220 protein-coding genes, 5 tRNA genes, 2 pseudogenes and 1 CRISPR repeat array (2 of these 228 cut by a window edge) are annotated in these 230,686 nt (G+C 38.7%); of the genes and pseudogenes, 61 read left to right on the forward strand and 166 right to left on the reverse strand.

The genetic code is table 11. From position 1 onward, the window contains the following. From PYV58_RS15460 to PYV58_RS15625, 34 genes and pseudogenes are all read right to left on the reverse strand, one after another. Positions 1-3,800 carry the 5' portion of a tape measure protein gene (locus tag PYV58_RS15460; protein WP_275059570.1) on the reverse strand. It extends 346 nt beyond the left edge of the window, so the window shows 3,800 of its 4,146 coding nt (coding positions 1-3,800); its start codon is at positions 3,798-3,800; the stop codon falls past the left edge of the window. A gap of 77 nt (positions 3,801-3,877) precedes the next feature. Beyond that, entirely contained in the window at positions 3,878-4,252 is a 375-nt protein-coding gene (locus tag PYV58_RS15465; protein WP_034616716.1) for a hypothetical protein, read from the reverse strand. 67 nt (positions 4,253-4,319) lie between these two features. Then, positions 4,320-4,640: a hypothetical protein gene (locus PYV58_RS15470; RefSeq protein ID WP_275059834.1), complete on the reverse strand. Its 321-nt coding sequence runs from the start codon at positions 4,638-4,640 to the stop codon at positions 4,320-4,322. After that, positions 4,571-4,987, reverse strand: coding sequence for a hypothetical protein (locus PYV58_RS15475; protein ID WP_034616712.1), 417 nt, complete (start codon positions 4,985-4,987; stop codon positions 4,571-4,573). The genes PYV58_RS15470 and PYV58_RS15475 overlap by 70 nt, the downstream gene beginning before the upstream one ends. After that, on the reverse strand, positions 4,987-5,463 hold the full coding sequence (locus tag PYV58_RS15480; RefSeq protein WP_034616709.1) for a phage tail tube protein: 477 nt from the start codon (positions 5,461-5,463) through the stop codon (positions 4,987-4,989). Before PYV58_RS15480 ends, PYV58_RS15475 begins: the two co-directional genes overlap by 1 nt. 68 nt (positions 5,464-5,531) lie before the next feature. Further along, positions 5,532-6,056 (reverse strand): Rha family transcriptional regulator, encoded by a 525-nt coding sequence (locus tag PYV58_RS15485; RefSeq protein WP_034616706.1) that lies wholly within the window; start codon positions 6,054-6,056, stop codon positions 5,532-5,534. A gap of 172 nt (positions 6,057-6,228) precedes the next feature. Beyond that, a complete protein-coding gene (locus PYV58_RS15490) occupies positions 6,229-6,591 on the reverse strand; it encodes a DUF3168 domain-containing protein (RefSeq protein WP_034616704.1) in 363 nt (120 codons plus the stop codon). Beyond that, positions 6,588-7,052 carry an HK97-gp10 family putative phage morphogenesis protein gene (locus tag PYV58_RS15495; protein WP_034616702.1) on the reverse strand — a complete coding sequence of 155 codons (465 nt, stop codon included), beginning with the start codon at positions 7,050-7,052 and terminating at the stop codon, positions 6,588-6,590. The genes PYV58_RS15490 and PYV58_RS15495 overlap by 4 nt, the downstream gene beginning before the upstream one ends. After that, complete coding sequence (locus PYV58_RS15500; protein WP_034616699.1) at positions 7,019-7,210, reverse strand: hypothetical protein; 192 nt, start codon at positions 7,208-7,210, stop codon at positions 7,019-7,021. The genes PYV58_RS15495 and PYV58_RS15500 overlap by 34 nt, the downstream gene beginning before the upstream one ends. 2 nt (positions 7,211-7,212) lie before the next feature. Next, positions 7,213-7,542, reverse strand: a complete 330-nt coding sequence (locus tag PYV58_RS15505) for a phage head closure protein (RefSeq protein ID WP_034616695.1) — start codon at positions 7,540-7,542, stop codon at positions 7,213-7,215. Positions 7,543-7,545: 3 nt separating this feature from the next. Further along, complete coding sequence (locus PYV58_RS15510; protein WP_034616691.1) at positions 7,546-7,833, reverse strand: head-tail connector protein; 288 nt, start codon at positions 7,831-7,833, stop codon at positions 7,546-7,548. Continuing rightward, a complete protein-coding gene (locus PYV58_RS15515) occupies positions 7,830-8,018 on the reverse strand; it encodes a hypothetical protein (protein ID WP_034616687.1) in 189 nt (62 codons plus the stop codon). Before PYV58_RS15515 ends, PYV58_RS15510 begins: the two co-directional genes overlap by 4 nt. A gap of 44 nt (positions 8,019-8,062) precedes the next feature. After that, positions 8,063-9,262, reverse strand: a complete 1,200-nt coding sequence (locus PYV58_RS15520) for a phage major capsid protein (protein ID WP_034616684.1) — start codon at positions 9,260-9,262, stop codon at positions 8,063-8,065. Further along, entirely contained in the window at positions 9,255-9,914 is a 660-nt protein-coding gene (locus PYV58_RS15525; protein WP_034616681.1) for an HK97 family phage prohead protease, read from the reverse strand. Before PYV58_RS15525 ends, PYV58_RS15520 begins: the two co-directional genes overlap by 8 nt. Next, positions 9,907-11,142: a phage portal protein gene (locus PYV58_RS15530; protein WP_034616678.1), complete on the reverse strand. Its 1,236-nt coding sequence runs from the start codon at positions 11,140-11,142 to the stop codon at positions 9,907-9,909. Before PYV58_RS15530 ends, PYV58_RS15525 begins: the two co-directional genes overlap by 8 nt. Then, positions 11,139-12,812 (reverse strand): terminase large subunit, encoded by a 1,674-nt coding sequence (locus tag PYV58_RS15535; RefSeq protein WP_034616675.1) that lies wholly within the window; start codon positions 12,810-12,812, stop codon positions 11,139-11,141. The genes PYV58_RS15530 and PYV58_RS15535 overlap by 4 nt, the downstream gene beginning before the upstream one ends. 7 nt (positions 12,813-12,819) lie before the next feature. Further along, complete coding sequence (locus PYV58_RS15540) at positions 12,820-13,359, reverse strand: terminase small subunit (protein WP_034616671.1); 540 nt, start codon at positions 13,357-13,359, stop codon at positions 12,820-12,822. Between the two features lie 91 nt (positions 13,360-13,450). After that, positions 13,451-13,816: an HNH endonuclease signature motif containing protein gene (locus PYV58_RS15545; RefSeq protein ID WP_081407406.1), complete on the reverse strand. Its 366-nt coding sequence runs from the start codon at positions 13,814-13,816 to the stop codon at positions 13,451-13,453. Then, on the reverse strand, positions 13,758-14,000 hold the full coding sequence (locus PYV58_RS15550; RefSeq protein ID WP_051671084.1) for a hypothetical protein: 243 nt from the start codon (positions 13,998-14,000) through the stop codon (positions 13,758-13,760). Before PYV58_RS15550 ends, PYV58_RS15545 begins: the two co-directional genes overlap by 59 nt. Continuing rightward, entirely contained in the window at positions 13,993-14,268 is a 276-nt protein-coding gene (locus tag PYV58_RS15555; RefSeq protein ID WP_034616728.1) for a hypothetical protein, read from the reverse strand. The genes PYV58_RS15550 and PYV58_RS15555 overlap by 8 nt, the downstream gene beginning before the upstream one ends. A gap of 67 nt (positions 14,269-14,335) precedes the next feature. Then, positions 14,336-14,539, reverse strand: coding sequence for a hypothetical protein (locus tag PYV58_RS15560; protein WP_155768696.1), 204 nt, complete (start codon positions 14,537-14,539; stop codon positions 14,336-14,338). A 42-nt stretch (positions 14,540-14,581) separates the two neighbouring features. Then, positions 14,582-14,806 (reverse strand): hypothetical protein, encoded by a 225-nt coding sequence (locus PYV58_RS15565; RefSeq protein ID WP_004725001.1) that lies wholly within the window; start codon positions 14,804-14,806, stop codon positions 14,582-14,584. Positions 14,807-14,861: 55 nt separating this feature from the next. After that, a complete protein-coding gene (locus PYV58_RS15570; protein WP_171077801.1) occupies positions 14,862-15,032 on the reverse strand; it encodes a hypothetical protein in 171 nt (56 codons plus the stop codon). After that, positions 15,033-15,329 carry a hypothetical protein gene (locus tag PYV58_RS15575; RefSeq protein ID WP_034616665.1) on the reverse strand — a complete coding sequence of 99 codons (297 nt, stop codon included), beginning with the start codon at positions 15,327-15,329 and terminating at the stop codon, positions 15,033-15,035. A 131-nt stretch (positions 15,330-15,460) separates the two neighbouring features. Beyond that, complete coding sequence (locus PYV58_RS15580) at positions 15,461-15,643, reverse strand: hypothetical protein (RefSeq protein ID WP_034616662.1); 183 nt, start codon at positions 15,641-15,643, stop codon at positions 15,461-15,463. Positions 15,644-15,707: 64 nt separating this feature from the next. After that, entirely contained in the window at positions 15,708-16,106 is a 399-nt protein-coding gene (locus PYV58_RS15585; protein WP_034616659.1) for a Gp49 family protein, read from the reverse strand. Between the two features lie 347 nt (positions 16,107-16,453). Further along, positions 16,454-16,981 carry a hypothetical protein gene (locus tag PYV58_RS15590; protein WP_034616656.1) on the reverse strand — a complete coding sequence of 176 codons (528 nt, stop codon included), beginning with the start codon at positions 16,979-16,981 and terminating at the stop codon, positions 16,454-16,456. A 104-nt stretch (positions 16,982-17,085) separates the two neighbouring features. Further along, a complete protein-coding gene (locus PYV58_RS15595) occupies positions 17,086-17,259 on the reverse strand; it encodes a hypothetical protein (protein ID WP_171077815.1) in 174 nt (57 codons plus the stop codon). 333 nt (positions 17,260-17,592) lie between these two features. Beyond that, positions 17,593-18,045: a hypothetical protein gene (locus tag PYV58_RS15600; protein ID WP_275059571.1), complete on the reverse strand. Its 453-nt coding sequence runs from the start codon at positions 18,043-18,045 to the stop codon at positions 17,593-17,595. 49 nt (positions 18,046-18,094) lie between these two features. After that, positions 18,095-18,970, reverse strand: a pseudogene (locus tag PYV58_RS15605) (DnaB helicase C-terminal domain-containing protein); the annotation flags it as partial. Positions 18,971-19,016: 46 nt separating this feature from the next. Next, positions 19,017-20,182 (reverse strand): IS3-like element ISAba21 family transposase gene (locus PYV58_RS15610; protein ID WP_085947552.1). Its coding sequence is split into 2 segments (ribosomal slippage): positions 19,017-19,924 and positions 19,924-20,182, totalling 1,167 coding nucleotides; the frame shifts between segments, so codons are not numbered across the junction. 53 nt (positions 20,183-20,235) lie between these two features. Further along, positions 20,236-20,745, reverse strand: coding sequence for a DnaB-like helicase N-terminal domain-containing protein (locus tag PYV58_RS15615; protein ID WP_275059572.1), 510 nt, complete (start codon positions 20,743-20,745; stop codon positions 20,236-20,238). Beyond that, positions 20,745-21,803 carry a DUF1376 domain-containing protein gene (locus PYV58_RS15620; RefSeq protein ID WP_051671121.1) on the reverse strand — a complete coding sequence of 353 codons (1,059 nt, stop codon included), beginning with the start codon at positions 21,801-21,803 and terminating at the stop codon, positions 20,745-20,747. The genes PYV58_RS15615 and PYV58_RS15620 overlap by 1 nt, the downstream gene beginning before the upstream one ends. A gap of 322 nt (positions 21,804-22,125) precedes the next feature. Next, the gene (locus PYV58_RS15625; protein WP_034618171.1) at positions 22,126-22,377 is read right to left on the reverse strand and encodes a Cro/CI family transcriptional regulator; all 252 of its coding nucleotides are present in this window, start codon (positions 22,375-22,377) and stop codon (positions 22,126-22,128) included. 107 nt (positions 22,378-22,484) lie between these two features. On the opposite strand from PYV58_RS15625, the gene PYV58_RS15630 reads away from it, so the two are divergent. The 10 genes from PYV58_RS15630 (at position 22,485) to PYV58_RS15675 (ending at position 27,405) form a co-directional block, all read left to right on the forward strand. Continuing rightward, positions 22,485-23,267, forward strand: coding sequence for a S24 family peptidase (locus PYV58_RS15630; RefSeq protein ID WP_275059573.1), 783 nt, complete (start codon positions 22,485-22,487; stop codon positions 23,265-23,267). Between the two features lie 278 nt (positions 23,268-23,545). Beyond that, positions 23,546-24,274, forward strand: a complete 729-nt coding sequence (locus PYV58_RS15635) for a hypothetical protein (RefSeq protein WP_275059574.1) — start codon at positions 23,546-23,548, stop codon at positions 24,272-24,274. A gap of 5 nt (positions 24,275-24,279) precedes the next feature. Then, positions 24,280-24,513, forward strand: coding sequence for a hypothetical protein (locus PYV58_RS15640; protein ID WP_034618178.1), 234 nt, complete (start codon positions 24,280-24,282; stop codon positions 24,511-24,513). Continuing rightward, a complete protein-coding gene (locus PYV58_RS15645; protein ID WP_034618168.1) occupies positions 24,510-25,091 on the forward strand; it encodes a hypothetical protein in 582 nt (193 codons plus the stop codon). Before PYV58_RS15640 ends, PYV58_RS15645 begins: the two co-directional genes overlap by 4 nt. After that, positions 25,091-25,639 carry a hypothetical protein gene (locus PYV58_RS15650; RefSeq protein WP_034618166.1) on the forward strand — a complete coding sequence of 183 codons (549 nt, stop codon included), beginning with the start codon at positions 25,091-25,093 and terminating at the stop codon, positions 25,637-25,639. The genes PYV58_RS15645 and PYV58_RS15650 overlap by 1 nt, the downstream gene beginning before the upstream one ends. A 10-nt stretch (positions 25,640-25,649) precedes the next feature. Then, positions 25,650-25,865: a hypothetical protein gene (locus tag PYV58_RS15655; protein ID WP_034618164.1), complete on the forward strand. Its 216-nt coding sequence runs from the start codon at positions 25,650-25,652 to the stop codon at positions 25,863-25,865. Further along, the gene (locus PYV58_RS15660) at positions 25,862-26,110 is read left to right on the forward strand and encodes a DUF551 domain-containing protein (protein ID WP_034618162.1); all 249 of its coding nucleotides are present in this window, start codon (positions 25,862-25,864) and stop codon (positions 26,108-26,110) included. Before PYV58_RS15655 ends, PYV58_RS15660 begins: the two co-directional genes overlap by 4 nt. After that, on the forward strand, positions 26,107-26,871 hold the full coding sequence (locus PYV58_RS15665; protein WP_051671117.1) for a phage regulatory protein/antirepressor Ant: 765 nt from the start codon (positions 26,107-26,109) through the stop codon (positions 26,869-26,871). Before PYV58_RS15660 ends, PYV58_RS15665 begins: the two co-directional genes overlap by 4 nt. Beyond that, the gene (locus PYV58_RS15670) at positions 26,855-27,142 is read left to right on the forward strand and encodes a hypothetical protein (RefSeq protein WP_034618161.1); all 288 of its coding nucleotides are present in this window, start codon (positions 26,855-26,857) and stop codon (positions 27,140-27,142) included. Before PYV58_RS15665 ends, PYV58_RS15670 begins: the two co-directional genes overlap by 17 nt. Next, the gene (locus PYV58_RS15675) at positions 27,139-27,405 is read left to right on the forward strand and encodes a helix-turn-helix domain-containing protein (RefSeq protein ID WP_034618160.1); all 267 of its coding nucleotides are present in this window, start codon (positions 27,139-27,141) and stop codon (positions 27,403-27,405) included. Before PYV58_RS15670 ends, PYV58_RS15675 begins: the two co-directional genes overlap by 4 nt. Positions 27,406-27,831: 426 nt before the next feature. On the opposite strand, the gene PYV58_RS15680 is transcribed toward PYV58_RS15675, so the two are convergent. From PYV58_RS15680 to PYV58_RS15695, 4 genes are all read right to left on the reverse strand, one after another. Beyond that, positions 27,832-28,158, reverse strand: a complete 327-nt coding sequence (locus tag PYV58_RS15680; protein WP_034618309.1) for a hypothetical protein — start codon at positions 28,156-28,158, stop codon at positions 27,832-27,834. 540 nt (positions 28,159-28,698) lie between these two features. Then, positions 28,699-29,163, reverse strand: coding sequence for a hypothetical protein (locus PYV58_RS15685; protein WP_227504296.1), 465 nt, complete (start codon positions 29,161-29,163; stop codon positions 28,699-28,701). A 229-nt stretch (positions 29,164-29,392) separates the two neighbouring features. Next, positions 29,393-29,608, reverse strand: a complete 216-nt coding sequence (locus PYV58_RS15690) for a hypothetical protein (RefSeq protein WP_004819941.1) — start codon at positions 29,606-29,608, stop codon at positions 29,393-29,395. 456 nt (positions 29,609-30,064) lie between these two features. Further along, positions 30,065-31,255, reverse strand: a complete 1,191-nt coding sequence (locus PYV58_RS15695) for an MFS transporter (RefSeq protein ID WP_034618312.1) — start codon at positions 31,253-31,255, stop codon at positions 30,065-30,067. A 144-nt stretch (positions 31,256-31,399) separates the two neighbouring features. Between PYV58_RS15695 and PYV58_RS15700 the strand changes: the two genes are divergently transcribed. After that, a complete protein-coding gene (locus tag PYV58_RS15700) occupies positions 31,400-32,164 on the forward strand; it encodes a helix-turn-helix transcriptional regulator (protein ID WP_034618310.1) in 765 nt (254 codons plus the stop codon). 59 nt (positions 32,165-32,223) lie between these two features. Here PYV58_RS15700 and PYV58_RS15705 read toward each other — a convergent pair whose 3' ends face one another. Both PYV58_RS15705 and PYV58_RS15710 read right to left on the reverse strand, forming a co-directional pair. Further along, complete coding sequence (locus tag PYV58_RS15705; protein WP_171077819.1) at positions 32,224-32,376, reverse strand: hypothetical protein; 153 nt, start codon at positions 32,374-32,376, stop codon at positions 32,224-32,226. 366 nt (positions 32,377-32,742) lie between these two features. Then, complete coding sequence (locus tag PYV58_RS15710) at positions 32,743-32,964, reverse strand: hypothetical protein (RefSeq protein ID WP_004722098.1); 222 nt, start codon at positions 32,962-32,964, stop codon at positions 32,743-32,745. A 505-nt stretch (positions 32,965-33,469) separates the two neighbouring features. Between PYV58_RS15710 and PYV58_RS15715 the strand changes: the two genes are divergently transcribed. Next, positions 33,470-33,640, forward strand: coding sequence for a hypothetical protein (locus tag PYV58_RS15715; protein WP_171077820.1), 171 nt, complete (start codon positions 33,470-33,472; stop codon positions 33,638-33,640). Between the two features lie 911 nt (positions 33,641-34,551). Here the strand turns inward: PYV58_RS15715 and PYV58_RS15720 are convergent. The 5 genes from PYV58_RS15720 to kdpA form a co-directional block, all read right to left on the reverse strand. Then, on the reverse strand, positions 34,552-35,259 hold the full coding sequence (locus tag PYV58_RS15720) for a response regulator (protein WP_034618127.1): 708 nt from the start codon (positions 35,257-35,259) through the stop codon (positions 34,552-34,554). A gap of 27 nt (positions 35,260-35,286) precedes the next feature. After that, entirely contained in the window at positions 35,287-37,941 is a 2,655-nt protein-coding gene (locus PYV58_RS15725) for a sensor histidine kinase KdpD (protein ID WP_034618125.1), read from the reverse strand. Between the two features lie 253 nt (positions 37,942-38,194). Further along, on the reverse strand, positions 38,195-38,800 hold the full coding sequence (gene kdpC / locus PYV58_RS15730) for a potassium-transporting ATPase subunit KdpC (RefSeq protein ID WP_034618123.1): 606 nt from the start codon (positions 38,798-38,800) through the stop codon (positions 38,195-38,197). Between the two features lie 20 nt (positions 38,801-38,820). Further along, positions 38,821-40,851, reverse strand: coding sequence for a potassium-transporting ATPase subunit KdpB (kdpB, locus tag PYV58_RS15735; protein ID WP_034618122.1), 2,031 nt, complete (start codon positions 40,849-40,851; stop codon positions 38,821-38,823). A 10-nt stretch (positions 40,852-40,861) separates the two neighbouring features. Continuing rightward, positions 40,862-42,586 carry a potassium-transporting ATPase subunit KdpA gene (gene kdpA, locus PYV58_RS15740; protein ID WP_034618121.1) on the reverse strand — a complete coding sequence of 575 codons (1,725 nt, stop codon included), beginning with the start codon at positions 42,584-42,586 and terminating at the stop codon, positions 40,862-40,864. 306 nt (positions 42,587-42,892) lie between these two features. On the opposite strand from kdpA, the gene PYV58_RS15745 reads away from it, so the two are divergent. Then, a complete protein-coding gene (locus tag PYV58_RS15745) occupies positions 42,893-43,693 on the forward strand; it encodes an undecaprenyl-diphosphate phosphatase (protein ID WP_004819927.1) in 801 nt (266 codons plus the stop codon). A gap of 720 nt (positions 43,694-44,413) precedes the next feature. Here PYV58_RS15745 and hfq read toward each other — a convergent pair. After that, positions 44,414-44,791, reverse strand: coding sequence for an RNA chaperone Hfq (hfq, locus tag PYV58_RS15750; RefSeq protein ID WP_004819926.1), 378 nt, complete (start codon positions 44,789-44,791; stop codon positions 44,414-44,416). Between the two features lie 160 nt (positions 44,792-44,951). Next, positions 44,952-45,284: a hypothetical protein gene (locus PYV58_RS15755; RefSeq protein WP_051671126.1), complete on the reverse strand. Its 333-nt coding sequence runs from the start codon at positions 45,282-45,284 to the stop codon at positions 44,952-44,954. 151 nt (positions 45,285-45,435) lie between these two features. Between PYV58_RS15755 and PYV58_RS15760 the strand changes: the two genes are divergently transcribed. The 6 genes from PYV58_RS15760 (at position 45,436) to cueR (ending at position 52,531) form a co-directional block, all read left to right on the forward strand. Further along, on the forward strand, positions 45,436-46,119 hold the full coding sequence (locus PYV58_RS15760) for a heavy metal response regulator transcription factor (RefSeq protein WP_004722117.1): 684 nt from the start codon (positions 45,436-45,438) through the stop codon (positions 46,117-46,119). After that, a complete protein-coding gene (locus tag PYV58_RS15765; RefSeq protein ID WP_034618203.1) occupies positions 46,109-47,500 on the forward strand; it encodes a heavy metal sensor histidine kinase in 1,392 nt (463 codons plus the stop codon). The genes PYV58_RS15760 and PYV58_RS15765 overlap by 11 nt, the downstream gene beginning before the upstream one ends. Before the next feature lie 263 nt (positions 47,501-47,763). Then, positions 47,764-48,135, forward strand: coding sequence for a copper resistance CopC family protein (locus PYV58_RS15770; RefSeq protein ID WP_034618205.1), 372 nt, complete (start codon positions 47,764-47,766; stop codon positions 48,133-48,135). 137 nt (positions 48,136-48,272) lie between these two features. Next, positions 48,273-49,154 carry a CopD family protein gene (locus PYV58_RS15775; RefSeq protein ID WP_034618207.1) on the forward strand — a complete coding sequence of 294 codons (882 nt, stop codon included), beginning with the start codon at positions 48,273-48,275 and terminating at the stop codon, positions 49,152-49,154. Positions 49,155-49,561: 407 nt separating this feature from the next. Next, entirely contained in the window at positions 49,562-52,045 is a 2,484-nt protein-coding gene (locus tag PYV58_RS15780) for a heavy metal translocating P-type ATPase (RefSeq protein WP_034618208.1), read from the forward strand. Between the two features lie 21 nt (positions 52,046-52,066). Next, complete coding sequence (gene cueR / locus PYV58_RS15785) at positions 52,067-52,531, forward strand: Cu(I)-responsive transcriptional regulator (RefSeq protein ID WP_034618209.1); 465 nt, start codon at positions 52,067-52,069, stop codon at positions 52,529-52,531. 1,149 nt (positions 52,532-53,680) lie between these two features. On the opposite strand, the gene PYV58_RS15790 is transcribed toward cueR, so the two are convergent. The 15 genes from PYV58_RS15790 to PYV58_RS15860 all read right to left on the reverse strand — a co-directional run bounded on the left by PYV58_RS15790 (position 53,681) and on the right by PYV58_RS15860 (position 69,970). Then, positions 53,681-54,517: a nucleotidyl transferase AbiEii/AbiGii toxin family protein gene (locus PYV58_RS15790; protein WP_034617772.1), complete on the reverse strand. Its 837-nt coding sequence runs from the start codon at positions 54,515-54,517 to the stop codon at positions 53,681-53,683. Beyond that, positions 54,514-55,149, reverse strand: a complete 636-nt coding sequence (locus PYV58_RS15795; RefSeq protein WP_034617771.1) for a hypothetical protein — start codon at positions 55,147-55,149, stop codon at positions 54,514-54,516. Before PYV58_RS15795 ends, PYV58_RS15790 begins: the two co-directional genes overlap by 4 nt. A gap of 485 nt (positions 55,150-55,634) precedes the next feature. Continuing rightward, positions 55,635-58,058 (reverse strand): glucose/quinate/shikimate family membrane-bound PQQ-dependent dehydrogenase, encoded by a 2,424-nt coding sequence (locus tag PYV58_RS15800; protein ID WP_034617768.1) that lies wholly within the window; start codon positions 58,056-58,058, stop codon positions 55,635-55,637. A 16-nt stretch (positions 58,059-58,074) separates the two neighbouring features. Beyond that, positions 58,075-59,400 (reverse strand): carbohydrate porin, encoded by a 1,326-nt coding sequence (locus PYV58_RS15805; RefSeq protein WP_275059575.1) that lies wholly within the window; start codon positions 59,398-59,400, stop codon positions 58,075-58,077. A gap of 19 nt (positions 59,401-59,419) precedes the next feature. Continuing rightward, the gene (locus PYV58_RS15810; protein ID WP_171077810.1) at positions 59,420-60,874 is read right to left on the reverse strand and encodes a right-handed parallel beta-helix repeat-containing protein; all 1,455 of its coding nucleotides are present in this window, start codon (positions 60,872-60,874) and stop codon (positions 59,420-59,422) included. Positions 60,875-60,900: 26 nt separating this feature from the next. Further along, the gene (aroD, locus tag PYV58_RS15815; RefSeq protein ID WP_227504283.1) at positions 60,901-61,680 is read right to left on the reverse strand and encodes a type I 3-dehydroquinate dehydratase; all 780 of its coding nucleotides are present in this window, start codon (positions 61,678-61,680) and stop codon (positions 60,901-60,903) included. Positions 61,681-61,944: 264 nt separating this feature from the next. Further along, positions 61,945-62,574 (reverse strand): protocatechuate 3,4-dioxygenase subunit alpha, encoded by a 630-nt coding sequence (pcaG, locus tag PYV58_RS15820; protein ID WP_034617756.1) that lies wholly within the window; start codon positions 62,572-62,574, stop codon positions 61,945-61,947. Positions 62,575-62,586: 12 nt separating this feature from the next. Further along, complete coding sequence (gene pcaH, locus PYV58_RS15825) at positions 62,587-63,312, reverse strand: protocatechuate 3,4-dioxygenase subunit beta (protein WP_004722139.1); 726 nt, start codon at positions 63,310-63,312, stop codon at positions 62,587-62,589. A gap of 10 nt (positions 63,313-63,322) precedes the next feature. Continuing rightward, positions 63,323-63,736 (reverse strand): 4-carboxymuconolactone decarboxylase, encoded by a 414-nt coding sequence (pcaC, locus tag PYV58_RS15830; protein WP_004722141.1) that lies wholly within the window; start codon positions 63,734-63,736, stop codon positions 63,323-63,325. Positions 63,737-63,780: 44 nt separating this feature from the next. Next, the gene (locus tag PYV58_RS15835) at positions 63,781-65,133 is read right to left on the reverse strand and encodes an MFS transporter (protein ID WP_004819915.1); all 1,353 of its coding nucleotides are present in this window, start codon (positions 65,131-65,133) and stop codon (positions 63,781-63,783) included. A 42-nt stretch (positions 65,134-65,175) separates the two neighbouring features. After that, positions 65,176-65,955, reverse strand: coding sequence for a 3-oxoadipate enol-lactonase (gene pcaD / locus PYV58_RS15840; protein ID WP_034617775.1), 780 nt, complete (start codon positions 65,953-65,955; stop codon positions 65,176-65,178). Between the two features lie 8 nt (positions 65,956-65,963). Continuing rightward, positions 65,964-67,322, reverse strand: coding sequence for a 3-carboxy-cis,cis-muconate cycloisomerase (gene pcaB, locus PYV58_RS15845; RefSeq protein ID WP_034617751.1), 1,359 nt, complete (start codon positions 67,320-67,322; stop codon positions 65,964-65,966). A gap of 8 nt (positions 67,323-67,330) precedes the next feature. Continuing rightward, complete coding sequence (pcaF, locus tag PYV58_RS15850; RefSeq protein WP_275059576.1) at positions 67,331-68,539, reverse strand: 3-oxoadipyl-CoA thiolase; 1,209 nt, start codon at positions 68,537-68,539, stop codon at positions 67,331-67,333. 91 nt (positions 68,540-68,630) lie between these two features. Beyond that, positions 68,631-69,284, reverse strand: coding sequence for a 3-oxoacid CoA-transferase subunit B (locus PYV58_RS15855; protein WP_096733777.1), 654 nt, complete (start codon positions 69,282-69,284; stop codon positions 68,631-68,633). 2 nt (positions 69,285-69,286) lie between these two features. Next, complete coding sequence (locus tag PYV58_RS15860) at positions 69,287-69,970, reverse strand: 3-oxoacid CoA-transferase subunit A (protein ID WP_275059577.1); 684 nt, start codon at positions 69,968-69,970, stop codon at positions 69,287-69,289. Positions 69,971-70,220: 250 nt separating this feature from the next. Between PYV58_RS15860 and pcaU the strand changes: the two genes are divergently transcribed. Further along, on the forward strand, positions 70,221-71,045 hold the full coding sequence (gene pcaU / locus PYV58_RS15865; RefSeq protein WP_034613948.1) for an IclR family transcriptional regulator PcaU: 825 nt from the start codon (positions 70,221-70,223) through the stop codon (positions 71,043-71,045). 348 nt (positions 71,046-71,393) lie between these two features. On the opposite strand, the pseudogene PYV58_RS15870 reads toward pcaU, so the two are convergent. The 8 genes and pseudogenes from PYV58_RS15870 to PYV58_RS15905 all read right to left on the reverse strand — a co-directional run. Further along, positions 71,394-71,846, reverse strand: a pseudogene (locus tag PYV58_RS15870) (molybdenum cofactor biosynthesis protein MoaE); the annotation flags it as partial. Between the two features lies 1 nt (position 71,847). Next, a complete protein-coding gene (locus PYV58_RS15875) occupies positions 71,848-72,090 on the reverse strand; it encodes a MoaD/ThiS family protein (protein ID WP_034614026.1) in 243 nt (80 codons plus the stop codon). A gap of 79 nt (positions 72,091-72,169) precedes the next feature. After that, entirely contained in the window at positions 72,170-73,279 is a 1,110-nt protein-coding gene (gene moaA, locus PYV58_RS15880; protein ID WP_034613951.1) for a GTP 3',8-cyclase MoaA, read from the reverse strand. 183 nt (positions 73,280-73,462) lie between these two features. Continuing rightward, positions 73,463-74,098 carry an NTP transferase domain-containing protein gene (locus tag PYV58_RS15885; RefSeq protein ID WP_034613953.1) on the reverse strand — a complete coding sequence of 212 codons (636 nt, stop codon included), beginning with the start codon at positions 74,096-74,098 and terminating at the stop codon, positions 73,463-73,465. Beyond that, positions 74,095-76,890: a nitrate reductase gene (locus PYV58_RS15890; RefSeq protein ID WP_034613955.1), complete on the reverse strand. Its 2,796-nt coding sequence runs from the start codon at positions 76,888-76,890 to the stop codon at positions 74,095-74,097. The genes PYV58_RS15885 and PYV58_RS15890 overlap by 4 nt, the downstream gene beginning before the upstream one ends. Positions 76,891-76,987: 97 nt before the next feature. After that, positions 76,988-78,613 carry a nitrite reductase small subunit NirD gene (gene nirD, locus PYV58_RS15895; protein WP_034613957.1) on the reverse strand — a complete coding sequence of 542 codons (1,626 nt, stop codon included), beginning with the start codon at positions 78,611-78,613 and terminating at the stop codon, positions 76,988-76,990. Between the two features lie 105 nt (positions 78,614-78,718). Further along, on the reverse strand, positions 78,719-81,265 hold the full coding sequence (gene nirB, locus PYV58_RS15900; RefSeq protein ID WP_034613959.1) for a nitrite reductase large subunit NirB: 2,547 nt from the start codon (positions 81,263-81,265) through the stop codon (positions 78,719-78,721). Between the two features lie 38 nt (positions 81,266-81,303). Next, complete coding sequence (locus PYV58_RS15905) at positions 81,304-82,680, reverse strand: MFS transporter (protein ID WP_004819891.1); 1,377 nt, start codon at positions 82,678-82,680, stop codon at positions 81,304-81,306. A 431-nt stretch (positions 82,681-83,111) separates the two neighbouring features. Here PYV58_RS15905 and PYV58_RS15910 point away from each other — a divergent pair, with 431 nt between their 5' ends. Together PYV58_RS15910 and PYV58_RS15915 are read left to right on the forward strand one after the other, a co-directional pair. Further along, positions 83,112-83,699, forward strand: a complete 588-nt coding sequence (locus PYV58_RS15910; RefSeq protein ID WP_034613961.1) for an ANTAR domain-containing protein — start codon at positions 83,112-83,114, stop codon at positions 83,697-83,699. 3 nt (positions 83,700-83,702) lie between these two features. Beyond that, on the forward strand, positions 83,703-84,695 hold the full coding sequence (locus tag PYV58_RS15915) for an ABC transporter substrate-binding protein (RefSeq protein WP_275059578.1): 993 nt from the start codon (positions 83,703-83,705) through the stop codon (positions 84,693-84,695). A 112-nt stretch (positions 84,696-84,807) separates the two neighbouring features. Here the strand turns inward: PYV58_RS15915 and PYV58_RS15920 are convergent, their stop codons facing one another. The 22 genes from PYV58_RS15920 to PYV58_RS16025 all read right to left on the reverse strand — a co-directional run bounded on the left by PYV58_RS15920 (position 84,808) and on the right by PYV58_RS16025 (position 104,005). Continuing rightward, positions 84,808-85,242 carry an excinuclease gene (locus PYV58_RS15920; protein WP_034613965.1) on the reverse strand — a complete coding sequence of 145 codons (435 nt, stop codon included), beginning with the start codon at positions 85,240-85,242 and terminating at the stop codon, positions 84,808-84,810. A 15-nt stretch (positions 85,243-85,257) separates the two neighbouring features. After that, positions 85,258-86,478 (reverse strand): beta-ketoacyl-ACP synthase, encoded by a 1,221-nt coding sequence (locus PYV58_RS15925; protein WP_034613967.1) that lies wholly within the window; start codon positions 86,476-86,478, stop codon positions 85,258-85,260. Then, a complete protein-coding gene (locus PYV58_RS15930; protein WP_004819879.1) occupies positions 86,478-87,203 on the reverse strand; it encodes a 3-ketoacyl-ACP reductase FabG2 in 726 nt (241 codons plus the stop codon). The genes PYV58_RS15925 and PYV58_RS15930 overlap by 1 nt, the downstream gene beginning before the upstream one ends. A 13-nt stretch (positions 87,204-87,216) precedes the next feature. Further along, positions 87,217-87,642 carry a 3-hydroxylacyl-ACP dehydratase gene (locus PYV58_RS15935; protein ID WP_034613969.1) on the reverse strand — a complete coding sequence of 142 codons (426 nt, stop codon included), beginning with the start codon at positions 87,640-87,642 and terminating at the stop codon, positions 87,217-87,219. Beyond that, a complete protein-coding gene (locus PYV58_RS15940) occupies positions 87,639-88,853 on the reverse strand; it encodes a beta-ketoacyl-[acyl-carrier-protein] synthase family protein (protein ID WP_034613971.1) in 1,215 nt (404 codons plus the stop codon). The genes PYV58_RS15935 and PYV58_RS15940 overlap by 4 nt, the downstream gene beginning before the upstream one ends. Then, positions 88,837-89,433 carry a DUF3261 domain-containing protein gene (locus tag PYV58_RS15945; protein ID WP_034613973.1) on the reverse strand — a complete coding sequence of 199 codons (597 nt, stop codon included), beginning with the start codon at positions 89,431-89,433 and terminating at the stop codon, positions 88,837-88,839. The genes PYV58_RS15940 and PYV58_RS15945 overlap by 17 nt, the downstream gene beginning before the upstream one ends. Continuing rightward, complete coding sequence (locus PYV58_RS15950; protein ID WP_034613976.1) at positions 89,433-90,737, reverse strand: NAD(P)/FAD-dependent oxidoreductase; 1,305 nt, start codon at positions 90,735-90,737, stop codon at positions 89,433-89,435. Before PYV58_RS15950 ends, PYV58_RS15945 begins: the two co-directional genes overlap by 1 nt. A gap of 9 nt (positions 90,738-90,746) precedes the next feature. Beyond that, positions 90,747-93,077, reverse strand: coding sequence for a 1-acyl-sn-glycerol-3-phosphate acyltransferase (locus PYV58_RS15955; protein WP_034613978.1), 2,331 nt, complete (start codon positions 93,075-93,077; stop codon positions 90,747-90,749). Continuing rightward, entirely contained in the window at positions 93,052-93,651 is a 600-nt protein-coding gene (locus tag PYV58_RS15960) for an outer membrane lipoprotein carrier protein LolA (protein ID WP_227504241.1), read from the reverse strand. Before PYV58_RS15960 ends, PYV58_RS15955 begins: the two co-directional genes overlap by 26 nt. 58 nt (positions 93,652-93,709) lie before the next feature. Further along, a complete protein-coding gene (locus PYV58_RS15965) occupies positions 93,710-94,129 on the reverse strand; it encodes an acyl-CoA thioesterase (protein WP_034613982.1) in 420 nt (139 codons plus the stop codon). Continuing rightward, entirely contained in the window at positions 94,119-95,678 is a 1,560-nt protein-coding gene (locus PYV58_RS15970) for an aromatic amino acid ammonia-lyase (protein ID WP_034613984.1), read from the reverse strand. Before PYV58_RS15970 ends, PYV58_RS15965 begins: the two co-directional genes overlap by 11 nt. A 2-nt stretch (positions 95,679-95,680) precedes the next feature. Then, complete coding sequence (locus tag PYV58_RS15975; RefSeq protein ID WP_034613986.1) at positions 95,681-96,607, reverse strand: acyltransferase; 927 nt, start codon at positions 96,605-96,607, stop codon at positions 95,681-95,683. Beyond that, positions 96,600-97,355, reverse strand: coding sequence for a glycosyltransferase family 2 protein (locus tag PYV58_RS15980; protein ID WP_034613988.1), 756 nt, complete (start codon positions 97,353-97,355; stop codon positions 96,600-96,602). The genes PYV58_RS15975 and PYV58_RS15980 overlap by 8 nt, the downstream gene beginning before the upstream one ends. 10 nt (positions 97,356-97,365) lie before the next feature. Next, entirely contained in the window at positions 97,366-99,054 is a 1,689-nt protein-coding gene (locus tag PYV58_RS15985; protein ID WP_034613990.1) for an AMP-binding protein, read from the reverse strand. Positions 99,055-99,065: 11 nt separating this feature from the next. Beyond that, entirely contained in the window at positions 99,066-99,617 is a 552-nt protein-coding gene (locus tag PYV58_RS15990; RefSeq protein WP_034613992.1) for a septation protein IspZ, read from the reverse strand. Next, on the reverse strand, positions 99,614-99,862 hold the full coding sequence (locus tag PYV58_RS15995) for an acyl carrier protein (RefSeq protein WP_004819854.1): 249 nt from the start codon (positions 99,860-99,862) through the stop codon (positions 99,614-99,616). Before PYV58_RS15995 ends, PYV58_RS15990 begins: the two co-directional genes overlap by 4 nt. Before the next feature lie 9 nt (positions 99,863-99,871). Further along, positions 99,872-100,132, reverse strand: coding sequence for a phosphopantetheine-binding protein (locus tag PYV58_RS16000; RefSeq protein ID WP_004819853.1), 261 nt, complete (start codon positions 100,130-100,132; stop codon positions 99,872-99,874). Beyond that, positions 100,116-100,943, reverse strand: coding sequence for a lysophospholipid acyltransferase family protein (locus PYV58_RS16005; protein WP_034613994.1), 828 nt, complete (start codon positions 100,941-100,943; stop codon positions 100,116-100,118). The genes PYV58_RS16000 and PYV58_RS16005 overlap by 17 nt, the downstream gene beginning before the upstream one ends. Continuing rightward, entirely contained in the window at positions 100,937-101,560 is a 624-nt protein-coding gene (locus tag PYV58_RS16010; protein WP_034613996.1) for a beta-ketoacyl synthase chain length factor, read from the reverse strand. Before PYV58_RS16010 ends, PYV58_RS16005 begins: the two co-directional genes overlap by 7 nt. A 688-nt stretch (positions 101,561-102,248) precedes the next feature. After that, positions 102,249-102,782, reverse strand: coding sequence for a hypothetical protein (locus tag PYV58_RS16015; protein WP_004722210.1), 534 nt, complete (start codon positions 102,780-102,782; stop codon positions 102,249-102,251). Positions 102,783-102,843: 61 nt separating this feature from the next. Further along, on the reverse strand, positions 102,844-103,299 hold the full coding sequence (locus PYV58_RS16020; protein WP_034613998.1) for a hypothetical protein: 456 nt from the start codon (positions 103,297-103,299) through the stop codon (positions 102,844-102,846). Between the two features lie 109 nt (positions 103,300-103,408). Next, on the reverse strand, positions 103,409-104,005 hold the full coding sequence (locus PYV58_RS16025) for a DUF4189 domain-containing protein (protein ID WP_034614000.1): 597 nt from the start codon (positions 104,003-104,005) through the stop codon (positions 103,409-103,411). A 464-nt stretch (positions 104,006-104,469) separates the two neighbouring features. Between PYV58_RS16025 and PYV58_RS16030 the strand changes: the two genes are divergently transcribed. From PYV58_RS16030 to PYV58_RS16065, 8 genes are all read left to right on the forward strand, one after another. Beyond that, positions 104,470-104,931 carry a hypothetical protein gene (locus PYV58_RS16030; protein ID WP_034614002.1) on the forward strand — a complete coding sequence of 154 codons (462 nt, stop codon included), beginning with the start codon at positions 104,470-104,472 and terminating at the stop codon, positions 104,929-104,931. Between the two features lie 559 nt (positions 104,932-105,490). Beyond that, the gene (gene fimA / locus PYV58_RS16035; protein WP_016539504.1) at positions 105,491-106,042 is read left to right on the forward strand and encodes a type 1 fimbrial major subunit FimA; all 552 of its coding nucleotides are present in this window, start codon (positions 105,491-105,493) and stop codon (positions 106,040-106,042) included. Positions 106,043-106,094: 52 nt separating this feature from the next. Next, positions 106,095-106,580 carry a hypothetical protein gene (locus PYV58_RS16040; protein ID WP_004819841.1) on the forward strand — a complete coding sequence of 162 codons (486 nt, stop codon included), beginning with the start codon at positions 106,095-106,097 and terminating at the stop codon, positions 106,578-106,580. Between the two features lie 19 nt (positions 106,581-106,599). After that, positions 106,600-107,301 (forward strand): fimbria/pilus periplasmic chaperone, encoded by a 702-nt coding sequence (locus tag PYV58_RS16045; RefSeq protein WP_034614003.1) that lies wholly within the window; start codon positions 106,600-106,602, stop codon positions 107,299-107,301. A 5-nt stretch (positions 107,302-107,306) separates the two neighbouring features. Further along, a complete protein-coding gene (fimD, locus tag PYV58_RS16050) occupies positions 107,307-109,925 on the forward strand; it encodes an outer membrane usher protein FimD (protein ID WP_034614004.1) in 2,619 nt (872 codons plus the stop codon). Between the two features lie 11 nt (positions 109,926-109,936). Then, positions 109,937-110,947 (forward strand): fimbrial protein, encoded by a 1,011-nt coding sequence (locus PYV58_RS16055; RefSeq protein WP_034614005.1) that lies wholly within the window; start codon positions 109,937-109,939, stop codon positions 110,945-110,947. 9 nt (positions 110,948-110,956) lie between these two features. Continuing rightward, positions 110,957-111,505, forward strand: a complete 549-nt coding sequence (locus PYV58_RS16060) for a fimbrial protein (protein ID WP_004819835.1) — start codon at positions 110,957-110,959, stop codon at positions 111,503-111,505. 250 nt (positions 111,506-111,755) lie between these two features. Beyond that, positions 111,756-112,850 (forward strand): AraC family transcriptional regulator, encoded by a 1,095-nt coding sequence (locus tag PYV58_RS16065; protein WP_034614006.1) that lies wholly within the window; start codon positions 111,756-111,758, stop codon positions 112,848-112,850. A 173-nt stretch (positions 112,851-113,023) separates the two neighbouring features. Here the strand turns inward: PYV58_RS16065 and PYV58_RS16070 are convergent, their stop codons facing one another. The 3 genes from PYV58_RS16070 to PYV58_RS16080 all read right to left on the reverse strand — a co-directional run bounded on the left by PYV58_RS16070 (position 113,024) and on the right by PYV58_RS16080 (position 117,517). Then, positions 113,024-114,415, reverse strand: a complete 1,392-nt coding sequence (locus PYV58_RS16070) for an amino acid permease (RefSeq protein ID WP_004819829.1) — start codon at positions 114,413-114,415, stop codon at positions 113,024-113,026. A gap of 99 nt (positions 114,416-114,514) precedes the next feature. Then, positions 114,515-116,080 carry a CoA-acylating methylmalonate-semialdehyde dehydrogenase gene (locus tag PYV58_RS16075; RefSeq protein ID WP_034614008.1) on the reverse strand — a complete coding sequence of 522 codons (1,566 nt, stop codon included), beginning with the start codon at positions 116,078-116,080 and terminating at the stop codon, positions 114,515-114,517. Positions 116,081-116,140: 60 nt separating this feature from the next. After that, positions 116,141-117,517 carry an aspartate aminotransferase family protein gene (locus PYV58_RS16080; RefSeq protein ID WP_034614010.1) on the reverse strand — a complete coding sequence of 459 codons (1,377 nt, stop codon included), beginning with the start codon at positions 117,515-117,517 and terminating at the stop codon, positions 116,141-116,143. A gap of 102 nt (positions 117,518-117,619) precedes the next feature. Here PYV58_RS16080 and PYV58_RS16085 point away from each other — a divergent pair, with 102 nt between their 5' ends. Continuing rightward, entirely contained in the window at positions 117,620-118,540 is a 921-nt protein-coding gene (locus tag PYV58_RS16085) for a LysR family transcriptional regulator (protein ID WP_034614012.1), read from the forward strand. Between the two features lie 145 nt (positions 118,541-118,685). Here PYV58_RS16085 and PYV58_RS16090 read toward each other — a convergent pair whose 3' ends face one another. The 38 genes from PYV58_RS16090 to PYV58_RS16275 form a co-directional block, all read right to left on the reverse strand. After that, a complete protein-coding gene (locus tag PYV58_RS16090) occupies positions 118,686-118,994 on the reverse strand; it encodes a hypothetical protein (RefSeq protein WP_034614014.1) in 309 nt (102 codons plus the stop codon). 115 nt (positions 118,995-119,109) lie between these two features. Next, positions 119,110-120,120: a fimbrial protein gene (locus tag PYV58_RS16095; RefSeq protein ID WP_035370891.1), complete on the reverse strand. Its 1,011-nt coding sequence runs from the start codon at positions 120,118-120,120 to the stop codon at positions 119,110-119,112. Next, entirely contained in the window at positions 120,117-122,690 is a 2,574-nt protein-coding gene (locus PYV58_RS16100; protein WP_034614016.1) for a fimbria/pilus outer membrane usher protein, read from the reverse strand. The genes PYV58_RS16095 and PYV58_RS16100 overlap by 4 nt, the downstream gene beginning before the upstream one ends. A 135-nt stretch (positions 122,691-122,825) precedes the next feature. Next, entirely contained in the window at positions 122,826-123,554 is a 729-nt protein-coding gene (locus PYV58_RS16105; protein ID WP_034614018.1) for a fimbria/pilus periplasmic chaperone, read from the reverse strand. A gap of 79 nt (positions 123,555-123,633) precedes the next feature. Then, positions 123,634-124,167 (reverse strand): fimbrial protein, encoded by a 534-nt coding sequence (locus PYV58_RS16110; protein ID WP_004819818.1) that lies wholly within the window; start codon positions 124,165-124,167, stop codon positions 123,634-123,636. A 1,259-nt stretch (positions 124,168-125,426) separates the two neighbouring features. Further along, a complete protein-coding gene (locus tag PYV58_RS16115; protein WP_034614020.1) occupies positions 125,427-125,837 on the reverse strand; it encodes a type II toxin-antitoxin system HicB family antitoxin in 411 nt (136 codons plus the stop codon). Positions 125,838-125,878: 41 nt separating this feature from the next. Next, the gene (locus PYV58_RS16120) at positions 125,879-126,061 is read right to left on the reverse strand and encodes a type II toxin-antitoxin system HicA family toxin (RefSeq protein WP_034614022.1); all 183 of its coding nucleotides are present in this window, start codon (positions 126,059-126,061) and stop codon (positions 125,879-125,881) included. A gap of 240 nt (positions 126,062-126,301) precedes the next feature. Next, positions 126,302-126,529, reverse strand: a complete 228-nt coding sequence (locus PYV58_RS16125) for a DUF2188 domain-containing protein (protein WP_034614024.1) — start codon at positions 126,527-126,529, stop codon at positions 126,302-126,304. A 190-nt stretch (positions 126,530-126,719) separates the two neighbouring features. Then, a CRISPR array of direct repeats spans positions 126,720-129,569; the repeat unit is 28 nt; unit sequence TTTCTAAGCTGCCTACTCGGCAGTGAAC. Between the two features lie 131 nt (positions 129,570-129,700). Further along, complete coding sequence (gene cas6f / locus PYV58_RS16130) at positions 129,701-130,315, reverse strand: type I-F CRISPR-associated endoribonuclease Cas6/Csy4 (protein WP_034617979.1); 615 nt, start codon at positions 130,313-130,315, stop codon at positions 129,701-129,703. After that, positions 130,315-131,334 carry a type I-F CRISPR-associated protein Csy3 gene (gene csy3 / locus PYV58_RS16135; protein ID WP_034617985.1) on the reverse strand — a complete coding sequence of 340 codons (1,020 nt, stop codon included), beginning with the start codon at positions 131,332-131,334 and terminating at the stop codon, positions 130,315-130,317. Before csy3 ends, cas6f begins: the two co-directional genes overlap by 1 nt. Positions 131,335-131,351: 17 nt before the next feature. After that, complete coding sequence (gene csy2 / locus PYV58_RS16140; protein WP_034617987.1) at positions 131,352-132,341, reverse strand: type I-F CRISPR-associated protein Csy2; 990 nt, start codon at positions 132,339-132,341, stop codon at positions 131,352-131,354. A gap of 2 nt (positions 132,342-132,343) precedes the next feature. Further along, entirely contained in the window at positions 132,344-133,618 is a 1,275-nt protein-coding gene (locus tag PYV58_RS16145; protein WP_034617989.1) for a type I-F CRISPR-associated protein Csy1, read from the reverse strand. A gap of 9 nt (positions 133,619-133,627) precedes the next feature. Beyond that, a complete protein-coding gene (cas3f, locus tag PYV58_RS16150) occupies positions 133,628-136,975 on the reverse strand; it encodes a type I-F CRISPR-associated helicase Cas3f (protein ID WP_034617991.1) in 3,348 nt (1,115 codons plus the stop codon). Next, positions 136,972-137,937 (reverse strand): type I-F CRISPR-associated endonuclease Cas1f, encoded by a 966-nt coding sequence (gene cas1f / locus PYV58_RS16155; RefSeq protein WP_034617993.1) that lies wholly within the window; start codon positions 137,935-137,937, stop codon positions 136,972-136,974. The genes cas3f and cas1f overlap by 4 nt, the downstream gene beginning before the upstream one ends. A gap of 636 nt (positions 137,938-138,573) precedes the next feature. Further along, positions 138,574-138,840 (reverse strand): hypothetical protein, encoded by a 267-nt coding sequence (locus PYV58_RS16160; protein ID WP_004819816.1) that lies wholly within the window; start codon positions 138,838-138,840, stop codon positions 138,574-138,576. Beyond that, a complete protein-coding gene (locus tag PYV58_RS16165) occupies positions 138,841-139,386 on the reverse strand; it encodes a recombinase family protein (RefSeq protein ID WP_227504288.1) in 546 nt (181 codons plus the stop codon). It lies immediately after the preceding gene. 512 nt (positions 139,387-139,898) lie between these two features. Further along, positions 139,899-140,918: a spore coat U domain-containing protein gene (locus PYV58_RS16170; RefSeq protein ID WP_034617995.1), complete on the reverse strand. Its 1,020-nt coding sequence runs from the start codon at positions 140,916-140,918 to the stop codon at positions 139,899-139,901. Next, complete coding sequence (locus PYV58_RS16175; protein WP_275059579.1) at positions 140,915-143,413, reverse strand: fimbria/pilus outer membrane usher protein; 2,499 nt, start codon at positions 143,411-143,413, stop codon at positions 140,915-140,917. Before PYV58_RS16175 ends, PYV58_RS16170 begins: the two co-directional genes overlap by 4 nt. Then, positions 143,414-144,217 carry a fimbria/pilus periplasmic chaperone gene (locus PYV58_RS16180; protein WP_275059833.1) on the reverse strand — a complete coding sequence of 268 codons (804 nt, stop codon included), beginning with the start codon at positions 144,215-144,217 and terminating at the stop codon, positions 143,414-143,416. Between the two features lie 19 nt (positions 144,218-144,236). Beyond that, complete coding sequence (locus tag PYV58_RS16185; RefSeq protein ID WP_275059580.1) at positions 144,237-144,743, reverse strand: spore coat U domain-containing protein; 507 nt, start codon at positions 144,741-144,743, stop codon at positions 144,237-144,239. Between the two features lie 11 nt (positions 144,744-144,754). Continuing rightward, complete coding sequence (locus PYV58_RS16190; protein WP_004819809.1) at positions 144,755-145,309, reverse strand: spore coat protein U domain-containing protein; 555 nt, start codon at positions 145,307-145,309, stop codon at positions 144,755-144,757. Positions 145,310-145,369: 60 nt separating this feature from the next. Then, complete coding sequence (locus tag PYV58_RS16195) at positions 145,370-145,906, reverse strand: spore coat U domain-containing protein (protein WP_270386093.1); 537 nt, start codon at positions 145,904-145,906, stop codon at positions 145,370-145,372. A gap of 413 nt (positions 145,907-146,319) precedes the next feature. Further along, complete coding sequence (locus PYV58_RS16200; RefSeq protein ID WP_227504260.1) at positions 146,320-146,640, reverse strand: hypothetical protein; 321 nt, start codon at positions 146,638-146,640, stop codon at positions 146,320-146,322. Positions 146,641-148,214: 1,574 nt separating this feature from the next. Next, positions 148,215-148,571, reverse strand: a complete 357-nt coding sequence (locus PYV58_RS16205; protein ID WP_034615958.1) for a DUF1304 domain-containing protein — start codon at positions 148,569-148,571, stop codon at positions 148,215-148,217. Positions 148,572-148,638: 67 nt separating this feature from the next. Then, positions 148,639-149,616: a zinc-binding dehydrogenase gene (locus tag PYV58_RS16210; protein ID WP_034615956.1), complete on the reverse strand. Its 978-nt coding sequence runs from the start codon at positions 149,614-149,616 to the stop codon at positions 148,639-148,641. Positions 149,617-149,625: 9 nt separating this feature from the next. Further along, a complete protein-coding gene (locus PYV58_RS16215) occupies positions 149,626-150,228 on the reverse strand; it encodes a TetR/AcrR family transcriptional regulator (RefSeq protein ID WP_034615953.1) in 603 nt (200 codons plus the stop codon). Positions 150,229-150,613: 385 nt separating this feature from the next. Next, positions 150,614-151,846 carry a DcaP family trimeric outer membrane transporter gene (locus tag PYV58_RS16220; RefSeq protein WP_034615951.1) on the reverse strand — a complete coding sequence of 411 codons (1,233 nt, stop codon included), beginning with the start codon at positions 151,844-151,846 and terminating at the stop codon, positions 150,614-150,616. Between the two features lie 74 nt (positions 151,847-151,920). Further along, entirely contained in the window at positions 151,921-153,273 is a 1,353-nt protein-coding gene (locus PYV58_RS16225) for an MFS transporter (protein WP_034615948.1), read from the reverse strand. Positions 153,274-153,467: 194 nt separating this feature from the next. Continuing rightward, a complete protein-coding gene (locus tag PYV58_RS16230; RefSeq protein ID WP_034615945.1) occupies positions 153,468-154,187 on the reverse strand; it encodes an alpha/beta hydrolase in 720 nt (239 codons plus the stop codon). A gap of 79 nt (positions 154,188-154,266) precedes the next feature. Then, a complete protein-coding gene (locus tag PYV58_RS16235; protein WP_034615942.1) occupies positions 154,267-155,022 on the reverse strand; it encodes an Asp/Glu racemase in 756 nt (251 codons plus the stop codon). Positions 155,023-155,037: 15 nt separating this feature from the next. Next, positions 155,038-156,183 carry an FAD-dependent monooxygenase gene (locus tag PYV58_RS16240; protein ID WP_034615939.1) on the reverse strand — a complete coding sequence of 382 codons (1,146 nt, stop codon included), beginning with the start codon at positions 156,181-156,183 and terminating at the stop codon, positions 155,038-155,040. An 11-nt stretch (positions 156,184-156,194) separates the two neighbouring features. Continuing rightward, positions 156,195-156,659, reverse strand: a complete 465-nt coding sequence (locus PYV58_RS16245; protein WP_034615936.1) for an acyl-CoA thioesterase — start codon at positions 156,657-156,659, stop codon at positions 156,195-156,197. Continuing rightward, complete coding sequence (locus tag PYV58_RS16250) at positions 156,649-158,340, reverse strand: AMP-binding protein (RefSeq protein ID WP_034615933.1); 1,692 nt, start codon at positions 158,338-158,340, stop codon at positions 156,649-156,651. Before PYV58_RS16250 ends, PYV58_RS16245 begins: the two co-directional genes overlap by 11 nt. A 50-nt stretch (positions 158,341-158,390) precedes the next feature. Beyond that, complete coding sequence (locus PYV58_RS16255; RefSeq protein ID WP_034615930.1) at positions 158,391-159,278, reverse strand: VOC family protein; 888 nt, start codon at positions 159,276-159,278, stop codon at positions 158,391-158,393. A gap of 31 nt (positions 159,279-159,309) precedes the next feature. Continuing rightward, complete coding sequence (locus PYV58_RS16260) at positions 159,310-160,575, reverse strand: alpha/beta hydrolase (protein ID WP_034615926.1); 1,266 nt, start codon at positions 160,573-160,575, stop codon at positions 159,310-159,312. 619 nt (positions 160,576-161,194) lie between these two features. Then, positions 161,195-161,896, reverse strand: a complete 702-nt coding sequence (locus PYV58_RS16265) for a TetR/AcrR family transcriptional regulator (protein WP_004819783.1) — start codon at positions 161,894-161,896, stop codon at positions 161,195-161,197. A 294-nt stretch (positions 161,897-162,190) separates the two neighbouring features. After that, on the reverse strand, positions 162,191-164,395 hold the full coding sequence (locus PYV58_RS16270; protein WP_034615923.1) for a TonB-dependent siderophore receptor: 2,205 nt from the start codon (positions 164,393-164,395) through the stop codon (positions 162,191-162,193). 284 nt (positions 164,396-164,679) lie between these two features. Continuing rightward, entirely contained in the window at positions 164,680-165,294 is a 615-nt protein-coding gene (locus PYV58_RS16275) for a MarC family protein (RefSeq protein WP_034615920.1), read from the reverse strand. A 205-nt stretch (positions 165,295-165,499) separates the two neighbouring features. On the opposite strand from PYV58_RS16275, the gene PYV58_RS16280 reads away from it, so the two are divergent. Both PYV58_RS16280 and proP read left to right on the forward strand, forming a co-directional pair. After that, a complete protein-coding gene (locus PYV58_RS16280) occupies positions 165,500-165,934 on the forward strand; it encodes a hypothetical protein (RefSeq protein WP_275059581.1) in 435 nt (144 codons plus the stop codon). A gap of 462 nt (positions 165,935-166,396) precedes the next feature. After that, entirely contained in the window at positions 166,397-167,878 is a 1,482-nt protein-coding gene (gene proP, locus PYV58_RS16285; RefSeq protein WP_004722280.1) for a glycine betaine/L-proline transporter ProP, read from the forward strand. 211 nt (positions 167,879-168,089) lie between these two features. Here proP and PYV58_RS16290 read toward each other — a convergent pair whose 3' ends face one another. Further along, a complete protein-coding gene (locus PYV58_RS16290) occupies positions 168,090-168,794 on the reverse strand; it encodes a hypothetical protein (RefSeq protein WP_034615966.1) in 705 nt (234 codons plus the stop codon). A 153-nt stretch (positions 168,795-168,947) separates the two neighbouring features. Continuing rightward, positions 168,948-169,844: a LysR family transcriptional regulator gene (locus PYV58_RS16295; protein ID WP_275059582.1), complete on the reverse strand. Its 897-nt coding sequence runs from the start codon at positions 169,842-169,844 to the stop codon at positions 168,948-168,950. Positions 169,845-169,948: 104 nt separating this feature from the next. On the opposite strand from PYV58_RS16295, the gene PYV58_RS16300 reads away from it, so the two are divergent. Beyond that, entirely contained in the window at positions 169,949-170,932 is a 984-nt protein-coding gene (locus tag PYV58_RS16300; protein WP_034615915.1) for a zinc-dependent alcohol dehydrogenase family protein, read from the forward strand. 332 nt (positions 170,933-171,264) lie between these two features. Here the strand turns inward: PYV58_RS16300 and PYV58_RS16305 are convergent, their stop codons facing one another. The 4 genes from PYV58_RS16305 to PYV58_RS16320 all read right to left on the reverse strand — a co-directional run bounded on the left by PYV58_RS16305 (position 171,265) and on the right by PYV58_RS16320 (position 176,735). Then, entirely contained in the window at positions 171,265-173,736 is a 2,472-nt protein-coding gene (locus PYV58_RS16305; protein WP_275059583.1) for a TonB-dependent receptor, read from the reverse strand. 149 nt (positions 173,737-173,885) lie between these two features. After that, the gene (locus PYV58_RS16310; RefSeq protein WP_034615908.1) at positions 173,886-174,893 is read right to left on the reverse strand and encodes a FecR domain-containing protein; all 1,008 of its coding nucleotides are present in this window, start codon (positions 174,891-174,893) and stop codon (positions 173,886-173,888) included. Between the two features lie 4 nt (positions 174,894-174,897). Then, positions 174,898-175,404 carry a sigma-70 family RNA polymerase sigma factor gene (locus PYV58_RS16315; protein ID WP_034615906.1) on the reverse strand — a complete coding sequence of 169 codons (507 nt, stop codon included), beginning with the start codon at positions 175,402-175,404 and terminating at the stop codon, positions 174,898-174,900. A 386-nt stretch (positions 175,405-175,790) separates the two neighbouring features. Next, entirely contained in the window at positions 175,791-176,735 is a 945-nt protein-coding gene (locus PYV58_RS16320; protein ID WP_227504261.1) for an acetoacetate decarboxylase, read from the reverse strand. A 488-nt stretch (positions 176,736-177,223) separates the two neighbouring features. On the opposite strand from PYV58_RS16320, the gene PYV58_RS16325 reads away from it, so the two are divergent. The 6 genes from PYV58_RS16325 to PYV58_RS16350 all read left to right on the forward strand — a co-directional run bounded on the left by PYV58_RS16325 (position 177,224) and on the right by PYV58_RS16350 (position 184,912). Continuing rightward, positions 177,224-178,057 (forward strand): type 1 glutamine amidotransferase domain-containing protein, encoded by an 834-nt coding sequence (locus PYV58_RS16325; protein ID WP_034615903.1) that lies wholly within the window; start codon positions 177,224-177,226, stop codon positions 178,055-178,057. A 312-nt stretch (positions 178,058-178,369) separates the two neighbouring features. After that, positions 178,370-180,589 carry an Ig-like domain-containing protein gene (locus PYV58_RS16330; protein ID WP_034615901.1) on the forward strand — a complete coding sequence of 740 codons (2,220 nt, stop codon included), beginning with the start codon at positions 178,370-178,372 and terminating at the stop codon, positions 180,587-180,589. Positions 180,590-180,675: 86 nt separating this feature from the next. Then, positions 180,676-182,826, forward strand: coding sequence for a TonB-dependent receptor (locus tag PYV58_RS16335; protein ID WP_034615899.1), 2,151 nt, complete (start codon positions 180,676-180,678; stop codon positions 182,824-182,826). A gap of 323 nt (positions 182,827-183,149) precedes the next feature. After that, a complete protein-coding gene (locus PYV58_RS16340) occupies positions 183,150-183,722 on the forward strand; it encodes a hypothetical protein (RefSeq protein ID WP_004819758.1) in 573 nt (190 codons plus the stop codon). Further along, the gene (locus tag PYV58_RS16345; protein WP_004819755.1) at positions 183,692-184,195 is read left to right on the forward strand and encodes a chalcone isomerase family protein; all 504 of its coding nucleotides are present in this window, start codon (positions 183,692-183,694) and stop codon (positions 184,193-184,195) included. The genes PYV58_RS16340 and PYV58_RS16345 overlap by 31 nt, the downstream gene beginning before the upstream one ends. An 18-nt stretch (positions 184,196-184,213) precedes the next feature. Next, positions 184,214-184,912, forward strand: a complete 699-nt coding sequence (locus PYV58_RS16350; protein ID WP_034617843.1) for a response regulator transcription factor — start codon at positions 184,214-184,216, stop codon at positions 184,910-184,912. Here the strand turns inward: PYV58_RS16350 and PYV58_RS16355 are convergent. The 12 genes from PYV58_RS16355 to PYV58_RS16410 form a co-directional block, all read right to left on the reverse strand. Beyond that, a complete protein-coding gene (locus PYV58_RS16355) occupies positions 184,905-186,227 on the reverse strand; it encodes a HAMP domain-containing sensor histidine kinase (protein ID WP_004819752.1) in 1,323 nt (440 codons plus the stop codon). The genes PYV58_RS16350 and PYV58_RS16355 overlap by 8 nt on opposite strands. A 46-nt stretch (positions 186,228-186,273) precedes the next feature. Continuing rightward, the gene (locus PYV58_RS16360; RefSeq protein ID WP_004819750.1) at positions 186,274-187,323 is read right to left on the reverse strand and encodes a cyclopropane-fatty-acyl-phospholipid synthase family protein; all 1,050 of its coding nucleotides are present in this window, start codon (positions 187,321-187,323) and stop codon (positions 186,274-186,276) included. 8 nt (positions 187,324-187,331) lie between these two features. Then, positions 187,332-188,111 carry a DUF1295 domain-containing protein gene (locus PYV58_RS16365; protein ID WP_244015354.1) on the reverse strand — a complete coding sequence of 260 codons (780 nt, stop codon included), beginning with the start codon at positions 188,109-188,111 and terminating at the stop codon, positions 187,332-187,334. Between the two features lie 34 nt (positions 188,112-188,145). Then, on the reverse strand, positions 188,146-189,342 hold the full coding sequence (locus tag PYV58_RS16370; RefSeq protein ID WP_034617840.1) for a cyclopropane-fatty-acyl-phospholipid synthase family protein: 1,197 nt from the start codon (positions 189,340-189,342) through the stop codon (positions 188,146-188,148). After that, positions 189,339-190,133, reverse strand: a complete 795-nt coding sequence (locus PYV58_RS16375; RefSeq protein WP_004819743.1) for a DUF1365 domain-containing protein — start codon at positions 190,131-190,133, stop codon at positions 189,339-189,341. Before PYV58_RS16375 ends, PYV58_RS16370 begins: the two co-directional genes overlap by 4 nt. A 9-nt stretch (positions 190,134-190,142) precedes the next feature. Then, positions 190,143-191,429: an FAD-dependent oxidoreductase gene (locus PYV58_RS16380; RefSeq protein WP_034617839.1), complete on the reverse strand. Its 1,287-nt coding sequence runs from the start codon at positions 191,427-191,429 to the stop codon at positions 190,143-190,145. Between the two features lie 14 nt (positions 191,430-191,443). Next, positions 191,444-192,400: an acyl-CoA desaturase gene (locus tag PYV58_RS16385; RefSeq protein WP_227504286.1), complete on the reverse strand. Its 957-nt coding sequence runs from the start codon at positions 192,398-192,400 to the stop codon at positions 191,444-191,446. A gap of 398 nt (positions 192,401-192,798) precedes the next feature. Continuing rightward, entirely contained in the window at positions 192,799-192,984 is a 186-nt protein-coding gene (locus tag PYV58_RS16390; protein ID WP_004819735.1) for a zf-HC2 domain-containing protein, read from the reverse strand. Beyond that, positions 192,978-193,598, reverse strand: a complete 621-nt coding sequence (locus PYV58_RS16395) for an RNA polymerase factor sigma-70 (protein ID WP_004819732.1) — start codon at positions 193,596-193,598, stop codon at positions 192,978-192,980. The genes PYV58_RS16390 and PYV58_RS16395 overlap by 7 nt, the downstream gene beginning before the upstream one ends. After that, positions 193,595-194,353 (reverse strand): putative DNA-binding domain-containing protein, encoded by a 759-nt coding sequence (locus tag PYV58_RS16400; protein WP_004819731.1) that lies wholly within the window; start codon positions 194,351-194,353, stop codon positions 193,595-193,597. The genes PYV58_RS16395 and PYV58_RS16400 overlap by 4 nt, the downstream gene beginning before the upstream one ends. After that, positions 194,304-195,167: a DUF692 domain-containing protein gene (locus PYV58_RS16405; RefSeq protein ID WP_004819728.1), complete on the reverse strand. Its 864-nt coding sequence runs from the start codon at positions 195,165-195,167 to the stop codon at positions 194,304-194,306. Before PYV58_RS16405 ends, PYV58_RS16400 begins: the two co-directional genes overlap by 50 nt. A gap of 70 nt (positions 195,168-195,237) precedes the next feature. Continuing rightward, complete coding sequence (locus tag PYV58_RS16410) at positions 195,238-195,546, reverse strand: hypothetical protein (RefSeq protein WP_004819727.1); 309 nt, start codon at positions 195,544-195,546, stop codon at positions 195,238-195,240. Positions 195,547-195,704: 158 nt separating this feature from the next. On the opposite strand from PYV58_RS16410, the gene PYV58_RS16415 reads away from it, so the two are divergent. Continuing rightward, positions 195,705-196,319: a DoxX family protein gene (locus PYV58_RS16415; protein ID WP_034617837.1), complete on the forward strand. Its 615-nt coding sequence runs from the start codon at positions 195,705-195,707 to the stop codon at positions 196,317-196,319. Between the two features lie 352 nt (positions 196,320-196,671). Here the strand turns inward: PYV58_RS16415 and PYV58_RS16420 are convergent. Beyond that, positions 196,672-196,761 (reverse strand) — tRNA-Ser (locus PYV58_RS16420). 111 nt (positions 196,762-196,872) lie between these two features. Next, on the reverse strand, positions 196,873-197,346 hold the full coding sequence (gene greB, locus PYV58_RS16425) for a transcription elongation factor GreB (protein WP_004722375.1): 474 nt from the start codon (positions 197,344-197,346) through the stop codon (positions 196,873-196,875). A gap of 554 nt (positions 197,347-197,900) precedes the next feature. Here greB and PYV58_RS16430 point away from each other — a divergent pair. Continuing rightward, a complete protein-coding gene (locus tag PYV58_RS16430; RefSeq protein WP_004722376.1) occupies positions 197,901-199,010 on the forward strand; it encodes a transglycosylase SLT domain-containing protein in 1,110 nt (369 codons plus the stop codon). Between the two features lie 83 nt (positions 199,011-199,093). Here the strand turns inward: PYV58_RS16430 and PYV58_RS16435 are convergent, their stop codons facing one another. Continuing rightward, positions 199,094-199,477, reverse strand: coding sequence for an SCP2 sterol-binding domain-containing protein (locus PYV58_RS16435; RefSeq protein WP_004722377.1), 384 nt, complete (start codon positions 199,475-199,477; stop codon positions 199,094-199,096). 225 nt (positions 199,478-199,702) lie between these two features. Continuing rightward, positions 199,703-200,611: a tRNA 2-thiocytidine(32) synthetase TtcA gene (gene ttcA / locus PYV58_RS16440; RefSeq protein WP_004722379.1), complete on the reverse strand. Its 909-nt coding sequence runs from the start codon at positions 200,609-200,611 to the stop codon at positions 199,703-199,705. Between the two features lie 493 nt (positions 200,612-201,104). On the opposite strand from ttcA, the gene PYV58_RS16445 reads away from it, so the two are divergent. Together PYV58_RS16445 and htpX are read left to right on the forward strand one after the other, a co-directional pair. Further along, positions 201,105-202,001: a lytic transglycosylase domain-containing protein gene (locus tag PYV58_RS16445; protein ID WP_034618062.1), complete on the forward strand. Its 897-nt coding sequence runs from the start codon at positions 201,105-201,107 to the stop codon at positions 201,999-202,001. Between the two features lie 312 nt (positions 202,002-202,313). Continuing rightward, complete coding sequence (gene htpX, locus PYV58_RS16450; protein ID WP_004819720.1) at positions 202,314-203,219, forward strand: protease HtpX; 906 nt, start codon at positions 202,314-202,316, stop codon at positions 203,217-203,219. A gap of 196 nt (positions 203,220-203,415) precedes the next feature. Here the strand turns inward: htpX and PYV58_RS16455 are convergent, their stop codons facing one another. The 3 genes from PYV58_RS16455 to PYV58_RS16465 all read right to left on the reverse strand — a co-directional run bounded on the left by PYV58_RS16455 (position 203,416) and on the right by PYV58_RS16465 (position 205,600). Continuing rightward, positions 203,416-203,769 carry a bleomycin resistance protein gene (locus PYV58_RS16455; RefSeq protein WP_004819718.1) on the reverse strand — a complete coding sequence of 118 codons (354 nt, stop codon included), beginning with the start codon at positions 203,767-203,769 and terminating at the stop codon, positions 203,416-203,418. 53 nt (positions 203,770-203,822) lie between these two features. Beyond that, a complete protein-coding gene (locus PYV58_RS16460; protein WP_034618064.1) occupies positions 203,823-204,404 on the reverse strand; it encodes a DUF4112 domain-containing protein in 582 nt (193 codons plus the stop codon). Positions 204,405-204,568: 164 nt separating this feature from the next. Beyond that, the gene (locus PYV58_RS16465; RefSeq protein ID WP_034618059.1) at positions 204,569-205,600 is read right to left on the reverse strand and encodes a L,D-transpeptidase; all 1,032 of its coding nucleotides are present in this window, start codon (positions 205,598-205,600) and stop codon (positions 204,569-204,571) included. Between the two features lie 524 nt (positions 205,601-206,124). Here PYV58_RS16465 and pyrC point away from each other — a divergent pair. From pyrC to PYV58_RS16510, 9 genes are all read left to right on the forward strand, one after another. After that, on the forward strand, positions 206,125-207,159 hold the full coding sequence (pyrC, locus tag PYV58_RS16470; protein WP_034618057.1) for a dihydroorotase: 1,035 nt from the start codon (positions 206,125-206,127) through the stop codon (positions 207,157-207,159). Further along, the gene (gene rnt / locus PYV58_RS16475; protein WP_004722393.1) at positions 207,144-207,803 is read left to right on the forward strand and encodes a ribonuclease T; all 660 of its coding nucleotides are present in this window, start codon (positions 207,144-207,146) and stop codon (positions 207,801-207,803) included. The genes pyrC and rnt overlap by 16 nt, the downstream gene beginning before the upstream one ends. A gap of 20 nt (positions 207,804-207,823) precedes the next feature. Then, positions 207,824-207,899: transfer RNA gene (locus PYV58_RS16480), tRNA-Glu, on the forward strand. A 163-nt stretch (positions 207,900-208,062) separates the two neighbouring features. Beyond that, positions 208,063-209,490, forward strand: coding sequence for an amino acid permease (locus tag PYV58_RS16485; protein WP_105713078.1), 1,428 nt, complete (start codon positions 208,063-208,065; stop codon positions 209,488-209,490). Positions 209,491-209,761: 271 nt separating this feature from the next. Continuing rightward, positions 209,762-209,837, forward strand: a tRNA-Glu gene (locus PYV58_RS16490). Positions 209,838-210,172: 335 nt separating this feature from the next. Beyond that, positions 210,173-211,597: an amino acid permease gene (locus tag PYV58_RS16495; protein ID WP_034618380.1), complete on the forward strand. Its 1,425-nt coding sequence runs from the start codon at positions 210,173-210,175 to the stop codon at positions 211,595-211,597. 131 nt (positions 211,598-211,728) lie between these two features. Further along, positions 211,729-212,628: a hypothetical protein gene (locus PYV58_RS16500; protein WP_275059584.1), complete on the forward strand. Its 900-nt coding sequence runs from the start codon at positions 211,729-211,731 to the stop codon at positions 212,626-212,628. Between the two features lie 133 nt (positions 212,629-212,761). Further along, positions 212,762-212,837: transfer RNA gene (locus PYV58_RS16505), tRNA-Glu, on the forward strand. A gap of 42 nt (positions 212,838-212,879) precedes the next feature. After that, positions 212,880-212,955 (forward strand) — tRNA-Glu (locus tag PYV58_RS16510). Between the two features lie 85 nt (positions 212,956-213,040). On the opposite strand, the gene PYV58_RS16515 is transcribed toward PYV58_RS16510, so the two are convergent. Then, a complete protein-coding gene (locus tag PYV58_RS16515; RefSeq protein WP_034617476.1) occupies positions 213,041-213,655 on the reverse strand; it encodes a YiiX family permuted papain-like enzyme in 615 nt (204 codons plus the stop codon). Between the two features lie 200 nt (positions 213,656-213,855). Then, entirely contained in the window at positions 213,856-215,046 is a 1,191-nt protein-coding gene (locus tag PYV58_RS16520) for a putative solute-binding protein (RefSeq protein WP_227504280.1), read from the reverse strand. A 378-nt stretch (positions 215,047-215,424) separates the two neighbouring features. On the opposite strand from PYV58_RS16520, the gene PYV58_RS16525 reads away from it, so the two are divergent. The 3 genes from PYV58_RS16525 to PYV58_RS16535 all read left to right on the forward strand — a co-directional run bounded on the left by PYV58_RS16525 (position 215,425) and on the right by PYV58_RS16535 (position 219,220). After that, positions 215,425-216,009, forward strand: a complete 585-nt coding sequence (locus PYV58_RS16525) for a 5-formyltetrahydrofolate cyclo-ligase (protein ID WP_034617481.1) — start codon at positions 215,425-215,427, stop codon at positions 216,007-216,009. Between the two features lie 147 nt (positions 216,010-216,156). After that, complete coding sequence (gene lon / locus PYV58_RS16530; RefSeq protein ID WP_004722406.1) at positions 216,157-218,586, forward strand: endopeptidase La; 2,430 nt, start codon at positions 216,157-216,159, stop codon at positions 218,584-218,586. Between the two features lie 256 nt (positions 218,587-218,842). Further along, positions 218,843-219,220, forward strand: coding sequence for a VOC family protein (locus tag PYV58_RS16535; protein WP_034617484.1), 378 nt, complete (start codon positions 218,843-218,845; stop codon positions 219,218-219,220). 259 nt (positions 219,221-219,479) lie between these two features. Here PYV58_RS16535 and PYV58_RS16540 read toward each other — a convergent pair whose 3' ends face one another. The 5 genes from PYV58_RS16540 to PYV58_RS16560 all read right to left on the reverse strand — a co-directional run bounded on the left by PYV58_RS16540 (position 219,480) and on the right by PYV58_RS16560 (position 223,981). Then, on the reverse strand, positions 219,480-219,908 hold the full coding sequence (locus PYV58_RS16540) for a hypothetical protein (RefSeq protein ID WP_004819693.1): 429 nt from the start codon (positions 219,906-219,908) through the stop codon (positions 219,480-219,482). A 149-nt stretch (positions 219,909-220,057) separates the two neighbouring features. Then, positions 220,058-220,903 carry a diaminopimelate epimerase gene (gene dapF / locus PYV58_RS16545; protein WP_004819692.1) on the reverse strand — a complete coding sequence of 282 codons (846 nt, stop codon included), beginning with the start codon at positions 220,901-220,903 and terminating at the stop codon, positions 220,058-220,060. Between the two features lie 13 nt (positions 220,904-220,916). Beyond that, positions 220,917-222,161 carry a diaminopimelate decarboxylase gene (lysA, locus tag PYV58_RS16550; RefSeq protein WP_034617487.1) on the reverse strand — a complete coding sequence of 415 codons (1,245 nt, stop codon included), beginning with the start codon at positions 222,159-222,161 and terminating at the stop codon, positions 220,917-220,919. Positions 222,162-222,194: 33 nt separating this feature from the next. After that, on the reverse strand, positions 222,195-222,425 hold the full coding sequence (locus tag PYV58_RS16555) for a hypothetical protein (RefSeq protein ID WP_034617490.1): 231 nt from the start codon (positions 222,423-222,425) through the stop codon (positions 222,195-222,197). A gap of 155 nt (positions 222,426-222,580) precedes the next feature. After that, positions 222,581-223,981, reverse strand: a complete 1,401-nt coding sequence (locus tag PYV58_RS16560; RefSeq protein ID WP_004819689.1) for an amino acid permease — start codon at positions 223,979-223,981, stop codon at positions 222,581-222,583. Positions 223,982-224,260: 279 nt separating this feature from the next. Between PYV58_RS16560 and radA the strand changes: the two genes are divergently transcribed. The 3 genes from radA to PYV58_RS16575 all read left to right on the forward strand — a co-directional run bounded on the left by radA (position 224,261) and on the right by PYV58_RS16575 (position 227,723). Then, complete coding sequence (gene radA / locus PYV58_RS16565; protein WP_004722416.1) at positions 224,261-225,646, forward strand: DNA repair protein RadA; 1,386 nt, start codon at positions 224,261-224,263, stop codon at positions 225,644-225,646. Between the two features lie 556 nt (positions 225,647-226,202). Continuing rightward, on the forward strand, positions 226,203-227,204 hold the full coding sequence (locus PYV58_RS16570; protein WP_004819688.1) for a Tim44-like domain-containing protein: 1,002 nt from the start codon (positions 226,203-226,205) through the stop codon (positions 227,202-227,204). A 192-nt stretch (positions 227,205-227,396) separates the two neighbouring features. Continuing rightward, positions 227,397-227,723 (forward strand): hypothetical protein, encoded by a 327-nt coding sequence (locus PYV58_RS16575; protein ID WP_034617493.1) that lies wholly within the window; start codon positions 227,397-227,399, stop codon positions 227,721-227,723. An 86-nt stretch (positions 227,724-227,809) separates the two neighbouring features. Here the strand turns inward: PYV58_RS16575 and PYV58_RS16580 are convergent, their stop codons facing one another. Then, positions 227,810-228,985, reverse strand: a complete 1,176-nt coding sequence (locus tag PYV58_RS16580) for a trypsin-like peptidase domain-containing protein (protein ID WP_004722420.1) — start codon at positions 228,983-228,985, stop codon at positions 227,810-227,812. A 171-nt stretch (positions 228,986-229,156) separates the two neighbouring features. Between PYV58_RS16580 and PYV58_RS16585 the strand changes: the two genes are divergently transcribed. Together PYV58_RS16585 and PYV58_RS16590 are read left to right on the forward strand one after the other, a co-directional pair. Continuing rightward, on the forward strand, positions 229,157-229,915 hold the full coding sequence (locus PYV58_RS16585; protein ID WP_034617496.1) for a Nif3-like dinuclear metal center hexameric protein: 759 nt from the start codon (positions 229,157-229,159) through the stop codon (positions 229,913-229,915). Positions 229,916-230,135: 220 nt separating this feature from the next. Further along, positions 230,136-230,686, forward strand: the 5' portion of a protein-coding gene (locus PYV58_RS16590; RefSeq protein WP_004722425.1) for a superoxide dismutase. Its footprint extends 76 nt past the window's final position; only the first 551 of its 627 coding nucleotides appear in the window; the start codon lies at positions 230,136-230,138; its stop codon lies off the right edge, out of view.

The following is a 230,686-nucleotide window of genomic DNA, read 5'->3' on the forward strand; positions in this document are numbered from 1 at the left end:
ATGTAATTTAAAGCGGATAAACCAAGTTTAGACACAGCTGAAGCCTTCATCATAAACTCGCCATTGGATGCCATGATTGGAATATCATCACTCGTTCCAGTGCCTTTGCCTGTGATGTGACCGCCAGTTGCAAAACCTTGAGGTGTAATAGCTTGGATCATTGCTAAGAAAGTGCCCTGATCTAAAGCAGCCTTAGCACCTGCGGCAACTTTCTGCCATACAGTACCTGGTTCTTTAGCATATGCATCAGAAACAGATGACCATAAATTCATACCCGCTTGAGTAAGCGCAAAGCCCTGTTGCATTGCAAACATTGTTTTATAAGCACCTGAGCTTTCACCAAGAATACCTTTAAACATATTTGCAAATGAACCGGTCAATTGCTGAGCTTGAGTTAGTTGTAAATTCAATGAATCCGTTTGATACTGATTTTCAATATCAATCATACGTTTATTATGCGCAGCCCAAATTTGTTCACGAACCTCAGCTAATTTTTGTAAATCAGCGCCTGGCTCTTGCTCCTGTCTTTCAACATCAGCACTCTGTGTTTCAAGTAAATTCTGTGAAACCCCCATTCGACTCAGTCTATCTTGGCTAACCTGGTATCGCCCTGTAGATCCATTCATTTGGGCTTGTACAGATTCCCAACCTGTTGAGGCATCTCTTAAACGTCTACTTAAATCAGCTTGATGTTGAAGAGCGAGCATTTGCGTTTTAAATGATTTCTCTTTTGGGTCCTCGTTGCTCTGATCTAAAAGCCTCCTTTCGATATCATATTTTGCTTGAGCCATCTGCAACTCAGACATATAGAATTCTTTGGATTGAAGTAATTGCTGTTCTCTAACAAGTTTTGATTTTGCAAGTTCATAATTATATTGCTTATCAATTAATGCAACAGCTTGGGTGCGCTGTTCCTTTGATAATTCAATATCTCTAGATGCATAAAACTTCTTTTGATCAAAACTATCTTTCAGTAATTGTTCATCTGTTTTCATAAAAGATGAATATTCTTCAAGTTTAGATTTTAGCGTATATTCAGCAATCGCAATCTCGTTGTCTGCTCTTGCTTGATACTCAGCTTTGATTTCCGCAGTACGTTCTGGTGTAAAGCCAGCCTTATCTATTTCAATCAACTTGTCTTTCAAAGATTCACGAATCTTGGTGACTTCATTTGCAACATTAAGCTCAAGTGACTTTCTAGATTCTGCCTGTTGTTTCACAAAATCAAGGTAGTCTTTAAGGTCCCCCATAGTATCGGAAGTGCCTTTAGCCTTTAGCTCACTACCTCCAAGACCCACAATCCATTTATTGACTGATGATGCAAAGTTAGTAACTTCTTTATTGCGTTCTGAGCTACCATCCACCCGTCCAGTTTTATCAAACTGCCTAGAGCCACCAACACCTGCATTATGAGATCGAATAGCAGATTCCCAACTACCCAACTCCTTGTAAGCTTTAGCAAGATTTCTAGCCACAACATCAGCAATTACAGGGAGATTTTTAGAGTCAGCAACACTGATTCCATTATCTTTGCGGTAACTACTCGTTGTTTGGAAATAACCGATAGCACCCGTTGGACTAACAATATTAGGATCCCCCTTAGATTCTTGAGCCATAAGGCCTGCAAGATAATTTTTAGGGATGCCATATTTAGCACCAATACCATCTAAATCGGCTTTAGCTGAAAGATTCGCTATCTTCTGAAGCATTAGCAACTCAGACTGAGAATATTTAAATCTCTTTTCAGCTTCTTTGGTGCGCTCTTTTTCGGATTTTGTGCGCTCATCCTCTACTTTTTTAATTTCATTGTTGGTGATGAGTTCCCTTCCCAACAAAACTAACGCGCCCATAGGTAATTGCTGATTTGTTCCTGTGATACCAGCAGCATCCCTCGCATTAAGCAAAAGATCAGCAGCCTCCTTGGTTAGACCTTTATTGTAAAATTTCAGTCTTTCTTCATTTTGCAATGAACTAGAAAGTGAATTACTAATAAATTTCTGAATTGCACCATCTAGCGCTTTTACCTTTTCAGAGGTCGTAATTGCTTCTTTTGAGATTTCTTTAACTTTCAATGCTGCATTGGAAGACTTGTTGCCCATCAACTCAACATTAATGCCAAACACCTTTAAAGCATTCGCTGAGTTATTGGCTTCATTACGAGTGTTTTCTAAAGAGCTAACATAACTATTCCCCTGTTTAAACTGCTCAGGAGTAATAACATTCATTTTATTAAGTTGGCTTAATGCATCTATTTCGCTTATCTTTCCTGCATGAACAAGGTCTGAAATTCTAGCGACTTCAAGATTCCCCTTATTTGCATCCTCAATCATTCGCATATATGTTTTAAATTGAAATGTTAGGGCGTATAAGGATTTGTTTTGCGAATCAAATGCAGCATTTAAATCAACAATTGCGCCTTTCTTTTGAGCACCTTCAAGTGCTAATAATTCTTCCTTGGTTTTGTTCGCAACATCTGCCTGTTCAGAAAGTTTCTGATTTGCCTTTGCAGCTTGGCTCTCCATATACATATAACCAGCAGCTAATGCGGTTACACCAATGGTTAGCAACCCTATAGGACCGCCAACTACACTCATAATCCTAGAACCAATTGCTGAGCTTGCGTTTAATGAGTTCTGCGCAACGGTTCGCTGTGTAGTTGCGGCCGCCATATTCCTTTCCGCGACAGCCAATTGAATTGCAACTTGAGTTGCTCTAGCCTCTAAAACTATTCTTTCTTGGGTGGCGATATTTGTTCGTAATTTGGCGACAATTAGATTTTGTTCTGCTGCCAATTCTCCCACTTTTGCTTTTGCGCGTTGAACCTCAACCATAGAGAGTCGAACTTGAGATTCTAAAGCCGCTGCATCAGCCACTCTCCTCTGCATACTTGCAACTATCGACTCTCTCATTGCTAATGTTTGACTGATAACCGCTTTTGTTAGAAAAGCCACCCCACCCAAAGTAGCTACATTGGCAATAGTATCAACATTGTCAGCAACCAATTTTATTGAAGATGCGAGTGTTTTTGCTGCCCCTGAACCCGAACTAGCCTCACCAACAAATTTAGTGACAGAATCATTCAACTGTGTAAAAGATTGAGCAATTGTAAAGTCGGTTTTGGAAAATAAATCATCTACAGAAGTTTTGGCTTTGGTTAAAGCCTTAATTACGATGTCACCTGTTAATTGTCCTTCACCCGCCATTTTACGCAGTTCGCCAATGTTTACCCCTAAACCTGTTGCAATTGCCTTTAGGAGTGCTGGCGCCTGTTCTGCGATACTGTTAAACTCCTCACCACGCAATACACCCGAAGCTAGAGCCTGCCCGAACTGCATCAATGCAGCTTCTGCACTCGCTGCGCTCGCACCTGAAATTGAAATGGCTTTTGAAACCGTATCAGTCAATGAAGCTGTTTGCTGCATTGTGATACCAAGACGTGAAGAGTTTTCAGCAAAACGTTGATAAACCTGAGCAACCGAACCCCAAGATTGCGCTGTCGCTTGAGCAATAGCAAAAGTATCTTTTGTAGCTGTACTTAATTCTTGCTGAGAATTAGTAACAAGTTTTAATCTGTTTTGGAGGTTAGTATAGCTATCAGTGTAGGCTATCACTTGATGAACTGAGAACGAACCCAATGCCGCAACAGCTAACCCTTTAATCGCATTAGTTGCACCGTTTGTACTTTGCTCAATGCGTCCTAATTCTCGATTAGCTGCATTGGAAGCGTCACGCATACCCTGAGTAAAGTTGCCCGTACGACAAATTAAATCAAGGGTAAGAGATCCTAATTTAGTTGCCATACTTTTCTCCAGGCAATAAAAAACCACCTTTCGGTGGTTTTCTTTAATTTAATAATTTAAAAAATATGCTTTATAGCTCAAAATGCCATAGCAGCAAGCTTTGTAAATGTCTTGCTATCGGTGGTTGCAAGCATTTTTCTACCATCTTTAAATTTAATGATAAAAGTTACATCTTTCCCTTTACCACCAAGCAACAACCCAGCCAATAAACCAACAGGTCCTAGAATTGCTGCGCCTGCTAATCCCCATCCAACAGTGCCTCCAACTCTTTTGACGTTCTCTTCAGTTGCTATAGAAACCTCTTCAACATCATATTTATTGAATGAATTAGATTTTCCCAATAACCCATCACCGGGCGCCCAAGCCGCAGTAAACGAAAAAGCTAAATCGTTAGCAGATATTACGCCCTTACCTTTAGTAAAGTCCCCTGCATGAATTACTAAATTAGCCACTATATTTCCCACCCTAAATTATAAATTTAGACCAAGATACTAATTATTGGGTTAAAAAGAAACCGACCTAAGTAGATTTCTTCTTAATAGCTTTCATGCGTTCCTCTTCAAAACTTGTCGGAGGTATCTCTTCATGAAGCATGTATTCCCTTGCATCTTCTATTCGCTCATCCTCAGAAGCATGAGAATTAAAGTAACGAACAAATAATCTTGCAAACTCCTGTTCCAATCGACGACCAAAAAAAAGAGATCCATACTTATCTCGATAGGATCTCCATGTCATTAATTCAGGTCGGGAAATATTAGCTTTGGCTTCAGCTATTGTTCTGCCGCCGATTCCGTTGATAACAAGTTCGCACCAGAATTCTTCTCCTGATTCGAGATCCACAGCTTTCCCGTGAAATTCACCACTTCATCAGCCGCATCAAACAAAGTGCCAATGACTTCAGTTGAAACTAAGCCAGTTTCTTCAACTTTGGAGAAGAGTCTTGTTTCTTCATCTTCATAAATGGTGTGATATAGCAATGCCTTACGGTATTGATCAATCGTTAGCTCAGAATTGTCTTTTAAACCCCATACATCCGCTGTAACCGCAAGTTCATCATGAGTAAGGACCTTAACAAAAACCTCTCCTGAAAACTCTTCCCCTGAGGCACCACGATACTTAATTGGTTTTTTTACAAAAGTACCAACACCAATGGATTTTTGAATCGCCTTTAATGTGAGTTTAGCCATTATGCTTGCACCTTAAATTCTTCAGTTACTTCTGTTTGGCGTTTCATAGGGATTGTATGATTGACCATTGCATCTACAGCGAACACTGGTGAGCCTTTACGCAAGATTGCAGTGAAGTGTGACCATGTGCGAGTTTTAGGCAAATCAATTTCACTCACCAATGTTGGCTCTGCAATACCATCCGACCATCCGACATAAACTTTAACTTCGGCTTTTTCTGCTGCTAATTTAAGCAATGTCATATGTGATAGGTTTTTAGGATCTGTATCAATTTGAATTGAACCTTCACCCGGTGTACTTAAGCCATATTCAGAAGTTTTGGTGCTGGTTTCTTGTAAACAGGTAGTATCAACTTCAGTCGCACTGTCATCCCCAAGTACTAATGCTTTGATACAACCCATTTTTGTTAATACTGGTACTGTGCCATGGACAATCCACACATCGGTACCATTAGATAAAACGCCTTTCTTCGCCATGAGTAGATCTCCTCTTTAGGCATAAAAAACCACCTTGCGGTGGCGTTGGTTTTGTTTAATGGAATACATCAAACCTGATAATCTGTTAATTGCGGTTGAAATCCATTTTCTAGTTCGAAAATCTCACTATCTAGAGCGTGCTTTTCATGCTTCCATGCATTCATATCTCGGGCTGAGCAACTAACCTCTTGCTTTCTCTTGTCTCGATAACCAACACGCTGTTGGTAACGAGCCCATTTTGATTGGAATATTTGGGTTAATTGATTCGCCATCCATTCAAATGCATCAATAAAGGATTCTTTAATTGCGTCAGCTTTTTCACCATTAAATCCCATAACTAAAAACATAAATCCACGCTCAGTCATGTGATAATAACCAGTATTTCTTTTAGTGTTCCCTATCTGTTTGTTTTCTAAGGTAAACGCAAAATTGCGTTCACGAAATTTTTGCGAACATTTCATATTTTTAATTGATCGCAGTACATCAGAATGCCGCTTACCGAACGCCTCAGCCACAGCGTAACTGGTTGTCTTGGCTTCCCCATTTTGATTGGAGACCATACCTCTTAAATTTAAATTCAACATCATGTTCATAAGATTTTCCTCTTACAAAATCATGTTCAAAAGAAAAGAGCCGACAAATGCATTGAACATGAAAAATACATTACTTCGGGAGCTACCCTAGTCGGCTTGCATGCCATATTTCAGGCATTAAAAAACCCTGATCTAATTAAAGGTCAGGGTTGGTTAAGCTTTGTTGTGTGATTTATCGATCAAACCACCAGTTAGCATCAAAGCCACGGCCGAAAATATTGGTATCAGCACAACGCTCAATATGATTCGGATGTAAGTTTGTGATTGTACATAGTGGGTCTAAAACAGCACTGATTTGCTTTCGAATATTTGAGGCTCGTGTTGCCTGTGTGTCATACACAACGACTTGAAAGGTCAAGTGATCGATCTGAGGTGGACAGTCAAGGTTATGACTAGGCTCACCGCCAATTGTTGACCAAACGATGTAAGGGAATAGTGTTTTGTCAGGCGCAATATCTTCATAAATTCGATTGCTGACCAACGCCACAACATCAGGTGACGCTTGTAGTGTTTTGAAGATTGGTAAAATGTTCATGTGGGACTCGCTAAAGCTTTGTCGATTTCGTCATTCAACATTTGAACAAACTTGTCCGTTACAGGCTGGATATTGTTTGCCAGAGCTGGACGCATGAATGGTACGGCTGGATTATTTACAGATCCAAATTCGACCCAACGCCAATGCCTTGTATCACCACCACTTAAATTAGGTGGGTTGGGATTCGAGAATGATGCACCCCCTCTCACCCCAACTCGGATTTTAATATCACTCGGATTTCTAGTCTTTCCAGCCTGAACACTAATGTTTTTCCAAATCTTCTCGCGTGTTTCTGGATCATCAATCAACTTGGCATTATTACGCGCTGCATCACGAACAATATTCGCGGCTTGCCTTAATGCTTTACGGACCATTGATTTTACTTTACGCGGATTATTGAGGCGTTCGAGTTTTGATTGAAGTTGATCTAGTCCTTGGATATCGAATTGGATGTTTGACATGATTTCTCCAAATACTCTTTAAAATTCTCAATAGGCTTTGAAGAAACATCCTGTTCGCCAGCATTAAGCACCCAAGTACCCTTCAACATTTCTTCAGTAAGCTCAATTCCACCAGTTGAAATGCCTGTGAATTGGTCATAATCTTTGGAATTATTCATATCTACCCCAATAATTTAAGCTCAAAGGTCACATATATTTCGGCATTTTCATTGTCGGGTTTAGGCGGTGAAACGATTTGAAAAGTCTGATCTTTCCAAAGCACACGCATTTCAGTGGTGATGTCAGTACGTTTGCGAATCTTTAATCGTGCATTGGTTTCTGATCCTGCAGCTTTGGCAGTTAAAGTATCTTTTACAGATAAGAACTCAACTTTAGACCAAAGCTTTTTGTAATCAGACCAGATAGGCTCAAGTTCATTGTTATATTCATCGGTGGGCGTGATTTTGTGTTGGATGGTTACTCGGTGGAGTAATGTAGGAGCCAAGTCCATAAACTAAACTCCTATGTTTCTTAATGATCTCAACGTGTCCCAATATGCACGCGGCTTTTCATCCAAACTGCGACTATATTTATACTGGATATATAATAAGCGAGCATTATCTAGCTTTTTACAATCAACAACATCGGTTTCATCTTGCCTGTCAGATTCCAATACAATAATTTTTCGATCAAGATCTTTTTCAATCTCTTCTTCTGCCTCAGAGATCCATTCTTGAAAAAGCTCATCTTCATCATCATGATCTACACGACACTGCAACTTTGCTTTTTCAAGTGTAATCATGCGGGTTTCGCCTTTGTTAAACGTTGATTTGTTTTAACTTGCTTCGTTTCTTTATTTTCTTCAAGAAATTCAGCCAACACACCTTTATTTAAAAGATGTTGAACATCACTAGGGTTGGCTTCACGCTCTTCACCTTCTTGATACATACGATCGCCAAAGTGAACTCGTTTGACTAAATATTTCACAATCTTCTCCTGAAATGAGGGGTTGCCCCCTCACAGTTCAAAACTTAAGGACCAGTAGCAGGTTTAAGGTCGCCATAGATAAACGCCTCAGGACGATATACCGCCAATGCCAAACGTTCTTCAGCTAAGATTGTCACCAAGTTTTTAATGAAATCATCTTCGTTTTCAGTTGCCACTTCTACACGAGACAACCAGCGGTCAAAGATTTGAGCGCCCATTGAGAAACCACCTGTTAAGAACTTGCCAGCCGTAATGGCTTGAGTTTCAACTACAGGAAGGCGCCATAATGTTGGTGATGCAGCACCTTGCGGATTGCCAATAATATATTGACCTGTTGAGTCTTTCAGGGTTTCAATGCTTGCCCAATCAATCGGGTTAAGCACATGTCCGCTTGCTGGATATTCTGCTAAAACCGCTTGAAGCATTGCATAACGCAATGTATCAATGATGGTTTCAGATGAAGGGGTTACACCTGTAGGACGTACATACGCTGTTGCTTGTGGAATAATCCCTAAAAGGTTCTGACCTGTACCATCACCATTAAGAATTTGCTGTTCTTCTTTGAATGCAAGGCCATAACGTAAGCGACCATCAATATAAGATTGCAACTGCGACGCATCATCTAATATCTGACGAGAAGCTTTCATATAATGCGCGATTACTTTTGCAGTGGTGCTGACTAAATCAAATTTGATATCGGATTGAGGTTTTTTAGTTGTTTCAGCAACCATGCCAGCATTATTTGTGAATCCAGTTTCACGCACATATTCGAGTGCATTACCATCCATACGACCCTGCATTAAAAGATCACGGATTGTAAGCTTACGATCAGGTTGTGCAATGATACCCGGCAAGCGAGTAGTTTGAACTAAGTCACCAGCAGATCCCGCTGCATCAGTTGTTAATGAGGTAATTGTTGCCTTAACTTCTAGGTTTGCTTTACCACGTTGACCAGCTGCACCAGCAAGAGATTTAAATTGATCGCTCTCAACAAACTGACGACCCAATGATTTTACTTCATTCGGTGTATCATTTGGACGACGCGCCATTTTTTGCTCAAGCTCATCTAATTGAGCTTTGGTTTCATTCAACTTAGTGATTGCTTCATCGGCTGATTGTTTGGCACCTTCGGCAATTTTATCACCATGTTCGCGTTTGCCTTTGAAGTCTTCTGCAATTGCTTTGACTTCATCAACTTGTTTTTTAAACTCTTGAGCGAGTTGTTCGATATTAATATCAGTCATTACTGACTCCTTTTAAAATATTGAAAGCATTTGAAATTGATTTCGCTTGTTGTATTTCACCTTCAGACTCGCTCAAAAGATGACGCAAACCCTTACCAGCGATTGCAGTGGCTTGCGATTTTGAAAAGCCTGACTCTCTCAGGAACTTTTCAAATTCAGGCAAAGATGGCAACTCACCACCTTCTAATTTTGATTTAACAGAAGTAATAAGGCTTTCTTCGTTTGCAGGCGTTGTTACGATAGATATCTCACCCAAACCAAGCTCAACTAGCTCTCTAATGCCATTGGTTTGCTTGTTTGCTTTCTTAGTAATGTAGCCAATGCTCAAACCATCAATAGCGCCTGCTTTTAACAAAGCATGAGTAGATTTGGCTCTAGGAACGTCGTCGATTAACAATCTTCCCTCAACATATAAGCCCTTTGCATCTTCATAAATCTTGGTGTAGACACCGATTGGCTCACTATCGTTGTGATTCCAAAGCACAGGCGGAAACTTATTTTTTGATGCCCACTCTTCTAAAGTTTTGGAAAATGCACCTGGTAGAATTACATCGTTGTACCAATCCACATTCCCAAAAACCGCGCCATAACCCGAAAAAAAACCGTCCTCTTGGACGGCTTTAATTTCTAAATTAAAACTTTTTCTATTCATTATTTGCACCTTGTTCACTTGCTAAAGGAACCATCTGCATCTGCACCATTAATTTATCTGCGCTTGGATCATTCGCTTTAGGCATATCTTCTAATTCTCGAACTTCATTTCGAGTGTAAAGACCGTTTTGAGTCATCTTCACATAAAACTCTGCCCTTGCAGCATTGTTCGCACGTAATAAGCCATCAACAGCAAACTTCGGACGGTACTTATACTTTTCATGAGGTAATAGTAATTTTCTGGCAATTGTCTGTTCATAGCGAACCAATGATGGATTTAATGAGTAAGTCAAAAATCCCTGATTGGTTTGCTCTAAACTTGATGCCCACGAACTTGCTTTACTTGTGTGGCCAATCAACTGAGGTGGTACACCAAATGCTCGACAGATTTCCTCAATACCAAAATAGCGACTTTCTAAGAGTTGGGCATCTACTGGATTAATGCGGATCGCACTTGCACTTGCCACCTTCATATTGGCTTCAAGGACCATATATTTGCCAGCATTTTCAGGACGACTAAACTCTGATAAGTGGTTTCTTAGTCTTTCACGCTGTTCTTTTGTTAAGGTCTGTTCACCAGTCTCTAAGAATCCACCAACCTTTAAGCCATTTTTAAACCAATCTTGTGCCTGATTATTGGCATCAAACTGCATACCAATGGTCTGAGCAAAAAACTGAATTGCTGAAAGCCCTATCAGGCCATCGAGCGTAAAACCTTTAAAATGAAGAATCTTGTCTTCAGAATAAATAATAGTTTTTCCATTCTCAGTGTAATGAAATTCAATTGAGCCAACTTTATTTCGCTTAACAATCATTTCACTTGGGAAAAGTGGCTCAAGCGCAATTACTTCACCATTTGAGCGTCTTGAAATTAAGTTGTAAGCATTACCCCACAAATCCAAACATGCGCTTTGCACCTGCCAAAACTCGCTTGCACACATATCTGCATTCGGAGAATCATGCAAAATGCGATAAAGGCTATGATCAGTTGCTATTTTTTTATCAGAATCATAAAGCTGTAATGGTAATGTTGAGATGGTTTCAGCTCTTAGTTTTACACAAGCCCAAACCGCAGAAAGCTTCAATGCTGTTTCTGGTGTAACTACTGCGCCACCCGAAGATAAATAACTGTCAAATGGGTAAGAAGTATCACCTTTTTTTAGTTGAGTTCTTCCAGTCAATCGTGACCAGAAACGAGTCCAAAACCCCGTATCTTGTAAATCGCTCATGCTATCACGATGTCCTCTAAATAACCGTCAATATCATAGTTCTTAGGCTCAGGATTCATACTCATCAAAGCCACAGCGTTAAAAGTGGCAATCAATGGGTCAATCTTTCCGACACCTGATTCTTGTTTAGAAATCATCATGCCGTTACCTTTTACAACTGCCCGAGCATTACCTACACACCAAGTCATCAACTGCGAACCTTGGTGATATAAATTACGTTCTGCCAACTTTCGCTCAGTTGTTAGGATATAACCCATTAATTTAAAGCCTTGAGGTACTGCAATCATTTGTTCTTCAGGAATACCAACTTTGAGTAGACCATCCAAAAGTCCACCTAAGCCAAGTGGATCAAGGCCAATTTTGTTTAACTTCCCTGAATCAAAAACTTGCTTGGCAATTTTGGCTAATTGATCAATGTCATCACCAATTCGCTCAACAATGGTTAAACTATTTTCTTGCTGGAAGTCTTGATACTTTGGCGCATTCTCTTTACGTCGATCGACTGCAGTTGTATTGCACCAAGCATGATTCCATAACCACCATTTACGGCTTTTTGCATGACGACCTAATACAGCAAATCCTAATAAATCATCCAAACCACCGCCATCTATGCCGATAGTGATTACATCTGATTGATCTATTAACTTGTTGAGTGTGAATTGCTTGGATTGTGGCAACCAAAATTCAGAGCCAGCCCAGCGATTAGCACGAAGATTCATGCCGATTTCGACATTCAAGCGTTTGGCTAGAAAATCCCGAAAGTTTTCCTCATCTGAGTCTTTAGATTGCTCAAAGTCATCCTTTAACTGTTCCGGATCTACACTGGTACCGTAATTAGGGTTGGGGATATGAAAGTTTTCAGGATCAAGATGCTTATTATCCTCGATCATCTGTTTAGGAAATTCATAAATCAAAGGTAGAAACTTCCTGTTCTCTTTGATTCCATCCCTTACATCACGTGCATAATCTAGTTTCTGCTTGAACACACCACAAGGAACTTCACTTGCTTGAGTTGTTAAATAAATGATACATCCTTCAGGACGACTCGCTAAACCACCAGTCGCCTCACGAAACATTGATGCGGCACGAGCATTCTTTTGGAATAAATGAAGCTCATCAATTAATATCCATGACGCCTTTTTACCACCAACCGTATTAGATTCGGCTGCAACAACTTTTAAAGTGGCATTTGTTTCCCGGTGTTTAACTGTTTTTTCGTGTTCAGACACATTAAGCAATGCTTTTAACTCGGGATCAGCATCTATTGCCTCTTTAATAGGTCCAAAGCTATTGTCGGCAACTTCTTTGGTAGGTGCCAAAATAATGAGTTCTGCTGCCTGACGATCATTCATAATCAAAGCTGTAAGCATGATGAATGCTGCCAACGTTGATTTAGAATTCTTCTTAGGAATAAGTAGGAAGAATTCAGTGATCAGTCTCCGACTATCCTCTTCACTATATGCACCAAAGATTGCAGATACGAATTCAAATACCCAAGGTCTTGTAATTTCCCCCATTGTGGGCTGACCCATAACATCAGTGACAATCAAGCTTTTAAAAACATCTAAAGCCATTTCGGCTTCATCTTCAAATAGTGGCTTGCATGGAATTAAGGATTGACCTTTGACAATCTTCTTTTCCCAATCTTTGCAAGAAGTTGTCCATTCCATAAATCACCTAACTATATCGTTTTCGCGCTGCCCTTGTTGCAAACTTACCTGCACCGCCAGCAATATCTCTTGCCTCATCTTTTTGAGTTTCTTTTTTACCCTTGGTGCCAACTTTTCCATGCACATAAGGCATAGCCGCTTGAGCGGCTTTAAGTCTTAAATCTGGATCTTCCATTTCATCCGTCCAGACTTTTTTTAAGTACTCAAGTGGATCATCTACACCACCAACAGCAATATCATCTCGACCAACGAATTGACCATTTGCTTGTTCAACATCGGGTTCAATGCGCTCAATACTAACAACTTCAACAAAGTTTTCAGCTTTAACTTTTTCTTTCTCAGCTTTAACTTTTTGAGGGTCAGAAGTTAACTTTTTGTCAGCCTTTAACTTTTCGATATAACTGATAATGTCGGGGTTTTTAGCAAGTTTTGCACCTGCTTGTGCTGCTGTTTTTTCTGCATAACCTGCTGTTATTGCAGAATCTTTATTGCTTAGACCACTAACTACAGCCTGAGCAAATTTTCTCATTTTTGCAGTTAATGACATAATTCACCTTTAACTTTTGAGTTAACTTTTTTTGAAAACAGAATTTTTTTTATAAATGAGATTGTGGGCGGTCTAGAAATTTTCAAACATTTCAAGATTTTACCTCCCCCACCACATGAGAACAATTATCATTAGAGTATTGATTTTCCTCAGATTGTTTCACTGAGCTGTGACAAGAAGCACAAAGGCTTTGCTGGTTGTTAGTATCCCAAAACAACTGCTTGTCACCTTTATGTGGCTTGATATGATCCACCACAGTCGCTTCCGTTACCAATCCTTGCCTTTCACAATAAGTACAAAGCGGATTCAACTGTAAAAACTTTAACCGATACTGCTGCCACTTATAACCATAGCCACGTTGAGTAGATGATTTACCATCACGCCATGAAGTTCTTAATTCATTCTTCGGTTTGGGATTGATTGTCTGAAGCTTGGTTTGTAGTCGTTGCAGTTTCATCATCACCTACTATTCTATTTACTCCACACAATCCAATCTTGACGATTGCGTGTAGTGGCTCATCTGGTTTATTCACAATCTCACAAGACAATTGATCAGCTAAAATCTCACCAGTTTCAGCATCATGAATAGCAACACACTTCTTATTGTTAGCTACTCGTTTCAATATCAAGGCTCTACTCATATCGCTCACCACCAAAGTCTGCACGAATCAATCCAATCGCCTTAAGATCCTCATCACTCAGTGCTTGCAATGAGATACCATCAGATAAAACCACAACCTTAAAATCATTATTGTATTTAGACCAAGCTGCCTTAATCTGAGTAGCATGTTCTGCATTAAGCCTTTCTGTTGTGGTCAACACTCCTAGCTTTGTATCACTAGGTACAGCTTCAAAATTAATGTTGATAACCTTAGGCCTTTGAAACCACTTCTTAATTGATTCAAACATATCTCACCCATCCAAATACCCAGAACTCTTACTCTCACCTTCCAAATCAAGATGCTCAAGCAAGTGATTAATCTGTGCTGCCTGTTCGTTGTTGATCTGAATGAGTTGTTTGTTCTGTTCGATTACCTTGTTGCTTTGTTGCATCACTTGATTGTTCATCTCTACCAGCTTGGCCAGTAAGGCGCTGCAAGCACAACCGCATTCGTTCTTTTGCTCGTTCACTTTGTTTCCTTATCCATTCTCGACGTTGTTCACAGCCTTGGCATGTCATAATCTTCACCCAATAAAAAACCTCCCGAAGGAGGTTTAGTTATTAACCAACTAACTGCTTACGAAAGGATTTATGGATCATCTCTTTTATGTCATCTTCTAAGTTGGCTTCAAATATAAGAATAATACTTGCAGATTCAAATTCAAAAGACGACTTATCATATTCTTGACCAGATAGATAAAGTTCTAGATTCCCGCTATTACTTATATCTGAGAATCCAAATTTATCTCCACAAATATTTACTAAGATATATTGTTTTGATTTCATTATTATCTCTATAATTAATTTAGAAACAATAAATTATCAAATTATCCAAGTAAGATCAATCACTCAACATACTTCTAATTGCTTTAGTTCTTTCTTTTAACTGACTAATCTTTCGATCAATGACAATCATTTCATCACGAGTCATAAGACCACGAGATAAGCTTTGATATTTATTGATCTCTAATTCATATCGCTTGAGATTGCTTAGTGCTTCCTGTCTATCCATTTACACATCCTTTAAATTTCTCTCAGCAACACAAAGCGATACATAGCTATTGAATCTACCTCGTCCAGTCTTGATGAACTCATCTTTCATTTGATTAAGCGCATCAATCTGTTCTTGATAAATACTTAAAAGGAATTCATTTGTTTCTTCTTCATGTTTGTAATTGGCTAAATCTTGCTTTGCATCTTTAAGCCTTTGATTAATGAAGTGTCTACGAGATTGAATAGAATTATTTTTGTAGAAATCACACTCGAATTCATCAGGTCCAGAGTGATAAATCATTTCAAAGAAGTCCATAGATCACCAATCCGACCAAGGATTTAAAGATCTTGGTTTTTTTTTGTGATACTTCCAATTTTTGTAGTCTTGGTACCACAAGTAGGAAAAAACCAAAATCACACAAATCAAGATTACAAATAAGACTTCCATCACAACCGACCTTGACGTTTATACTTACGTCTTTTTGCTTGAGATACCTTGCTGAGTTTTGATTTGCCTTTTACTGGTTCTCGCCATTTGATTGAATCCCAATCACTGGCATGTCTTTTTACAGGTTCGGCAAACGCTGCGCTCATACCCAATGCTACTAATACAATTCGACCTAAGCGCATGGCTTTCTCCAAGACAAAATAAAACCCCTTTCGGGGCAAAGGAAATGTAGCGAAAGGCTGTGAATTATTTATTTAATTCAGCCTGATACAACTTTTGTTTAAGTAAATAACCTTCCAGTTGCCAAATCTTGTTACGTGCATTTTCATACGCAATCTTTTGACCGATAATCTTGTCGAAATTTTCAGGACTTGCACAAGCAGACTCGCCAGTAACAGTGAAACCGTTTTTCAAAACAATTACGCAGAAGGTTAATAGGTCAAGCTGCTGTGGTGGATTGATGAATCGCTCACCTTCAGGCAGTGAGTTAAATTCTTCAGAAGATGCGAGCGCACCTGCATAACCGTCACCAGCGGTAAAGTAATGAACACCTTGAATAACTGAATCAATATGATCTGGTGTTAAGCGTGGTGCATTAAGGCCTTTGTCTTGAATTTCTTGCTCAATTTGCTTTTCGTTTGACATCTTCACTTTCCTCTAGGCATTAAAAAACCCCTCGGAAGGGGCGTAATTTTAAAAATGAAGTGAATAGCTAACTTAATTCTCACATGTGGCGGTTGAATGCGTGTCGTCATATCTCATCAACTCAAATTAAGCCATCAATGCTTTGAACAGTGGTACTGACGTAATACTGCTAGCCTACTGCTTTTTTATTCACTTCTCTTTAAAATCTATAACAGTTTAATTTTCCCACACTTCCGACACTCTCTCACTGTAAAGAAATCTGAATATTCCCAAACGTGTCTGCAAAAGATTTGTTTGATTCGGAGCATGTTGTTCTCCTTTGGCAAAGATTTAATTTCAATCAACTACTATCTTTTCTTATAGGTCTTATTACCCTTGCTGTTGATGCAATAGTGTCCACCACGTGGGCCAACACAATAATCTACGACCGCACAAGAGCAATCACTATTGTATGATTTACTACTTGAGCTATGACTTTTTGAAACAGCCTGTCTGGTATTTCTAGTTTCTTGTTGTGCAAAATATTGAGGCTTGGTTTCAGTTTTTTCTTCGTAACAGCCAGCACCTTTACATAGTGATTTAACTGAAACCCATTGTGGATCCGAACCATTATCAATAATCCTTGACCACCCATCTTTAATTTCATAGATGGAAACTGAGTCACCACGTCCTTTTTTACCTAATATTTTACCATTAGGTTTGTCTCGAACATTTAGTGTTGCGGTATTTACATATCGTTCTTCAATTACTGTTTCTTTACTTTCCTGTGCTGTGGTTTGGTCAGTAGTACCGTTATTATTTTTATCAGTACCAGCAACTAAAGCTCCTAAGCCAACCACCCCTGCAAATGCCCACCCAATATTGGATTTTTTCATATCTTTAATTTTCATTATTAAAATGTAAAGATAACAAAATTAGACAATTAAATATAACAATAATTTAAATAGCACATAAAAAAGACGCCTAAGCGCCCTTTATTTCATCCCTGCCTTGCCAGCTTCTCAGCCTCAACAAACGCATCATGAAAACTTACTTTATCTGAAAACCAAAACTTATAGGTCTTGTCGCCGATTACGATTGACTGCTGAAAGTAATCGTTTGGGCCTTTCTCTACAACTTGACCGCTCTGTTCGCCACCGATGCAAATATTCATGTGTTTTCCTATTTATCGGTGGGAGTGTAGCACTAAACGGTTTCTAAAAATGTCCAGACAAAAAAAATACCCACGTATTGGAATAGATGGGTATTGAAATCAATTATTACGCGTAAAAAATAATACAATAATGATCAACAGAAGGACAAAAGCAATCATGAAAAACCAATTGATGCTCATTCAAATCCCTCCAAGAATAAGTTATTAGTACTATGAGTTACTAGAAAATAAGCTTAGTAAAAAAATACCCACTTAAGAGGTGGTCTAAGTGGGTTTAGAATCCAACTAGCTATTTACGCATAGTTTTCAACTATAACTAATATTTCATACTTTTCATTTAAACGCAAACTTTTTATTTAATTTAAGTCTTTTGTCATGCCCTGCCAAATAAAACTCACCTGCGTAAAGCATGCTATTGATTGAGCTACGACTCAATTTAAATCTTTCTGCCATTTGATCTAGGCTTAGACCACATACCCATTTTTCAATAAACAGATTAACTGCTGGCTTTGCAAATTTACATATTGTTTTTGAGTGCTTTAAATCATAAATCAATTTTTCAACCTGCAGCGCTTCAAAATCACTGATTTCAATAATTACCTGTTTTGAGTTAGGTCTTATTTTTGCTTCTTTCTCACGAGCTAACCAATATATCTGGTTTATCTCAAGCTGATCAGGCTCATGCCCTCCACGCATTCTGTTAATTGAGATCCAAGCGCCATACTGTTTAAGCCATTCCTCAAATGTGAATCTTGACCATTCCATAATTTCAATTTTTGAGTTCATTAAGCCACCATCAAGTCAGTATTTAAATTTTGGTCATTATTTGTCATGTTCACAGTCCTGCCATCCCAGATTTAAATTTTGAAGATTTCGTTGTTTGTAAAGCGTCACTCTCCTCATTCTCTGTAATTCCTCTAAAACGGCACACTTCTAGCTCATCACGTACTCTCACAATCCCTTTTTTTCCATGTCGATTTTTAGCGACAATTAGTTCAGTAATTCCTGTCGGCATCTGATCTTCTTTGACTAAAACTGGATTTACAAAGATGATTTGATCTGCATCTTGCTCGATCTGCCCCGATTCTTTGATATCTGATGGTTTAGGTCGTGAATTCTTTTCTGAGTCTCGATTAAGCTGGACCAATGCAATTACTGGGCAATTAAATTCTTTTGCCATTGCCTTAAGTTCACGGCTAATAGAGGCCACTTCTTGCGTACGATCTTTTTTACTTGGATCCCAAATCAATTGGAGGTAATCAACAACAATGCAACCAAGACCAATATTTTTAAATTTCCGTTTAGCTTTTCGAGCATAAGAACGCACTTCACTGATTGATGGTTTCTGTTTTGGCTCGATCCAAATTGGAAGTTTTTTATATGCTTCCTTGGTGTTAGCAAACTGCTCCAATAATCCGTTATACAATTCAGCATTGTGGATATTTGAGTAAGGAATAAGACCTAATGCACTAATCATTCGGTTTGATAAGGTCTCATCATCCATTTCAGCTGATACAAACAACACGCCTTTTTTTCCTATAAAGGCAGTATCTAGTGCAAGCATTTGGGCTAATGTTGATTTACCTGAACCAGGGCGACCACCAACCACACATAAGTGTCCATTTCGGATTGTGCCAATTAGATTATCTAAGTGAGGCAAATTAAATCGAACACCAGTAGATATTTTCTTATCTCTGTCTTGAGCTTTCTGGAACTGATATGTGCTGAATTAGCAGGAGACTTTCACTTGGGATATGCTAGGCAGCTAACCGATAAAAGTTCTCTGCTATTTGATTTGGCGTTTTAAAATCCAAACTCTTTTGAATTCTTCGCTGATTATAAAATAACACAATGTATTTTGTAATATCTGCTTTAGCTTCATCTCTGGTTTTATAGTTGCAATGATGCACTAATTCATTCTTGAGTATGCCCCAGAAACTTTCAATCGGTGCATTATCGTAACAGTCCCCACGTTTGCTCATTGAACCTTGAAAATCACATTTTTCCAGTATCTTTCGATATTCATGGCTGCAATATTGGCTGCCTCTGTCCGAATGAATAATTAAGCCTTTCGTTGGTTTTTGATTACGAATCGCCATAGTCAGTGCATTGCAAACAAGTTGTGCGGTCATACGCTCATTTAAGCTATAGCCAACCACTTGTTTCGTGTACAGGTCTTTTACTGCTGCCAAGTATAACCAACCTTCAGCAGTCCAAATGTATGTAATATCGCTTGACCATGCAAGATTGGGCTTAGTCATTGAAAACTGTTGCTCTAGTAAATTTGCGTAGATCGCTCGATTATGATCACTCTTCGTAGTTCTTTTGAAACGCTTATGACGCTTACAATACAGCTGGTTGAGCTTTTTTATTTGACGTACAGCATACGTACTGATTTTGATACCTTGCGCTTGTAAATGCTTAGTTAATCGAATATAGCCATAGCTTTGTTTAGTTTCCTCATGAGCTATTTTGACCAAAATTGTCTGTTGATTTCGCTGAACCAATCTTTTATTCATGCCTCGTTTTAGCCAATCATAAAATCGTGACACTGAAACGTGAAGTAATCTAGCCATAAAGCTAATCGGGAATAAATATCTTTGCTGTTTCATATAGGCGTACCTTACTGACTTTCTTTCGCAAAGTACGCTGCTGCCTTTTTTAGAAATTCACGTTCCATTTCAGCTGTTTTGAGCTGTTGTTTGAGCTTTTTATTTTCTTCGAGTAAGGCATTTAGATCAGGTGAATATTGTTTAGTGCCTGCTAAGGTGCCAGTCTTTGCTTTATTATTCCAATTTGAAAGAGTTTGCATTGAAATGCCAAGTTGTCTGGCTGTTTCCGATACATTGCCTTGATTGGCTTCAATCAATTTTATTGCTTCAACTTTAAATTCTGCGGTGTAAGTCTTCTGTTTCTTGCTCATGGTAAACTCCTGATGAGTGTCTATAGTTTACCAAGTTAAAACCTCCTGTTTTCTCAGCACACATCAAACATCTGAGCCAATGCGTTCTCAATCGCATCCTCAAAACTAATACCTTGCTTGTGTTGCTCTTGACTTTCGTTTTGTGTGAGTAAACTCTCTGCCTCAGAAAAAACATCAACCAATGTTAAATCCTGAGCTAAGCTCAAATACTTACGACCAATTGCCTCAATCTCACGGTGCGATTTAAGTTTATTCAACTGAGAAACATATGATTCAAGGTTGTAAAACGATGATGCGGATTCACCCAAAATTTGCATTAGGTACTCAGCACCACCTGCAGTTTGAGTCCATTTTTTCTCATTCAGCTTTTGTTCAACAAGTAACACATCGTATGGCTTATTTTCATTGGAAAGCTCAAGGATTGATCTGAATATTAACTGGTGTCTTTCAGCGTGGAAGCTCTCAACTGATAAATCATTGATAACAATTTCAAGAGAATCCTTGACAGTCATCAAGGACATCAAAACGCATTGCTCCATCGCAATGTTATGCAAATCACTCATCACCAAGCCCCCTCAATGTCTTTGTATTTTGATAGATCAATTGGTTGACTGGGTTGTGGATTTTGTTGCCCTGTTGGATTGCTCATCTCAATAAACCGATCTAACTTACCAGCATCACGACAAATCAACTCGATATCTGTGTACTTGTTCTCAACGTGATAAGCCGATTTAGAACACCCAATAATTGCTTGTTTGATTTGTTCTACTGCATACCCTTCCTTAAGTCTTGCGTGTATCTTGGCTTTGCGCTTATCGCTCAATAGAGTTTGATTTGATTTCGCAAGTGTGGTTTTCCAAAATTCAAATATTTCTTGAATCTCTTTTTTGAAGTTTTGATTTTTGGCAGGCTCAGGTTCACCGCTAGGTGGACATATGTTTTTATTATTATTTATATTATGTTCCCTTATATTATGTTCTGTTCCCTTAAGAGCATTTTCCGACGGAATTCCAGCGGAATTATTCTGTGCTTCTTTTGGAACGACTTCGGAAACGCTAACATGTTCTTTTGGAAAGTTATTGGAAGCAATTTGGCTTTCCGATATTTTTCGTGTGGAATCATTACTCCAATCGCTAGGCATTCCAGCAGATACCCACACATCAAATGATGGAATGGTAATTTGTTGGTGCTCAGGAAGTTGTTTATTTGCCTTGCGAATACGGTCAGCAAACTTTTTATAACTGTACTCTCGTTTTGATTTCCAGCTCTCTAAAGCCTTTTCAGAAACCACAGGATGGTAGTAGCGATTATCATCACACAGTATCCAGCCATGCAAAGCTTCTTCCTTGAATTTTTCCCACTCTTTGACTACACGGCCAAATCCAGCAAGGTTAGATAAAACCCGGTCATCGTTAGGGATGCTTCCAGCCGGTACTTGATGCCATGACGCACACATAAGCAAAAATCCTGCGCGAAATGCTTCAGCTTCAACGAGTGCTGTAAAATCACTATCACGGAAGCGAACCACATCTAATGGCATATACTCAAAATCTCTAAGGTCTACATTTTCGAGTACCAGAGGTTTTGGAAGTTGAGAATTATTTTCAGTTTCACTCATCATAATTTACCTTTAGCCTCGAACATTTTTCTATAAGCCGACTCAAAGCGATGGATTAATCCAAATTTGTACATGTTGATACGCAACTCTTCGCAAGTATCTGCAATTGATTTTGATTCTTCAGGCTTACAGATTCGAATAACGCCTAATGCATCCTCTAATTCAGTCTAAATCTTTTTGTATTCCTCAAGTGCATCCGAATAAGCTTTGTGATCAATCCACCATTGGTCATCATTTGCATTGTCTAAATCTTGTGCTAATATCGGTTTATTCATTTTGGTTTGCTCCAAATGTAAAACCGCCTCTGCTGTAACAGATGGCGGTTTTATTTTTTTGATGAGTCGAAATTAATTAACTCACTTTCAGAAGATCTCAATTCAATCCAAATATCTTGATAAGTAGATGGAAAGAGCTCTTTTCTTGTACATACCCCCATGTCTTCTGCTATGACTGCAAGCCTGATTTTTCGATCAGTAGGTATTGCGCTCCACCCTGATACAGATGCAGGTGTAATACCTAGGAGTCTTGCAACAGAGTTAACTCCACCTAAATTTTTAATAAGTTGAACGTCATTCATTAAACTCTCCTTACATCTCAATCATTATTAGGCATACCTAATTTTAAATCAATAGGTACACCTAATTAAATTTATGTTAGGATTACCTAACTTTGTGAGGATAGTTTATGAATACTCTTGCTGAACGTCTAAGATATGCTATGGAAGTTTTACCAACTAAAAAAATTAAAGGTATTGATTTAGCACGCGCGGTTGGTGTTAAGCCACCTTCTGTAAGTGACTGGCTTTCTGGAAAATCCAAAACTATGGAAGGCGAAAATCTTCTAAAAGCCGCTGACTTTTTAAAAGTCAATCCAGCTTGGTTGGCAACAGGATCTGGATCACCCAACGAAAATCTAAACTCTATTTCTAGCAATCCAGAATCACAATTTAAAATATTAAATATTGAAGCTTTCAAAAAGCAATACAACATTCCAGACAGTGAAGATGCAGTTTTATTTTCAAACATGACAGAAAAGCCACTTGTAATTAGAAAAAGATGGGTTCCTGTAAAAGCCTATAGCAAGACGGGAATGGATGGATTCTTTACAGATATGGGATATGAAGGCAATGGTGGTGATGGATATGTACCAACACTAGGAGCTGGTGACAAATCTTATGGAATTAAAGGTACTGGTGATTCCATGTACCCTGCTATCCGTAATGGATGGTATGTGGTTTGCGATCCAGATGCAGAATTAACTCCAACTGAATTTGTTCAGGTTTGTTTAAAAGATGGCCGTTGTACGATTAAAGAATTAATTGGTATTAACAACAATGTTTTGAATTTACTTGCCGTAAATGGTGGTGAGAGAATTACATTTGATATGGATGATGTAGAGAGCATTACTGCAATTACTGACATTATCCCACCAAGCCAACACAAGCAAGAACACCCTGATTCCATGTGATAATCAAAATTTTCTCTTGTTAATAAATTAAGCTTATTATGAAATAAGATACTACTAATCCGTTTATAACAACCTGCTTTTAGCAGGTTTTTTTGCGCTAAAAATTAGGCATATCAAAATAATTAGGAATACCTATTGACAATAAAATTAGGCACGCCTAATATTTATAACAAGAAACACAAAAAGCCCCACACTGTGGAGCTAATTTTAAAACCTAATGCCATTCTCTGTCGTCGACCAAAATTTCAGAGATGCATTACTGTAACTGGTGATTCATTATGAACCAAAATACAAATATTAGTCAAGTTGGTAAAAGCAACAACTTAAACGAACGATTAGACAATTGGCTTAAATGTGAAGAGTCATGTCACTACTTCGCTATTCAAATTAAAGGTAAGGAAGTACATCCATTTGGTTTTAAAGATCGCCCTTTTTACACCTTGGATCAAGCTAAAACTTATTTGGAACACCTTAGATTGTCTAATCCAGATATTGAATATGGCATCTGTTCTGGCGGCATTGATGTTGATGCTATTGATTTTGAAAATCTTGAAGCACCTATGTGGCATCGAGTATGGATGAATCTACATCAAGTGCGCTTAATAAAATTAAACATGTCGAAAAAGTCAGAACAGGAATTATCTAAATTAATTCAAAATTATGATGAGGTTATTGCTTGGCAAGTTGCCAATAATACAACTGAATTTTGTCACTATTACTATGTTCAGTCTTGTGATAACGAATCAATTGCGACGAGTTCATCATACACGCCAGATATATTTGAAGCATTAACTACAAAAGTTTGCTTCGAAAAAACAATGCCAGGTAGAAGCTTTAAGATTAGCCGTGGTCTAATTTCTACAGACTCATTGCTGTCAATGGATGGTCGCACAGCGGATTTTTTTCAAGGATTCATTGATTACCACAAGGAAAGAATTACAGATATCGATCCTGAATATATGGTAGATCGTGAAATTGTCACCGAAACAAGAACAGTAAAACGGTGATTCCAATGACTGACCTTTCTAACCTACCAATCAAAACTAAGCAACTGGCTTTTGTTTTATGGCTTCACAAGATTGGCTATAAAGGCGTTATTCGCCCATGTGGAACTTTCGAGTTTCAATGCCACGTTGTAAATAAAAGATTCCCTAGGAACGTGAAAATCGTTCCGAACTGGGGATTTAATAAACCGGCTAAGCAATTGTATGCAGAATTTTTAGAGCATTTGGAGGCGCCAGAATGAAAAGATTAATTTTGCCATGGGCATTATTGCAATCAGCTTCAATTTGTTCAGCTAAAAATGACCCACGTAAATACTTAAATGGTGTCACTTTGATTGATGGCCATATTGTAGCTACAGATGCAGAACGTGTTTTTTACTGCAAATATGATGAATTACCTAAGCTGAAAAAGCCTTTAACTATTCCACTCAAGGCAATTAAAAACCTTGAGAAAAAACTAGATAAAACACGCACAGATTGCTTAGTTGAAGTTGTACATCATACCGATGGTTTGGCTTTGAATGTAAATGACGTTGATCTAGAGGTATTTACCCCAGTTGAATCAATATTTCCTAGCGAATGGCAACAAATGATTCCTGTTGATAATGGAATGCAATACAAAGGCGCATCACCTCATTTTCAATGGAAGCACATGGTTGATTTTCAGAAGATCAACAAGCTATTAGGTGCAATAAATCCCGATGACACATATCTAAAACCAACAGGTATAAACACCCCTGCCCATGTTTATTTTTATGGTAATGATTATTCAGGTGCCAAGGGTTTGATTATGCCAATTAATGGACGGAGTGAAGCGTAATGAAGTTTAAGAAAACTATTGAACTCCAATACAACAATCTTAAAGCTACTGCACTTTGCAAAGCTAAAAGAGATGTTCGTTTTTACCTTTGTGGTGTCTATGTTGGAGATGGTTTTGTTGCGGCTACTAATGGACACATGGCTTTGATATGCAATGAACCTGATTCAGTTGGTATGGATCTAATAATACCGGGTGAAGCAATCGATTCATTGATTAAAAAGGTGGGCAACTTTCCAATTACTAAAATCACAAAATTACATCAAGTAGATAAAGAATTTTGGCTACTTGAGCACAACGGAACAGTTGAATTATTTAGACCTATTGATGGGAAATATCCTGATATTAAACGTGTTGATATTCCTAAACCTGTTGAAATCCAATTTAAGCATTACCCCAAGTTTAATCTTGATTATTTAAGTATTTTTCAGAAAGTAGCAAAGGTTTACAAGCAGGGTTTTCCAGCATTCTATCCAACCACAGAAAACCATAGCGCTTATGTAGAAATTACAAATGATGTTCACGGCATTTTAATGCCTCTCAGGGTTTAAGGGTGAATCTATGTCTAAATTCAAAATTGGTGACATTTTACGAGCCAAATTCACTGGTCATTATTGTGGAGAGGTTGAAATCTTCGGGCGTGTGCGAGAGTTCAAGGGAAAAATGATTTGCTGTAATGAAATCAACTCTGAAAGCCCATTTTTCTGTTATGAGGATGAAGCGGCAAAAGTTGATTTGCCTGAAAGTGTTTTGAAAAGTTTAGGAGAGATTGCATGAAATGGATAAGTGTAAATGAGCAACTCCCCGAGCTTGGTGTTCCTGTCATGGCTGGCAGTAAGTCTTTTGGTTTAGGTGAGTTTGATTGGTGGTTTTTCGAAAGGTTTGCAGATGGTGATGTGTGGCTATGGTCAAGATTGAATTCTTCATCTTTGCGCGGTGATTTTGAGTGCGATGACGATTATCACATCACTCACTGGATGCCATTGCCCGAACCACCTAAAGAAAATGGAGAGATTTTATGAATGCTCTATTAAACAAAAATCAAAAGGATGTGGGAAATTTTTCACCAACCTATTCAGAGCAAGCCAAGCAACAAACCTTAACCATGTCTAGCCGTGAAATTGCCGAGCTAACAGGAAAAGAACATAAGAATGTTTGTAGGGTTATCCGTGATTTAATTTCAGATCATATTTTAGACGCTCAACTTGAGCCACTTAAATTTGAATATCGCGGACAGTGGTTTGATTATTACGAGTTAAACAAAAGAGATAGTTTTGTTGTGGTTGCTCGTTTATCGCCTGAGTTCACGGCGCATATTGTGGATAGATGGCAAGAGTTGGAAAATCAATCTCCAAAAGAATTAAGCCGTTTAGAAATTTTGCAAATTGCTTTGCATGCGGAAGAGGAAAAACAGGCGCTACAGGGACAAGTACAGCTTCTTGAACCAAAAGCACAAGCGCTTGATGTGCTATCCAATAGTTATGGAACCGAAACACTGGATTGTGCTGCTCACTCAATGGGTATCCAAGCACGTAAAACATTGCGACCTTGGATGAAAGAAAATGGGTGGTTACACAAGGACAAGGATGGCAATTGGAGAGCTTTGGGGCATCGCATTACCGCCGGGCATTTAATTGAAGTGGATCGAGTTTATACAGATTCTCAAGGCTTCCCACAGCACACCATTACGGTTTATATCACGCCAAAAGGCAAAACAGTACTTACAACCAGTCTTATCAAGGCAGGAATGATCAAAGGAGATCGTCATGAAACAACCATCTAAACTTATGTGTCAACTTGGATCATTATCTCGCGGACTGGATAAAGAGAATTCAGAGTTTGAACCAAGATCACGCTACAATCTTGCTTTAAAACTTCGTAAAGTGGTCAAGAATACGCAAAAACTAGAAGAAGAGGAATTTAACGGTTTTTGTATCATCAATAGTGCTCGTGATGCAACCTTGAATCTACTAGATAAATTGGAAACAGATTCTAAGGATGACATTAAAAATAAACTGATTGAGCTTATGGAAATATTGGATGGTGTAGAATGAGTAAATTAAACAAATTGACGTCCGAGGAAATCCAAGCTGAAATAAATAAATTTTATGATGCTGATGAGCACATATCGTTTTCACCAGAATCCATAGCAATTGTATTAGATGTATCATTGTCGTGGTTACAGAAAAAGAGATGTGAAGGTGGTGGAATTCCCTTTTCAAAACTTCATTATCGAAAGATTGTGTATAAAAAATCAGATGTAATAGCTTACATTGAAAAACATAGAGTAAGCTCAACATCACAAATGACGGCGTAAGCCGTCTTTTTTTTGATCAAATAAAAGTAGGCAAATAGTAGGCAATACACACTAAAAAGTAGGCTAAAAACACAAAATAGGCATATGGTAGGCAAAATACTTATAGTTATGAATGCTTCTATATTGTTTCATGAATTTTCATTTATTTTAATTAAAAAACATATATTTAATGTATATTTTCATGTGTTTTAAATCAGTATAATATCGTTTCATATTGCAATAATCTGAAGAAACACTGAGAACTCATCGGGTTCAGGGTAACGACCATGCAGCGGCATCTCTGGAGTGTTTTATTTTAAAATCCTTATAAAATAAAAATTATAAAGATACGCGGGAATCTATATTTGATTACATTTTCAAAAATATAGCTCTATAGGTTATAGCGAAACAACGATCTTATTCTCTTTGATCCACGCGATAAACTGATTAAGTTTGATCTACAGCATCATTCAAAAACTCAACTGATTCCAAACACAATTTTTTCCATTCAGCTGCAAATTCGTCTTCTGCTTTTTGTTTACCTAAATTTGTGGCGTACACGGGTTTTGCTTCTGCATCAGCAATGATGACTTCTAAATTTTTTGCATTATTACTTAGTTCGCCTTTTAAATTAAATGCTGTATTTAAATCAACACCAAACTGTCTTAATTGCATGATCATTCCAGCACTTTCTGCAATAATTTTGCAGTGATCTATTTGATTTGCATAAATTTCCGGGCTAAATGATAAAAGCAATAAAATTTTCAATTTCATTTTTATAGTCCTTAGAATTTTTCTAATTACATTGATTATATGCATAGAGATCCTCTAGCGCCATGCTTCCAAACGATCTACTAAAATTACAAACATCATCGTTTATGCACGATATAAATTAGATATTTATTTTTATTGAAGAGCATAATTTCTTTTCATTATTCTATTAAACCCCGTAAATCTGCATCATCCAATTTCCCGTCCACTAGAGCTAAAATATCGCTATGCCCTATATAAGCTCGATACTTCAAACTTATGTTACTACCTCTGAATTGCTATAAATCATCTAAGCCTAAGAAAAATATAGAAACAATACCAATCCAAGCGTAATCAAAGATATGATTAGCCATACATTTATACAATTAAAGCTTTTGATGAAATTCCACATTTTGCTATCCCTTAGAAATGGCTAAGGAATTCTACTTTTTTGAGTTTAATTTAAAAATTATAAATTAGTCTGAGCTACAAAAAATTCGACTGTACAACAAGTATTTAAATATATAGTAATTATCCCAAGATATTCATTTAAACACCTAATATCTATAGACATTCTTTATAGTTCATTGTAAAGCTTTTCAAAAACTCACCTTTAGCATTATTTAATTGATAAACAATATTGCCTCGTGTTGTTTTTTTAAATACTTCAGACTCAAACAAATCACCTTTACTACAGATGTTGTTTTTGGTCAGATTTTTATACTTGTTTTCATCAAATTTCTCTCTTAGATCTTCTGTAGACTCAATCCCCTTTAAATCAGATACAAGCAACAATCCATTGCTGGTCAATCTAATTCTAGAAATGTTTGTTAAGTCATCTGATTGATTCGGCTTAATGTTCGAAAAGTTGTGATTAATCACTTTGACTAAGCCATTGTACAATTCGAGATTAATGATATTGAATTGATCATCAACCGCACCAACTTGCAAAAAAGGTTCGTCTAATGGGCTTTGCGCTTTCAATTCAGCACATAGTAAAAAACTGAGTATAAACAATAAATATCGCAACTTGGTTCTCCTCATCAACGATCCAGCTGTTGAAACAAAACACTGCAAATACAAGTTTAAGCGAGGCATAACGATAACTAGACTCGCTATACAACCACAAATTTGTCGGTACTTACTGCCTATATCCCTCCTTTATCCATTAAAAGAAAAAGTGCGATAACGACATAGGTTCAAAATTAATTCTTTCATATACTAAAAAGCCCATCTTTCGATGAGCTTAGATTTAAAGTTATGAGTTGTTCCACTCACCAGATTGAACACCTAACTCATCATCACCAGTCATCAGAACTGCTGTTAAAATTGGAACCGCTAAAATCACTGGGAAAAAGACAATCCATAGATCAATGGATAGCTTATTGGAAAAAACAAAATGAATCACGATCGCGATTAAAGCCAATATTCCAAACAAAATACTTGCGAATCGAGTGGCAAATTTTAAAAGCATTTTTTATTCCCCTTGTAATTAAAAATTTTTACTCTATTTACTCTCATAGTTATGTCCTATTTTTAGAAATTAAGCAAAGCACTTTAAGGTAAAACAACCTCTATTTTGGGGTATACTTACAAAAACCTTAAAAAAAATATGGATTTCTATAAAAGCTGACATTTTTATTTAATTTTTTAACTTTTTTCTTATGCCTAAAACCCAATAAAGCCATATCTAGAATGTAAAGCAGATCAAACATATTTCACATTTGTTCATCTCCGCGCTTTATCCATCATTTAAAACCAAAGTCGGTGAGATTTACGCAATCCACAGATTCACCAACGTCATCCACCGTCACTTTGGTTTAAAAATTTAGACAACACACTCAGTTCACTGAAATCAGGTGTGAGCATGAGATTTAATATCGAATGTATATTTTAAACATTTGATATTCTTAAAAAACATAATTACTTCTTAGCTTGATTGATGTTTAACTTGAGTATTTGGTAGGAACAAGGTCACAAAACCTAATAGTGGTAAAAATGAACATAATTGAAATACCCAATCTATACTATTTTTATCTGCGAGATAGCCTAACCCCGCTGCTGCTATACCACTTACTCCAAACATGAGACCAAACATCAGTCCCGCAATCATCCCTACACGACCAGGCACAGCTTCTTGTGCATAAACAACCATCGCAGAAAATGCTGATGACATAATTAATCCAGCTATCATTGCGAAAGTACAAGTCCAGAATAAATTTACATAAGGTAAAGCCAGTGCAAACGGTATCATTCCCAAGAAAGATATCCAAATCACTGCTCTACGCCCAATTCGATCGCCAATAGGCCCACCAAAATAAGTTCCTATTGCAACAGTAGCTAAAAAAGCAAAGAGATATAACTGAGCACTTTGAATGGAAAGATGGAACTTTTCAATTAAGTAAAAAGTATAATAATTACTTATACTTGCAATATAAGTAAACTTAGCAAACATCAATATAGCAATAATACTAAGTGCACGAAATAAAGTACGCCCATGTAATTTAAAACTTGGTAAAGATATACTTTTGCTGAGTTGTTTTTGTGCATTATTTATTGTCCATTTACTGACTTTAAATAAAATCCAAATTGCGATTAAGGCAAATAGCATCAGCCATGCTGTTGAAGCCTGACCATTTGGAACAATAATGATTGCAGCAAGTAAAGGACCTATCGCTGATCCTGTATTTCCACCCACTTGAAAAGTTGACTGAGCTGTACCAAACTTTCCTCCAGAGGCCATTCTCGCAACACGTGAGGCTTCAGGATGAAATGTTGAAGATCCAACTCCAATTAAAGATGCTGATAACAGCAACATATAGAAACTATTAGAAAAAGCCAGCATGAATATGCCAATCAGTGTAATTACCATCCCCAATGGCAAAAGATAAGGTTTAGGATATTTATCGGTATGCAATCCAATCCATGGTTGTAATAATGAAGCGGTAACTTGATAAACCAGTGAAATTATTCCGATTTGAGTGAAATTTAATGAAAAACTATTTTTAAGTAATGGGTAAATTGCGGGAAGTGACGCTTGAATTAAATCATTTAATAAATGAGCGAAAGCAACTGCGAAAATAATGTGATGTACCATCTTAGGGTCGTTTGGAGCATCCATCCGATGATCTTGATGTGTTGGTGAAGTAGATTGCATAAACAAACCTTTATTACATGAAACTTTATGGTTTAGTATAAATTGTCATATTGACTTGTATATTCCAAAAATTATCGCCTAAGTGACAAATTTTAAGAGTGTATATCGATGCCAGTAAACTCAGACTCGGTAACCACATTGGTTATTTCTAAAGGCTCCAAGCATAAATATGGAAGTGTTATCGCACCACATATGCATAGCCGTGCGCAGTTGCTCTATGCGTCTCAAGGTGCAATACGTGTTCAAACGGCTGATCATATCTGGCTTATCCCTCCGCAATGTGCGCTGTGGATCCCTGCATTTGTTGAACACAGTGTGATTTCATTAAGCGAGGTCAGATTAAGTACGGCTTTAGTTGAAAAAAATGCTGCAGATATTTTAGGAGAAAAATGTTTTTTAGTGAGAATGAGCAGCCTTTTACGTGAATTAGTTCTTAGGCTTAATCAACTAGATACAATGAAAGATCACGAAACGCCATACAGCGAAGATTTAGAGAGATCCTTACAACTGCTAATTTTTGATGAAATAAAAAAGGCACCTACATATCCAATAGAAATTCCCAAACCTAAAGATAAACGTCTTATCTTAATTTGTGACTATTTAATTAATAATCCGAACAACGCTAAGGAATTAAATATCTGGGCTGATGAAATTGGTACAAGCCCAAGAACCTTAATTCGATTATTTAAAAAAGAAACAGGTTTGTCCTATCGTGGGTGGATTCAACAAATGCACATTGTCTTGGCCTTAAGCCAACTGGCTCAAGGCAAAAGTATATCTCATATATCCGCTTCATTAGGTTATACTAGCCAGAGTGCATTTAGTGCGATGTTTAAACGGCACTTAGGGCATCCACCTCAAAGTTTTAAATAATTTTTTTATTGTTCTATTCATATTAAAAAACCACCGAATCGGTGGTTTTTCATTAAAATTTAATGTATTGCTTCTGCTGAGGACTCTTTATGATCATCATCTTTGGTTTTGGCTAAATTTTTACCCTTGGTTTTCTGAGGATTATTTTTATGTGACTGATAGTAGCAAGCAATTGCAATTCCAGTCCCTAATAATGCTACGGTCTTTAACATGATGTACCTCATACTGAATTGAATAACGTCCACTAGGAATAACATCAAATTTCTAATAAAGTATTTCGATATGTGAGTTATGCAAGTTTATGTGAAACTTTATTACATTTGATTTCAAAGATTCAGATAAATCATCTAAATTTCAGTCTTATGGCTGATTTAATCTATTTCGGTATTTAACCAAACAGTCACATGGTAAGTTTTTATTATGAGATTTTAATTCCAGTTAATCATTTTAAAACTATCGAGTATTGATCAATCAACACAGATCAGAAATCATTCTTTAACTTTCGATACCTTTTATTTTCGTTCGTCCATATAAAAAGCCCATCTTACGATGAGCTTTTCTAAAACATTGATTACGATTTATATCGCAATACGATAAAGTTGATTTTGATTAAGATAGAAAGATGAACCATCAATATTAAATTGACGATCGTCACCAGATTCTAATTCAATCTTTTTCCCTACTTCGACCCAACTCATACCAGTACGGTTGCTTTGTTGTCTTTTTAAAGGAACGATCTTTACGCGAATTTCATCGCCATTTACTGCAGAGGCTATTGTCCAGCCATTTAAAATATTCATTTTTTCACTCAATTGTTTTGAGCTTTTGCAAACAGAGAAGTATTTAACTATTAAGACCAACAGATATATTTTTGGAACTAACGATAAGAAGGCATCTAACCTTAATTTAAACTTTTGATATTTACATCAGCTTGATATTGCAGAAGTCAGAGTTGAAGCCAACCTTCAAGTCTTGCTTATATATTAAGCACATCTGCTTTAGTATTTTTCATAATACGCTCATTCAGCAGATTATGCAACTTAAATAACATTTGATTATTTTAAATTAAAAGTTCATCTTTATATAATGGCTTTGTGATGTTTATGTACAGGCCTAGATTTAAAGATTTTTTATATCACCATTTAAAACAACACCATACAAATATTTGATATTTTTATAAATATATTTTGTCGATATAAACTCAGTTTAGCCAACATATCTCCACATATGGCTCTCACAACTACCTTAGTGTAAGTGGATTAAAAGGCTATTATCCAGACTCACTTCACAGTTAAGAAGATTATAATGTCATTTAAAAGTTTTTCGCAAAATTCAACTCAAGCAAATTCTGATACTAAAAATGCTGAGCAAACTCCTGCTAAAGATGCGCCACAAGCAACTCCCGGTGTGACACCGCCGAATCCAAATCAGGACAATAATCAAGTTAAACCAGCTGAAGAAAATAAACCTAAATAATATTAACGTTTAATTTATACAGCTTTATCTAAAAAACTTACCGATACTTGGTAAGTTTTTTTATTGTGTGTCATATAAATTCAGATGTTATCTACTAAAATATTCAGTTTTCTATGATGTAAAAAAGCCCACAATAGTGCGGGCTTTTTAGATCGGCATGCTGCGATCTCATGCTCAGCGTTAACTGCTTAGGTTTTAAATCTATTTAGAGGGAATACGCAATTCCTGTAACAACCTAAACACTTCCGTTTCGCTTACGGATTCGATCAAAGCTAAGTTAACACAGATCAGCAGATGAAAGCGGATAAAATATATTTGATTACGCTTTATTTAATAAAGTTTCACCGTACTAAATTCAAATCACAAAGTCTTATCAATATAAGGCCAAAATTTTCAGTAAAAATTAAAACACAGGTACTCGTTCAAGTCTGAATAAATCACTTAATTGTTTGATTTAATAAATAAACTATATTTATTGTCAGTATTTCGTTTTTTGTGCTTTTGAATCATAGATGGGTATCCTACCGTGGGGCGACATGGATGTCGCCGTTGGGCGGGGGTATATGAGCAAAAATAAAGCACTGCTTTGTTTGCAGCGCAAGAGCCCTGTTAAACGAAAGATTTTTGTTACTTTTGATCTTTCAAAAGTAAGGTATCGCCTACGCAAAGGTATTTAAACTTTAAATGTAAAGTGTGGCATTGCTAACTTTTTAATCAAATAACTTTTACATACTATTGATTTAATTAAAAATATTGATTAAGGATAATTATATTATTGTGTCTGAGTTTTTTGACAGGTTGACTATAAAAAGCCCCTTACTCTGCACTTTACAAAGAATCGTTTAGTTTAATTTTAACCATCCACTGTAAAACCATTAAAAGAGCAATGATCTGAAAAAAGATTTAGATGCTTAGCCTACAAAGCGTAAGCCCACACCCGGTTCAGTCACAATATATTTGGGTTGTACCGCATTATCATTCAGTTTTCCACGCAATTTGGCCACCAAAATTCTTAAATAGTGGGTATCTTCCTGATGAGTAGGACCCCATAAATCACTGAGAATTTGTGGTTGAGTAATCAACTGCCCTTTATGTTGCGCCAATAAAGTCAGCAATTGATATTCCTTACGTGTCAGTGAAATCAGTTGTTGGTTAAGAAATACCTGTCTTTGGGCAAAATCAATTTTTAAAAATCCATCATCAAAAAAAGCGGACTCTACAGCAATATTTTGAAATTGTCTGAGCAATACACGGATTCGCGCCATCAGCTCCTGAACACTAAAAGGTTTCGTCACATAATCATTGGCGCCAGCATCCAGTAATTTAACTTTTTCCTCTTCATTGGAACGTACCGACAAAACAATCACAGGGACATGTGACCACGCTCGCAACTCAGACAAAACTTCTAAACCATCTAAATCAGGTAGCCCTAAATCTAAAATAATTAAATCAGCGCCTTGCAAAGCCAAAAGCTCTAAGCCTTTTTGACCATTTTCAGCCAGTAGGGTTTTATACCCTTGAGCCCTAAGTGCAATATCGAGAAACTTACGAATTTGAGTTTCATCATCAATAATCAATACATTGGTCATGGAACTTGTCGATACATTATGTTCTGGCATGCTATTTCCTAAAATCAATATGTGCACTTATCCAATTTGCTGAATCGGCAATTGCATACGGATGCAGGTGCCTTGATTATTCTTGGCTGAAGATGCCGAAATTTTACCCATATGTGCACCAATAATGGCTTTAACAATGGTTAAGCCCAACCCCGTACCATACTGCCCGCGATCGCCACGCTCCATAGTATAGAACATATCAAAAATACGCTCTCGTTCATCTTCTGGGATACCTAAACCTTGATCACTAATTGAGATTTCAATTTCGTTTTCATTGAGTTGTAAAACTTTAATCGTTACCGCTTTATTTTCTGGAGAAAACTTGGCTGCATTTTCCAATACATTAAAAATCGCTTGTTCGATCAAAGCTGCATGCACAAATAGGCTCAAGGTTTGCTCAGGTAAATCAACCTCAACAAGACTTTGCGGCATATAACGTTTTAAACGGCGTACCGCTGAACCAATCAACTCATCGACACCAATCCAATCTCGTTTAAGACTTAAACCTTCATGGCCTAAGCGTGTCATATCCAATAAATTCTGAATATAACGATCCAGCCGTTCGCCTTCCAAATGAATCGCCTCCAACAAACTGTCTTGATCTTGTTCATCCATTGAGTGCCGATAATTACTCAAAGTATCAGCCGCACCAATCATAGAGGCTAAAGGTGAACGTAAATCATGAGAGACGGAGGATAACAAGGCCGAACGTAATCTCTCGGTTTCTGAACTGACATTGGCGATTTCCAAGGCTTTAGTGAGTTGGGTTCGAGAAATCGCTTGAGCAATATATTCAACCATGGTTTCAGTCAATTGCTTCTGTTCTGTATTTAAAACCGATACATTTTTAAGAAACTTAACCCCGACCACCCCAAAACACTGTTTAGACGCCAATAATGGTAAAAACCACCAATCATTTTCAGTCAAGGTTTGGGTAAACCGCCCCGATGGTTGATGGTTTTTAAATGTCCAATCCGCTGAAATTTTTTCTTTATTGTTAATCACTTCAAGTGATGACGTTGACGATTCTGGGAAATAAAACCAGATTTCGGCATTTAAGTTTTTACTTAAACTGTTTTCTGCAATCTCTTGCACTTGCTTTAAATCAATTGCGATAGACAGCTTTTGACCTAAATCCTGCATAATACTGTTATAACTATTGGCAGCCTTTAAAGCTGTTACTTGTTCTCTCAGTCTTGATGCCAAACGGCTTGAAATCAACGCTGCGCCTAAAAAGGCAACCACGGTTATCACGCCCTGATGTGCAGAAATTTGCAAAGTGAATTTGGGTGAAATAAAGAAAAAGTTATAAGCCAAAAAGAACAACAGTGCCGAAAATACCGCAGCCAGCATGCGTGTCTTAGATGCCACAAAAACTACAGCGGTGATAAAAATTACCGAAAGCTCTTCGATTCCTAAATACTTTTCACCTAAGCTGGCAATCACAATACTGACCACCGTGGTTGATATAACGAATAATATTTCTCTAAGATTTAGAAATGAATGCGTATCCTGAATAAATGATTGCTGACGATGTTCTGCAAGAATCGGAACGATACTCAATTCAAAACTTGGCTGGTACTTAAGTAATTGATCAACAAAATTTACACCCCATACGTTTACACCCCATACAAAGGCTTTACGATGCGATTGTGCCAACACCAAGGTTGAAATCCCTCGATCCATCACATAATCAAACAACGTTTTTGCATGTTGTTGACCATAAAGGATTTCTGTCATTCCGCCCAATTGACGGGTGAGGTTTAAAGCACGTTCAATTTCTCGACTGGATAAATTGTCTTGTTTTTCGGTTATTTTTGAATCTTTAGAAAAGACCACCACTGTCCAATTTGCCTGCCGATTTTCGGCAATACGACAACCTGCGCGAACCAAAGCCTCCGCCTGCCCATTGCCCTCAATCATAATTAAAATATGATTTTTTAAAGGAATGGGGACTAGCCCTTGTATAGCAAAATTTTCTCGAACATCGGTATCGACATGACTGGCAACCGTTTGCATTGCCAATTCACGCAATGCGGTCAGATTTGAACTGTTGAAGAATCGTTGTAATGCCTGTTCAGCTTGCTCAGGCACATAGACTTTGCCCTGATTTAAACGTTCAAGTAATTCATTGACAGGTAAATCAATTAATCGAATATCACGGATCCGCTCAAAGACCCGATCAGGTACGGTTTCAGTCACCCGAATACCCGTAATTTGATAGACCACATCATTTAAACTTTCGAGATGCTGAATATTCATTGTGGTAAATACATCAATACCCGCATCCAGTAATTCGTTAATATCTTGCCAGCGTTTTTCATGACGACTATTTGGCATATTGCTATGTGCAAACTCATCTACTAAAACAATACTGGGTTTGCTTGCCAGCACAGCATCAAGATCCATTTCTTCAAGAACATGCCCTTGATACTCAATCGTCTTTCTTGGAATAATCACCAAACCTGAGATGAGGTTTTCAGTTTCAATGCGACCATGGGTTTCAACATAGCCAATCACAATATTGATCCCTTGCAAGGCCAGTTCATGCGCACGCACTAACATTGCAAAAGTCTTCCCCACACCAGGCGCAGCCCCTAAAAATATAGTGAGGCGCCCAGACTGATAACGCTGAGTGTGTTGCAGTAAAACATCTGCTTTATTATTTCTATAATCGCTCATCGCTGTCTGCTTGTTTAAAAATTACATCACTGTGGTGTTTCTTTACGACCATTCAATACAGCAAAAAACACAGGCCAGCAAAGAAACACAGAAAAAACCATCGTTTGATTCAGCTTGAATCATCTACAATCGAAAAGAGGGAATATTGTAAATTTATACCAAAATAAAATCCCAATAATGCCCGCTTTTCAGCAACCATAGAGAATCAATTACATCAACACTGATTCATTTTGCGTTGATGATTGCAACCCCTTTATTGAGTTCCAATTTGATCCAAAGCCAAATTTAATTCAAGTACATTGACTCTGGCTTGCCCTAAAATTCCAAATGTCGGTTGTATACTATTTTCTTGCAGCAACCTTAGCACATCCTGTTCTGGCAAATGTCTTGCTTTGGCAATGCGCTTTACTTGAATCATTGCAGATTGCACACTGATTTCAGGATCAATTCCGCTGCCTGAAGCCGTGACCAAATCCGCAGGAATCGCGCTTTTTTCAATGTGATCCTGTATCGCAATTTTGTTTAAACGCTCCTCTACTGCTTTATGTAAATCAGGATTGGTTCGTGCCATATTACTTCCTGCCATGGCCATTGGATCATAATTGGCAGCAGAAGGTCGTGGATGGAAATATTGCGCTTGTACAAAAGGCTGTGCAACCAGTTTAGAACCGACAACTCGGTCATTTTCTACGATCAAACTGCCATTGGCTTGTTGATCAAAAAAAACTTGTCCTAGCCCTGTTGCCGCAGTACTGTAGACAAAGCCACAGAGACCCAATGCGACAATGGTTAAGCCCAGCGATGCCCGTGTTAGTCCAGCGAATGATGACTCAACCAATCGATTATTTTCAGTATTCATTTTAATCATCCTCAAAATTTCTAAAGCGCCAATAAAGGGCTGATCATCAGATCAATCAGCTTGATCGCAATAAATGGCAACAACACACCACCCACACCGTAAATCAGCATATTTCGACGTAATAATTGCGTCGAAGTTGAAGGCTTAAACTTCACTCCACGTAAAGCAATTGGAATCAATAATGGAATAATGATGGCATTGAAAATCAGTGCTGAGAGAATTGCACTTTCTGAACTTCCCAAGCGCATTACATTTAAGGCTTGCATTTGAGGAATGGCTGCAACAAATAAAGCAGGCAAAATGGCAAAGTATTTGGAAACGTCATTGGCCAATGATAAGGTGGTCAATGCACCACGGGTAATTAACTGCTGTTTACCAATCTCAACGACAGACAATAATTTGGTTGGATCTGAATCCAAGTCCACCATATTGCCCGCTTCTTTTGCAGCCTGTGTCCCTGAGTTCATTGCCAAACCAATATCTGCTTGTGCCAAAGCAGGTGCATCATTGGTTCCATCGCCAACCATGGCAACCAAATGACCTTTATTCTGTTCATGACGAATACAATTTAACTTATCTTCAGGTTTCGCTTCAGCGATGTAGTCATCGACACCTGCTTCAGCTGCAATGGCAGCAGCAGTCAGCGGGTTATCCCCTGTGACCATGACCGTTTTTATACCCATTTCACGTAAGCGAGCAAATTTTTCCTTGATGCCTTGTTTAATTACATCTGAAAGTTCAATCACTCCCAGAATATTTTGATCTTTTGCCACCACTAACGGCGTTGCACCTTTTGAAGCAACCTGTTCTACCCGCGTTTTAAGCTCACTATGATGTTCAATATTCTGTGAAGCGAATTTAACAATCGCATCTACTGCCCCTTTACGGATTTGCTGACCATTGAGTAAATTTACACCTGAAATTCGCGTTGCGGCATTAAAGGCTATAAACTCGGCCTGTTCAGGTTCAACAATATGTTCACCTTGCTCTTTTGCCAAAACCACAATGGATTTACCCTCTGGTGTTGGATCTGCGAGTGAGGTCAATATCGCAGCTTGACGCAGTTCCGACTCAGTCACACCTGTCAGTGGAAAAAATGCTGTTGCCTGACGATCACCATAGGTGATGGTTCCTGTTTTATCGAGTAACAATACATCCACATCACCCGCGACTTCGACAGCTTTACCTGATTTGGCAATCACATTGGCTTTTAATGCCCGATTCATCCCCGCAATACCAATTGCAGGCAACAAGCCACCAATGGTGGTTGGAATCAAACACACCAACAATGCCACCAATAAAATCGGGTTAATTTCAATTTTTAAGAAATGCCCAATAAAAGGTAAACTCACCACCACTGCGATAAAGGTCACGGTCATCACAGTCAGTAAAATCCCTAGTGCGATTTCGTTTGGTGTTTTTTGACGATTTGAGCCCTCAACCAAAGCAATCATTCGGTCAAGAAAGCTATTACCCGCTTCGGCTGTTACCTGTACCACGATACGATCCGTTAAAACCTTCGTTCCCCCAATCACCCCCGATTTATCGGTACCTGCTTCACGTAAAACTGGCGCTGACTCACCGGTTACCGCAGCTTCATTAATGGTCGCAAAACCATGAATAATCTCACCATCTGCAGGAACAAGTTCCCCTGCACGGACTTCGATCAGATCATTCATTTTTAATAAAGTTGCAGCGACTTGCACACCCTCTAAGTCATCCTTAGCACTGAGTCGACGTGCGGTTAAGTTTTGACGTGCTTGTCTTAAGGAGGAGGCTTGACCTCGACCTTTAGCTTCGGCAATGGCTTCAGCATAATTGGCAAATAATACGGTGATAAATAAAATCAAGGTCACCGCTAAACCAAATACAGTATCGGCTTGGCCCGTTAAAGTACTGACCAATGTGATGAGGGTACCCAACCATACGATCGCCATCACTGGATTTTTAATCGCATGTTGCGGTAACAATTTAATCAAGGCATTTTTCCAAGCTTCACCTTGGAATAAAGTTGATGATTTATTTTGCGTAGCTTGTTTTGAATGGTTCATATTATTCACCCTAGCCTTGTACCAATAACAGCTGATCAGCGATCGGTCCTAAAACAAGGACTGGCATAAATTGTAATAAGGTCAACATCACCACAATGGCAATCAGGGTGAAAGCAAAGGTTGGTGTTTCCACTTTTAAACTACCACTGCTTTCAGGAGCTTGACGCTTTGCAGCTAAACGCGCAGCAATCATTAAAGGAATGATCAATGTTGGAAAACGTCCAAGCAGTAAAGCAATCACACAGCTCACGTTCCACCACACGGTATTGTCTGCTAAACCTTCAAAACCAGAACCATTATTGGCAAAGGCCGAAACATACTCATACAACACTTGCGAAATGGCATGGTATTGCGGATTGCTATTGCCTGTAAGTTCTGGGAAAAACAAAGCGATTGAGCTTAAACCGAGAATCGTAATGGGCTGAATCAAAATCACCACAGCAAGTAATTTGATTTCCCCTGCTTCAATTTTGCGGCCAAATAATTCAGGTGTACGACCCGTCATCAGACCCGCAATAAATACAGCCAAAAACAAATAGATCATGAATTGTTGTAAGCCACAGCCAATTCCGCCCCAAATCGCATTAATCAGCATATTCGCCAGCGCCACCAAACCTGTTAATGGCGATGCAGAATCATGCATCATATTGACTGAACCATTATTAACCTGTGTGGTTATGGCGGCCCAAAGTGCAGAAGATGCCTCGCCAAAACGCACTTCCTTTCCTTCCATGGCATAAATTTGCATCGCGGTAGATGACAGGCTTTCAGACCAAATTGCCGCTGTGGCTGAAACAACCGACATCAGCAACATTGAGCCAAAAACAAAACCAGCAAATTTTGCGCGTTTGGTTAAAAAACCCAACATAAAAATCACGGCGACAGGAATAAGTAAAATCGCAATCATTTCTAAGAAATTTGAAAATGGCGTTGGATTTTCCAATGGCACACTGCTGTTCGGTCCATACCACCCCCCACCATTACTGCCCAATTGCTTAATCGCAACCATCGGTGCAACAGGACCCAGTGGAATTTTTTGAGTTTTTAATTCAGTGGTTTGATCTATCACTTGAACTTCTGGACCACCTTGAAAGGTTGATGGCACACCTTGGCTATTGAGTAATAATGACCAAATCATGCATAACGGAATCAAAAACCGAAAGGTTGGACGAATCACATCGGCCCAATAATTACCGACATTGATTTTTTCAACTTTATTTTGAAAGCTTAGGTTTTGATCTGCTTCTGACAAAGCATTCGACTGCGGATAAAACAAGGCACGGACGGTTGCGACCACCATTGCCAAGCCCATCATTGGCGTAATGATTTGCAATCCAACAATACCAACCATCTGTGATAAATATGATAGTTGCGCTTGACCTGAATAGTGCTGTTGGTTGGTATTGGTCAGAAATGAAATCATGGTATGCAGGGCTAAATCCCATGACATATTCGGTGCGTTGTTTGGATTGAGTGGCAAACTTGCTTGGCACATAAACAACAGCCAAGTGACCAATCCGATGACGATACAACTCGCGACAAAGCTGAGTGAATAGGTTTTTGCATTCATCCCTTGATGAGGATGTGTACCCAAAACACAATAAATCGGTTTTTCAATCCAGTTAAAAATTGGATCAATTTTCATCTCTCGGTTTTGCATAATACAGGCAAGATATTTCCCTAAAGGAAAAGCAAAAAGCACCACAATCACCAAGACTAAGATAAACTCTAACATGACATTCCCCCCCAACTTGATTGGCTCAAATTAAAAATGTCGATATTGCAATGATTTATATGTTTTTGAAGTACGCATAATTTTGGATGCTGTACTTGTTGATGCGCTATATATTTAGCACTCATCTTTTTCATCCTAAACGCTGGGATATTCCACAACTCAGTATCTGAAAATACCCCGTAAACTCTCTATTTACAGTCAGATCAGCCGCGTAAAAATTTCGTAAAATTTTGTCTTTTTTGATTTATAAACAGCGTTAAATACATTACAAAGGTTCAAATTTTAGAACGCTTGTTTATTTTATTTATGGAAAATTTTGAACTGCTTAAAGCATTGTTTTTGGGGTTAATCGAAGGTTTAACTGAATTTTTACCGATTTCAAGCACAGGACATCTGATCTTATTTGGTCATCTCATTGATTTTCACTCAGATTCGGGACGTGTATTTGAAGTGGTGATCCAATTGGGTGCTATCTTGGCCGTATGTTGGCTGTATCGACAAAAAATTATCGAATTAATTCGCGGCTTTTTCTCAGGCGATGTTGCAGCCAGACGTTTTGCGATTAATGTTTTAGTTGCATTTATTCCTGCGGTGGTGATTGGGGTCTTAGCAGTAGATTTTATTAAACAAGTGCTGTTTAGTCCTTTGGTTGTGGCTTTTGCTTTAATCATCGGGGGTTTCATTATTTTTGCTGTAGAAGCCAGAAAGTTTGAACCTAAAACCATTGAAGCCACTGACATTACCTTAAAACAGGCAATTCTGGTTGGATTTGCCCAATGTCTTGCCATGATTCCGGGAACATCACGTTCAGGCGCCACCATTATTGGCGGGATGTTGTCTGGTTTATCACGTAAAGCGGCAACCGAATTTTCTTTTTTCCTTGCAATGCCAACCATGTTAGGTGCTGCAACCTATGATTTAATTCGAAATGCAGATGTTTTAACCTCAGACAATCTGATTAATATTTCAATAGGGTTTGTGGCTGCATTTATTGCTGCGCTTTTGGTGGTCAAAGCTTTGGTAAAGTTTGTTGAAAAACATACGTTGAGAGTGTTTGCTTGGTACCGTGTGGTATTGGGTATTATTTTACTGTTTGTATTTTTATAATCATGTGAATTGATGGCAGATAAATTTAAGTCTGCCTATGTTATTTTTTATCGTATTGACCCACTTATCTTGTGGGTCTTTTTTTATCTCTTAAATATAGTCAACCTATCAAAAAACTCAAAAACAAGAATATAATTTCTCTTAATCAATATTTTTCAATTAAATTAATTACATAGAAAATTAAATTATTTGATTATAAAAAAGCTTGCAATGCCACACATTACGTTCAAAGTTTAAATAGCTTTGCGTAGGCGATGCCTCACTTTTTGCAGGGGATGCCAAACCTTACGCTGCAAACAAAGCAGTGCTTTGTTTTTGCTCATGTTAGGCGAGGGGTACGTCCTGTACCCCCGCCTAACGGCGACATCCCTGTCGCCCCACGATAGGATAACCATCTAGGATTCAAAAGTACAAAAACCGAAGGAATAATCAATAGTTTCTAAAAATTCATACAAAAACATGAGCTTCATTTATGATCAGTGATTTGATATAAATCACTTGTATGAATAATTAAGTGGTTTGACTATAAGATGAGGGCGATTTCATCTTGCTCTATGGATTTTAAAAGGCCTTATATAAAGAAGCCTAATATTTAACAGGAAATGTTAAAGACTGAAAACCAGACTAAAATCCTCATACTATCTATAAAGACAAATTATCAACTTAGATAAAGCCACTCAATTGTTTATATATTTGATCGGGCCTTTGATGATCTAATTCTCAAGTATTTTCATCTTCAGAAATATCTTCAAAGTGTTTTTCATCATTAAAACCATTTTCATAACCAAAGTCATTTTGGCTATTAAATGAATATTCACGATCATTTTCAAAGGTATTGTAACTGTGTTGATGATCAAATTTTGCAAGAGAGGCTTTGATATTTGAACGTGGATGGCGTGTCGGCAGAACAGTAGAAATTGAATGTTTATAGATAATTTGCATTTGCCCTACACTGTTCCTTAGTAACACGACATATGAATCAAAAGATTCAATATGCCCCTGTAACTTAATCCCATTGGTCAGAAAAATAAAAACTGGAATATGTTTTTTTCGGAGAGAATTTAACAGCGGATCTTGTAAGGTTTGAATCTTAGACATATTACGCTCCCAAAACTTTTAAATACTTAAAAAAATATCGTTTTTAAATAAAATTTATAATTAAACGCATCCTGCGAATTTTACTTTCTTTCAAAATAGATGAATTAACTTTGCCATCTATCCCCTAAGCTTTGAATTACAACATGAATCTTTTTTGGTGTTACTTACTTGCTGTCGTAGAGGTAGTAGGCATCGTCATATTTGAATGATCCATCTTCATCATCACATGCGCCATATCGACTCCACTCGATTGAGTTGTTTGTGCCATTTCAGTTGAATGTACATGCTGTTGCTCCGCATGTTCATTGTTAGACTTTTTGGCTTCATGCTGTGCATTACAAGGCTTTATAGAGCATTGTATTGGCGTTTTTTCTACGGTTTGAGGATCCGTTTTATTCAGCATTTTAGAGGCATCTGCCCAAGATTGAGTCGTTATCATCAGCGTACCCAGACAGATCACGCTCATTAAACTGCGCTGTAAAATTGCTCGCATTTATACCTCTCCAAGCTTGAGATTCTTAAGTGGTACAATAAATCGGACTATTGAACATTAAGATGACTTGAAAGTGACATTTATGTAATCTATACCTTTCTTTAGTTTTATCACGCTATTATATTTTTAAAGAGTATTCTAGGAAGCAAACATGAGAATATTATTAGTCGAAGATGAGCAAAAAACTGGGGACTACCTTAAGCAAGGTTTATCTGAAGCGGGTTATATTACTGACTGGGTTACAGATGGGCTCACAGGTAAACAGTATGCACTTTCTGAAGATTACGATGTCATCATATTAGATGTGATGCTACCTGGGGTAGATGGCTGGCATATTATAGAAGCTGTGCGTAAAAATGGAAAAACCATGCCGATTTTATTCTTAACAGCGCGAGATCAAATTGAAGACCGCGTAAAAGGATTAGAGTTGGGTGCGGATGATTATTTGGTAAAACCTTTCGCGTTTGCTGAACTTCTCGCAAGAATAAAAAGCTTACTTCGTCGCGGACAGCAAAGAGAAGACAGTAACTTAATTAGTATTGCCAATCTTGAACTTGATATCAGAAAACGTCGTGTAACACGTGAGGGGCAACGTATTGACCTGACCGCGAAAGAGTTTGCATTGATGGAATTATTTATGCGTAGACGTGGTGAAATTTTGCCACGAGCGCTGATTGCCTCACAAGTTTGGGATATGAATTTTGACAGTGACACCAATGTTGTCGAAGTTGCAATTAAACGTTTAAGAAATAAAATTGACAGTAACTTTACACCTAAACTGATTCAGAATATTCGAGGAATGGGCTACGTTCTAGAGGTAGAAGATGAGGCGTAAGCTGTTCAATGCGATTAGTTTCCGAATCGCCATTATTTTTTCCCTCTCCACTGTAACGATTTTAATTATCATGGGCTTCGTGATACACCTCGGAGTCACACAACACTTTGAAAGTGAAGATCGAGTACTCCTTGAGGGAAAAATTCAACTGATACAAAATCTATTAAAACAACATCCAACCAACTCTAAAGGACTCAATGTTGCATTAAAAGATTCTCTCATTGGACATGATAATCTGATTGTGCAAGTTGAACGGCCTGTGAATCAAATTGTATTTAATTCCGCACAAATGGCAATCGCACCACAAGTCATTGCCAACCCAGATCTGGAGCAATGGATTAGATGGGAGGTCCAAGATAAACATTATCGTGGACTGGTCTATCAAAATATTTTTGAAGAAAATGAAGATGCACAATCTACCCAAATTATTGTTGCGATTGATACTTCAGAACACATGCTTTTTTTAAATGAATTTAAACATCAGTTATTTTATATTTGTTTAATTGCCGCACTGTGTTTAATGTTTTTAGGATGGTTTGCTGTTTGGCGAGGATTGCGCCCAATCAAAAGAATAGCCACAGTTGTAGAAGGGATTTCAGCGCAAAATTTATCTGAGCGCTTAGAGGTTGAGCATACCCCAACAGAGTTAAAATCACTGACCATCGCCTTTAATGAAATGCTGGACCGTTTAGAGTCGGCTTTAGAAAAGCTTTCAGACTTTTCATCAGATCTTGCGCATGAAATTCGTACACCGATCAACAATCTAATGACGCAAACACAAGTATGTTTGTCGCGCAGTCGAGATATCGATGCCTATAAAGAAGTCTTATTTTCAAATTTAGAAGAGTTTGAACATCTGGCAAGAATCGTCTCAGATATGTTATTTTTGGCGAAAGCAGAAAATGGGCTTAACCTTAAAAACATACAAACCATTCATTTATATGAAGAATTTAATACTTTATTTGAGTTTTATGATGCTTTAGCCGCAGAAAAACATATCACATTTCATCTGGTCGGTACTGGGAAAGTCAATGCAAATATTGCGATGCTACGCCGTGCGCTGAGTAATTTAATCTCCAATGCAATTAAATATGGCAAGTCGAATTCAGTCATTCAGATTAAATGCCAACAAACAGCAGATCACACCAGTTTTTCAGTTGAAAATGAAGGTCCTACCTTATCTCCTGAACAATTATCTCGGCTGTTTGACCGTTTCTATCGAACAGATGCCTCTCGTCAACGTGTTGAAGATGGTACAGGTTTAGGACTTGCCATTACCAAGTCTATATTGGCCTTACATGGTGCAACCATCCAAGCAGAATCACGAGATGGTTTAGTGATCTTCACAGTTGTTTTTAAAAATGAATATCTTCCAACATGATATACAGCGCAAAAGTATCTTAAATAAAATCACACCTTTAAGCAGCTGTTGAAAATACAGCTGTAAAAATTGAAGAACAAAATCATTATTAAAAAAAATTAAACTTTTCTAATTAGTATGTATTTAATTTGCCTTAAAAATCTTTTAATATCAAAGATTATTTAGTTTTACTAAATAACAAAAGTGTAATTTTAAAGTCATTCTGATGTCTATCACCCTCTTTAATAATCAAGGTCTAAACACACCAGTAAAAGGAACATTCAATGAAATCCTCGCAAAATAACATGACCAAACTACGTAATGCCTTATTGGGCACAGTGATACTCATTAGCGCGACCAATGCTATGGCTCATGTTGATTTAACTAGCAGTACCCCTGCAATGAATGCATCCATTACCACTGCGCCTAAAAGTTTAGTGCTTAATTTTAGTGGAGAAGTCATGTTAATGAATATTAAGGTACTGGATGCACAAAGAACCAATATTCCACTTAACTATAAAGTGAATCATGATCTAAAAAAAATATTTAATGTTCCTGTTCCCGCACTTAAAAAAGGCAAATATTTTGTTGTTTGGACAACAATGGGCAAAGATGGGCATAACATGAACAATGAATATAGCTTCACAATTAAATAAAACCAAAGAAATTGAAGATTGATAAACAATATTCAGCAAGCGACTGAACTGTTGTTAGGGTGTGTTGGCATTTCATCAATGGTCTGAGTTGTCGCAAACTGAGGCGAATTGTCAACAGACTCGGATAAAGGAAAAAAATAATGTTCGAATTCTGGATCTGGTCAACTTGGCTAACAAAAATTACCTTATATCTCAGTACTGCTTTTATGATTGGCGGTGCTTTTTGTTATTTTTTACTTTGGCGTTATACCAGCATAAAAGTAACACTACTCAAGTATATGCACTTAGGTGCGACATTAGGTCTGGTTGGAAGCACTTTAGGCTTTTTTATTTTGGTAGGTAGCTTTGCCAACGCAGGACTTTCCGGTATTTTTGATCAAACCTATCTCAATATTCTTTTAAATACAGACACTGGGCAAATACACATTTTCAGAATTATCAGTTTTGCCTTAATTTTTCTGCTTTTAACCATCAAATTGGGCAAAAAAACTACCCATATTACCACTTTTGAAAAAATACTATTTGCGGTATTGCTTATCCCGATTCTTTATAGCTATTCCCAAATCGGTCATGTCACCAACTTAGCATTTTTTGCTCAAATTCTACTCAGCATTCATGTTTTTTTCATGTCGTTATGGATGGGCTCACTCTATCCGTTATGGAAAATGAGTCATAAAATCAGTGGTCGATCATTAAGAAAACTCATGGAGGCATTTGGGCGAATTGCAGCCTTTGTTGTCGGAATCTTAATCCTCTGTGGTATCACGATTGCATTCTTTTTATTTAAAGATTTGAATACTTTAATCTATACCTCATATGGTCATGGTTTTGTTCTTAAACTGGCATTTGTGGGCAGTATTTTATTACTTGCTGCTTTCAATAAATGGTTTCTTACTCCACGACTTGAGGAACCTTTATTTGCACAATATTTAAGTTGTGCCATTTTATTTGAAATGTATTTGGGTTTATTGATTCTACTCACCACCAGCTACATCACCACAGTGGTTGGGATTGATTAAAAATATGGATATAAATCATTGAATTGAGAGCATTATCTTGCACTATAAACAAAACAATGCATCGTTCTTGCCCAGATAAAAAATGATCATGTTGAATGAATGATATGGGTATTGAAAGTCCCTTCTCCCCCTTGGGAGAAGGCTAGGATGAGGGCGCTTTTATGTTGATTGATGCTTTTAAAAATGATTGATAAAAGAAGCCTAATCTATAAATAATAATGAACTAGGATTAAAAATAAAGGAGCCCCGTAAACCATAAGTCAAAAAATATTTTATTGGTCTATGTCCATAAACTAAATTTCTATCTACAACAAGCTGTTATAAAAACTTGAATTGTTTTACTTGACCTTATCATTATGTCAAAGTTTAGGATTTAGATCATGGAATAAGACTTATAGGTATGACTTATGGAAAATAGATCACATGATCGTGTTTCTGATTTGAAAAGTAGTTTTCAAATCAAGGGTATGAGTTGTGCAAGTTGTGTCAGTCGAATAGAAACAGCACTTAAAAAAGTCGATGGTGTCACCCAAGCATCTGTGAATTTAGCCACTGAACGTGCTGACATTACATCGAATATCAGCATTGATCGCCAAGCACTGATCAACGCGATTGAACATGCTGGATATGATGTCGTTGACGAAACCACAGAATTATCAATTGATGGAATGACTTGCGCCTCATGTGTCAGCCGTGTAGAAAAAGCACTAAAAGCCGTTCCCGGTGTTAAAGAAGCAAATGTAAATCTTGCAACTGAACGTGCAACAATCACCGGCACTGCCAATGTTGCGGCTTTAATCGCAGCGATTGATAAGGCGGGTTATGATGCCAAACAAATTCAAAGTGCTGTTCCAGATCAAGCTGAACACCTCGAAAAAAAAGATCAAGAACGCGCTGAGCTAAAACGAGACCTTATACTTGCCACTATTTTTGCGTTACCTGTTTTTATATTAGAAATGGGTTCGCACTTTATTCCGGGTATGCACCACCTGATCGCTCAGACCATCGGGATACAAAATAGCTGGTATTTACAGTTTATTCTGACCACACTGGTTTTGGTGATTCCGGGTCGAAGATTCTATATCCACGGCTTACCCGCTTTATTGCGTTTAGCGCCAGATATGAACTCGCTGGTTGCTGTAGGTACCTTGGCGGCTTATCTATTTTCCATCGTCGCAACATTTATGCCCAGCATCTTACCGGCTGGAACAGTCAATGTTTACTATGAAGCCGCTGCTGTTATTGTCGCTTTAATTTTACTCGGTCGTTTTCTTGAAGCAAAAGCCAAGGGACGTACTTCTGAAGCCATTCAGCGTTTAGTCAGTCTGCAAGCCAAAGTGGCCCATGTTTCTCGTGATAATCAAATCGTCGATATTCCAATCGATCAAGTTATCGTAGGTGACTTTATTATTGTCAAACCGGGTGAACGTGTTCCTGTTGATGGAAAAGTCATTGAAGGCAAAAGCTTTGTTGATGAATCGATGATTACTGGTGAGCCAATCCCTGTCGAGAAAAAAATAGACAGTGATGTGGTCGGTGGTACCATTAACCAAAATGGCACCTTAAGCTTTAAAGCTGTTGCTGTAGGTGGCGAAACCATGCTTGCACAAATCATCCGTTTGGTTGAGCAAGCACAAGGCGCGAAAATGCCGATCCAAGCTGTGGTTGATAAAATCACTTTATGGTTTGTACCTGCTGTCATGGCTGCGGCTGTACTGACGTTCTTGATCTGGTTGATTTTCGGCCCTTCCCCTGCTTTAACTTTCGCTTTGGTCAATGCTGTTGCTGTGCTGATTATTGCCTGCCCTTGTGCGATGGGTTTAGCAACGCCAACCTCAATTATGGTCGGCACAGGACGTGGTGCTGAACTTGGGGTATTATTCCGTAAAGGTGAAGCATTACAACTACTGAAAGATGCCAATGTTGTTGCTGTAGATAAAACAGGGACATTAACCGAAGGTCATCCTGTACTGACAGATTTTGAAGTCACTGAATTTTTTCAACGTGATCATGTTTTGAGTATGGTGGCAGCAGTTGAATCCCGTTCTGAGCATCCGATTGCCAAAGCCATCGTAGATGCTGCGATCAAAGAAAACCTGACCTTACCCAAAGTGAATCAATTTGATTCTGTGACAGGTATGGGCGTCTATGCAGATATCGATGAAAATGGAGAGATTCATATTGGAGCAGATCGCTATATGCTCCAGCTCAATATTGATATTTCACCTTTTGCAAGTGCAGCACAACGTTTAGGTGATGAAGGTAAATCACCGCTTTATGTGGCAATTCAGGGCAAGTTGGCAGCAATCATCGCGGTTGCAGATCCAATTAAATCAACCACGCCAAGTGCCATTAAAGCCTTACATCAACTCGGTCTTAAAGTTGCGATGGTGACGGGTGACAACGCCCGTACAGCACAAGCGATTGCTCGCCAGCTCGGTATTGACGAAGTGATTGCGGAAGTTCTCCCTGAAGGAAAAGTCAAAGCGGTACAAAGCCTTAAAGCAAAATATGGCAATATTGCATTTGTCGGTGATGGGATCAACGATGCACCTGCTTTGGCTGAAGCTGATGTCGGTCTTGCCATTGGTACAGGTACGGATGTTGCAATTGAGTCGGCAGATGTTGTATTGATGTCTGGTAATTTGCAAGGTGTTGCCAATGCCATTGCATTATCAAAAGCCACCATTGGCAATATTCATCAGAATTTGTTCTGGGCATTTGCGTACAATACCATGTTGATTCCAGTTGCAGCGGGACTACTCTATCCTGCTTATGGCATCCTGCTTTCGCCAATCTTTGCAGCAGGTGCAATGGCTTTATCTAGTGTATTCGTCTTGGCCAATGCCTTACGGTTACGTCGTTTTCAACCCGCTTCTACTTTCGAGTAGAAGCTTGTAGAGAGAATCACCATGAATATTGGAAAACTGTCTCAAACTGTTGGAATCTCTGCCAAAATGATTCGTTATTATGAGCAAATTGGTCTGATTCCAGCCGTAGGTCGAAGTAATGCTGGGTATCGTTCTTATTCCGATCAAGATGCTGAACGGCTTAAGTTTATTCGAAGCTCAAGATCGCTCGGCTTCTCGGTTGCAGAAATCGCAGATCTTCTGGATTTATGGAACAATAAAAATCGACACAGTGCCGATGTAAAGCAACTCGCGCTCTCGCATATCGAAAAATTGGAAATCCGTATTACTGAGTTGCAGAAGATGACCAATACTTTGCAAAACCTCATCAATTGTTGTGCGGGTGATCATCGACCGAATTGTCCAATTCTTGAGGGTTTGCAAAAGCAAGATATTGAACTTCAAGAAAGCTACCATCAAAATGATTCTCTCTCTGTGTCTCCACTTGCGCAGCAAAAAGTTAAATAGGATTTAAAGCTTTTTAAATCCTCTACTGATCGGTTTAGGATTTAAAATCCTCCCCTTTGCAAAGCTAATCCTCCCCCACCCTCCTTTGAAAAGGAGGGAGCTTTTCATTACTAGAATGAATTGACTTTCATGCAACTCACTTCTTTTTCAGCGCAACGGGGCTTGCACTGCCTCATCTTATTGTGAATAGTTTTAATTCATTTGCGTAGGCGATGCTTTGTTTTGCTCAGATGAAAAGAGACTTGCACTGCCTCATATTACAGTGAAAGGTTTAATTTAAGTTGCGTAGGCAATACCTTACTTTTGAAAGATCAAAAGTAACAAAAATCTTTCGTCTGGCGAGGGGTACATCCTATACCCCCGCCAAACGGCGACATCCTTGTCGCCATGCGGTAGAAACACCGTGTAGGATTCAATGATGAAAAAGTACTTGTACAGCTTTAACTTAAATTGAGAAGTTTTAATTATTTTATGTAAGTTCCAGATCTTACATAAATCAAAAATGATCTTAAAGCGTAAATTATATTGATATTGGAAGTTCCTTCTCCCGCTGGGAGAAGGCTAGGATGAGGGGCTTTTATATTGAATTTTGAGTTAGCACCGCCCCATCTTACAGTGAAAAGTTTAAATTTAAGTTGCGTAGGCGATACCTTACTTTTGAAAGATCAAAAGTAACAAAAATCTTTCGTCTGGCGAGGGGTACATCCTATACCCCCGCCAAACGGCGACATCCTTGTCGCCATGCGGTAGAAACACCGTGTAGGATTCAATGATGAAAAGGTACTTGTACAGCTTTAACTTAAATTGAGAAGTTTTAATTATTTTATGTAAGTTCTAGATCTTACATAAATCAAAAAATGATCTTAAAGCGTAAATTATATTGATATTGGAAGTTCCTTCTCCCGCTGGGAGAAGGCTAGGATGAGGGGCTTTTATATTGAATTTTGAGTTAGCACCGCCCCATCTTACAGTGAAAATTTTGATTTAATTTGCGTAGGTAATGCCTTACTTTTCTTAGGAAATGCCAAACCTTGCGTTATAAATAAAGCGGTGCTAATGGGTATAAAGAAATGCTTCTATTTAATCAGATCAGTATTTTATGAATTGCGCTTTATATTGCTTAACTTCATTTGATGCGTTTTTTCACACTTAGGTTGATATAAATTTCATTTGTCTTGCAAGTTCTTTAAAGTAATGATTTGACCAGATATCTAATACGTTTAGATCACGAATAAATGGTGCCACATCTTGTTTAGCCTGCCCGAAATCAACTGAATCTATTCGTTTAAGCAATAAGTCTAAAAAATCTTGCTGGCTCAAATTATCTTTATTCCAATCACCACTTTGTCTTGCACGTTCGCTAAAGTGTTCAAGATTAAGTTTAGCATTTTGACGTACATACCATTCAAAATCGAACCAATCCCGCCCCTTGACACGATTTTTCCATTTTCTAAACAATAAAGCATGCATTTTCCCTGCATATAGATCTTCAAGTGTGAAACACTTGGTGTAGAAAGAAAAAGGCTGTAATAGGAGTTTTTCTTCTGTATGAAATAACATTGGAGGGTTGGTATCCACCTCAAATTTGATTTTTAATGTTTTATGCCCAGCCACTTTAATATCATAAATACTGGTATTCTTTTTGAGAAATGCAGAAACTATGGCTGTTTGATGGATTTTGTTACGCTGGCTAATTTCAACATCAAAACCCAGCGCAATGAACTCTTGTTTGATACTGTTAAAATAAGGCTCAAGGCTAAATGTTTGGTCTTCCTCTAGCAAAGAAAAATCTAAATCTTCTGAGAACCTTGGTAAGTTATAGAAGATTCGTAGGCAGGTGCCACCATAAAATGCGGCTTTATTAAAAAAACCTGCTCGCTGTAATCCAGCCAAGGCGATTTCCTGCATAATTTCACGCAATGCATGTTCATTGTCTTGATTAGGCTTTAAATCATATCTGTTTAACATTTGCTCAATAATGTTCATGCTATTTCCTTTAACAACCCTTTTAGCACTTTAAATAAGTGGGTTTTTATTCCAGCTGCTATATAAGCATTAATAATTGTAAAATCGAAATCAACCAACATATCCATATCTATACGTAAATCTTCCTCTAAAAAAATCTGCATCGACCGCTGGCTGGTCATCCGCAAATTACGAATGGTCAGAAGTTTATCGCAGAGTGCTTTTTCAGGACTTGCCAATAAAAAATACCCATTTTCAAAGGACTGTGACTGGATACCAATAGGGTAAATGGATTGAGCTATTGTATGGTAAGAAAATCTTCCCAAGGTGTTTTCAATTGATAGTGAACGTTTGGTTGTAACCGATGTTATTTCTACTACTTTTTCTGGGATAATGCCATGCCATGACAAAGCATAGTCTAGAGATACACATGAAGGGCCATATAAATGATTTGCAATAAGTGGCAAACAGGGAGTGCTATTGCGCCATAAATCTCCCACCAAATACAAACCTCGCTGTAATGGAATTAAAGTCCCTGCTTTTATCCATCTTGAAATTTTATCATTCGGGTTCTGATATTCTTTCAGTAGCGATAGTAGAGTACCGTGATGAATGGGAATATTTTTAAATTCGCTTAATTTAAGATCTTGCATAAAATGTACACATAATCCAATTAAATCAGATTATATCATCATTTTTTACAAGACAACTAAAAAAACTGTAATTGCTTAACGATTGCAGTTTAGTTTTTTACATTAACATTACCTAACTTATTTCAAACTATAGTCAACCTGTCAAAAAGCTAAGATACAAGTTAGCGCTGCCCCATCTTACTGTGAAAAGTTTAAATTTAATTTGTGTAGGCGATACCTTAGATAAAAACCCTTCCCCTTGCGAAGTAATACTTCTCACCTTTGTCAAAGGAGGGAGCTTTCCATTACTCAAATTAATTGTGTTTCACTTAATTCCATCGCCCCAACGTCAACATCCTTGTCGCCATGCGGTAGCTAGACCCTGTGTAATTCAATGATGTAAAAAGCAAAGCGACTTAATTGGAACCCGGCCAATTCAATTTTAAACCCATAAAAAAACTGCAATCGCGTAACGATTGCAGTTCCGTTTTTTAAACAGTTTTAGCTTATTTCAGACTATAGGCAATCACATAGTCACCATGATCAGGAGATTGTCGAGCACCGCCCGCAGTCACCATCACATATTGCTTACCTGTTTTAGGTGAAACATAGCTGATTGGTGTTCCTTGGCTACCGACAGGTAAGCGTGATTTCCACAACTCTTTACCTGAAGAAGAATCCAAGGCACGTAAGTAGTAATCTTGCGTTGCAGCAAAGAAGACTAAGCCACCTTGTGTTGCCATTGGACCACCAATGGTTGGCATACCAATCGGTGCTTTTAATCCCATTTTTATGCCCATAGGTCCAGTGTCTTCCACTGTTCCCATTGGTACTTGCCAAGCGATCTGGCGAGTTTTCATATCAATGGCAGTCATGGTGCCATAAGGCGGTTTTTGACATGGGATATTCAACTTCGACCAGAAGCGATCTTTATTGACTTTATATGGTGTGCCTTTCATCGGTACAGCACCCATACCTGTATTGACCTTTTCACCACCATTTGCCTGAATTGCCAAATCTTCTGGTGTTTGTTCGATCAACTGAATCCATAAACCTAAACGCATGTCGTTGACAAACATATATTGATGGCTTGGATCAAAGGCAATACTGCCCCAGTTCATGCCACCCAAAGAGCCAGGGAAACTTAACGATTTATCTGTACCTGGTGCAGTATATAAGCCTTCATAACGCATAGATTTAAAGCCGATACGACACATCAGCTGGTCAAACGGTGTTGCACCCCACATATCCGATTCAGTCAAGGTTTGATTACCAATTTGTGGCATTTCAACTGAACGTGGTTGGGTTAAACTATATTGTTCACCCGAAATATCGGCAGGTTTAACAGGCTGTTCAATCACTTGGGTTAATGGTTTACCTGTTAAGCGATCCAATACAAAGAATTGTCCAGATTTGGTTCCAATCACCACGGCAGGTTGATTCTTACCATCTTTCATTGGGAAATCAACCAAGCTTGGTTGCATCGGTAAATCAAAATCCCATAAGTCATTATGAACAGTTTGATAGACCCATTTTTCTTTACCTGTGCTTGCATCTAATGCCAAGACGGATGAATTATATTTATGATCCAAAGGTTGACGGTTGCCTCCCCACACATCTACAGATGAGCTCCCCGTCGGCATAAATACCGTGTTCATTTTTGGGTCATACGACATCGCAGCCCAAGAGTTTGCTGAACTGCGCTTATAGGTTTCACCTTCTTTTAACACATGGTTTGGATCAGGATTACGTGGATCAAATGCCCAGCGTAATTGACCTGTGATCACATCATAAGCACGAATCACCCCACCAGGCATATCTGCGGCAAGGTTATCGGCAATACGGCTACCCACCACAATCACTGTACCTGCAATGGTCGGCGCAGAGGTCACTTCAAAACGTGGTGCGGTAGTGCCTTCACCCAAGCCTTTAAGTAAGTCAACCGTTCCATCAACACCAAAATCTTTACAACGCTCACCGGTGTCAGCATTGACCGCAATTAAACGACCATCTGGTGTGTTGGTATACACACGGCGTAAACAAGCGGTATTGTTAGCGACAGCTTGAACAGGTGTTGCACCTGCCAACGTCGGTTGGGTTAAAGGTTCAGTTGAATCGAAGTAAGCCACACCACGACAACGTTCCCATGCATCCGATTTAGAATTTACTTCAGCTTTCCAAAGCTGTTTACCTGAGTCAGCCTCTAAAGCAAAAATATTGTTATGTGGCGTACATAAGTAAATCTTGTTGCCCACCTGTAAAGGGGTCATTTGATCTTCTGCACCGTTGCCTGAACCTGTAGTGAAATCACCTGTACGAAAACGCCATGCTTCTTTGAGTTGATGGACATTCTCACGGGTGATTTGATCAAGTGCAGCAAAGCGACTACCGCCAGAATCCTGACCATAATGTTGCCAATTGCTTTGTTGCTGGTCTGCTTGAACAGGAACCAATGGCAATGCCTGACCAGATGCGGCAACCGTTGGATGCGGTTGGAACATTTGATAAAGCCCAATCAACATACCTAAAACCGTGAGTGCTCCTAAGCCAAAAGCTGGCAAACTGGCACTCGATTGAAACTGGTAACGGCGAATCGCGGGCAAAGTAAACATCAATGCAGCGAATAAACCTGCTGGAAACATCAGTCTTGAAAATAAAGGCCAAAATTCCCAGCCTGCATCCAGCAATGACCAGATGATGGTACCCACAAACACCAAACTAAACAGCCAGACACCGAGTGCTTTTTTCTTAAAGATAAAAATTGCTGATGCCAATGTGATTACACCAGAAATCACGAAATACCATGATCCTCCCAGTGTCGCCAACTTAACTCCGCCTACAGTAAAGAATGCTCCTGTTACAAGCAAAGCCAAACCTAAGATAAAACACCATATTTTTAATACGGTATGTGTCCTTGTAGATTCAGTCATACGTCATACTCCTAAATTAGAAATTCACACGCATGCTTAAACCAGCAACCCATGCATCATCCACTTCTTTTACACCCGCAGGCTGATGGATATATTGTAGGTTTGGTCGTAGCATGATTGCAGGTGACCATTGATAGGTATAGTTCAATTCAACATTGAGCTCATCACGTTGCACAGGCACATAATCTGTTGCAAACCTATCGTACTGGTCATAACCACGGCTGTTATTGGTGGCAATCTGACGATCTTTATAACGATCATTGACCATATAATTTGCAAGCCCAAATCCGATTGAATCATTAGGGCGACTGTCAAAAGGTCCTTTGTACCAGAGTGCAAGTTGTTGGGTACTTTGTACTGCCGTGGTGGCTTTATCATTGACAACTGCATTAAAGCTCACGAACAAACCACGTTTAGGGTCCTGCCCTTTTTGGCTCAGTTGTTGTTGTGCATTAAGCCAAAAACTATGTTTGCTATCATGTACCTTGCCTGCGATCGCAATATCATTGGCTTCAGCGGTCGAGTACAGCGCACCGACTTTATACTCGCCTGCTAAACCATCAAATGCTGCTAGTTTTGGACGCCATGCCAGCTCTACTGGAATGGTGGCACCTTTAACATTGCGCATATCCAAGTTAAAACCATCGTTTTTGCCAGTTTTAATGTTGTCAGGATTGACTTCATAAACACCGACACCGAGTGTCCACTCAGGTGCAAATTGATACTTCACATTAGTTCCCCATAAACCTACGGGTAAGTTGTACCAAATCGAACCAATGGATTTGCCCAGTTGTCCACCACAAAGTAATAGGTTTTGGAACTCACATTGTGAACCGTTAAAGTCATCCGACATGCCCATACGGCCAATCTTGAATTGGACTGTATTGTCAGCAAAGCCTTTTTTGACCCATGCTTGGGTCAGGCGCCAGATTTTGCCTCGTCCATAAATTTCTTGTGAATTGCCTAAAGCACCAGAACGTGGGTCTTTAATGCTTTCTAAAGTTAAAGCATTACCATCACGTTTAGTGATTAAGATATTGGCTGTGGTGTCTTTCCAGCCCGTGATTTTATTTAAATCAAAGTTTGCACCCAACGCCAATTGCGCTGCATTTTCAAAGCTGTTGTTGTCGTGATAGCCACCGTCTAAATTGGTTGCAGCTTGGCTCATAATAGAGGCCGTAAATTTATAACCGTCTTTTTCCAGTTGTTGACGTTGTCCATTCCAATCGCCCAATAACCATTGACGATCTTGTGACCAAGCTTGCTCAGCAAAACTACTCTGAGCCATACACAATGCAACGGCTAAACAGCTCAGTTTGATCGATAATCCATTTAAACTCATATTACTTCCTTATTATTTGTTATTTCAGTTTTACCGCTGAGCTAAGTTCAGATGTTGCGCCTAGACGATCTGTGATATTGGCTGTGATTGATGCAACTTTCATTGTCGGTTTCCAAGTCACGCTTGCTGTGCCTTGGGCATTGGTTGCAACAGTACTTGAGCCTAAATAAAACTCGGCTTCATTTGCGCTTGCTTGTGAGTTGCCAAAAAATTCAACTTGATAACGTTGATTCGGTTGTCCTTTTACCTCTACCGCAATTTGACCTTTTGCTAGGGTCAATTTAGGTGCTTGAATATTTTGATTTGGTTGTGGATTACAGCCTTGTTCATTGGGTTGCTGGCAGGTCTTTTGTAAGTTTGCTGGATCAATTTTTACACCATGACCACGTGAACCGACAAAGTGCGCATGTTCTAATCCCGGAATATCAAAAATAATTGCACCTAAACGTTGATTGGGCACACAGCTTCCCCCCGCTTCACAGCGTTTGATGTCTTTGCCATTATTCCAAATTTGATTTTTGGTTAATGTGATACGTGCATTGGCATCTTTTTCTGAACGAATCGCAACTCCAACCCGATTACCATGGACTTTATTGCTGTCAAAAATATTGCCATCACCCGTCAGGTTAAAACCGTTGGAGTTATTGGTGAGTTCGTTATAGGCAATATAATTGCGTTTGCCCCAGTTGATCTGTAAACCATCTGAATAGTTTTCAAACTTGTTGCCAATCACGGCATTGTCATTGCCCCATAGAATTTCAATGCCTTGTGATGGCTCTGGGTTTGCAGCAGTTGAAATAAAGTGGTTATTGGCAACCAAGTTAAATGCAGCACCACGGGTTAACTCAAGTCCATCACCATTGTCTTGGAAATAGTTATTCAGTACTTTGTTGTTATTGGTGGTGGTCGCAGTCGGATTACCTTTACCATCATCCCCTGTCAACATCACCCCTGCACCGCCATAGTTGTGCATAATACGGTTATTTTGGATCAGGTTATTGCTGGCACGGTTCATCAAGATCCCAATACAAAAACGACGAATCTCTAGTCCTTGGATGCTGACCCCGTTGATGTCACGTAACACAATTCCCGGCAAAGTTGTGGTACGAACATTGGTTCCGAACTGCCCTTCAACAGCCCCCGGACAAGCTTCAACCCCTGTACCTTTAATATAATTTGAGCCATCAATCGCGATAAACTCACCTGTTTTTGCCCACTGTGTACCGATGATTTTTACTGGTGCTTTAATTTCTGGCAGTGGGCTGTTGACCTTAATGGCATAAGGCGCTTGCCCAACCGCTTGAATCAAAATCTCACTGGTTTCACTCGGCTTGCTGTTGGCTTGCTCAATCGCCCAACGTAGTGAACCTTTTTCACTATCATCCTGATAGCGATCCACGACATAGCTTTCCGCCATTGCCAAACCAGAAACCGCTAAGCCAAGTGCCAACGTTGTTAAACGTAATGAAATCATTTTCATGTCTAAAAATTCCTTTTAATTTATGGTGTAGGTTGAACGGTTTTTAATAACTGTTTCAGTTGGGTCACATCAATTTGACCGGGCGCAGAAGCTTCACCGATCATGCCAAAACTAAAGCTGCCGCCCATATTGGCTGTGGCAATTCGAGAAATCGTGCCGAGTTTGCCCATCGACATGGTGAGCAATGGTTTTTTAGATTGCTGACTGACTTTTAAGGTTGCATTCATCAAAGTAAATACATCTTGTTTGCTTTGTGGCATCACTGCAATTTTAAGAATATCTGCACCAAGCTGATCTTGTTTAAGCAAGCGTTGAACGATTTCTGCTTCATCAGGGGTCTTTTTAAAATCGTGATTGGACATCACAATCAATACTTTTTTCTCATGTGCCAATTTAACTGTGCTTTTCACCACTTGCGGATCTCGGAACATTTCCACATCCAACATGTCCATAAAGGGTTGGCGTAAATAGGCCTGATAAGTTTTGCCATAATCCGCATCGCTGATGGTCAGTTGCCCGCCTTCGTTATGCGTACGAATAGTAGCAATCACTGGTTTAGACCCTAAAATCTGTTTAAGCTCATGTCCTAAAGCAATCACTTGCTTAGTGTCACTGGCAAAGTTGAGCAGATCTATGCGGAACTCAGCCAAATCCGCATCTGGATTATTGGCAATGATTTTTGCCTGTGCTAAGGCTTGTTCTTTGGTTTTTGCTGTAATTGGGACGATGGTCTTTACTGGGAGTTTTGCCAGTTCTGCAAGTTCAACTGAGCTTGGTGAAACAGGTTGCGCCTGTGTCATTTGAAAGGTAAATGTGGAGCTAAGTGCAAGCGTCAATGCTGCAAATTTTTGTAGTTTCATTTTTCATCTTCCTGAATAAATTATCCGTTTGTATATTGCGATTTCATTTAAGTGCTTTTCGTCGATCTTAATCCCTCCTCATCCTCCCTTGTGGAACCTCAATCGTTCCTTACCTTTTAAAAAAGGGAGGAGTATCGCGAATCTCAAGACTGAGATGATTCCAAAGCAAGACCTCCCTTTCAAAAAGAGAGATCTTGAGGATTGTTAAATATCAAAAAACACGGTTTCGTCTTCACCTTGAATGCGAATATCAAAGCGATACACGATTTCACCGTCGACTTCACTGCGTTTAGCAATCAGGGTTTGGCGGCGGACTGCCCACTCAATACTATTGAGTACAGGGTCATTGGCATTTGCTTCAACTTCATCGTCAAAATAAATACGGGTATGCAAACCAATGTTAATTCCACGAGCAAAGAGTGCGACTGCAATATGTGGTGCTTGAGTTGAACCTTTACGCCCTGCGACAGCCCCTGGTTTAATGGTGTCAAAACTCCAAAAACCTGTTTCAAAATTTGCGCCTGTACGCCCCCAGCCCTGAAAATGAGCATCGGCTGTTTTGCCTTGGGTATCGGCCTGACTTGGATAAACCCCATTGGCATCGGCTTGCCAGATTTCCAGCAATACATCTCTTAATGGTAAACCCAGTCCATCAAACACTTGACCTTCAATACGGATACGTTGACCTTGGGTGTGTTGTTTCACCAACTGGTTATCGAAGCTATGTTCAAATACTTCAATATTGGCTTGTTGAGGCAATAAACCGATATGCACATAAGGACCACCTGTTTGTGATGGGGTTTCCTTAATTTCCTGAAAATTCCATGCATTCATTGTCTGAGTTCCTTAAGTCAAATCATTTTCAAAATAAGTCGCACGACGACCACGCAGATGAATATCAAAGCGGTAACAACGACTATCTGATTCAATGAAATTGTTTTTATCTTCTAATGCGATCAAGGCACGACGCTGATCTTCAGATGGAATGGTTTTTAAAATCGGGCAAGTATCTATTAGGGTATCGCCCTCAAAATAGAATTGCGAAATCAACCGTTGTGCCCAACCATCGGCAATCAATGAAAAATGGATATGCGCTGGACGCCATTCATTGATTCGGTTACGCCAAGGATATGGCCCCGGTTTAATGGTACGGAAAATATAAAAACCATTTTCATCGGTTAAGGTACGACCACAACCACCAAAGTTAGGATCCATTGCGCCAATAAATTTATCATTTGGATGGCGATAACGACCTGATGCGTTGGCTTGCCAAACTTCCAATAAGGCGTTTTTTACAGGGCGACCAAACTGGTCACGCACATAACCATGCACAATAATTCGCTCACCGACTGGGAGTCCTTCTTTGGCATAGTTCAAAATCAAATCATTGTCTTTTGCACCAAAAATTTCAGGTGAAAAATGCGGTGAAGTGACTTCAGTTAATGTTTCATTAATCGAGATCAATGCATTTTTGGGCGAGCGTAATACACTGGTTTTATAGCCTGGTGTATATGCTGGCGGGTGATCTTCTGTATTCCGTTGCGGATATGCACCCAATGTATGACTTAACATGCCTATCTCCTTAATCCTGTTGTTGTGCAGCGACAGGTTGCACTTCTATTCCGAGTTCTTTAAAAACATCTTCAGCCATGTGCATTGCAGCATTTGCGGCTGGTAGTCCTGCATACAGTGAGCTGTGTAAAATCAGTTCTTTGAGTTCGTCCTTGGTAACACCATTGTTAAAGCAAGCACGTAGATGCATTCTGAGTTCATCTTCTCGTCCCAATGCCAACAAAATAGCAATGGTGACTAAACTGCGGGTATGCCGTGGTAAACCTTCACGTGACCACACCTCACCCCAAGCAAAGCGGCTTATAAAATTTTGAAAATCTTGGTTAAAGTCATTCAAATTTTCTAAAGAACGACCGACATGTTTTTCACCCAATACTTCGGTGCGGACCTGTAGTCCTTGTTGGTAACGTTGTTCATCATTCATGGAAATTGTCCCTCTTTATGATCTTATTTCTGATCTTGAGAAAGTTAGCTTGCATCGGTATGCGCCACTAAGGATTTAACAAAAATTGCCACAGCCGCAGCGGTTGCAGGAATCATCAATAAGCTTAAAATTGCGGTAAAAGACCAATCATTGCCGAGTAAAACAGCACCAATCCAAGCCCCAAACACTGCGCCAAAACGACCGATCCCTGTCATCCATGCCACACCAGTTGCACGACATTGAGTTGGGTAAAAACGGGCACTTAATGCTGGCATTGCAGATTGCGCACCGTTGATTGCAACCCCTGCACATAACACTAAAATGGCCAATAATGTTGGGTTGCTGAGGCTTTGACCTACGGCAACAGCAAATAAGCCTGCGATAAAATAGAATGCTGAGATAATGCGGTTCGGGTTAAAACGATCCATTGCCCAACCAATAAATAACGCACTCAACACACCACCAAACTGGAATAGACCGCCAATAAATGCTGCGCGTTCCATGGTTGCGCCAGTTTCACGCATCAAGGTTGGTAACCAGCTGGTCAGTAGATAAATCACCACCAAACCCATAAAGTAGGTTGACCATAACAACACAGTGCCTTTGGCAAATTTTTGCGAAAACAACATGCCAAATACATTTTTCTTTTGTGCCACAGCAGACTGTTCTTCTGGGATATAAAAGCTGTCAGCAAGCTGTACTTTTTCAGGTGCAATATGGCTTAGAATTTTGCGAACTTTTGCAGCATCTCGACCTTTAACAATCAAGAAGCGATATGACTCAGGTAACAGTACAATCACCAACAGCATCAGGATCAATGGTGAAATACCACCGAGCAAAAATAAGCTGTGCCATCCAAAGGTAGGAATCAGCCAACTACTGACAAAACCACCCGTTGCCATACCCAAGTTATAGCCACAAAACATACAGGTCACGAGCAGTGAACGAACACGATTCGGGCAGTATTCTGAAAACAATGTGGTGGCATTTGGCATTGCTGCGCCTAGGCCAATACCGGTTAAAAAGCGCAGTACAACCAAACTGTCTAAGTTTGGCGCATAAGCTGATGCCAAGGTAAAGCCACCAAAGATCAACATTGAAATAGTTAATACAATCTTGCGTCCAAAACGATCCGCAGTAGGTCCTGAAACCAATGCACCAATGATCATTCCCCCCAGTGCTGCACTCATCACAGGCCCAAGTTGAGAGCGATCAATCCCCCAATCCTGTGCCAGAGCTGGTGCAATAAAGCCCATTGCAGCCGTATCGATTCCATCAACAAATACAATCAGAAAACAAATGATTGCAATCATCCATTGATACTTGCTGATCGGTGCATCATTAATGAGTGCCTGAGCATCCATACTGTTTTTTGGGGCAGCAAATTCCTGTGCCATAGTTGCCTCCTTGTAGGCGAATTCCTTTCTAACCCTAGACGGTTATATGTTCTGAATAAACTTAGACAATGCCTGACTAAACACTTGTGGTTGTTCAATATTGGACAAATGAGACGCTGCCAAGATTTCAAGTTGACTGGTTGGAATGGATTGATGCATAAACTCTGCATCTTGAACCGTCGTTACAGGGTCATATTGACCTGCGATAATTAAAGTTGGGATTTGAATTTGATTGAGCTGATCTCGAACATCAGCATCTGCCAAAGCTCGACAGGCATTGGCATAGCCTTGTGCAGGTGTCACCGCTAAACTTTGTATGGTTTTTTGAGCAAGCACATCATGTGCATAATCAAAATGCCCACTAAACCAACGGGTATGTGTGGTTTTAACAATTTCAGCCAGCCCATCTTGCTCTACGCTATCGGCACGGCTATTCCATGCTTCAGCAGTACCAATTTTGGCGGCTGAGTTTGCCACAGTGATGCTATAAAAGCGTTCAGGGTATTGAATAGCCAGTGTGAGTGCAGTGATGCCACCCATTGAAATTCCACAAAAATGTGCTTTTTCAATATGCCATGTATCTAAGATATCAATCACATCGTCGGCAAAGTTTTGCAGCGTACTGTTGGCAATCACATCACTTGCACCATGCCCACGAGTATCATAAGTAATGATCTGATAGTGTTGTGCCAAAGCATCTACTTGCGCTTGCCACATCCCATGATCTGTTCCAAGTGAGTTAGAAAATATAATCACGGGTGCATTTTTTACGCCTTGGATTTGAACGGCAAGTTGCTGTCCTTGACGATTTTTAATTTTCATACTGACTTTCATGATTTAGACACTCCTTGTGCTGCTTCTAGTACGGCATCAATTTGTGCCTGAATATTGCCCAAGTAAGCGGCTGGTTTAAAAATCTCTGCTAATTCCTGTGCACTTAGATGAACATTCACCTCAGCCATTGCTGACAACACTGTTTTTAAATGCTGCTGTTGCGCAATAGCCTGCTGACAAGCTTGCTCAACCAAATGATGCGCATTTAAGCGTCCAATTTTAGCTGCCAATGCCATCATTGCAGCTTCTGCCATGACCAAGCCCTGAGTACACTCAAGGTTGCGCTGCATCGCTTCTGCATCGACTTGCATATGTTCAAGTACATCTGTCGTGCGTTCTAAAGCACCTGCGCATAACTGGAAAATTTCAGGAATCACCAACCATTCTGCATGCCAAGTACCTAAAGCACGTTCATGTTCTTGCAACATGTTTTGGTAGACACTTGCCATTAATGCAGGCACACGGTTGGCTGCTGCAAGTACGCAAGCGGCTGCAACTGGATTACGTTTGTGTGGCATGGTGGATGAGCCACCACGGCCTTTTGCAGTGGGTTCAAAAACTTCAGCAATTTCAGTTTGCATCAGCAAAGACCAGTCTTTTGCCATTTTGCCAACATTACCGACGATCAGGGCAAGTACACTGGCAATTTCAACGATACGGTCACGCTCACCGTGCCATGTACACTCAGGAGAGGCTAAATTCAATGCCGCAGCATAGGCTTTAACCACCGCGGAACCTTTGTCTTGTAATGATGCCAATGAACCCACGGCCCCACCGAGTTGAGCAGTAAGCACGCGACTTTTCATCTCACTTAGACGATCAAGATCACGTTTAAATGCCGCAGCCCAACGTGCAAACTTATGCCCTAAAGTAATTGGTAAGGCTTGTTGCAACCATGTGCGACCAATCATGACTTGGGCACGATACTGTTGTGCTTGGTCTAATGAAACTTGATAAGCCTGTTGTACTTGTTTTTCGATCAGCCCCAAAGCATCACGGCATTGCAGAATCGTGGCTGTATCAATAATATCTTGGCTGGTTGCGCCCCAATGTACATAACGCGCTGCGTCTTCATCCTGTTGTTTTACTATCGCAGTAAATTGCTTAACCAAAGGAATCGCAATATTTCCCGCAAGAGCCGTCGCGGTTGCCAATGCTTCAAAATCAATTTTTGCTAGGGCCTGTTGTCCAACTTGTTCAATGATGTTGGCTGCAGATAGTGGAATCACACCCACTTGCGCCTGTGCTTTTGCCAAAGCCACTTCGGCTTGGATCATATAAGCCAATAAGGCATGATCGCTAAAGATTGCTGTGACATCAGGCTGATAAAATAAGCTGGCGTATAACTGGCTCATCAGATACCTCACTCAACACGTTGAATAATTAATGCAATACCTTGACCTACCCCAATACACATTGAACATAGGGCATATTCACCTTTGATCTGTTCAAGTTGATTTAAGGCAGTGGTCACCAGTCTGGCACCTGATGCACCCAAAGGATGACCTAAGGCAATCGCCCCACCATTAGGATTGACACGTGCATCATCATCTGCCAAACCTAAATCACGGGTTACCGCCAAAGCTTGGGCAGCAAAGGCTTCATTCAGTTCAATCACATCCATTTGCGCTAAACTAAGATCGGCTTGTTTAAGCAGTTTCTTAATCGCAGGCGCTGGTGCAAAGCCCATAATTCGTGGTTCTACACCCACCGTGGTTGCTGCAATAATTTTGCCACGTGGTTTTAATTGGTATTTTTCTACAGCTTCATCTGAGGCGATCAATAACGCCGCTGCACCATCATTAATCCCAGATGCATTACCCGCCGTGACCGTACCATCAGCTTTGACCACACCTTTAAGTTTTGTCAGTGCAGCTAAAGTGGTTGATGCACGTGGATGTTCATCTGTATCCACAAGCACAGCATCACCTTTACGCTGTGGAATAGTGACAGACACAATCTCATTTTTGAAAAAGCCTTGAGCTTGTGCTTCCGCAGTACGTTGTTGGCTGTTTAGCGCAAACTGATCTTGATCCGCACGGTTAATATTGAATTGTTCTGCCACGTTTTCAGCGGTTTGCGGCATGCTGTCCACACCATACAATTCTTTGAGTTTTGGATTGATAAAGCGCCAGCCCATGGTGGTGTCTTCAATCTTCTGACTACGTCCAAAAGCACTGTCCGACTTGCCCATCACATAGGGCGCACGGCTCATGCTTTCTACGCCACCGGCAATGATTAAATCTGCTTCATTGGCTTTAATGGCACGAGCTGCCATGGCAATCGCATCCAGTGATGATCCACATAAACGATTGACAGTGGTTGCTGGCACTTGGTATGGCACACCAGCCAATAATGCTGACATACGCCCGACATTACGATTGTCTTCACCGGCCTGATTGGCACAGCCATAAATCACATCATCGACTTGCTGCCAATCTACCGTTGGATTACGTTGTATCAATGCTTGAATCGGAATTGCACCGAGGTCATCTGCACGGACTGGCGCAAGACCACCGGCATAACGACCAAATGGGGTACGGATGGCATCTATGATGTAAGCGTTTTTCATGTGTCTTTCCTTTATCTAAAATCCCTCCCAGCCTCCCTTTATTAAAGGGAGGAGTTCCCCTCTTTTTTAAAGAGGGGTTAGGGGAGATTTATTATCCCTGTGTCGCATCAATTAACTGAGCACCCGTCAAAGCCTGTAACTCTTCAAAGCTCAGACCTGCAACTTTTTCAAGCACTTTTAAGCCATCTGCGGTCACATCAATCACGCATAAGTCAGTATAAATACGATCAACACAATGCTTACCTGTTACTGGATAGCTTAGTTCTTCAACAATCTTAGGTTCACCTTGTTTGGTTACATGATCGGTGGTGATAAACACTTTCTTTGCCCCTACAGCCAAATCCATTGCACCACCCACCGCAGGAATCGCATCTGGCGCACCGGTATGCCAGTTGGCAAGATCACCATTAGCTGCCACTTGGAATGCACCCAATACAGCAATATCTAGATGTCCACCACGCATCATGGCAAAAGAATCACCATGATGGAAAAACGAGCCACCCGTTAGCATGGTGACATACTCCTTACCAGCATTAATCAGCTCAGGATCTTCTTCACCTTTGGCGGGTGGAGGACCAAAAGCCAATAAACCATTTTCAGAATGTAGAAATACATCTTTGTCTGTTGGCAAATATTTTGAAATCTTGGTCGGTAAACCAATACCTAAATTGACATAAGCACCATCGGGAATATCTTGGGCAACACGTTCAGCAATTTGGTCACGGCTTAATTTTTGGTAGCTCATAGTTATTCTCCATTACCATTGGTTGCATCAACTGCAACCACATGCTGAACAAAAATTCCTGGGGTAATAATGTGCTCAGGATCGAGTTGACCTAATTCAACCACCTCTGAAACCTGTGCAATGGTGACATCTGCAGCCATCGCCATGATTGGACCAAAGTTACGTGCTGATTTGTTATAAACCAAGTTGCCCCAACGGTCGCCTTGATGTGCTTTGATTAAGGCAAAGTCTGCTTTAATTGGATATTCAAGCACGTAGTCTTTGCCATCGATATGACGGGTTTCTTTGCCATCTGCCAATAAGGTGCCAAAACCTGTTGGGGTAAACACTGCACCTAAACCCATTCCTGCGGCTTGAATACGACACGCGAGATTACCTTGAGGAACCAGTTCCAGTTCGATCTTGCCCGCATGATAGAGTTCGTCAAATACCCAAGAGTCAGACTGACGCGGGAAAGAACAAATGATTTTACGGACTGCACCTGATTTAAGCAGTTTAGCCAGACCGTAATCGCCATTGCCTGCATTGTTATTGACAATCACCAGATCTTTAACGCCAAGTTCAATCAGCCCATCGATCAGCTCTGCGGGCTGTCCTGCTGTTCCAAAGCCACCAATCATAATGGTTGCACCATCTTTGATATGTGACAGAACCTCGGTCAATGAGGTGGCGCTTTTATCAATCATCTGACTACTTCCTGTACTATGAATCACTCATTTGTTTCATCCTAGAAACCGATGAAACATAAGTTGAGTGTTTTGTTCGGATTTCTTATCTTCATTCTTGATAAATTTTGTATTTACTTCTAGGCTTGAAGGGAGGTTTTGTTCGATCATTATTTTTTATGTTCGATGATCGAACTTTATCCCACTAAAACAGTCTACTTTCGGTTTAAAATAATTTTACGGAATCTGATTTAAAATAAGGATCTGCGTTATGGACAATGACCAAAAAAAAACCACCCTATTTATCCATCATACTGAAAATAAAAAGATCATTCGCCATGAGGATTTTATTGCGGGGATTGCAAAAGGTTTGGCGATTTTGGAATGTTTTGGACCTGAACGGCATCGTTTTAACATCAGCACGGCAGCTGAGAAAACAGGAATGACCCGTGCAGCAGCGCGTCGCCATTTACTCACATTAGAATACTTAGGCTATTTAGACTTTGACGGTCATTATTATTATTTAACCCCAAAAATTCTCAAGTTCTCTGGTGCTTATTTAGATGGTTCCCCTTTACCTAAAATTTGCCAACCCTTATTAAATTTATTGACCAACCAAACCTCGCTGATTTATTCCGTGATGGTTCTCGATGGTTATGAAGCAATTACCATTGCACGTAGTGCTGCGCACCAACAAACAGACCGAGTTAATCCCTATGGCTTACATTTAGGCAATCGTCTGGCTGCACATGCGACCTCTGCGGGGAAAATTTTATTGGCGCATTTAACGATTGAAGAACAAAAACAGTGGCTGACCCAGTATCCATTAAAACGTTTCACTAAATACACTCATACAGAAAGTGCTGCCTTTATAGAACTACTGCATGAGATTAAAGAACAAGATTGGTGTTATTCCTGTGAAGAGCACGAATTGGGGGTGCACGCTGTGGCTGTTCCGATTTATGACTCAAATGCGGTTGTTGTTGCCGCACTCAATATTGTCTCCCCCACCATACGCACCACCAAAGATTATTTAATTACGCATATCTTGCCGTTACTGCAAGAAACAGCGCGGGATTTACGCCAAGTGATTTAGCATCTGTTGAGATAACAACATCTTTTACATGGCAAAATATACTTTGTGAAGAGGACACTTTACCAAGTTGCTAAATATGTTTTACATATGCCATTGATAAATTGTCTGTTCACACTGTTTGCGAAATAACACGTGCTGTTCTCGTTCATGATCCTGTTGTTGACTGCTGTGTTCTGAATGCGTGTGTCCTAGATGTGCAGATGTGGAATGGTGTACTAAAGAATGTTGAGGGTGATTGTGCTGAGATGAATGGTGCTGAGATAAATGGTCATCAGAAGCGCCATGTTTATGTTTACAAGCATGTTGGCTAGATAAATCTTGTTGTATTGACAGATCTTGCTCCACATCATCTTTTCGAATACAACAACCCGCAACATATTGGCTCGTGCCATCCAGATAAAATTCTTCTTTCCATACGGGAACCTCATGTTTTACTCGTTCTACGGCTTCTTCACAGGCAGCAAATGCTTCACGGCGATGCGCTGCATAAGCAATCGCAATAATGGCTTTTTCACCGATGTTTAAAGCACCAATACGATGAATGACCCGTACATAAGCCACCGCAAATTTTTGTTGAATCTCGTGCTCAATTTGACGAATCATTTTTTCTGAAACAGGTGCATAGGCAGTGTATTTCAATGCTTTGACTGCTTTGCCTTCATGGTGATTACGTACTGTTCCAATAAAGATGCCAATCCCACCACATTCAGGAAAGTCTTGAATCGGATCAAAACTGTCTTGGCTTAAAGGGGTATCCTGAATTCTGTTGAATTGTTTAAGCGTTTGTTCAAATGTATGCATATCAACCTCCCGCAACAGGTGACAGTAAAACCACGGTGCTATCCGATGTTAATAAGGTCTGACGTGGGATAATGTCTTCGCCTATTGCACATGCACAACGCTCAAGCATGTTTCCTGCATGTGGATAAGCGCGTACCACATAATCCAAAACATCCGAAAGCATCATTTCAGACTCACATTGCAGGGTTAAATCGCTCGGCAGTAAACGTTCAATTGCACCAAAGCATTCAATTTTTACAGTCATGTGCTGCTGGATATCTTTGAATTGATTGGCAATGTTTGCCGAGTCTGGTGTATTTGGAATGGTAAATTGATCTGACATATTAACCTCCAATCATGTACATACTGATTTTTCGAGATGATGAATGTTTTGATTTTGGCTGTTGATAAATCTCATCAAAGCCTTGTTTTTTCTGCCAAATATAATCTGACAAAGTATCTTGTAATTGTCTATGCTGTGGCGAACCTAATGTTATTGGCGAATATGTAACTGCATTTGGTGAGCTGGTTTGCGCTAATCGGAGAGGCTCTAAAACAGCTAAATCCTGATTCAATGCCTTAATTTGCGCTTTTAGGCTGATCCCCTTTGGCGCAAATAGACAATTATAAAAATCACCTTGTGCAGTTAAACGCACACGGTCACATGTGCCACAAAATGAATTGGTAATGGTCGAAATGATGCCAATCGGATAACCATCAATAAAATACTGTCGTGCAGGCTCGGAAGACTGTCCTTGCTGTAAAGTGACAACAAAGTCCTGCTTTAATTGAGCTAAAATTTCTTGTTCACTGACAATATCGGCTTGCGACCAAAGACCAGCGCCATCCAAAGGCATAAACTCAATAAATCGCACAGTAAAATGGTGTTGAATTGACCAGTGTGCTAAGGGCAAAACCTGATCATCATTGATGCCTTTGATCAATACAGCATTGATCTTGATCTTAAAGCCTGCTTGTTGTGCTGCGACAATGCCCGCTAAAACGGGATGTAGTTCTTTTTGAGTCAGTGCCTTAAATTGTGCTGGATCTAGACTGTCCAGACTGATATTCAAGTCATCTAAACCCGCTTGTTTTAATTGGCTTGCGTATTGTTTAAGATAGTGTGCATTGCTGGTCATTGAGATACGTTTGAGTCCCAGCTTTCTTAATTTTTGTAGTTGCTCAATAAAGTGCACCACACCTTGACGCATTAACGGCTCACCACCTGTGATCCGAATCTGTTCAATGCCATGCCGCACCATAAACTCACAAAACACATAAAGTTCTTCAAAACTGAGTAAATCGTGTTTTTTCATCCATTCAGGATGTTCGGGCATACAATAGACACACTTAAAATTACAGCGATCTGTCACTGAAATTCGGAGTTTACGCTTGCTACGACCATATTGATCGACAAAAGCCGTACCCACTTCGTATTGTGTCATTGCGTTCATTTACACATCCCAAGCACGATTTAGATTCAAGATTGTTTAAAACTTAAAATCTGCGCTATTTTATTGATATTGAAATTGCAAAAAATGTTCCAACTTTAATCATTCCCCATGCGCTTCAGCTAAAACCTGCTCGAATTCTCTCAAAAATAGAGATTTGCAAAAAACGAGTCCAAACCAAGCCAATCAATGTAAAAACTTGAGCTGTTGATATTGCTGTAATTCGTCCAAAGAATTGATGCTGTGAAAAAACAGTGCATGATTTTCAAATAACGCTTCCTGAGCGTGCAAATCAGAAAAACATGCCTTTAAACTACGTTGTCCTTGTTCAAGATGAATGCAGATTTGATTTAAAGCACTGCGCTTTAACAAGCAAAATGGATATAAGGCTTTACCATTGATATTGACATAAGCCACTTGTGCTAAGGGATGACCCGCTAAAGCCATATGTAAGCTTTCAATAACCTCGGGTGGAATAAATGTCACATCACAGGGCACAAAAAGTACATAGTCAGATGTCACATAAGACCAAGCACTTTTTATTCCCATCAGCGGACCATAAAAGCCTTTTTCATCATCCTGATAGCAATACAAACTGGGAATAAGTTTTTGATAAATTGAATAATCACGGTGGCTATTGACCCAAATCTGCGCGACTCGATTTTTTAGTTGTTGATGGATCTTAATTAGTTGAATTTGATCATCAAACTTCTGTAACAGTTTATTGATTCCATTCATACGCCTTGCCTGACCACCCGCAAGAATGACAAGATCAGTTTGTGGATATTGTTTGGCTTTCTTGGGTTTTATAATTCTTTTCATTGTGTAAGCTCCGCTTGACAGGCTTTAATCAATCCGCGAATTTCAGGTAAACATGAACCACAATTACCACCTGCTTTTAGACATGCAGTCACTTGTTTTTCATGATTAATATTGTTTTCTTTAATGGTTTGAATAATTCGATTTTTACCCACTTTAAAGCAACTACACACCAACGGCCCATCACTATTGCCCATCGACATGGCTTGTCCAGCAAGTAAGGCTTTACGATGCATCGCACTTAAACGATCACGTTTAAATAAGCTGGCAACCCAATCACGATCAGGCAATAAGGCTTTGGGTGCGATATATAAACTTGCAATAAGGCGACCTTCTTTTAACACCACACTATGGCTGATATGTGCAGTTTGATCTTCTAAGTTCAGCCACTCAAAACTCTCATCTTCAAAGGGTAAAAGTTGTTTGAGATGTTGAGTGGTTTGGGTAAAACGGCGACGATCAGCCAATTCATAGCGCACTGCTTTGGCGGTCTGAATTTTTGTCCACCACACCGTATTTTCGATGCTATTTTTAACAATCTGTTCATACCCTTCACGGACATAAAATACCCCTTGCCACTGGGTATAAAATGGCTGAATCAGCACAGGGGTATGTTTAAATTCCGGCTCGCCTGAAATCGCATCCACTACGGGATTGACTACTTTGCCAATACGGGCATCCGAAGCAAATTGATCATTCCAATGAATCGGGGCAAAAATCTGCCCCCGACGGATATTACCACTGAGTACAGTTCGCAAGACACAATTGCCCCAAGCCGATTTGATTTCGACCAACTCTCCTTCTTTCAAGCCATATTTCAATGCATCATTGGGGTGAATTTCACAAAAGGGTTCTGCTTTATGGGTGCTTAAATTGGCAGATAAACCTGTGCGGGTCATGGTGTGCCACTGATCCCGAATCCGCCCTGTATTGAGAATTAAAGGATATTCAGCAGTGCTTTGATGGACTGGATCTATCGCCATTGTGGCAATAAATTTAGCTTTGCCATCTGCATGACTAAATTGTCCCTGTGAAAACAATTGTGCGAATGCATGCTCAGCCTGATTGCGCATGATCACAGGCCATTGAATGGGCGCCAATTGATCATATTCATCCAATGAAAGATCAGTTAAACCTTGTAAATTGAAGTAACGAAAGCTTTGGGTATTTGATCGCGCATTAACCTCTGCGTTTTGATATGCAGATAACTGTGCATGTTCTTTAAAAATCTCGTGGCTATTTGCAAAATCAAAGCCAGTAAATCCAAGCTTTTTAGCCACTTGTGCCACAGCCCACCAATCCGCTTTGGCCTGCTCAGGTGGGTCTAAAAAAGCACGTTGTCGTGAAATACGGCGTTCTGAATTGGTGACCGTACCATCCTTTTCCCCCCAGCCCAATGCAGGTAACAGCACATCAGCAAACTGAGTGGTGTCGGTATCTTTGCAAATATCAGAGACCACAACAAACTCACAACTGTTTAAAGCACGTTTGACCTGATCGGCATTGGGTAGGCTGACCACCGGATTGGTCGCCATAATCCAAATGGCTTTAATCTTGCCACTTTCCACTGCTTCAAAAAGATCAACGGCTTTTAATCCAACCTGTTTGGCAATGCTTGGACTGTTCCAAAAACTTTGCACAAGCTGTTGATGTTGTTGATTGTCTAAGTCCATGTGTGCTGCCAGCATATTGGCAAGTCCACCCACTTCACGCCCGCCCATTGCATTGGGTTGTCCTGTCATTGAGAACGGTGCTGCGCCCAACTTTCCAATTTTACCCGTCAACAAATGACAATTAATGATGCTATTGGCTTTGTCCACACCACGTGAAGACTGGTTTACCCCCATTGAAAATAGGGTCATGACTTTTTCAGTTTGGGCAAACTTTTCAAAAAAGAGCTGGAGTTTTTCTAGCGAAATTCCTGTTTTCACTGCAACATCTTGGATATCTGTTTCAGCTTGCGAGCTTTTTAGTGCCGTCTCTAGCCCTTGGGTATGTGCCTTAACAAATGCGCTATCGGCATAACCCTGTTGATGTAAATATTGTAATAGCCCATTAAACAAGGAAACATCTTGACCAATCAGAATAGGTAAATGTAAATCAGCTGCTTCACATGTAGCCGTAAAGCGTGGATCGATCACCACCACAAATAAATCACTTTGCTTTTGTTGTCTTAATTCTTTGGCTTTCATGATGCGTTGATACATCACAGGATGACACCATGCTGTATTTGAACCGACCAGAACCACCATGTCAGTATGTTCAAAATCATCATAACTTGCAGGTACCAAATCCTCACCAAAAGCACGCTTATGTGCGGCAACCGCCGAAGACATACACAATCTTGAATTGGTATCGATATTGGCTGTGCCCAAATAGCCTTTAACGAATTTATTTACCACATAATAGTCTTCCGTCAACAACTGACCAGAAACATAAAATGCGACACTGTCACGACCATATTGCTCGATATAGTGTTGGAATTTATTGGCAATTAAATCTGTTGCGCTATCCCAATCTGTGACTTGCTGATGGGAATGACGTCCAAGCATTGGATATAAAACACGTGTGCCCAACCCCAGCGTATCGGCTAAATTACTGCCTTTAATACATAGTTTTCCGTAATTCGAGGGATGATTGACATCGCCAAGCACAGACACTTTTTGTCCTAGCGTGGTGTCTTGCACTGTTGCTGTGACACCACAGCCTACACCACAGTAAGGACAAGTGGTGTGTGTGCTTGTGATCTTTTGTTCTGTGGAGCTCGGCAGTTCCACTAAAGGGATACTCTTCATTGCTGCTGTGCTCCTCAATGCTATACATTCACTTAAATATGGCTTTCATTTTTAATCTCCCCCTGCTGTTAAAATGAAGAGGGTTAAGCGATATAAATCAGCCTGCTTTTTTTAATGCAAAATCCCGACCAAATAACAATTTATTGCGAATCGAAGAAATTGGGGTTTGATCAGCAATCAATTCAGCGTACCAAGTACCATCCTCTGTATCACCAAACAGTACTGCACCCACGACTTTATCTTTTTGAATAATAATGCGTTTGTAGATTTGACGTTTTTCATCATTCAGAATAATGTCTTCGAAATCTTCTAGCGGTTGACTGTTTTCTAAATCAATGCGGCCTGCTGAGAAAACATCACAACCACTAACTTTTAACTGGGTTGGAACAGTCGGTGCTTTAAAGGTTAAACTGCCGTGTTCTGCCAAATGTGATGCACAGATAAAGGCTTGACCCCATAAAGGTTCTACCAAACCAAAAGTTTGGTTACGATGCTCAATACATTCACCCACTGCATAAATACTTGGATCATAGGTTTGCATGGTGTCATTGACCAACACACCGCGATTACAGCGTAAACCCGCACTTTGTGCCAAAGCCATATTTGGGCGAATACCCACGGCAAAAACCACCAGATCTGCATCTAAAAGCGTGCCATCTTTTAACCGAACCTGGGTGACATGACCATTTTCACCGAGTAATTCTTCTGTATTGGCTTCGGTGATGATCGGAATGCCCTTTTGCTCAATTGCTGTTTTCAACATTTGACTGGCTTTGGCATCAAGTTGGCGATCCATAATGCGATCCATCAAATGCAAAACCGTCACATTCATACCACGTTGCTTTAAACCATATGCGGCTTCTAGCCCCAATAGACCACCACCAATCACCACGGCATTGTTTTTAGATTTGCAGTAGTCGAGCATATTATTGACATCATAAATATCACGAAAGCTCAACACGCCATCCAAATCTGAGCCTTTGACTGGTGGAATAAATGGTTTTGAACCCGTGGCTAAAATCAAACGGTCATAGCTCACCACCACACCTTTTTCGGTATAGACTTGCTTACGGGGACGGTCAATACGTACCGCAGCATCACCCGCAATAAAGCGAATATTTTTATCGGCATACCATGAATGGGGATGTAGCATAATGTCGTCAATGGTTTTATCCCCTGATAAGACAGGCGACAGCATAATCCGGTTATAGTTACCCCAAGGCTCCTCACCAATCACCGTCACGTCGTAACGATCAGGTGCCATATCAAGCAAATCTTCCAAGCAACGCATCCCTGCCAATCCGTTCCCCACCAGAACTAAATTGATTTTTTCCTGAGCCGTACCATTATTGGTGATATAAGTTTTTTGTGGGGTTGGACTGACCCAAACCCGACCATTTTCAATTTTGCTTGGAAAAACCAATAATTTTTGATCTTTGTCTTCTAAACAACGGCCTGTTGCTAAACTAAAATGTTGCTTATAAATCGGTGATGCAACTACACGTTCACCTTGTAAATCACCAATAATTCCACGCGACATGACAAAGGCTTTGCTAAATGGGTCTTGGTTGCTCAGCGCATATACACGCTTTTCACTGCCTACCCGAAAAATAGCCACTTGTTGTTGTCCCAGTAATGCGCCTACACCTGTATTGGGCGTAATATCTTGCAATGCACAAATATCGAGCCAATCGAGTTCATTCATATCTTTTAAAATGGTCATTGTATTTATCCTTTTAACAACGTTGATCAGATCTTCCACAAGACTTGTTTTTAAGCTGTGGAATAAGGCCAATAAAGCAAGTGTTCATATGCTTATGCTTCAACCTTATGCTTCAACTACAGGAATACGGCTCTGATCACGTTCTGATTCAGTTTTTGGGCGAATTTGCCCACGGACTTTGGCAAACTGAATATGTGGATCTTGCTGTTGCTCAGCTTTGGCATTAATAAAGGTCACAAAACGTTTACGTACTTCAGGATCTTCCACCGCAGTGCGCCATTCGTCTTGATAAGTGCCCACCACATGGCTCATTCGACGTTCAAGTTCAGCAGCAACCCCTAAGGAATCATGTACAACAACATCTTTAAGATAATCCAAACCACCTTCCATATTGTCACGCCATACTGAAGTCCGTTGTAAACGATCCGCTGTTTGGATATAGAACATAAAAAAGCGGTCGATATATTGAATTAAAGTTTGCGTATCTAGGTCAGAAGCTAAAAGTTCTGCATGGCGAGGTTTCATTCCCCCATTGCCACAGACATATAAGTTCCAGCCTTTTTCAGTGGCAATCACCCCAACATCTTTGCTTTGTGCTTCGGCACACTCACGGGTACAACCCGAAACTGCCATTTTTAATTTATGTGGGGAACGCAAACCTTTGTAGCGATTTTCAAGGAAGATGGCTAAACCGACAGAGTCATCGACACCATAACGACACCATGTGCTCCCAACACAAGATTTAACGGTACGTAATGACTTGCCATAGGCATGACCAGACTCAAAACCAGCATTGATCAGCTTTTCCCAAATTTCTGGCAATTGATGGACTTGTGCTCCAAATAAGTCTACCCGTTGCCCACCGGTTAGCTTGGTATATAAACCATATTCTTTGGCAATCTGACCGACTGCAATCAAACCATCTGGCGTCACTTCACCGCCTGCCATACGTGGTACAACAGAATACGAACCATCTTTTTGAATATTGCCTAGATAGTAGTCATTACTGTCTTGCAACCCAGCATGATTTGAGGTGAGAACAAAGTCATTCCAGCAAGATGCCAAGATATTGGCCACTGTAGGTTTGCAAATATCACAACCTAAACCATGCCCATGTTGTTGAATCAAATCATCAAAGCTTTTAATTTCATTGACCCGTACCAAGTGATACAACTCTTGGCGTGAGTAAGCAAAGTGTTCACAAAGATGATTATTGACCGTTACCCCTTGACGTTGTAATTCAGATTTTAAAACTTGGGTCACTAAGGGTGCACATCCACCACATGCGGTTGCGGCTTTGGTACATTTTTTTAATGCACCTAATGAGGTCGAACCCTCTGCAATTGCACTACAAATATCTGCTTTAGAAACGTTATTACATGAACAAATCGTGGCACTGTCTGGCAATAAATCTACACCACTACCTCCCGCTTTTGCTGAAGATTGTGCATAGCCCGGCATGATTAAACTTTCTGGATTTTCAGGTACAGCCAATCCATTGAGCATCATTTGCAATAAGTCGTTATATTCTTTGGCGCAACCGACCAGTACCGCACCTAGTAATTGGGTTTTCTCTGCATTGACCACGATCTTTTTATAGACCATTGCATCCTCATCGGCATAGAAATAGCTCAATGCATTTGCAGTCATGGCATGAGCATCGCCTACCGATGCCACATCGACACCCATCAGTTTTAGCTTGGTGCTCATGTCTGCGCCAGCAAATGTAGGGCAACTTTGTTGCATCACATGTTTTGCCGCAATCCGTGCCATGTCATAACCAGGCGCCACTAAACCATAAATTTTATTGTTCCATAAGGCACATTCACCAATTGCATAAATGTCTGCATCTGAAGTTTGGCAGTAATCGTTGATCACAATACCGCCACGCTCACCTAAAGCTAAACCACTTTGGCGCGCCAATTCATCACGTGGGCGAATCCCCGCTGAAAATAGAATAATATCTGTTTCAAGTTCTGAACCATCTGCAAACTTCATCACATGGGTGCTATTCACACCGTCTTCTATAGCCGAAGTGGCCTTTTGGGTATGGACTTTCACGCCTAAATTTTCAATTTTGGCGCGTAAAACTTTTCCGCCCAAATCATCAATTTGTACTGCCATTAAACGGGGTGCAAATTCAACAACATGGGTTTCCAAGTCTAAATCACGAAGCGCTTTGGCAGCTTCCAAACCCAACAAACCACCGCCAATGACCACACCCGATTTTGCCGATAAACTCGCTGCCCGAATCGCATCCAAGTCATCAATGGTACGGTAAACAAAACAGTTGTTACGGTCGTGACCTGAAATTGGTGGAACAAAAGCATAGGAACCCGTCGCAAGCACCAATTTGTCATAGCTAATCACATCGCCATGATTGGTGGTGATGCATTTATTGCAGGTATCTATATCAGTAGCTTTGGTGTTTAAGCGCAGGTCGATACCATAAGCATCGGCAAAGTCAGCACGACAGAGGGTTAAATCTTTTGCAGACTTGCCTGTAAAATATTCAGTCAAATGTACACGGTCATAAGCTAAACGGGGTTCTTCTGCCAAAATCGTGATTTCAACTTCATCACCTGCATGTTCCAGCACAGATTCAATAAATTTGTGCCCAACCATTCCATGACCAATCATCACTAATTTCATATCGATTCTCCTCGATTGTTTTTGCTCTTGTTATTCAATTAAGTCGCACTGTTTTGTTTAAGACTTACAGCATTTTGTTCCATGCTATTTCGCTCAAGTACCGCAGCTTCAAATAACTTTTGCTCTTTCTCTTTATGTTCAACCGAAAAACGGATCATCAATACACAACTTGCAGCAATCACCACCAAACCACCTAAAACCATCAGCGTCGTTTGAATATCCAACATGCCTTTTAATAAGAAACCAGCAGCAACAGCACCGACATTACCGCCGGCCCCGATAATGCCAGCCACACCACCCAAAGCATCACGATCAATAAATGGAACCAGTGCATAGGTCGCACCGCAAGCCATATGGGTAAACAAAGCAAATACGGTCATGACCAGAATCGCCAGAATTGCGGTATTCATTTGTGAAAAGACAATCAGAAATACGCCTTCTAACAGGATCATGGCAAACAATACTTTAGTCCGGCCATCGAGACCTTTTTTAGTCGCCACCTTGTCTGAAACAATACCGCCAAGTGCACGGGCAAACAGCGCCAGTAAGCCAAAAATCCCTGCGGCCATACCCGCTTCTTTTAAACCAAATTTGAAGTGATCTACGTAGTACATTGCGACAATGTTGTGAATAAAAATTTCGATACCAAAACAAGCTGCATAAGCACCGAACAGAATCCAAACACGATAGTTTTTTGCAGCATGCAGTAAAATCGCCATACCACCTTTTTTATCACTGCCCACATGCAGACCTTGTGCACGAAGTTCTTTAAAATCACCTTGTGGGCAATCTTGCGTAAACTTCCAGTACATTGCACCGACGATTAACATCAGCACACCAGGTACAATCAGCGCAATTCTCCAGCCCATGGCTTGTTCAACACCAAACATCACCAATGCGGCAAGCATCAATGGCATCAAGGCTTGAGTTGCGCCACCGCCCGCATTGCCCCAACCTGCGGTGGTTGCATTTGCAGTTCCCACCACATTTGGCGCAAACATAATACTGGTGTGATATTGCGTGATGACAAAGCTGGCACCAATTGCACCTATCAATAGACGGAAAAATAGAAAGGATTCATAACTATTGGCAGATGCCACACCAAATACAGGGATACTGCCGATAATCAGTAATGCGGTATAGGTTTTACGAGGACCGTATTTATCGCATAAGGGACCCACGATCAGACGAACTAAAATCGTGATGGCCACCGCGGCAATATTAATATTGGCAATTTGATCTTTAGTCAGATGGAATTCACCTGCAATCACAGGCATTAACGGCGCACAAGCAAACCATGCAAAGAAACAGACAAAAAAGGCGAGCCAACTCATATGGAAGGCCCGCATTGCTGCGCTGCTAAAATTGAAAAGATGAATCTTTGTCGCTTTTTTCGCATCTAAATTTGAAGACATAGCTTCGATCTCCTGAACTGAACGCATATAAGTTGCTGTTATGCACGAGGCATATCAGTAACGATCAGAACGGACGTCGTTGGCCGTCTTACAAATTTTGAAAGTCTTCTTTGACTTGGATTAAATCAATGCATAGTTCATGCCAGTTTTATATTTTGGCTATATATTTTTTTATTTTGCTTGAATACTCAGTACTTATGATTTAATGGTCGTGCATAAATAGCGCAATCAACCATCATGTTTTCTGTCTGTGCGGATAAAATGTAAATCATAAAACTGCATGTTTAGGAGGCAAATTGCGTCAATAAAGTGCATCACTTTTCTTTAACATCCTGCGACTATGATTTTAAACAGCAAATTTAATCCGAGATATTGGCATCTAAATTGCTTATATGCTGAAAGTTCATGTCAGGACAAATCTGAGTAGCGACATGCCAAAATTAAGAATTGCCCTGATCGATGATGATATAGAGCGGGCATCTTTTATCAAATCATCTTTGATCGAACATGGTTTCGAGGTGGTCGCATGCCTGATGATTGACCATTTAAACAGTACAGATCTTCAACACTTACATACCGATGTGATTTTGCTGGATATGGACCATCCACATCGAGATATTATTGAAAGCTGCGTAAGTCAGTTTGATTTGCCCACTGTGCTTTTCACTAAAAACTCGCAAAAAGACACCATCAAAAGTGCCATTGAAGCAGGTGTAACTGCCTATATTGTCGATGGCATCGACCCTGAAAAACTGGAAAGTATTTTAGAAATTTCAATTGAACAATTTAAAAAACATAAAAAACTGTTAAAAGATCTCAATGAAACCAAATGCAAACTAGCAGACCGAAAAGATATTGAAAAAGCCAAAGTGATGCTGATGCAGATGCATCAAATTGAAGAAGAACAAGCCTTCAGTTTGTTACGAAAAAATGCCATGAGTCACCGTATCACCATGGGGGAAATGGCAAGAAAGTTAATCGACGCCCAAGCCTTGCTCCAAGCTAATTTCAAGGAATAAACAATGCATACACTTGAAACCACAGACATTCAATTAGGCTATATTCCTTTATTGGATTGCACTGCAATACTTTGGGCACACCATCAAGGCTATTTTACTGAGCAAGGTCTGAATGTTACGTTGGTAAAAGAGCCTTCATGGGCCAGCCTACGTGACCGTTTAGCTTTTGGTATTTTAGATGCCGCACATTGTCTTTCTGCCATGCTTCCCGCTGCTGCGACAGGCAATGATCAACTGGGTATTCCCTTACAGACCGCATTGGTGTTGAGTACCAATCGTGCATTTATCAGCTTGAGCCAAAAACTCTGCTATGAGTTAAAAATTCACACGCAAGATACTGCGCAAGCGTCAGCAGTGAAAGTGGTTCAAGCCTTAAAACAAGGCGATAAAATACAACTGGCTCATGTGTTTAAACAGTCCATCCACCATTATTGTTTGAGAGAATGGTTGGCTTTGGCAGACCCAGATTTGGCCAAAAAATATCAACTCTCCACACTGCCCCCTTCCTATATAGTGGATGCGATTTCATCACAACTCATCGATGGATTCTGTGTCGGTGAACCTTGGAATATCCAAGCGCAGATTGAAGGTTATAGTTATGTGATTGCCGAGAGTAAACAGATTATTCCTGAAGTCGCAGATAAAGTTTTGGCGACCACCCATGAATGGGCAAACAAACATCCGAATACCTTAAATGCATTGCAGACGGCGATTCAGCAAGCACAGCATGATTTAAGCACCTTGCAATCACTACAACCCATATGGCACATGTTAGAAGACAGCCAGATTATCCGCTTTAACTGTTCACATTTGGTGCATACCTATGCGTTTCATAAAATACAAAATATTATTCGTTCTTTTGGGACACAGGACCGACCTAAACCAGATGATTTTGAATGGATTATTCAACAAATGTGCAAATGGGATAACTTAGAACTGGATACGGCACAAATCAAAAACATTTCGGCACAATGCACGGGACATTTAATTGAATAGGCTAATGAAATTTTTAATCGTTAAATATTATTTTTTTAATAAATTCAAAAGCATGAGCCAATGTCCATCTCATATTCTAAAAGATTACTAGACATTGGCTCATGTTTACCGCTTAGAATTTAACGATATCGCCTTTTAAAGCCACACTCGCAAGTGCTGTACCTTTATAACATTGATATGTTGTGGTGTTTTTTGATTCATTTGCTTTGAAATAGCTCACAATATTGGTCACTGCATTAGCACCTTTGTCTTTTGCTGCGCTTTGCAATTGGATCAATGCTGAACGTAATACATGATCACAAGCCTTTTCCGCAGACTTTCCAAAACCATTGGTTTTTTTATTGCTGACAACCGCTTTTTCTAAAACTTGACCGCCAGATTTAGTCCCAGCAAGATAAAATTTTACCGATCCATCTAAAAATCCATCAGCCACAGCTTGATCTACAGCTGCTTTAAAATTGAGATTATGAACAGTGTCCGCAGCCTGTGCAGAGACGATTCCAGCAAAGCATAAAGTTGAAGCAACAACCAAGTGTTTAAATGACATCGTTTTTTTCCTCTTTTAAGTATGTTTTAAAATAATGGAGGTGTTGATCCCTCCAAATGCAAAATTATTGGTCATGATGGTTTTTGCATTCATCTCTCGTGGCTCTTGCACGATATAATCCAAATCACCACATAATGGGTCAATTTCATCCAAATTTAAAGTATGGATAAACTGTTGGCGTTGCAGCATTTCTATACTCAGCCAAGCTTCGATTGCACCACATGCACCTAGAGTATGTCCAAAATAACTTTTTAATGAGCTGATCGGTTTTTTACCAAATATACGTGCAGTGGCTTGGGTTTCGGCAACATCGCCTTGATCTGTCGAAGTCCCATGCGCGTTGATATAATCAACCTCTTGCGCAGAAATTGCGGCATCTTTAAGTGCCATGCGCATGCATCTTTCCATCATTTCTGAATTTGGACGAGTGACATGTTCACCATCGGTATTGCTGGCATAACCGATGACTTCTGCATAGATCGTTGCACCACGGGCCAGTGCATGTTCATATTCTTCTAGCACTAAACAGCCAGCACCTTCACCAATCACCAATCCATCACGATTTTTATCAAATGGCCGTGGTGTTTTTTCAGGGGTGTCGTTCATCCCGCTGGTGGCTAATAACACATCGAATACAGCTGAACCTGTCGCACTGAGCTCCTCAGCACCACCCGCAAGCATCAGCGTTTGTTTACCTAGTTTAATTGCTTCAAACGCCTGTCCGATGGCCATTGAACCTGAAGTGCAGGCACTTGATGTGGGTAAGGTTAAACCTTTTAAACCAAAATAAACCGTCATATTCACAGCGCTGGTATGTGACATCATGCGAATATACGTGGTCGCATTTAAACGGCTCATGTCGTTGTCTATGAGCATTTTCCCAAACTCTTTGACCGCATCGACACTCCCTGCAGAAGAGCCAAAAGCAACACCAGCATCGCCACTTTTCAAAATAGGATGATCGATCAAGCCTGCATCTGCCAATGCTTTTTCAGCACAAATCACCGACATCAATGCAACTCGTCCCATACCTCGTGTCACTTTACGATTAAAATGTTTGGGTACCTCAAAGTGTTCTACTGGGCCTGCAATTTTACAACGTAAATCGGTATAAATTTCCCAATCAGGCATCGCACGAATGCCATTTTTTGATGCTTGGAATTGGGCAAAAATTTCATCGGCCGTTTCACCCAGTGAGGTGATTCCCGACATTCCCGTCACAACAACACGTTTCATTAAATCAGTCCCCCATTCACCGAAATGACTTGACGAGTAATATAGCTTGCGTGATCAGAGCAGAGAAAGTTCACGGTATGCGCCACTTCATCAACCTGCCCCATACGTTGTAAGGGAATCATTTTTAAAGCATGTTCTTTTACTTCTTCCGTGACCATTTCCGTTTCAATCAGCCCCGGCGCAACACAATTTACGGTAATTTTTCTTTTTGCCAGTTCTAAAGCCAAAGCTTTGGTCGCACCAATTAATCCCGCTTTTGCCGCACTATAATTGACTTGACCACGATTGCCCATAATGCCGGAAACAGAAGAAAGCGTCACAATACGCCCGCCTTGTTTTAGGCGAATCATCGGCATCACTAAAGGTTTTAATACATTATAAAAACCATCCAATGAGGTCGAAATTACTTCATCCCAGTCATTGTCGGTTAAAGCTGGAAATGCGCCATCATGGGTTAAACCTGCATTTAGCACTACACCATAAAATGCACCATGAAGCTCGATATCTTGTTCCAGTATCTGTCGGGTATTTTCACGTTGTGTGACATCAAAAAGTAGCGCATAACTGTTTTGCCCCAACGCTTGGATTTCAGCGACCACTTGCTCAGCATCAGCACGTCTAGAACGTGCATGCACCACCACATCAAAGCCAGATTTTGCTAAAGTTAAAGCAATTGCTTTACCAATTCCTCGACTAGATCCCGTCACTAATATTCTTCTCGACACACTTAATTCCTACTTATTGCTCAGCTTTCACAGGTGGTTCATAAACACTTAAAACTGCGCTAATTTTATGTTCTTCATAGCTTATTTCACAAGAGAATTGTGCCAAGCCTTCATGTAAATATTGTTGTTCAGCCCGAATGGTCAATGTTTTACCAAATTCAAAATAAGCCAAAGGTAAATTTAATTTGCGTGTTCCGAGCAAATAACCAATTTGTGGCGTTTGCCCCATTTTTTGTCCTTTTGCACCGGCAAAGGCACTAATCGTTTGTGCCATGAGTTCAATACTACTCCAAGTCGGCAAACCTTGTTCATCACTAAACATCAATTCAGGAGTAATGGTTAGATTGGCAAGTGCAAAATTTTCCCCTAGCTCAAGCAGTTGATCAACAAAAACCATCGGTTTTTCATGCGGAATAAATTGAATAGCATCTAAACTCATTTGATTTCAGTTCCAAAAATAAGGCTGACATTACTACCGCCAAAGGCAAATGAATTACTCATCACAAAACGCACAGGATCAAATTGAGTAGTTTGATTTAAATCATCCTGTTCAACGTAATGCTGATCATCCAATTCAGGATCAATCGCACCATTTTGATGAAGGGGTAACCAGTTTTGATCTTTAAGCACTTGTGTACAAATATAGGCTTCCAATGCGCCCGCAGCACCTAAACAGTGTCCAGTTTTATGCTTAGTACTACTCAATGGAACGGCATAGTCCTGAAAGACCTGTCGGACTGCTTTAATTTCCATATCATCATTGTGCGTGGTTGCGGTGCCATGCAAATTAAGATATTGAATATCTGAAGCTTTTAATTGCGCCTGATCCAGTGCTTTTTGCATTGCAGTTGCTGCGCCTTTGCCTTCTGGATGCGGTGCAGAAATATGCCATGCGTCCATAGATTCACCCGCAGAAATCAACATGATCGGCGCTGGTTCTTTACTGAGTAAAAATAAGCTTGCGGCCTCACCAATATTGATCCCATCCCGCTGATATCCACATGGGCTACAGATACCTGCACTCAAATTTTCCAGACTGTTAAAGCCGTTCAAGGTCAGTTTAGCGAGGGTATCTACGCCACCCACCAATACAGCATCGGCAAGCCCTGCATTAATCAAACGTTGCCCACTGGCAAAAGCTTTAGCACTTGAAGAACAAGCCGTAGAAATCGTATACGCAAGACCGTCCCAGCCCAAATAAATTTGCAAAGCTTTGGCGAGATTACCCATTTCCTGCTTTTGCTGTTGAATCACTGTTTCAGTTTGGCCTTGAAAGTAGGCTTTTAATAAGGGTTCATTGTCCGAAATACCTGACGTTGAGGTCCCCACAATGATTGCAAGCCGCTTTTTATCAAACTTAGCCACATAGTCACGTAACTCAGATTCACATTGTGCAAGCGCAGTTAAAGCAAAACGTAAATTACGCGAGTCATAGTTTTGTAGCGCAACTGGAATATCGCTACATAACGGATGTGCATAAGCACCCACCCATACGGGCTGATCAAAAATCAAAGATTTATTCAGGGTTAAACTGTTTTCCAATGAGGTCAATTGTGCCTTGACCTGTTCAGGATGATCACCTAAAGCAGATAAACTGGCTGAACAATGAATGCCTACAGCGGGATGGTTTAAATCAATCTTTTTTGTCATTTTTTTGCAGATCTTCCACTTCATTTTGCTCTAATGAATTGTCTTTTAAAGTATTTTCCACAGGGCTAAAGATCATTTGATAAGGAACTTGCAGGTTATCCAGCTCAATATGATCAGCACGCGTTTTTATCGTTAAAACATTTTTTTGATCAATCTCAATTTCAGTCTGATCAACGCCCTGTTTCACTTTAACATTTTCTAAATGATTTTTTGCAAAATCAGGATAAGTTGCAAACAGAATATCTCGAACCACAAAATCAAAGGGTAACAAACGCATCGGTTTTATCCTTTCATGCACCTGTACTTTTTGACCATCGAAATCCAGTCTAAACAGTTGCTGTCCAGTTAAGCTTAAAGCAAACATTTGCAAGTTTTTCGCCTGCTGTTCTTGGTAGAGTAAAAAGCTAAAACTTTGATTTTTCCAGACAACTTCAACTTGATCTTGACGCTGATAATGCGCCAAGGCTGGATCAGCAGACCAAACCACAGGAACCAGACCTTGTGGCTGTGGATACATACTTTGACAGGCACCCAGCGCTAACAACAGACTGATGCTCATTGTTTTTAACCAAATTTGCATTATTCGCTCTCAAGTATTTTGCTCTGTTCCAGATCATGACGACAATACTCAGCCAAGGTATTTAAGCGTTGTCGTGCATTGCGATAGATTGGATTAGTTTCATCCCAAGCATAGCCCGCCAATAATGACGCAATCATACGACGGATTTTTTCATTTTGATTTTTTGAAAATACCACATCTTGAAACTCACCGTCGTACCATGCTTCTACATAAGCGCGAAATACTTTGATTCCTTTACGCAAAGGTTTTTCATATTCTTGCATCCAGTCTACTTGCCCACCTTGTAAGACTTGATCGACTAAAGGTACCGCCAAACTTGAAGACTTGAGTGCAATGGTCACCCCAGATGAAAACACAGGATCTAAAAATTCACCCGCATTGCCCAGCAAAGCAAAATTGCGCTGTGCCAAGGTTTTAACATTTGCTGAATAGCCCACCAAAGTACGGATTGGCGTATCAAACTTCATATTGCGCAGTACCTGCGACAAACTCGGTTCATCTGCAAGAATATCTTTAAATAAAGCCAATAAGGCTTCAGGCTCATCAGAGATATAACCATAATGATCAAAGAAATCCTGTTCAGCCACAATCCCAAATGAACAACGACCATCTGCAAACGGAATTAACCAATACCAGCCACGGTGATCTTTTTCATGTACCGTAATCAGGATTTTATTTCGGTCAAATTCAGGATCATCCAAGATCCCATCTTCAATATGACTAAACACCGCACGGCGTACTGGAAAATTTGAAGGACTTTCCAGATCAAGAAGTTTCGGCAAAATACGGCCAAAGCCACTGGCATCCAGTAAAAATTTAGCCTGAATTTGATAGATATTTTGCTGCTCATCTTTAACCGTTAATAGAGGATGATCAAGCTCTACATCAACTGCAACAACCTCATGTCCAAAACGAATTTCAGCCCCATATTGTTCAGCTTGCTGTGCTAAAAGATGGTCGAAATTGGCACGTCTAATCTGCCATGTCGTTCCAGGACCTTCACTAAATTTTTGAGTAAAATCGTAGTAGCTGCGTTGATGACCACGTAAGAATGCTGCTCCATTTTTAAATTGAAATGCATATTCTTCAACATGTTCACGAACTGTGTCTAATAAACCGGCCTCTTCTAAAAACACCATACATTGTGGCAAAAGTGATTCACCGATCGAAAAGCGAGGAAAATGCTGCTTTTCAATGATCACCACTTGATAACCTTTGTGTCGAAGCAGTGCTGCTGCGGAACTTCCCGATGGTCCTGCCCCGATGATCACGACATCTGTTTGTTGTAAATCTAAACCCTTCATGTATTCACCTTAATGTTCAGTTCTTTGACTGATTAATTGATTTTGATTTAATTTTGAGTCTGCCGGAGTAAACAGCGTGGCATAGATAAACGAAAAAATTACCCCAAAAAGAACCGTTAACCCAAAACAATGTATTGCATAAGTATGGCTTAACGCCAATAAACCGAACCCCAACAACGTCGACATCATACAGAGAAATAATGCCATCCCGACCACATGCGGATGATCGTGCCCTTGACGGTAGAAAATGGCGTAATCCACACCAATCCCCAAGATGAGAAAAACTCCCATTACACTAAATAGATTAATCTCAACGCCCATCCATGCCTGTAATGCAAAAGTGCTCATCAACGCCAAAGTCACAGGCACCATCAAAGCAAACACCGATTTAATCCCATAGATCAGCATTAAACCGATCGCTAAGGCAATTAATGCATAAACAAAAAGATATTCAGCTTGGATCCGATGGTCTTGGAATAAGCGCGATAAATTATGTACAGGGCGAACCAGCTTATTCTGCTGATCTTGCAAAGCCTCTACAGCTGTTACATCTTTTATGCCTTGAATCAAAATCAATCTTTGCTGCGAATTAACCTGTAAGAATGCCAAAGGATGGGCAGCAAACTGATCTAAATTTAACAATGATTGTTGAGACAATCTTGCTTGCCAACTCAGGACATCTTTAGGATCAAGTTGCATCGCGCTTGCATATTCCACCAGTACTGATTTTGGAATTTTCTGTAGCGCTTCAACATTCTGCTGTTGCTGTTCCAGCGAAGGAATCGTTTGCCCTATTGCTTGAAATCCGTCAATTTTGCCCTGTTGTTTTAACTGAAAAAGCGCATGGATCAAGTGTTGTTCTTGCCTTGCAAGGTCCTTTGCTGAATTTGCATAAATTGCAAAATAATCACTGCCCTGCGCTTGCCCAAAACGAGAACGGATATATTGATCTTCCTGCTTTAAATGTTGATCCATACTTTGTAAATTACGCACATCATCATTACTTTTGATCAGCAGCAAACTTGATCCTGAAACCACAAAGATCACAAAAATCAACAGATAACGCTTTGTTGCGTGCGCTAAAAAATAATTACGCCATGTGCCAATAAAGCTTAATCTGCGTATTGCGGGTTCAGCATTTAAGGCAGGTAAACGCGGTAGTAATAATAGACTGGTGATTCCAGCGGCAGTTAAGCCCACCATTGAAAATACGGCAATCTGCTTAAAGCCCGGAAAAGGGGTGAAACTTAAAAATAAATAAGCCAGCAATGTGGTTGAAAGCCCGATCAACAAACTGGGTAAAATCGGCTTTAATACGGCAAATCCATTGAGATGTCGTTGCTGCGATTGCATCGCCATAAAGTAAAAGGAAAAATCGACACATACCCCAATCAGACTTGCACCAAAAACCAAAGTCATCAGATGTATTTCGGAAAATATCCAGTGGGTTACCGCAAAAGCCACCATTGACCCAGTGGCAACCGCAATAAACTCAGTCAACATCGGGCGAATGGAACGGAAGCCAAACCAGACCAAAAGCAAGACACCGATACTCGAACCCACGCCGATTGTAGAAATTTCATTCTTTGCAGATTGGGTACCAAAATGCGAAAAAACAATTGTTCCAGTCCAGTGCGGTTTCACCCCGATCTTGCTCAATTGCTGATTAACATTAGTCATCCATTGGGTAGTTTGTTCTTGATACTCAATATCATAAGGACTTTTTAAAAGTTCTAAATTAAATAGTCGGGAATAACCTTGCTCATCCGCAATTGTGGCAAAACCATCTTGTATTTCGATATTTGAATGCTGTTGCAGGCTTGCAAGCCCCATGGCATAACGTGGAAATAATAACAATGGATCTTGTTGAAGTAAGCCCTCAGTGATTGGCATACCCGGGCTCATGATTTGCATCAAACTTTGTTCAGTCAGTGCCGCATAATCCTGTTGTTTTAAGATTGCTTGATCTTGCGAACTGATTAAGCCTGCATGATGTGCATATAAAGTTCTGGCAAAATCTTCGGTATCAACTTGTGCTTTTAATGGCTCAAACAAATTCGACTGTTGAACACCAGCCCTTAATATCTGTGTTGCTTGATCAATTTGTTCAGATGATTTTGCATCAATCACCAAGAACACTTTATTGTTCAATTGCTCACTGACATAGTGTTCGGTTTGCTCAAGCTGTTTGTCCTGCTTTACTTTTGGCAGTAAAGCAAAAATATTGGTCTGGATGTGAATGCCTTTTTGCATCCATGTAAATCCCAGTCCGATCGCAATGATGACTAAAAATATCAACCAAATTGCAGTGAGTTTATTTTGCCAATTGGAAAAGTGCATTCTCAGACGCCGATAAAGTTTGAGGTTGAGCCGTCTGCTGACTAAAATTAATAATCGTCATATTATTGGCTTGTTCAGTAATCACAATACGATTGACATAACGTCCACCTTGCGCATTCACTTTGACAAACAATTTTTTAAAAAACGCACTTTTTGGGGTCAATGTGACATCCCAAGCTGATGTTGTGTAATTGGCAGCAACCACATTAAAATTTTTGGCTAAGGCCGTTTCATCACCTGCCATTAACTGTAAAAACATGGTCGCCACTGAACCATATTGACTGTTATCAATCTCAAGTTGACTCATGGTTCGCTGGGTTTTTTGTAGCAACTTTTTTGGGGTAACAATCAAATCCGCTTGAACAGGCTTTTGAATCTGCCAAATCACCCCTTGGCTTTTGGAAAATAAAACCTGTCCATTTGAGCTAAAAGTTTTATTTAACGAGGTGAGCTTTTTTTGCTGCTCAAAATGGGCACGAACAACAGGTGTTTGGGAAAGCTGTTGAAAAATTTGCCCAACTTTAGAACTTTCTGCATAACTTGCCAAAGGAAATGCCGTCACAACCATAAACATCATACTGGTAATGATCAGTTTGATTCTATTTTTAAAATTCAACATTTTTTATGCCCCCCTATTTGGTCTTAAATTCAGACCATGCATATAGGCGGTCTAAAAATATTTGTGGTGACTGAAAGCACATTTCTCGAGTTTCTATCTCGACTGCCACCTGACTGGTAAAACCTTTGGTGAGGCGTTTACCCGATTCTGCATCAAAAATCTGATACTCGATTTTTAAACGGTTTTCCCATTCTTTTAAAGTCGCACGTACTCGAATATGTTGCCCAAAAATAATACCCTGTGCATAACGGACATAACTTTCAATCACTGGCCATGCATAACCTGAATCTTTCATTTGATTATAGTTATAGTCAAATTGATCCAATAATTTGCAACGGGCAATTTCAAAATATTTGAGATAATGCCCATGCCAAACCACATTCATGGTATCTACATCATGAAATGGAACATCAATAATGACATCAGCATACATCAGCGTTCTCCTGCTTGTGCTGCAACAGATTGCAGTTTAACAGACTGAGATTTTCAAGATGATCCACTATCGCTTGTAGCTCTTTTTGCAATGGACGATCTTCTTCAACAAAATGAAATTCTTTCAGTACCCAGTGTCTAAACAAACCCAGCACTGGACTTAATTGTTGTGCCAATCCTCTCAGTTCAATTGCTTGAACCGCAGCACAGCTCAATGCAGCAATCACTTGTTCGGTCAATAAAATCACCCGACTGGCATCACGTGCGGCAATCGTGCCCATACTGACTTTATCTTGATTATGGCACTCGGTTGAACGTGAAAAAATTGAAGCGGCAAGCGTCTGTTTAAGCGCTTCGGCAGTCCAAGCTGACACGCCAATCTGTACGGCTTTAAAACCATGATTGAGTGGTAAGCGATCAGTTTTAGCACCAGTCAAATTGCGCGGTAAACCATGATTCATTTTATGATCGACCAACTGTGCAAGCTGACGATCCATCAAATCAGCAATATTGGCAATCATAATTTTTAAGCTATCCATAGCCTGAGCGATATGTCCACCATAGAAGTGCCCACCATGTAACACGCGTAAATTGATCGGATCAATTAAGGGATTGTCATTGCTTGAGTTCAATTCATTTTCAATAAATTGTCTAAGCCAAGTTTTAGAATCTTCAAAGATTCCAATAATATGTGGTGCACAACGCAGCGAATAACGATCTTGCAAACGTGGACTTTGATGCTCTGTTTGTACTTTATCGTTTAACCATTCACGCAGTTGCTTGGCAATCTCCTGCTGACCTGCATGTGGTTTCTGAGCAAATAACACCTCATCAAAATGGCTTGGATTGCCCTCTAATGCCAACACATTTAATGCTGTAATTAAAGTACTTGCCAAACTAATCTGCTCAGCTTTTTTATAATTTAAACAGGCCATTGCGGTCATTACCGCAGTACCATTCATAATGGCAAGTCCCTCTTTGGGTCTGAGTGCCAAAGGCTGTATCGCATATTCAGCATAAACATCCGCAACTGCAACGATATTATCTTGATAGTAAACATCCCGTTCACCGACCAATGCCCCTGCAATATAGGACAATGGGGTTAAATCACCACTGGCGCCGACAGAACCTTCTGAAGGAATCACTGGAATAATATTTTCATTAAGCATCCAAACCAAACGCTCAAGTAAAGCATGCGATACCCCTGAATAGCCACGCGCCAAAGAACATAATCGAGTCACCATCACAGCACGAGCAGTGATCAAGTCCAGATTTTGCCCCAAACCACAACCGTGAAAACGAGATAAATGCAAAGGCAATTCATTGACCTGATGTGCAGGTACTTCAACCAAACAAGAATCGCCATAACCTGTAGTTACCCCATAGATGACGCCTTCTTCTTGCAATAATTGATCGAGAAAATCAGCACCTCGTTGAATCAATGCCTGCCAACTTTCAGACTTAGGCAGCGCCACTTTGAGCTGTTGATTTGCGACAGCAACAACCTCTTCAATTGAAAGTGGTTTTTCTCCGATGACAAGTGTCTGCATTTTTATTTGTTCCAAAAATTATAAAAATTAAACCATTGATAAGGTGCATCTACGCAATGCTGTTCGACCAGTTGAACATAGCGTTGTATGACTTCAGCTATGGCTTGGTTGCGGGTTTGTCGCGGAAAATTAAGTTTTTGAGCGATTGAATGGATATGCACATGAAAGTTGTCTTGCTTGCGATAACAGAAAACCGCCAATATCGGAACTTTCAGTAAACTCGCTAAAATCCAAGGTCCTTGCGGCCAAGCGGACTGATCAGCTAAAAATTTAAGATTTTCGACACGTTGCGATTGAACCGGCACTCGATCTGCTGCCACGATGATCCACTCACCCTGATCCAGTTTCTCCTGCAAAAGAATCGCAGTATCAACGCCAAGTTCATCGACCGAAATCAGATGCACATCGGCTTTTTGATTGAGCTTTTTAAGAAATTCATTAAATTTACTGGCATGCTTTTGATAAACCAATACATTGATTTTTTGCTGATGATCAGATTTGATCGCACGTAGCAATTCGATATTGCCAAAATGCGATACCACAATGATCGCACCTTTTTTATAATTTTCCCGAAAATGCGCATGCCCATGCAAAATCAGCTTTTCTTCTGCGACTTTTCCCAGCCAGCCTTCAATTTTATCCAAAATGCACTCACCAAATGTCATCAAATGAATATACGAATGACTCATATTCGGCTGATGTGAAAATGGTGACTTTTTTTGAGCAAAATGATGCAACTTTTGTAAATAAAGTAATGAAGCCTGACGCGCTGTACGAGAAAAGATCCAGTACCACATGATGATGAAATACAGCACCAGCTTACACAAAAAACGCCCACCAAAACGGTAGAAGCAAAGCATTAACATCAAAGGTAACATTCCCCCCTTTTCTTTAAGCTCACTCCATCGTTTTGTATGTGATTCAGTCATGTGCTGAACCTTTGGTTTTTTGTGCCAACAGTTTAGGTAAGCGAATCAACATGCCTGCAAAAAGTCGCGCATGTGCTTTACTGAGTCCTAAATTATCTTTCCACAAATTAAAATGTGAAATACCTTGTTCTGGATAAATCACAGCAGTAGGCACATTGATAAACTGAACTTGTTCCCACTTTAGACGCACTAAAATTTCACTGTCAAAACCCATGCGTGGTTGGAATTTTGCTCGATTGAGGACGTGAATGGTTTGATCAAGTGGATAAATACGAAAACCGCACATACTATCTTTGATTTCAAGTGACAAGCTATTAATCCAAACCCAGACATGGGTGACATAACGACCATACAAACGCTTTTTCGGCACCGTTTCATCAAAGATCGGCTGTCCCAAAATCATTGCTTGAGGATGTTGTGCTGAGATGGTGATAAATTTTTCAATATCCTGCCAATCGTGCTGCCCATCTGCATCAATTTGTAAAACATGTGTCCAGCCGAGATCTTGTGCCTGATATAAACCTGTCATCACGGCCTGACCTTTGCCCTGATTGGTCGCATGCTCAACCAGATATACATTTTTATGCTGCTGCGCCAATTCTTGCAACAAGGTCGAACATTCAATATCACTACCATCATTGACCAAAACCACTGGCAAACCATAAGGGTGAATATAGTCCAGTAATGCTTTGATATAATGCGGATGGTTATACACAGGAATCACAAAACCCAATCGATATTGCTGCATCATCTGTCTCCTAAGCGTTAACCGTAGTAGCAAAAACCAAACGTCCTGATGCTAAAGACTGTTCAGCCTGCTGCAATTGAAAACTGATTTTATCTGCTTTACGCTCAAGTTTAAGTAAAACCACGGCATGCGGTTGGATCAATTCCTGAAACTTAATTTGCTCTAATGCTGTACACCAATCTAGATCAGCCCAGATCTCTTTAGCGAACTTTTGAATAAAAGCAATTTGCCCAACACCAGGATAAATCGGGTGATCAGGAAAATGCCCATTAAAAGCAGCCAGTTCATGAATAAATTCTAATTTAAATTCTGCGCTATTGGCATCAATATGCGATGCTAAAACCACGGGTAAATTTAAGTTTTCAAATAATGATTTCATATAATTTTTATTGAGCTTTGATTGGGCGTTTTTCGGTAATTGGCTTAAAAAACGCCATTGCCTCGGTATCGCAATATATTCCAATTTATCTGCAAGTTGCTGTTTTATTTTTGCGACAAATGCACGCTTATGACTGTGTTTAAGTTCTAATTGAGCTTGTTCAGACAATACCGCCACACATGCCAAAATTTGTCGATGATCTTTTTCAATGATCAATGTATGACATTCACTGACTTCTGGCAATTCAACAATACTACTTTCAATAGAATCAAGACTTAAACGCTTTTCTTCAAGCTTAACAATACGGTCTAAGCGGCCTTGAAGCTGAAACTGACTTTTTCGATCATCAAGCACAGATACTTCGACTTTATCTGCGGTGTAGATCCAATCATTGATATACGCATGTTGAGTCAAGACACCCAGTTCACCTGCATCTGTAACGCTAATTTCGACATCTGCAAACGGCGTCCAAAGCGCCTCATCTTGTGTGCGATAGGCAATACCGCCCGTTTCGGAACTACCAAAAATTTCGGTGATACTGGCATTGAGCAGTGGACGTACTCCAGCATCTAATTTACCACCTGAAGAATAAACCACTGAATACTGCTCAAGTAATACATCAGAGGTCCAACGTTTTAAAAGTGCTGGGCTGGAAACCACATAATGATTTGAACCAAAGTGATCGTGGCTTAAATGCTGTAGCTTTTTTTGTGCTTCAACCACATCTTCAGGAAATGCCAATTGCAGATTATAAAAAGCTCTGCCACTGGCAAGTGGCCAAAGTAATTTAAACAATAGACCATAAATATGTTGATGACTGACTGTAGCAAGCGCCAGTGCATTTTCTGCTAGATCAAAACTTTGATCTAAACCTTGGACTTCATTAAGCAGCTGTTTTAGGGTACGCGGAATCTTTTTAGGTTGCCCTGTAGAACCCGAAGTATAAAAAAACACTGCTGCACGATTTAAAAGATCATCATTTAGATCAATGTGTTGAGTATCTTCAACCACAGGATTAATCTGTTTATTCTGTCGTTCAATAAAATAAATATTCTGAGCTGCTAAGCTTTTTTCCAAATCACGCACACGATTTGGCGGGAGAATCACCTGTTTATCTGCCAGTAAAACTGCAAAAAATAACACTAAAAAATCATAACTGTCATTTTGCCACAAGGCCCATGCACTTTCAGCGGATTGTTCAATGTGTGTTTTTTCACTCAACACCTCCTGCCAAAATTGGGAGAATGTTTTGACACTAAAATCAGAGGTGATACACAGACATTTTTCAGCATGAATGTGGCTTTGAAAATGACACAACATAAGCGTTTATTTTAACTCGTATGATTTTTAGCTTGATGAATTTTTCGCAGTACAAATTCACCTGCAAATAACAAACCAATCAAAAGATAAGAAATAAAACCATTATAAAGTACCCACATTTGAGTACTGCTAAATAACACTGTATAGAGCGCAATACAGGCATTTAAAATAAAAAAGCCACACCAAACAATCGTAACATTTTTGGTCCAGATCACCCCAGACGCGGGAAAATCAGGTTCAACCAAACGTGCAAAACGCTCAATCATTGAGGGTGGTTTGATTAAGGTGGTCGCAAAAATTATCAACGCGCCCACACTCATCAATACTGGATACAGCTTTAACCAAGCATGATCTTTTAAAATCAAACTCAGCCCACCACAAATAATGGCAAACCAAGTCAATGGCCACATAAGATCGCTTTTTTTTAAAAATAAGCGTGATCCACCAAGCAGAACCAACAAAGCACTCACCCAAATAAAATGACCATGCGCTAGGCTGTAGCCCACGATAAATGGGTAAAGTAAAAATAAGACGGTGACTCCACTGCGGATCAAATGCTTCATTCTGCAGACATATTTTGAATCACAACCACAACATCTTGCACTGTTCTGACATTTTTAAAATCTTCAGGTTTAACTTGCTTACCGGTTAATTCTTTAATTTTAACAACTAAATCAATAGCGTCGATGCTATCAACATCTAGATCAGAATACAGGTTTGACTCAAGCTGAATATCAGCAGGTTCAATTTCAAATAGTTCTTCCATCCACTCACGTAGATTTGTTAAGACGATTTCTTCAGATAACATAACAACCTCTTAAGCAGCGCGTTGCGCTTCAACCAAGTCCACTAAACTTTGCACAGAGGCGAAATGTTGCTTGGTTTCCTGTGATTCAGCATTTAAATGAATGTTATAGCGTTTTTTCAAAGCCAAACCTAATTCTAGGGCATCAATAGAATCCAGCCCTAATCCATCACCAAAGAGTGGTGCATTGGTATCAATATCTTCAATTGAAATATCTTCCAAAGCCAACACATCAATGATCATTTCTTTTAACTCATCAGCAAGATTGCTCATTTGTAGATAACTCTTGTTTAATTAACGCTTGATTAAATAAGTTGTGCAAAAAATGATTGAGCTGTTTCACCTGTTTTGAGTTAACAGCAGCATCATCCAATATATCGTGTACATGTACCGCATCTAACACTGTAATCTGAATGTGAAATGGTTCATTTGGAATGTGATACCACTTTTCATTTTTGGTCAGTGTCGAGGGCGTGCATTCTATCAAAATCGGACGAATTGGAACATTCGCTCGAATCGCAATATTTGACGCACCACGTTGGAATTCATTCAGTGATGCGCCCTTTTCTGTTCGTGTCCCTTCTGGAAATATCAATAATGAGGCTGCATCTTTTTCTTGGAGTTTTTTAACGCAGTCCAAAATGAATTGCTCAGATCCCTCATTTAAAATATAACCTGCACTACGCACTGGCCCCAATGTAAATGGATTATGCCAAAGTGCTTTTTTTACAATACAGTTGGCCTTTTCCATTAAACCAATCAAAATCACCACATCAATCAAGGTTGGATGATTTGCAATGACTAACTCTTGACGGCTATGGGCCAGCTTTTCCAAGCCTTCGACCTCATAGGTCATGATGCCCAATTTAACCATCATTTCAGTAAAGCCTTTAAAGCTATATTTAATGGCTTTTTGCGCACGATCTTGTCTTTTTCTTGTATCAAATGTGCTGACTTTCACCAATGGTGCAACCACACCCCCAATCACAATTCCGCCCAAGCCAAAACTTGCAAAACTAAAACCTGTAGCACCAACACGCCAAGCGTAATTTAACTTTTTCTTTACTTTATTGATATTTAGCATTTGACCCAAGCAGCCTTTTCTATCAGGTTTTGATTGTGCCAAAACGCATTAAAATCTTGAGCCTCTAAATATTTGCTCTGTTGCAGTTGCAGATTTTCTACAGTGATTTTTAAATTGGGATTTTCTAAACTGACCACTCCAGCCAATGAAAAAGCTTTAAAATTCTGATACTCATCATATATTTCTGGCAAGGCTTGGTCATAATAAATCACCAAGGCATTTTTGGCATTGTGGTGGGTTTTTAAATAAGCATAAGCTTCGACTAAAGCTTCAGACCATGACGCTGCCAAACTGGTCGCGAGCGTATCATCTTGACAAAATATAGAATACAAACCTGAAACTGCATTATGTACAGAGGTTGAAAAAAGTGTCGGAGATGGGGTTTGGTCTGACAAGACATCTTGTAAAATTTTAAGTGTTTTTTCTTCATCGCCATATTGTGAGCTCCAAACAATATAGTCGACCTGAATCCCCTGCAAACTTTGAATTGCACTATTCAGTGCAATTTTAGCAATACTTGATAACCGTCTACGTTGCATCGCAGGAATTTTTTCAAGTGCTAAAAATGTATCACCATCTTCGCTCAAGGTGAGCCTAGAAATATTTAATTGAAGCATGTTTTATTCATCAACATCAGCTAATTTAATTGGCTTAAAAAGCCTTCTTTAGACAAATTATAACATTTGAATAACAATAAATACAAAAAATACAATTGAACTTTGTCTAATAATTGGTTTCTTAATTAAAAGATCCTCTTGCAACACTATTTTTTACTGCAACAGTTTATTCAATCCCACTTCATCAAGTGGCGTATTATACTTATAAAACTTATTTTAAAAGCTTGTTTACTGTTAATTATCGCTAAGTAATGCTGTTTTTTTATATGACTGTGTTGATGACAGACTCAGGCTCTTATACAAAATGGTAACTCGAAATAACACAGTATTTTGAACAGTCGATTGCTCTCTAAACAACATATCTTTGCTACAACAAACCTAAGCTTTTAACACAACTATTTATACAACTCCAAATTGTAATTTTCCTGTAATTGCTGATTTTAAATCACAATGGATATTTTAAGCTGAACATTAAAGATCTTTCATAAATCAAAAAAATGATCATGTGGAGTAAAGCATTTTGGTATTGAAAATTCCTTCTCCCTCGGGAGAAGGCTAGGATGAGGGGGATTTTATGTTGATCTATGGTTTTAAAAAGGACTTATGGAACAAATTTATTGTTGGCATCCCTTTGCCATGGCTGATTGATTGCTACACGTCATGATCAGCCAAACATACATCTAACAAATCAGCCTGCTGCACTTTCCGCAACCCATTGTGAAAATTTACTTGGAACACCTTTGGTATTTTCATCAAAGCCAAAGAACTTAACACCATCTTCAGTATCTGAATAAGCCGCCATGACTTTTCCTGTTTTGGTATTGATCGCAATGACAGCCTTACTCGAACCCGCCCCACGTGGGTCATAACCACTGCCTACCAGCCAATCACCCTGACGCTGCATTGCACTGGATACCACTAAAGCTGAAGTGAGATTTGCATATGATTTGCCAACTAATTGCTGAAAACGAGCTTTCCAAGGTGCTGCCTGTATAACGTCATGTGGGTGTTTACCATCTGGTTTCGCCATACCTGTTGTTGGAACAGGACGTGTACCGCACTTGCTTTTGATTTCTGACTCATAGCCAATATTACCAACTTCTTGTACATCGATAGTACGCCCAACCTTATCGGCACAGTCAGCCCATTGTTGTGGTGTTTTTGCCTGTGCAACAATTGGCGTAATCAGCATGCCCGCCAGTAAAAAACTAACAATTTTCATGATTTATTTCCTTTAAACTTTTAATATGTATTTAATTTAACATTGCGATAACAATGGTCTTTTAATAACCTGAGCTTTTAACCAGTTTAGCTGTATCTGCTTTTTGGACTGATACCAATTTTGCCAGATCAGTACCATCACTTTCGCCCTTATAAACCGCATATTCTCCAACCGTTACAGTTGCATGCCCCGTATAGCCAATATAGCCTTCCTTAGGCCTTTTATTGAGTTTCAATGCCTGAGCAGCTTGTTGAGTGTCACGAAAACAGAACCAACGAGAACGGCGATCATCCGGCTTACGCGGTATCAACTGATCTGAAGGTGCACTGGGATGAAAACAGATAACATCACCTGCCACTTCATCATCAAAATAATATGAATATTCTCCATTTACTGTAATTTGACCACGATATTGATCAAATTCCTGTGTGCTTTTTTGCAGTTTCAAGGCATCTGCATGTGCAAACAAGGGCAAAGCTAAAATACTGCCAAGTAAAAAACTAACCGCTTTCATCATTTTTATCCTTTAAAAAGATCCGATCTTTTATTTAAATATATTTTACTTCAAACACTTATCTCGGGTTTATCACAATAGGCGATGTGACTTAAAGCAGAACCGCTATGTATTACCACCAATAAAATATACTGGCGCCCGGCTCGTAATAAGTACTACATGCTGAGTAAACCACTTTACACTCTTGCTTGTTTTTACTTTGACATTCATAAGCAGCTAATGCTTTGGCGCCTGCGGGCGTACGATCAATTCTAATCACAGACTCTTGACCACCTTGAGTCGGATCAGCCAAGGCAACACATTTATTGTTATAGGTAAAGATGACTTCACAATTTTTACCTCCCTTTTTTTGGCAATTTTCCAAGGCTACTTTTTTAGCCCCACGTTCGGTTCGTGTCGCTTGGGCATAACCTGTAGGTCGAGAAGGTGCTGCCTTATCTTCAGCAATCGCGCCCCAACGTTTTTCCCAAAGTGAGGGTTCCCATTTATATGTGCCACCACCGCCACCACCATTACTACCGCCACTTGGAATCGGTGCACACCCTTGCAGGCCTTGCCCACCAATTGGATAATAACCAGGAGGACAATTGCCCTCTGCGGCCACATGGCCTGACCACATCAAAACAACAAACGCCAACACAAGCGTGTTTGCAATCCCCATGAATTGTTTAAAATAGTGTTGCTCTGTGATCGTGAATGTTTTAAACATAATAAAAGCCCTCATGGCCAATAATCATTAACAAATTGAATGATTACTATCCAAAATAACAAACAATATATGATCAATTTTCTGATTGATGGAATGTTAATATTTTATCTAACGTTCAAACTTAGATTAAAACTTCTACAACTTTTTTCTGCAAGTCATTTTTATTCATTAAATTTTCTCTAAGCATTCCCATTAATATTAAATGCAGAGCAGCTAAACACAAACAATTAAATCATGTGAAAAATCAATACAAAAATATGTTTTAAAACAACAAAATACAGATAAACTCAACCACATCATCCTTAATTAAATCGCCAGTAAACATGCAACACAATATGATGACCAGCCGAAGTTGTGAAAACAATTCAACTGAAGCATTGCATGTATTGGCTAAAAGCAGACTGACCGATTTGAATAAACCGATAAAACAAAAATCGTAATGTATTTACATAGCAAGGAATAAAATGAAACTGACAAGGATATGCACTTTACTGATATTGCCCATCGTTTTAACAGCATGCCAATCCAGCACGGTAAATAAGCTGATAAGAGAACTGCCCTCTCCTGATGGCCGTTTTCATGTGGAAGTTCTTCAGTGCCGAGCCAATGATGTAATGTTTGGTGGCGTAACCCAAGTTCAGATTTCAGTTCTGAAAAAAGGTGAAACTGAAAAATGTCGTTCATTTATTCATGCTTTGGCGCAATTTGATGTAAAAACCATCGACTTTGGCGCAAAGGATAATGCTTTGCATATAGTGTGGCTGTCAGACACTGAACTTAGTGTGTGGCATCGTAGTTTTGCAACATCTCAAGGCAAGAATTATATAGGGCCTGATGTACAGCAAAGTCAGGCTAACTCTCCAATTAAAATGATTTTCTCGCCTTTGGCTGCGCAAATTGGAATACCATCTCAGATTAAAAAATAAAGCGCTATACACAATCAACCGTTGTATAAATCGTCTAGTTTTGATTGCTGTTGTGATAGCGCAAGGTTTGGTATCCCCTACGAAAAGTGAGGCATTGCCTACGCAAAGGTATTTAAACTTTGAATGTAAGCTGTGGCATCGCAAGCTTTTGATAATCAAGCAATTTATCTCCCCCCTTGTGATTGATATTAAATAAGAAAAATAATTCTAACTCAAAAGTGTATCTACAAATGCAATGAGCATTTTTGATCAAAAACCCGTACCAACGTATATCAATAATAAGCAACAACACTGTACACAGCACAGCTAAAAACAAGCACCCAACTAATCACATTAACTCATATACTTTTCATAAAAAATGATAAGGGCGTCAAATACAAATTAATTATGCACAAAATACAAAGTTATCTATTGTGATGTAAGTCACTATAACCCTGCATTTATTTAAGTACATTACTATTTTATTAAACAGTGCGACTAAGTGTAATTTATTGAAATCATAAAAAATGATTTTAAATAAATATTAAAAATCAACCTTCTAAAATGAATGGGTTTTACTATGAAATTAGCTCTATTAAGTACTGCAACTTTATCTGCTTTAACACTTTCTGTTTCAGCTTTCGCTGCTGATCCTGTAACTGTTAACGGTGGAACAGTACATTTTACTGGTGAAATCGTAAATGCAGCATGTGCTGTAAGTACAGAATCTTCAAATCAAACTGTTGATTTAGGTCAATACCGTACTGCACGTTTAGCTGTTGCTGGCGATAAAACAACTCCAGTACCGTTCCAAATCAAACTTGTTGACTGTGATCCAACAGTTCAAGCAACTGCTGCTGTTGCATTTTATGGTCAGTCTGTAACGTCTAATGCAAACTTACTTTCAGTTGCTGCTGGTGGTACAAACTCTACTGCTGCAACAAATGTAGGGATTGAGATTGCTGATGACACTTCAAAAATCTTAGGTGTTACTGGTGCTAGTTTCTCTACACCTAAAACATTGATCACTGGTGATAACACACTTCAATTCAGCGCTCGTTATGTAGCGACTGGTGCATCTACACCAGGTCAAGCAAATGCTGATGCAACTTTTGTAGTGAAATATGAATAATTTATCTGCCTAAGATAATTATTAACTATTTGATTACATGAGCTTATTTACCATGAAAAAGTATATAACCCTGATTGCTGGAATATTAGTAAGTACTCATATTTACGCAGAGAGTTATGTATTTGGTGGAAGAGCTCATTTTCAGGGAGTTTTGATAAATCAAAGCTGCTCAATCTTGATTGAGAATAATGCTGCTGTATCTATTAAAACTCCCAATTCTCCAATTCAAATCAATTTTTCATTATGCCCTGTGAGCATTTACGACAATCTTGCCATTGGTCTATCTGAACAAAATAAGCCAACCCATGAGATGTTTTATACAGATCCAAAAGCAAGAAATGATTTTGATATTCATCAAGAATTAAACATTCAAGGTCTTGAACAGGCCCGTCTGAATCAGAAATTTATTCGACAAATTGATCGACCTGAACGTTATGACAGTTTCGCTAAAAATAGGATTGGTATTCTCCTCAACCAAACTTCAGAACAGTCATCCGCTCAAGCATCGAATATTTTAATTTCTGTTTTTTATCCATAAATGAATTCTAAGGACTTATATGAAACTGAACTTATTTAAAAATGGTGTTCTTAGTATAACCTTAGCCTGCTTAGCATCTACCAGCTTGGCCAATAACAATATAATTGGCGGTATATCACTTGGGGCAACTCGTGTTATTTACCCAACCGATGCCAAGCAAGTTTCATTAGCTATTGTCAACAGCAACAATAAAGAACGCTTTTTAATTAACTCATGGATTGAAAATAATTTAGATGAAAAATCAAAAGATTTTCTGATTACTCCGCCCTTATTTGTCGCAGAAGCAAATAGCGAAAATACTTTAAGAATTGTCAATGTTGCCACCAACTTACCCCAAGATAGAGAGTCGGTATTTTGGGTCAATGTCAAGGCAATTCCTTCGATTGATAAATCGACTTTGATTGACAAAAATATTTTGCAACTTGCTGTTTTATCTCGAATCAAACTGTTTGTTCGTCCAATAAATCTAAAAACCAAACCTGAAGCCGCATTAGAAACACTTAAGTTTTCAAAATCAGCAGAAGGAGTCATGGTGAATAATCCATCTCCTTATCACGTTTCTTTTGTGAACGTTTTTGTTGATAACCAAAAAGTGCCAAATGTGATGGCGAGTCCTTTTGCTCAAACAAAAATTTCAGCAACTTCAGGCAATAAGCTGAGTTATCAAACGGTCAATGATTACGGTGGTTTAACGGCTAAAGTTGATTTAGAACTGAAGTAATAATTATGAATAGTCTATTTTCAATGCCATACAATGTTGTATGCGTAAGGAGAAATATCAAGCGATATCCAGTGGGTATCGCAGTGACTATGCTGATTTCAATCGTAGTCCCAAGAACCAGTCATGCAGAACAGGTGTTTAACCCTGCATTTTTAACAGATAACTTATCCAATTCACAAATTTCTGATTTGAGCAGATTTGAGAAATCGACCCATCAATTACCGGGCGTGTACCGGGTTGATGTGTATGTCAACGATCAATATGCGTTTACCCGCGACATCAATTTTATTGAAAAATCAGGCATTCAAGATACAACAGGGTTATTTCCGTGTTTAGACAGCAAAACATTGCAGGGATTTGGGGTCAATATTGCCCAATACGAGCAATTGTCTAGCTCAAACCCACAATGTGTAGATTTTATTTCAATCATTGACGGTGCAAACAGCCACTTTCAATTTGATAAACAAAAATTATTGATCAGCTTGCCGCAAGCGTCTTTACGCAACCAAATTCGCGGCTATATTCCACCCGATCAATGGGATGAAGGGATCAACGGCTTTTATACCAACTATAATATTTCGGGTTATGACAACTCTAAAACAGATACCAACAGTTTATTTTTACGTCTGGATAATGGACTCAATATTGGCTCATGGCAGTTCCGACATTCGGGCAGTTTTAACGCCAATTCGCACAATGGTAAAACCACAAATCAATGGAATAATTTAAACACCTATATACAAAAAACCATTATTCCTTTAAAAAGCCAGCTGGTGATTGGTGACGGTTCAACAAGCAGCGAAATTTTTGATAGCTTTGGTTTCCGTGGCGCACATTTGTCGACTTCTGAAGCAATGTATCCAGACAGTCAGCAAGGCTATGCCCCTACAGTTCGAGGGGTTGCAAAAACCAATGCAAAAGTGGTGATTAAACAAAATGGTTTTGTGATCCATCAGGTAAATGTCGCACCCGGACCATTCCTTATCCAAGATTTAAATCCAACCTCAATCAGTGGTGACCTTTTGGTTACGATTGAAGAAAATGACGGTTCGATTCAAAGCTTTCAAGTGCCCTATTCAAGCCTTCCAGTGCTACAACGTGAAGGACGTACAAAATATAGTGTGGTGGTGGGTGAGTACCGTAGCGGATTGGATTCTCAAGATAATCCTTCATTGCTACAGGCAACAGCAATTCACGGTTTAAAAAACGGTATATCCGTTTATGCTGGTACGCAATTATCAGAAAAATATAAGAGTGCATTGGTGGGTCTAGGTGCCAACCTCGGCGATTATGGTGCTCTGTCTTTTGATCTTACTCATGCGGACAGTGAGTTGGCGGATCGATCCACGAGCAGTGGGCAGTCTCTGCGCTTTTTATATTCAAAATCATTATTAAGCTCTGGAACCACCTTCCAGTTATTGGGCTATCGTTATTCCACCAAAGGTTTCTATACCTTAAATGATGTTGCTTATAATCGTATGAGTGGCTATCACGTTTCCGAAACTCAAGACGGAAATCAAGCCAATACCCCGATCATTACGGATTACTACAATTTATATAATTCTAAAAAAGGTCGCTTTGAAGTTAATATCTCGCATTCACTTGGCAACTATGGTTCTTTATTTGTCTCCGGAAATCAGCAAACCTATTGGGACACCAACAAAAAAAATGAATGGGTTCAAGCGGGTTATGCAAACTCATGGAAAGCACTGAATTATTCATTCTCAGTCAGCCGTAACAAATATTCTGAGATTAATCAAAGTGACACCATGTATGCCATGAATATCTCCTTCCCATTGGACAAGCTATGGCCGAAAGCGAATTTCCGCAATCATCCAATCCAAAATGCATATAGCACTTTTTCAACCACACAAAATTCAAATGGTAATGAGTCTTATATGGCAGGTTTAAGTGGCACTTTACTGAAAGATCGTAATTTAAGTTATAGCATCAATCAGGGACAAGTCAGTAAGCAAGGCGATATTGGTTCAGTCAGCCTAAATTACAATGGTAGTTACGGTACGGTAGGTGCAGGTTATAGCTACGAAAAGAACTCAAATCAGTTTACCTATAACGCATCTGGCGGTATTTTAGCGCACCGTGATGGGATTACCTTTGGTCAGCCTTTAGGCAGCACCTCAATTTTGGTCAAAGCACCCGGAGCTAAAGGTGTAAATATCGAAAATTATACCGGCGTTAAAACCGATTGGCGTGGTTATGCCATCGTTCCTTATGCCACTGAATATCGTGCCAATCGTGTTGCACTCAACTCAAATACTTTCAGTAATAATCTCGAAATCAGCAATAACGTTGAAAATGTCGTCCCAATCAAAGGGGCAATTGCCAGAGCGACGTTTAACACCAGTTTAGGTGTACGAGCACTTATCACTTTATCCCATAACGGCAAGTTTATACCGTATGCAAGTAGTGTGATCGAAAAGGAAAGTTCAGCCACCAGTATCGTTGCAGATGATGGTCGAGTTTATTTAACTGGACTTCCGCTCAAAGGCACACTGGAAGTCAATTGGGGCGAATCTGCTGAAGGAAAATGTTTGGCAAACTACGATATTTCAGACATGGACCTCAGCAAACCCGTTATTCAATTTGATCTTGAATGTCAATAAGGAGAGATCATATGAAATTTAAACTTTTAATTTCCAGTATGTTGTTGCTTGCGTCTGCCCCATCTTTTGCAGTTGTCTGTTGGAACAGTAAAGGGAACGGTGTGGTGGATGAAGTTTTTTATGATCTGTCCAATAGTTTTAGCAGCTCGAATAACGCTGTAGGTAAAATTGTAGAGCTTAAAAAGAATTTTTCCTCGCAAGTTTATGGAACCTGCCCTGTTCATAATTCCAATATTAGTCGAAATAGAACCATGCGTAGTTATGTTTCTGACCTGTCTGTGGTAGAAACCATCGATCGCTATAAATACTTACCGATCAACGACTATCTAGTCGGTGCCATGAAAATTACCGATAGCTTTGCGGGAGATTTTTATCCTCCTGCAAATTATGTACAGATGGGTACAGATCCCAATGTAAGTAGAGGACAACCCTTTGGTATTTGGGATTCAAACTTTACCTTCCGCCTCAAAGTGATTAAACCCTTTATTGATTTTGTGCCTATCCCGAAAAAAACCATGTTTACTGTGTATGTCACAACGGGCTCAGCAGATCCATTAAGTATCCCTGTTTATAAGATCAGTTACAGCGGTTCTATTACGGTTCCACAAAGTTGCAAAATTGGCACAGGTGACTTTTTAGAAATTAAGTTTGGGGAAATTCCAGCCTATGCCTTTAGTCAGGCGGGTCCTGGCAATAAACCCAACAATGTCAATAAACAGAGTCATACCTTAGCGATTCAATGTACCAATATTGACGCCCAAGCAATGCTGACACTTCGGCTTGAGGCTGAAAAAGCCACTGGAGATATGATGATCTCAGATAATCCAGATATTGGCTTTAAGATGTCAGATCAAAATGACAATGTGTTAATGCCCAATAATATCAATAGTGTGATTCCGTTTAATCTCAATCAACAACCAGCAAATGTGACCATCAAAGCTTGGCCCGTCAGTATCACTGGGAATAAACCAGTCATTGGTCCGTTTAAATCTAGAGGATATCTCAGAGTGGATTTTGATTAGGAGACGATAATGCAAAATAGAGCAAGATATATAGCTGCTGCCACACTGCTATGTTGTTTAAATATTCATCAGATCACTCATGCTCAAAATAGTAATGTAGAGCTAGGTCGAGTGAATATTGAGCTTTCAGGGATTGTGACGACAGCAACCTGTGGCGTGTTAAGTTCTGAACAAGATAAATATATTCAGCTTGGCAGCGTTGCAAGCAAAGACTTACCAAATGTAGGTAGTCAATCAAAACCAACCCCAATTCATTTTGAGATGAGTAACTGTCCGCCGAATGGATCTGTGACCATCACTTTTGAGGGGCCTCGAAATACTGAAAATGCTGAGCTTTTAGCGCTCGATGCCTTAGCCAATAAAGCTGAAAATATTGCCATAGAAATCCGAGATCAAGATAAAAAAAGATTGCCTTTAGGCAAGAAAAGCGAAGCCTTTAGCACAGACATCAATGGCAATGTTTCGGCACTCTTTTATGCAAATTATATCGTGACCAAAGCACAAGCCCTCGCAGGGATTGCAAATGCAAATGCTCAGTTTTCTATTCAATATGATTGAGCACATAACGCGATTTATTATTGACGGTTAATACGATTGAGTATTCAAACTTTTTAAAGCACAGGGTTAGGAACTCATCCTTCTCATTTGAATGGCATAAAAAATAGCGGAGAACTTTATCTATTTTCATCATTCAAATCCCAGCCTCGCTTTAAAGAAAAATGAAGACCTCACACATAACGACAAATCTTTGATTACTTTAAATAAAAAATAAATACACAGAAACATCGAATGAATATTGGGAGAATTCATGAAAACTTTTTTTAAAATAAAAAGTGTGAATAAAGGAATGGCACTTTTATTAGACGATTTCTGTAAAAAAAAAGGCTTAGATGTTTCAAGCGATGCTGAATATCCACTCAATGATCACCTACCGTTTGGCGAATGGCTCAAGAGAATAAAACAAATCAATAAACAATATCCCCAAGTGGGTATTGGATTAGATATCGGTGCTTTGGTTCAGCCCAAACATATCGGCATTGTGGCTTATATGGCTCAGTCGAGCGATACATTATTTGACTATATCGAAATACTGGCTCAATACGAAAAGCTTTGGTTTAATTATATTCCCAAAAAAGTGCTTATTGAGGAAAACCACTTTTCAATCTCATGGGATAAACCTGCATATTTACAAGTGGGTTTATATCTTGAAGAAACCACCATCGTTGAAGAAATACAAGTGTCTAGCCTGTTTCACCACTTACAACAACTGACCGATTCAGATGCAAGTGTTTTTCATTGTCTAGAACTTGCCATTCCCAAACCCATTGACACAAAAAAATACCAACAATTGTTTAATTGCCCGATTAAATTTAATACAAAGCAAACTCGTATCGTCATACCGAATTCTTTATTGCAAACCAAATTAAAATATTATGACCCTATTCTTTTAGAAATATTATTGAATCATGCCAACATATTACTCAGTAAAATGCCTCAGGAGGATTCTTTCTTGGAATTGGTTAATCTGAGTATGCTACAAGCACTTGAAAATAATAATGTCCAGATTCACTCTATTGCAAAATCATTAAATATCTCTGCGAGAGCACTGCAAAAATATTTAAAAAATAGAGACCTTTCCTTTAAAGAAATTCTCAGTAATATTCGTCAAAATTTAGCCAAGAAATATCTGCAAAATCAAAACCTATCCATCACAAAAGTTGCCTTCTTACTTGCCTATAAAGATCAAACCTCATTTAATCGTGCGTTTAAAGCTTGGAACGGCGTTTCTCCTTCTACGTGGAGAAAGCAAAATATCAATAAAACATTAGATGTAAATGAAAAACATCATGTCAATGAAAGCTTTGAAACAGAGCTCAATAGACATGATGTTCAACTCAGCTAAAATAAGCCAAATCTCGCTCAAATAACCTAGAACATCCAACCTAAGTGATTGTTTTCTTTTTATAGACTGGCGTGATAAAAGCAAAAGCCCATACATAAAAACAAACTTTGTCGTGCTGGCTTTACCCTTAACCGACAAAGTTTGCTGGTTGTTCTGCGCTGTTTAATGCTGATTTAATCCAAATGGACCGCCATACGCTTCGCGGTTTTATTCTTGCGTGTCACCATCAAACCACAAATCACCACGATGGAGGTTACTCCTAAGGACAAAGTCGTTTCATAACTATATTGAGGCGATAAAAACATATAGCCCAATACACTCATAATCACCACAATGACAAACCATGTCAGCCAAGGAAATAACCACATTTTAAAGGTCACTTGAGCGCCTATTTTTTCCAGTTTAGCTCTTGAGCGTAGTTGTGACACAGCAATGACTAAATAAACCACTAAGGCAATTGAACCCGTTGTTGAAAGTAAAAATCCAAAAACTTGCCCAGGAAACATATAATTCACGGCGCAACAAATCAGTCCAACCAAGGTTGAAGCAAACACTGCGATTGTTGGTACACCTGCATCATTAATTTTAGTCACAACTTTCGGGGCTTCTTGACGTGCACCCAATGCAAACAGCATCCGTGAAGAAGTATATACAGCCGCATTCATACAACTTGCCACCGCAATAAACACCACCATGTCCATAATCAGTTTGGTTTGCGGCACATTGAGGCTGACCAAGACATACTGAAAGGTCCCCAATTTTTGTAAATCAGGCGAACGCCAATCGACTAAAGCCACTGCTAGAAAAATCGAAACGACAAAGAATAAAATGATGCGATACAGCACTAGATTGGTGGCACGTTTAATTTTCTCTTGTGGATTTTTAGACTCTGCCGCAGCAATCGACAGAATTTCAACACCAAAAAATGAAAATGCTGAAATTAAAATCGCCGAGAGAACACCACCCATGCCATGCGGCATAAAACCGCCATTTGAAAATAAATGCCCCACACCACTGACATCACGAGCCAAAGGCCAAAGACCGAATACAGCCGATGCACCAATCACAATAAACAGCAGTATCGCAACCACTTTAATTAAAGCAAACCAAAACTCAAACTCACCAAAACTTTTGGTACTAAAGAAATTGGCTAAACTGAGTAAAATAATAAAAGCAAAGGCATAAATTGCACTGGAAACTTGAGGAAACCATGCATGTAAAATTTCCGCACCAGCAATTGCTTCAATAGGAATCACCAAAACCCAAAACCACCAATATAACCAACCCACGGTAAAGCCAGCCCAAGGGCCAATTGCTTTACGCGCATAAGTGGAAAATGAACCTGTATCTGGTTGAGCAACGGCCATTTCACCGAGCATACGCATCACCAAAAAAACGATAATACTGGTAATAATATAAGCCAGTACAGCAGCAGGCCCTGCTTTGGCAATTGCAGCTGAAGAGCCAACAAATAAACCTGCACCAATAACGCCACCGATACTAATCATCGTGATATGCCGGTTGGAAAGTCCTTCACCTAATTTTGTTGTTTTAACACCATTCATATTTTATTCCTTAAAAATACTTTTAAAATCGTGATTTACATTATTAAATCCTTATTCAAAAGAGAGAAAATCGATGATCTTCCCTCTATACAGCAAAAATTAATTTAAAGTTGGCATTGAAAACTGCTTGGCTTCACGAACGTGTGTAGCTGGCCAGCGCTGGGTAATGGTTTTACGACGCGTATAGAAACGTACTCCATCTGGCCCATAAGCATACAAGTCACCAAATAACGAACGCTTCCAGCCACCAAAACTATGATAAGCAACAGGTACGGGCAATGGCACATTTACCCCGACCATTCCCACTTGGATATGATGGGTAAAATAGCGCGCAGCTTCCCCATCACGGGTATAAATACAGGTACCATTTCCATACTCATGATCATTAATTAACTGCATCGCCTGTTGCATGGTTTCTACGCGAATCACCTGTAAAACAGGGCCAAAAATTTCTTGCTGATAACTGGTCATGTCTGATGAAACTTGATCAATCAGCGTCGGGCCAACAAAAAATCCAGTTTCATAACCAACAGGTTTGGCATCACGACCATCGACAACGATTTTAGCACCTTGCTGTTCAGCACTTTGGATAAAAGCTTGAACTTTATCTTTATGTGCTTGCGAAATGAGCGGTCCAAAGTCATTTTGTTGATCTGCATAATGACCAAACTTGAGTTGTTGCATTTCTTGAGTAAGTTTTTCAATCACCAGATCAGCAATTTCATCGCCAATTGCCACTGCTACAGACAATGCCATACAGCGTTCACCAGATGAACCAAAAGCTGCACCTAATAATGAGTTCACCACATTATCGATATCTGCATCAGGCATGATAATGGCATGATTTTTTGCACCACCTAAGGCCTGACAGCGTTTGCCTGCCGAGGTTGCTGTACGATAAATATATTCAGCAATCGGGGTTGAACCAACAAAGCTGATCGCTTGAATATTTGGATGATCTAATAAAGCATCCACTGCTTGTTTATCACCATTGATGACGTTAAACACACCATCGGGTAAACCTGCCTGTTTAAGTAATTCCGCCAAATATAATGCTGCGGATGGGGTTTTTTCAGAAGGTTTTAAAATAAAGCAGTTTCCACAAACAATCGCCATCGGGAACATCCACAATGGAACCATCGCTGGAAAATTAAATGGTGTAATCCCAGCAACCACACCTAAAGGTTGAAATTCACTCCATGAGTCAATATCTGGGCCAACATTTTTTGAGTATTCACCTTTTAAAAACTCAGGTGCACCACATGCATATTCAACATTTTCAATTCCGCGTTGTAACTCACCTTGCGCATCATGGCAAATTTTTCCATGTTCTTGCCCAATCAACTCACAGAGTTTTTCAGCATTGTCTTCTAGCAGTTGTTTAAACTTAAACATCACTCGTGCACGTTTAATCACTGGGGTATCACGCCATGCTGGAAAAGCCTGTTGTGCAATCTGAACCACCTGATTGACTAAGTCGCTATCTGCAAGCGCAACTTCTTTGCTGATCTTGCCTGTGGCTGGATGATATACAGCTTGTGTTCTTGAGGTCTTGCTTACCAGTCCCCCTTGAATAAAATGCCCAACCAGCGTGATCGGTTGTACTGCTTCAACTGTTTCGGTATTAGACAGCTCGCCACCACTAAAATTTTCTAAATTGTTCATTACTTTTCCTTGTCTATTGTCTAGCTGTTCCGTATTGATTTGCTTAGAGGCACACCCTATTTATTTCACCTGATAAAGTGCCTCACCTACTGCATTCATCAAGCTGCTTAATTGCGCTTCTGTGCTGTTAAACATTGGGCCAAACTGAAGGGTATCCCCACCAAAACGCACATAGAAACCTGCTTTCCACAGTTTCATTCCAATTTCAAAACCACGAATCGTGGCATCACCATCACGTGGAGCCAATTGCAAGGCACCAATCAATCCACAGTTACGGATGTCGACAATATGGGGGGAACCTTTTAATTCATGGACAAGCTTTTCAAAGCTTGGTGCCAAGCCAGCAGATTGGGAAATTAAATTTTCATTTTCGAGTACATTTAAGGTGGCGAGAGCAGCGGCACAGGCAACAGGATGGGCCGAATAGGTATAGCCATGGGTAAATTCAATGGCATGTTCAGGCAAGTCTTGCTGCATAAATGCATTGTAAATTTCATGGCTTGCCACCACCCCACCTAATGGAATTGCGCCATTGGTAATCTGTTTAGCAAAGGTCAAAAGGTCTGGTGTAACTCCAAAATGTTCAGCCGCAGTCCATTTGCCGATACGCCCAAAGCCAGTGATCACCTCATCGAAAATCAGTAAAATATCGTGTTGGTCACAAATTTCTCGTAGGCGTTGTAAATAACCAACTGGTGGCACGATACAGCCTGCTGAACCAGAAACAGGTTCTATTATTACTGCTGCAATATTAGAAGCATCATGTAATTCAATCAGTTTGAGCATTTCATCTGCCAGCTCAACTCCACCTGTCTCAGCACAGCCTTTGCTAAAACTTAAATGCGCTTGCAAGGTATGAGGCAAATGATCCACATCCATCAATTGACCAAACATTTTACGATTTCCACCAATGCCGCCGAGACTGGTCCCTGCCACGTTTACACCGTGATAGCCACGCGCTCGTCCAATCAATTTGGTTTTGCTTGGTTTGCCTTGAATGCGCCAATAGGCACGTGCCATCTTGATCGCAGTATCCGCAGACTCTGAACCAGAGTCGGTAAAAAAGACATGTTGCAGTTTTTCCGGCATCAGCTGAACAATTTTTTCAGCCAATTGAAAAGATAAAGGATGTCCAAATTGGAATGCAGGTGAATAATCCAATTTTGCCAATTGCTTACTTACAGCCTGTTGGATTTCAGGCCGTGTATGCCCTGCACCACACGTCCATAGCCCTGACAATGAGTCATAAATCTCACGTCCAGTACTGTCAATTAAATACGATCCTTTTGCACCCACGATCATGCGCGGATCTTTATGGAAATTACGATTTGCAGAAAATGGCATCCAATGGGCTTGATAATTTAAATTCATCTGCTCATTTGACTGACTGGCTTCCAATGCGTCATCGCGGTCATTTGATGTATCTATATCAAACATAAGTACTCTTCTTGTTTTGTGGTTATCTCTTGAGTGTACAAAGCGAGATAGTTTTGATAAATTCAAAATATCTTGAGTTTAGATATAAAAAAGCAAAACTAAATGAAACCTAAAAAATTAAATCAAGTTACTGATTTTGATATAAAATTACTTAAAATATTTAAAACAGTCTGTGACTGTCACAGCTTTACTGCTGCTGAAAGTATCCTTGGGATTAGCCGTTCTGCGATTAGTTTGCATATGAGTGATCTGGAAAATCGCTTAGGGATTCGGCTCTGTCAACGTGGTCGAGCAGGCTTTTCCATCACCGATGAAGGTCGGGAAGTTTTAGAATATATTGAGGTACTGACCGCTTCGATTGAGGACTTTCGTGCCAAAATCAATCAAATGCATAATCAGCTCAAAGGTGAATTTAATATTGGAATTATTAATAACTTAGTCACGATGCCCAGTGCTTATATCACCAATACATTGGCACAGCTTGCGGAAGAAAATACTGAGGTGGTTATTAATATTAGTATGAGCACACTGTCAGATATTGAGTGTCGTGTTTTGGACAATCGCTTACACGCTGGTGCGATTCCTTTGGTGAGCCCATTGTCAGGCCTCGATTATTTTCATTTATATAACGAAGAGTCTTCACTCTATTGTGGACAAAATCACCCGCTTTTTCAGCATTTAGGAGAAATAAGTTTAGATGACTTAAAACGATGCAATACGGTTCTTCCAAATTACGCCATTACCCCCGATGCCATGAAGTTGCATCAACGATTGAACTGTTCCGCCACAGCCAGTGACCGAGAAGGTATCGCCTTTCTGATTCTTTCAGGAAAATTTATGGGGTTTTTACCCGATCATTATGCGAAAAAATGGGTTCAAGATGGTTTGATGCAACCGATTTTACAAGAGAGAATGCATTACAGTACGCCGATCTGTCTAATTACCCACAAAGGAAAAAATTACAATATTATCTTAAAAACCTTTATGGATATATTAAATAAAACCATTCAACCGATAAAATAAGATACAAAGATTTAAAACAGTTTAAAAATTCGATTATTTTTAATACAAATTAAAATATAATCCAACTAAAATAATCAGATTATATTTTAACTTATCACACAGCATAATTTTTAATTTATGTTATTTATATCACAAATTAATAGGCTTAATAATAATCTACCACCAGTATTTTATGCTGCTCACTTTCTAAATCTTGAATTTTTAAATGCGCCACACTATTGGCCTTCTTATCAACTAAGTTATTGAAATTAAAGCTATCTATTGTGGTGGTTTTTCTCAGCACATCAATCGTATTATCAATCGCTTTGCAATTAGAATTATTAGAATCCTTTTCACATGTAAATTCTACAATCTGCCCTTGAAAATGAATCTCCTCTGCATAAGTAGCTAAACTTAAACTCGATATCGTTGTAAATGTTATTAATAAAAAGGATAGTTTTTTATTTAACTCCATCTCATTCCCCTCTAAAGAAATGGTGTAGTTAATTAATTACATAACCTTATTATTAATACAAGATTTTCCAATCAATAAATAAAAAAATAATTTTAAAAAATATGATTCACGTCAATTAATCATATTCAATTGTGACGGTTGCCATAGCTCGGACTTTTCCAGGCATCACTTTGGTTGCAGTCTGATAGTAACGCGCAGTCATTGGCACATTGTATTGAATATTATCATTTGACTTTAACGTACCTAATTCCAGCTTGTCATTTTTGGCAATCACTTTATTCGAATTTTTATATTGTGAAAGCAATTGTACGCCAACACCTGATGCACTGCTTCCTGCGGTATTTGTATTTGCAAGTACATTTTGAGTGCTACTACTCACCGCATCATAATCAAAGCTTAGGCTGATTTTATTGCTTTCTTCATAACCACTCGGGTTTTTACCACCATTACACAAAATGTTGAGATCAAAGGCTTGCTCACCTTGCGTTGAGCCGACACCTTTAAAATCAACCTTATTTACCGTTGGCAGTGTCACGGTTTTATTAATATTTCCCAATATTTCACATGAAGAAGACGCAATAGTAATCGCATTCCCATATACCGTACTGGTTAACCAAGGTGGGCTTTGGCGTTCACCAGAACGATAACTACTATATGTGCCTGGAACCAGTGCGCCAGATCCTGTTGATGTCGCCGTTTTAACAATTTCAACAATAAAAAAACCTTCTGCCAAAACACGTCTGCCACTCGCACTTCGTGTATAAGGATAATAATCGGCAAAACCAGGAGCTGTTGGCGCTTCACGGTATAAGCGAATACCAATTCCATCAATATTGGTGTTATAAACCGAATTACCGATAGGGCTAAGTGAATAGTTTTGAGTTAAAACAGCACCAAGTGTGCCATAACTACCACAACTATACGTCGAACCATTGGGTCTAATTGGAAAAGAGGCTTTGCGTAAAACCTTTCCGACAGGGTCACTTGGTCTCACCACAACACGTCCTACTGCCATGCTCACATCAACAGTAGAGAAACCACGATCTGGTATACATGCAGCATATGTCCCTGAACTCACAGTCCCAGCAATGAGCAAGAGAATACGATTTAAAACTTTACCGTTCATTGACATACACCTTCCGCCATAATCATATTTTGCTTTTTGTCTGCTGCTTGCGCAGAAACATCATATTGGATGTGGCATTGCTCGTTAGCATTTTCGCCCCATTTCACTGTAACAGAGTCTGCAGTAGTATTGGTTCTTAAGTAAACCATACTTCCTTGCGCAACCATTCCAATATTTTCACCTTTTGTATCAAATACTTCTGCTGCAAAAGGTAAAGTTTCACCATTTTGTTTTTTGCTGCGAATATAAATTGCTTTACCAGTTTTCGTCGCAAAACTCACTTGTGAAATTGAACCTGCATAGGGTGCAATACGCTGACTTGTACCATCTAACTCAACATCTGTCGACATTCCTTGAGGATCAAGGCTAATGTCATTTAAACGATATGGGGTTACATATGGAATCACCGCATAACCAGATTTATTGATACTTAAACCTGTCGCATTATTCACTTTTGCACCAGCAGCTTCAGGTGCATATACCAACACCATGGTTTGCCCCTGATCTGGTCCAAACAAGACACCTTCAGGATGAGCAACAATATTACCACGTGCAGTCAACATGGCTTGTTGATAACCATCAGCAGCACTGAATGAACCACCAACAGTCGCGTAGTTGGTACGATACTGAGCATTTAAATTGGCACTCGGATTATCACCATAGCGCGTCGATACAGATGTACCATAGTTAAAACGATCGCCAACCACACCACTCACACCGACAGTCGCATTATCTTGCGTCATAATCGAATTGAGGTTCGCTGAGCTTTTCTTAAATGAAAGTGGTAAGGACATGGTCAACATATACTCAGTATCACTATTGCTGATACTTGTAGCATTATTTTCAACAATACGTTTAATTGCTGACAAACCATAAGTCAAACCACGGTAGTTGTTGCTATAACCCACTTGATACTGACGGGTTGTTTCCTGACGATTCCAGTAATCTACCCACGAACCTGTTGCATAAATATTGCCAAAATCACGTGGTAAACCCTGATTCAGGGTGATCTGAAATTCACTGCGCTGCTTACCTACATGAGCTGAACTAATACCTTTATTATCAAGGTCTTGTACCAATATTGCATCACGTAACTTATAAAAGTTTTCTGTAGAATAACGATATGCAGCCAAGGTCAAATTGGTATCTGTTGGGGTAATTAATTTACTATAACTGATACGGAAACTTTGCCCACTTTCACTTTTGCGACGTTCAAAATCTGCTTGTGAATGCGTTACATCAAGTGCAATTGCGCCAATAGGTGTTGCAAAAGCACTGCCCAATGTCACTGCTGAATAGTCTTCTGAGAACTGTACACCACCATAAGCCGTGATCGAGTTATTGATACCGCGTTGATATTTCCCTTGTACAATAAAAGGATCTAGATCGATATCTTTATCACGGAATTGACCCATTGACACAGAATAACGGCTCATTCCTGGACGGAGCATTTGTACAACAGATGCATAAGGAATTGAATAGCGTTGAATCTCACCATTGGCTTCTAAAATAGAAACTTCGAGTTCACCACCAAATCCTGTTGGATAGAGGTCATTGATTTCAAAACTACCCGGTGCAACAGTCGTTTGATAAATCAACTGACCTTGCTGACGTACTTCAACCTTGGCATTGGTTTTTGCATTACCGCGAATACGAGGTGCATAACCAATCATACTGTTGGGTAACATACGGTCATCACTGGAAAAATCGAAACCACGATAACCAAATGAATCAAAGATTTCACCATCGGTAAAGCTTTCACCTAAAGTCAATACACCACGGTATTGCGGGAATGCGCGTTGCACATAGGTGTTAATCGCGTCATAGCTTGATTTAGATTGATTATCTGTGGTGGTGCGGTCTTGCCATTGCCATTGACCATTATGGCGCAATTGCCAACCAGCCAAATTTGCACCAGCAGTTATCGAAGTAAATGCGTTGGTGGTTTCTTGGCCACCTTGGGTTTTATTAAATGTTTTATATGCGCTGGCATTATAAGAAAGAAATGCAGCATTGATCCCTCGATCCCAAACACTAGGGTCGACATAGCCTTGCGCATTTTTTTGCATCGCAACTTGTGGAATCGAAATATCGACACGTAAACGTGAAGTATCAAATTCATAAAACGAATCTTCAACCCACTGTTCGATTTTCTGACAACCTGTCAAAGCAAAGCTTTCGCCTTTTTTTAACACGTCTGCTTTAACGCCGTATTCTAATAATTGGTTTGAGCTAAAGCAGGTAAACGCATTTTGATTATTTTCAGTCGCTTTAAACACCATACGATGTTTACCAAACCAGTTACCATTGACATAAATATCCACATTATAGTCACCTGGTAACACAGGATTGCCATATTTAAAGCGATTTACATCTATCTTTTTGGCATCGCCAATTAAAAAAGCCGAATCAAATTCTGCTTCTGCAGCAGTCGGAGACTTTTCAGCCTCTTTTAAGTCAGTTTCAGATGCATTAACTAAAGCAGGAATGCTGAGCGTAATAACCCCACAAGCCACATAGTAACTGATATGTCGCTTGATCCACTTGTAGCTTTGTTCATTTTTTTGCATAAAGAAGTCTGCCTATCAACAAATGAATAGGTTTTTTTACTCGCTTACTCTCAGATAAATGAAATGATTAAATCATCATTGCGAAGGTGCTTTAAATTTCTTGCATTGAAGAAATTTAAAGACTTGTTCAATCTATTAAAATTTAATATTTCGCTCTACACGACCACCATAATCATTGATTGTGGTAAAGGTCATCTTAGCGACATTGGAATTTTTTAAACTCACCGTTCCATCAGAAAATGGTTTCAACATTAAACCTTGTGAAATCAAATCAACGCGTTTGCCTGATTGATCTTGCATAATAGAAGTCAAGGTAATGTGAAATGGTGTTGGGTTTTTTACGGTTAACTGAGTACCGTTATTGCTCCACTGTAGTTTTTCAGGTGCCAAAGCGACATCTTCTTTAAGTCCAGCTGGGCGATAAAAAAACTTAATACGCGATCGAATCGCAAGTTGTAAAAAGTTATCTGGTACAACATTCTGATCTTTCACAGAAGGTTTTGGTGGGATATCGAGAATATTTAACCAAAAAAGCGTTTCTTGAGTTTTACTTAACTCATTTGCATTTGGCAAACTGGTAATACGTAAAGACTGCCCTTTTTTAGCTTCCACACGCGATATAGGCGGTGTAATCATAAAAGGCGCTTTCGATTGATCTGGCGTAGATTTCGCATCTCCCTCATCAATCCATGCTTGAACCAATGCAGGATTATTTCCGTTATTACTTACCTGTAAAGTAATTTCACGTGCATCAGATGGATAGATAACACGAGTACCATGAATGATGATTTCAGCATTCGCTGCACCAAACGGAATTAAAAATGCGAGTAAACCTTTTTTAAGAAAGGAATGATTCAAGAACATAACGATTATCTCTATATCTAAAATAAAGTAAAAGAGCTAGGTTGCTAGACAACCTAGCTCCGTACCATTCAATAAAAAATTATTGATAGATAATAGTATATTGAACAGACGTTGTTACTTTACCAGCAGCAGATGCATCAGTTGCATAATATTCAGCATAGTAATTAAGATCAGCTGCACCTTTGTCCGCAACATCTACCCATTGAGAGTTAGTTTGCGCGCCAGAAGCACCCGCAGCAAGTACAGGAATGAATTGGTTATTTGAACCTAACAATTGAACTTGAACGTTTTTCGCACCAGTTGCATCTGTGTTATTTAAACGACCAGTACCAAAATCAACTGTTGAACCTGGTTCAAAATAAGTTGCAACTTTGCCTTCAGAGCAGTTAGCCAAGTTGATTGTGAATGGCGTACGGCCCGCGATATCACCAGTTTTAGCAAGAGTTTGCTTAGATACTGTAGGAAGCGTTACTGTGAAATCTTTACCTTGTGGAGTTACGATATCACAAGTTTTGTCAGTTACTAGACCATTGATTGTGATTGTGCCGTCTGCTGCAAAAGCACTAGACATTGCTAAAATTGAAACTGATGCTGCTAAAAAAGTATTTTTCATACCAAGTATCCTATACAGACAAAAAAATGATTCGTTTAGATCGATGGGTATTATGCACACTGAGATGAAAATGTAAACAAAGTCACACTTTGTGTATAAAATAGATACAAGTGTATATAAATTTGTATTTTTTGAGAAAAATATTTTTATTATAAATTTCAATATATTAAATATTTATTACATTCATATTTCAGTTTTATTTAAAATATTTTTTTTTGTAAATTTTTTACATAAAACAAAATTCACGTTATTTCATCGTAAATTTTAAATTAGTCACATGAGTATAAATCATCGTTTTATGTCATTTGATTAAGAAAATTTGCTTTGAAATTCAGGCAAAAAAACAGCGATATCACAACTCACCATCGCCCCCCTTACAACGCCCAAAGACCGAGGAGTAGCAATGCTTTAACGACTATGTTACTGATTGATATTTCGCTTAAATTTAGAATTTCCACTGACCAATGTTTGACAAATCGCCCAGTTAAGATGCCCAATGATGATGTTTATATATGAGTTTAAGGAATTAATATTTTTATTTTTCTATACAACATTCAACTTTTTTAATGTTAAAAATCATATAAATATTTTTCCCAATTAAAATGTGAAATAGTTAACATATTAATATGTGTTGTGTTGGCTTCTTTTAAGCTGCCTGTATGGCAGTGGACTAGCACGACTGTGATGGTAGAAACCGTCTACATTTCTAAGCTGCCTACTCGGCAGTGAACGTTGGGTCATTCAAAGATGATATTTTGCATCTTTTCTATGCTGCCTATGTGGCAGTGAACGTTACCAATGGCGACGACTATTTAAATAGCCATTTCTAAGCTGCCTATGTGGCAGTGAACATCTCTACAAGGTCAGTTCGTACGTCCTCGATTTTCTAAGCTGCCTGCTCGGCAGTGAACCTATATATTTCGGCTCATAAAACTCTTGAACATTTCTAAACTGCCTATGTGGCAGTGAACAACTAGCATTTAAAAATCATCCTGATCGTGGCTTTCTAAGCTGCCTATGCGGCAGTGAACAAAATCAACTTGCGAGTATTACTGCCATAATATTTCTAAGCTGTCTATGTGGCAGTGAACTGAAAATGAACTTAGAAATTTACCTGCAGTCTTTTCTAAGCTGCCTATGTGGCAGTAAACAGAGGTCTTTCAAAAATCTTATACCTTCTAAAGCCTTGGTTTTAATACTCATTCACTTTTCTTTAAATATTCAGAAACCCACTCAATTGAGTGGGTCTTTTTGGTTAGCTATGATGAAGCTTGCAATATTTTTTCAGCACCAGCTGCCAAAAATGCAGAACGGGATTTGTACTGCTTATCTTTACCCACTTTATCATCAATGAGATAAATCAAGCGACTTGGTAAGGTGACATTAATTTTTTCAGCCTTACCTAAATAACGATTCACATCAACTTCTACAACTGCCCAGATAAAGCCTTTAAACTCTTCATCGTTAAGAAATTTACTTACTTCTGATGCCAAAGGAATATTTTTGCCATCCTCTGCTAAAATTTCCAAATGATCTGCAATTGCTTCCTTCGCATTGCTTAATGCTTCTTCAAAAGTATCACCCGCAGAGAAACATCCCTGAATATCAGGAACAATCACGCCATAGGCTTCATCATTCGAGCCTTTTTCTACTGCAATTGGATATAACATACTCACCTCTTTTGGAGAAAATGAAGTTTGGATGCAGTGGGTCACTCAAGACCTGCTTGCTTTAAAATGCTTTTAACAGTTCCAGTTGGTAAATCTTTTTTAGGGTGAGGTACTGTGACCAGACCTTCTTTGGTGGGGTGTTTAAAATGGTGGTGACTACCTTTAACCCTAACCTCATACCAACCGTCTGCTTCAATCATCTTAATCAATTCCAGACTTTTCATTTCAGCTCCATCTGTCTTGATGAGTAAAATATAACCCCAGAGTTATATTAATTCAACAACCTCAAAGTTATTTTAAAAAATATTTCTAACCAACCTGCAATCCCAAACCTTTCCACAATCAACTAAACAAGATTTTTTGTTGCTGCCAATCTTTATTTTCTAGGCTGCCTATATGGCAGTAAACAAACCTATAAAGGAATACTTTATATTTCTAAGCTACTAATTTAGTAGAAAGTACTATTATCCTTTAGGGGGAAATGGATCTTTTCCATGACTATCCTTCTGTGAAATTTTTACATCTTTATTATGAATAACTAACTCAGTTTGTTGATTCTCACTAATAGTCCTAGCACGATCAATCGCATCTTGTTTTGTATCAAAATGACCAGATGATCTTTCTCCTCCACTTTGTTTAATATCCCAACCACCTTTTGGATTTGACACAACATGCATCGATTTATTAGACATTTTTTAACCTCTCCTTAGATAAATAGAACAAATATTGTTCAATTTATCTAAATATAAAATAAGCAAAAATAAAGTTCAACCTATAATGTATTTCTTTAATATCAAAATCATCTTTTCAACTGACCAAACATCCTACCCATACCTACGCTACAGTGAACCAATATATTTCGTTTTATAGAATTCTTGCACATTCCTAAGCTGCCTATTCGGCAGTGAACTCTTCCAACCCTGAATCGGGATTGACTCGATATTTCTAAGCTGCCTACTTGGCAGTTAACAGAAACCAAGACCACTTTTACCGCTGAACACATTTTCTAAACTGCTTACTCAGCAGTGAACTCATCAATTGCTTCAAGAATCGTTTGTGCATTCTTTCTAAGCTGCCTATGTAGCAGTAAACGCCCCACTGTACCATTCAATGGTGTGAATTTATTTCTAAGCTGCCTACTTGGCAGTGAACTGTCCGGGTAGTGTTTTACGCTCTACATCAGCTTTCTAAGCTGCCTACTTGGCAGTGAACGTAAATGTGGTGGTTTAATCCTTCCTTATTTTTTTCTAAGCTGCCTATGCGGCAGTGAACACTAATATATTATTAGGTGGTGTAGCTAATGTTTTCTAAGCTGCCTGCTCGGCAGTGAACGATCAACTGCCCGAAGCACAACTGGCTGCTGCTTTCTAAGCTGCCTACTCGGCAGTGAACTAGACAGGTGCAATATGACTACAATACACATCTTTCTAAGCTGCCTACTCGGCAGTGAACGCTGATAGAGCATCGAGGTTTGACTTTTTAAGTTTCTAAGCTGCCTACTCGTCAGTGAACGAATCTTGGACTACAGACCATTCCATTTTCATTTTCTAAGCTGCCTACTCGGCAGTGAACTATTGAGGGTGTTCTTCCATCACCGATTGACTTTTCTAAGCTGCCTACTCGGCAGTGAACACACTAAGAGGGTTGCTTCATTATCTGTTTGATTTCTAAGCTGCCTACTCGGCAGTGAACATTTTTTGCTGAATATGGTTGTAATACTGAAATTTCTAAGCTGCCTACTCGGCAGTGAACTTCTTGTTGAGCAAATGTCTGGTGAACGTATTTTTCTAAGCTGCCTACTCGGCAGTGAACCGGGTATAGATCAAGCGATCTCAATCATTATTTTTCTAAGCTGCCTACTCGGCAGTGAACTCAAAAGTCCTGGACATTCTCATGCCTGATAATTTCTAAGCTGCCTACTCGGCAGTGAACATAGTGATCCCCACAGTGGCAATGTGGATAAATTTCTAAGCTACCTACTCGGCAGTGAACCCTCTTCTTATTGAGTTACTTAGCAGCAGCTCTTTCTAAGCTGCCTACTCGGCAGTGAACTACCGGTTCTTCGTACCAGTCTGGCAATTGTTTTTCTAAGCTGCCTACTCGGCAGTGAACGAATGCGTAATCAATACGAGTTATTTTAGGACTTTCTAAGCTGCCTACTCGGCAGTGAACTTTATTCGATTTTAGAGAATCCTTTTTTTTGTTTTCTAAGCTGCCTACTCGGCAGTGAACATTTATCTGCTTCAAGAATTCCCTCTACATACTTTCTAAGCTGCCTACTCGGCAGTGAACTAAAAATTGGTTTAAGGCAAGGTGTGAGGACTTTTCTAAGCTGCCTACTCGGCAGTGAACTAAATGCTGTTGCAGATTCAGTAAATTCAAACTTTCTAAGCTGCCTACTCGGCAGTGAACATTTATCTGCTTCAAGAATTCCCTCTACATACTTTCTAAGCTGCCTACTCGGCAGTGAACGCCCATCGGGATATACAAGTGGTTCATTCAACTTTCTAAGCTGCCTACTCGGCAGTGAACTCTGTGATCGTAATGTTGCAATGGATATTCAATTTCTAAGCTGCCTACTCGGCAGTGAACTGGGGGGAGCAACAATGAGTAATCTTCAAGTCTTTCTAAGCTGCCTACTCGGCAGTGAACCGTGAAATTCAAGCAGATTGGATTATCCAAATTTTCTAAGCTGCCTACTCGGCAGTGAACGCTTGAATTGGCACTAACTCAGATCAAGTCATTTTCTAAGCTGCCTACTCGGCAGTGAACAAGCCGGTGAATCATCGTTGTCAATGAGCTTTTTTCTAAGCTGCCTACTCGGCAGTGAACAAGATTTACCTTACCCGCCTCAATTAACTCAATTTCTAAGCTGCCTACTCGGCAGTGAACAATGTTCCAGAATCTTCACAGTATCTTTGTATTTTCTAAGCTGCCTACTCGGCAGTGAACTTTTCGATGCTGAAGGCAATTTTATCGAGGAGTTTCTAAGCTGCCTACTCGGCAGTGAACATAAACGTTATGACTCGACTGTTTACTGGGGCTTTCTAAGCTGCCTACTCGGCAGTGAACTGAACTGACTCTGTGGTTCTTCGTACCAGTCATTTCTAAGCTGCCTACTCGGCAGTGAACTTAATAAGCATTGGTAGTGCATTAGGGATTCTTTTCTAAGCTGCCTACTCGGCAGTGAACAGTCTTTCATGATGCATTAGGTAATAAGTATTTTTCTAAGCTGCCTACTCGGCAGTGAACGTAATTACAGTCAGTCTTATAGATTTGCCCAATTTCTAAGCTGCCTACTCGGCAGTGAACCCCAGCGCTCAGAAGATGCGGCTTTTTACGATTTTCTAAGCTGCCTACTCGGCAGTGAACACAGCTTTTTTAACAATATTTTTAGGATTAGCTTTCTAAGCTGCCTACTCGGCAGTGAACAATTGATTGATGTAAGTAGCTTGTTCTTAGTATTTCTAAGCTGCCTACTCGGCAGTGAACTCAAGCTCGCTGCGCTGTCATCTTCGGTACGTTTTCTAAGCTGCCTACTCGGCAGTGAACATGCACCGGTTAAGTCTGTCAACGAAAAAACTTTTCTAAGCTGCCTACTCGGCAGTGAACACAACCATCCCTTAAGTGGGTTCATCCGTGGTTTTCTAAGCTGCCTACTCGGCAGTGAACTTGAAGATGAATCAGAAATTGATTCTCATGATTTTCTAAGCTGCCTACTCGGCAGTGAACTATAATTTAAAAACAAAAAATAAAGTTATAACAGTGAGTTAAGACTAAAAACCTATAAAAGACCAAAGTTTTAACCCACAATCATAACTTATTGATTTTATTAAACTGTTAAAGAGTGAAAAAATATTGGGTTAAAATTCGGGTACTGTAGACACAGAACTTAACCCATACGTACTAAAAACCTGAGTTTCAGATTTTTCAGTGATTTGCTTTTCTATAAATAGCTTAAAATGCTTTTTATTTTGTTCATCCGATGTGCTTAAACTTAGCATCTGTACATAAGGTAAATCAGTTGTTGTCACTACTTGAAGATAACGGCTCAATGCTTCGTCAAAGCCGATATCCCCTCTTTTCTCTCGATGGCGAGCCAAACGCTCAGCGTTGGTTTTAACTTGTTTACGTTTATAAACTGCGTAACCCGTTACTTTTTCAGGAACAGGCCGCACACCTGTGATATGCACATAATCAGGAAACCGATCTAACCATTTTCTTATATTCAACGTTTCCAGTGCTGCTTCTGATTGGGCAAATATGCGTATTTTTTTACCAATACCAATACGAGATTTCTTGCCTTCTATCTTCTCGTAAACATATTGAGGAAAAGATACACCAAAACGGATCTTTTGCTGCTCATCCGTCTGTTCAGCAAAAGCGATATGCAGCTGGGTATAGATTTTTGACCAAAGAAAATATGGCGAAATCTCAGCCTGATCAATCAGTGTGATTTCTTGATAAAATTTGGACATTAATCATTCCCACCAAATACACCGCCACGAATTAAATTAGCAACGATAAAATGTTGATCATCTTCAAGAATTTCTTTGTCTTCTAACCAATTAATAAGTAACGTATAAAAATCAGTTTGGTTTATTCGATACGCTCTACCACGATTCGGTACGGAACCGTATGGTTCGATCGCAATTGCTGGTTTCAAATCATTTGTTTCATCAACATACCAATTATCAATAGTTCGAATTGCATTACCAATTTTCTCAGAGTGGATACCTGCACAAAATCCCTCTTTTGTTTTAATTTCATATAAATATTTAGATTTCTGACCTTTAGGGGGATCCATAACCATTTCTTGTGAAGGAAATACGTGCTGTCCTTCACCTACTTTTGCAAAGGCGGTAACTTCCAATAATAAATAGTGATCTTCTTTAAAGCTGTTTGATACTAAATTTGCAATCTCCATTAATTGAGAATCTTGAATTGAATCAAAAGTATTCAATCCAAATTGATAAGCATCTTCAAAATTCCAAATTTTTCCAGTTTCACTATTTTTAATTTGGATAGAAATCTTTTCTGCGCCTAAACGATTACGCCATAAGAAACGTGCATTAACTAAATTGTAAATATAACGCTGAGCCAAAGTTAAGAAACCAATTTTTTCACTATATTCTTGAAATTTTTCATTAAGCTTATTTTCAAACTCTGGTCTATTGTGTGTTGTCGGTTCAGCAATGTTACCTAAAAATTTTACTGTAAAAAAAACTTTCAACGTGTCTGCATCAAATGGTAACCGAGCATCATCTCCCCAAACTAAGTTTGGATCTGTTTTTTCTGCATCAGGCACACCGTATTGGCTTTTTGTACCACGGTTACGCTTTTGATGTAGATCAATATTTTTCCATGTTGAAACTTGATCTCGATTGCTCCATAAACCTGCTTGCATTAAAGCATCCGAGGGTTCAATTTTACGGTTAAATGCTAAAACACTTGGAACTTTTGCACTTTCAGTTGCTGATTTAGGTTTTTTAGCCATTTTATATACGTCCTTTTTTAGATTAGATTAAAATCAAATTCATCATTTTGTTGTGATAAAGGTTTTGGTTGTTCAATTTCTTCCTGTTTTTCTATATTCGTTAAATTCTGTTGGCATAAATACCATTCATCTTCAATATGATATTTCCATATCAAAGTATCTAATTGATCTATTCGGTGTGAGCTTCGCCATTCCCCAATACCATGAACGGATTCAACAAATCGAAATGGATAATTCGGATCTCGGTTATTTTCAATTTCATGCCCATCATATAAAGGGCTAATTCCTTTAAAACCAATCATTAAAGGAATAAACCACCCCCGCAGATTAGGTTTTTCTTGACGTATCCATTCTGTTTTTCCATCTTCTTGAAGATGAGCTGATGCTTTATAAGCGAAAAAGTCTGTCCACAAATCAAATAACTTACAATTTGGATCTATATTTCTCTTATTTTCGACGTGTTGTTGAAGCTCCTGTCGAGCATCCAATAAAACAAAACTTGGCAATAACTTGCGTTTCAAAGCATTTAACTTAGAAGCTGTGCTCCAAAAGCTAATATTTTCGATCTGCTGAATAGATCCTCCTGCCAACCTTGCTTGATAGATCCATTTGATGAGCAATTGTCGATATTCTTCTTTTTCTGCGTCAACACTTGATAAAGTTTCTTGGCATTCTAAAAGTAAGGATACCGTTAGATCCATTTTACCTTCTTCAATAATTGGTGGTATCTTATTCGCTTCTGCTCGATACTTTTGCCCTTGTAAGGTTACTGGGGGACGTTTACTTTGAATAAAACGAACATCATATTGTTCATTTGTTCTTAAAATATATTCATGACTAAAAATCGCACAACCACTTAGTTCAACCCCAAATTCAGCATTAAATTTACGAGACAAAGCATGTGTAAAACCTAGAAAATTAGTGATAGCAGGAAAACCATATGTGATACCTGCAATACAATTAGCATCTTCAACCTTGATTTTTTCTAATAAAATATATGAAGTCATAATTATTCTTCCGCCTGCAAAATTTTATAAAAATCATTGAATATTGGTTGCAAATAACTAAACCAAATCGCTTTTAATTGGCGCGATTCATATTTATCTCCAACATTTTGACTAATCCATTTTGCAACTTGTTCTGTAAATTCATCTACATAGTTTTTATTTTCATTTTTTGAAATATCACCAATTTGTGTTGGATCTAAAAAAGCACGTAAATAATCCTCTACATCAAATTGTTTAGACCATCCTTCTATATAGCTTTGCTCAATAAATAAAATTTGGTGGATCACCTCATCAGCAATTGATACCACTTTTTCTCCTAAAATATTTTTGCGATTTAAATTAATCGTTAAATTTTCTTTTTTTAGCACAAACAATAAATCTTTAATTTCTTTAAAAACCTCAATACTATCTGTATTTTTACAACGTGCTAAAAATTGCTTTACATTTTTAGGTGGTAATACATTTGTTTTCCACTGTGGAGGAAGTGCTTGAAAAAAATATAGCCCGCCACGACGTGTACTATTCAATTTTGAAGCATTCTGATGATTACTTTTTGTCACACTCAAAAAAGCAGGTTTGGAAAATCTGATATACACCCCTTCATGTATTATATTTTGTTTTCGCGCCAAATTAATTGGATTATTTTTCGATCGACTCTGCGAAATAATTTCAAAAACTTTATGTGCTAAAGCACTCGATTTCACTGGTGAAATCACATGATATTGCGCTTGAGAAATTGGTATATATACCTGTTTAGCCAATACATGACTGCTTAATTTTTTTGCGCTATAGGCTTCTGCTATCTTTGTTTGCCAACTTTTTCTTATATTGACTTGATCTGATATTTTACTAAAATAAAGTTCATTTTCAGCTAGAAATTGACCTAAATCTTTTTCAGTGTTCTCCACACGAAAACCAAGAAATTCTGCTACAGGTGCATAACTTGCATCTGTATAAGCACTATCCAATGCAGTTATATTTGCAGCTTGTGTAGTCAATAGGTATAGATATTTTTCCTGTTGAATACTATCCACCAAATTAATTGCTTTATTACTAGAATGTGTCAACTTTGCAACATGGCTTACATTTAAACTTACTTTACTAGCATTATCAGCAATATAATTCATCCATGAAACAATTTCATGATCACTATAAATCTTAGAAAGATGCTCTGTTGTAAAATCATCTTTCAGCTTTTTCCTTTCGTCTTCAATTTTTTTATCAATACGTTGCCGTAAAAAACTTTCAATACTTGCATGTACAATTTCTACATTCATTCTAATTTCCTATAACTTTTTATTTAAAAAAATGCCTAAAACTGGATGATAGTAATATTGCTCAGTTGATCCCTCTTTGAGATTTGGCAAAGATACTTCACCATAATTCAAAATCACATTTCTTTGCGAACTGTCCAAAACGTCCTGAATTTCTTGATAACGTTCACTCTCATCTGCATTAAACCAAACCTTGCAATTTTGATGTAGTTTTAAATTCTGATATTTTTTAATACAATCAACCACCGTAAATTCTTTAATTTGATCATCATAAGTATTCCATTGTAGTTTCCCCATTCCATTTGGAACCAAATAAAAACGATTTTCTAAAGTCGATTGTCGAAAAGGTTGCCTTCTTTGCAATTCTCCACTCCAAGAAAGCGGATTACGCCACCACAAGCGTGCATGATTTTTTTCCTCACGTGCTCCAAGTAAAGTCATCGCATAGGCTGTCTGTTCTAAAGTCACCAAATTTTTAAATTCAGGTAGATTTGTGATTTTCGGTGGCTGTATAAAACGAATACTAGGTATAGCATTAATGTATTGATATTGTTCCAAAGAAAGTAGATTTTTTATTTCTTTATCCTTTGTTAAAGATCGATTACTTTTCTTATTTCCTTCAAACCCTGGCTTGGTAAAAGCAACTTCACTGTTTTGTAAGGCACGAATATTTTGATTCAGGATAAATAGGTTAGCATGTTTAACATGTTGTTTACGATGACGTTGAATGCGCCCTGCTAACTGCACTAATGAACGCATTGAACTTGGTTCTGCAATCGCCCAATCATAATCATGATCTCGTCCGACTTCACAGACTGATGTTGCAAGAACAATAAAAATATGTTTTTTAATTGATGGTGCATTTTTTATTGCTTTTTGAATTTCAGGTTGTAACCAAATTTGTTTCTCATCTTTACGATTTAAAACTCGATCAAGTTTTTCTTCAATTGCTGAACGTTGTGCTAAAATAAATTGACTATGATAAACACAATAATGAAGCATAGTGTCATTATCTAAAGCCAAATTCATTAATCTTTGGGAGATGTTGACTAACGGATTAATATTTGCAAAACGTATAACGCCTACAGAAATTTCTATATCATTATCATTTACTTGATGATGGTGTAAATGCGCCTCCTGAACTCCTTTGATTAAAGTATTAGCTACTTTTTCTTGGATGCTTTGCCCCTCCTGAGTTTCCAAAATTTTAGCTTTTCTTAAAATGTACTTTTCATCAATTAAGTGCTTTATCCGAGTTCCTACAAAAACATTATGAGTTTTACAAAATTCAGGCACATCAGACGTTTCTAAAGTTTTTACTGAAAATTCATCAACCCAAGCACAAACAATCGGCTTTGAGTTTTTATGCCCGAACATAGCTTGTTGATATTTTTGCCTCCCTACCAAATACGATTCATAGAGTGCAAATGCCATTGCAGGTGGAATCGTTGCACTTGATAGCAATACTTTTGAACCCAGTAAACCCGCCCAATTCACTAGACGAGCTAAAGCAGGAAGATCATCAAGTCCAAATTCATCAGGTTCATCCAGAATCAAATCAGAACTTAATAATCTTAAAATTGGTGCAATTTGCCGTCCGCCTCTTAAACTTTCTGTCGCAGGTATAAGATAATCGATCGTACTCACCAGTATAGGTGCATGCAATAATTTTTGAATTTTAGGATCTTTCTCAAACCAATTTTTTAATAAGCTTTCAGGGTTAATATCCGGATATTCAATCTCAAAATGCTCTTCCGTATCTTCAAGGCTTTCACTACCACGCATCGCAAATTCAGTTTTTTCTAAATCTTCTAAAATTTGTTTTTGTTCTTGTAGCGATTTATTCCCTTGCATTGCTCGTTGTAAGCGTTGAATTGCACTTGAACCAATAATTGTTGCAATATCACTTTCATCGAGTTTCAAATTTTGTTTTAAAGCATCCCCAGTCTGTGTTGTCAGTGTACGTAACCCTAAAGCAATACTAAAACGTACACCTTTTTCAGAGTCAGATAACGCATACATCATTCGAGCATTTGCTATTGTCTTACCTTTGCCTGTTGAAGCCATATTAATGCCAAAAAATCCGCACTCATTACTACGAATATTTATTTTTTTGCATAGCTTTACAGCTTCATCTTGCCATTTACTTAATACAGGATCTGCATTTTCAAATCCTCGATCTAAAATTCGATTTATTCCTAACTCAGGCAATTCAGAAATAAACTGCGGAAGCTTACGACTATGAATATATGAATAAAAACCAACTGCTAAATTATGTTCATCCAATTTTTGTTTAAAATTTCGTTGTTTGTCTGTATTTGCATAGGCGGTATAGTGATTATCTTGCCATTCTAGTTTTGCACCTTGAGCAGAATACCAATGATCAGTCATCATCAAAATTAGGCGCGATAAATGCATGGTTAAAGGATCATTGAGCCAATCAAACTGTTTAATATTAACGATTTGGTTAGTCGCACGTTTTGACAATAATTGTGCTTTATTACACCATTCTCGGCTACGAACAGGTAAGCCAAAAGGGAAACTCCAGTTTTTTTCAATTTCTTGATTTGTCCAATCAAATTTTACAAAATTAGGAGAATTCCATTTAATATCACACGCATTTAACCAAGATTGAGACAAATTCTCATGGCTGAATGAGGGAGGATCATTTTCAAAAAATGGAAATATCGGTAAACGATGATGCGTTACAATTAACCATGCAATCAATTGTGCAAAAGATGAAAGACTATCAAGTGTTTCTGCCAATGTGGTTATTTTTTTTACTTCATCTAATTTACAAAGCCATTCTTTCTCAGACTCAAACGATAACTTAGATAATTTCTCTGTCCACTCTTCATCTGTTTTATTTTTTACAAATAATTCAAATAGCTTTAATGAAATCCATTCATGTCGATAGGGCTCATAGCCCTTTTCAGTTTTAATTTCTGGATCTAACTTTGCCTGAAATAAAGCATTAGCTTTACCAAAATCATGAAATAAACCTGCTATACCTGATGCAATAGCAACTAATTCTAAATTCTGCCATAGATGCGATGATTTCCATGGCTGTAAACTTTTCTGTGTACTATTCACAGGCACTATGCCTTCACTATTAAACTTATTTCTATTCCCAACAATCCACAATAGCTCACTTCGACGTCGCCCTCGAATCCAATGGCAAGACACCGCTGTATTTTTAGTCACTGTTTTTCTAAGCAGCTTTTTAACTGCAATTAAACCATCTTCGGTAATCACCGTTTGCCAAGTGTTATCACCAATTCGGTCGGCAAATGCATCCAATACACGACGCGTTCGAGACAGTGCTTTCTTTTCGCATTGGGAAATGAAGGTTACAATCATAATGCTTGATCCTTTTCATCATGATTTCTGCAAGCTTGTAATTTCACCTGATCAAACATCCAATCAAGACATTTATGCTCGGTAAATTTCTGTAATAACAAGGCTCTAAAGTCTTGTTCCTTAAAGCCTTCTTTGGCACAAATAAATGCCCATGGCAGTACCACTGCATCTTTGATTAAATCAGCAATATCAAAAACCAAAGCACCTCGCCGAGTTTTACCATGCATGACTGCAAATGAATGACTAATGCCTAAGACCCAAAGTGTGGTTGCAGCCAAACCATAGGCCAAATAATTACCATGATTGAGGAAGTCATTGGCTAAATCACCATATTCAGCATTTCGTTCAAATTTGAGTTTACAACGTGTTGCAGCGATTTTATAAAGCTGCTTGGTGGTCTGAGCTTCTGCAAGAAGTAAATCACCAACTTTGGTCATATTGGGAATCTTCTTTTCAAAACCACTTAAAGCCTGTTGAATATCCTGATCATCTAAATAGAATCCTTCTGCTTGTAAGTCCCGATCTCTTACCCAAACTTTACGAATATATTCAACCCGCGCAACCTGAAATTGTTTGGCCACATCTAAACGCTTTTTTTCATCAAACCAAAAGCTCATCCAGCCTTGCATATACTCAGTTGGACGATATTCACTTTGTGGCGTTAACCACTCCACTTCGCTGCCTGAAAATAAAGGTGTACCCCCACCGCCACAAAAACCGACCAAAACACCTGCACTACAGAGCATCCGCATTGCAGCCTGAGTGATCGACGTTCCAGTTCCCAACAAAATCACTGTCGTATTGGCAATGGGAATATTCCAATACTGATTTTCACTTTTTGCTTCGGTTAGATATAAAACACGGCCATCTTTTTGCATCACTCGTGCATGTTCTAAATAATAGAGATTGGCTCTTTTTGAATGAAGAATAGCTTTTAAGTCTGATGGGTTAAGTTGTTCCATATTATTAGTGGTCATAAAGTTTTTATAAAAACAATTTAATTGAAAGTCTCGATATTTCCAACCTATTTTTTATTTTAAACGACATTTTGTGTCGTTTTTTAATAAGCACCATTCTATTTACTCACACTTCTATTCCAACCATTTTAAACAAATTAAGCATCACTTTAATACTACCTAAATGGCTTAATACCAATATTTTTAAAATGATTTTTATCCCTTTTCAACAAAACACAGCATAAACAAAAAAAAAATTCATCATAATTTAAATTTAAGCACTTTTAATATTTTGATTTTTGAAATACCATTCAGGCATAAACCCCATCTCTTTTAAAGATAAACTCCAACCAGAACCACCTGAATTAAATTAAACCAATTTAAAATAAAAACCAAACAACCCTTTTATACAAAATAATAGCCAATTTATTCCATAAATCACACTATAGCTTAAGTTAAAAAAGCTTTATCTAAAATAAAATCGCTCTAAATTAAAACTTAAAAACCCAAAATATTTATTAGCAAGTATTTTAAATTTTATTATTTTACTTTTATAAAAATCAGAATAAATTTAAAAAGATTAACCATAACATCAAACTTAAAAGTACTTAACTTTTCATATCCAAAAGATTAATTAAAAAATTAATTTTTTAAATCTATAACATATGGACTAGAACCATATAGAAAAATGATTTTCTTTTCCTCATGTTCGATTTTGTGAATTTCATAATCAATCAATCCGTTTACAGAGCTAATTTCAATTTCATTGGCGTCATCAATAACTCTCGACTTATTATTGAGATAATATTTGAGTTGAACAACGAATATCTTATCCAGATTGCTCATTTGTTTTGCCACAACCAATCTACTTGTTTTAGCCTTGTTATTCATTTTAACGTTCATATTCATTTAATCCTCACGAATAACATTGTCTGATGATTTTGAAAGTAGTCTTTGAATGACTGTTCTTGTAACCGAATACTGCTTAGCTAAAGAATAGACACTCTGTCCATTTTTAAATTTTTCTAAAACCTCATCTTTCTGGGTTTTATTCAAAATTTCTGGCCGACCTACTTTGTTTATATTTTTATTACCAATCTTTCTGTTCGATTGAAGCTTCCCATCGAAATCAGAACAGATTTTTAGAAAATGAAAAAAAATCTTTTTTATATCTCCTTTAATCTCCTTCTTTGAAAATTCCAAACAAACTAAACGTATTCCTTTTTTAAAAATAAAATTGACACTCGAATATATCTCTTTGAAATCACTTCCCAAAGAATCTATTCCATCTATTAATAAAAGATCTCCGCTTTCCAGTGTATAGTTAATCAAATTTATAAGTTTATGCCTAAAATCTAGGGGTATGCCTATTTTCACCTGTTCAAATACAAGCCTATTTTTCGGTATTTCATAACCATATCCAAGAATATAGTCAGCATAATTAAATTCATCCATTGAGAATTCATCAATTCTGAAGTATGCATAAGTCCGCACAATAAGCCCTCTTCAAATAATAACAGTTATATTCAGTATTTTTTAGAAAAACAAATATGTATAAAACATATAAATGATTTAAAACATAGAGAAATAATCATCTACCCTTATAATAAATAATTATTAAAATCCACATTTTAATTAAAAATTAAAACACAAATTAAGACAATAAAAGAATGATCAAAACACAAAAAAAACAAATATTATGCCAATAGCTGTGTTTTAAATAGCACCTCTAAATTATTTTAATCTTGAGATATTTCACATAAAAAATGCATAATAAAAAATAAAATACACTTGTATATGTATAATAATGAATTTTAATAAATGGTTTAAATGAAGCAAACGGTTCGCATATTTTTATAAAAAAACATAATTAAAGAGAGTTTTTATTTAATATCAATAAAAAAATAAACAGTAAAATTCCCATTTAATAAAGCCATGATAAAAATGATTATCATGGCTTTATATCGTTAAAACTCAACATTTACCGTTATCGTGTCTGAATAATTACCAGCCGGCAGACTTGGTGAATTCGTGTCCAAAACTTTTGCAGTAAAGGAAAAACCCTGCTGGTTGGTATTATGTTGACCCGGGTTCGTTGTCGCCTCGAGACTTGACCAGCGCTCATTGACACTACTGCCCCAACGTTCCGTCGTTGCATTTTTATAAATCTCATAGCGCAGAAAATTATTGCTATTGCTCGCCTTCATTGCACGTTGATTTCCATTTTGTGGATAGAGACCATTATTTAAACCAACATAATAGGGTGTATATACTGAGCAACGTACGCCTAGAGAGGTTTGAACCGGTGTAAAAACATCTGCAAAAGGCGATGTTCCAAAATTAACAGCATTGGTAGAAATACGACAATCTGCTGAAACGTCAATATATAAGTTTAATATTGCATCACTCCCAGTGCCCCAATTGAAAGCAGTAATTAGACCACCACGGTTAAAACCCGGACTTTCAAAAAAGGTGCCCAGCCCTACAATTGCAAATGCAGGTACAGAATAATACCATTTGACTTTAAAGGATTGGTCCGCTGTGTATCTCCCAGGAGAGACATTTTGTCCTGCATTAATTTTGGCATAAAATGGTAATGCACCATTAGGTCCTGTAAAGAAATTAAGAAGTGAAAAACTACTCATATCAATTTCTTTACCAAGACTTATTGCTTTATTATTGGTATCCAGATAATCCACTGTAAGAACTTCACCAGTCCCAGCATTTTTATAGCTTACAGGCATTTGATCGACCCGATACTTCAGATAAGTATTATTTAAAGCAGCCAAACTAAACCCTTCACATCTTAAACCCGCACTAAACTGATTAGATTGCGTACCATTCTCCGCCAATGCCATAGACGAAATCGTACCCATCGTCACATTACCACTTGAGGTGATAACACACTGTGCTTGACTCTGAGCAGTAAGCAATATCAACCCAGAAAATAATAGACCTGCCGGTATTAAATTTTTTAAAGTAATCATGGTTGAGTCACCTCACGACAAACAACTGACTTAATCACAGCAATCTGTTGTTGCGCTTGTTTTAAATTCAACGAAAAGTTTGCTTCACATATGCGCTGATCTGATAGTTGCACCCGAATGCTATTTTCTGCACTCAGATCTTCAAGATAAGCAATACCATCCATCCCCACATAACTCGATTCTTGATCGGCACGATGTACCACAGCACCCACTGGAATCGCTTGCCCATTGCTTTGCACTAAATACACATTCGCCGCATAAGACTGTTTGATTGGGAAGCCAATCACCACACCTGAACCTCGTTTTGCCGCAATCCGATTTTCAACTTGGGTTGCATTAAAGTTGGAAGGTAAATCGATCGGGTTAATACTGTATTTAGCCGCGTAATATGGGGTCACCGATGGTACAAAAACATAGCCCTTGGCGTTACTCCGCCCCACCAAACTGTTTTCATAATGTACGGGGACATCTGCAACTTTGTTGGTATCAATCAAAGCAAAAGACTCGCCCAGTCGATTGGCAACAAAAACATTGCCTGACATCAACACCACTGAACCGGAAAGTCCAAACCAATAGTTGTAATCCTTGCTACCCGACATACCAACATCGGTATTAAAATATTGGTTACGGTAGCTCACGCGTGCTTGATTGTAGTCATCGCTGTTTTCATTAAAACGTCGATTTAAATCAACACCAACACCACCTGCCAACGGTGTGCTACGGTTAAAGTTGACATAACCATAATCGCCACTGGATTGTTGGCTATAACCTAGATTGGCTGTGGATCGGCTCTTGGAAAATGGAACCGATAACTGAAATGCAGCACTCCACTCTTTTTCCACAAAATCCCGATTGGCACTTAACGACACTGTCGCACCACGCATATAAGACGGAAGTATCGGTGCCCAAGACAGATTCATCAGTTTATTTTTAATGTCGCGGTTCTGGGTCTGGATATAGGCCACCCCAAAAGTACCTGACTTATCTGTGGCAAAATACGTATTGGCAACCAAACTCTTATGACTGTTGGCTGAGATCAAATTGCTATATTGCAAGCGTGAAAGGTCATAATAATCCTGATCGCGCTGAGTATGATTGAGACTAAATCCAAAACGCTGCTGGTTATAGCTATAGCCTAAAGTATATTGATTTCCCTTAAGATTTTGACTATTGATCCGGTTAAACTCTCGATCTGCCCGACTTTGAGTTGCCGAACCACTTAATACCCCAAACTGATTCAGCTTAAGCACTGAACCCAATCCAGCCAACTGAATTGAATCGGAGAGTTCAACTCGCCCTTCAGCCGTGAGCCAATCATTAATCCCATAACGTGCATCTGCTGAACTGGCAAATTTGCCATATGCAAAGTTCTTAATCCCATAGTCTTCTCGGATCTGTCCCATAGACACGGAGTAATCCAATAAGCCCGGTTTAAGCAAAGTATTCGAAATATAAAACGGCACTGAGGTTGCCACCTGACGGCCAACACTGTCTGTGGTGACAATCACTGCCTCGCCTTTACCATTAACAAACGGAACATTATTTAGAATAAAAGGACCAGATTGCACATCGGTTGAATTGGTTTTCTGCCCATTAATCAACAAATCTACGGTACTCGGTAAGGCCGCTTGTCCTTTAAACTGAGGTAAAGGATAGGTAATCAAATCTGGACGGGTGCCAAAATTACGTTGTAACTGCAATCCACCTAAACGCACTGAGCTTCCCCAAGCGTTTTTACTTCCTGTAATCACATCGCCTGCTAAAAATGAAATCACATTAACCGGATCATCATATTGCCAAGTGGTGTCATAGCGACGATAACCATCACTGTTCTGATTGGATGACTCAAAATCAGTTTTGCTATAAATTCCTGAGTTTCTTAGTACGCCATAAGGGGAGAAAAAGCGTTGTTCTGTAAAGAGTGTACTGCTATAGCCACCATTCTCTGGGCGGTAGGTATAAAAGTCATAGTTATTTAATAAACCAATACCCGACTGCGCTGTTTCAGGTTGATACCAAGAATCCAAGCCGCGTATCTGCACTGGCATCCAGCTCGCAGGAAGATCTAGACTAAAATACTGTTGCGCTGAATTGTACTCATACTTCAATTCGGGAATCTGATTGAGGCTGACCCAATCCAAAGCCTTGCCCGAAAAGCCTAAAGTAAATACATCCAGATCGGTCAAGTTTTTTTCTGACTGTTGCTGCAGTGCATCCGCAGGCAGCTTAATCTGTAACTCATCCAGTTTTGATTGCTGGATAAAATAATGATCCCCTTTGACAATGACCGGTATCACTTGTCGGGTCGAATATTGATTGATCACCAAGTCCAGATAAAGCTTAAATAAGCTATTCACTTCTGAAACATCTCGTGGTGGTGGGGGTAAACCATTTGCATACACGTTACTGCTGAGCAACGGGATATTCGCAACCAATATCAATGTCAAGCTTTTGCATAAAAAAGAAGGGGGATTTAACCCTGATAGATAACGCATTTATCCCCCCCCTCCTTCTTTCTTAATCTCAAGCAACTCCTGTTTCCCCCCTGAACTGTCAACCCCATACAAACTGGTTTGACCACTTAGGCTGTTGAGTAGCTTGTTGTCCAGATCAAACTTCATGGTGCTGTTTGCCAACACATAACCAAAGGCAGTTTTGCCAAAAGCCATTTGCTCCGAAGTCGGGGTTAATTTAATCCCAGCAAGCCGTGAAAATTTTGAACCGGTATTTTTAATATAAAGTTCAGGTTTGCCCTGTTCATTCTTCTTGACCCACCAACTTAATATCGGTTTTGCCAAAGGGTTTTTCGTATTGGTTTTTTGTGAAACTTCAGTTAAACCACTGCCAAGTCCTTTGCCATAGCTAAATAAGGGAATGGAATAACGCATCTGAAAGCTGACCGTCGATGTTTCTTTATCCGTTTCTGGATTCACCTTGATGGGTAATTCATCAACAATAATTCGATAGGCAAGTTCTTTGGCATCAGGTACAGCAGCCGAGCGGGTCAAACGCAACATATGCTTTTCACCTGCTTTAATCTTTGCCACGGGTGGACTTGGAATAACCTCGGTTTGTTCCACATAGGCATCTTGCTGATGATTCTGATCCCATTTAAATACCCGAATCTGTACCATGGCATCAGAGTTACCGGTATTTTGTAGCCATACTGCAGTGGCTTTTTCGTTTTCTTCAATTTTTGGATAGATTGGCCAGATTAAAAAAGTGGCCTGTGCGAATACCGGTGAAGTGACCATCAATATCGCGGCCGCAGAGAAAGTCCTGCCCGACCATATTTTCATTTTATTTAAGCTCATAGAATCACCATGTAATCGTAATTGCGACCGTATCTTTATAAAGGCCTGCTGATCGTGGTTGATTGTTATTATTCAAGTCTGCAACAGCATAAACTGCAAAACCCAGTACGGTGTCCAAAGCAGTTGTTGCCGTGAGTGGATAAGTGTCTCCACTTGTATATTCACGCTGAGAATTACTGTCTTGATAAAGCTGATAAGACACAAACTCATTCTGCTGGGCATGTTTCATCCGTCGAAAGTTATTTGAAAAGTGATCACCACCATTCAACATTACCTTTACCGGTAGCCGTGCAGTACATTGGATATTCCAACTTTGTGTCGTATTGATCACTGATCCACTCAACTTTCCCTGCGTCACAACAGGATGACGACCAAAATCAAGTTGTTGTTCAACACTGCTTAACCCACATCCATTAGCAATGGTTGCTTGGACTGTAAAAGTTGCATCTGTTGCAGCATATACCCACTGCACAGCCAACATCAGCAGAACACTTAAACCTATTTTTTTCATGATTTCGTTCTTTAAAATTCGATGGTAATTGGAATAGTGTCGGTATATTGTCCAAGCGAGACTGACCGACCATTATTAACAGTTTGACCCATGAGATTAAGCGTTTGCGGCTGACCATTATTGGTCAAGGTAATCGATTGATTGGGTTTGAGTGCTTCGCGAGCAGTTCCATATAAGATGTTGTAGGCAAGGAAATCTGTGCCATTACTGATTGCACGAAAATAATTTGCACCAAAAGGTGCTGGTACCTTGCTGTCATTTTGCCCCGCACCAAAGGTCACTTTTATTGGGGCATTGCCAGGGCATTGAATGGTCAAACCTGATGTAGAACCCTGACTTAAACTGGTCTCTATCACCTGATTAAATGCAGCTGTGGTTTCTCCGAAATCCAGCTGTCCAAAATTCAGACCATTTGTTCCATTACTGACAGATTGATTATTAATTTCACATGAGGGTTCTAATTCAATCTGCAAATTTAATTTGGCTGCTAACTGTGCAGCACTGGTGAATGACGAAATAAGGCCACAAACCAACAATCCCACGCATTGTTTAAGTAACAGGTGCATACGTTCCTCCTTAAAACAGGCTTGTTCAACAACAAACCTGTTCACTGTTACGTATACCAATTAGAAATTAACAGTCACCAATAAAGTGTCTGTATAATCACCCTGTGCTTTTGCAGTGCCGCTATTTGCAGCAACAGCACCGAAGATTGGAACTTCTTGAGATACACCTGACGCTGCAGTGAAAGTCTGAGGCGTATTGATTGCATAAAGATTGGTACGAGCAGCATCACGATAAACGTTATAGCTGACTACATCTGCAGCAGTTGCATGTTTAAGACTACGATCAGCGCGTTGACCACCATCAATGGCAACAGTAAAGTTAACATCTGTTGTACCATCACATTTCACATTGAGATGGCTGCCCGTACCAGATGAAGCAACTTGTGCAGTAAGGGTATTGGTCCAAGTGCCAGAAGTTTTACCAAAATTCAATTCACCAAATTTGTTGATATTGCCATTCACTGTAGAACCTTCAACAGTACACCCTGTTGAAACATTCAGTTTTACATCAACCTGACCCGTCACTGCTGCTTGTGTAGTCGCGATATACCCTGTACCCAGTAAAATAGTAAGGGTTAGTTTTGTAAAAATATTCATATTAAATCCCATGATATGTATTATTTATTAACTTTTACACAAGAAGTGTGAAAGCATTTACATAATTACATGTGATAAATATGCGTTCAATAAATACACTAAAAAACACCATCGATTAAATATAAGTTTTTATATTTTAAAATAAATTCTCAAATCAATATGAATTAAATTACACCAAAGATTTAAACATATAAAAAACACTAAAATAATTAAGATTATTATAGATATACGCTTATATCTAATTAGCTACAAAACCAAGATTTATAAACATACTGAGCAAAAAAAACCCATTCAATTTTTAGGGGGAGAATGGGCGACGATATGGCATTATAACATGCTGATCGAAAACTTTTAATTGACAAAAAGATAAAAATCGTCAATTTAAATTTCAATAATTCAGCTTAAAAATAATTCTATAAAAAATCATCTCCTTCTTGTGCTTCCAATACATTTTGTTCTTCCACTCTCAGCGAAATATGCAAACCTAATGCAGCAACAGCATTATAAATAAAATCATTTTCCATAATATCTAAGTAAAAATGACTTTCCCTGCTCACTTCCTCATAAAGCCATGTGAGGTCATGTCGATTATCTTTCATACAGCTCTGTTTAAAATCACCCAGTTCACAATCAATCTCTTTTCTCAGCATTCGAATAAAATGCTGACGAGATGCCTGATTATTTACTGCATAAAAAAAATGAGAGTTTTCACCCATTCCTTTATGAAAAATCATTTCATAGATCTTTATCATACACACCCACTATTTATGAGTAGCGTTGTTTATCGCTCAATAGGTTGATGAAAAATTTTCCATTTCAAATTCATGGGTATTATTTATCACCAAACTTATAATATTTCAAAGTTAAGTATTTAATTTCACTGAATTAAACACACAACAAACATAGAGCAAGTGTATAATTATTATGAAATTATTTACTGCCAACAATCTATTGATCGTCGGTATTTTGAGTCAATATTTATCCTATTTCATCAAAATAAAAATATGTTATTCTATGAAAAAAAATAAGACCAATTGTAAATTAAATAAAAGAAACCTTTATTTATCTATATTCCAGATAAACCAAAATAAAAATACAAAGCAATAGATTAAATTTATATTTTTTGAGAACCTAATCATATAAAATAAAACACCAATAGCCCAAAAAAATAAATCACCATTAAAAGCAAAAATTTAATATTAACAATAAAAAATATAATAATTATTATGTGATGATTATTTTAAGCATACTTAACAACAGAAAAGCAAGATAAAATTATTCAAAAAACTTCGTAAAAAAAATCAAATAAATATTCACCAGATTAATCCTATTATTTAAAATACCAAATACTCACATAGAATAACTAAAAAACACAAAGCAAGCCTTAACTTTATCTTTAAAAATTAAATATCAATATCAACTAGAGTTTTATTTTAATAAAAAATTTGATAAAATCAGGTTTTAAAAACACCCTCTTGAATATTTAACGATGAAATATGAGATTGAAGAATGAAAAAATCGTACTGTTTTTATATTTAAAAATCACATAAAAACATTTTAATAATTCACTAAAATTATTGATAAATTAATACAATCAGATCATAAGTCTGAAGTTGAGATAACAAGTTGGACAGAAGCTTTTATTTTCAAAAAAGATGAAATCGAAATTTATTTTCAAAATTTTTATACTGATAATTCTTGGTTTTCATTTGAATTATATCCATTTGAGAAGCAAAATAAGTCTGATTTAAAGAAATTAAAATACTTAATGGATCAGTTAAGCGCATATTCTTTTTAAAGCCAATGATGAGTCTGGAATATTTTTAAACAAAATCTCAGAGCTATAAAAGATCAAATCATTTTACTAAGATTGTTAATCCGTCATTTGTAAGCTGAGTGTAAATTATCCATCAATTTGATTTCCAAACGTTCTCATTAGGACGCACCCTCCGCCCAACATGAGCGAGAGTGAGGCATCGCCTATGCAAAGGTACTTAAACTTTGAATGTAAGGTACGGCATTGCAAGCATTTTTATCATCAAACAATTTATTTTTCTATATGATTGATTTAATTAAAAATGTTAATTAAGTGAAATGATATTCTTGTATCTGAGTTTTTTAACAACTTAACGATAGTACATTGATTACCATCAATTGAAATTCACCAACATCAGGGATAGTAATCAATCAATCAAGATCATCTTCTGAACGATTCAGATGAAGCGAGAGAGCTTATTGATCTCTCTGATAATCTTATGAAATTGATTTTTGAACAAATTTAAAGAATGGGCGAGATTCCTCCCTTACTTTAGTAATTCAAATTTACGACAAGTAACGCCAACGCTGCTGGAATCGCTTGTATATAAATAATTTTCTTACTTGCAGTTAGGCCACCATAAATCCCAGCAACCAATACACAGCCCAGAAAGAAATTCGCTAGTGGTAAGGCATAGATTGCAGGTGCACATAAAGCCCAAAATAAGCCCGCGGCTAAAAAGCCATTATATAAGCCTTGATTTTGTGCCATGACTTTAGTGAGCTGTGCTTTTTCAGGCGTATTACCAAATGCTTTTAAACCGTATGGTTTGTCCCATAAGAACATCTCTAAAACTAAAATATACACATGTAGCAGTGCAATTAAGGCAATTAAAATTTGTCCAATCATCGTATTTTTCCTTATTTTTTAAAAACACTGATAGATCAGTCTTACAACTGATCTATGTCAAATACATTTATGGTTTTAATAACACTTTGCCTTGGCGTGCACCTTGGGTTGCTTTGGCAGCAGCTTGTTGAATTTGATCAAAACTAAATACCCCTTCAACAGGCAATATTAATTTTTTCTGAGCAGCTAAAGTCACCAATTCTACAATTAACTCTTTTTTGCGTTCCGCAGACAATTGTTTATTGACCACACTTGCCCAGAAGCCTTTGACTGTCGCTTGTTTAAAAATAAGATCACCTGATGAAATTTGCATCAGTTCACCCGTCATACTACCAAATGAAACCAATACACTATTTTCACTGAGTAAAGCTAACATTTCACCACTGGCTTTACCGCCAATCGAATCTACCCCAGCGATTAAAGGTTGATCTGCATGTATCGCTTTTACTTGATCTTTCCAATCCGCTTGATCAGTCGCCACTACATTTTGAATACCTAAACCATTCATTTCTGCAATCGCATCACTACGGCGAACCAAATGAATGACTTTTTGACCACGGGCGTTTGCAATCATCGCAACAGTTTTACCCACAGCGCCATTGGCTGTGTTTTGGATAAGCCACTGATCTTGTTTTAAATCAATAAAATCTAACAGCATCAAGGCACTAATCGGCATACCAATCAATTGTGCAGCAGTTTCATCATCTATTGCATCAATTAAAGGCACAACACCATGCGCAGGTGCAATAAAATATTCAGCCCAACTGCCGTGAACTGCTGCAACTGCAACACGTTGTCCGACAGATACCGCATCAACATCTTCACCAACAGCATCAATCACACCAACGGCTTCACTCCCCCCAATCGCAGGAAGTGTCGGTTTATAACCATAATTGCCTCTCACCGTCCAAATGTCATGGTTATGCATCGGAGATAAAATCATTTTAATACGAACTTCGCCTGCTTTAGGTTCAGGCTTTGGCATTTCTGCTGCTGCTAATACGTCGACAGGTTCGCCAAAAACTTGATGAATAATACTTTTCATTTGTTGTTCCTATATAGGTTTTAGTAATTGCTGTGTGGTTTCTAAAGCCAGATAAAGTGGCTGTTTGTTCTGTGCTAGTTTCGCCAATAAAGCTGCGCCTAACCAGAGTTGATACATGGTTTGTGCCATTTTTTCAGGCTCAATATGTTGTGGAATTGAGCCATCCTGTTGCCCGTCACTGAGTAAATTTGCAATGCGTTCTGTCAGCTTGCTTACACCAAAATTTAAAATCTGACGCATATCTTCCGATAAGTCAGAGACCTCTGCTGCAAGTTTTACAATCAGACAATTCTCGGCCCAGCCACCATCGTTATGGCATGGATCATCAATCCATGCTTGCCAAAGCGCAACTAAGCGCGCATAAGCACTCCGCTCTTCTTGTAGAATCAATTGATCGATTTTCACTTTATAATCAGCAAGATATTGCTGTAAGAGTGCACAACCAAATGCTTCTTTGGAAGCAAAGTAATAATAGAACGAACCTTTGGGTACACCACAAGTCGTTAAAATTTCCTGTAAGCCGACTCCAACAAAACCTTTATGTAATACCAGCTTAAAACTGGTAGTTAAGATATGTTGGCGAGTCGCTTCACTTTTATCTGATCGTTTCATGTACACACTATAAATCAATAATAGACCAGTCGTCTATAAATTTATAAAAAATTTAATTCAGAAAATTTGCTGCGGTTTTAAGTGCTTTTTAGCGCTAGAATGAGAGATTGTTGGATAAAGCTGAATACATTTAATTCAAAAACATTAATTTAGATGGGATAAGACTAAGCCGTGTTTTATATAAAATAAACTGAGCTTTAAAAACCTACAAGTTATTGAAAAACAATACCGTACTGCTGTAGATTTAAGAAAAAACTAATATTTTTATATTTTCTGATCATTTGATAACAGCTTCTATTGAACGTTTTGAGCCAATCAGTCTCCAAATGAATTAAATAGGCACTCCTGAGCAGATGACCTATTTAATTCTAATGACACGTTTAGATTAAAAATTATAACTTGCCATGATGTTTAAACGGTTATCTTCACCCTTTTTGCCATTAAAGGTTTCGCGTTCACCATATACATATTCAACTCCTAAAGTAACTGGTGTATAGGGCTTATACATCGTGTTTATCCATCCTTGCCATAAAGATTTATTCTGAGTTGAATTTTCGTAGTTTAAACGTGCAAACTCATTATTATCTTTTGCAAGCATATAACCATAACCAATCGTAGAACGCAGTCGTGGGGTAAAGGTATGCGTTAGACCAAAGGTAATGCTATCAAATTCATTACTATGCATTTTTTGATTGCCATCGATGGCATAACCATTATTTGACCAAAGTACATAACGTCCATCACCTTTTACATGGTAATAGTCACCCTTCAACATATTTTTCTCAGTAAACTGATATTGAACACCTAAGCCAAGCCCCCAAGCCATATTGTCATCGGCATTGGTTTTCTTCTCTGCAACAAAAGTTCTCGCTGAAATTAACCCTGCTTTATCTGCAAACTGATGGTTTATACGAGCAGCCAGCGCAGGTAAACGAATTTTAGCATCTGGCTCGGTATGTCCCATATATTTTTGATCCTCGATACTGACGGCATATGTCGTCTCAGTACCTAAACGATCACTATAACGAAGCAATGGTGTTCGTAATAACGCTCCACCCACATAACCCAGTGCATCCACTGTTTCAGGCATAAATTCTATGGGAGAAACAAAGGTTGACCATGCTTGCCCAATTAACCATTTGTCAAAAGTTAAATAAGCATGGCGAATACGAAACTGATCCCGATTCGCACCACCGACAAAATCCATTTCAATTTTACCGCCCACCGCGCCTATCTCGGTTGGTGTTTTAAAATCTAAACCAATCCGAGTTACACTCGGTGTTGATTTAAAGCGATTTTCTTGTTGACGAGCTTGTGGTGTATTTTCAATTGGTACAACATTGATATTATTAAACATTGTATCTGAACCAGCCGATTGATAGGTTGCATCCAAACGAATCAAACCATATAAATTGAGTTCAGTTCCTGATTTTAAAAGATTGATTTTGCTTGGTAATATTGCTTTATCAATATTCGCTTGTGGCTCAATATTGGCAGGATTTTTTTCACTATTTTGTCCCTCCTTGCTATTACTGGTTGTCGCATACGCTGGCGATAACATTAATATTGCGCTACTTGCCCATAGCAGATTTTTAATGAAGAAATATATTGTTTTCATAAGAATTCCCTTCTTGATTTATTCATAAATTTGTTCAACTTAAACATCTTTAAGACATTGAAATTATTTCAAATTTATATTTTTTTATGCGTAGCTGCACTTTGGCTGGCAGCGGTGGGTAAATTACCAAACTTCCAAAAAACGAGGATTGCAATTAATGCCAAAATTACAGGTATGGTCACTGTTAAAAACAGATTTGGCGTTGACCAATTGAGACGAATCAATTCGGCACCCAATACAGGACCTAAAATTGACCCTAGCCGCCCAACACCCAATGCCCAACCAATTCCAGTTGAACGGACTGAAGTTGGGTAAAACACCGCACCTAATGCATTCAATGCAGTTTGTGCTCCGAGTACACAGAAACCTGCTGCGCCTATCACTAAAAATGCCATAGACAGTGTTGTCGCTGATTGTCCAATCATGGCAATGGCTATCGCAGCACCGATAAAGGTCAAACTTAATGTCCAGCCAAAACCACGACGATCAACAAACCAACCTAAAATCAAATTACCTAGTAGACCTCCTATCCAAAATACAGCCCCTGCCAACACTGCTTTTGAACCCGCATGACCCGCTTCAGTCATCAACACAGGGAGCCAATTTGCCAAGAAGTAAGCAGCTAATAAATTCATAAAATTGACCACCCATAGCATGAGTGTCCCAAGTGCTAAATTGTCCTTAAATAGTTGGGCAATAGGTGCTCCCTCTTTCGCAGATTCCCTCACAACAAATTTGCTCTCAGTGCCAGCGGATTCAACATAGCCCAAACGAGTCGCCCAAGTTTTTAACACATCAGGTTTACGATTTTTCAGGGTTAAAAAAGGCAATGATTCTGGCAGTTTAAACAACATAACCACAGCGAGGATCAATGGAGCAATTGCGCCTGTTAAAAAGATCGAATGCCACCCCCAAATTGGAATAATGGCAGCAGCCAGTACGCCACCCAAAACACCGCCAAGAATAAAACCTGAAGAAATAATCATCATCAGGGTGACACGGAAACGAGTTGGGCTATATTCTCCAGCTAAAGTGACACAATTCGGAATGATCGCCCCCATACAAATCCCCGTTATAAAGCGGTAACTCACCAATGCTTGAACGGACTCAGCCATCATGGTGACTGCCATACATACGGATAAGGCAAACATAGCGCCAATTAATACAGGTCGACGCCCGAACTTATCGGCAAAAGGAGCAAGAAATAATGCACCAAATGCCATCCCAATCAGCCCAGCACCAAAAACTGAACCTAAATCTGCTTTTGCAATTCCCCAGTCTTGGATAATTGCAGGGGCAACATACCCCATTGCTTGTACATCAAAGCCATCAACAACCATACATAAAGCGCATAACAGCAACACCCATATCTGATGCTTGGTCAGCTTACTTTGGTCTATTAAGTCCGTTATATTGATGATATTCATCTATCTCTCCTTGTATTTTTTATCGTTATTGCATGCCGTCTTCCCAGACGTGCTATCTAAAATCAGAGCAAAACCTCTCTCAAAACTTTATAAAAAATAAAGTTTATTGTGGCTGCAAAATTTGTGCTTGTTCTTGCTTTAAATACGACATTAAATATTATTAAAATCGTATACTTTTAGTATTGCTCTACAAACTATTCCTCTGAAGCTTCAATAATTTTTTCTGCCAATAACACTGGATTGGTAAAAATGACTTCGTGACTACCAGACATTTCAACCAATTTAAATGTACCTAGGCGACTTGATGTTTGTGGATGCCAAAAACCTGTTGGCATCGTTAAATCATCAAGACAATTTAAAAAACTCTTTGGAATATCTAATGTATAGAATTTTTTTAAATCTAATTGGTCTAAAAAAGGTTGATAGGGTTCAGGATTCAATTTCTTATAGGTTCTTTCTGCCATCTCCTCATCTGCATCATTGATAAAAGTTGCTTTCCACACATCTAAAGGCAACATAATACTTTGATGATTAGATACTTGTGCTAACACACTAAACATCTTCCCATAATCATTTGGTAAATACTCGACCATACTTTCACCATCGTTCAGTACAAAGGCATTCCAGTAAATTAAACGCTGGATTCGATCCGAAATAGCTTCAGCCACTTTAGAAATAATCGATCCAGCATAACTATGCCCAAGTAAAATAATATTATTTAAATTATGCTCGATAATATAATCCACAATTGATTGCGTACTTTGAGCATGATTCACATTACGATCTACGTTTGGACCATGACCTGCTGTTGTCGGTGTATGAACAGTATGACCTTTCTCTCTTAATTCCTTTGCAACCTCTTGCCATGAATCACCATCATGCCAACCTCCATGTATCAATACAAATGTATACATTTTTGTATTCCTCATATTTTAAAATTAAATATCCATATTAAAACTCTCACACAACGCTTTTTTCAGTATTGGCTTATATTCAATGACCCGCCAATAAAGCACCTGCATGTGGAACAACAGGCACAATGCCTAATTCATCCATCATTTTTCGTACTGTACATACAGCAGTTGATAGGGTTGGTATCCCTAACATGTCTTCAATTTTCTGAATCACAGCTAAGGACGGCATTTGTACACATGCCGAAGCGATCACCACATCTGCACCTTGTGTATTTAAATGCTTAACATCTTCTAATAACAACATCGGATCACGTCGCCCCACCTCCAAGTTATCTGGGATCTCAAAGCAAATAGAATCAATCACTTCAATTCCTTCATGCTCGATATATTGCACCACCAGATCAGTTAAAGGTCGCATATAAGGTGCCATTAATGACACTTTCTTTGCACCCAATTTTTTTAAACCATCGACCAATGCTCCAGCCGAAGTCATTACTGGGGCTAAACAATGGTTTGCCCGAACAACTTCCGTTAAGGCTTTTTCAGTTTCCCGATGGTAGCCTGCACCCATTGCCATAATGGCCACCAAACATGCTGTACTCATCACATCCACACGCGCATCTGCAAGCTCTGCAGCACAACGTAAACTTTCTGCATTCATTACAAGCAATTCTTCTTTGGTCACTCGATGCATCCGCATACGGCTGGAGTGAAAAGTAAATTGTTCATCTGGATAGAGTTCTTCTCTCATACGGAACATCGCTGGAATTTCAGTTTCCATCGTGGTATTCGAACTAGGGACGATTTGCCCTATCCGATAATTTGTCTTGCTCATTTCTAAATCCTTTTATCAATCATTAAAATCTGGATGCAGACGCTCGTATGCTGCAATAAACTGTGGATCGCGTTGTTTTAAATCCTGATGACTGACTTTGCCTGTACGGCGCATATAGTCATAGGTAAAACTGATCGGATCTAAATCTAACCGAGTCGCAACATTTTCATACCAGTCAAGACTTTTAGCTGCGGCTGTCTGAAATGAGGAAGAAGCATGACGACGTTGCTGTTCAAACAGTTGAAAAGCTAAGGCAAGATCATCTGGAGCCTTGACGATCGCTTCATGTAATGCAATTGCATCTTGCATCGCCATACGTGTGCCAGATCCCAAAGAAAAATGAACAGTTCTTAACGCATCGCCAAGCAATACAATATTTTTATATGTCCAACACTGATTCTTAACAATATTGGCTTCAAACCATAAGGAACGGTTCGTAAGTAATTCATTGCCGCCTAAATCACGCGCAAAAACTTTGGCACAGAAATCTCGACTTTCATCTTCATTCATTTGGTCCAAACCGCAGGCTTTCCATGTTTCTGGGTCAACTTCAACCAAGAACGTACTCAGTTCTGAACTATATTGATAAGCATGCGCAATAAAGACACCAGCATCATGATATGGACGGAAAATCAGCGATACGGGATGGAAACGTTGCCGAGTGCCATACCAGACAAATTTATTACGACGTTGTTCAAATTGTGGCTGAAAGTGGGCTTGATACTGTTTACGAATCGCACTATTGCCACCATCAGCTGCAACCACGAGATCAACCTGTTGAGATAAAGTTTCGATATCTAGCATTTGATGTTCATACTGAATCTCAATACCAATCGCTTCACATGCAGTATTCAATGTATTTAACATATCAATTCGTGAAGTACGGGAAAAATGATTGCCATGCACCTGTACTCGGCTGTCTTGGTGTACGATTTCCATATAGTCACAGCATTCATGATGATCGGTGAATTCTTTAAAAAATTCCGGATCAGCATCTTCTAAAAAGGCCAAGCCAATATCAGAAAACACCACGCCCCAACCATAAGTTGCACCACGGCGATTTTGCTCATAGACGGTAATTTCATGCTGAGGATTATTCTTTTTAGCCAATAATGAGAAATATAATCCCGCTGGGCCAGCTCCGATCACTGCAATTTTCATAACTGGATTTCCTACGCCAAATTTTGTAATAAACACTGACTTTGATAATGTTCTAAAGCCAAACGAAATGTAGATGGGATATCAATCGAACGCCGCTCATCAACAGCAATACAGACAGGTGTAAGTTTTGAAATAAAAATTATATTTTGATCTAAAGTCCGCCCTGTAATATTCAAAACATAAGTACGGCTATGAATCTCTTCCACCATAACGGTCAGATCAAAGATTTCATCTGGTTTTAATGAACGTTTAAAATCAAAGCTCAATCCTCGAGTCGGGGTTCCAAAACCATGTGCTGACTTTGCCTTTTGTGAGTATTCACCCAGTAAAATTTCATAAAACCATTCCGCAGCCGAAACCACATAGTCTGAAAACACACCTGTAAAGACCACACCTGCTGGATCACATTCCAACCACCGTACACGGCGGCGAATTACCACTGGCAGCGTGCTGATCACCTGTTCATTACATTGCATCATAGGCACCTCTCGCTCTGGCCTGCTCTTCATGTAATTTTTCGGTGATGATCCGTTTTAGTTCAGGCTTATTCAGCTTCCCAACATTGGTCAGAGGAAATTCAGCTATGATTTCGATACGCTCAGGACACTTATATTTGGCAAGCCCCTGATCAATCAGAAATGCTGCCAACGCTGCGACGTTTGGCACAGTACAATTGAGATTCGCAATAATAAAAATGCAACCCTTTTCACCATATATTGGATCAGGCATTGCCACTAATTTAGCGTCGGCAACTGATGGGTGTTTACAGATGAATGCCTCTACCTCTTCACAGCCAATCTTTTCACCACCTCGATTGACGTTGTCACGTAACCGACCTTCAAAGGTATAACAAATGACACCACCCTCTATTTGATGCGCAGTCATCATGTCACCGGTACGATAAAAACCCGCTTGGGTAAAAGCACTGGCATTAATATCAGCTGCATTGTAAAAACCAGGTAATGTGGCAGGTCCTTTAAAACATAATTCGCCCATTTCACCCAATTTGACTTGTTGCTCTGATTCAGGATCGAGCAGACAAAATTCATCTTCAGGGCAACCCGAAACACCTTGGGAATGATGTCTTTGAAATATAGGCGCCTCAGCACCCGAGCCCAATAACAAGCCTTCAGTAATGCCATATAAATTGGAACACGGCACCCCTAAATGCTGCTCTAACATATCGGCACGGCACATGGTACAAAACAGCTTTAAAGAAGATAAATCATGTTGTTGAATGGCTTGATATGCCATCAGCTGCGGTGCAATTGGACCAATCGACAGTGCATGGGTGACTTTATGTATTTCAATCAGTTGCAACATACGTTTAATATCGACCTTTGGCATAATGACTGCGGAAATACCAAAGCTAATCACCGACACCAAGGCATAAATTGTTCCAGCATTATGTACAATCGGTAAAGACCAAATCACCCTACTGTCTGTATCAATGCCATAGGTTCGCATCCAACCTAGACTATGGCCCTGATATTCAGCATGAAAACGTGGAATAATTTTTGGAATGCCTGTTGTACCGCCTGATAACTGAAAACTGAGTACATCTTCTGCACCTAGCTGCACATCTTGCATCTTTAGTTTTGCTGTTTCTAAATCAATCGTGGCAATCAGATCATTGAGATGAGTCAACCCCTCGTTTTGTCCACGAATCACAATCAACTTTTCAAGACTTTCCGATTGCTCCAGCATCGATTGGGCAAATGCCACCAAATCAAAATTAGGACTAAAGTCAGCTTGTACGAAGTAAGCCTTTGCCGCACTTTTCTCTACCAATTGTCGAATTTCAACTTCACGATGCTGAGGTAAAGAGCACACGGGGATAATGCCTGTTTTAAAACAGGCGACTAAAACCAGAATGGTCTCAATATTCGTCCCCAGCTGAAAAATTGCTCGATCACCTGTTTCCAAGCCATGATTGAGTAATGCTGCGCCCAATCTTTCTGTCAGATGATCCAGTTCCTGAAAAGTTAAATTGCGCTCATCACTGATAAAGGCCAATTTATCAGGATAACGTTGTGCAATTTTCCTTAGTGAATTTCCAAGCGTGTCATTAATCCACGCACCACTTTCAATCCATTTTTTAGCATTTTCAGCTGGATGATAAATAACACCTTGTATTGGGTTGAGTATCCTACTCATCTTGTTCTCCCTATTTTTTATGCGATCTTTTCCTGATCTAAACGGTTAACTCACAATTTGATTGACTCCATGGCTGGCACTAAACGGACTTGATCTCGATCATAACTTTCGATACGACCATGGATACCACCTGTAAATAGCCCCCACCAAACAGCGGGTTTTAATCCCAACGCTTTGCGGCGAAACTCAATAGGCGCATTGGATCGAATAATGTGATAGACAGGATGATCTGAGCTGACGGTACAACCTGCTTGCGTTTCAGCACTGCGTACCAAGGCAGAAAACTCCTCAACTTTTGGTACATAAATCTCAAGCTTTGCTTGAGGTACCTGTTCAATAAACATGGCCTTTTTATGCCATATCTGATCAATCTCAGTGATACGTTGTCCACGTAACTTGGCTTCTTCTTCCGCAGCAATTGCGGCTGCTAAAGTCAGTGCAGCATCATCAGCATCGACTTGAACCAGTGGTCTTAATTTACGCGTAAACTCAATGAAGTAACCATTTGGATCACGCACATAAATTGATTCAATCACTTCATGCGTGGTTTCAGCAGAAACCGTTAAACCTTTAGATTCCAGATGTTGTTTCCATGCTTTTAATTCATCGGGGTTTTCGACTAACCAAGCCGTATGTGTTGCATCAAATACATGATCTTCGGGTAATGGCGCAGCATTGTCTCTGCCCTGCATTTGTTCTGGTGCATCACTACCGAGATAGTAGAAAAATGCAATCGTGCTGCCATGACCACTATCAAAGAAAAAGTGTAAAAAATCTGGATGTGTAGCAGGTCCCCAGCCTCGGGCTGAAATCACATGAATGAGGGGCAAGCCTAAAATATCTCGATAAAACTCGACCGTTTCTTTTAACTTCCATGTCGGTCTAGCAGTATGGTCTACACCACAAAGCACCAATTTTGATGGAGAAGCGGTTTTCATCATAAAACTCCTCAACGTGTCTCGTTGAATATCAATTTGGAAAAGTACGCTTAAGCCAAACAGCAATCTGCCGTCCTGCCTCCAAACGCCCAGGTTCATCTTCGGGATTTAAGGCACGACCGTGATGATCTCCTGCAATACATAAATGTTGTTTATCTTGCGTCGGTAGGGCTTGAAAAACGTGCTGAACTTCTTCGGGAAAGCAAGCTTGATCACCTGTATATTCAATCACCAAAATCGGTTGATGCAGGGATGAAATAGTTTTTTCTAAGGTTGCATTGGAAGATAAACCTGACCATGTAGACAGCCAGCTTTCAGGGGTACATTGCCGAGCAAAACCCACAGCACCATAATTTGAGGTAAATGGATCACTTCCCCACAAAGATCCAAATTTACGCAAAGATGGATCAAGTGACAGATCAAAACAACGTAAATCGGCATCTGTACGCCACACATTAAAAATCGGAGTATGTGCCGCCAAACGCCGATCTTCTATGGTTGCTGATGTTCCTGCTATTTTGACTCGCTTACGGGCTTCAAGTCGGCGGCAAATTAATTCATGAGCATACGCATCTAAACGGGCGACCCGTGCTTTTTGTGCAGCACGATAGCGCGCAATAAATTCAGCACGATAATGGGTATTTTGTTTTCCTTTATAACCATTCTCTGGATTGAGCGGGTCCAAAGATGGATCGACAAGCAAAGCATTGTTTTCATCAATAACCGATGGATCAATACAATTTAAAAGTAATGCGCCTTGACCTGGATGAGGGCCGACAAAAATTAAACCATCTACTTTCGGCATATCGAGTTGTTCAAGTTTTGTAGGTCGCCCTCCCGGCGTATGCTTAATTCTTTGTTCTGGGGACAAACTAGACTGTTGAACATAAAAAGAAAATAGCCCCACACCACCAGAGTTTCCTAACAAGATAATTTGCTTAAACCCTTGTTCCTTTAAAAAATGCAATCCAGCAGCGACATCGTGTAATGCCAATTCATGTTCAAGGCGTAAATCATTACCAACAGAGCGTGGGAACTGCGACCATGCAGCATAACCCGCCGCAACAACATCAGGGATTAAATAGTGACACGCCATAAATTCACGGGGATGCATAATACAAACAACCGTATCAGTTCCTTGTGCTGGCATATATAACGAACCACCTGTAGCGGCTTGGTCTGCTGTGCGCAATACCACATTACGCGTCACTGTATCCGTAGGGATATCTCTTGGATTCCAATCCGTATTTAAAAATCCAGCAATCGCTTGTACGGTACTTTTTGTTGACTTCATCATGAATCGCTTACCTACATTCCTGTATTGATTTAATCTAGAACAAACTGACATATATGTCAAATATTTTACATAAAAGTAAAATGAGTAAAAACATCACAAAAATGAGCATTAAATTGATAAAGGAAATTAGAAAAATAAAATAGTAAAAACAATAGATTATAATTTTTATAAAAATATTAGACGCCTATTTTATTACTGTAAAATTTTTTACATATCTGTAAATTTATAAAAAATAAAAATATAAAATGGTTAAATTTAAAAAATTCTTAAGTTTTTATATCTAAGAGATATAGATTTTGTTGAGGCAATATTTTCTTAGATCTATCAGTATTTATTGCAAGAAATCATTTAAGCCTGAATACTTTCTCTCATAGAAGCGAGTTTTGTTTTTGAATTTTTTTAAATTTGTTTTGTGAAGCTCAATCATATGGGCTCGATAAAACACACAGAATTATAGGTAAAATGAGCGCTATCTAAGCTCTATACAACCTAGAAAAACCGACAAATCACCGACTTCTGCTGTTTTGAATATGAACCGTATCTTTTTATTCTATAAAGTAAAAATTATATAGTGAAATCAATATCTCACTAAATTTTCATCAAAATTAACGTTCTATATTTATGGCAATTGGCTCTCTAAAATATCTAATTGATCTCTAAGAATTTGCAAACTCTCTCGTGGAGAAGTCGAACGAAATTCTGATTGTTGTTGTTTTAACACTGAACGAAGTGCCAATTCTGCAATTTGCTGTGCGATTTGACTGGCTTCTTGAGCATCGCCTTCAAACCACCATGCCGTCCAATTACACATGCCAATCATTGAAAAAGCAGCCATATGAGCATTTGCTACTTGGAAAACACCCGCATTTACCCCCATTTTAATCACATGTACAAAATTCGATAGCACTGATTTTCTTGAAATTTCAGCAGTCGCTCTACCCTTTTCAGATAAACTACTCTCACTACGTTCTACCACTCTAAACTGTATAGGATGGGTGAGTATTAACATCGCATGTTTGATAATAAGCTCTCGAAGTAATTCTTCTGGTGCGAGATCATTCCGATCTAAGATATTCTTGGTTAGATTACTTGCTTCACGCGTAATTTCATCCGTCAGTGCTTCTAGAATTGATTCTTTATTTGGAAAATAGTAATAAATTGCAGGACGTGTAACAGCTAATAATTCAGCAATATCATGCATACTGGTACCACCGAATCCTTTTTCGATAAACAACTTAGATGCTGCTTTTAAAATAGATTCTCTTTGCATTTCATTACGCCCATTATGACGGCTCTTCATCGGTTTTGGCTTATCGAACATAAAACTACATGAAACCTGATCAATTATTAGAATTGTAGTTTACTTATATTTCGTTATTTGTGTTAATTTTTACTTTAAGTATAAAAGGCCTAACCCTAGCACTCGCCAAAGGTGTAGGCATTGCGCTTATCTCTTCAATTGTATTCGCTCTTTAAAGTATAAAACGATAGCCAACAACCAAGAAAATTCATCCAGCTAAAATCTAAAATAACGCTAAACGAACATTAAAATAAGTTTTAATAATTGTGTCTTGTCCTGAAAATGGCTGAAAATATCAGCCATCCTTCGATTAATTTAAAACTTTGCACGTAAGGTGAGCGTTGCATTTCGCGGATTACCGAAACGAATAGTTCCATCGCTATAAATTTGCGAATAATATTCTTTGTCAAAAATATTATTGATATTTAATGCAATATTCACTTTATCACTTAGTGGATAGCTTGCCACCAAGTTAGCAATCGTATATCCAGGCTGACGATAAGGATGTTCGTTATAACGACCAACCTTCCAAGTACTTTGATAATTTGCACCGCCGCCTAGGATTAAATTATTTGCAAACTTATAAGTCGCAAATAAACGTGCAATATGTTCAGGCGTATCCTCATTAAAAACTAAACCTTGATTTGTAGGATCGTTCGCATATTCCGTAGTATTGTATGTGTAGCCAAAACTTAGATTAAGATTGGGGATAATTTCACCACGAATCTCAGTTTCAATCCCTTTACTGATCACCTCTCCCGATGCAACATTACAATAAGCCTCGCCACCATTAAATGGGCATTGGCCTTTGGTGCTTTCATCTCGTATTGAGCGATTAATTTGATTGGTTTTAAACCCAGCAACTGATGCAATTAAACGATCATCCCAAAGCCCTGCTTTTAATCCAATTTCATAAACATTCCCCTGCACTGGATCAAGTAATGTCTCATTACGATCTTTGACATTTTGCACAACAAAAGTATCGGTATAACTCGCATATGCAGTCAATGCATCATTGATCGCATAAGTAAGCCCAAAGTATGGTGTTAAAATATTTGATTTCTTATATTCATTGACACTTTCATAATTGCTTTGGCGCACACCTGCAATAACTTTGAGCGGATCAATAATATTTAAACGCGTGGTGAGGTAGTATCCTGTCTGGCGTACCTGATCAGCGCTGGTATTTTGATAACGTGGTGCGATATAAGGTAGCTGATAAGGACTGTAATTTTTAATATTGACGTATAAATAGTCACGTGTCGGTGTTTCCCCTCCACCAACCAAACTATAATCTTCTAGCACTTGGTCCCAACTTGTCCATGCCCCTGTAATATTACTTTTACTGTGATTTGCACCAAATACCAAGTCATGCTCACGACCGAATAATTGATATGTCCCTTTTGCAAAAAAATCATAAATATCTAATTTTTGCTCATAGTTATATCCGTACTTATAAACAGTTGCTAAAGCGTTATCAGCACTTGTGGTTTTTGGAGCCACGCTCAATGAAGTAAATGCCATATCCATGGCATAGTTTGCCTTCATATAGCTGGCTTTTACTTCCCATCCATTATTAAATTTATGGCTTATATCTAAGAAAGCTTGCGTATTGGTTTTATCCCAAAAATCTCTGTAATCGCAACCACAATTAGAATTATCGATGCCTATTTTGGTTCCATTGAAATAGTTAGGAATTGTATTGACGGGAACTGCATGTTCACCTTGACGTGAATATCCAATATTCAATAGCGTATTTTCAGTTAAATCACTGCTCACAATTCCATACAAAACATTAGAATCACGAGTAACAGATTTCATAAATGAATCACCATCTTGACCTGCCACCACTAAACGACCACGCACGCTTCCAGATTGATTCAACGGACCAGAAACATCCATTTCTCCACGTACAGTATTCCATGAACCATAACTGACAGCGCCACTTGCCTGAAAAACTTCTGTTGGTTTTTTACGAATAAGATTAATTGCACCAGACGGGTCTCCAGAACCTTGCATTAACCCTGCCGCCCCTCGTAATACTTCAATACTTTCAATGGTTGCCATATCTGGTTTAGAGGAGGTGACATTACTTGCATTTACAGCAACACCATCATATTGCAATATATTTGAATTCCAACCATCTCCAACATTAAAGCCTCGGATAGAAAAGTTGGTCCTCTCCGTATTATCCCCTGTTAGCAAAATCCCTGTTGTATTTAAAAGTGCATCACCCAAATTTGTCGCACCCATATCTTCGATTTGTTTGCGGGTAATCACTGAAACCGATTGTGGGGTTTCTTTTATACTCAAATCGAGTTTAGTCGATGTACTGGCATTCTTTTTAGTGTAGTTATTTTCTGTATTGTTTTCTGCTGTAACAACGATCATGGGTAAAGCATGTGTTTGTTCCGTTGTTGCTTCTGTCGCAGCATAAGCTGTCCCTATCCAACAACTATAAAGTGCAAGATAAATTGCACTTTTAGCAAAGATTCGATTTTGAGAAATCCATTTATTCACGAAATAAAACTCTTAATCTAAATAAAAATCATTATCGTTATATTTCACATAAAAACAACATATATCTCCATATTTCTCCATTATTTTCCACTTCAAATTCGTTTTGTTAGACAAAGCTATAAAAGGAACAGCCTTTCAATCTGAAAGGCTAAAAAGATGATTTCTCGATGATATTGCTGAATAAACTTTGACATGGCCTGATGTAGATCCCTCACCTCAGCGTAAATCATGTCATCGTATTTATTTGATAATTACCTCAAAAAATGAATATAAACAAATTATTATTAATACTTTTCAAGCAAACCAATAACCCCAGTTGCGATCATATCAATTGCAATTGTGCCGATTAACAAGGCAGATAAACGTCCAACAATATCAAAATAGCGATCAATATATTTTGCATGGCTATAACGTAAATGGTCATGCCCATACTTCATGATCATTAAAATGCCACAACTAATAAATAAGGTAAAAGCAATCAACACAGCGGATTCGAGTAAAGACATACTCGCTCCTGTTACGACAGCCGCACTGATTGTGCCAGGACCAATCATAAATGGCATCGCCATGGTACTGGCCAAATGCGCAGGCGTTCCTCTCATTTCTCCGATAGTATCCGCGCCTTGAAATACAAAGCGATAACCAATCACTAAGAAAATTAGTCCACCAAAAATCTGAAATGATTCAAAACGAACATTTAAGTAAGTGCTGAAAATTGCTTCACCACCCCATGCAAAAAGCATAAAAACCACATAAGCAATCAAGGCACCTTGAGCCAAACCTTTATTGAATACATGGGTTTCAGTATGGCGAATCATCCCGATCATATAGATACTCATTAAAAACGGATTGAGTAATGAGAAAAACAAAACAAATGGATGGATATAATTTGAAAACATAATGGCTTTCCATAAAACAAAATCAGGAAACAAAATCAAAAAAAGAGCTTACTTTGCTAAAATTGTACTTCTCAACAAGGGGATACTTTGTCTAACTAATCATTAAAATTGTAAATTTTATTAAGATTCAGTCACTTATTTTTACAAAAAATATAATCAGGACTTACACAAACGAGGTTCAGCAACGAGTCAAGGACTTGCATATATGAAACGAACAGAGATATTCAATAATTTTCAATGTCCATTTATAAATGGAATTTTTCTGCACAATGGAGAAATATTTGTTCTCGATTATAGAAACAAAGATAACGCAACTGTGGATATCGTAAGGAAATTAAATTTCTTTGATGATAAAGTAAAGAAAGCGGATCTTATTGATTTTGATTATATGGGGCAGATTAGTTATGCGGACTATCAGATAAGATATGGTGAGGGTAGTTTTGGTGGGGATGGTGTGGTCGGTCTGTTTTTAAAAAATGAGTTAGTGTGGTTTTTGTTTTTGGAGAACAGTAACCCTTTTTGTAAGGCGATTATTAAAGACCATATTGTTTTTGTTCAAAGTACCAATGGAGTGATATTCTCAATTCCAATCGATAATCCTCAGCTGTTGCAGGTTGTCAAAAATCCGGATTTTTTATAATTCGACTTTATAAGCAGAGGTTTTATATGAAATAATTTTTTGGTGTTTTTTGCTGAATTGTGAGGATCAATGCCTATCCATTGCTTTAGTCACCATCCCAACACTTCTTCTTTAGTCTCAAATTTTTTTAATCATTCAATTTATTTTTAAGCATGGTCAAAACAAATTTAGCTAAAGGAAACACAACTGTTATTCTCAAGCCTTTTGATTGATTTATATACGTTAAACTTATTACATAATTGCATCAGATCTCATACATTTTGTTCATGATTACCCAACACATAAAATTCACAAAAAAACTAAAATTATAATCAATTGATATTTATTAAAATTCTATGACATTGAAATCTTAAATGTAACCTAGCGTTATATTTTTTAATCATTTCTGCTCATGATGAATTTTTTTTGATTGTGTTTTAAAGAGGTTTTTTAACACTGTCATTCATTAGGATTAAGCCATTTATGTATAAAAGAAAAATCAAACCACTTGAAATCGATGATGTCGAAATTATTGATTATGATAAGACTAAAAAAGCCATTAAAGCCGCAGCTTTAGGGAATGCCATCGAATGGTTTGATTTTGGTGTGTATGGCTATGTCGCTTATGTATTGGGTAAAGTCTTTTTCCCCAATTCATCACCCAGTATACAAATGATTGCGGCCCTTGCCACCTTTTCTATACCCTTTATATTTCGACCTTTAGGTGGATTATTTTTCGGGCATTTAGGCGATAAATACGGTCGTCAAAAAATTCTGGCAATCACCATTATTATCATGTCGGTCAGTACCTTTGGTATTGGTTTGATTCCATCTTATGAAAGTATAGGGATTTGGGCCCCTATTTTGTTGCTCATTGTAAAAATTGCACAAGGCTTTTCGGTCGGAGGTGAATATGCTGGAGCAGCAATATTTGTAGCGGAATATTCTCCAGATCGAAAGCGTGGTTTCATGGGAAGCTGGCTGGATTTTGGTTCTATTTTAGGTTTTGTTGTTGGAGCGGGCGTCGTTTCAATGATCAGCTTTTCCATGGGCGAAGCTGCCTTTGTCGATTGGGGCTGGCGTATTCCTTTTTATTTAGCACTACCGCTGGGACTGATTGGCTTATATTTACGTCACTCTTTAGATGAGACACCAACCTTTCAGGCACATGCCGAAGAACAGTCACAATCGAAAAAACCGCAAAAAGTCGGTTTTAAACAAATTTTCCGTGAACATAAACGCAGTCTACTGGTCTGTGTCGGACTCGTACTATGTACCAATGTTACCTACTACATGCTACTCACCTATTTACCAAGTTATTTCTCACATAACTTAGGCTATTCAGAAAATCACGGCGTTCTGATTATTATTGCCGTAATGGTTGGAATGCTCTTTGTACAGCCGTTTGTAGGCATGCTCAGTGACAAAATTGGCCGTCGCCCATTTGTCTTTGCAGGCAGCATTGCGCTGATTGTCTTGTCATACCCTGCCTTTATATTGCTTGCCACCAATAATGTTTATTTAATTTTCTTGGGTCTGTTGATGTTGGCACTTTCACTGAATATGTTGATTGGAATAATGGCTTCTACCCTACCCGCATTGTTTCCAACTGAAATTCGTTATAGTGCACTTGCAATCGCGTTTAATATTTCTGTGGTGATTGCAGGTTTAACCCCGACTATCACAGCAGCATTGGTTGAAACCACTCAGAATATTATGGTGCCTGCCTATTATTTGGTGATTTGTGGTTGCTTTGGGGTGATTACTGCGATTTATCTTAAAGAAACAGCCAACTTACCGCTCAAAGGTGCAAAACCAATGGCCGTTGATACTGAAGAAGCTGAAGAACTTCTCGAACAATATCATGGAAATATTGAGCAAAAAATCGAAAAAATTGATCAAAAAATCGAAGAGCTGCAAGAAAAGCGTGACCATCTCGCCAAGCAGCATCCTGATATTGATTAATGATCTTAAATGGGCTTATTCAATATGGTTGAGTTGGATAAGCCTCTAGCTGAGATTGATTATTCTTTGTAGCAAATAAAACATAAGGATGCTGGAGTGGATGATATAGACGCCACGAGAAGATTAAAGTGCCCAATGAAATTGATTGAGCGTTTTATGACATAAGTGTCGTACTATTACATGATAAGACAATATGGCAGAATTAAAGAAATCATCTTCTTTTCTTACGCTTTTTTGTTTTGCTGTTTCTTTTGGATGACATAATTTTCCCAGTTCCCAGCCCACGGAAAAAGTAATTGCCGAGATAAATGAATAAAAGAAAGAAATAAAAAATAGGAGAGATACTGAACAAGCTTATGACCAATTCCCAGAACAATACGCCTATTCTATAGTTGTAACTCCATTCTATGAGTGCACCTTTACGGCTGCCACTTTGGAATGAAATTTCATCATGAACAAAGTGCCAAATACTGCCAAGAAAACATAAAATAAAAATAATCGAAACTAATGTTTTTTTGATTATTGGTTTTTCTAACCAAGGATATTTATATGAAGAAGAGAATTCGAATTGTACGAATAAACTGTAAATCTTTTTTTGGAAGTTTTCTTGAATGCCATACTTTTTTAAGAATAACCAGCAGACATAACAACTTAAGAAAAACATAATCATTGTAATGTATATACTAGAAAGAATAGTAAAAAATGGTAGTGGTCCTTTTGTACCCACGGTAATCAACAAATTTTCTGTGATGTACTTATAAATGGAATATTGCCAATCATGTCTTGGATAAGCTGGAAATAGCAATAAAGGCGGGATAAATAGAAGAATTGAAAGTTGCAAAAGTAATTTATTTTGTCTTTTTTGCTTTGCTTGATATTCTTGCATTTCTGGTGATTGATAAGGCTTTTTAGACATTTTAACTTTAAAATTTAAAATCATTTCTCATTCATTAAGATCACCCCTACAGCGAGGACCTTAACAAAGTATATTCAGCTATAAAATTAAAACAACAATTTCCTTAAACTATAATTTTATGACATTTTTTAAAATTTATATATTCATAATTTATCAATCACTTCTTATAAAATTTTCAGCCAAATAGTTATAGAGCAATTTGATTCGTTTTGGCGTTGGTCCCAATTGTGGGCGATATAAATACAATCCCCATGGAGATGACTTAACATTTTTCATAACTTCTATAGCAGTACCTTGCTGAATCATCGGTAATGCCAAAAATTCTGGAATATGAGCAAAACCAATACCATCAACTATTGCCTGACAATAAGCATCAAGGTCATTGGTTGAAAAAGATGGCAAGTTAGGTAAAAAAGTTTGATCATATTCAACCCCCCAAAACCAATATTGATTTAAAGATAAATTTTCAAAGGCAATGATAGGAAAATTATCTAAATCGCCAATCTGATAAGGCTGTCCAACTCTTTTTATGAGATCTGGTGAACCCACTACACGAAAACCGATATTCATAACTTTTCGAGACACAAAGCGATTGTCATTTAAAAAGCCAACACGAAGTCCAATATCTATTTGATTTTCAATTACATCACTGTGTTCATCAGTCAAAATACAACTGACCTTTATATTTGGATATTCAGTCTGAAACTTTGTAATTAAAGGTATAACTAAGTGTCGACCAAACGCAGTTGGCATCGTTAAACGAATATGACCAGAGATATTCTGATTAGATTCCTGGGTATTGTTTTTCACCAATTCATTAATTTGTTTTAGTAAAGGCTGAGCTTGTCTTAACAACTCTTCCCCTGCACGGGTAATTTTATGACCACGTGTGCTCCGATAAAAAAGAATTTCTCCTTTCTGATCCTCAAGTTCCTGTATGGCACGTGTAATTGACTGAGGTGATTTCCCCAACTTTACAGCAGCTTTTTTGAAATTTTCAGTATTCGCCACTGTACAGAAAATTTTAATCAGTTCGAAATAATTACTCATAGCTTATTCCAAAATATGGAATTAAGAAATCCAAATTGTATCATTTTTTTTGATTTATTATTTAAGTATATTTAATTTTTAACTTTGTTATTACAGGTATAGCAATGAAAGCACAAATCTTGAAAAGCTATGATATTAAGGAATTTAGTCTGGTTGAAATTCCAATTCCTGAGATTGATTCGCATGAAGTTTTGGTCAAAATTCATAGTAGTGGTGTTAACCCTATCGATTATAAAATCCGTGAAGGGACAGCGCCTTATGCAGATCCCATTCTCCCCGCAATACTCGGAACAGATCTTGCTGGTGAAATCATAAAGGTAGGTGAAAATGTTAATAACTTTATCGTTGGAGATAAAGTATATGGTTTGGCTGGTGGTGTCCGAGGATTACAAGGCACCTTAGCTGAATATATTGCTGTAGATGCAGATTTACTTGCAATTAAACCTAAAAATTTATCTATGCGGGAAGCTGCTGCCTTACCTTTGGTTTTTTTAACGGCTTGGGAAGGCCTTGTGGATAGAGCTCAAGTTAAAAAGGGGGATTCCGTCTTAGTTCAAGGTGGTGCTGGTGGTGTTGGTCATATGGTTGTTCAGCTTGCAAAAGCTAAAGGTGCGGAGGTATATGCAACAGGTAAAGCACACAATCGTAAAATGATTGAAGATCTTGGAGCAATAGCAATTGATTATGAGACACAAAGTATTGATGATTATGTTCAGAAACATACTGCGGGTCAGGGTTTTGATATTATTTATGACACTGTTGGTGGTAATACTCTTGCTAACTCCTTATCAGCAATTAAATCATATGGACACATTTCTAGTTGCTACGCCTTTAGTGAAATAAATTTAGCCCCTTCATCTTTACGAGCTGCAACGCTTTCAGGTGTTTTCGTCCTCTTACCGCTACTCACTGGTCAAGGTCGAGCACACCATGGTGCTATTTTGCGACAACTGACTGAATATGTTGAGTCAGGAAAAATTCGCCCTATTGTTGATCGTCATACTTTTAGTTTGGAAAATGCTCTTGAAGCGCATGATTTTTTAGAAAGTGGATCTGCGTCAATCAAAGTAGTCATTGATATTATTTAACTCGCTCGGTTTAGGACTAAACTTTGTCAAAAAAGAAGACCCTTGAAAATGCACTGCCCCAAAATCATGGACAGTTTAGTTAACACTGGATTGAGTTCTGAATTGAATAGGCCTCAATCCTTTTAGTTTAATTTAATTTTCTATTAGCGGCTGTGGCATTTCATAAATAGCTTGCGTTGTAGGCTAAAATTGAGCATAAGACGTATACATCGTAAAGCATAAATAAGAATAGCGAGACGGTATACTCCCCCCCTTTTCAAAAAGGGAGGAGTAGTCGCCTAGTTGAGTATTGGTTTCAGATGAGCAGTTTCCTCCCCACCTTCACTTACGACTTAATACTTATATTTCACGCTGAGCATAAAATTACGTGGCTCACCATAGACCCCAGAGTTATAGAAGCCGATGTTGGTAAAGTAGTGTTGATCAAAAATATTATTTAAATTAATCGCAGTGCTTAAATGTTCATTAAACTGGTAGTTGGCCATTAGATCGACCAATACAAAGGCTTTCTGATCAATCACTTCACTACGTTTTTTGACATTGTTATATACCGTTTGCCATCCGTGGTTCTGCCAACGAACATTCCCGCCCACGCTTAAACCTTCGAGCTGCTGATCAAATTTATACTGGGTAGAGATATTAAATTGATGTTCTGGTTCCCACGTTGAAATCTTCTCACCATCATGGTCCTTAATTTGCTTATAGGTATAACCACTTTGCACTTGGACATTGGGGAAAACCTCACCAGAAGCTTCAATTTCTACCCCCTTAGTTTTGGCTTTCGCACCAATCCATGCAAAATCAACAGCGGGATTACTTGGCGCACCATTATAAACAATGTCCTCAATGGCACGATTGGATTCATGGATTTCAAAATAAGCGATACTGGCATTTAACTTGGCATCATCGGATTGAAACTTAAAGCCGCCTTCGTAGTTTTTACCTTCGTCTGGATCTAGGATTTTATTGGCTGACGACTTATACCAGATATCATAAGGCATAAAGATATCGCTGAGACTGGCATAAGCACTGACTCGATCAGTGATGTCATAGACGACCCCCACATAGGGAATGAAGCGATTCTTTTCCTCAACCACACCTTGTAAGCCTTTCATTTTATAGTTGATCATACGGGTGCCTAAGAGCACCTTTAAATCATCTGCCAGATTTAAACGTGTACTGGCATAGGCACCATATTGTGAAGTACGGTCACGGGTATAGGCATTTGGCTCACCCCAATTTGGCTGTGCAATATTGCCATCCCATTGGCTAAAATCGGAAATATGTGAATCATAACCCTGCATGCCACCATACCAATCTTTCCCCTTCCAACGTGAATAAGCCCCACTTGCGCCTAAGACCAAATCATGTTGCCGACCAAGCAGCGCAAACTTACCTGTGCTATACAACTCCAATGAATCACTGACGGTACGACCGATATATTGAGAAGGCCAAAGATTAGCGGAACCATCTAATTTAGGATAATAGCCTTGGATCGTGCCTAGTGTTGCATCATAGCCATTAATTTTATGGTCATATTGCAGAGTCAGTGCCCAATCGTCATTAAATTTATGATGTACATTGGCAAAAATGGTGCGGGTATATTGTTTCCATTCACTCCAATTGGCACCATTATTAAAGGAGCGATCTGGATCAGGATTACGTTCCCCTTCACCATTAAATAAAGGAAAAGAGCCTGACCATGTCGATGCTTTAGGGTCATTGTTCTGGTAATCAGCACCCAGTGTAACTAAAGTTTTATCGCCTAAATCTGCTTCGACAATGCCATAAAATACAGCACTTTTACGTTCATAACGATCCATAAAAGATTCTTTGTCTTGACCCGCAGCCACAAAACGTCCACGAATAGTTTGCTCATCATTCAGTGAACCACTGACATCTGCCATAGCACGGTAATTATTCCAAGAACCTGCGCTTAAACTCAGCGATGCTTGAGTCTCTGCGGTTGGTTTTTTACGTACTAAGTTGATGGTTGCTCCTAAAGATCCCACCCCTGTAAGTAAGCCCGTTGCCCCTTTGAGTACTTCGACACGGTCATAAATAGCAGAATCACTGAGCGTATTACCCGCAGCATAACCGACATTTCGAGTCGTAGAAGGAATGCCATCATATTGGAAATTATTAATGGCAAAACCGCGTGAGTAATAACTGGTCCGTTCACTGTCGTAAGCTGATACGGTAATCCCAGGGGTATGTGACATGACTTGATCAATATTATTTAACTGAAAATCATCCATCAACTGTCGTGTAATCACACTAATGGTTTGTGGTGTTTCTTTCGGTGTAAGCACTAAACGCGTGGCGGTGGCAATTTTACCTGGCGTATAAGAACCACTATTTTCAGTAATTTCCCCCAACTGATTGGCAGTCACGACAATGGTCTCAAGTTTCGCTGCTGGATTGTCAGCGTGAGAATTTGTTGCCACGGCTGAATCCGTTGCCGTGTTTGCAACTGTTGTGGTTTTCGACATCTGACGTCGTTCAATTCGCCACACCCGTGGACTTTGTTGAACAAGCTGTAGATCTGTGTCTTTTAATAACTGTTGAAAACCCTGAGCAATATCAAAACTGCCACTTAAACCGTTGGTTTTATACCCCTGCGTCAGTTTCGGATCAAAAGACAATGCAATATTAGACTGTAGAGCAAAATTAGAAAGCGCTTGTCCCAAATCCCCTGAAGCCACTTGATAATGCTTTTGAGTTGCTGCTGTTTCAGCATGGCTAAATGCACTGACACCCAACATGCTGCTCAGTACCAATAAATGCATGACCGAATAACGCATTTTTTTCTCGCGGCTTATTTTATATGGCTTCGGTTTTTTCAAATTTTTTGCGTGTTGCAATGCTAGAGACACCATAACCCCCTATTGAATACCAATGAGTTCTCTTATTAGCCTTGCCAGTTGAGTTTTAAAAAAGTGTCAGCCTTAAATTATTTTTTTTCACCAATACTGACCCAATAGCCCTGTGCATAGCGATTGATGTCTAACTTATAGGTGACAGCCAACATGCTATATAGCGTTGGCAAATCATTGATTGGATAAGTCCCTGATATTTTAATCTGAGCAATATCATCATCTAAAGCAATATAACCTTTTTGATATTTTCCTATACGCTGAACGAATTCAGACAATGGCAGATCATTCACGATCATCCAGCCCTGCGTCCAACTGTTGCGTGTAAGATCAGCACTTGTAACCTCGGCGGCCTGCTCGCGATTCAAATGACTTTGCTGACCCGCCGCAACAATCACCGTCTGAGTTGGATGACGTTGCGGTTGTAATTTCACCGCACCTTGCTCGACGAATACCCAAGACTGCTTTGGATCAAGCTCTACTGAAAATTCAGTACCCAAAGCCTGCATTTGCCCATGTTGGGTTTGCACAAAGAATGGGCGTTGCTGTTGATCTTTCGCAGTTTTAATCCAGATCTGACCTTTTCTTAATACGACATTACGTTGCTTAGCACTATAGTCCAGATCAATTGCCGATGCGCTGTCTAAATACAGCTCACCACCATCGGGGAGTTTAATTTTTTCAATTTCACCCACTTTTGTACGATAGTCTGCCGTCCATTGTTGCTGCTGATTTAAGCTATAGCCTAAATACAGTAACGATAGACCAGCCAAAACCCACATGTAATGACGGCGTTTTCTCCATGAAGATGATATGCTTTGCTTTAAAATAGGCCGTGCTACTTCTGTTGGCAGTTGATCAAAAGTATGATGCAGTTGCTGCATTTTTTGCCAAACTTTGGCATGCACTGAACTTTGTTGCTGCCAGATCTGTAATTGCTGTAATTCTTGCGGACTCAACTCGCCTTGGTTTAAACGCATACACCAATCAGCCGCTTCATTTAAAATTTGTTGCTTCTGTTGTTGATCTTGTTTTGAGTCTGATTTTTGATTGTGTTGTTGTTCAGATTCATTCTGCTTTGACATTGGCTTAGTCGTCCAGCATCGCAGACAGACAATGTACATACGCTTTTTTCATATAGCGTTTGACTGAACTTAGGGAAATATCCAATTTGACTGCAATCTCATCGTATTTCAGCCCTTCAAGCTGTGCATAGAGAAAAGTATCGCGTACCACCGCAGGCAGTTGCTCTAACAATTGTGTCACTTCAAGCAAACTTTCAATAATCAAACAGTGCTGTTCTGGAGAGATTTCTTCGAGTTCAGGTTGTAGCGCCAACACGTCTAAATATGCCCGCTCAATATGCTTACGTTGAATCCAATTGATCATCAAGCCTTTGGCTACAGTGGTCAAATAAGCACGTGGTTGCAATAATTCAATTTGCTGTCGTCGTGCCATCACTCTTAAGAAAGTATCTTGTGCCAAATCAGCTGCATCAGAGCTATTGCCTAACTTTTTATATAGCCATGCATATACCCAAGAATGATGTTCTTGATAAAGTTGAGCAATATCATGATTGGGAAGCGACGCAGACATGGAAAAAGTTTATTTAAGCGAATGATAATTATTATCAGTAATTTAATGGCTAAATTCAATCATTATTTTCATCTTAACCACGCCCTTGTCCAACTCGCTTTTATTGCACAAACCCAAGCTATATATCATCCATAAAGGCCTATCATCGACAATGGCATAAACTCCACAGAGGAAATTAAAATTCTTCAGGATTAACGATCCTCTATTAAGGACATATTATTTTTTCATCATGATTAATTTATAGGGATTTTGATTGTGCTTTTAACTCAATTAAAGACAACGACAAACTGAATAAAGATCATAAATTTAACGAAAAAGGACAAGAAATTGATATTTTCGCTATGAAAAAAACGTGATGTAAAATCATCACGCTTTATTTTTATTTATTAATTCCATTCAACAATCGGTGTTGGCATATGCAGTGCCAACTGAGCATCTTTGATCACATCCATTCGTAAGATTTTTTTAGCACCGAGTTGATCCAATAATTGACTGACTGGGCCACCATAACGATTTAACTCAACATGTTTTGGAAATAACTTTTGAGCAAATTTTTGGTTATTTGCCTGAACATATGAACGATACCAAATACCATCAACCTGATTCAGCATGGTTTTCTTTTCTTGCTGTGATTGATTTTTTACAGTTTTAAGTTTTGGTGTTGGCGCAGATAGGCTGATGTCGAGATTGCCTTGAGTATCATACAAATGCGCTTGGACCTGATCAGCTATTTTTAAATCAATTGCAGTGAGCCACTTGGGTAAATCATAACCATAAACACCACGTACACGTGCAATTTCAGTATCGACAGGTAGTGCAAGGACATAACCATAATAATCGAGTGTACGTGCAGATTTGATTAACTCTGAAATATTGACGCCTTTTGCATGAGGACGGCGAACCACAACAGCAACAGATACTTCATCATAAGGATCGTTATCACAGACATCATAGGCAAAAAAAGTAAGTGAGACCAACCCATAACCAGGTATTGGGCTTAGGGGTTCAACTTTAGTAGGCAACTTTGCTTTTAACTTGTCTAATGGTGCAAGCATCAACAGTTGAACATTGCTGGTTTTATAATAATAGTTTGGCGACCACACTTGGCCTATACGTGTTTCAACCAGTTGCTTAGGAATCTTTCTAAAGAAATCTATATTGCCAATACCAGATTCTTTTGCAACTTCATCTAAATTTGGTTGCATATGGAATCGGTCATAAAAACCACCTTTAGGAACCAGTACCTTATGCGGTCCAAATTCAACCTCTACAAACGCTTTTGCATTTGGATATTGAGTGGTTGGTTGCTTTGCATTAACTCGATTGGTCATTACAGTATTTATATTTTGCATCGCTGTATTCTCTGGTGAATGTGAGATGTTACTGAGCTAATTGTTTGGTGTAAGATCATTTGCTGCAAAAGCAGAATGTACGAATGCCAAACCTATAAAAAGCGTTTGCGTTGTTCGATTTAAATTAAAAAATTTCAACATCGCTTTCACTCTAATTCAGCATTGAGTTCATGCTATGTTTAAAGTGGACTTTAAGGTCAATAGGGTTTATTTATTTTTTAATTCAATTTGAATTGTGATTAAAATTCATGCACAAAAAACCGCAGCTCAAATTTAAAATGATGAATATAGATTTGATCGCACTTGCAAAAGATCAAATTATAGCAAATGCTGAATGACGCCCAGAGTCAGCACTTTATGGGTAAAATGCCATTCATCTAAAATAGACAAAAGATTAAAAAACAGGCTTGACCTTAAAGCTTACTTCAACTTTATACTCACCATGAAACAACTCACAGGAAATCATGATGACAAATACTTGGGTTATTAAGCATCGTATAATTCAACAGTTTTTGGTTGTTTTAGCAGCATTATTTTCAGTGCCTTTTACATCTGCGAATGATAACAGCAGTTCAAAATCAATTTCGAACCCATCTTCGTCAGGATCTAAAGGAAAAATATTGGTTGTGATGACCAATCATGACAAATACCCTTCACGTGAAGATACTACAGGGCTATGGGTAACTGAGCTCACACATTTCTATGACGTTGCGTATAAAGCGGGTTACCAAATGGATTTTATTAGCCCTAAAGGGGGTGCAGTGCCACTGGATGAGCGTAGTCAAAAATGGATCTATATGGATAAACAAGCACGCGCTTATTTAGCCGATCCTGCGTTTATGTTGCGGTTAAATAACACCTTGCAGCCAACTGAGGTAAAAGCGTCTGACTATAAAGCAATTTATTTTACTGGTGGTCATGGTGTGATGTGGGACTTTCCAAATAATTCTGAATTAACCGCACTGGCTGAACAAATTTATCGTCAAGGTGGTGTGGTATCTGCGGTATGTCATGGTGTGGCAGGTATACTTTCCCTAAAAGATGAACAAGGCAAAGCGCTCATTGCAAATCGTAAAGTGACAGGATTTTCAAATCGTGAAGAATCGCTTTCAGGGATGAAAAAACAAGTGCCCTTTTTCCTTGAAAATCAGTTGAAATCAAAAGGTGCAAAATATTCTCAAGGATTTTTTCCATTTACCTCTTATGTGATTGTCGATGAGCGTATTATTACAGGTCAAAATCCTCAATCACCACGTGAAGTTGGTGAAGAAGTCGTCAAAAAATTGGTGACTATACAATAATTTAAATTAGCTAGATTGGACATATTTTGTGAGTGAAGGCTTGCAAAATATCGCTTCATCTTAAAGTACTTGTGTGACAGCAATAAAAATTTTCCACGCTTAAAAAATGGGCACCACCCGAATCTAATTAAAAGACATTTCATCAATTCACAATAAATATCAACATGCTAAACAGAAATATTATATTGACTCAGTTTTTGTATTAGATTAGTATTTTAATGTAAATAATTATCATTATCATATAGCCAACAAAGCATTGTCCTTTCTAGCCACGATGATTGTCCATTTTTTTATCAAGCAAAGGATAAAGCAATGTTGTTATCTAAAATGAAAATAGGTCATAAAACCCTGATTGCGAGTTCAATCTGTACCATTCTTGCTGGTTGTGGTGGCGGTGGTAGTGGTGGTGGAGACAGCAAGCCGAGCAATACTGCACCCACAATTGATGCAATCAGCCCAGTGACCATACAAACCCTAGACAGTAAAAAAATTAGCGTAACGGCAAAAGATGCTGAAAACAACGCGCTTACCTATAGCATTAAAACAGCGCCAAAATTAGGCACTGCAAGCATTGACAGTAAAACAGGTGTGATCACTTATATTGCAGGCAATGTGGTCGGTGCAGATACACTTGTAGTAAGTGTCAGTGATGGTTCACTTAGCACAGATCTGAGCATTACGATTAATACTCAAGTTGAATCGGTGTTTGATTATCAATTCTACAAAGTCACCAACCCAGATACTGGTAACTCTCAAATTGTCCGTTATGACCCTAATAATGACAAACAGGACTCTTACAGCAGTATCAACAACGTGATTTTAGGTAATCGTGTCTTTGTGATGAGTGCTGCAAAAGATGGCGATAAAACGGTTTATAAAAAGCGTGAATATGGTATTTTCCTTGACCCAAATGCATCTAAAGAAAAACGAACTTACACACCAGCTGGTACAACAACAGCAACTGAATATACATTCTATACCGACAATATTCTGAAACGTTTTGATGCAAGCAATCCAAACAGTCAAGCCACCATTTTTAGTAAAACATCATTACCAGCTGCATTAACAGCTGCAGGAATGACCGCGATTGGTGATACACAAACCATGTATCTCAATGAAACAGATATTGACAATTCCTATGTGCAATTGCGTACGTTTGCCAAACTACCTGATATTTTTAGAGGCGAACTGTCTGACAATATTAAAAATGCCTATATCACTGTACGTTTATCAGATGGCAAAGTAACACAAGGTCGTACCATTAAGCCGGTTGTCAATAACACGACAGGTAAAACTGATTCGGTATTGGTCAATTATAGTGCTGCCTATGTTAAAGGAAGCTACCCAACCGCAAGTAATGAAGCTGCGCGTTTACAAAGCTGTACCGTTGATTTAATCACCTGTACTGATATTAGTGGCGGGACAGGTCAATACTACTTCTTAGCACAAAACGATACCCATATTTATTTGGCAAAAGAAGGTGTAAAAACACTTTATGCTTATGATAAGGCTGCAAAAAGTATAGTGAATGTAACAGGTGCCGAATATCCTGCCAATTATAATCCTGAACATCATCAAATTAAATTTGGTGGCGGACATGGTGGCGCAGGTATCTTTAGTAATTTCTTTAACATGCCAAATGTAGTCGATAATTTAGCAGAAGGTAATACTGGTTATTTATTGATTAATTATAACCTTGATACACAAAATGCCGTGTTCACCCATCAAGTATTTCGTGAAGCCTATGTCTATAAAAATGCCGAGATTCTTAAATTAACAGGCACCAGCGCAAGCAAAATTTATGATAATGGCACTGGTACGGATTTAGCCAATAATTCAGGCAATGTGGCTTTGTCATATAATCTGAACCTAACTGCGGTCAAAAATGGCTATTTATTTGTCGAAGCGGCCAAGCCATCTAAAGACAAGATGAACCTTAACTATCAACAAGGCTGGTTAAATACAGCAACCACAACCACAAAAACAGCATTGGATAATGCTGTCATTGATCAGGATATTCCATACTTTACTTCAATGCGGGTACCTGCGGTGGCCGTAGGTGATTATGTCTATGTCAATGAGACCAATCCAACTGCCACAGAAACCCGTGTTTATAACGTTTATAAATTACCACTCAATGCGCCAACAGCCAGCAAAACCAGCGTCACCCCAACGTTTGGCCGCATGTACTTTGAACGCACTGCATTCCGTGCCAATGGTGTTTATGAAGGCAATGTATTGTTATGGAATAAACGCGCCAATCAGGCAACGGATACAGCTGACACAGTCGGTAGCATTGTCAATGCCACCACGGGCAAACTCATGGGTAACATCAAGGATCTAGAGGGTGGAATTACCAATGTCACAGCCGACGCTTCAGGTAATAACACTTTGGCTGGGATTGGTGGTCTATTTGGCTTGCATATGACAGGTAGTCATGCTGGTGTTCCTATACTGACTAGTGGCTTCTCAGAAAAAGAAAAATCATTGAAAAAAGTTAATCATATTAATGGTTCTTGGATCACTGACTAGGCCATACATACTCATTCAATCGGGTTGCTGTTTCCATTCTTAAGATGGGGCAGCAATCCTGCGTTTATTTTGACTGGATTTCTGTCATGAACACACCTCCCTTTCTCCCACGATATCTATTATTGACCATGTGTATTGCTGGTGGATACTCTCCTTTCTATCATCTCTATGCAGCAGAAAATAATAAAGATACCGACATAATTGATGAACAACCCACTAAACTACCTGTCATTGAAGTCACAGCAGAAAAAGTCCTCAAGGCAGAGCGACAAAATCAACAAGAAATGTTTAACAAACCCTATTCCAAACAGATCATCAGTCAGGAAAAAATTCAGCAGGAAGGCTTAGCCGATGTCAAAGAAGCGATTCGGGATATTCCGGGTGTTTCCATTACCGAAACTGGGGCTTTCGGTAAAAATGTAAAAATTCGTGGTCTGACTGGGCAACGCGTGGTCAGTGTTGTTGATGGCATCAAAATCGCCAATCAAGGTTTAGACCATTCAGGTTCTGGTGAAATCAATCAGGTGGATATTAACAACGTTGAAATGATTGAAGTGGTAAAAGGTAGTCCTGCGGTGATTTACGACCCAGGTGCATCAGGGGGTGTCATTATCGTCAAGACCAAACCTGTACAAATGAGTCAAGGCATAGGGGGCAGTCAAAAATTCGCTTATGATGAGGGTTATGACAAAACCAGTTCGACCACCAGTCTAAACGCAGGCATGGATAATTTTGGTGCAAAGGTCACTTATACCAAAGAATCGTCCAATGACTATCGGGTCCGTGGTGATGCTGATAAAAAATATGCGATTAGTAAAACCAATGCATTAAATGCAGTGAATAGCACAGTAACCGTCAAAGATTTGGGTTATGACGCCGAATCACTGAGTGCCAAATTATCAGGAAAATTTGCTACAGATAGCCAAATTGATCTCGATTATGACCAATGGATCGGCAAAGATATTGCATCAGCGCATGGGAATACCATGCAAGATGCAATGGTGATGCTGTTGGCACGCAAAGAGCGTGAATCAAAATCCATCACTTATCGTAAAGACAATCTGGGTATTTTTAATAACTTCTCATTTAAATATAACAAACAGTCCTTATTAGAACGCCAACAAGAAGGCGGTTATACCGAAACCTTAGACAGTGATAATTTTAACGCCAATCTATTTTTAAACTGGCATCAATTACAAGCCAGTTTTGGTCTGGAAGCTGTTTTAGATAAAGCCGTCACTGCGGTGTATTCTGAACAAGATTATTATGCAGGTTTTACCAATTTAGAATATGACTTCGGCACATGGACAGGTTTTGCAGGAGTACGCGCCAATTATTGGGCAACCCGACAAAAATTACTGCCAGGCGCAAATGCTGAACTTGCCTCGCAACTCATCGGTATTTCAGGAATTACCCCTGAAAAAACCATATTCGAGCCAACATGGGCGCTTGGAGCACAATATCACCTCACCGATACTCAAAATATTTCTGCCAACATCAGCCGTACTTTCCGCGCACCTGATTTGTATGAACGCTATACGTTTGGTGGCTTTTTGGGTGGAGGTTTAGCTTTACAACCTGAAGAAGGCTACCATGCTGAAGTGGCTTGGAAATACCTCAATGATCATTGGGCCTTAAATACCAGTGTGTTTTATAGCGACTTTGACCAATATATTTGGACGAAAACCAATCGTAGAGTTATTGATCGGGCTGGTTTGGAAAGTTGTATTCGTATCGGTAAATGCAATATAGCGACAGGCGATTTTAATGATCGTGAATCTGACTTTTTCCAAGACACCACCCGATATTATAATGCCGACCAAGTCAATAATTGGGGTATGGAATTCAGTGCCAATTATATGGATGAAGTGCATGATTTTGGTATTTCAGGTAGTTTTAATAAAATTGATTCTGAAGATGTTTTTGTGCAAGCTGCGGCACATCCAATTGATATTAACAGCCATTATAAATATACCTTTAGCCAATTGCCATTACAGCCATGGGTCAAAGGCAAAATTCAGACCGTATTGAATGAACCTCAAGTCATACAAAAAGGCGGCTTTGATTCCTATACCATCGGTAGCCTGTATGCGGGTTTTAATCATAAATATGTCAATTTAAGTGCAGGGATCCGTAACCTCGGCAATACTACCTATAGAGCTGCGTATAGTGGTTTAAATGGTCTGGAACGTACTTATTTTATCAATGCTGAATTTAAATGGAATAATTATAAATGAATGTAAATTTTTGGGTTGTTGCCCTCGCCTGTGAAAAGAGATTCAACATGATGATCATCTAATCTGTTCTATTTCAATCCAAAGTTTATATAGGAGACGTGAAATAAAATCAAAGCAAAAAAAAGACCCTTAACAATTTAAGGGTCTTTTAAATATTTTGCGGAAGCGGTGTTCTATAACAAATATTCGTGGTGCTGGAATGCTTTCAGACATGTCTCTGACTACTTTAATGTGGCAAAAATGATAATTTTTTATCCAACTTCACATCTCGTTCACACTGATTTATCTACAGTATTAAATAAAATTCAAAATGGATAATGATCATGAAAAACCCAAAAAAAATCTTTGCCTCTATGTTGGCACTGATGTGTTTATCAGGATGTAAAAGCATTCCAAGTTATTCCTCAGATTATAGTTCCGCCAGAAATAATATTACGGGTATGACATTGACAGAAACCCAAGCATTAGAGATTGGCACTCATTTCATATCTACCTTCAATACTTTAGGTACACCAGAATTCATAAATAAAGCCAGTTCTCTATATGCAGAGCACCTTTTTATCAATGACACACTTTCCCAGTTCTCATCACGACAAAATTTACTAGAACATTTCAAAGGTATGAATAAGCGTGTTAGCAATGTCAAAGTAAAATTATTAAATACTACCCATCAGCAAGACTCTGCATATATACATTGGTATATGGCTTATGAGTTCAAAATTTTTGGTGTGCAAAGAAAAATGGCGTCATATGGTATTAGTGAAATTAAAGTAAATAAAGATAATCAAATTATTTTTCAACAAGACTTTTGGGATCCTGCAAATGGCCTATATCGTCAATTGCCTTATGTAGGAGGTGCTTATTCATGGTTATTAGCATTCAAAAAATCATCTTAAGTGTTGCGTGTATGACTGGTTTATCCGTCAGCACGTCAACAATTCATGCTGCATCTGTACAACAATGTGCAACAGCTGCCCTTTTAATCGGGAAAAAACAAGTCGGTCAAGTAAGCTACTTTGCAGAGTCTTGTAAAAAAGCCTGGGATATGCAAAGTATTCAAATGAATTTTTCTTATACTCAAGATATCCCAGAATGGGCATTTAAACGTGCAGCCACACATTTTTTAAAGAAAAATATTCCTGATTTTAAAGAGACATCTCCCCTGAACCAAATTACACAGCTTTATAAACCAGTTAAAAATGGCGATTTATACACTTTAAGCTACGTCCATTCGTCCCACACATTGACACTTTTACTGAATCAGAAAACATTAGGTCATATCCAAAATGATCATGCCAATCAATATTTTAAAATTTGGTTAGGTTCACAGCCTTTTAATGCTAAATTGAAACAACAGCTCTTAAATTAACGACATAAAGTTATTGTAATGACAAAGCATTTTATCCTTATGGTCGAAGACCATTACGAATTAGCATCTACCCTCTGTGAGTTTTTAGAGACACATGGTTTTGTAATAGATCATGCCCGTAATTTAGACACAGCTCGAAATTTATTAAAACACAATCCTTATCACATTCTGTTATTGGATATTAATTTACCTGATGGCTCAGGTTACGATCTCTGTCATTGGTTAAGGAAAGAACAAGGCTTAGACATCCCTGTACTAATGCTCACAGCACGTGATACCTTAGATGACAAAATGAAAGGTTTTACTTCAGGTACCGATGATTATTTGGTCAAACCATTCGACTTTAACGAATTGGTTATGCGAGTTCGGGCTTTGATTAAAAGATCAATGGGTGAAGTTTCTAATAGCCAATTACAAATTCACGACCTAATTTTAGATAGTGCACGACAAACTATTAGCCGTGCTGGTCAAAATATTGAACTTCCACCAATTCAATTTAAGCTCTTGAAGTTATTGATGAGAAACTCACCTAAAGTCATTACTAAACAAGAAATTGTAATAGAATTATGGGGTGATACAGAGCCTGAAAGTGATGCACTGCGCAGCCATATTTATAATTTACGTAAAATGGTTGATAAGCCTTTTAATCAGAAATTGATTCATACAGTGTCAGGTGTTGGCTTAAAAATTTCGCTTGAACTAGACTCACTTAGTTAAGATAAACCACCACGACTAATCCCGTAGAAGGCATTAAAGTAATATCATTGTGAATAGTTAAATAATATTGACGATCAAACAACTCCACACGCCAACCCAATTGCTTAGACAATTTCTGTACTAATTGTAGTCCAATACCATGCCCTTTGGTTTGTAACTTTAATTGAGGGCAAGATAACTCGCGTACTTTAACGTTATTGGGTAAATTGATGCCTATACCATTATCGGCAATCAGGACCTTATTTTTTTGCACAATAATATCAATTTCTGAACCTTGAGAATAATTTAAGGCATTACGTAAAATATTACCAAAAACCATTTTTGTCATAGATGGATACAGTAGCCGTGTCTGTTCATTCGGATCTTGTTGAAGATTAATCTGTATTCCTTTGACCTGACCCACACTTTCTAAATCAACTTGTAATTCATGTAATATATTGAAGATTGATCTATATTCTGGAGTGAGCGTATTGGTGGTATTACGCGCAATTGCCAATAAGGTATCAACCAGTAACTGCATGTCTTCAATGGTATTACCCAGACGAATAAAGGCTTTGTTATCACCATAACGGGCTTGGCAAATTTGAACATTACCTTTTAGAACTGTTAAAGGTGTCCGTAGTTCATGACTGACATCACTGCTAAACTCACGTTCACGATTAATAAATTCATTCAAAACCTGATGATATTTCTCTAATGCTTGTTTTAAATATTCTGCTTCCATATTTGCATCAGTACTGATGTCCTTAAAAGGTGATGCTTCTTTGTTCTGATGTTCCCAATCGATGTTTTCTAAAGCATTGGCAAGTCGAGTGATCGGAGAAAAATAACGGCGCGCACGCCGATTCCACCACCACAACACACTATAAAGTACAAACAAACTCAGCATTAACGGTGCTAAACCAAACAACCATATCAGTTTATTGACATTACTTTCACCAAAAACCAAAAGAACATGCTGTCCATTACGCTCTCCATAGACGGTCATACGTTCTTTACCATCCACAAAATGACGGCCAACTCCTGGTTTTAAATGTATGTTTTGAAAGCTAGTGGGGGTCACATTATTCCAGCGATATCCATATAAATTTTTGGTGTCAGGCAAATCTGCATTTGGATTATGCTCTATACGCATCCAATAATGCTCCATTTCCTGTTCAAGCGCAGTTTTCAATAATGTGCCTTTAATCACCCATGCACTACATGCAATACCAATCACAATCGACAAAGCGATCAATCCAATTTGCAACCAGTAATAACGATTAAAGACTTCACCCAAGGGATGAGCACGGTTGCTCTTAAAAAGCCTCAGCATAAATATATCCCTTGTATGACCCACTGAACAACAGATTCAATTTAGATTATACGGCTTTCTTATGAAACAAAAAGTGACCAATGACCCATTCTTGGCCTTGTTCAAAACCAAACAGTTCAGCACAAGCCATAAAGAAGATTCGCCAACGTTGCCACCAAGCTGCTGCATCTTTGCCATAGGTCTTTTCAAATAATGGTTTTAAACGTTGTTGGTTCCGATCCATATTTTCAAGCCAGGCATTGGCCGTTCTTTCATACTGCATACCTGACCACTGCCAATGCTGTTCTAACTGCAAGTGATCTTGAAAATGTAAGAAAGTTGACGCAGACGGCATCAATCCACCACTAAAAAAGTATTTCGACATCCAATCATATTCATTTTTAATTTCAAATGGATAATGCAAAAATCGATGGCAAAAAATATGACACCACAATAATCCATCAGGTTTAAGCCAGGTATTTATTTTTTCAAATAGCTTTTGATAATTACGCACATGCTCAAACATTTCCACCGACACCACGCGATCAAATGAGCCACCTTCAAGTTCTAGCACATTGACATCGCAAGTGATGACCGTCAAATGATTGAACTGTCGTTGTTTGGCTTGTTGTTGAATATAGGCACGTTGCGTTGAAGAGTTCGATACAACAGTTATCTTTGCATTTGGATAATGCTCTGCCATCCATAAACTTAAAGATCCCCAACCACAACCAACTTCTAAAATGTGTTGACCATCTTTTAATTGTGCCCGTTCACAATAACCTGCTAAGGCTAACTCTTCAGCTTCGTCCAAACTCGTTTGAGCATCGCTAAATAAACTCGCACTATATTTTAAGCGTTTACCCAGTACTGCCTGAAAAAACTCAGTGGGAAGCTCATAATGCTGTTGGTTGGCTTTATCAGTTTCAATCGCAATTTCACTGCGCTTTAGCATACGGAGGACATCCATATAACGCTTGCTGCCCTGTTCAGGATCATAACGACCTTCTTGAATTAAGCGCTTTTTACTTAAGCTCCGTATCGCTGCACGTATCGCCTGATCTGGAACCAATCCACTTTCGACCAGTTTTAAAGACTGCTGAATAATAAAATCCATGTTGTGATCTACTCTTTAGGTTGCCACGGAATAAACATTGACGTTCGTTGTTGATAATCTCGGTAATTTTGACCACGATGACGTAATGCTTGTTGTTCGCTAAACGGAATACCTGTGATGTAATATAAAAATGCCCACATCAGTAATGGATAAATCCATAACAGATAAAGCCCTGCGGCCAAACCTAAAATGGGGTAAGCAAACCAATGTAACCATTCAAAAAAATAATTCGGATGCCGTGAATACTTCCATAAACCTTGATCCATGGTTTGACCGCGATGATCTGGGTTCTGTTTAAAATGATACAGCTGTTGATCAGCAGTGCTTTCACCAATGAAAGCCAGTAGCATAATTATTATCGCAACGATCAGCGCCCAATTCGTCCATTCATTCCACTGTATTGCGGGGAAACTCAGTAAGGACAGCATCGGGTAGGAAAACAAAAGCGCCAGTCCTGCTTGAAACATAAAAAAGCACAAAAAGCCTAAATGTTTAAATTGTCCCATTGCACGACGCATATTGGCATAACGACGGTCTTCTTCTATTTCATGCAAGTAACGGCGTAATAAATGCCAAGTCAGACGTAAGAACCAAATGCTACTAGCAAGCCCAATAAAGATACGTACACCTAAGGGTGCTGTATTCAGCAAAAATGCTGCAATGATGACATTCAGCGTAATACAGAAACTCCATGCAACATCGACTAAACCAGCACGACTGTTATAGGTAACGATGAGCCAGCATATCAGCATAATCACGACATCAAGTAACAACAACTTGAGTAACATTTTGCTCACTCCTTGGCATTTGGATGCTTAAAAGTTAATAAACGTTGGCTTCAAACAACATATGCACATCACTAATCACTCCTTCTTTAAAACCACCCTCGCAATAGCACAAATAAAAATCCCACATCCGAATAAATTTTTCATCAAATCCAAGCGCTAGAACCTGTTCACGGGCAGCTAAAAAGTTTTTCCGCCAAAGATGTAGCGTTTGTGCATAACTTTGCCCAATATCTTCTAAATGTTTTAAACGCAATTTTTGTTCAGATGCAGTTTGAGTTAATACACTGATGCACGGAATAAAGCTGCCAGGGAAAATATAACGTTTAATATAATCCACAGTTTTTAAGGCTTTTTTATAACGCGCATCTTCAATGGTAATCGCTTGAATCAGTCCTAGCCCTTGCGGCTTCAACAAATTGCGACATTGTTTAAAATAGGTTGATAAATATTGCTCACCTACAGCTTCAATCATTTCAATGGAAACAAGTTTGTCGAATTTACCTTCCAGTAAGCGATAATCTTTTAATTGCACCTCTACCCGATGTGCTAAACCTGCTGCTTGAATCCGGGCTACTGCTTCATCATATTGCGCTTGTGAAATAGTAATCGTAGTCACTTTACAACCATAGTTTTGTGCAGCATAAAGGGCAAAACCGCCCCAACCACTCCCAATTTCGACCAAATGATCCATCGGCTTTAGTTGTAATTTTTGACAAATCAATTCTTTTTTATACTCAGAAGCCTGTTCCAAAGTCATTTCAGCATCTTTAAACACAGCACTGGAATACATCATTGATGGATCTAGAAATAATTTAAAGAAATCATTGCTCAGGTCATAATGATCTGCAATATTTTTACGGCTGCCGTCAATTGAGTTCCTGCGTTTTTTATACCAAGCTTTTAAAAAAAATTGACTCGCCTGAGCAATAATATTTTGATTTAGCGTATCCAAAAGATCACGATTACGTGCCAAAATTTGAACCATCTCAACCAAATGATCAGTACTCCAATAACCTCGAATATAGCCTTCGGCGGCACCTAATACGCCATGCTTAAAAATCAATTCCACCAGTTTTTTATCATGGACCTGAACAACCGCAATTAACTCCATATTGTCGCCGACAAAACCATTCCACCCCCCTTGAAATATAATTTGACCATGACGTAGCTTTAATAAACTTTGTAAAACCAAAGGCAGTGAGTCTTGTTCAGTGGAAATAAGTGCTTTCATGGCATTGTTTTTCCTTTGTCTTTTTTAGGATGTCGATAAAATGGTACTTTTTTCTTCCATAAGCGAAAAGCATTCAGATAAATTCCTGCCATCATTTTGAAAGGTTCAAAGACACTATAAATAGCATATCGATGCTGCTGTGAAGAAACTGTGATGGGCACTAATATAAATCGCATAGTCGCGTCAAATTGCAGTACATCCTGTTGAAAAAGCTGCATATGAATGACATTTTGCTGAGTAGAAAAATTAAAATTCCACAGGTAATTCATGTCCATTGGCATAAAAGGCGAGACATGAAATGATTTTTTAAACTTGAATTGATAACTGCTAAACTGCGAATGTTGTACTACGTTGTTACGGCAATCATGCACATATACTTTACGTTCATCCCAAGGCGTATTGGTTATTTCACTCAGAATAAACAGCGGCTTTTCATTGGCATCAAAAATAAAATAAAATACCACTGAGTTAAAACGAAAACCTAAAGTCCGTGGTAACGCTAAAACTCGAATCTGCGTATCTAAAGCCACTAAACTATTGGCTTGTTTTAATATTATTTTTTGAATTTTTTGCCGAATTGAACCGTGTTCTTCGATTAAAAAATCATTTGGATCAAGTTTAAGCAGATTCCATCGGCTAGATGACCATAAATAAGATTGCTGGGTAATCGATAGGATTTGATCTGGATCAAACCATAAATAATTCAACTGAGCTTCAAATTTATGTGACTTAGGCAAATAGCGTCGATGCCGTATCACTACAGGGGCTACAGCGAGTTTAGTCATCAACATTGCCTACTCCTAAATCACATCAGCCATATGTTTTTCTAATTGCTCTACTACTTGAGCAGCACTGCGTACCCCATCCTCATGGAAACCCCAGCCCCAATAAGCACCGCAAAATGATGTTCGATTTTGGCCATTAATATCTGACCAGCGTTGTTGCGCTTCTATAGCTTGGGCATTAAATACAGGATGGCGATAATCACGTTCGACTAAAATTTGCTTTGGATCAATTTGAAAGTTAGGATTTAACGTGGCAAATATTTGTGTTTGACAGGATAAGTTTTGTAGTTTGTTCATCCAATAAGTAAACGCGTAATGAACCGTGGACTTCGAACTTCGCCTATCAAAGTTAGCTTGATCTGCAGTAACATGCACATGCCAACTCGCCCATTGAGATTTACACTTTGGCATAATAGTCAAATCACGATGTAGCACCATTTTGTTATCTTGATAAGTAAAATTAGACAACACCTCTTGCTCTTGTGCGGTAGGATCATTTAATAACTTTAGGCTATCATCGGCATGACTAGCCAAAACCACCCAGTCAAATTGCTGTGTATCACATTCTGTTTGCACAATCACTTGATCAGCTAAGCGAGACACACCGATTACCGCCAGTTTTTTAAACTCAATATTTGCTGACTGCTGCTGGATGGCTTGAACATAACGTGCAGAACCACCTTTGACGGTTTGCCATTGTGGACGATCTCTAAGCTGTAACATGCGATGATGTTGAAAAAAGCTCACAACGAATTTATAAGGAATTTGTCCCACTTGATCAATTGGACATGACCATAATGCCCCGCACATTGGATATAAATGCTCTCGGCGAAAAGCACCGGAATAAGCGTTTTGATTTAAATAGTCTTCAATACTCAATGTCGTATCATGCTCATCCACAATGACGTCTTTATTTGCGGCATAAAATTTAAAAAGATCAGAGAGCATGGCTCTAAAATTAGAATTTAAAAAGTTTTGTGGTCTACTCAGCAAAGAAATTTTTTTCGACGGATTATATTGTAACCCAGTGACCAGATTGTTGACTGAAAAACTCATATCACTGTTTTGTACTTTTACCCCTAACTCGGTGATCATTTGGCTAAACAATGGATAATTGTAATTATTGAATACGATAAAACCGCTATCGATAGCAAGTTTTTGCTCATCAATCATCAAGTCGTGAGTATCAGTATGTCCTCCAAAATAATTATTTTTCTCAAATACAGTTACCTGATGATGTTTTGAAAGTTTCCATGCGGCATACAATCCGGAAACACCTGAACCAATAATCGCAATTTTCATGAAGATTCCCCAGTTTAACTTTTCTTGGTCTTTGTTTTAATAAATATGTTTACTTTACTTGCTGATTGAGCAATTTTACTGACCTCATACACTCGTGCAGGAATTGGCTTTAATTCCCAGACCAAACCGACCCAAGACATAATTTTTAAAACATAGTAGGTAATATCAATTTGCCACCAATAAAAACCTTGGCGTGCGCTCCCCGCATAAAAATGGTGGTTGTTATGCCATCCCTCGCCCAAAGTAATAATGGATAAAAATAAGTTGTTCCGACTTTGATCTTCTGTTTCAAAATCTCGACTTCCATATAAATGTGCCAGAGAGTTAATACATAACGTCGCGTGAATTAATAAAACGGTTGAAACGACGAATCCCCAAACCAACAGCTGTAAACCATTTGTTGCAAGTGATGGATACACGACCGCGAGCCATTCACCTAAAGCATAAATTGCTAATGCAGTCAGAAGCACAATGATCAAACTAAAACGATCCAACCAAACTAGTTCAGGATATTTGAGCCAATCTTTAATCACTTCTTTACGCGTGGCAAAATTATAATCATTTAAAAACCACCCTACATGACTGTACCAAAAGCCATGTGTAGACGAGTGTGGATCCTGTGCTGTATCCGTAAATCGATGATGATAACGGTGATGCGCTGCCCACCACAAAGGCCCACGCTGGGCACTCATTGTTCCAATCAATACAAAAATAAATTGAACGACTCGAGAAGTTTTAAAAGTCTTGTGGGATAAATATCGATGGAAAAATGCAGTAATTGAAAACATCCGAATCAGATAAAACATCAACATAAAAGCAAGGGCAAACCAGGATATCCCTACGTAAAAAACCGCCAGACATGCAAGATGCAGAAGGATAAAAGGAATAATACGCATCCATTGAATTTTTTTATTATCAGGTGAAATGGTCTGTGCCTGAACCGGTTTGGACCAACTGTCTATCCATTGCATAACACGATTCAACATAGACTGATCCTAATTTTCTAATCATCAGATTTTGTATGAAAGAGTTTAATCAATTCGAAATGAAATTTATGTGAAGTAAATAATTTTTTTTAATGGTACTGACAAGTGAATGGAGCTAGCAACATCAGTTTTTAGACCTTTTATATTCACTTTAATAAGATACCCTATAAGGCTGCGAACAAAACATCATGAACAAAAAACAATCAACTTGATATGATAAAATTATTAACTTAGCTGTAGATTCAAAGAATAAAACAAATTTTTAAACTGATGCTGATCATAAAAAAATAAATCAAATTTATGAAAGCTCGAAATAACGGCTTGTTTACCTTATTCACAGCACCTTGAGCGCAAGCAACTTTATATTAAAAGAGTCTCGCTACCTACTTACCATCATCAATATTTTTAAATGCTTTAGAGAGCTGACTTAGTGTTTTAACTTGTTTTCCATAGCGGCGGCATGAACGGCAAAGCAATAAATGAATTTGTAAATTGCCCTGCTCTCGAAATTGAAGTGTTCGATCTAATCTTTCAGATAATAACTGGGTGGCTTGACGACAGGTTAACATGAGCAATCATCCTTCAATAACCATTTATTTTCTAAACATTCACGCAATCTTGTTCGACTTCTATACATGAGCACATTTAAATTAGTCACAGTCAGTCCTAGCTTTTCACAAATTTCATCTGAACTTAGTTCAATCATTTCTCTAAGCATGAAAACTTGTGCATATTTGGCTGGTAAATGATTCAAACAGGCATCAAAAATAATCCAAAAATCTTGTTGCTCCAATATTTCTTCTGGACTGGGCCATACTTGAGGTACTTCATATTTATTCCAATGCCCAGAAGCATCAAATAATGCATCTATACTTTGTTCACTGTCCTCATCATTAAACAATTCACTCATCGTCATTAAACGAGATTTTTGCCGAATTAAATCAAAAATCTTGTTTTTTAAAATCGCAAAAACCCACGTTTTAAAAGCTGCTCGGCCAGTAAAAGAATCAATATGTTGAAATGCGCTCATTAATGCTTCTTGAACAGCATCTTCAGCCTGCTGTAATGATGACAGTTGTAGAATTGCGAACTTCAGCATTTGTTGTCGTAACTCTATTACAAAGGCTGGATTTTGTAGTTGTTGTAATATTTCTTGATTCGCATTTTCAGGCTCTACGCTCATCCATTTTCCTCATCATTTGTATGGGGTAGATCTAACAATTTCAATCGAATTAATAGTACTTTTAACTCATCGATCTGGGTTTGAATCTGAACGCTAGAAAAATCAGGAAACGTCGCTTTTATTAAACTTCTAATATCTTGTTCAACTAACTCTTGTTGATTGAGTTGTTCAATCACCGCAGCGAATAAAACAGATAAGCTTTCTACGCAGATATTATCTTGATCATTTCGCCAAACCAATATAACACTAGGCATAGGCTCAACTTCAGCAATGATCGTGCTTGATGACCATTGGTAGACTGGATATTGATAAACGAGCACCCAGACTTGAGTATTTAACTGCCATTCACTCTGCCGAGTAAGGAGTTTTTTTTCAATTTGAAATGTATCTAGATAGAGTTCAAGCCATTCAAACTGTAATAGCTCAGCTAACCAGGGGTATTCATGTAAGCTGGGATGCTGACAATCTGTCAGATACTCTCTAAATTGTAGCGAAATATCATTATAAAACGGTGATTCACATTGCGCTTTTTGAAAAAACTCTGTTAATAACTTTTGCCACTGTATCGCAGGCAATATTGCACGAGTAATAGGAAAGACCAAGTCAATAAAAGAACAAACATTATTAAAAAGTAAATCTCGATAAATCTGCATTCGTTCCGCAGGAAGAGCTTTTGATAACTCAGATTGAGGAAAGCGAATCCAATTACAAAATTGCTGCTGCGTAGCTTGGAAAGATATTTGTGCTGTTTTCATCACTGCCCTCCTGCTGCTGAATTGTTTTAATTCTCGTCATTTCATCTTGTAACTCTTGCCATGACGGAATATTAAAATCACGCTCAAGTAATGTTGGTTTTACACCACACACTTGATAAGTATAATGTAATAATTGCCAGACGGAATCGCATACTTCAGTACCATGCGTATCAATCAATAGATTTTGTTCAACTTGTTCATGCCCAGCAATATGTATATAACGAATCCGTTCTTTTGGCATTGCTCGAATAAAGGCATACCCATCACTGCTATGGTTTATACTGTTTACATAGACGTTATTCACATCGAGTAATAACTCGCAGTCCGCCTGCTGAAGCACTTCAGATACAAAATCGGCCTCACTCATTTCAGCATTTGGCATCAAATAGGTTGAGACATTTTCGATCACCAGCCTTTTACCTAAAATATCTTGGACACGTAAAATACGTTCGGCTACATATTTAACTGCCGCCTCAGTCATTGGAATTGGCATCAAGTCGTATAAGTAGCCACGATCATGGGTATAACTTAAATGCTCGGAATAAATCGGGATATGATAATCTTCTAAAAACCCTTTAATTTTTTGAATAAATTCTAAATTGAGTGGATGTGGCCCACCAACGGATAAAGACAGCCCATGACAGATTAAAGGTGCTTTTTCTACACACCGAGCTAATAACTTTGCATGCCGACCACCAAAACCTATCCAATTTTCAGGCGCGATTTCAATAAAGTCTGGCACTTTTTTAGCACTTAGAAACTCATCAATAAAATCCCTTCTTAGCCCAAGCCCTACACCAGCCAAATTAACCATGGTGATACTCCAACTTTGGAAATGATGCCGTCTATGTGATTCATAGCGACATCATTCTTTAACTGATTGACTATTTACTACCACACTTGCCATCAGCAACTTTTTTATCAGCACCACATTTCGCATCTGTTGCTTTCTTCGTTGCACCACATTTACCATCTGCTACTTTTTTATCAGCACCACATTTTGCTTCAGCCGCTTTTTGTGATTTCGTCATTTTGTTCGATCCACACTTGGCTTCACCACATTTTGCATCACTGGCTTTCTTCGCATGGGTTTCTGTCGCATGCGTTGTTGGGGCTGCTGATACTTGAGTTACACCAGCTACAGATAAAGCTAGCAGTGCTGCAACTGATGTGATTGAGTTGAGTTTGTTCATTGTTCTATTCCTTTAAGATAATTTACCGTGTTGTACTCAGGTACATATAGTTAGACGACTTAAACTGCCATTTATTACAGTCCAAATTAAAAATTGTGTAAGAAACACAGTTATCACCCGACTAATTACTATTCAATCGCAGTCGGTGTGAAATTATCGTGAACAATTTTATTTATGCTTTATCAAAAAAATACCAAATATTTTGTAGTCTCATAAAACATGGTGATGGTATCGCAGCACTTACACTGAGACTTTATTTAGTCCCTATATTCTGGATGGCAGGTACAAACAAACTTGTGCATTTTCAACAAACAGTGGAATGGTTTGGTAATACAGATTGGGGCTTAGGTTTACCATTCCCGATGCTGTTAGCAACCCTTGCTACTTCAGTTGAAATTATAGGAGCAATTCTATTAGCCCTTGGTTTCTTGACCCGCTTAATTAGCATTCCACTCATTATCACCATGCTTGTTGCCATCGTTACAGTACATTTACCAAATGGATGGCAAGCAATTGCTGATTCCAATGCTCCATTTGCTAGTGCTCAAGTCCTCGCTTCAACTGAAAAGTTAGAAAAGGCGCGTCAAATCTTAGAAACGTGTGGAAATTATGATTGGTTAACCTCAAGTGGATCATTTGTCATCTTAAATAATGGTATTGAGTTTGCCGTAACCTACTTAGTCATGCTGTTAGCATTAATTGTGTTGGGCGGTGGGCGCTACCTAAGTCTAGATTATTGTGTGAAGCGTTTATTTTTAAAAGAAAAAGTGTGAAAAGAATTATAGCTAAATAATTAAGGTATCGAATATTGCTTTAATTTAACTCATCTCAAAACTTGCATTACTAAAGCAGCCTTACCATCTGATATTAAGCCATTTGATTAAGCCCAAATGAGACAAGCTATATGGAGATATTAAAATAAAAATAGAAGAAGCAATTTCAGTGATAAAAGTTCAGGAATTAGATTCAAAAAGTTAATTATAAAACAGAGAATTAAACTGGAGTCTAAATCTATCTAATCCATTCTAATTCCGCTCTATTCAATCCAAAATTTATATAGGAGACGTGAAATAAAATCAAAGCAAAAAAAAGACCCTTAACAATTTAAGGGTCTTTTTAAATATTTGGCGGAAGCGGTGAGATTCGAACTCACGGAGGACTCACACCCTCGTCGGTTTTCAAGACCGGTGCATTAAACCGCTCTGCCACGCTTCCAATGGCGGCTATCATATAAATAAAATTGCAACTTGGCAAATCTTTTTCAGTATTTCTTCAATCAAATGTACAAAATAAAGTCAAATCTCGCTAATTTGATGAATATTCAAGCTATTCATAACGAATTGAATTGATATACCAACGTTTTTTCCCTGATGGTGTATCCACTTCTGCCTCATCATCAACTTGTTTAGACAGTAAAGCTCTTGCCATCGGTGAATCAATTGAGACATGTTGCGGATGATGGTCATAAATTTCATCTACTCCGACCAGACGTATGGTTTTTTGTTCACCTTCGTCATTTTCTATTTCAACCCAAGCACCAAAATACACTTTACCTGCTTGTTCCGGAGAAAAATCGATAATTCGTAATTCTTCTAAACGCTTCCCCAAATAACGTACACGACGATCGATTTTTCGAAGCAGCTGTTTATTATACTGGTAGTCAGCATTTTCAGAACGGTCACCCAGACTGGCAGCCCATGTCACTTTCTTGGTAATTTCAGGTCGTTCTTCGCGCCAGAGATGTTGTAACTCGGCGACCAACAGATCATGCCCTGAACGGGTAATTAAATTAGATTTCATGATTTAAAACCATTTAAAATACATATGCACTTGATACTTATTTTTTAAAAAATGTTGCTACAGTCTACAGCCAATAGCGTAAAGATGTCAGCTCAAAAATAGCGCATTTTAAGTTTTAAAAAGTAATAAAATCGTTTTTTTCCTATTTAAATTCAGACAGAAAATTCAATCAGAAAATCTTTTAAAAGTGGTAATTCTTAACTTACATTTGGAACATTTGCTTACAGTTTTTGGCAGCGTATTTCAGTTTTAAAATTTCTGCATTTTTTAAAAAAATATTCTGTTAAAAATCATTATCTTAAATATTTTAAATTGATCATTTTTCATACAAAGTTTGACAGATCTAAAAACCGCCTATATTATGCGCACATGTTTTATGAGTTTATTTTTTTAATTTTGTAGTTTTTCTGCAAAATCTTTCTATCCCACATGTCATTTTTTGAATGACGTTCATGACTGCCCACCCTTATTGAATTTACCAACTATAAGAAGTTTTTAAGCGTTTTTGTGCTTATTACTTTTTAGGGCAATAAATTACTTGTAGCGGAGACAACATGCACAGTAGTTCAACCTCTGGGTCGAGGCTTAGCCTTAACTCATTTTTTCGTGCGCTGCCAATCAAAACTTTAGTTTTATCCACTGCATTAATTCCTTTTAGTATTAATGCGAGTAAGAACAATCAATACAATGCTGTAGTTAATTCGAGTAAATTGACTGTAGTTGCGGTTTCCAATCCAAGCATCGTGTTTAAGGATGGAGACTATAAGCATGGCTTCGGCTATGACTTAGCCCATAACTATGCTGAAAGTTTAAACGTTAAACTTGAGCTTAAAACTGTTTCTGACAATGCAACAGCATTGAAAATGGTTGCTCAAGGTAAGGCGAATTTTGCGATTACCACCGCAAATATGCAAAGTATCGAAGCAGAACGCTTAACCTCATTTTCAGCAAGCTGTGGTGATTTCAACAGTTTAAAAAGTAATGGTTTAAACCCAGAATTAAATTGGGTATTTAAACAAGCTGAAGATCCATTAACAGCAACAGCAAGTGGTTTCATTTGCCAAAGCAAACAAAATGGCTCAACCCAGCAACTTGCCTCATTTTATAATCGTAATGTCGTTAAGAAAGACGACTGGAACGTGATCCAACGTGACTTAAGTTCTCGTCTACCGATTTATAAAGCCAGCTTTAAGCGCTCTGCGCAGCAATATGGCCTAGATTGGCACCTACTTGCTGCAATTGGTTATCAAGAATCATATTTAAAACCAGACTCTGTTTCTCCCACAGGTGTCCGTGGTTTGATGATGTTGACCAATACCACCGCCAAAGAAATGGGTGTCAGTAATCGTAGTGATCCCGCTCAGAGTATCCAAGGCGGTGCAAAATATTTTGATATGATGTTGAGTCGTTATTCTTATATTCGTAATCCAGATCGTCATTGGTATGCTTTGGTTGCATACAATATGGGTCCTGGTGCAGTTGAAGGTATTCAAAAGCGCATCAAAGCACAAGGTAAAGATCCCAATGACTGGATGAATCTTTATAATTATTTGACACGTAATCAAGCAAGTAATGGTCGTTATAAACAAGCAGTACAGTATGTCACACGTATTCGAGCTTATTTAGAACACATTAAGACCACACCTCGATTACTAGAAATTTAATCTGTATTTTAAATCGATTGGATTTGTAAAAATCAGGCAATAAAAAAGCTTACTCTCGGGTAAGCTTTTTTATTGTAAAAAGATTAAGCAGTTTGCTCTAATACTTTCTTAAATAAATCTTTTTGCTCTTGGCTTGGTTTGGCAGTTTGTAAAGCCATCAATTGAGACATATCACCTTGAACTTTGATTTTGCCTGTCATAAATGCTTGCATTGCAGCAGCCATATCAAATTCTAAGAATACTTTACGAAGTGTTTCAGCATCCATGTTCAATGTTGTTTTCGCATTTGCAGAACTACCTTTGACGATTTTTCCGCCGTCTAAAGCAAGCTCTGTGTTGCCATCTGCATCTGCAACAACCAAATTAATTGCTAAACCTGAAAGTGCTGGTGGTAAGTTTAAATCACCTGCTTCAGCAGTTAATTTTTCAACATTTGCAAACCAATCATCAGTTAAAAATGCAGGCATGTTCATTCCTCAAATTATTTATTCAATTTATTGTGTTATCTATCCAGACAACATCAGGTTGAAGCAGTTTTGCTTGCCCAATGTTATAGCATGATAATTTCAATTTGGGCTAAAGTTTTTTGTACGGACTGTTCATGTTTTATCGGTTTTATCGTTTTATTTTTTTAAATCAGGCACTCATCTCAATATGAATGCCCGATTCGTTCATTTAATTGGCAAAAAAGATCAATCTGCTGCAAAACTAAGATTTACAACATCTAAACGCTTTTTCATTTCTTCCGTATCACATTTCATATCGAATTCGCGTTCTTCATCCAATTTTTCAAAATCAAATAAATCACGGTCAGCCAATTGTGATGGTGAAACATTCTGTAATGCACCAAAAATACTGTGCAAACGTTTTGGATATTGTTTATCCCAACCACGTAGCATATCGTTTAACATGGCACGTTGTAAGTTTTCCTGAGAACCACATAAGTTACATGGAATAATCGGGAATTTACGAATTTCAGCATATTTGATGATGTCTTTTTCTTCGACATAAGCCAAAGGACGAATCAAAATGTTCTTTTTATCCGAAGACAATAATTTTGGCGGCATCGCTTTTAAGCTACCACCATGGAATAGATTCAAGAAGAACGTTGCAATGATATCATCACGATGATGACCCAATGCCACTTTGGTCGCACCAATCTCTTGCGCAAAACCGTAGAGTGAACCACGGCGTAAACGTGAACACACTGCACAGTAAGTTTTCCCTTCAGGTGTCAAACGTTTGGTGATGCTATAGGTGTCTTTTTCCAAAATATAATAAGGAATATTATTTTCTTCCAAATATTTCGGTAACACATCTTCAGGAAAACCAGGTTGCTTTTGATCCAAGTTCACTGCGACAACATCAAAGTTGATCGGTGCAATACGTTTAAATTGCAACAAAATATCAAGCAAGGTGTAACTGTCTTTCCCACCAGAAACACAGACCATTACCTTATCGCCTTCCTCAATCATTTTAAAGTCACGAATTGCATGGCCGACTTGACGACGAAGTTTTTTCAAAAGACGATAATAAGCTGAACTTGTTGGAAGCTCTGGTTTAAAATTAAATCCTTGTTCGGACTCAACTGGCGAGTACATAGACGAGATAAACCCATAAAAAAATACTGGGCAATTTTATCTGATTTGAACGTTAACCGCATCTAAAGATTTTTTTATTTTGCATCAATTTTTATCTGGTCATCTTCCTGTCGTATTTCCACATTTAAAATAGACGGCTCAGTTCATTTTTTAGCCGAAGTGCTTATCTTTTGGACTTTTCCACAGTTTTCCACAAAACCTGTGGATAAAATTGTGGATTGTTTGGGGCTTGACAAAGTTTTCTCACGCAATGATGGGCATTCTCTTTAGATTGATCATTTTTTAACCATTAAATTTTATATATATTTTTCAATTGTTTAGCATAGTCAATAAATATATTTTAAAAAAAATATAAAATTTTTTTTGATTAATATGCCAACAAATAGCACTTGCTTTTTCGCGATTGTATTGTTAAAACTCAATTCATAGTTTTTCTTGTTCAATAACTTTGTTAAACTCCCAAAAATTGGGGAAATATTTTAATTACTACAAAATGAAAAAATTAATTACGGGTTCGCTAGTGTCTATTTTAGGGTGTATGAGCTTTGCTTCATTTACATCGCAAACGTTTGCAGGTCAAATTTATTTCTACAAAGACCAAAATGGGACAACCTTACTAACCAATCGCAAAAATTCGGATCGTTCACTGCAAAAAGTCAAAGTGACTTATTATAAAGACAGTAATATTCACAGTTATAGCAACTGGGGCAGCTCAGAATCCGCAGTACTGCCAAGTTATAGTAAAAGTAAAAACTCTTTTGACAGTATTATCCGCCAAGCTGCGCAGACCCATGGTGTGTCTGAAGGCTTAATCAAAGCAGTAATGCATACCGAGTCTGGCTTTAATACCAATGCCCGTTCTCCTGTCGGTGCACAAGGCTTAATGCAACTGATGCCTGCAACGGCTCGTCGCTTCAATGTGTCTAATTCTTATGATCCACAGCAAAATATTTTTGGTGGTGCCAAATATCTCAGTTGGTTAATGAAACGCTTTAATGGCAATACCAGTTTAGCTTTAGCGGCTTATAATGCGGGTGAAGGGAATGTCGATAAATACGGCGGTATTCCTCCCTTTCGTGAAACCCAAGACTATGTCAAACGTGTCACCAGTCGTTTAAACAACCTATATGCTGGTGGTTTAAATTTATCTGCAAATAATATTAGCACTTCAACCAGTACTGGACAAATCATTGCCCAATCAAATCAAAATGATTTCTCCAATCAAGTCGAGCCGACACCACAAATCAGCAACAGTTCAAATATTCAACCCGTAAAATATAGCTCTCGTCCAATTATTATTGCTTCTGATGGGACTTACACAGATGCTCCTGCGGGTTCTTATTCAACAGCACATGCCAGTGCGACAGCACAAATCACCATTGGCAACTAATCACTTAAGCGCTTAATATCCCCAAAATTATGTTGCTAAAATAGAAAATAATGCACTTAATTTGTGCAATTACATATTTTCAACAAATTGCTGAAAAAAATAATGTTTTCTCTAATACAGAGAATCTTTTTTTAACTTGCCTATTTTTTTAAATAAATTGCTTATCCACTATCCATTTCATTTGAAGTTGTTATTTTTTGCCCGCTAGATTTTTCCCATTATTCTTGAATTTTAATCATCTAAACCTCATATTGAATTTCATGATTTATTTAATACGTCATATTATTTATTATTTATAAGAGGATTCTCTCCATGATGCGGATTGGTTTGTTTTTGCTAACCAACCTCGCGGTACTGGTTGTAGCTGGCATTATCCTATCATTATTAGGTGTTGGTAGTTACTACGGCGCTGGCGGTCTTAAATTAGGCAACCTGATGGTCATCTGTTTAGTGTTTGGTATGGTAGGTTCTTTAATCTCCCTATTTATGTCCAAATGGATGGCGCTAAAAACCACAGGTACTGAATTAATCGACCCGAATGCTCCTCGTAACCAAGCCGAAGTTTGGTTATTACAAGAGGTTGCTCAACTTTCACAACGTGCTGGTATTCAAATGCCAGATGTTGGTATTTTCCCATCTTATCAATCCAATGCATTTGCTACAGGTTGGAACAAAAACGATGCGCTGGTATCGGTTTCAACAGGTTTGCTCGAACGCATGAACAAAGATGAATTGCGTGCCGTACTTGCGCATGAGATTGGTCACGTTGCCAATGGTGACATGGTCACATTATCCCTTATTCAAGGTGTAGTGAACGCCTTTGTAATGTTCTTTGCCCGTGTGGTTGGTGATTTTATTGACCGTAATGTCTTTGGTCGTCAAGATGGTGAAGCGCCTGGATTGGCTTATTTTGCAATTACCATCGTGCTTGATATCGTCTTCGGTATATTGGCTTCGGCAATCGTAATGTGGTTCTCTCGCTATCGTGAATACCGTGCAGATGAAGCTGGTGCTCAACTTGCAGGTAAAGAAGCCATGATTTCCGCTTTATTGCGTCTACAGGCTGAATCTGAAATGCCAGATCAAATGCCAAAAGAAATGAAAGCTTTTGCGATCGCAGAAGGTAAAGAGCAAGGTTTTAGTTTGGCTGCTTTATTCCAAACTCACCCAAGCATCGAGCAACGTGTTGCCGCTTTACGTCAACTTAATTTGCCTTAATCTATACACGCTCGCTCAATCGCAGTGATCTAATAGAAAAACAAAGCCTCCAATATGGAGGCTTTGTTTATGGGTACATCATATTCTTAATTTTTGCTTGTTCGATATTTAACCTGCAATTGCTATCTTTCTTATTTATTTACTATCTTTCTTTCAATACCAATACCAATACCAATACCAATACCAATTTGAGGAATTAATCTAATTGGATACAACGGATTAAACTTCCATTCGGATCAATCACACAAAACATATCAATTTCTTCGAGATACTGGATTTCTGTTATTCGTGCTTCTGGGAATTGTGCCCAATCTAAGCCTTGCCAAAAATGAAACAGATCTTGCAAGACATGTGTTCTTAAGCAGGCACTAAACCATGATTCTTTTGGATTTAAATTGGGGTGATGGAAAAACTCAACCAGCAAACTGTCCTTACTTAAGATCATCCATTCTGCGGACTGATAATCACACTGAAAACCTAAGAATGCATAAAATTTACGAGTATGATCAAAATCAATAGCAGGAAGGTTTGCCGAAATATAATCTTGCATGATCACCTCTGAATTTTAATATCTACATTTTCAAATCAATTCAATGTTGGAATCTATGCACGATAGCTTTGATACCAATCCCATAACATATTTACGCCAAACCACATCGCAAGTCCAATCAGGATCAAAACAATCAAGCCTAAAATATCGGGAATATGAATCCAAATCCAAGCAATGACAGGATTACGCCAAAATGCTGAATGCTGTTGCTTTTGTTCTAGCTTCTCATGTAAAAATGGGTGAACCACATGATCATCGCTGTAAATCTGATATTCTTCTTGAATATGGTCATGTACAACGTCTAGGGCTTTACGACTGGGCCGGATAAAAATATCAAATAAGGTTCCAGCAATCGGTATACATCCCACAACGCCGTCAATCACAGCCAGTTTTAATACCCCGTTGAGCTTTGCTTGAGGCACGCCAATCTGTTTGGCTTTATAAACCGCATAACAGGTCAACACAAAACCCGCGACATCACCAGCAATCGGTATGGTACTGAGTGCGGCATCTGCCCCAACTCCTTGTTTGGTAAATGGAATACGCACCACTGAATCCATCATATTGGCAAATTTAGCCAAATCTCGTTCAAGTTTAATGACTTCTTGAGTAGATAATTTTTTTTCTGTACCCATAAAGATTTCAATTTTTTGACATGGTGAAGTTAAATTGATCATACCCAATAAATTCAGTATGTTGTGTATAAGTTTAATATTTACAGTAGCAAAATCTTATCAATACAATAAAAAAGGCTGAGCGCTCTTTTAAACTACTCAGCCTTTCTGAATATACAACGGGATTAATCTAAGAACTTAACCACAGTCCCCGGTTGAACCTTACGACCTAAATCATTGGCATCCCAATTGGTCAAACGAATACAACCATGAGAAGCGGTCTTTGAAATTAATGAAGGATTCGGCGTACCATGAATACCAAATGTCGGTTTACTTAAAGCAATCCACATATTGCCAACAGGACCATTTGGACCAGGCGGTAATGCCAGCTTTTGACGGTTGCTCCCTTGAACAAAGTTTTTCGGGTTATAACCATAGACAGGGTTTGCGGCAACTTTAATGACCTTATGCGTCCCTTTCGGGGATGGTGTACCAGAACCCCCAATTGTGGCAGGAAAAGATGCAATCATTTGATTTGCACTATTGTATAAATAAAGTTGTCGCGCAGGCTTATGCGCAATAATTAAGGCCACACCTTCAGGCAAATCATTGCGTACAATCGGTACATTGATGGTTTCGCCTACTTTTTTAAAGTTAGCTTTTGGATTGAGTTGTTTAAGAAAGTCTTCATCAATATGAAACTTTTCACCTAACATTTCAGTCACACGGGTGTAATACAAACCCGGCATTTTTGCTTGTTGGGCATAATTTCGCGGAATTGATTTGGCATAAGGCCCTTTAATATCCGCTGCAGTAATTTGATAAGTTCCAAACGCTGCGGATTTTTGATTTTTTAACAAACTGTCCCAAGTCTGTTTATCCAGTTCACCACTAATCGGTAAACTTTTAATCTGTTGATACGCAGCAAGTGCTTTTAAAAAGTTCTTGCCACTTTTACCGTCGATTGGCCCTGGCGAAGCATGTAAATTATTGAGCATCACTTGTGCACGGGCATAAACGGGGAATTGCCCTCTGCCAATATTTTCTGTCCAATTGGCGGTATTGATACTATTGATTGACCAATCTTGTTTTAAGTCCGCTTTTATCGCTTCTTGACTTTTATCAGCTTTAACATTTTGTTTGGCAAAAATTTGACTTTGAATATTTAAACCCACAAGACACATGATGCAAATCAGGTTTGGCAGAAACTTGCCCATATAAAGCTCTCTATTAACTCAATATTATAATTGATGTACTTATCTAATAAACTATTGTATTACAGACACATAGTATACTGATCTCGAACAATAAAAGCGACGTCACACACACCTTGAACGATCATTTATATTCTCAAGGCTTTAAACACAATTGTATAAGATCAATAGCGTGTTTATTCATAAAATGAAAATTATGTATGCTGGAAGTTTATCTTTGTATGACTTTATTATCATTTTTTAAGAAAAATATGCAATAGTACATTTTGACTATTTAATCATTTAAAAACGGTAATTTTAAAATAAATTCAAATTAAGCAATTGAAAATCATTGCCATGTTATACAGTTGTAGATTTTCTACTCAGCATTAGCACCCAATCATGACACACACATGACCAATCCGAACAAAATATAAGCTTTAGATTTGTTTTTAATCATTTAATTTGAATTATTGATTAGAAATAGCTGTTATCATTTTAAAGTGTTATAGATTATCATCTCATTTATTTTGTCAGTAAGAATTGCCTTGAATACGATCACTTTGCTTCAGCCAGATGACTGGCATGCCCACCTGCGTGATGGTCTTGCCTTAAAACGTACAGTTCCAGATCTAGCCAAACAATTTGCCCGTGCGATTTGTATGCCGAACCTCGTTCCACCTGTGAAAACTGTAGATGAAGCGAATGCTTATCGTGACCGTATTATGGCACATGTCCCTGAAGGGGTTGATTTTGACCCACGTATGGTACTGTATTTTACCGACCATACTTCTCCAGATGAAGTTCGCAAAATCAAAGAGTCTCAATTCGTCAATGCAATTAAACTCTATCCTGCTGGTGCAACAACCAACTCGGATAATGGTGTCAGTGACATTCGTAAAGTCTATGCAGTGATTGAACAGCTTGAAGAACATCAAGTGCCATTACTATTACATGGTGAAGTTACTCATCAGCATGTGGATATTTTTGACCGTGAAAAACGCTTTTTAGACGAAGTACTTTCACCGTTACTGAAACAATTTCCGCAATTAAAATTGGTGTTAGAACATATTACCACCAGTGAAGCCGCGCATTTTGTGCTTGAACAAGATCGTAATGTTGCTGCGACGATCACACCACAACATTTAATGTTTAACCGTAATGATATGTTGGTCGGTGGTATAAAACCGCACTTTTATTGTTTACCGATTTTAAAGCGTCAAACTCATCAACAAACTTTACTTGAAGTTGCCACAAGCGGTAGCCCTAAGTTTTTCTTAGGTACTGACAGTGCGCCACATTCTAAAAATGCCAAAGAGAATGCATGTGGTTGTGCAGGTTGCTATAGTGCACCTACAGCAATTGAGCTTTATGCTCAGGCTTTTGATCAAGTCAACAAAATCGAACGCCTAGAAGGTTTTGCCAGTATGTTTGGTGCAGACTTCTATGGTTTGCCTCGCAACACAAATAAGATTACCCTTGTGAAAGAAGAGCAGGTAATCCCTGAAAGTTTAGATTATTTGGATGGTGAACACATTATTCCACTTTATGCTGGAAAAACCATCCAATGGAGAAAGGTGTGACAACTGAAACATTACCTGTGATTGGACAACGCTTTCGTGGTTTTTTACCCGTTGTGGTTGACGTTGAAACAGCAGGTTTTAATGCAGATACCGATGCATTGCTTGAAATCGCATGCATCCCGATTGTGTATGATGCTGAAGGAAAATTTGTTCCAGGTGAAGCACATCATGCACACATCAATCCTTTTGAAGGTGCAAATTTAGATCGCCGTTCTTTGGACTTTATTGGTGTAGATCCATTTAATCCAATGCGTATGGCAATGGCTGAAGACGAGAAAACAGCATTAAAGCGTATTTTTAAGGCGGTTAATGAAGTGCGTCGTCAGCAACATTGTACCCATGCGGTCTTGGTCGGACACAATGCCCATTTTGATTTAGGCTTCCTAAGAGCTGCAATTGCGCGAACTGGCAGTAAAAATCAAAACCCTTTTCATAGTTTTTCTGTATTTGATACTGTGACTTTAAGTGCGGTCATGTTTGGTCAAACTGTTTTGGCTAAATCATGTATTCAAGCTGGAATTGAGTTCGATGGTAAAGAGGCTCACTCGGCCTTGTACGATACTCAAAAGACGGCTGAACTGTTTTGCTATATTTTGAACAAACTGGCACCTCACTTACTTGACAATTTGGTGGCGGATCAATAAGATATCGCCATCTTCTAAACGACCCTATCGTCTAGAGGCCTAGGACATCGCCCTTTCACGGCGGTAACCGGGGTTCGAATCCCCGTAGGGTCGCCATCTAATTATTCTTATAATTTCTTTCTCTCTTTTTTGATCTTCTTGATTCAATTATTTTATTTCATCCCTTTTCTTTAGACTTTAGAAGCTGACGGTTTATTTTATTTTGTCAATTTTGGCATTTTAATCTAAAATATCTCTTTAAAGTTCAATGACATCAAATATGCAATCACCTGATCAATCGAATCAGCACACTGTCGCTGATGGGCAAACTATTGTCTTAAAAAGATCCATGACCAAACGCCACCTGATCATGTTGTCATTAGGCGGTGCAATCGGTACAGGCTTATTTTTAAGTTCAGGTGAAGTGATTGCACAAGCTGGACCGATTGGTGCAGTGATTGCCTATATCATCGGTGGTTTAATTGCCTATATGGTGATGCTGTGCTTAGGTGAACTTGCGGTCAATCAACCTGTAACCGGATCTTTTGGTGCTTTTGCAGCTAAAAATATTGGACCGGGTACAGGCTACATGGTGTCGTGGATGTACTGGCTTGGCTGGTCTGCCACCTTGGGGACTGAATTTACCGCAGCAGCCATGCTAATGCAGGAATGGTTTCCAACAACCTCCATCTGGTTATGGACCTTGGTCTTTATTGTTGCCGTCTTGATTTCCAATCTAACCTCAACACGCTTTTTTGCAGAGTCAGAGTTTTGGTTGTCTTTTGTCAAAGTTGCAACGGTATTGGTATTTATCTTACTCGGCCTAACCGCAATATTTGGGTTAATCCCCTTCCATGGTCATGAAACTGCACCTTTATTCAGTAATTTAACCGCACATGGCTGGCTACCCAATGGTTTATTTCCTATTTTTGCCACCATGCTGATTGTAAATTTTGCCTTTAATGGTACTGAGATGATTGGGATTGCTGCTGGTGAAACTGAAAATCCTGAAAAAAATGTCCCAAAAGCGATTCATGCTGCGGTTTGGCGATTAATGATTTTCTTTGTTGGTACTATTATTGTCATCAGTTCATTATTGCCCTATCAAGATGCTGGCCTAGCCGCGCATGGTGAAGGGATCAGTAATAGTCCCTTTGTTTCTGTATTTAACTTGATTGGAATTCCTTACGCAGAAGACATCATGCGTTTTGTGATCATTACAGCGCTTTTGTCCACTGCAAATTCAGGCCTATATGCGGCATCTCGTATGATGTGGGCGCTTTCAATTCAAAAACAATTACCTCGAGTTTTTTCCAAACTGACCAAATCAGGTACCCCTGTTGTTGCAATTTTTGTGACCATGATTGGAGGTTTACCCGGTTTACTGTCGGAGCAATTTGGCGCAGATGTCATCTTTAAAAACTTACTCGGTGTGGCAGCATTTACCATGGTTATCGTGTGGATGAGTATTTGCTGGAGTCAGTTTAATTTCCGTCGTAAATGGCTGGCCAGCGGTAAAACACTGGCTGATTTAAAATTTAAAACGCCGTGGTATCCAGTCGTACCGATTCTTGGCTTTATTACCTGTACCGCAACTGGTTTAAGTATGGCAGCAGATCCGGAAATGCTTTCTGGCTTTATTGGTTGTTTAGTGTTTATGGCAGCATGTTATGCAACTTATTACTGGCTTTATCATCAGAAAAATTAAGTCGCAGTGTAAATCACTGATCAGCCCGTATTCATACGGGCTTTTCTATTTTAAACTTTTAACCAACAGCATAATTTTTAAGTGATTCATATATAAATCAAGCCGTTTTTATTTGATTTGGATTCTTCTAAAAAACAAAAAATAGCTTTATGGCTAAATTAAAAACAAATACATGATGATTCGCTTATAGATTCATCAGTTAAACGCTTTTTCGATAAATCCATTTTGACAAAAATATCTTTTATCCTTAATATACGCATCACCTCATTACGACCCTATCGTCTAGAGGCCTAGGACATCGCCCTTTCACGGCGGTAACCGGGGTTCGAATCCCCGTAGGGTCGCCATATTTGAGATTGTTTCCAACATAAAACTTTCTCGTAAAAAAGCCTGAGCAATACGACTCAGGCTTTTTTATATCTATAGTATTTTAAAGCAGTTAAAAACCACCATCCCGTCATATTTAAAAGATTGTTTTTTCACCAATAATCTGAATTTTTAATTTAAAATAATCAGTGCAGAGTTAAATATAAATAATTGATTTAAATATTTATTTATAAAAACCATAAAATCACGGTGATTTATAGTATTGCTTATTGAGCATTAGCAACACTCAATCATTGCACTATTTATGAATTGGGCTAAAATAGCGCGCTTCTTGTTTTATTTCCATCTGAAGCTTATGCAGTCATCACCAAATCAAAATGATGCTCAGGTATCATCTAATTCTTCACCACTCAAACGAGCAATGAGTACTCGTCACTTGGTGATGATTTCGCTTGGTGGTGCAATCGGTACAGGGCTTTTTTTAGGTTCTGGTGAAGTAATCTCACAAACCGGTCCGATTGGTGCCATTATCTCTTACATCCTCGGCGGTGTAATTGCCTATATGGTAATGCTGTGCTTAGGCGAACTTGCGGTTCATATGCCTGAGTCTGGTTCATTTGGTACTTATGCACAACGATACATTGGTCCAGGTACCGGATACACCGTTACTTGGCTGTATTGGCTAACATGGTCAGCAACACTAGGCACTGAATTTACTGCTGCGGCTTTGTTAATGCAAGAATGGTTTCCGCATATCTCGATGTGGTTATGGACCCTGATTTTTGCAGCAATCGTGTTTGGCTTAAATATGAGCTCAACCAAATGGTTTGCCGAATCTGAGTTCTGGCTCTCTTTGGTTAAAGTCATCACGGTAATCGCTTTTATTCTTTTTGGTCTCTTGGCAATTTTTGGGATTTTAAATTATCAGGGACATACTTCAGCACCGTTATTTAGTAATTTGACTGATGAAGGCTGGTTCCCACAAGGTCTATTCCCAATCTTCACCACCATGTTAATCGTGAACTTTGCCTTCTCCGGTACTGAGTTGATTGGCGTTGCTGCGGGTGAAACTGAAGATCCTGCGAAAAATGTGCCTAAAGCTATCAATACTGCTATTTGGCGTTTATTGATTTTCTTTGTCGGTACAATCATTGTCATTAGTGCATTGCTACCTCACCAAATGGCAGGATTACATGCTGAAGGGGTCAGTAGCAGCCCATTTGTTACCGTATTTGATCATATTGGTATTCCATACGCAGAAGACATTATCCGTTTTGTGATCATCACTGCATTGTTGTCTGCGGCTAACTCAGGGCTATTTGCAGCGTCACGTATGATGTGGTCGCTCTCAGCCAAGAAACAGCTTCCAGCATTATTTTCTAGGGTCAATGCACGCGGTATTCCATATATTGCGGTGATTGTCACCATGTTCGGTGCATTACCTGGTCTGCTTTCAGAGCAATTTGCACCTGAAACTATTTTTAAAAACTTGTTGGGTGTGGCTGCGTTTACCATGGTTGTGGTGTGGATGAGTATTTGTCTGAGCCAGTTTAATTTTAGACGTCAATGGTACAAACAAGGTCATACCAAAGCTGAATTAGGCTTTGCTGCGCCATTGTTTCCAATTGTGCCGATCTTAGGTTTTATCTTCTGTTTAATTACCTGTATCAGTATGGTATTTGACCCTGAGATGGTGGTGGGCTTTATTTGTTGTTTAATCTTTATTGCCATTTGCTATATCAGCTACGCATTTTTATATAAAGATCAATCACAACCCTAAACAAGATCTAACTGATCATGCCTAAACAAAAAGTGTAGCCATTGGCTACACTTTTTGTACATTCATAGATAGTCAAAATCAGTTTAAACTCGTAATTTAATAGCTAAACATAACAATCTATAAAAACCCCAATGAAGATTATTTTTATTCATGGTATGAACCAGCAGAATTATAATGCTGAGAGTTTAAAGCAACATTGGGTTGATATTCTTCAACAGGGAATCGATGAACTTAAACTGCCTATTTCAACCGCACAATTAGATATTCGCTTGGCTTTTTATGGCGATTTAATCAGCAAACACCAATTAAGTAATCGCTTTGACTTAGAAAGCTTTCTGCCTAAATCATGGGTAAACTTCCACTTTCATAAACATACAACAACGCCAGCCACGACAACTTTAAATGTCGCTCCCGCAATTCCAATACTGCCCTACTTCATGCCTGAGCATGACTTAAAACTGTCTAAACGCTTGTATTTGGCTTCGCAATTGTTAAAAGATAAGGCGCTTAAAGAGTTCTCTTTAATTTTAAATAATTTTCCAAAACTCCATGAAAGTCTGATTCATAAATTTCTGATCGAAACTTATTTATACCTCGCCAATCCTCAGTTTATGGATGAAGTCCACCAACGGATACTGGCCAGCTTAGAACCCGATCAACCGCATATTATTGTTGCGCATTCGTTAGGAACCGTGATTGCCTATAATCTGTTACAACAGCTGCAAGCAAACTACCAGATACAACGCTTTATTACCTTAGGCTCACCACTCACCTTTAAAGTGATTCAGTCTAAACTAACACCACCCATCAAAAGACCAAATTGTCTAAATGGTGATTGGCATAATTTCTATTCACCAGATGATTTTTTAACCGCTTTCCCGTTGATCAATGCACCCTTTGACTTTCAACCCGCAATTTTAAATACCGCGATTTCAACGTTTATTCATACTCCTCATCAAATCGCAGGCTATTTACAACATCCTGCGGTGATTCAAAATATTTTAGATCCCATTCTGTACCCCAAGCCGTAATAATGGTCTTAATTTTAACCACTTTGCTCATATTGCTTTGTTTTTATCCATATAAACGCAATTTCAGTTTTTATTGTGGAAAAAAGTTTGACACCTGCCGGTATTCGCCCTAATATACGCCCACCTCTGAAACGACCCTATCGTCTAGAGGCCTAGGACATCGCCCTTTCACGGCGGTAACCGGGGTTCGAATCCCCGTAGGGTCGCCATTAATTTAATGGTTTAGTTTCAAGTGTCTGCCTCAATTTATTGACCCTATCGTCTAGAGGCCTAGGACATCGCCCTTTCACGGCGGTAACCGGGGTTCGAATCCCCGTAGGGTCGCCACATTCAAGAATGTATGTATATACCGCTTCTTATAAAAAACCTGAGCATCATGACTCAGGTTTTTTTATGTCTGCTATATTTTCAATCAATTCAAGCCAGCAACCGAGTCAACCATTTTCAATTTCTTTGAATTAAAAATTGCACTTGGCGCAATCACAGTTTCTCGCAATGGAATATGCTGTCCATAGCGTTGTTGCATAAGTGCTTTAACACTTCGATCTGTGAGATCAAAACTTGGTAATTTTTCCAAGGGCGCCAATTCTATTCCTAAAGCATATTGATAAGCTTTCCATACAATTTCAGAGCAATAAATTGCGTCATCATTCCATTCAAAATAAACATCATAGGGTTTATTTAAATAAGTCTCGGCCTGTTTGACTAACTTGTGTTGTTGCTCAGCAGTCAATTGAGGTTGATAACGCTTTACGACATAGGCTTTATTTACACCACGATTGATCCATTGTTGAAGCGGTGTATATTTCACAGGCTGAATCGCCTCCAAAACCAAAGTTTGTCCTTGTTTCATCACGATCATTCCCATGTGGCTATATGGCGAATGGGTGGCTTTTTGAATCACAAGACTTTGTGCAGATTTAGAGCTATGAAAAATAATATCTCCTGTCTGATACTCTGCGGCATATATCGAATTAACGCAAAACAACACTGTCAGTAACAAGAGTTTGAATGGTTTTTTTAACATCATTTAAATCTTAATTTTAATCTTCTTTATCTTGGATTTAATCTAACAGAGTAGTAAAGCATTGCCTAAACTTTGCAATAAAAAAGGAGCAAAATAAACTTTCATTTTGCTCCTTTAACTTTTAATTCAAATCAAAAACATCAGCTGTTTGTAATTTTGCTTTTGACTTAATCCATCATCAAAACAAGAGCAAAACCCAATCATTCATCATTTAAAGCACATTCAAAACTACTTGGGGTTTGACCACATCGAAACTTTTTCAAAATTTTCATCATTGTCGGGTCATAGAAGCCTTCTTTGGTCATCTGAATACGTGCTTCACGCATAATCTTGATATAGCCCGGTTTATCCGCTTCACGAATATCAAACCAATATTTATCTGGAACTTCTCGCTCCAGTTTATCGACAAACTGAAATGCTGGGCTGAGTTGTTTAGAAATCATTTCCCGTGCGATTGGTCCCATACCTGCAGGGAACTTATTCCGATGCATGATTAATGTGCCTGTCACCTGTATCAAAGGAAAGCGAATAATGCCACCGACCACATTGCCATTTTTATCGGTCATGCCCTTTTTCAATTCTAAAGGCTTAAATAACAAAGCAGGCCCCGCCATAATATCGACTTCTTTGTTATTGAACTTTCCACCCACGGTTAATAGATCAACAGAAACAGGTTGTGCACCAACATTTTGCACCAACTTCTTTTGAGTACCGTCAAAGTTCATGACTGCCACTTTTTTCCCTGCTGCTTTTGATAAAGTATCAATACGACGATCATTGACCATGATATACGCAGCACCTAAAGGAACAATCCCCACCACTTCATAATCACGATTGACCATTTTTGCATCGTACTCAGGCCGTGCAAGTAACTGGATCACGGTGGTTAATTGCTTATAGTTTTGTACTGCCCCAATGGCATCAATACTGCCAACAAACGGATTAAACTGACGTGCGCGAATGTTACTGATTCCAGCACCATCACAGCGTTTACTGCGGAAATCCTCAGTCAATACACGTTCATCGGTATAAACTCTTAAATTAATATCCGTAGAAGCGGTTTTCTTTAATTTTGGATAATTTAAATCAATATGCATCGACAATTTGGTTGGACGGGTAATTTTCATATCCACCCCAAATTCCTTAGCAATCTGTGTAATTCGTGGCAATTCACTGATATAACTGGTCGCTTGTTCAAAAGCTTCACTATTGGCGCCATCAGGAGAATACACACACAGCGTGACTGTTTTGGGAATCTGTTGCCAAACTTTTGGATCATTCATTAAGGTTTTAATTTTATTTTTTGAATGTGCAGATAACTCAAGATCCAATTTTGGCGCTGCTGGAGCGGCATAGCTCATCAGCGGTAAACTGCTTGCCAATGCGAGCATTGAGATAACAAACCGCCGTGACAAGGTATGAGATTGTTGTTTTAGCTGACTTTGCATGGTGTTTTCCTGTTTATTTTCGTGCTTATCCATAATCATCACTCACGTGAATTTCTTCTCAGCCTAATTGAAGTGCTTTCATTTGCAATTGACTGAGCAAAATCCTACATTTGTCAGAATAGATACTCTGGACTTAAAATGTAGAACATCAATATTTAATCTTGTTTTATCAAACGATTAGAATAATAGCTTAAAACCACCCATTTATCGCAAACTCTGATGAATAAAAGATAATCAAAATAAAATCTTGATCATTTCCTTATAAATGCTGTTTATCAATTCATTGTATACTGACAACAGTTTAGTTTTAGCATTCAGAACATGGATCAAAATTCACAACTGCGTAGATCTTTAAGACAACAACGACAAAAGCTGACCCGTAATCAACACACAACGATTGAACGGCAATGCTTTAAGCAGATGCTACGCCATCGCCATTTTTTGAATGCGCAGAAAATCGGATTATATTTAGATGCTTTTGGTGAAATTCAAACCAAATTGCTTATCGAATATTGCTGTGCGATTGGAAAAACCGTGTATTTGCCCATGATCTGCAATATGAACAAAAAACTGGTTTGGGTCAAAATATCAAATCGGCAGTTTCGCAATCGACGCTTTTCTTTACATCGTCTTGGGATGTTAGAACCTATGGCAAGTCGTGCTAAACATATTTCAATACTCGATCTGGTGGTCATGCCTTTATTGGCCTGTGATTTAAAAGGTAGCCGTATGGGCATGGGAGGCGGTTTCTATGATCGAACGCTTGCATCAGCTACATACCGCCCACATCGGCTTGGTTTAGCCCATGATTTCCAGTTACTCACCCACGAGCTTAAAAGAAATCCGTGGGATCAGCCCTTAGACAGCCTAATTACCCCAGCAAAAACCTATTATTTTCGCCGTTAAATTGACCAATAAATGCAAATAGGTTTATTTGTTAATCAAATAGTTGCGATTTTTTAAACTTTTTATTTGGCAAAGCCCTTGTAATTTTTGAAATACACATCACTATAAAAAACATGGCAACACCGTTGTCACTCATTAGGAGTGCCCATGTCTGAGATTATTATGAATCAAGAAAACTTAGAGCCACAGGTTCCAAGTGTATTACCGCTTTTAGCGTTGCGTGACGTGGTTGTGTACCCACATATGCAAATTGCGCTATTTGTGGGTCGTGAAAAATCGATCAATGCAGTTGATGTGGCTCGTAACAGTGACAATTTAGTATTTGTAGTTGCGCAAAAAGATTCGCTTACAGAAGAAATTGATCACGACAACTTATATCAATATGGTACCGTCGCAAAGATTGTACAAGTTGTGAATCATGAAAATGATGAAAACTGTATCAAGGTACTGATTGAAGGCTTACATCGTTCTAAGCTGGTTGAGATCATCGACAATGATGAATACTTATCGGCTGAACATGCATTAAGCCCAATGACCATATCTGTAGATAAAGATACTCAAGCAACACGTGTAGAAGAATTACGTGCACTGTTTTCACAGTATGCAGAAGCCAAATTACGTAATGCACGTGAATTGATTGCAGCAGCAAATAAAATCGACGATTTATTACAATTGTTGTTCTTTGTTGCAACCCGTGTACCTTTAAATATCGATGTAAAACAAAAATTCCTAGAGCACGATGAGTTTGAAGCACACTTACAAGAGCTAATGACTTATTTATTGCAACAATCTGAAGAACAACAGATTGAGCAAACATTGCATGACTCTGTAAAACGCCAAATGGAAAAGAACCAACGCGAATACTTCCTCAATGAGAAGATGAAAGTCATTCAGCGTGAACTTTCCGATATGAATGGTGGTGCGGAAGATGATGTTGCTGAAATTGAAAAACGTTTAGCGGAAGCTGATTTACCTGAACATGTACGTAAAAAAGCTGAAAATGAATTCCGTAAACTCAAAGCCATGCAACCTGCGTCAAGTGAGGCTGCTGTTGTACGCAACTATATCGAGGCGATTTTAGATACGCCTTGGAATAAAGCCAGCAAAGTCAGCATTAACTTAGCCAAGGCTCAGGAAATTTTAGATACAGACCACTATGGTTTGGATGAAGTTAAAGAACGTATTGTTGAATACCTTGCGGTGCAATCACGCGTGAAAAAACTTCGTGGTCCAATCCTTTGTTTAGTTGGTCCTCCTGGTGTTGGTAAAACCTCACTCGGGGAGTCAATTGCCAAAGCAACTGGTCGTGAATTTGTTCGTATGGCACTCGGTGGTGTCCGTGACGAAGCAGAAATTCGTGGTCATCGTCGTACCTATATTGGCGCAATGCCGGGTAAAATTGTGCAGTCGTTGACTAAAGTTGGTGTTAAGAACCCACTGTTCTTGCTCGACGAAGTGGACAAAATGGCACAGGATTATCGTGGTGATCCAGCTTCTGCCCTGCTTGAAGTACTTGATCCATCACAGAACAACAAGTTTAACGATCACTACTTAGATCTTGATCTTGACTTGTCTGAAGTGATGTTTATCTGTACTGCAAACAGCATGAATATTCCTGAGGCTTTATTAGACCGTATGGAAGTAATTCGTTTGCCGGGTTATACCGAAGACGAAAAAGTCAATATTGCAGATCGTTACCTTGTTCCAAAAGCAATCAAGAACAATGGTTTGCGTGGCAAAGAATTGACTGTTCATGAAGAAGCGATTCGTGACATTGTACGTCGTTATACCCGTGAAGCTGGTGTACGTAGCCTTGAACGTGAAGTATCGAAGATTGCACGTAAAGTGGTGAAAGAATCAGTCAGTAAGAAAGCGAAAAACTTACATATTGATGTCACTGCTGAAAACTTACCTGAATATTTAGGTGTGCATAAATTTGATTACGGTATGGCGGAAGAAGAAGCTCAAGTGGGTCGTGTAAATGGCTTGGCATGGACTTCTGTCGGTGGTGAGTTACTAACCATTGAAGTTGCAGCTGTAAAAGGTAAAGGTAAATTTATTACCACGGGTTCACTCGGCGATGTAATGAAGGAATCGATTACTGCGGCAATGACTGTGGTTCGTACACGTGCTGATGAATTGGGTATTGAAGCTTCTCGTTTTGAAGAAACTGATGTACACGTTCACTTACCTGAAGGTGCGACACCGAAAGATGGACCATCTGCAGGTTTGGCATTAACCACTGCTCTGGTTTCGGCATTCACAGGGATTGCAATTCGTCCTGATATTGCAATGACAGGTGAAACCAGCTTAGGTGGCCGAGCAATGCGTATTGGTGGCTTAAAAGAGAAACTTTTAGCAGCACATCGTGGTGGGGTTAAACTGGTGTTTATCCCACAAGAAAACGTTCGTGACTTAGCTGAAATTCCTCAGAACGTGAAAGATGGTTTGGAAATTAAAGCAGTGAAAAGCATCGATGAGATTCTTCCACTTGCTTTGGTTGAACAACCTACGCCATTGGTCAAAGCACCAATCGTTAAAGCGGTTGATGAAGGCAAAAAAGCTGCACGTCATTGATCCAATGATCGAAAAAGAGAACGCTTCGGCGTTCTTTTTTTATCTTTATAATCTATTGTTTCTTTGTGTTTTTCTTGAAATATTGATTAAAAAATAAACTTATTTACAAAATACAGCTACGCTTGAGTTAAGTTTGTCATAAGCTAATCACAATAAAGTCTAAAAATAGAGTTTAAAGGCTCAACTGCCCTTAAGCTTATAAATACAGCCATGTATGGTTATAAAACCGATAACAGCAAAATAAAAGGACACGTTTATGTCAAATCCAGTGTGTTGGTTCGAAATCTATGTCAATGATATGGCACGAGCTAAATTATTTTATCAAACGGTGATTGGTGTTGAGCTGAGTTTACTCAGTGATCCAAATGATTCATCGGTGGAAATGTGGACATTTCCATCGGATATGAGCCAATACGGTGCAACAGGCTCATTGGTTAAAATGGAAGGCATTTCTGCTGGTGGAAACAGTACAATTGTCTATTTCAGTAGTGAAGATTGTGCCATTGAAGAAGCCCGAGTAGCAGCCGCTGGCGGTCAAGTTCATCAAACAAAAATGTCGATTGGGCCTCATGGGCATATTGTTTTGGCGATTGATACTGAAGGCAATATGTTTGGTATTCACTCAATGAATTAATCGTGAGTGAACTCAACGACTGCTGGTAATTTAAAATTGGCAACTAAACTGGTTGAAAATTATACGAACATCCTCATATATAAATTATACAAGTATGCGCGCTGTAAGTGTGGTTACTTAACGTCGATTTGGTCTCCAGACAGATCAACGTTAAAACACAGTCCTACCCATTTTGGACTGTGTTTTTTTATGGGTAACTTAGGGCTGATTACAAAAGCTTATCCCAGAAAAACGATCTATTGACTTAAAGCGTATAGATTTATGACCGGTTCTGCTGCCATTGTGCATATTTTTGACTAATCACGACTGCCATCAAATCATAATTATCCCATGTATCATCCACAGCATAGGTATCCGTCAAACCTTTAGCATCAACTAAGATTTCATCATAATCTTTAAAATATTCATGACTCTCATAATAGGCTTGGGTAAATTCAAAGCCTTGTTCATTTAAATCTTCTTCCCAAAATTTTTCATCGCACATATTGATCAAAAACTGTCGTCCAGTCATTTGACGTGTGCGGACTTGTTCTAATTCATCTACACTTTCTTCTTGATGAAACTCACCTTCCAATTGGTTATTGATAATCCAGGCTAAATAAATTCCAATATGTGTCCCACCATTTTCATATGGAAAGCCTGCTTGCTCTGCGGATTCGCCATGCCAATCAATACGATCTATTGCCATTATTTATTTTTCCTTTTGATTATTTATTGAGATCTTTAAACAGTATAAACACTTATTTTATATTTTTTAATCCAAAAACTAAGCAATTAAAGATAAAAAAAGCCCTAAAATTAATTCAGGGCTTTGCTCTAAGCTGTAAAAAAAGGAAATCAACCTTGGAAATAACGTAAATCTAAACGACCTTCATAAACGGTTGCAGTCGGCCCTGTCATCCAAACCACATCGCCTTCTTTCCATTCGATTTGTAATTTACCACCAGCCAACTCAATTTCGACATTATTGGCAAGTAAACCACGACGCATTCCAGAGACTGCGGCTGCACAAGCGCCTGTACCACATGCCATCGTTTCGCCGACACCACGTTCAAACACCCGTAAACGCGCATGCTTTTCATCAACAATTTGCATAAAACCAGCATTCACCCGTTGTGGGAAACGCGCATGTGCTTCCACTTGAGGGCCAATTTTGGCAACATCTGCAGTTAAAACATCGGGAACGATTGTCACCGCATGTGGATTGCCCATATTGACCACATCAATAGTCAGCAATTCATTATCTTTCAATGCGATGTCATACAATGCATCTGGTTCTTCTGCAAGAAATGGAATCTCATTGGGTAAAAATTTTGGATAGCCCATGTTGACACGCACCCAACCATTTTCACCCAACTCAGGTTCGACAATACCAGCGCTGGTTTGAACTTTAAAACGTTTTTTATTGGTCAACTGACGTTCATAAACAAACCGCGCAAAACAACGTACGCCATTGCCGCATTGCTCTACTTCTGAACCATCAGCATTGAAAATACGATATTTAAAATCAACATTGGGAAAATCTGGTGGTTCAACAATTAACAGTTGATCAAAACCAATCCCGAAATGGCGATCAGCCAAACGGCGAATGGTCATTGCATCAAAAAATGCACGCTGGCTGATTAAATCAACCACCATAAAGTCATTGCCCAGACCATGCATTTTGGTAAATTCTAATAACATTTAAAATGGCTCCTTAAGGCAATAAGCTTTCATTTTCCCAAAGTGATTCAATGGTTTCTCGCTTACGAATCACATACGATTGGTCAGCATCGACCATGACTTCAGCAGCACGACCACGGCTGTTATAATTTGAACTCATGACAAAACCATACGCACCTGCACCTAAAACAGCAAGATTGTCATTTTCCTGAATGGCAAGTTCACGTTCTTTACCGAGAAAATCGCCTGTTTCACAAATGGCACCCACGATATCCCAAGTTTTTGCTTCAACATCTGTACGCGATACTACAGCTTGAATGTCCATCCACGCTTGGTAAAGCGATGGACGAATCAAGTCATTCATTGCAGCATCAATAATTGCGAAATTACGATAATTGGTTGGTTTTAACAAATCAACTTTCGTCACCAATACCCCAGCATTTGCTGAAATACTCCGCCCCGGTTCCATATAGACTTTTAAGCCTAATTTCTCTAAAGCTGGACGCATTGCGTTGGCATATTCTGCAACACTTGGCGGTGTTTCATCTTTATAGGTCACCCCTAAACCGCCACCAATATCGATGTGTTTCAGCTGGATGCCCAATTCTTTCAATTTTGCAATCATCATGATGACGCGGTCAAGCGCATCTACGAAAGGTTGTGTTTCAGTTAATTGCGAACCAATGTGACAATCGATCCCAATCACATCAAGGTTGGGTAAAGACGCCGCATATTGATAGGTTTCAAAAACTGAATCTGATGGAATACCAAATTTATTTTCTTTTAAACCTGTCGAAATATAAGGATGGGTTTTCGCATCTACATCTGGGTTTACCCGTAACGAAATCGGAGCTTTTTTGCCTAAACCTGCCGCAACTTTCTGGATACGATCAAGTTCAGCATGAGATTCCACATTGAAGCACGCAATCCCCACTTCTAAGGCTTTTTGAATATCTGCTTCTTGTTTGCCTAAACCTGAGAATACGATTTTTGTAGCATCTCCACCTGCGGCAAGGACCCGTGCAAGCTCACCACCTGTGACAATATCAAAGCCTGAGCCTAATTTTGCCAATACATTCAATACCGCAAGATTTGAGTTTGACTTCACCGCAAAACAAATTTGATGATCGATAAAGCTAAATGCCTGATCCATATCCAAATAATGCTTTTCAAAAGTTGCCTTTGAATAAACATAAAGCGGTGTGCCATATTGCTGCGCGAGTTGATCTAAAGAACATTGCTCTGCATGCAATACCCCATGAATGCGGGAGAAACTCATGAATCTATCCTTTCAATGAAAGTGTAATTAGGTTTAGTTTGAAGTGGCTTGAGACGCTGGCACAGACTGATCTGCAACGGCTGTCTGATCTTGCACTTTTGCCTTGCTTTGGGCAGCTTTATTGGCATCTTTTGAATAAAGCAAATATTTGGCACGTTTGTCATAGTCTTGACTGTTTGCCAACTGCAAATTGCCTGATTGACCACAACCCACCAACACCGCACTTGCTAAAACTAAACCGATGCCACAAATTGCAAAACGCATTTGTTCACCTATTTCCAAAATTTTCGTCAGTATACCTTATACCTTGAATCTAAAATATAGACCAAAGCGGAAGCCTTAAAGCTTAAAATGAGAATAAAAAAAACGCCAGTAAATTACTGACGTTTTCTTATCAATATCATTGAAATCGTTAATGACTATTTTTTCTTATAAAAACAGAAATAACCAATCGCAAGGATAATGAGCCAGATCGGACTGACCATCAATGATTTCATTGTATCTGGTTCTAATGCAAGAATACCAATCGTACCGACAAAGAAAATGATCACGATATAACAAGTAATCGGTCCACCTGGTAATTTAAACACTGATTTTGCATGAAGTTCTGGGCGTGTTTTGTAGTACACCAAGTAACTCCACAAAATAATGATCCATACCAAGATAAACAAGATCGTGGATAGTGTGGTTGCTAAAGTAAATGCTTCGACTGTGTTTGGAACGAAATATTGTAATGCCGCACCACCCAATAGACATACACCAGAGAAATACAAAGCATTCGCTGGAACTGCGCGTTTATTTAACAGACCAAATGCTTTAGGACCTTGGTCTTCACGAGAAAGACCAAATAGCATACGACTTGTTGAGAAGACACCACTGTTCATTGAAGACATTACAGAAGAAAGGACCACCAAGTTCATAATGATTGCAGCCGCAGCAATTCCCGCTTGACTAAACAAGTTCACAAATGGGCTAACTTTCGGATCAATCATATTCCATGGTGTAACTGACATAACAATCACCAATGCCAATACATAGAAGAAAATAATACGGATTGGAATTGAGTTAACGGCTTTAGGTAGGTTCTTCTCTGGATCTTTGGTTTCTGCTGCTGTGGTACCAACAAGTTCAACACCGACAAAAGCAAAGATGGCAATTTGGAAGCCTGCTAAGAAGCCTTCAAAGCCTTTCGGGAACATTCCCCCATGATCCCAAAGATGGGTAAATGACGCCACTTGACCTGTTGCCGCCGAAGTAAAGCCAGTAAAAATCATCCAGAAACCCACCAAAATTAACACCACAATGGCAATAATTTTGATCAGCGCAAACCAGAATTCCAATTCACCAAACAGTTTTACTGTGACTAGGTTCAATCCTAAAATAAAGAAGATTGCGGCAACACTGATCATTGCCCCTTCAGTTGGGGTAAAGGGCACCCCATTATTGAAGAACTGTAAGTAATAGATGATTGCAGATAAATCTGCGATACCAATAGTGATCCAACACAACCAATAAGTCCATCCGACAAAATAGCCGGCCCATGGTCCGATCAAATCTGTAGAAAAATCAATAAATGACTTGTATTGCAAGTTTGAAAGTAACAGTTCACCAAGCGCACGCATGACGAAAAAAACCATCAAACCAATGATCATGTAAATAAATAATATGGATGGTCCCGCAAGACTGATCGTCTTCCCTGAACCCATAAATAAGCCTGTACCAATCGCACCACCAATTGCAATTAATTGTAGATGACGATTCGATAAACTTCTTGCTAGTTCACCTGTTTCCGCAGAAGAACTGAGGTTTTCATTTGACATTGTTATATTCTTCTCTCAGATTTCGTTGTACAAAAGTAGCTTAAAACAAAAAAAATAAAAAAGCCTTTTTCAATGAATACTTAAAATATCTAAGTTTTTTCATCTTTTAGCTTATTTAATAGTCAAACGACTATCCCTTACCTTTCTTATTTTTACCGTTCCTTCGATTTGCAGTTTACGTGCCAAAATAGTTTTTGGCGAGATGTTAAGCAAAAAATTGTATTTCAATGGCGCTATTGGTACATTCAGCACATCATTCAAAAGGTGAACGCACTCAAAATGGGCAAAGTCAAAACTGTTTATCGTTGTGAACAATGTGGTACAGACCATCCAAAATGGGCAGGTCAATGTTCAGACTGTGGTGAATGGAATTCTCTGACTGAAGTGCGCATTGAACCTGTCGTATCACATCGTGCCAAACCTATGGGCGGTGGGTATGCTGGACAAGCAGCCAATGTCACCTTGCTTAACCAGATTACCGTGTCCAATGAAACACGTTTAGCTACGGGTATAGGCGAGTTTGACCGAGTACTTGGTGGTGGTTTAGTCACAGGTTCTGTCGTCCTGATTGGGGGTGACCCGGGTATTGGTAAATCAACGATTCTGTTGCAAACCGCAACGCATATGGCTGCTGCGAAGAATTCAGCGCTCTATGTCACAGGGGAAGAATCACTTTCACAAGTGGCTTTACGTGCCAATCGTCTTGACTTAGCTACCGATAAATTACAAGTCATGGCAGAGACGTGTGTAGAACGAATTTGTGATACCCTCGCACAATTGCGCCCTGCCGTTGCCATCCTTGACTCAATCCAAACCTTATATACCGAAACCTTACAATCTGCTCCCGGCGGTGTTTCACAAATTCGTGAGTCAGCTGCACTATTGACTCGATTTGCAAAAAACAGTGGTACAGCGTTATTTCTTGTTGGTCACGTCACCAAAGAAGGTGCCTTGGCCGGTCCACGTGTACTTGAACACATGGTCGATTGCGTACTGTATTTTGAAGGGCAATCTGACTCCCGCTATCGTATGATTCGTGCTGTTAAAAACCGTTTTGGTGCGGTCAATGAACTTGGTGTATTTGGCATGACAGATAAGGGCTTAAAAGAAGTCGCCAATCCGTCTGCCATCTTTTTAAGTCGTTATGATGAAGCGATTCCCGGTTCAGTGGTGATGATCAGTCGTGAAGGTACACGGCCATTATTGGTTGAAGTTCAAGCACTGGTTGATGACGCGCATGGACAACCGCGACGGGTTGCACTGGGTTTAGAACAAAACCGCTTAAATATGTTGCTTGCGGTTATGCATCGCCATGGTGGTGTACAGACCTCTGGACAAGACGTTTATGTCAATGTCGTGGGTGGCTTAAAAATTACCGAAACAGGTTCTGATCTTGCAGTACTTTTGGCCTGTGCTTCAAGTTTACGCTCTAAAGCTTTACCACAACAATTGGCTGTGTTTGGTGAAGTGGGATTATCAGGTGAAATACGCCCTGTTCCCAATGGGCAAGAACGCTTAAAAGAAGCCATAAAACATGGTTTTAAATACATCATCGTACCTAGAGGCAATGCACCACAAAAGCCTATTGCAGGTGTACAAATTATTGCAGTGGCTCGACTGCATGAGGCATTAACAGAAGCCATGCAATTGAGTGATGAAGTCTAAGCATCCCATTTATAAAATAGGATCAAGCCTTACAAGGAAGTAAGCTTGCTTTGAAAGATGGCTTAAATCAAAATTTGCCTCTTCTCCCTCATTAAATGAACCCTCACAGATCCAATAAAAATTAAATCTCTGACTAAAGTTAAAACAACAGTTTTGCTTTAATCATTTTTATAACGGATTGATCGATCGATATTTATTCAAATAATTTAAAGGTAAAGGCTGGGTACTACACGCTATAAATTATCCATTAAATCATGAGAATTTTTATCATAAATTGCTGCACTAAATTTGTATATCACAGCACAATTCCACCGATATGATAAAAGCCTTTTTTAAATTGATAGTTTTAATTATTTCAATAGATTAGAAAATCCGTATTGGACTTTAAAAGCCCAGCAATATATTCGTTATGTTTATGTGAATATATGTGCAAATAAATCTTAAAAACATTGAAATTCTCTTAAAAAGACTGCATAAAGAGAACTATGAAAAGCAATTACAGTAATGTGCTTGCACTCATATTCATCAACATATTTTTTTAATATAGGTAGATTCAATGGAAGTTCGACAGCGCGGCTTGGTCGCAGGTATTTTAATGGCAACTTTGGCTGTAGCACCTTTGGCTGAAGCAAAACGTGCAGGTGGTGGTAAAAGCCATGGCATGAGCCGTTCTTCGAGTTCAAGTCAGTCTTATTCTCAACCTCGACAAGTTACGCCTGCTCAACAACCAACGCCTGCTCAACCTGGACAACAAAAATCAGGTTCTGGTGTAGGTAAAATGGTTGCTGCTGGTGTTGCAGGTGCAGCAGTAGGTGCGATTGCGGCAAATGCAATGGCTGATGATCATAATGGTAATGCCCAAGCACAAACCAATGATGCTGAATTAGCGAAACAACAAGCAGCTGCTCAACAAGAAGAGAAAAAAGGTGGAATTCCAAGCTGGATCTGGTTAATCCTGATCGCAGGTGCTGCATTCTTCTTGTTCCGCAAATTCGGCGCAAAAAAAAAATTAGCCAGCAATAATCCGTATGCACCAAATAGCACAGGTCCAACATCTGCGCCATTTGGTCAAAACAATACGGCACGTAGTTCAAACGACGCGACCAATATTTTTGGTCAGTCTGTCAATGGTGGTACTGCAACCCAAGCACCGTTTGGCGCAGCGTCAATGCAAAGTGGCAATCAACTTCCAGATGGAACTGAACCTGCTGCTTTCTTACGTGTTGCTCGTCAACGCTTTAACCATATTCAGTCAATGAACTCGGTGAGCAATATTGCTGAAATTCAACGCTATTTAACAGCTGATCTTTATCAGTCAATGTACAGCGATATCATGGCAAACCAAGATCAAGATGTGGCTGAGTTTTCAAACTTAAATGCATTGGTATTGGATAGCGCGACAGAAAATGGACAATACGTGGTGAGTGTTCGTTTTACTGGCACTGTCAGCGAAGACTTAAATAGTCAACCTGTACCGTTCTCAGAAGTATGGCACTTTGTTAAACCAGCAGGGTCTACTCAAGATTGGTTAGTTGCTGGAATTCAACAAGAAAGTTAATTGAATAGCGTTTTATTGCAATAAAAACAGTGCTTCGGCACTGTTTTTTTATTTTAAAAATACAGTAGATATTGATGATTTTCTATCGAATAGATTAAATCGAGACGGAAATAGTTTTGTTGAGATACAGCCATTCGTTTAAAATCACTTTGTCTTTATAATCAAAGCTAATTAAAAAAATGGGATAAACAAATGAATAAAATAATCTATAGTCTAATTCTCAGTTGTAGCGCACTTTCAAGCTTTAGCTTTGCCTGTGATCCAGCTTCTTTAGACTGGGAGAAATTCCATAAGACCTATGATTTAAATAAAAATGGTACCTTTGAGCTCAATGAGTTCTTAAAAGTCAAAGACTTTGATCCACTCCCATGGCCAGATGACCGACGCTTTAAAGGTCAAGATAAAAACATTAAATTATTTAAATTCTTAGATAAAAATAAAGATGCAAAGCTCTCAAATGAAGAAGTTGGCGCAATCCATAGCCTATTACCTAATCCCTGTGCCAATTGGCCTCACTAGCACTAAATAGTCTTTTGAGCTAAGGAAAACCTTCATCTCAGACATAAAAAAGCCCTGATGAATCAGGGCTAAAATTTTGGTAAGACTTAACGTCGTGGTAAAGGGATAAATTGTGAGTCAGCACTTTGAACTTTACGCTCACCCACTTTAACCGTGAGATTGACGGTTTGTTCGCCACGGATGACTTCAACTTGAATATCGGTATTCGGTGCTTGGAGCGCAACATAATTAATTAAATGTGAGGTTGAAGTAATATCTTCATTATTCACTTTAACAATACGATCGCCCACTTTAATCCCCGCTTCCGCCGCAGGACCTTTTTTCAATACATCAGCAACCACAACACCTGGTTGACGCGGTTGTAAAACATCTGCTTGCGTTGGTGGAACTAAACTAATGCCCATCCATCCACGAATCACACGGCCATCTTTTAAAATCGAATTTAAAATTTGCTGACAGATTTTGGCAGGAATGGCAAAGCCAATCCCCAACGAACCACCTGACTGTGAGAAGATTGCAGTATTAACACCAATCAAATTCCCAGCCACATCAATCAATGCACCACCCGAATTACCCGGATTAATGGCTGCATCGGTCTGAATAAAGTCTTCGTAAGTATTGATACCGAGATCAGAACGACCCGTTGCAGAGATAATCCCTTGCGTTACCGTTTGCCCGACACCAAATGGATTTCCTATTGCCAATACAACATCACCAACTTCATTGCCACTCAATTTAAATGGCAAGACAGGTAATTCTTTCAATTCAATCTTGATCACAGCCAAATCTGTATCAGGATCCGTTCCGATTACAGTGGCTTCTGCACGGCGACCATCTTGCAAGGCAACAACGATTTGATCTGCTTGAGCAATCACATGGTTATTTGTCAAAATATAACCATCTGGACGCACAATCACTCCAGAACCTAAACTGTTTTCATTCTGGTTTTGATTTTGTTCAGGGATCTGATTTCCAAAGAACTCTCTAAACGCAGGATCATTGAGCAATGGATGATTTTGTTTTACTTTTTGAGTGGTAAAAATATTCACCACTGCTGGTGCGGCAACCTTAACGGCAGCACTATAGGACACCACACCACCCGTTCGAGATGTATTGACCAAAGGCTCAACTTTCTCAGCAGGCATCTTCACACCATCAGCAGCAATCGGTGCTTTGGGCTGTTGAAGTTTTTGCCAAACCACAAAACAAATAATAACCAGTATCAGTAAAACCCAAGGGAGCCAAGTAAATGAACGCCGCACGTTTTTATTCCTCTAAGAATTTTTTAATTCGTTGATGCAAAAGCAATTTGTATATTGTAAAGCAATTCAATCAAGAAACATAAAAAACACAAAGAGTTTTGTTCAGCTTTAGTTACAATTTAAAATATGTTTTGATGTTCTTAACACACTTCATTTAAATAAAGGTTATTCATGGCTTTACTCAAAGATATCATCCAGTGGTGTGATCAAACCTTAAAATCACATGAATTTAAAGATTACGCACCCAATGGATTACAAATCGAAGGACGATCTGAAGTAAAGAAAATCCTGTGTGCAGTCACGGCGTCACAGGATGCGATTGATGCAGCGATTGCACAACAAGCAGACCTGCTCTTGGTTCATCATGGCTATTTCTGGAAAGGCGAACCCTATCCAATCACAGGTATGCGTGGCAAACGAATCAAAGCATTAATCCGAAATGATATTTCACTTGTTGGATACCACCTCCCCTTGGATTCGCATCCAACACTGGGGAATAATGCAATGATTGCCAAAATCCTTGAGCTGGAAAACATTGAAGCTTTAGACCCAAGCGAACTCAACCCGATTGGTAATATTGGTTATTTAAAAAACCCGATCTCACCAGAAGATTTTAAACACCTTCTCACTGAAAAATTAGGTTTCAACACCATCCATCTCAATGCAGAAAAATCATTGATTCAAAAAGTCGGCTTCTGTACAGGTGGAGCACAGGATTTTATTGGCAAAGCGGCAGCAATGAATTGTGATGCCTATATTTCAGGTGAAGTCAGTGAGCGTACTTTTTATGAAGCCAAAGAGTTAGATGTGCATTACTATGCATGTGGTCACCATGCAACAGAGCGCTATGGTGTTCAACAACTTGCTCAAGCGATCGCGGAACAGTTCAATATTGACGCTCGTTATTTCGAACTCAACAACCCGATTTAAGCGCTATCCTAAAAAAAGTAGCGTATTTTTTGGCAAATATTGCTCTGCCGATTAGACACTTTTCCATAAAAATGCGATGTACTTTTTAGATTTTCTATATACGTATTAAATCGAAATAAATTGTGTATTGTTATTTAACATCTTGCACAATTGTTGAAAGAATCCATTACAATAAAGCCACTTAATGTTAAAACCCAGCTAAATGCAAGGAATTTAAAACATGACAACCATTACTTTACCTGCTTTACCATACGGCTATGAAGATCTTGCGCCGCACATCAGCAAAGAAACTTTAGAATTCCATCATGACAAGCACCACAATACTTATGTTGTAAACTTAAACAACTTAATCAAGGGTACTGATCTTGAAGGTAAAACTTTAGAAGAGATCATTGTTGCTGTTGCTGGCGATGCTTCTAAAGCAGGTGTATTCAACAACGCTGCACAAGTTTGGAACCACACATTCTACTGGAACTGTATGGCTAAAAACGGTGGCGGTAAAGCAACTGGCGCTTTAGCTGCTAAAATTGATGAAGCTTTCGGTTCTTACGAAAAATTCGCTGAAGAATTCGCTGCTGCTGCAACAACTCAATTCGGTTCAGGTTGGGCTTGGTTAGTTGCTGATAAAGTGAATGGCGAACTTTCTATTCTTAAAACTTCAAATGCAGATACTCCACTTGCACATGGCAAAGTAGCAGTACTTACAATTGACGTTTGGGAACATGCTTATTACATCGACTTCCGTAATGCTCGTCCTAAATACATTTCGAC

The sequence above is a fragment of the Acinetobacter sp. TAC-1 genome, assembly GCF_029025845.1.
Taxonomy (GTDB): domain Bacteria; phylum Pseudomonadota; class Gammaproteobacteria; order Pseudomonadales; family Moraxellaceae; genus Acinetobacter; species Acinetobacter guillouiae.

Excerpts from the sequence above, each read along its gene's own strand:
- PYV58_RS15475 (WP_034616712.1), bottom strand. The coding sequence starts at position 4,987 with ATGGCTAAACTCACATTAAAGGCGATTCAAAAATCCATTGGTGTTGGT.
- PYV58_RS15480 (WP_034616709.1), bottom strand. The coding sequence starts at position 5,463 with ATGGCGAAGAAAGGCGTTTTATCTAATGGTACCGATGTGTGGATTGTC.
- PYV58_RS15485 (WP_034616706.1), bottom strand. The coding sequence starts at position 6,056 with ATGAACATGATGTTGAATTTAAATTTAAGAGGTATGGTCTCCAATCAA.
- PYV58_RS15490 (WP_034616704.1), bottom strand. The coding sequence starts at position 6,591 with ATGAACATTTTACCAATCTTCAAAACACTACAAGCGTCACCTGATGTT.
- PYV58_RS15495 (WP_034616702.1), bottom strand. The coding sequence starts at position 7,052 with ATGTCAAACATCCAATTCGATATCCAAGGACTAGATCAACTTCAATCA.
- PYV58_RS15500 (WP_034616699.1), bottom strand. The coding sequence starts at position 7,210 with ATGAATAATTCCAAAGATTATGACCAATTCACAGGCATTTCAACTGGT.
- PYV58_RS15505 (WP_034616695.1), bottom strand. The coding sequence starts at position 7,542 with ATGGACTTGGCTCCTACATTACTCCACCGAGTAACCATCCAACACAAA.
- PYV58_RS15510 (WP_034616691.1), bottom strand. The coding sequence starts at position 7,833 with ATGATTACACTTGAAAAAGCAAAGTTGCAGTGTCGTGTAGATCATGAT.
- PYV58_RS15520 (WP_034616684.1), bottom strand. The coding sequence starts at position 9,262 with ATGACTGATATTAATATCGAACAACTCGCTCAAGAGTTTAAAAAACAA.
- PYV58_RS15525 (WP_034616681.1), bottom strand. The coding sequence starts at position 9,914 with ATGAATAGAAAAAGTTTTAATTTAGAAATTAAAGCCGTCCAAGAGGAC.
- PYV58_RS15530 (WP_034616678.1), bottom strand. The coding sequence starts at position 11,142 with ATGAGCGATTTACAAGATACGGGGTTTTGGACTCGTTTCTGGTCACGA.
- PYV58_RS15535 (WP_034616675.1), bottom strand. The coding sequence starts at position 12,812 with ATGGAATGGACAACTTCTTGCAAAGATTGGGAAAAGAAGATTGTCAAA.
- PYV58_RS15540 (WP_034616671.1), bottom strand. The coding sequence starts at position 13,359 with ATGTCATTAACTGCAAAAATGAGAAAATTTGCTCAGGCTGTAGTTAGT.
- PYV58_RS15545 (WP_081407406.1), bottom strand. The coding sequence starts at position 13,816 with ATGAAACTGCAACGACTACAAACCAAGCTTCAGACAATCAATCCCAAA.
- PYV58_RS15550 (WP_051671084.1), bottom strand. The coding sequence starts at position 14,000 with ATGAGTAGAGCCTTGATATTGAAACGAGTAGCTAACAATAAGAAGTGT.
- PYV58_RS15555 (WP_034616728.1), bottom strand. The coding sequence starts at position 14,268 with ATGTTTGAATCAATTAAGAAGTGGTTTCAAAGGCCTAAGGTTATCAAC.
- PYV58_RS15560 (WP_155768696.1), bottom strand. The coding sequence starts at position 14,539 with ATGACATGCCAAGGCTGTGAACAACGTCGAGAATGGATAAGGAAACAA.
- PYV58_RS15565 (WP_004725001.1), bottom strand. The coding sequence starts at position 14,806 with ATGAAATCAAAACAATATATCTTAGTAAATATTTGTGGAGATAAATTT.
- PYV58_RS15570 (WP_171077801.1), bottom strand. The coding sequence starts at position 15,032 with ATGGATAGACAGGAAGCACTAAGCAATCTCAAGCGATATGAATTAGAG.
- PYV58_RS15575 (WP_034616665.1), bottom strand. The coding sequence starts at position 15,329 with ATGGACTTCTTTGAAATGATTTATCACTCTGGACCTGATGAATTCGAG.
- PYV58_RS15580 (WP_034616662.1), bottom strand. The coding sequence starts at position 15,643 with ATGCGCTTAGGTCGAATTGTATTAGTAGCATTGGGTATGAGCGCAGCG.
- PYV58_RS15585 (WP_034616659.1), bottom strand. The coding sequence starts at position 16,106 with ATGTCAAACGAAAAGCAAATTGAGCAAGAAATTCAAGACAAAGGCCTT.
- PYV58_RS15590 (WP_034616656.1), bottom strand. The coding sequence starts at position 16,981 with ATGAAAAAATCCAATATTGGGTGGGCATTTGCAGGGGTGGTTGGCTTA.
- PYV58_RS15595 (WP_171077815.1), bottom strand. The coding sequence starts at position 17,259 with ATGAATATTTGCATCGGTGGCGAACAGAGCGGTCAAGTTGTAGAGAAA.
- PYV58_RS15600 (WP_275059571.1), bottom strand. The coding sequence starts at position 18,045 with ATGAACTCAAAAATTGAAATTATGGAATGGTCAAGATTCACATTTGAG.
- PYV58_RS15615 (WP_275059572.1), bottom strand. The coding sequence starts at position 20,745 with ATGAGTGATTTGCATAACATTGCGATGGAGCAATGCGTTTTGATGTCC.
- PYV58_RS15620 (WP_051671121.1), bottom strand. The coding sequence starts at position 21,803 with ATGATGAGTGAAACTGAAAATAATTCTCAACTTCCAAAACCTCTGGTA.
- PYV58_RS15625 (WP_034618171.1), bottom strand. The coding sequence starts at position 22,377 with ATGAATGACGTTCAACTTATTAAAAATTTAGGTGGAGTTAACTCTGTT.
- PYV58_RS15630 (WP_275059573.1), top strand. The coding sequence starts at position 22,485 with ATGAATACTCTTGCTGAACGTCTAAGATATGCTATGGAAGTTTTACCA.
- PYV58_RS15635 (WP_275059574.1), top strand. The coding sequence starts at position 23,546 with ATGAACCAAAATACAAATATTAGTCAAGTTGGTAAAAGCAACAACTTA.
- PYV58_RS15640 (WP_034618178.1), top strand. The coding sequence starts at position 24,280 with ATGACTGACCTTTCTAACCTACCAATCAAAACTAAGCAACTGGCTTTT.
- PYV58_RS15645 (WP_034618168.1), top strand. The coding sequence starts at position 24,510 with ATGAAAAGATTAATTTTGCCATGGGCATTATTGCAATCAGCTTCAATT.
- PYV58_RS15650 (WP_034618166.1), top strand. The coding sequence starts at position 25,091 with ATGAAGTTTAAGAAAACTATTGAACTCCAATACAACAATCTTAAAGCT.
- PYV58_RS15655 (WP_034618164.1), top strand. The coding sequence starts at position 25,650 with ATGTCTAAATTCAAAATTGGTGACATTTTACGAGCCAAATTCACTGGT.
- PYV58_RS15660 (WP_034618162.1), top strand. The coding sequence starts at position 25,862 with ATGAAATGGATAAGTGTAAATGAGCAACTCCCCGAGCTTGGTGTTCCT.
- PYV58_RS15665 (WP_051671117.1), top strand. The coding sequence starts at position 26,107 with ATGAATGCTCTATTAAACAAAAATCAAAAGGATGTGGGAAATTTTTCA.
- PYV58_RS15670 (WP_034618161.1), top strand. The coding sequence starts at position 26,855 with ATGAAACAACCATCTAAACTTATGTGTCAACTTGGATCATTATCTCGC.
- PYV58_RS15675 (WP_034618160.1), top strand. The coding sequence starts at position 27,139 with ATGAGTAAATTAAACAAATTGACGTCCGAGGAAATCCAAGCTGAAATA.
- PYV58_RS15680 (WP_034618309.1), bottom strand. The coding sequence starts at position 28,158 with ATGAAATTGAAAATTTTATTGCTTTTATCATTTAGCCCGGAAATTTAT.
- PYV58_RS15690 (WP_004819941.1), bottom strand. The coding sequence starts at position 29,608 with ATGCTTTTAAAATTTGCCACTCGATTCGCAAGTATTTTGTTTGGAATA.
- PYV58_RS15695 (WP_034618312.1), bottom strand. The coding sequence starts at position 31,255 with ATGGATGCTCCAAACGACCCTAAGATGGTACATCACATTATTTTCGCA.
- PYV58_RS15700 (WP_034618310.1), top strand. The coding sequence starts at position 31,400 with ATGCCAGTAAACTCAGACTCGGTAACCACATTGGTTATTTCTAAAGGC.
- PYV58_RS15705 (WP_171077819.1), bottom strand. The coding sequence starts at position 32,376 with ATGTTAAAGACCGTAGCATTATTAGGGACTGGAATTGCAATTGCTTGC.
- PYV58_RS15710 (WP_004722098.1), bottom strand. The coding sequence starts at position 32,964 with ATGAATATTTTAAATGGCTGGACAATAGCCTCTGCAGTAAATGGCGAT.
- PYV58_RS15715 (WP_171077820.1), top strand. The coding sequence starts at position 33,470 with ATGTCATTTAAAAGTTTTTCGCAAAATTCAACTCAAGCAAATTCTGAT.
- PYV58_RS15720 (WP_034618127.1), bottom strand. The coding sequence starts at position 35,259 with ATGCCAGAACATAATGTATCGACAAGTTCCATGACCAATGTATTGATT.
- PYV58_RS15725 (WP_034618125.1), bottom strand. The coding sequence starts at position 37,941 with ATGAGCGATTATAGAAATAATAAAGCAGATGTTTTACTGCAACACACT.
- kdpC (WP_034618123.1), bottom strand. The coding sequence starts at position 38,800 with ATGAATACTGAAAATAATCGATTGGTTGAGTCATCATTCGCTGGACTA.
- kdpB (WP_034618122.1), bottom strand. The coding sequence starts at position 40,851 with ATGAACCATTCAAAACAAGCTACGCAAAATAAATCATCAACTTTATTC.
- kdpA (WP_034618121.1), bottom strand. The coding sequence starts at position 42,586 with ATGTTAGAGTTTATCTTAGTCTTGGTGATTGTGGTGCTTTTTGCTTTT.
- PYV58_RS15745 (WP_004819927.1), top strand. The coding sequence starts at position 42,893 with ATGGAAAATTTTGAACTGCTTAAAGCATTGTTTTTGGGGTTAATCGAA.
- hfq (WP_004819926.1), bottom strand. The coding sequence starts at position 44,791 with ATGTCTAAGATTCAAACCTTACAAGATCCGCTGTTAAATTCTCTCCGA.
- PYV58_RS15755 (WP_051671126.1), bottom strand. The coding sequence starts at position 45,284 with ATGCGAGCAATTTTACAGCGCAGTTTAATGAGCGTGATCTGTCTGGGT.
- PYV58_RS15760 (WP_004722117.1), top strand. The coding sequence starts at position 45,436 with ATGAGAATATTATTAGTCGAAGATGAGCAAAAAACTGGGGACTACCTT.
- PYV58_RS15765 (WP_034618203.1), top strand. The coding sequence starts at position 46,109 with ATGAGGCGTAAGCTGTTCAATGCGATTAGTTTCCGAATCGCCATTATT.
- PYV58_RS15770 (WP_034618205.1), top strand. The coding sequence starts at position 47,764 with ATGAAATCCTCGCAAAATAACATGACCAAACTACGTAATGCCTTATTG.
- PYV58_RS15780 (WP_034618208.1), top strand. The coding sequence starts at position 49,562 with ATGGAAAATAGATCACATGATCGTGTTTCTGATTTGAAAAGTAGTTTT.
- cueR (WP_034618209.1), top strand. The coding sequence starts at position 52,067 with ATGAATATTGGAAAACTGTCTCAAACTGTTGGAATCTCTGCCAAAATG.
- PYV58_RS15790 (WP_034617772.1), bottom strand. The coding sequence starts at position 54,517 with ATGAACATTATTGAGCAAATGTTAAACAGATATGATTTAAAGCCTAAT.
- PYV58_RS15795 (WP_034617771.1), bottom strand. The coding sequence starts at position 55,149 with ATGCAAGATCTTAAATTAAGCGAATTTAAAAATATTCCCATTCATCAC.
- PYV58_RS15800 (WP_034617768.1), bottom strand. The coding sequence starts at position 58,058 with ATGACTGAATCTACAAGGACACATACCGTATTAAAAATATGGTGTTTT.
- PYV58_RS15805 (WP_275059575.1), bottom strand. The coding sequence starts at position 59,400 with ATGAGTTTAAATGGATTATCGATCAAACTGAGCTGTTTAGCCGTTGCA.
- PYV58_RS15810 (WP_171077810.1), bottom strand. The coding sequence starts at position 60,874 with ATGATTTCATTACGTTTAACAACGTTGGCACTTGGCTTAGCGGTTTCT.
- aroD (WP_227504283.1), bottom strand. The coding sequence starts at position 61,680 with ATGACACAGGCGCAACCTGTTTCACCAAGCTCAGTTGAACTTGCAGAA.
- pcaG (WP_034617756.1), bottom strand. The coding sequence starts at position 62,574 with ATGAATGCATGGAATTTTCAGGAAATTAAGGAAACCCCATCACAAACA.
- pcaH (WP_004722139.1), bottom strand. The coding sequence starts at position 63,312 with ATGTTAAGTCATACATTGGGTGCATATCCGCAACGGAATACAGAAGAT.
- pcaC (WP_004722141.1), bottom strand. The coding sequence starts at position 63,736 with ATGAATGATGAACAACGTTACCAACAAGGACTACAGGTCCGCACCGAA.
- PYV58_RS15835 (WP_004819915.1), bottom strand. The coding sequence starts at position 65,133 with ATGGCACAGGAATTTGCTGCCCCAAAAAACAGTATGGATGCTCAGGCA.
- pcaD (WP_034617775.1), bottom strand. The coding sequence starts at position 65,955 with ATGAAAATTAAAAATCGTCAAGGACAGCAACTTGCCGTTCAAATCCAA.
- pcaB (WP_034617751.1), bottom strand. The coding sequence starts at position 67,322 with ATGAGCCAGTTATACGCCAGCTTATTTTATCAGCCTGATGTCACAGCA.
- pcaF (WP_275059576.1), bottom strand. The coding sequence starts at position 68,539 with ATGAAAAACGCTTACATCATAGATGCCATCCGTACCCCATTTGGTCGT.
- PYV58_RS15855 (WP_096733777.1), bottom strand. The coding sequence starts at position 69,284 with ATGAGCTACCAAAAATTAAGCCGTGACCAAATTGCTGAACGTGTTGCC.
- PYV58_RS15860 (WP_275059577.1), bottom strand. The coding sequence starts at position 69,970 with ATGATTGATAAAAGCGCCACCTCATTGACCGAGGTTCTGTCACATATC.
- pcaU (WP_034613948.1), top strand. The coding sequence starts at position 70,221 with ATGGACAATGACCAAAAAAAAACCACCCTATTTATCCATCATACTGAA.
- PYV58_RS15875 (WP_034614026.1), bottom strand. The coding sequence starts at position 72,090 with ATGACTGTAAAAATTGAATGCTTTGGTGCAATTGAACGTTTACTGCCG.
- moaA (WP_034613951.1), bottom strand. The coding sequence starts at position 73,279 with ATGAACGCAATGACACAATACGAAGTGGGTACGGCTTTTGTCGATCAA.
- PYV58_RS15885 (WP_034613953.1), bottom strand. The coding sequence starts at position 74,098 with ATGAAAAGAATTATAAAACCCAAGAAAGCCAAACAATATCCACAAACT.
- PYV58_RS15890 (WP_034613955.1), bottom strand. The coding sequence starts at position 76,890 with ATGAAGAGTATCCCTTTAGTGGAACTGCCGAGCTCCACAGAACAAAAG.
- nirD (WP_034613957.1), bottom strand. The coding sequence starts at position 78,613 with ATGACCATTTTAAAAGATATGAATGAACTCGATTGGCTCGATATTTGT.
- nirB (WP_034613959.1), bottom strand. The coding sequence starts at position 81,265 with ATGAAATTAGTGATGATTGGTCATGGAATGGTTGGGCACAAATTTATT.
- PYV58_RS15905 (WP_004819891.1), bottom strand. The coding sequence starts at position 82,680 with ATGTCTTCAAATTTAGATGCGAAAAAAGCGACAAAGATTCATCTTTTC.
- PYV58_RS15910 (WP_034613961.1), top strand. The coding sequence starts at position 83,112 with ATGCCAAAATTAAGAATTGCCCTGATCGATGATGATATAGAGCGGGCA.
- PYV58_RS15915 (WP_275059578.1), top strand. The coding sequence starts at position 83,703 with ATGCATACACTTGAAACCACAGACATTCAATTAGGCTATATTCCTTTA.
- PYV58_RS15920 (WP_034613965.1), bottom strand. The coding sequence starts at position 85,242 with ATGTCATTTAAACACTTGGTTGTTGCTTCAACTTTATGCTTTGCTGGA.
- PYV58_RS15925 (WP_034613967.1), bottom strand. The coding sequence starts at position 86,478 with ATGAAACGTGTTGTTGTGACGGGAATGTCGGGAATCACCTCACTGGGT.
- PYV58_RS15935 (WP_034613969.1), bottom strand. The coding sequence starts at position 87,642 with ATGAGTTTAGATGCTATTCAATTTATTCCGCATGAAAAACCGATGGTT.
- PYV58_RS15940 (WP_034613971.1), bottom strand. The coding sequence starts at position 88,853 with ATGACAAAAAAGATTGATTTAAACCATCCCGCTGTAGGCATTCATTGT.
- PYV58_RS15945 (WP_034613973.1), bottom strand. The coding sequence starts at position 89,433 with ATGCAAATTTGGTTAAAAACAATGAGCATCAGTCTGTTGTTAGCGCTG.
- PYV58_RS15950 (WP_034613976.1), bottom strand. The coding sequence starts at position 90,737 with ATGAAGGGTTTAGATTTACAACAAACAGATGTCGTGATCATCGGGGCA.
- PYV58_RS15955 (WP_034613978.1), bottom strand. The coding sequence starts at position 93,077 with ATGCACTTTTCCAATTGGCAAAATAAACTCACTGCAATTTGGTTGATA.
- PYV58_RS15960 (WP_227504241.1), bottom strand. The coding sequence starts at position 93,651 with ATGTTTATGGTTGTGACGGCATTTCCTTTGGCAAGTTATGCAGAAAGT.
- PYV58_RS15965 (WP_034613982.1), bottom strand. The coding sequence starts at position 94,129 with ATGTATGCTGATGTCATTATTGATGTTCCATTTCATGATGTAGATACC.
- PYV58_RS15970 (WP_034613984.1), bottom strand. The coding sequence starts at position 95,678 with ATGCAGACACTTGTCATCGGAGAAAAACCACTTTCAATTGAAGAGGTT.
- PYV58_RS15975 (WP_034613986.1), bottom strand. The coding sequence starts at position 96,607 with ATGACTGAATCACATACAAAACGATGGAGTGAGCTTAAAGAAAAGGGG.
- PYV58_RS15980 (WP_034613988.1), bottom strand. The coding sequence starts at position 97,355 with ATGCAGCAATATCGATTGGGTTTTGTGATTCCTGTGTATAACCATCCG.
- PYV58_RS15985 (WP_034613990.1), bottom strand. The coding sequence starts at position 99,054 with ATGTTGTGTCATTTTCAAAGCCACATTCATGCTGAAAAATGTCTGTGT.
- PYV58_RS15990 (WP_034613992.1), bottom strand. The coding sequence starts at position 99,617 with ATGAAGCATTTGATCCGCAGTGGAGTCACCGTCTTATTTTTACTTTAC.
- PYV58_RS15995 (WP_004819854.1), bottom strand. The coding sequence starts at position 99,862 with ATGTTATCTGAAGAAATCGTCTTAACAAATCTACGTGAGTGGATGGAA.
- PYV58_RS16000 (WP_004819853.1), bottom strand. The coding sequence starts at position 100,132 with ATGAGCAATCTTGCTGATGAGTTAAAAGAAATGATCATTGATGTGTTG.
- PYV58_RS16005 (WP_034613994.1), bottom strand. The coding sequence starts at position 100,943 with ATGCTAAATATCAATAAAGTAAAGAAAAAGTTAAATTACGCTTGGCGT.
- PYV58_RS16010 (WP_034613996.1), bottom strand. The coding sequence starts at position 101,560 with ATGCTTCAATTAAATATTTCTAGGCTCACCTTGAGCGAAGATGGTGAT.
- PYV58_RS16015 (WP_004722210.1), bottom strand. The coding sequence starts at position 102,782 with ATGAAAATTGTTAGTTTTTTACTGGCGGGCATGCTGATTACGCCAATT.
- PYV58_RS16020 (WP_034613998.1), bottom strand. The coding sequence starts at position 103,299 with ATGATGAAAGCGGTTAGTTTTTTACTTGGCAGTATTTTAGCTTTGCCC.
- PYV58_RS16025 (WP_034614000.1), bottom strand. The coding sequence starts at position 104,005 with ATGTTTAAAACATTCACGATCACAGAGCAACACTATTTTAAACAATTC.
- PYV58_RS16030 (WP_034614002.1), top strand. The coding sequence starts at position 104,470 with ATGAAACTGACAAGGATATGCACTTTACTGATATTGCCCATCGTTTTA.
- fimA (WP_016539504.1), top strand. The coding sequence starts at position 105,491 with ATGAAATTAGCTCTATTAAGTACTGCAACTTTATCTGCTTTAACACTT.
- PYV58_RS16040 (WP_004819841.1), top strand. The coding sequence starts at position 106,095 with ATGAAAAAGTATATAACCCTGATTGCTGGAATATTAGTAAGTACTCAT.
- PYV58_RS16045 (WP_034614003.1), top strand. The coding sequence starts at position 106,600 with ATGAAACTGAACTTATTTAAAAATGGTGTTCTTAGTATAACCTTAGCC.
- fimD (WP_034614004.1), top strand. The coding sequence starts at position 107,307 with ATGAATAGTCTATTTTCAATGCCATACAATGTTGTATGCGTAAGGAGA.
- PYV58_RS16055 (WP_034614005.1), top strand. The coding sequence starts at position 109,937 with ATGAAATTTAAACTTTTAATTTCCAGTATGTTGTTGCTTGCGTCTGCC.
- PYV58_RS16060 (WP_004819835.1), top strand. The coding sequence starts at position 110,957 with ATGCAAAATAGAGCAAGATATATAGCTGCTGCCACACTGCTATGTTGT.
- PYV58_RS16065 (WP_034614006.1), top strand. The coding sequence starts at position 111,756 with ATGAAAACTTTTTTTAAAATAAAAAGTGTGAATAAAGGAATGGCACTT.
- PYV58_RS16070 (WP_004819829.1), bottom strand. The coding sequence starts at position 114,415 with ATGAATGGTGTTAAAACAACAAAATTAGGTGAAGGACTTTCCAACCGG.
- PYV58_RS16075 (WP_034614008.1), bottom strand. The coding sequence starts at position 116,080 with ATGAACAATTTAGAAAATTTTAGTGGTGGCGAGCTGTCTAATACCGAA.
- PYV58_RS16080 (WP_034614010.1), bottom strand. The coding sequence starts at position 117,517 with ATGTTTGATATAGATACATCAAATGACCGCGATGACGCATTGGAAGCC.
- PYV58_RS16085 (WP_034614012.1), top strand. The coding sequence starts at position 117,620 with ATGAAACCTAAAAAATTAAATCAAGTTACTGATTTTGATATAAAATTA.
- PYV58_RS16090 (WP_034614014.1), bottom strand. The coding sequence starts at position 118,994 with ATGGAGTTAAATAAAAAACTATCCTTTTTATTAATAACATTTACAACG.
- PYV58_RS16095 (WP_035370891.1), bottom strand. The coding sequence starts at position 120,120 with ATGAACGGTAAAGTTTTAAATCGTATTCTCTTGCTCATTGCTGGGACT.
- PYV58_RS16100 (WP_034614016.1), bottom strand. The coding sequence starts at position 122,690 with ATGCAAAAAAATGAACAAAGCTACAAGTGGATCAAGCGACATATCAGT.
- PYV58_RS16105 (WP_034614018.1), bottom strand. The coding sequence starts at position 123,554 with ATGTTCTTGAATCATTCCTTTCTTAAAAAAGGTTTACTCGCATTTTTA.
- PYV58_RS16110 (WP_004819818.1), bottom strand. The coding sequence starts at position 124,167 with ATGAAAAATACTTTTTTAGCAGCATCAGTTTCAATTTTAGCAATGTCT.
- PYV58_RS16115 (WP_034614020.1), bottom strand. The coding sequence starts at position 125,837 with ATGTTATATCCAATTGCAGTAGAAAAAGGCTCGAATGATGAAGCCTAT.
- PYV58_RS16120 (WP_034614022.1), bottom strand. The coding sequence starts at position 126,061 with ATGAAAAGTCTGGAATTGATTAAGATGATTGAAGCAGACGGTTGGTAT.
- PYV58_RS16125 (WP_034614024.1), bottom strand. The coding sequence starts at position 126,529 with ATGTCTAATAAATCGATGCATGTTGTGTCAAATCCAAAAGGTGGTTGG.
- cas6f (WP_034617979.1), bottom strand. The coding sequence starts at position 130,315 with ATGTCCAAATTTTATCAAGAAATCACACTGATTGATCAGGCTGAGATT.
- csy3 (WP_034617985.1), bottom strand. The coding sequence starts at position 131,334 with ATGGCTAAAAAACCTAAATCAGCAACTGAAAGTGCAAAAGTTCCAAGT.
- csy2 (WP_034617987.1), bottom strand. The coding sequence starts at position 132,341 with ATGACTTCATATATTTTATTAGAAAAAATCAAGGTTGAAGATGCTAAT.
- PYV58_RS16145 (WP_034617989.1), bottom strand. The coding sequence starts at position 133,618 with ATGAATGTAGAAATTGTACATGCAAGTATTGAAAGTTTTTTACGGCAA.
- cas3f (WP_034617991.1), bottom strand. The coding sequence starts at position 136,975 with ATGATTGTAACCTTCATTTCCCAATGCGAAAAGAAAGCACTGTCTCGA.
- cas1f (WP_034617993.1), bottom strand. The coding sequence starts at position 137,937 with ATGGAACAACTTAACCCATCAGACTTAAAAGCTATTCTTCATTCAAAA.
- PYV58_RS16160 (WP_004819816.1), bottom strand. The coding sequence starts at position 138,840 with ATGAATATGAACGTTAAAATGAATAACAAGGCTAAAACAAGTAGATTG.
- PYV58_RS16165 (WP_227504288.1), bottom strand. The coding sequence starts at position 139,386 with ATGGATGAATTTAATTATGCTGACTATATTCTTGGATATGGTTATGAA.
- PYV58_RS16170 (WP_034617995.1), bottom strand. The coding sequence starts at position 140,918 with ATGATTACTTTAAAAAATTTAATACCGGCAGGTCTATTATTTTCTGGG.
- PYV58_RS16175 (WP_275059579.1), bottom strand. The coding sequence starts at position 143,413 with ATGCGTTATCTATCAGGGTTAAATCCCCCTTCTTTTTTATGCAAAAGC.
- PYV58_RS16180 (WP_275059833.1), bottom strand. The coding sequence starts at position 144,217 with ATGAAAATATGGTCGGGCAGGACTTTCTCTGCGGCCGCGATATTGATG.
- PYV58_RS16185 (WP_275059580.1), bottom strand. The coding sequence starts at position 144,743 with ATGAAAAAAATAGGTTTAAGTGTTCTGCTGATGTTGGCTGTGCAGTGG.
- PYV58_RS16190 (WP_004819809.1), bottom strand. The coding sequence starts at position 145,309 with ATGCACCTGTTACTTAAACAATGCGTGGGATTGTTGGTTTGTGGCCTT.
- PYV58_RS16195 (WP_270386093.1), bottom strand. The coding sequence starts at position 145,906 with ATGAATATTTTTACAAAACTAACCCTTACTATTTTACTGGGTACAGGG.
- PYV58_RS16200 (WP_227504260.1), bottom strand. The coding sequence starts at position 146,640 with ATGATTTTTCATAAAGGAATGGGTGAAAACTCTCATTTTTTTTATGCA.
- PYV58_RS16205 (WP_034615958.1), bottom strand. The coding sequence starts at position 148,571 with ATGATTGGACAAATTTTAATTGCCTTAATTGCACTGCTACATGTGTAT.
- PYV58_RS16210 (WP_034615956.1), bottom strand. The coding sequence starts at position 149,616 with ATGAAAAGTATTATTCATCAAGTTTTTGGCGAACCTGTCGACGTATTA.
- PYV58_RS16215 (WP_034615953.1), bottom strand. The coding sequence starts at position 150,228 with ATGAAACGATCAGATAAAAGTGAAGCGACTCGCCAACATATCTTAACT.
- PYV58_RS16220 (WP_034615951.1), bottom strand. The coding sequence starts at position 151,846 with ATGAAAACAATATATTTCTTCATTAAAAATCTGCTATGGGCAAGTAGC.
- PYV58_RS16225 (WP_034615948.1), bottom strand. The coding sequence starts at position 153,273 with ATGAATATCATCAATATAACGGACTTAATAGACCAAAGTAAGCTGACC.
- PYV58_RS16230 (WP_034615945.1), bottom strand. The coding sequence starts at position 154,187 with ATGTATACATTTGTATTGATACATGGAGGTTGGCATGATGGTGATTCA.
- PYV58_RS16235 (WP_034615942.1), bottom strand. The coding sequence starts at position 155,022 with ATGAGCAAGACAAATTATCGGATAGGGCAAATCGTCCCTAGTTCGAAT.
- PYV58_RS16240 (WP_034615939.1), bottom strand. The coding sequence starts at position 156,183 with ATGAAAATTGCAGTGATCGGAGCTGGCCCAGCGGGATTATATTTCTCA.
- PYV58_RS16245 (WP_034615936.1), bottom strand. The coding sequence starts at position 156,659 with ATGCAATGTAATGAACAGGTGATCAGCACGCTGCCAGTGGTAATTCGC.
- PYV58_RS16250 (WP_034615933.1), bottom strand. The coding sequence starts at position 158,340 with ATGAGTAGGATACTCAACCCAATACAAGGTGTTATTTATCATCCAGCT.
- PYV58_RS16255 (WP_034615930.1), bottom strand. The coding sequence starts at position 159,278 with ATGAAAACCGCTTCTCCATCAAAATTGGTGCTTTGTGGTGTAGACCAT.
- PYV58_RS16260 (WP_034615926.1), bottom strand. The coding sequence starts at position 160,575 with ATGATGAAGTCAACAAAAAGTACCGTACAAGCGATTGCTGGATTTTTA.
- PYV58_RS16265 (WP_004819783.1), bottom strand. The coding sequence starts at position 161,896 with ATGTTCGATAAGCCAAAACCGATGAAGAGCCGTCATAATGGGCGTAAT.
- PYV58_RS16275 (WP_034615920.1), bottom strand. The coding sequence starts at position 165,294 with ATGTTTTCAAATTATATCCATCCATTTGTTTTGTTTTTCTCATTACTC.
- PYV58_RS16280 (WP_275059581.1), top strand. The coding sequence starts at position 165,500 with ATGAAACGAACAGAGATATTCAATAATTTTCAATGTCCATTTATAAAT.
- proP (WP_004722280.1), top strand. The coding sequence starts at position 166,397 with ATGTATAAAAGAAAAATCAAACCACTTGAAATCGATGATGTCGAAATT.
- PYV58_RS16290 (WP_034615966.1), bottom strand. The coding sequence starts at position 168,794 with ATGTCTAAAAAGCCTTATCAATCACCAGAAATGCAAGAATATCAAGCA.
- PYV58_RS16295 (WP_275059582.1), bottom strand. The coding sequence starts at position 169,844 with ATGAGTAATTATTTCGAACTGATTAAAATTTTCTGTACAGTGGCGAAT.
- PYV58_RS16300 (WP_034615915.1), top strand. The coding sequence starts at position 169,949 with ATGAAAGCACAAATCTTGAAAAGCTATGATATTAAGGAATTTAGTCTG.
- PYV58_RS16305 (WP_275059583.1), bottom strand. The coding sequence starts at position 173,736 with ATGCGTTATTCGGTCATGCATTTATTGGTACTGAGCAGCATGTTGGGT.
- PYV58_RS16310 (WP_034615908.1), bottom strand. The coding sequence starts at position 174,893 with ATGTCAAAGCAGAATGAATCTGAACAACAACACAATCAAAAATCAGAC.
- PYV58_RS16315 (WP_034615906.1), bottom strand. The coding sequence starts at position 175,404 with ATGTCTGCGTCGCTTCCCAATCATGATATTGCTCAACTTTATCAAGAA.
- PYV58_RS16320 (WP_227504261.1), bottom strand. The coding sequence starts at position 176,735 with ATGACCAATCGAGTTAATGCAAAGCAACCAACCACTCAATATCCAAAT.
- PYV58_RS16325 (WP_034615903.1), top strand. The coding sequence starts at position 177,224 with ATGACAAATACTTGGGTTATTAAGCATCGTATAATTCAACAGTTTTTG.
- PYV58_RS16330 (WP_034615901.1), top strand. The coding sequence starts at position 178,370 with ATGTTGTTATCTAAAATGAAAATAGGTCATAAAACCCTGATTGCGAGT.
- PYV58_RS16335 (WP_034615899.1), top strand. The coding sequence starts at position 180,676 with ATGAACACACCTCCCTTTCTCCCACGATATCTATTATTGACCATGTGT.
- PYV58_RS16340 (WP_004819758.1), top strand. The coding sequence starts at position 183,150 with ATGAAAAACCCAAAAAAAATCTTTGCCTCTATGTTGGCACTGATGTGT.
- PYV58_RS16345 (WP_004819755.1), top strand. The coding sequence starts at position 183,692 with ATGGTTATTAGCATTCAAAAAATCATCTTAAGTGTTGCGTGTATGACT.
- PYV58_RS16350 (WP_034617843.1), top strand. The coding sequence starts at position 184,214 with ATGACAAAGCATTTTATCCTTATGGTCGAAGACCATTACGAATTAGCA.
- PYV58_RS16355 (WP_004819752.1), bottom strand. The coding sequence starts at position 186,227 with ATGCTGAGGCTTTTTAAGAGCAACCGTGCTCATCCCTTGGGTGAAGTC.
- PYV58_RS16360 (WP_004819750.1), bottom strand. The coding sequence starts at position 187,323 with ATGGATTTTATTATTCAGCAGTCTTTAAAACTGGTCGAAAGTGGATTG.
- PYV58_RS16365 (WP_244015354.1), bottom strand. The coding sequence starts at position 188,111 with ATGTTACTCAAGTTGTTGTTACTTGATGTCGTGATTATGCTGATATGC.
- PYV58_RS16370 (WP_034617840.1), bottom strand. The coding sequence starts at position 189,342 with ATGAAAGCACTTATTTCCACTGAACAAGACTCACTGCCTTTGGTTTTA.
- PYV58_RS16375 (WP_004819743.1), bottom strand. The coding sequence starts at position 190,133 with ATGTTGATGACTAAACTCGCTGTAGCCCCTGTAGTGATACGGCATCGA.
- PYV58_RS16380 (WP_034617839.1), bottom strand. The coding sequence starts at position 191,429 with ATGAAAATTGCGATTATTGGTTCAGGTGTTTCCGGATTGTATGCCGCA.
- PYV58_RS16385 (WP_227504286.1), bottom strand. The coding sequence starts at position 192,400 with ATGCAATGGATAGACAGTTGGTCCAAACCGGTTCAGGCACAGACCATT.
- PYV58_RS16390 (WP_004819735.1), bottom strand. The coding sequence starts at position 192,984 with ATGTTAACCTGTCGTCAAGCCACCCAGTTATTATCTGAAAGATTAGAT.
- PYV58_RS16395 (WP_004819732.1), bottom strand. The coding sequence starts at position 193,598 with ATGAGCGTAGAGCCTGAAAATGCGAATCAAGAAATATTACAACAACTA.
- PYV58_RS16400 (WP_004819731.1), bottom strand. The coding sequence starts at position 194,353 with ATGAAAACAGCACAAATATCTTTCCAAGCTACGCAGCAGCAATTTTGT.
- PYV58_RS16405 (WP_004819728.1), bottom strand. The coding sequence starts at position 195,167 with ATGGTTAATTTGGCTGGTGTAGGGCTTGGGCTAAGAAGGGATTTTATT.
- PYV58_RS16410 (WP_004819727.1), bottom strand. The coding sequence starts at position 195,546 with ATGAACAAACTCAACTCAATCACATCAGTTGCAGCACTGCTAGCTTTA.
- greB (WP_004722375.1), bottom strand. The coding sequence starts at position 197,346 with ATGAAATCTAATTTAATTACCCGTTCAGGGCATGATCTGTTGGTCGCC.
- PYV58_RS16430 (WP_004722376.1), top strand. The coding sequence starts at position 197,901 with ATGCACAGTAGTTCAACCTCTGGGTCGAGGCTTAGCCTTAACTCATTT.
- PYV58_RS16435 (WP_004722377.1), bottom strand. The coding sequence starts at position 199,477 with ATGCCTGCATTTTTAACTGATGATTGGTTTGCAAATGTTGAAAAATTA.
- ttcA (WP_004722379.1), bottom strand. The coding sequence starts at position 200,611 with ATGTACTCGCCAGTTGAGTCCGAACAAGGATTTAATTTTAAACCAGAG.
- PYV58_RS16445 (WP_034618062.1), top strand. The coding sequence starts at position 201,105 with ATGAAAAAATTAATTACGGGTTCGCTAGTGTCTATTTTAGGGTGTATG.
- htpX (WP_004819720.1), top strand. The coding sequence starts at position 202,314 with ATGATGCGGATTGGTTTGTTTTTGCTAACCAACCTCGCGGTACTGGTT.
- PYV58_RS16455 (WP_004819718.1), bottom strand. The coding sequence starts at position 203,769 with ATGCAAGATTATATTTCGGCAAACCTTCCTGCTATTGATTTTGATCAT.
- PYV58_RS16460 (WP_034618064.1), bottom strand. The coding sequence starts at position 204,404 with ATGGGTACAGAAAAAAAATTATCTACTCAAGAAGTCATTAAACTTGAA.
- PYV58_RS16465 (WP_034618059.1), bottom strand. The coding sequence starts at position 205,600 with ATGGGCAAGTTTCTGCCAAACCTGATTTGCATCATGTGTCTTGTGGGT.
- rnt (WP_004722393.1), top strand. The coding sequence starts at position 207,144 with ATGGAGAAAGGTGTGACAACTGAAACATTACCTGTGATTGGACAACGC.
- PYV58_RS16485 (WP_105713078.1), top strand. The coding sequence starts at position 208,063 with ATGCAATCACCTGATCAATCGAATCAGCACACTGTCGCTGATGGGCAA.
- PYV58_RS16495 (WP_034618380.1), top strand. The coding sequence starts at position 210,173 with ATGCAGTCATCACCAAATCAAAATGATGCTCAGGTATCATCTAATTCT.
- PYV58_RS16500 (WP_275059584.1), top strand. The coding sequence starts at position 211,729 with ATGAAGATTATTTTTATTCATGGTATGAACCAGCAGAATTATAATGCT.
- PYV58_RS16515 (WP_034617476.1), bottom strand. The coding sequence starts at position 213,655 with ATGTTAAAAAAACCATTCAAACTCTTGTTACTGACAGTGTTGTTTTGC.
- PYV58_RS16520 (WP_227504280.1), bottom strand. The coding sequence starts at position 215,046 with ATGCTCGCATTGGCAAGCAGTTTACCGCTGATGAGCTATGCCGCTCCA.
- PYV58_RS16525 (WP_034617481.1), top strand. The coding sequence starts at position 215,425 with ATGGATCAAAATTCACAACTGCGTAGATCTTTAAGACAACAACGACAA.
- lon (WP_004722406.1), top strand. The coding sequence starts at position 216,157 with ATGTCTGAGATTATTATGAATCAAGAAAACTTAGAGCCACAGGTTCCA.
- PYV58_RS16535 (WP_034617484.1), top strand. The coding sequence starts at position 218,843 with ATGTCAAATCCAGTGTGTTGGTTCGAAATCTATGTCAATGATATGGCA.
- PYV58_RS16540 (WP_004819693.1), bottom strand. The coding sequence starts at position 219,908 with ATGGCAATAGATCGTATTGATTGGCATGGCGAATCCGCAGAGCAAGCA.
- dapF (WP_004819692.1), bottom strand. The coding sequence starts at position 220,903 with ATGTTATTAGAATTTACCAAAATGCATGGTCTGGGCAATGACTTTATG.
- lysA (WP_034617487.1), bottom strand. The coding sequence starts at position 222,161 with ATGAGTTTCTCCCGCATTCATGGGGTATTGCATGCAGAGCAATGTTCT.
- PYV58_RS16555 (WP_034617490.1), bottom strand. The coding sequence starts at position 222,425 with ATGCGTTTTGCAATTTGTGGCATCGGTTTAGTTTTAGCAAGTGCGGTG.
- PYV58_RS16560 (WP_004819689.1), bottom strand. The coding sequence starts at position 223,981 with ATGTCAAATGAAAACCTCAGTTCTTCTGCGGAAACAGGTGAACTAGCA.
- radA (WP_004722416.1), top strand. The coding sequence starts at position 224,261 with ATGGGCAAAGTCAAAACTGTTTATCGTTGTGAACAATGTGGTACAGAC.
- PYV58_RS16570 (WP_004819688.1), top strand. The coding sequence starts at position 226,203 with ATGGAAGTTCGACAGCGCGGCTTGGTCGCAGGTATTTTAATGGCAACT.
- PYV58_RS16575 (WP_034617493.1), top strand. The coding sequence starts at position 227,397 with ATGAATAAAATAATCTATAGTCTAATTCTCAGTTGTAGCGCACTTTCA.
- PYV58_RS16585 (WP_034617496.1), top strand. The coding sequence starts at position 229,157 with ATGGCTTTACTCAAAGATATCATCCAGTGGTGTGATCAAACCTTAAAA.